Origin of the sequence: Plantactinospora sonchi, from assembly GCF_036422035.1 — a bacterium.
GTDB lineage: Bacteria > Actinomycetota > Actinomycetes > Mycobacteriales > Micromonosporaceae > Plantactinospora > Plantactinospora sonchi.
Genome location: NZ_JAZGQK010000017.1, coordinates 57,672 through 288,357, shown reverse-complemented (window position 1 = coordinate 288,357; position 230,686 = coordinate 57,672). Strand labels below are relative to the sequence as shown.

Genomic DNA, 230,686 nt, shown 5'->3' with positions numbered 1-230,686 from the left:
TCAGCGGCTGGTTGGGGCGTACGTCCCGGGCCGGGCCCCACTGCCCGGAGAGTCGTTCCCAGAGTCCGAGCACCCCGTCGGCGCGGCCGACGATCGACGAGCAGAGCCGGTCCTCGGCGCCGAGCGTCTCGGCGAAGGCGGCGATCGCGGCCTGGTGGGCGCAGACCGGGGTGAGTTGGCCGCCCAGCCAGCAGAGCGCCTCGATCCGGTCGCGGGAGCCGTAGCCGAGCACCCGGCCGTCGGCCCGCCACCAGGAGAGGCCGTTGGCGGCGATCCGTTCGGCCACCTGGGCGGCGGCGAAGGGATCGAGGTCGAGGATCCGCTCCACCGTGCCACGTTCGGCCTCACCGAGCTGGCGTACCGGGACCATCAGCACGTCTACCAGCCTGCCAGATCGTCAGCCCGGTGGCGGGCCGGATCACCACGCGGGCCAGGCGGGTTGGCCGCCCACCGCCTGACCGGGATGAGCGGAAACCAGGCCAACGTCCGGTGGTCGTCTGGTACGTCCGGTTCCGCTGTCGACCGTGGCCGGCTACCACCTGTCGACACATGCCACTTGAGCTGGGCATACGTTGTCGATATCAAGATCGATATGACATGTAACGCATGATTACTGTTCACCGGGCGGTGGTGTGACCGTCCGCTTGACCCGCTTAGCGTCGGAATCGATCACCTATGCGGAGGCAAGCATGTCCAGTACAGATCTGACCCGGCGCAACCTGCTCCGGGTCGGCGGGGTCGTGGCCGCCGGTGCCGCGGTCAACTTCCTGCCCGCCGTGGCGTTCGCCAACCCGCCGTCGTCCGGCACCGGTCAGCAGACCAGAACCGTCACGGGCACCTTCACCCCCAGCATCTCCGACTGGTACTACCTGCCGGTCGAGGTGCCGAAGGGCGTCAACAAGATCGAGGTCAGCTACACGTACGACAAGCCGGCCGTGCCGGGCGGCACCCGTGGCAACGCGTGCGACATCGGGATGTTCGGCCCGGAGGGGCACGACCTGGGCAACGTGAAGGGCTTCCGGGGCTGGTCGGGCGGTTTCCGCAACTCGTTCTCGATCAGCGCCACCGAGGCGACCCCGGGTTACCTGGCCGGTCCGATCAAGCCGGGCACCTGGCACGTGATCCTCGGCCCGTACACGGTCGCGCCGCAGGGCCTCAACTACTCGGTCACCATCACCCTGCACTTCGGCCCGCAGGGCGCGCCGTTCCGGGCCAACCCGGCGCCGACCAGCGCCCCGGCCCGGCAGCGCGGGCGGGCCTGGTACCGGGGCGACTGCCACCTGCACACCGTGCACTCCGACGGCCGCCGTACGCCGGACCAGCTCGTCGCCGACGCCCGCGCCGCCGGCCTCGACTTCATCGCCTCCACCGAGCACAACACGCCCAGCGCCCACCTCCAGTGGGGCGACCACGCCACCAACGACCTCCTGATCCTCAACGGTGAGGAGGTCACCACCCGCTCTGGGCACTGGCCGGCGATCGGCCTGCCGGCCGGCGAGTGGATCGACTGGCGCTACCGGGCCGGCGACCCCGCCGACTTCCGGCACTTCGTCGAGCGGGTGCACAAGCTCGGCGGCCTGGTGACCGCGGCGCACCCGTTCTCCAACTGCTTCGGCTGCACCTACGAGTTCTCGTACGAGCTCGCCGACCTGGTCGAGGTGTGGGGCGGGCCGTGGACCGACGACGACCAGGCGTCGGTCATCCACTGGGACGGGCTGCTGCGCGGTGGCAAGTTCATCCCGGCGATCGGCAACTCCGACGCGCACAACCCGGACCAGGTCGTCGCCAAGCCGCACACCGTGGTCCTCGCCGACAGCCTGCGCAAGGAGCACCTGCTCGCCGGGCTGAAGGCCGGCCGTTCCTGGCTGGCCGAGTCGTCCGCCGTGCAGCTCTCCTTCACCGCGAGCGTCCCCGGCCGTACCGCCGACATCGGTGGCCGGCTGCCGGTGGAGATCGGTACCCCGGTGACCGTCACCGCCGTGGTCGGCGGAGTGCCCGGGACGACCGTGACGATCCTCGACCAGCTCGGCCCCGAGCACAGCGAGACGGTGCCGGAGTCGGGCGTCGCCACGGTGAGCTGGACGACGTACCCGCGCTACAGCCGCTGGGTACGCGCCGAGGTGCGCCGCCCCACCGCCGGGTCGACCCCGCTCACCGCGCCGATGGTCGCGATGACCAATCCGATCTTCCTCGGCCGGGACTGACCACCGCCGCGCCGTACCCCTGCCGGACCGTTCCGACCCGGTAGGGGTACGGCCCCGCCGGCCGAGTCGTCGGCCCGGTGGCGGCCCCGGATCACCGGGGACGGGCCGGACCGGACGGCGAGGGCTCCCCTGGTCGGTCACCTCGCCGCGCTCAGACCGCCCCGGCCGGGGACGGGTTGGTCTCCTGCTCCGCCGGCCGGGTCCGGGCCGCCCAACGAACCACCGGCGGGACCAGGGCGCCGAGTACGACAAACAGTCCACCCAGCACCAGCCACCCCGGTACGCCCCAGCCGATCGCCAGGGTGGTCACCACCGCCGGGGCGAGCATCCCGCCGACCTGCATCCCCATCCCGTACGCGCCCTGGTACTGCCCGTGGGCGTCGGCCGGGGCGAGCCCGAACGAGATGCCCCAGCCGGCCGCCGAGTGCCACAGTTCGCCGATGACGTGCACCAGCGCGCCGAGCAGCAGCAGTACGACCGCGCCGCCGGCCGGTACGCCGCCACTGACGGCGAAGAGGACGCAGGCCAGAGCGATCGCCAGTCCGGCCCGGCGGGAGGCCCGGGCGGCGCCGCCGAGGTCCTCGGTGCCCCGGGAGGCGCGGACCTGGAAGAGCACCACCATCGTGGTGTTGACCAGGAAGAGGGCGGAGACGAGCCAGCGGGGTGCCGTGGTGTGTCCGGCGACCCAGAGCGGCAGCGCGATGTTGAGCAGCCCGAAGTGCATCGACATCAGCCCGTCGAGCGCGGTGAAGGCGAGGAACGGCCGGTCCCGCAGCGCGACGAGCCGGGGGCCGGAGATCGGTGCCGGGGTCGGTGGCAGGGCGGCGAGCCGGGTGGTGATCGCGGCGGCCGCGAGGTAGCTGACCGCGTCGACCAGGATCAGTGTGACGTACCCGGCCCGGGTGTCGACGGCGATGCCGAACCCGGCGGCCACGGCGCCGACCGAGATTCCGACGTTGGTGGTGGCCCGCAGGTAGGCGCGGGTGCGGACCCGCTGGTCGGCGGGGACGGATCCAGCGATGAGCGCGCCCCGGGCGCCCCGGTTGGCCGCGTCGGTGATCGCGACGACGGCACCGACCAGCAGGAACTGCGGGAAGGACCGGACGGCGATGAGCGCGACACTGCATCCCGCGGAGGCGACCAGTGCGGTGATCTGGATGCCGCGGGGGCCGTACCGGTCGGCGAGGTAGCCCATCGGGGTGCTGGCGAGCAGGCCGATCGCGGCGGTCATGGTGAGGCCGAGGCCGACCTCGGCCACCGAGAGTCCGACCGAGCGGGTCAGGAAGAGCGCGCTGGCGGTGAGCCAGATGCCGCGCCCGATGGTGTTGACCAGGGTGGCGAGCGTGAGGATCCGGGCCGCGCCCGGAGCGGGTAGGAGCTGCACGCCACCGATCTAACAAGTACGTACGTACGGTTTGCTAGACGGGTGTATCCTGGGTCACACCTCTACGCGGAGTCCCGGACCACCAGTTCGGTGGGGAGGATGACCGCCGCGTGCGCGTCCCCGGCCAGGTGGTTCAACAGCAGTCGGACCATCTCGGCGCTGAGCCGGGCCCAGGGCTGCCGGATCGTGGTCAGCCCGGGCACCGAGGTGCTGGCCACCTTCGAGTCGTCGAACCCGCCGACCGCGACGTCGTCCGGAACCCGGCGCCCCGCCCGGTGCAGCGCGGCGATCGCGCCGACCGCCATCAGGTCCGAGGCGACAAAAACCGCGTCCAGGTCGGGCACCTGACGCAGCAGCCGCTCCATCGCCTCAGCGCCGCCGTCGTGGCTGTAGTCGCCGGTCACCACCAGGCGCGGGTCGACCTCACCCAGCACGTCGCGGTAGCCGGCGAGCCGGTCCACCCCACCCGAGGTGTCCAGCGGCCCGGTGATGGTGGCGATCCTCTTCCGTCCCCGGGACCCGAGGTAGCTGACCATCTGCCGGGCGCCACCCCGGTCGTCCGCCGCGACGTAGCTGACGTCCCGCTCCCGGCCCAACGGCCGTCCGCAGGCCACGAACGGCAGCCCGCGGGCCTCCAGGTCGTCCAGCAGCGGACTGCCGGCATGACTGGAGATCACCAGGGCGCCGTCGACGTGCCCGGCGGTGACGTACCGGCCGACCCGCTTGCGGTCCTCGTGGGTGCCGGCGATGGTCAGCAGCAGCGTGATGTCGTGCTCGGCCAGCTCCTGGGTGCAGCCCCGGAGCAGGATGTTGAAGTTCGGGTCCTCGAAGAGCCGGTCCTGCGGCTCGGAGAGGATGAACGCCACCGAGTCGGAGCGCTGGGTGACCAGGCTGCGGGCGTGCTGGTTGACCACGTACCCGGTCTTCCGGATCGCCCGGCGCACCGCGTCCAGGGCCGGACCGCTGACGTTGTGCCCGCCGTTGAGCACCCGGGAGACGGTGCCCCGGGAGACTCCGGCCACCGCCGCCACGTCGTCCATGGTGGGGCGGGGCCGGGTACGGCGGGCGCGGTTGCGTTCGGGCGCGGTCACCCTGTCATTGTCCCCGGGCCGGCGGACGGCGGTGTTCTCCGCCCTTGTGACACGCCTCGCCCCCTCCCCCGCCCCCGTCGACCCGCCCCGTGCCCATCCACCGGCCTCCGGCTACGCCTTCACCGAGCCGGAAAGCAGGTCGATCCGCCAGTACCGCTGCATCGACAGGAAGAGCGCCACCAGCGGAATGATCGACAGCAGCGAACCGGTGATCACCAGCCGGTACAGCGCCGGCGTGGTCGAACCCTGGTTGAGCAGCGTGTAGAGGCCGAGGGTGACCGGGAACTTGTCGTCGTCGGCGAGCATGATGAACGGCAGCAGGAAGTTGTTCCAGATGGCCACGAACTGGAACAGGAACACGGTGATCAGCCCGGGCACCATCATCGGCAGCGCCACCCGGCGGAAGATGCCGAACTCGCTGGCGCCGTCCACCCGGGCCGCCTCGATCACCGAGTCCGGCACCGCCGCCGCCGCGTAGATCCGGGCCAGGTAGATCCCGTACGGGCTGACGATGCTCGGCAGCAGCACCGACCAGTACGTGTCGGTCAGCCCCACCTTGGCGAGCAGCAGGTACTGCGGCACGGCCAGCGTGATACCCGGCACGAGCACCCCGGCGAGCAGCACGTTGAACACCACCGACCGGCCGGCGAACCGGAACTTCGCCAGCGTGTACCCGCTGAGCCCGGAGACCATCGCGGAGAGCACCGCGCCGACCCCGGCGTAGAGCGCGGTGTTCAGCATCCACCGCCAGAACAGCCCGTCGCCGTACGTCGACAGGTCGGTCAGGTTCGTCATCAGCGAGTCGCCGGGGGCGAAGGTGAAGCTGGTGAAGAGCGTCGACCCGCTCTTGGTCGAGGCGACCACCACCCAGAGCACCGGGAGCAGGCAGTACACCGCCCCGATCAGCAGGATCGCGGTCGGCACCAGCCTCGACCAGAGCGGCCCGGTCGGCCGGCCGCCGCCGGTGTCGCCGTGCGCCGCTGCCCCGGTCGGTGCGGCGGTTGCCACGCTGCTGGTGACCATCTCAGCGCTCCTGTCCGAAGGCCCGGTTCTGCACCAACCGCAGGAAGCCGAAGGAGAGCACCAGGGTGATGCCGGCGATCAGCACCGAGGTGGCCGCCGCCGCGTACGGGTCGTCGGTGCTGAACGCGTCCCGGTAGACCTTCATCAGCGGGGTCCAGGTCGAGGAGATCGAGTTGGTCAACGGGCGCAGCGCCAGCGGCTCGACGAACACCTGCAGGGTGGCGATCATGCTGAACACCGTGGTCATCACGAGCGCCGGCAGCAGCAGGGGGACCTTGATCCGCAGCGCGATCTGCACCTCGGAACAGCCGTCGAGCCGGGCCGACTCGTAGAGTTCCGGCGGGATCGCCCGCAGCGCGGTGTAGAGCACGATCATGTTGAACCCGATCCCGCCCCAGAGCGCGATGTTGACCACCGCGAAGAAGACGCTGCCCGCGTCGAGCAGGTCCGGTTCGGGCAACCCCACCCACGCCAGTACGTCGTTGACCGGGCTGGTCGCCGGCAGGTAGAGGAAGCCCCAGAGCAGGCTGGCGATGATCGCCGGCACCGCGTACGGCAGGAAGATCGAGGTACGGGCGAACCGGCCGAACCGGGCCCGGGGCCGGTCCAGCAGCAGGGCGAAGAGCAGTGCCAGCCCGAGCATCGTCGGCACCAGCAGCGCACCGTAGCCGAGCACCCGCAGCGCACCGGACCAGAGTTCCGAGTCGCCGATCGCGGTCCGGTAGTTCTCCAGCCCGGCGAAGATCTCGGTCCGGGCGCCCCGGCCGAGACCCAGCCCGGAGACCCGTACCTTGCGCAGGCTGAGATATCCGGCGTACCCGATCGGCACGATGACGAAGAGCGCGAAGAGGATCACCGCCGGGGCGAGGAAGGCGTACGGCGCAGCCGTACGCCTTCCCCGGCGGCCGACCCGGGTGGTGGCCGTGGACATCAACTCTCCGTTCCGGTGGGTCGCCGGAGACGTCGCGCCGCGTGCGCGGGCGTCGCCGGGCCGGCGGGCGGCGGTCAGCCGGCGATGGTGAAGCCGTTCTTGCGCATGTCGTCCACGGTCGCCGTCTGCATCGCGTCGACCGCCGCGCTGAACGGGGTCTTCTGGCTGATCGCCTTGGCGAACTCGTCCTGGTAGACCTGGTAGGTCACGTTGACGTTCGGCCCCCAGGTGACCCCGGCGGCGGTCTCGGCGATCTGCTTGGTCAACGGGTAGAAATCGGCCTGGTTGGCGAAGAAGGCCGGCGGCTGGGCCAGCGCGGACCCGGTCTGGGCGTCCCGGGCTGCCGGGTAGACCGCGGCTTCCCGGACCAGCATGCTGGTCGCGGTCGGGTCGGTGTTGAGCCAGGTGGCGAACTTGACCGCGGCCGTCTTGTGCTTGGACGCGGCGGTGACGCCGGTCGACGAGCCGCCCCAGTTGCCGGTCCGGTTCTCGCCCGCGGTCCACTGTGGCAGTGGCGCCATCGCCCACTTGCCTTTGGTGTCGGGCGCGTTGCCGGCCAGTACGCCCGGCGCCCAGACCGCGCTGGGCCAGGCGAGCAGGGTGCCGTCGTTGAGCGCCTTGTTCCACTCCGGGGTGTACATCGGCTTGCCGTCGACCACACCCTCGGCGACCAGGCCGCCCCAGTAGTCGGCGACCTTCTTCGTCGCGGCGTCGTTGACGCTGACCCGCCAGGACTCGCCCTCGATCCCCCACCAGGCCGCCCCGGCCTGCTGGGTCAGACCGGCGAACCAGCCGGGGTCGGTGGCGGAGAAGGTGGTCAGCAGGTGTTTGTCGGTCTTGCCGCGCAGCGTACGGGCGGTCTGGGCGAACTCGTCCCAGGTCTTCGGCACGGTCAGACCGAACCGCTCGAACAGGTCGCTGCGGTAGTAGAGCATCATCGGCGCGGCGTCCTGCGGGATCGCGTACACCGCGTCGGTGCCGAGCGTGACCTGCTGCCAGGTCCCCTCGGCGAACCGGTCCTTCACCTGGTTGGCCTGCCCCGCGATGTCGGCGAGCACGTCGTTGCTGACCAGCGTCGGCAGTGCCTGGTACTCCACCTGAGCGAGGTCCGGCGGGTTACCGGCCTTGGCGGCGGTGAGCAGCTTGGTGACGATGTCCGCGCCCCCGGCCTGCTTGCTGAGCGTCACCTTCATGTCGGGGTTGTCGGCGTTCCACCTGTCGACGACCTTCTCGATGTTCGGCGCCCAGGACCAGAAGCTCAACTCGACCGGGCCGGTCGGCTCCTCGGGTTCCTCATTCGACGTGGAGGTGCAGGCGGCGACCAGGCTGGCGGTGAGCGCCAACGTCAGGATCTTCCCGCCGAGCGAACGGGTCATCTCAACCTCTCGGTTTCCGGGGTGTCATCGGGTGGTGATCAACCAGAAACATCTGTGAGCGCTCACAGTGTTGGTCGCACGATCACTCATGTCAAGGGCGCCTACAGGCCTTGTTGTCCTTGTAGATCCGTGTGTCATCATGCGCTCTACCGTTGGGAGCGCGCACAGTTCGGAGATTCCCGCATGAGTCAGACCCCGCATCTCGTGGCCGCCGCCGAGGGTGTCCCGGCCAGCACACTGGCCCCGTCCGGGCCGCTGCCCCGGTTGGACCGCCTGGCGTACGGCGGCGACTACAACCCCGAACAGTGGCCGGAACACGTCTGGGCCGAGGACGTCGAGTTGATGCGGACCGCCGGGGTGAACCTGGTCAGCGTCGGGATCTTCTCCTGGGCCCTGCTGGAGCCGGCCGAGGGACGCTTCGAGTTCGGCTGGCTCGACCGGCTGCTCGACCTGCTGCACGCCGGCGGGATCGCGGTCGACCTGGCCACCCCGACCGCCGTACCGCCGGCCTGGTTCCGCCGGCGGTACCCCCAGGCGCGGCTGGTCGGCCCGGACGGCACGGTGCTCGGCGGCGGGGCCCGGCAGTCGTTCTGCCCCAGCTCACCCGCGTACGCCGAGGCGAGCGCCCGGATCACCGAACAGCTCGCCCGCCGCTACGCCGACCACCCGTCCCTGGTGCTGTGGCACTCGCACAACGAGTACGGCGGGGTCAACGCGGCCTGCTACTGCGCCACCTCGGCGGCGGCGTTCCGGGACTGGCTGCGCCAGCGGTACGTCGACGACCTGGACCGGCTCAACGATGCCTGGGGCACCACCTTCTGGGGCCAGCGCTACGGCGACTGGGCCGAGATCGAACCGCCGACCACCGCCCCGACCGCGGTCAACCCGGCGCAGCGGCTCGACTTCCTGCGCTTCTGCTCCGACGCGCATCTGGCGAACTTCCGCCGGGAGCGGGACATCCTGCACCGCCTGGCCCCCGGCGTCCCGGTGACCACCAACTTCATGCTCGCCAACTGCAAGTGGATGGACTACTGGCGCTGGGCGCCCGAGGTGGACGTGGTCTCCAACGACCACTACCTGCGGGCCGAGGAGCCGGACAACCACATCGAGCTGGCGATGTGTGCCGACCTGACCCGGGCGGTCGCCGGCGGCCGACCCTGGCTGTTGATGGAACACTCCACCTCGGCGGTGAACTGGCAGCCGCGCAACCTCGCGAAACGCCCGGGCGAGCTACGCCGCAACAGCCTGGCCCACCTGGCCCGGGGCGCCGAGTCGGTGCTCTTCTTCCAGTGGCGGGCGGCCCGGTTCGGCGCGGAGAAGTTCCACTCGGCGATGCTGCCGCACGGCGGCACCGACACCCGGGTCTGGCGGGAGGTCGTGACGCTCGGGGCCGAGCTGCCCCGACTGGAGGCGCTGCGCGGCACCCGGGTGCTCGCCGACGTCGCGGTGCTCTGGGACTGGGAGTCCTGGTGGGCGTTGGAACTCGACTGGCGTCCGTCGGTCGACCTCGACCACCGGGAGCGGATGGCGGCCTACTACGAGCGGTTGTGGCGGGACGGGGTCACCGTCGACTTCGCCCATCCGGAGGGCGCACTCGACCACTACCGGCTGGTGGTCGTACCGAACCTGTATCTGACCACGCCGGCCGCCGCGGAGAACCTCCGCCGGTACGTCGCCGCCGGCGGGACGGTGCTGGTCTCGTACTTCTCCGGGATCGTGGACGGCAACGACGCGGTGCACCCGGGCGGGTTCCCGGGCGCGCTGCGGGAGCTGCTGGGTCTGACCGTGGAGGAGTTCCTGCCGCTGCGGGCCGGCGAGACGGTACGTCTCACCTCGCCCGAGGTGGGCGGTGAGTTGGTCGGGGACGTCTGGGCCGAGGCGGTCGTACCGCACGGGGCCGAGGTGCAGCTGTCCTACCTGGACGGTCCGGCCGCCGGCCGACCCGCGGTCACCCGACACGTCCTCGGTGCCGGCTCCGCCTGGTACGTCTCCACCCGACTCGACGCGGCCAACCTGGCGCCGGTGCTGCGGGTGGCGTACCGGGACGCCGGCCTGGTCCCGCCGGACGGGGTGCCGGAGGGCGTGGAACTCGTCCACCGCGAGGGGGTCGACGGCAGCCGCTTCCTGGTCGCGATCAACCACACCGAGCGGGACGTGGAGTTGCCGCTGACCGGCACCGACCTGGTCGACGACACCTCGTACGACGGCCTGCTGCTCCTACCCGCCGGTCAGGTACGCGCGCTGCGTACCTGACCGCTCCCGCGTCACCGGCCGCTCACTCCGAATCGGCAGCGTGGACAGGCGCCTTCTCGGCAGGTGCCGACGAGGGCGTCCTGGTCCGGCTGCGGTAGCCGATGGGGCCCTCCCCGGCCCGCTGGTAGGTCCCCAGGAACCCGTCGTCGTCGAAGGCGACGGTGCCGTTGTTGCCGCGACCGTCGCGCCAGGTCAGCCTGGTGACCGGCAGGCCGGGCACACCCACCGCGACGAGCAGGTCACCGGAGTGGTGCCAGCCACCGCTCCAGCCCTCCTCCGTGGAAAAACGCCGAGCCTCCTCGGCGAAGGAGCCGCGCTCGATCAGCTGGCCACGGAACTCGCTCGGCGGCTCACCCGGCTGCCGGCGCCAGCCGTAGAAGGCTGCCTGCTGCTTCTCGAACGTGATCGCGTACTCGGCGCCGGACGCGTCCGCCCAGGCCACCTGGTCGAGGACAGCCTGCTCGCCGCGGTCGACGAAGATGGTGATCTCGCCGGCGCCGCTCGCGTACCGCAGCACCGGCTCGGCGATCGCCTGCCGTTCGAGCGCCAGCCCCGCCTGGTCGTGTGCGTGCATCGGGTCGATCGTCACCCGGTACAACCACAGCAAGCTCAGGGCGTCGGCACCGCTCTCGATCCGCAGCGTGTTCCAGCCGGTCACCAACTCCTCGGCCGGGACCGCGAAGACCAGCCGTTGCGGGAGTCCACCGCCGTTGGGGATCCGCAGCCGGTCGGCCAGCGCGCGGCCGTTGAGGCGGACGGTGAGCGGGGCGTATCCGGGCGCCTGGGAGAGCATCGACGCGAGCGCCACGATGGCGACGCAGGCCTCGCGGACGACGGCCGGGTCGGGCACGTCGAACCGCAGCTCGACCGACCCGCCGGCGCCGATGGCCAGGTGGTCGCCGGCAGCCGAGGCCCGGTCGACGCCGGTGACCGTGACGTTCCCGATGCGTGGCGGCTCGGTGCCGAAGTCGGCGTAGGTGGGTGGCATCTGGATCCCGGCCCGCTGCGTGGCCTCCGGCGGAGATGACAACGACGGGTCCAGCAGTACCTCGTACGAGAAGACCTTGTGCTCGAAGGTGCCGTATCCGATGTTGGCGGCGCCGAAGGCGGACCGCACCTTGCCGATGTGCAGTGTGCCAGGCGCGACCGCCGAGCGGGCGACGTAGAGCGGTTCGCCGTCACCCTCCCGGCCCGCCGGCAGGGCGTCCGCGGGCACCGCGCCGCCGGACGCGATGCCCCAGACGCCGCGATCCATCAGCACCTCGTACTCGTCGACGCTGACCTCTCTACCGTTCCAGGCGACCTGGGCCGCGCCGAAGCCCGGGCGGACCTTGCCCGGGTGCACGCCGCCGTACATCCGCACGCGGCACACCCACAGTGGCTCGCCGTCCGCCTCGTATCCGTGCGGTACCGCGCCGGGTGGGATTCGGCCACCGCAGGCGGGTTCCCAGCGATAGGCATCGGCGGTGACATCCATTCCGCGGAGGATAGATCAACAAGTTCGGTACCCGCGCACCGCCTGCGGTCCCACCAGCACCCGGGCCACTGCCACGAGCCCGTGGACGCATCGTCTCGCCGGACGGGGTGTCGGGCCTCCTACTGACCCGTCGTCCACGAGCGGAGCTTCTCCGGGTTGCGTACCGCCCAGATGTGCCTGATCCGGTCGTCCGCGATCTCGAAGGCCATCACGGTCACGGTGACCCCGTCCTGCTGCGCCACCAGACCGGGTTGTCCGTTGACCGTGCGCTCCAGGATCGTCAGGTGGGGCGCCAGGCCGATGACGTCGACGAGGCCACGGGCGATCCGCTCACCGCCTTCGACCGGGTCGAGCGCGGCGTTGACCAGACCGCCGCCGTCGGCGGTCGCGGTGGCGTCGGGGTCGAGCAGCCCGATCAGCGCGTTGATGTCCCTGGCCTGCCAGGCCCGCTTGAAGTCCCTGACCAGGCCGGCCTGCCGGGCGGTCGGAACCGTGGCCGCCTGTGACTCGCGGATGCGACGGCGGGCCGAGGTGGCCAACTGGCGACACGCCGCCGGGCTGCGGCCGACGATGTCGGCGACTTCGGCGAAGGCGTACCGGAAGACGTCGTGCAGGATGAACGCGACGCGCTCGGCCGGGGTCATCGTCTCGAGTACGACGAGGAAGGCCATGCTGACCGACTCGTCGAGGGTCACCCGGTCGGCCGGATCGGCGGCGGCGACACCCGGACGTCCGCTGATCCGCTCGGCCCGGTCGGGCAGCGGCTCCGGGATCCATTCGCCCACGTAGCGCTCCCGCCGGGCCCGTGCCGAGCCCAGCAGGTCGAGACAGATTCGGCTGGCGACCTTCGTCAGCCAGGCACCGGGGGACTCGATGGCGTCCCGCTCCGGCGCCGACATGGCGTACCAGCGGGCGTACGTCTCCTGTGCGACGTCCTCGGCTTCGGCCAGGGAGCCGAGAAGCCGGTATGCCAGATTGATCAACTGACGCCGCTCGCGCACGATCGCGTCCAGGGTCGGATCGGGTCCGCCGTCCCCCGGCTCGGGCTGGCTGGTCATGGTGTCGACGGCTCCCTCGGCGGCGGTGGTTCCCACTGTTCCGATCTCACTGTTCCGATCTCGCGTTCTGATCTCACTGTTCCGACGAAACGCCCCCGCGAAGTGTGAGGTGGGCGGGTCGCCTCACATTCCCGGCGGTCGTGTCGTCGGACTACCGAGACACCATCCACCAGGCAGGAAGGTTCGACCATGTCCACGTCCACGTCCACGTCCACGTCCACGAGGATCGAGCAGGACAACCTCCAGTCCCGGCTGCCCGACCCCGGCCAGCTCTTCCCGGAGCTGGTCGCCATCGCCGGAACCATGACAAAAGCCATTCACAACGGATCGATCCCGAAGACCACGATCCACCTGGTGCAACTGCGCGCCGGACAGATCGTCGGCAGCACCTACCACACGGTCAGGCAGAGCGGCGAACTCCGCCAGGCCGGAGAAACCGAGGAACGCATCACCGCCGTGGCGTCGTGGCAGGACGCCCCCTACTTCACCGACGCCGAACGGGTCGCGCTGGAAATCGTCGAGGCTGTCCTCACCCCGAACCCGTTCGGGGAGCGCGTCTCCGACGAGCTGTTCGCCAGGGCGACCGACCACTACGACGACACCGCGATGTGGACGCTCACCCTGGCGATCAGCCAGATCTGCTACTTCATCCCCGTCGCGCTCGTCGCCAAGCCGGTCCCCGGCATGCCGCCGGGACAGAACTACCGCAGGTAACACCCGGAACCCGGGCGATGACGCGCACCGGTACGCCACGAAGGTCGGTGGCCACGTCCGGTGGCCACCGACCGCCGCGTGCGACGAACCCGCTTCCGGTGCCAGGATCATCCCCGTGATCGGAGAACTGACCCGGACCTATCTCGACGCGGTGGACCGCGCGCTGCCCGGTTACGTACGCGGTCTCTACCTGGTCGGGTCAGCCGTGCTCGACGCCTGGCAGCCGGGTGTCAGCGACGTCGACACGGTGATCCTGACGTCGCGTCCGGCCACCGCCGACGACCTCACCCAGCTCGCGGCGGTGCACGGCGGGATGCCGGACTCGCCGCACCTCGACGGCGTCTACCTGGAGCCGGCGTTGGCGGGGTCCTGGCCGGACGACCAGCGGATGGTGCCGCACGTGGTGAACGGGACGTTCGCCACCGACCGGCCCTGCGGTGAACTCACCCCGGTCCTGTGGCTGACCCTGCGCCGGTACGGCGTCGCGGTGCGCGGCCCGGCCGTCGCCGACCTGGGCGTACGGGTGGACCCGGACGCGGTACGCCGCTACAACCTCGACAACCTGCGGACGTACTGGCAGTCGTCGGCGGCGACGATCCGGTCGGCGCTGACCGGGGTGGCCCCCGACGAGGCCGTGGACGGCGGCACGGTGAGCTGGTACGTGCTCGGCCCCGCGCGGCTGCACCACACGCTCGCGTACGGGAACGTCATCTCGAAGGCCGCCGCCGGGGCGTACCTCGGACACCTGTTTCCCGAGTACGCCGACCTCGCGCACCGCGCGATCCGTTGGCGTACGGGCACACCGGAACGCTTCACCGCCGCCGACCTTTCCGCCGCGTTCGACAGCGTCGACGCGGTGACCGACGACGCCTGGCGCCGCTTCGGCGTGGCACGGGGTTCTCAGCCTCGCGGTAACTGACTCGATCGCGAGCAGACTCAGCCATAGAGTTACCGCTATCGGTCGGCATGCAGGCGTCCGGTGCCGGCGGCGGCGCGGGGAGGTGCCATGTCGGTAACGCAACAGCCACGACGCTCCTGGGCGAGGTCGATCTGGGGTTGGATCGTCACCCTGGTGTCCACGGCGGTCGCGATCTGGATCGTCGTGCAGGTGCTACCGGACTTCGAGCTGACCGGGCCCGGCACGGAGCAGATGCTGGCACTCGCGGTCATCACCGTCGTCTTCCTGGCCGGGGTCGGGCTGCTGCCGCTGCCCCTCTACTGGTTGTTGGGGCGGTCCGCACGGCGGAACGTGCGCCAGATGGCGCAGGAGCCCGACCCCGACGCCTCGGACCGGGAGTTCTTCGCACCGTTCCGCCGGATGATGGTGTTGACCGGTGTGGGCACCGCTGTCGGAGCCGTGGTCACCGTGGTGCTGGCACCCGTCGTGCTGTGGCTTTCCGCGCGACTGTGCGAGGTCCTCGGGCTGCCGGTACGGCTCTCGGGTCTCTGGCCCACCGTCTTCGCGGCGGCCCTTGTCGCCATCATCTCGACGATGGTCGGAGACCTGCTCCAGTTGCCGACGGGTCGACGCAGGGCCTGGCGTACGCTGCGTTTCCTGGCCGCCTACCTGCTGCCGATGGCCGGCCTGTGGCTCACCGTGGCCTGGCTCGACAACGCCACGTTGCGGACGGGCGACGAACAACAGCACCTGTTCGTCCTGGTCGTACTCGCCGTGGTGTTCGCGCGACTCGACTTCGAGGTGAGCGCGCCGCTTGTCACGCTGATCCTCATGCTGGTCATCAACGCGTTCAAGCTGTGGCTACTCAGCTGGCTGAGCAGCTGGATGATTCTTCCCCTGCAGATCAGTGGCTTCTGGACCTTTGTGCTCGCCGCCCTGATCGTCACGATCGTGACCCTGCCGAACGAATGGTTGAAGCCGCGCCGGCCGCCCGAGCCAACGATGCACGACCCCTTCATGGACTCGATGCACACCCCGACTACGCCGTACTACTGAGCCTCGTCCCCACCTGCGGTCGAGGACGTGCCGGCGGCGGTCCTGGTGGATGTCGTCGGCGTGGTCGCTTCGGTGAGTGCCGCCAGTACGGCGGCGACGGCGGGCGGGTCGGGTGGGTCGCCGTAGGTGGCGGCGTGGATCTGGCGGTGGAAGCCGGTGATCTCGGTGGTGTGCACGTCGGGACGGCGATGGGCCTGGAGTGCGAGGCCGGGCAGCGTGGCGACGCCCATGCCGGCGGCGACCAGGGCCTGCACGACGACCATGTCGTCGCTGAGTGAGGCGACGCGCGGGGTGAAGCCTTCACGCCGGCACGCGGTCAGCAACTCCGCCTGGCACCGATCGCAGCCGCCGATCCAGGCGGAGTGGCGATGGTTCGCGACGCTGTCGTCGGAGCGTTGGCTGACGAGGTAGATCGGGTCGTGGGCGAGGTACAGGAGGCGGAATCCCTCGTCCTCGACGGCAGCGTCGGCGTGTCGGAAGACGAGTGCGACGTCGATCTCGCCGTGCCGCAGCATCTGTAACGCTTCGACCGGGTGGCGCTCGATCAGGCTCAGCTCGATTCCCGGGTACGCCCGCGCCAACGTGGCGGCCGCTCTGGGCACGATCGTGCTCAGCGCCGACGCGTTGGCGGCCAACCGGACCCGCCCTGTCCGCAGGCCGACCTGTGCCGCGAGCTCGCTGGCTGCCGCATCGACCCGTCCCACGATCTCGGCGGCCCGGTTGGCCAGCAGCCGCCCTTCCGGCGTCAGTCGGATCCCCCGACCGATCCGCTGCACGAGCTTGACACCGGTGGCTGCTTCCAGACGGGAGAGGTGGTGGCTGACCGACGGCTGCGAATAGTGCAGCTCTCTCGCCGCTTCGGTCACCGACTCGTGTCGAGCCACCGCAGCCAGGACCTTGAGCTGGACCAGGTTCAGCACACATCGAAGATATCAATGAGTCAAACACGGAATTGGCATTGGACGTCATGCGATGACTGTTTCAAGCTGACACGTGCCAGAAGTTCACCGCGACGGCGACGAGGGTCGCCACGAGGAGACGAGAGCAGTGACCAGAGGTGTGGGCAAGGTGGTCTGCGACATCACGATCTCGATCGACGGGTACTCGGCCGGGCTCAACCAGACCGAGGAACGCCCGTTCGGCGACGACGGCGGCGACGGCTCGGGCGACAGGCTGCACGCCTGGATGTTCGACACTCCCGACGAGAACCGGGCCGAGATCGACCAGTTTGCGACCGCCAGCGCATTCATCATGGGACGCAACATGTTCGGCCCCGTACGTGGTGGGTGGGATCGGCAGTGGAACGGCTGGTGGGGCGACAAACCGCCGTTCCACACCCCGGTCTTCGTCCTCACCCACCATCCGCGCGACCCGCAGCCGATGGACGGCGGTACGACGTACCACTTCGTCACCGACGGGATCGAGTCGGCACTGGCCCAGGCGCGCGCGGCGGCCGGCGACGGCGATGTCACGATCGCCGGCGGCGCGACGACCATCAACCAGTATCTCGTCGCCGGCCTGGTCGACGAGCTGCGGCTGCACATCGTGCCGCTCACGCTCGGTGCCGGCACGCGGCTGTTCGAGGGCGTCCCGTCCCTGAAACTCGAACAGCTGGCGTCGCGAGCCGCGACCTCAGTCACGCACCTGACCTACCGCGTGCTCTCCTGAGTCCGGAGGTACCCGTAGGCCGCGACCATCCACGGACCCTGGTCATTGCTCTCGCGACAGGATGACATCGCGGTGCCGCCAGGCGAGGTGCAGGCACGCCGCACCGCTCGGCGCCATCGAGCCCTCGCCGAGAAGCCGATCCATGGTTGGCGCGTCGAAGGCGAGTTCCTCGGACGCCAGTTCACCCTCATCGTTCTTGTCGACCATGCCGTCGAAGATCCGGTCGAAGACATCGGCCTCGAAGACCGCGACCGTCAGGAGATCACCCACATAGTTGAGGGCGTCGACCCCGATGCCGAGGCAGTAGACGTTGATTCGACCGCGACGTCGTGCGGCGTCCAGTGATCGGAACGGCTCCTCGTTCTCATAGTCGACCGGCGCCCCTCCCCCATCGTGCTCAGGATTCCCGAGAAACTCCTCGCTGTACTCCCGCATCACGTTTCGCCACAGGTCGAAGTCCGGAGAGTGAGGGGCACGAAGAACTGAAGCGGGCTGGAAAACACCGGTGGGAAAGACGCTGAGCAGGCCGCCGGCAATCGCGACCTTGCCGGGATCTCTGCGCAACAGGAAGAAGCTCACCCCGGAGCCGCTACGCCGGATGGTCAGCGTGCTCACGGAGGTCATCAACGGGTAGTTGGCGAGCGTGAACGGATCCCGGAGAAGTCGGCGAAAGGGTAGGTTCTGCCAGGCGATCCTATCGGCCACCAGGTTCTCATGCTGGTCAGCGCCGGCCAGGGCAGCCTCGTGTGCGAGCGACTCGCCCACATCGATCATGTCGAAGTAACACATCTCGCCGAGTGTCACCCGCAACGGGGGTAGGTTCGCCGTTTCGTCCGACAGGACATCGAGTAGTCGATAACAGAGTCGGTTTTCGAACAGTCTCGGCCGGGCGAGGTCACGCATCGCCCGGTGGTACCGATCGTATTCCCGGCCGGAGTCGGCGATCGGTCGCAGCCGTCGCGTCTCCCGTTCGCCACCGGTCACCCGCGGACGATCGGCATCCTGACGCCAGTTCAGTTCCACCCGCGCCAGGTCGATCGGCGCCCTGAGCCGCCAGTTCGGTGGCATCAGGAGACCGGTCTGCCCGAGGCGGATCGACTCCGGATAGAGCCGACTGATCTGGCGAGTCAGCTTGGCACGGTGACGCCCGAGGAAGCGCCGCGTCTTCAGCCAACTATGCTGGCTTCTGCCTACCACCGGGTCCGTTCCGCCCTCACCGGAGTCGGCGTCACTTCCCGACAGGCCCAGCATCCGCCGGGGAATACCCAGTCCGTCAGCGAACCGTTCAAAGAGGTCGAGCGCGACGACCTTTCGCCCACCACGTTCCAACTCGCTGACGTGTGGCTGGGGCATGCCGACAAGCATTCCCACGTCGTTCTGGCTCGCGCCGGTCCAGCGACGGTATATGCGCGACACGGCGCCCATGTCGCGCTCGGCGAGAGCCTGGGCCATCTCGGGCCGCTCCCAGAGCCCGGGTGGAACGACAGGCGGCGTCCAAGGCTTCATGTTCAGACCCTATCGAACTCCACATACCCCGGCCGTATACGCGCGCTGGCTGTCCGATGGCGGCTCGCTCGGGTTTTCTGGTGGCAAGCCTGGCCAGGCCCTGCATCACCACCGTTACCGGTTCAGCGCACCGCCGGAAATCTCCGGTCCCTATTGACCAATGCCGGCGGTCGCCACCCAACAAAGTCGGGAGGTGACACATGGGTTTGTGGAAACGATGGCGGCAACGACGGTTGGCGGCGGTATTCGCGCGACATGCCACCGATGTGCTGGCGGCCGCCGAAGCCGCTGATGCCGCCGAGGCGGAGGCCGCGCGACAGCGGGTACTGGAACTGGCCCGTCGACAGCGCCGGGACGTCGACGCCGAACAGGCCGACCGGGACTGGAACGGCCCCACCCGGATCGACGGTCTGCCGCTACTGACGTACGGACAACAGTGGCAGTACGGGACCGGACGGGCAGAGTCGTGGTGACCCGGGCCTGGAGGTGGCTGCGTCGACGCCGCCACGACAGCGGGGTCCGGGAGCGTCGGCGCAACGACTGGCGCTGGTACCAGGCCAGGGGGCGGCGATGAACGAACGGCCACCCCATCTGGTCAGCCCGTCGATCCCGGACCTACCGGAGGGGACACTGCTGCGCCTCGCGCCGGGCGAGTGGTCGCACTGTCGTACGGTGCCGGACGGCCACGCACCGGACGTGACGGTGTGTCGGTTGCACCGCAACGTGACCCGGCAGGACGGGGCCGGCCTGTGGGTGTGGATCGTCGGCCACGAACATCCGTCATGCACCTGGCCACACGTCGAGTCGCACCCGCCGTGCCTGCAACTGGTGGTGCGGGTCGACGTACTGAACCGGACGGTCGAACCGTGAGCATGGTGGAGGGGCCGCCTGGTCCGGCTGTCGGGATGGCCCATCGGTTGATCGTCAACCACGCGCAGGACCGGAACTGTCCGTCCTGTCAGAACGGCTGGTGTCCGGCGGTCGAGTGGGCGTTGTGGCTGGTGGTGACCGACGAGCAGACACCGCCGGGCGGTCGGGACCCGGTCACCGTGGTCGCCCGGCGGGTGTACCTGGCACACCGGGCGCGACCGGTGGACGGCTGCGGCCCCTGCGGACTGCCCGCCTGCGAACGCTGGGAGATCGCCAGCGCCTGGCTGCTCCGGGTCGGCGAGCTACCCGAGATCCGTACCTGGCGGCTGGTCGGGACCGGAGCATGACGCCCGTACAGCGCCGCGCCTCCGCCGCCGTCGACCGGCGGGAGCCAGCCACGCACCTTCGACAACCGCGATGTGGGTCTCCGTGAAGTTGATCCGGGGCGGCCAGCCGACCAGCAACGGATCAACTTCTTTGAGAAGCCCCAGGGCGTCTTCTCACTGAACCTGACCAATTACCGCAGGAGGAGACCAAGCAGCGTCGCCGGGACGCTGCGAACTGGATCCGCCGCACTGCGGTCACCGGCCCGTCGGTCACTCTGCGTAACTACGGCATGAGATTGCGATGTACCGAGTGGAGGGCGTCGGCCCGGATTGCGGCATGAGAGTGCACGGTATTGGGGGTGCCCTCCCACGGTCGTCGCCCCAATCGGCAACCCCACGTGACTCACGGCAAGCAAATCACCGACAACCAGCATGACGACCGCGTAGAGCGAAGCGATGCCGGCCATCGGCACGTCCGTGAGCACATGAAACAACTCGCCGGACGCCCGCCACCACAACGGTCGAGCCGGCCAGCCATGCTCCGGGACCGCCAGTCTCAGCAAAGAATGATTGCACAGACGGTTCCGGCGCGACTGGACGGCATACAGTGGCAGCGTGGTCGTCGATGGAGTGTGGGTCGGCGTCGACTTCGGCACGTCGAACACCGCCGCCGTGCTCGCCGGGCCGGGAGCACAGACTCGCCCACTGCTGTTCGACGGCTCGCCACTGCTGCCGTCGGCGGTCTTCGCCGACTCCGACGGCGGGCTGCTGACCGGCCAGGACGCGCTGCGCTCGGCGCGTATCCATCCGGAGCGGTTCGAGCCGGCGCCGAAGCGATGTATCGACCATGGCACGGTGCTGCTGGGCGGCCGGACCGTACCGGTGGCCGACCTGATCGCCGCGGTGCTGCGCCGGGTCGCCGTCGAGGCCGACATGGTCGCTGGGCAGCGGGTGCGTCGGGCAGTACTCACCCATCCGGTCTCCTGGGGACATCTGCGACGGCAGACCCTGCTCGCCGCCGCGACCGCCGTGTTCGCCGAGCCGGCGTTGGTCACTGAGCCGGTCGCGGCGGCCCGCTACTTCCTCACCATCGCCGGCCGCCGGCTCCCGGCCGGTTCCATCGCGATGGTGTACGACCTGGGCGCCGGCACGTTCGACGCCACCGTGGTACGACGCGCGGCGGACGGCTTCGAGGTGCTGGCCAGCGGCGGGCTGGACGACGTCGGCGGGCTCGACATCGACGCGGCGCTGGTGACCAGCCTCGGCGAGGTCTATCGGGCCCGGGACGGGGCGGCCTGGTCCCGGCTGCTTCAGCCGACCACCGCCGCCGACCGGCGGGCGTCCTGGATGTTCTGGGACGACGTCCGGGGCGGCAAGGAGATGCTGTCCCGTACCTCAAGCGTCACGCTGCATGTGCCGTTCCTCGATGAGGAGGCGCTGCTGGGTCGGGAGCAGCTCGACCGGCTCGCCGAACCGATCCTGGGCCGGACCGTGTCGGTGGCGGCCCGGGTGCTCGCCGCAGCCGAGGTGGCACCGGCCGAGCTGGCCGGCGTGTTCCTGGTCGGCGGGGCGAGCCGGATGCCGCTGGTCGGCACGCTGCTGCACCAGCGGCTCGGCCTACCGCCGGTGCTGTTCGAGCAGCCGGAGCTGGTGGTGGCCGGCGGCAGCGTCCATGCGCCGCTGCCGGCCCGGATCGATCTGCCGGCACCGGAGCCCGTCCCGGCCCTGGAGCCATCGGCCGAGTCGAGGTCGACCTCCGCGCCAGCGTCACACCCCGCCGAATCGAGGCCGACCTCCGCCCCGGAGCCGGAATCCGTGCCGTCGGACCCGGCAACACCAACGCCGGTGGTCGCGGTGCCGCTGGAGCCCGTACTCGCGATTCCCGTAACCGCCGGTCCGCCGTCGGGTACCGGTGCGGCGCCAGAGATCCGGCCCGCAACGCCCGGCACACCGGGCTCCCGCCGGCGTAGGCGACTCGGTCTCGCGGCCGGTGTCGTGGTGCTCACGCTGCTCGGCTATACGGTGTGGAACATCGTGCCGCTCGACGGCGCCGGCCGGTCCGGCGGTGCGGCGACCACCACTCCCACCCGCTCGGCCTCGCTGCCGCAGCCGACCGTGCTGGAGCTGCCGACCGGCACTGCGGCACACACCGTCGTGCTGAGCCCGGACGGCCGGCGCCTCGCCGCCATCGATCAGTACACCATTCGGACGTTCACGTTTCCCGAGCTGGCGCCGGTCGGTCGGCCGTTGCAGGTCGGCCGGCAGACCTACGGGGTTCCGGGCGGGGTAGCGGACCCGGACACCAGGGAAGACTTCGCGGCGGCGGTGTTCAGCCCGGACGGGCGGACGGTGGCCACCTACGACTCGGGGCCGTTCGGATACATCCAGGTCTGGGATGTGGCGAGCGGCCGGCGGACAGAGCGGATCAGCGACACGGGATGGGGCTCCTGCCTGGCGTTCAGTCCGCGTAACGATCGGTTCATCGCCTGCCTCGGCGCTTACGATTCGGCCCGGGTGTGGGCCGTTTCGGGATGGCGGCCGCTCGGTGCGGTGCGGAGCGACCACACAGGAGTGATGCGGCACGCGGTGTTCAGTCCGGACGGCCGGCTGCTGGCCACCGACGGCGGTGCGGGGAGCGTCCTGCTCTGGGATGCGCGTACCCTCCGACGGCTGGGCGAGCTCGCGGCCAGCGAGTTTCCGGCGACCATGGATGTCACCGCCGACCCGGGGGTGGCGATAGCGTTCAGCCCGGACGGTAGGACCCTGGCGACCGGCGGGATGGACGGCACCGTCCGGCTGTGGGACGTCGACACCCGCCGCCAGATCGCCGTACTCGGCCGGCACGTCGGCGGTGTTTTCAGCCTGGCCTTCGCCCCGGACGGGACGACGCTGGCCAGCAGCGGAGAAGAGCGGACGATCCGGCTGTGGGACATGATCACCCGCCGGCACATCGCGCCGGTGCCCTGGGGCGGACCGTCAGGGGTAAAGGGCGCAGGCTTGTCCTTCAGCCCGGACAGTCGCACCATCGCGCTCTGCGTCGGAGACACGGTGCAGCGGTGGGAGGTAGCAAGCGTCCGGGCGTACGCCGCCTCCGCATCCCCCGATCCCGATGGCCCGTAACGAAGTCAGGCGAGCGGACGCGATCGCCTCCCCGAGATGAGTGAGGAGATCGTCAACATTGCACGCATTTTGGGAGAGCTGCTGGAGATAGGCCGCAGCTCGGGTGAGGCTACCCGTCACGCCGGTGCCTACGACCTCCACCCGTCCATACTCCGAGTTCACGGCCCCAGTATGACGGCCCTCACCGACATCGGAGTCGGTCAATTCCGACCTTGTCGGGCGGGCTGGGCTCCGAGATTGACCAGCTCGCCGGTGGTCGGCGGCTCTGGCTGAGGTGAACGCGCCCGGTCGGCGGCAGAAGACGATGCTGGCGACGGCCCGGATGGCGGCACGCAGTCGCGGGGATCAAGTTCCGTGAGAGCGAATCAACCTTGCCGAGAACTCACACGCGAACAGAACGGATCCCTTGACATCGCCGCAAGTGGATGGTTCTGTGAGCGCTCACAGCAGCAGTCTCCAGCCAGGCGGCCAACCACACCAATCACTACAGCTAAACACCGGTTTGCGCGTTCTGTAAGCGCTCCCAAATCGATCGTGACGAGCGGTGGTGCGGCGCGGGCAGGGCCGTCGTGGCGCCGGTTTCGTTCAAGGAGGAACGTTCCCGATGCAGCACAGGAAGGTCAGGTTCGGAGCGGTCACACTGGCCGCCGTCGCCGCCGTCGCCGTCGTACCGGCTCTCGGTCAGCCGGCGGCGGCCGCGATCGCTCGGCCGGGGTCCGGACCCGGCGCCACCGCCGGCCCGGCCAACCCCGGCTTCGAGGCCGCCGGTCCCGACGGGTCACCGCTGGGCTGGTCCGAACGCGGCCAGGCGGCGGCGAGCTACGTCGAGCCGGGCGGGCGGTCCGGCGCGAACCAGCTCACCCACGCCGCCGACCGGCCCTACCGGGTGGAGACCCGGCAGCGGGTCACCGGCCTGGACCGGGGCGAGCACACGCTACGGGTCTCGGTCCGCGCCAGCGGCGGGCAGCGGGACGCGTACGTCGGCCTCACCGACTGCGGCGGGCCGACCCGTCGGGTCGACCTGCCCCGCACCGGGGCCGAGTGGTGGGTCGAGGTCGCCCTCACCACCCGGGTCAGCACCGGGCGCTGCACGATCGTGCTCTCCTCCGACGGTGACGCCGGCCAGTGGGCGCACTTCGACGACCTGACCCTCACCCCGACCGCCGGGCAGGCCGGGCCGGCACTGGCGATCGCCGGCGCCGACGTGTCACACCTGACCAAGAACGAACACCACGGCGCCGTGTACCGGGACCGGACCGGGCCGCCCCGGGACGCGCTGCGGATCCTGCGGTCCAACGGCGTCAACTACGCCCGGCTCAAGGTCTGGGTGAATCCTGCGGACGGGTTCAGCGACAAGGCGGACGTGCTGGCCAAGGCACGCCGGGCGCACGCCCTCGGGATGGGCCTGCTGATCGATTTCCACTACTCCGACACCTGGGCCGACCCCGGCAAGCAGTTCAAGCCGGCCGCCTGGGCGGACCTGCCCTTCGACCAGCTCCGACAGGCGGTGTACGACCACACCCACGACGTGGTCTCCGCGCTGCGCCGACAGGGCACCCCGGCCGACATGGTGCAGGTCGGCAACGAGATCAACGGCGGGATGCTCTGGCCCGACGGGCAGTGGGACAACTGGGACGGGCTTGCGGCCCTGCTCACCGCTGGCAGCACCGCGGTCACCGACGCCTCGCCGGGCAGCAAGGTCGTGCTGCACCTGGCCGAGGGCGGCAACAACGGCGGACACCGCTGGTGGTTCGACAACGCGGTGGCCCGGGGTGTGCCGTTCGACGTCATCGCGGTCTCGCACTACACGTACTGGCACGGGCCGCTCGGCGCGCTCCAGGCCAACCTGCTCGACCTCACCGCCCGGTACGGCAAGCCGGTGATGGTGACCGAGACCGCGTACGGCTTCACGCTCGACGAATCCGATCACGAGGCGAACATCTTCAACGCTGCACTCCAGCAGGCCGGTGGATACCCGGCCACACCCGCCGGGCAGGCCGAGGCGGTCCAGGACATGGTCACCACCGTTTCCGCCGTACCCGGCGCGCTCGGGATCTTTTACTGGGAGCCCACCTGGACCGCAGTCGACGGCGCCGGCTGGGATCCGGCCGACCCGGCCTCCGGCGACGGCTGGGAGAACCAGGCCCTCTTCGACTACACCGGTCGGGCCCTGCCCGCCCTGCGGGTGGGCGGCGCCGCCGACACCCCCAACGGTTGGGCGGCCGCGGGCTTCCGGCGTACGGGCAGCGCCGCCCGTACGCCGGAAGCCGACGAACCGGCGGACCTGACCGGTGGGCCGACGCACCCGACAACGGGCGGGTCGGCCACCCGATCCCTCCGACGGAAGGAACCCCATGCGCGGTTCGTCCCCACCGCTGCGCAGCATCGTCGCCGTCACCGGCGCAGTCGTGCTGCTCGCCGCCGGCCTGCTCGCCGGCACCACCGTTCCCGCACACGCCGCCGCCACCATCACCAACCCCGGCTTCGAGTCCTCCGGCGGCACCCAGACTCCCGCCGGCTGGTCCGAGTCGTCCAGCACCGGTCAGCAGAGTGCCGGTTTCATCGAGGCCGGTGGACGCTCCGGCAGCTACCGGTTGTCGCACTGGGCGTCGTCGGCCTACCAGGTGGAGACGTACCAGCAGTTGACCGGGCTGGCCGCCGGGTCGTACACCCTGCGGGCCTGGGTCCGGTCCGGCGGCGGCCAGGTCGCCGCGTACCTGGCGTTGCGGGGTTGCGGTGGTGCCGAACAGCGGGCCAGCATCCCCACCACCTCCACCTGGACGCAGGTCTCGGTGACCACCCAGGTCACGGCGGGGGTGTGTACCGCCGGCATCGTCTCGAACGCCCAGGCCGGAAACTGGATCAACGTGGACGACGTGGAGTTCGTCAGCAGCGGCGGCAACCCCAACCCCAGCCCGAATCTGATCCGGGGCGTCGACATCTCGACGCTGAAGAAGAGCGAGGACCGGGGCGGTGTCTACCGGGACGGCGCCGGCAACCAGCGCGACGCGCTGCAACTGCTCCGGTCCGGCGGCGCCAACTACGCCCGGCTGAAGGTCTGGGTGAACCCGGCCGACGGCTACAACAACCGGGCCCGGGTGCTGCAGATGGCGACCCGGATCAAGGCGCAGGGCATGCGGCTGCTGGTCGACTTCCACTACTCCGACACCTGGGCGGATCCCGGCAAGCAGTACAAGCCGGCCGCGTGGAACAGCTACAGCTTCAGCCAGCTGCGCGACGCGGTCTACAACCACACGTACGACGTACTCAACGCCCTGAAAGCCCAGGGTACGACGGCCGACATGGTGCAGGTCGGCAACGAGATCAACGATGGCATGCTCTGGCCGGACGGCCGCAGTTCCAACTGGGCGAACCTGGCCGCCCTGCTCACCGCCGGCAGCACCGCCGTGAAGGCGGTGAACAGCTCGACCCTGGTGATGCTGCACCTCGCCGAGGGCGGCAACAACAGCCAGCACCGGTGGTGGTTCGACCAGGCGACCTCGCGGGGCGTGCCGTTCGACGTGATCGGGGTGTCGCACTACCTCTACTGGCACGGCTCACTGGCCAGCCTGCAGAACAACCTCAACGACCTGGCGTCCCGGTACGGCCGGCCGGTGGTGGTCGCCGAAACCGCGTACGGCTTCACGCTGAACGCCGACGACGCCGAGCCGAACATCTTCAACTCGTCTTTGCAGCAGGCCGGCGGCTATCCGGCCACGCCGCAGGGGCAGGCCGACGCGCTGCGCGCGGTCTTCAATGTCGTGCGGTCGGTGCCGAACGGGCGGGGCCTGGGCGTCTTCTACTGGGAGCCGACCTGGACGGCGGTGCCGGGCAACGGCTGGGACCCGGACAACCCGTCTTCCGGCAACGGCTGGGAGAACCAGGCGCTCTTCGACTACAGCGACCGGGCACTGCCCGGCTTGTCCGTTCTCGGCGCCGTCTGAGACATCTGAGCTGAGCGCCGGGAACTGTGAGGAGGCCTGGTCGGGCCCGGCCCGACCAGGCCTCTCCGTGACCATGAACCTCAAGGGGTTGTCGCCGATGCGTTCCCGATATATCGTTGAAGCATCAGCGATACCTAGGGAGTAGATCATGGGATTTCATCGAGGCTTTCGAGCCGCACACGAGGCCCGCTCGCGCGGCTTCGGCTACCCGCCCTTCGGCCCGCCCGGCGGCTTCGGCCACGGGCCGGGACATGGGCACGGACGCGGCCGGGGTGGCCGAGGCGGCCGGGGCCGTCGCCCCAACGTCCGCAACGCCGTCCTCGCCCTGCTCACCGAGCGGGCGATGCACGGCTACGAGATGATTCAGGAGCTCGACTCCCGCACCGGCGGCGCCTGGCGGCCGAGTCCCGGGTCGATCTATCCGACCCTGCAACTGCTGGAGGACGAGGGGCTGATCGTCACGGTCGCCGACGACAGCGGCGGCCGGAAGCGTTTCGAACTCACCGACACCGGGCGGGGCGAGGCGGAGCAGGCGGCCCAGGCGCCACCGTGGGCCGAGTTCGCACCGGAGACCGTGCACAGCTGGCACGAGATCCGCGACGCCGGATTCCAGGCGATGAACGCGCTGCGCCAGGTGATGCAGACCGGCACCGACGAGCAGCGCGAGCGGGCCGCCCAGGTGCTGGACGAGACCCGGCGCAAGCTGTACGCCATCCTCGCCGAGTCGGAGTGAACAGCGGTCCTCGCCGGACCGGCCCTCACGGGTTCACCGGAAGTGACCGCTCCACCGACGGACGCGACGGGTGCACCCAGCACGACACGTTCGCCGGACACCACGGGCCCGACCTGGCCGACCAGGTCGGGCCCGTCGCGTCGACACCGCCGGAGCGGTGCGGGGATCTCCGGCCGCCCGGGCGGTACGCGCCCCGTTGGCGACATCGGTCACGAGACTGCCGCCCGTTCGCCGGAACGTCCATCGAGGCATCGATGCCGACAAATCGAGTCGCGTAACGAACTGTTAGCACGGGACGTGCGACACATATACGGACTTCAATGTAACCTGGATGTCGGTGCCCGTTCACCCAACGGCCACCGGATGATATCCAGGAGGACCCGCACATGCCGCAGCCCGCCCTCTTCGCGATCGACATCGTCGCCGTGATCCTGCTCGTGTTCGGGCTCTACTTCCCCCGGCACCGCCGGCGCGACCTGGTGGCCGCGTACCTCGGCGTCAACGTCGGGGTGATGGCGGTCGCGAGTTCGCTCAGCACCAGCAGCGCCGGCACCGGACTCGGCCTCGGCCTGGCGCTGTTCGGGGTGCTCTCCATCATCCGGCTGCGCTCCACGGAACTCGACCAGCACGAGGTGGCGTACTACTTCTGCGCCCTCGCGCTCGGCATCCTCTCCGCGCTCGGCGGCGGCGCGGCGTGGCACATCCCGGCGATGATGGCACTGATCCTCCTGGTCATGTTCGTCGGCGACCATCCCCGGCTGTTCCGCAGCTACCGCCGACAGAGCATGCTGCTCGACTCCGCCATCACCGACCAGGTCGCGCTCGTCGCCCACCTGGAGCAGCTCCTCGGTGCCCGCGTGCACTCCGCCGCGACCCAGCGGATCGACCTGGTCAACGACACCACGCTGGTCGACGTCCGCTACTCGCTGCCCGCCGGGGCCGGTGCGGCACTGCGGGTGGCCACCACGACGACGGGAGGAGTACGTCGATGACCGCCTCGGTGACCTGTGCGCCGCTGACCGGCCTGGAGTCGATCGGGTTGGAGGAACTTGTCGAACGGGCCGCCCTGCAGACCCGGGTGGACCGCAAGTACCTGCTGCCGGTCGACGTGATGTGGGACGTGCTCGACCTGGTCGACCCGACGACCCGGGTACTGGAGATCGACGGCGCACGCTCGTTCGCCTACCAGTCGACGTACTTCGACACCCCGGACCTGACCAGCTACCTCCTGACCGCCCAGCGTCGACGCCGACGCTTCAAGATCAGGACGCGGACGTACCTCGACTCGTCGCTCTGCTGGCTGGAGGTGAAGACCCGGGGTGCCCGGGGCAACACCGTCAAGGACCGGCTGCCCTACCAGACCGACCACGAGAACGTCCTCACGCCGGGGCTGGAGTTCGTCGAGAGTGTGCTCGCCCGGGAGTCGATTCCGCTGGACGGCCCGGCGGTGTTCGTACCGACCCTGGTCACCCGGTACCGGCGCAGCACCCTGTTCCTGCCGGCCACCACGAGCCGGGTCACCGTGGACACCGAACTGATCTGGCAGGACACCGCTTCCACCGCGCTGCACCTGCCCGACCTCGCGGTGGTCGAGACCAAGACCGGATCCACCGCGTCCGCCGTCGACCGGCTGCTCTGGGCGCGCGGTCACCGTCCGATCCGGATCTCCAAGTACGCCACCGGTCTGGCCGCGCTCCGGCCGGACCTGCCGGCGGCACCGTGGCGTCGCACCCTGCGCCGGCACTTCGTACCGCCCACCTCTCTCCACCGGCACCACTGCCTCGCCCCACCGCCGCCCGACGGCCGCCACGCCGCCTCCGTACCGCCGTCGACCGCCTGCCACACCAGCGTGGCAGGCCCGGCCCGTCCCCTCGAACCGGAAACGGAGTGACCGTGCGCAGAATCGTGTACTACGTCGTCGGCGTCCTCACCGTCGCCGCCATCGGCGTGGACCTCGGACCACCGACGGCTCCGGCCGCGGCCGGGCTCAGTCCGGCGGCAGCCGCGGTCGACGCCGGGGGAACCGGAGCCGGATCGGCGGACCTGGCCGTTCAGCAGGCCGCCGGGGTGGGTGCCGGGCAGGCCGCGCAGCAGGTCCCCGAGCCGAGCGCCGAACAGGTCGCCGCAGCGGCCGCCGAGTTGGCCGGTGACATCACCTTCTCGGTGCCGAGTGGCACGTTCCAGAACGAGGTGTCGGTCTCCCTCAGCACCGCGCTCTCCGGCGCGGTGATCCGCTACACCACGGACAACCAGCCGCCGACCGAGGCGTCACCCAGCTACTCCGGTACGCCGCTGCGGATCACCCGCACCACCCAACTGCGCGCCCAGGCGTACGTCAACGGCACCGCCACCGGCGAACCGGGTACCGCCATCTACGTGGCCCGTGCCGTCACCACCACCCACGACCTGCCCGTCCTGCTGCTGGACGCGTACGGCCAGGGCGCCCCCGGCCGGGAGTACGTCGACACCTCCGTGATGGAGTTCCGGCCCACGAACGGCTCCACGTCGCTGGCTGCCACCCCGAGCCTGGTCAGCCGGGCCGGCTTCCACCTGCGGGGCAACTCCAGCGCGATGTTCCCGAAGGTGCCGTACCGGCTGGAGTTGCGGGACAACGCCGACGACGACGCCGACCTGCCGCTGCTCGGGTTGCCGGAGGACTCCGACTGGGTGATGCGCGGGCCGTACAGCGACAAGGCACTGATCCGGGACGCCTTCGTCTACGGTCTCGGCCGGGACATGGGCCGGGTGCACGCACCCCGCTTCGCCTTCGCCGAGGTGTACGTCAACCTGGACGCCCAGCCGGTGAGCGCCGCCGACTACCAGGGCGTGTACCTGATCGTCGAATCGATCAAGAACTCGAAGAACCGGCTCGACCTGAAGCAGCTCGACGAGGACGACGTCACCCTGCCGAAGATCACCGGCGGCTACATCTTCAAGTTCGAGTGGCTGGCGGCGGAGGAACCGATCCTGCCCTGCCCGGGAGGTGGCGCGAACTGCTGGAACTTCCTGGAGGTGGTCGATCCGGAACCGCTGCAACCCGCGCAACGGGACTGGCTGACCCAACATCTCCAACAGTTCAACACCATGGTGAACTCAGCCGGGTTCGCTGATCCGACGACCGGTTATCCAGCCTGGATAGAAGTCGACTCCTGGGTCGACAACATGATCATCAACGAGTTCACCCGGGAGATGGACTCGTACCTGCGCAGCGCGTACTTCCACAAGGACCGGGACGGCAAGATCGTCGCCGGGCCGCTCTGGGACTTCGACCTGACGTTCGGGGTCGGTGGCTTCTTCGCCAACGACCAGATTAGCGGCTGGCAGTACCAGCAGACCCGGAACCCGGTCGCCAACAACTGGTACCAGCGGCTCGTCCAGGACCCGGCGTTCGTCAACCGGGTGAAGGTCCGCTGGCAGCAGCTCCGCCAGGGCCTGCTCTCCAACGCACAGCTCGAGGCCCGGATCAACAGCCTGGCCAACCCGCTTACCGCCGCGGCTGCCCGCAACTTCCAGAAGTGGCCGATCCTCAGCACCCGGATGGTGGGCCCGTTCGTCACCCCGACGAATCCCACCTGGGCCGGCCAGGTGCAGCAGATGCGGGACTGGATGTTCCAACGGGCCGCCTGGCTGGACTCCACCGCCGCCTGGGGCGGTACGACGACAACCCCGCCGACCACCCCGCCGGCGACCACCGCGCCGCCGACCCGACCGCCGGTCACCACGCCGCCGGTGACCACACCCCCGGCCTCCGGCCGATCGTGTACGGCGGCCTACAGCATCACCAGCCAGTGGACCGGCGGCTTCCAGGCGGACGTGAGGGTCACCGCCGGCACGGCCGCGATCAACGGCTGGCGGGTGAACTGGACGTTCGGCAACGGTCAGACCGTCAGCCAGTCGTGGAACGCGACCGTGACGGCCAGCGGCTCGGCGGTGACCGCGACCAACGCGGCGCACAACGGGGCACTCGGCGCCGCCGCCAGCACCACCTTCGGTTTCATCGGCTCCTGGACCGGCACCAACAGCCTGCCCACGCTGACCTGTACGGCGTCCTGACCTCGTCAAGCTCGCAAAGCAGAGGTTGAGGGCCGGGTCGCCCACGACGGACCGGAAAGGTGGGGGCCGGATCGCCCGCGACGGGATCAAGCCTGACCGCCCAGAGCGGGTGATCCGGCCCCCACCGCAGACGATCCGGCCCCGACCACGGTCGATCCGGTCCGCGACAGGGGCGCGTCAGTGCACGGTGACGATCGGCTTGGCCACCAGGTCCCGCAGTTCCTCGGGCAGTTCGGCGCCCATCTCGTCGGCGAGCCGGACCGCCTCCTCGATCAGGGTCTCCACGATCTGTCCCTCGGGAACGGTCTTGATCACCTGGCCCTTGACGAAGATCTGCCCCTTGCCGTTTCCGGAGGCCACTCCGAGGTCCGCCTCCCGGGCCTCGCCCGGTCCGTTCACCACGCAGCCCATCACCGCGACCCGCAGCGGCACCGGCAGCCCTTCCAGACCGGCGGTGACCTCCTCGGCGAGCTTGTAGACGTCGACCTGGGCCCGGCCGCAGGACGGGCAGGAGACGATTTCCAGACCGCGTTCGCGCAGCCCGAGCGACTCCAGGATCTGGTTGCCGACCTTGATCTCCTCGACCGGCGGCGCGGAGAGCGAGACCCGGATGGTGTCCCCGATTCCCTCGGCCAGCAGCGCACCGAAAGCGACCGCCGACTTGATCGTGCCCTGGAACGCCGGACCCGCCTCGGTCACCCCGAGGTGCAGCGGGTAGTCACACTGCTCGGCCAACTGCCGGTACGCCCGGATCATCACCACCGGGTCGTTGTGCTTCACCGAGATCTTGATGTCCCGGAAGCCGTGCTCCTCGAAGAGCGAGCACTCCCAGAGCGCCGACTCGACCAGCGCCTCGGCGGTCGCCTTGCCGTACTTGGCGAGCAGGCGCTTGTCGAGCGAGCCGGCGTTCACCCCGATCCGGATCGGCACCCCGGCGTCGCTCGCGGCCTTCGCGATCTCCTTGACCTTGTCGTCGAACTGCCGAATGTTGCCCGGGTTGACCCGGACGGCGGCGCAGCCGGCGTCGATCGCGGCGAAGACGTACTTCGGTTGGAAGTGGATGTCGGCGATCACCGGGATCTGCGACTTCTTGGCGATCGCCGGCAGCGCCTCCACGTCGTCCTGGGACGGCACCGCCACCCGGACGATCTGGCAGCCGCTGGCGGTCAACTCGGCGATCTGCTGCAGCGTGGTGTTGACGTCGGCGGTCAGGGTGGTGGTCATCGACTGGACCGACACCGGTGCGCCGCCACCCACCGGTACGGAGCCGACCATGATCTGCCGACTCGACCGTCGCGGCGCCAGTGGCGGCGGCGGTACGGCGGGCATGCCGAGGCTGACTGCGGTCACTCTGCACTCACCTTTGGATCAGCGTTATCGGGTTCACCACGTCGGCGGTGATGGTCAGCAGCGTGAAAGCGCCACCGATCAGGATCAACGCATACGTTACGGGCATCAGCTTGAAGTAGTCGACCCGCCCAGGGTCGGGTTTACCCAGTCGAGCGAAGATCCACGACCGGGCCCGCTCGAACCAGGCGATGGCGATGTGCCCGCCGTCCATCGGCAGCAGCGGCAGCAGGTTGAAGACGCCGATGAAGAAGTTCAGCGAGACGAAGAGCAGGACGAACACTTCCCAGAGGCCGTGCTGGACGGCCTCGCCGCCGAGCCGGCTGGCCCCGACGACGCTGATCGGGGTGTCGACGTCGCGCTCACCGCCGGTGATCGCCGTCCAGAGGGCGGGGATCTTCTGCGGGATCCGCTGGATCGCCTTGGCGGTGTTCACCGCCATGTCGCCGGTGAAGTCGGCGGTCGCGCCGAACGCCCCGACCGGACTGTACTTGATCATCGACGGGGTGCCGAGTCCGACACCGAGCGCGGAGACCGGGGCGGCCGGGCCGTCCGGCTTGTCCGGCGACGGCCGCTGCACGGAGGCGAGGTTGACCTCGGAGGTGTGAGAGACGCCGTCCCGGACGAACGTCACCGGGACCGGCCCGGGCGGGGTGGCCCGGATCGCGTCGAGCATGTCGCCCCAGTTGGTCACCGGCCTGGTGCCGACCGCGGTGATCAGATCGCCGTTGCGGAGGTTGGCCTGGGCAGCCGGGCTGGCCGGGTCGCCGGCCTGGCAGCCCCGGGCGACGTTCTCGGGCACCACGCAGGGCGCCAGCTCGATCCGGGCCGGCTCACTGCGGATCTCGGCACTGGTGGTCGGGTAGTCGGGGTTCGGCAGGCCCATGAAGATCGCGGCGAACCAGAGCGTGACGATGGCGAGACAGAAGTGCGCCACCGAACCGGCCGCCATCACGGCGGTCCGCTTCCAGAGCGGCTGCCGCCACATGGCCCGAGGCTCGTCCGCCGGGTCGACGTCGTCGTCCTGCGGGGTCATCCCGACGATCTTGCAGAAGCCACCGAGCGGGATCGCCTTGATCCCGTACTCGGTCTCGCCTCGGCGGAACGACCAGATGGTGGGCCCGAAACCGACAAAATAGCGGGTCACCTTCATCCCGAACCGCTTGGCGACGAGCATGTGCCCGGCCTCGTGCAGGCTCACCGAGATCAGGATTCCCAGGGCAAACGCCACCACCCCGGACAGGTACAGCATCAGGCTCCTTCCACCGCCATCGCGATGATCTCCTGGGCACGGGCCCGCGCCCAGGATTCGGCGGCGAGCACCTCCTCGACGGTACCCGGTTCGGTGAAATCCGGTGCGGCGTCGAGGACCCGCTCAAGCGTGTCGACGATGCCGAGGAACGGCAGCCGGCCGGCCAGGAACGCGGCCACACACTCCTCGTTCGCCGCGTTGTAGATCGCCGGACGGCAGCGGCCCTCCGTCCCGGCCTGCTTCGCCAGGCGTACGGCGGGGAAGGCGTCGTCGTCCAGGGCGAGGAACTGCCAACTCTGCGCGGTGGTCCAGTCGACCGCCGGGGCGGCGTCGGCGACCCGCTCCGGCCAGCCGAGCGCGAGCGCGATCGGCAGCCGCATGTCCGGCGGGCTGACCTGGGCCAGCGTCGAACCGTCGGTGAACTCGACCATCGAGTGGATCATCGACTGCGGGTGGACGACGACGTCGATCTGCTCGTACGGCACCCCGAACAGTTCGTGGGTCTCGATCACCTCAAGCGCCTTGTTGACCAGGGTGGCGCAGTTGATCGTGATGACCGGGCCCATGTTCCAGGTCGGGTGGGCCAGCGCCTGCTCGGGGGTGACCTGGGTCAGCTCGTCCCGGCGCCGGCCCCGGAACGGCCCGCCGCTGGCGGTGAGCAGCAGTCGGCGTATCTCGGACCGGGTCCCGCCGCGCAGGCACTGCGCCAGCGCCGAGTGCTCGGAGTCGACCGGGACGATCTGGTCCGGTCGGCGCATCGCGGCCCGGACCACCGGACCGCCCGCCACCAGCGACTCCTTGTTGGCCAGCGCGAGGGTACGGCCGGCGCGCAGCGCGGCAAGGGTGGGCGGCAGGCCGAGCGAGCCGACCACGCCGTTGAGCACGATGTCGCACGGCCACTCGGCCAGCTCGGTCATCGCGTCCGGACCAGCGATGATCTTGGGAAGCTTGAAGTCGCCGCTGGACCAGCCTCGCTTCGCCGCCTCGGCGTAGAAGGCGAGCTGCAGGTCCTGGGCGGCGGAGGCCTTGGCCACCCCGACCGCCTCGACCTCCAACTCCAGGGCCTGGGCGGCGAGCAGGGCGACGTTGCCGCCGCCGGCACCGAGCGCGACCACCCGGAACCTGTCCGGGTTACGCCGGACGATGTCGATGGCCTGGGTGCCGACCGAGCCGGTCGAACCGAGCAGGACGATCTCGCGCGGGGAACTCACCCGGACATTCTCCCCGATCGTCCCTGAGGGCCCGCTGGGAGCCTCAGCCCTCTCCCCCGGAGTCCTTCGCATCCTCCGGCGGGGCCTCCTCGCCGAGGAGGTCACCCGGGTCGATCGAGAACTCGAAGGGGTTGCGCATCACGAACGTGGTCCCGGCCGCGGCAGCCGCCTGCGGGCGGTACTCCCCGTCGACCAACTCGAAGAGGGCGATCGTGGGCACCCGGTTGCGCAGGTCGACCCGGAGGAAGAACGGCACGCCGGCCTCGGCGTACTCGCGGGGCCGGTCGATGATGTCCTTGCGCCGGTTACCCGGCGAGACAACCTCGCCGAGCAGAACGGCGTGACCGATGTCCATCGTCGTCCGGCCACCACCGGGAACCCTGAGCACGACGATGTCCGGGATGAACAGGTCGTCGCCGGACACGACGTTCGCTTCGAGGTAGAGCCACAGCTTCGCCCGCCGGGCCGCCTGCTTCAGCAGGTACGCGAGATCAAGTTCGGCGTCCTGGTGGTCATATCCGGCGTGGGGGGTCACGATCACGCTTCCGCTCAGGACCTCAACCTTGGGGCCGTTGGTCTCCGGCAACAGGTCGAGGGCGAGCTGAGCGGTCCACGGCTCGTCACGCCACCGCAGCACGTCGAACGACGGCTCGGCGGGCTCCGGCTCCGGGTCGGGCGCGAAAGCGGCCTGGGCCATCCCGGCTCACCCCCTCAGCGGGACATTCTGCTCAGACCAGCCTAGCCGCGCAGCCCCGTACGCACGGCGTCGCACACCTGGTCCGACAGCCTTGTCGCTGGCGACGGACCTACATCCTCACCGCTCAACAGATATGCCGCATCAAGGTCACCATCAAACGGTCATCTCGGCACCGGGCAAGCAGTACGCAGGGAGACTCTCGATTTGAGCGGGCAGCGCTCCCGAATATCCGCACTTCGCGTCATTCCCGCCCTACGAAGCTTCCTTGACACCCGGTTCCGATACCTGAAGGTCTACCATCAGCCAATCAGCGATCGATTCGACGGCTTTCTCGTCAAGGTTCGCCACCTTACCTTCACGAGATGCAATATGATCAAGGAATTCGCCGGGAAGATTCACGTGATACGTACTCACATAATATGCCAAGTCCGCCGGCCAGATCCACTCGCCATCCGTCCGGACAGAATACTGACAAATCTTCTTCACAGCCTCATCCAACCTGTCATCCACCCAGGACGATGAGGCCATGACAACGGCTCCTTGCCGTAGATAATTCGTTACCAACGGCTCCCAATAGTGCGGCGCAGTAGCTGCCGAAGCAGCGATTTCCTCGGCGGATCCAAAAAAACCGACGCGTTTCATCGAAGTCCTCACCATTACCGCCCACGCCCAGGCCTGAAATGTACCCACTGCCCACCTGTGACCCGCTCCCCAAGCGGAGCACCGTCTGGCCCAATACTTAGCCCGCCGCCCTGGTAAACGTACAGGTAACCTTCCGGCGCTAAGACGTTCACACCAAGCTCATCCGCAAGGTCTCGGGCGAACGTGCCCGATGACGAGCCAGTATTACACGAGCATAGCCTAATCGGCCCCCCCTTGTATTTGGGATCATTTCTAATCATCTGGGCGAGCTGTCGGTGGTCGATCAGGTTGGCACCAGATTCGGCAGCATCCAAGTCCGGGCTTACCCCCTTCGACGATCCATGAATAAACACATCCTGATAATTTTCGTGTCCAGGAGTAGGTTTGGTCATGGGCGCCCTCTTTGCGACTTCATCTCCCTCCTTCATATAGATGATTTTCTCAGGTCCGTCGCTCGCCTTTCCTGCGCCGCCATCCCCACTTGCGCCACCGTTGCTACGAGCGGACGCACCTGAGGTACCACCAGGCTTGGAGTCGAACCACCCGCCGCCGGACTTGCCTCCACCACCAGCGGACGCCGCGACCGGGTTGGACTTGGCCTGAGCCTGTTTCTGCGCCGGATTACCGGTTTTCTTCGTATTGTTGACAGCCTTGTTGCTGGTCGTGTTGACCTTTTCAGCAGCCTTCTTCTTCGCCGCCTGCGCGGCGCGCTTCGCCCGCTCGATGGCCAACTTCTTGGCGGTCAACGCCGCCTGCTCGGCTGCCCGCGCCGCGGCCAGCACCGCCTCGGCGGCCCGTTTCGCCGCCCGCCACGCCTGGATCGCGTCGATGGTGCGGTTGATCGCCCGGATCACGCCCGGGATCTTGGCGACCTTGCCCCACGGGATGGCGTCCAGAATCAGGCTGCCGCACGACCACATGTCACCGCCGAAGCAGGCCATGGCGTCGTTGATGCCGATGAACTCCTTCAGCATGTACCAGGCAGAGTCGAGGATCACCGACATCAGCGAGCGACCCATGGTGGCCTGTGCCTGGGCGACCTGCGCCGCCGACAGCCCCGCCCCGGCCAGCGCCGCCGCCATCTCGGAGGCGGTCAGCGACACCGACAGCCCGGTCGGGTCCGACAGCGTCACCGGGTTGTTGTGCGCGTACGCGTAGCCGTTGTTCTGCTGCGGGTCGGTCAGGTCCAGCACCGGGTCGGCGGAGAGGAAGCGCCCCACCTGCGGGTCGTACAGCCGGGCTCCGAGCGGGGTGTAGCCGGACGGGTCGTCCCGCAGCGCACCCAGGAAGCCGGTGTTGCCCTGCATGTTGAACGCCGGACCACGCTGGTTGCCGAACGGGTCCTGCTTGCGGAGCCGGACCGTTCCCCCGTTTGTCAGGGCGACCTCGGCGTACGGGCTGCCCTGGTGGTCGCTGGCGACCGCGACCAGGGTGGGCCCCGCCGTGGGGTGCGTGTAGCGCATCACCACGCCGCCCGGCGCGGGGTACGAACGCTGGGTGCTGACCAGCCCCCCGCCCTGCTGGACGGTGAGCTGGGCCTCGCCCAGGTTCAGGGTGGCCTGCCGGCCCTGGATCGTGAGCAGCCGACTTCCGTCCGGACCGTAGATGTGCCGGGTCTCGTCCTGCGCCTGCCACTTCTGCGCCGTCGCGGCGGTGTCGCAGGCGGCCAGCACGATCGGGGTGGCGTTGGCCGTCGCGCCGTCCTTGACCGCGGCGCAGAGGTTGGAGGCGGTGTGCTTGAGCTGCCCCGCAGCGGTCCGCTCCAGCCGCTGGTTCGCCGAACCGTCACAATTCTGGATCGCGAACACCGATCCGGCCGTGTTCGCCGCCGGCTGCGCGCACCAGGTCTTGTCGTACGCGTTCAGCGTGCCCAGGTTCCGGTTGCTCTGGTTCGGCGCCGGGGTGAAGGTGTACTTCTGCGCCGGAGTGCCGTTGCACGGGTAGAGCTGGAGCGCTCCGCCGGCCACCAGGGTGCCGCCGCTGAGGTCGATGCACTTGTTCGCCAGGCCGACGTACGGCGACATGCCCTTGCCGCCCTGGCCGGTGATCCGCTCGATCTGGCCGTCGTAGGTCCAGGTGAGCGTCTGCTGGTCACCGTTCTCGACCGAGGTGACGGACTTGGTCTCGCCGGTCAGCTCGTAGAGCCGCTCCGCCACGGCGGTGACCTCGGCACCCTGCGGGGTGCGGTAGTTCTTGGTCACCTTGGTCAGGGTGCGCGGCTGGCTGCCGTCGGCCTTGCCGTAGGCGTAGCTGGTCGTGGCGTCCTTGGTGCTGTCGCCGGCGACGTTCTTCTCCACCAGCTTCTTGCGGTTTCCGAGCAGGTCGTACTCGTACTCCTGCCAGTAGCCGGAGCCGTCCGCGCCGGCCGCGACGTTGCTCGCGCCGCCCGAGCCGACCGGGCCGGCGTCGCAGGACTCCTGGTCCTTCGCCGTCCACGCGGTCTTGAGCTGGCCGATCGGGTCGTACGTGAAGCACTGCCGCTCCGCGATCTTGGTGGAGTGTTCGCGGATCGCGGTGACGTTGCCCGCATTGTCGTACGCGTAGGAGCGCTGCGAGACCAGGTTGCTGGCGGCGACGGTGGTGTCGCCGACCTGCTCCCGGTAGACCTGCTGGTTGGTCAGCGCCCCGCTGGCCTCGTCGTAGCTGGCCATCGCCCAGACCCGGTACGGCTGCGCGCCGAGCGTGGACCGGAGCAGCTGCCCGTACGGGGAGTAGACGGTCTCCGAGCCGTACCAGTCCTTGCCGGAGACCGACAGTGGCAGCCCGTCCTTGCTGTACCGGGCCACGATCTTCTCGGCGGGCAGGGCGCCGACGGCGGGCAGCGAGGTCGACTCGGGTAGCCCGGTGTCGGTGTACGCGTAGTTGTAGGTGTACGACGTCTGCAGGCCCCAGGTGGTGGCGATCGCCTGCGGCAGCGTCAGCGTGGTCGACGTCGGCTGGTAGTCGGTGCTGTAGCCGCCGACGGTCTGGGTGTACGGCAGGCCGTCGGTGTACCGGGTGGCGGTCGCCGGCAGCCCCTTGCCGCCCGGGGCGGTGTCGTAGGTGTACTCGGCCAGCAGGGTGCCGCCGCTGTCGCCGAGCCGCTGTTGCTTCGGGCGGGACAGCTCGTCGTAGCCGTTCCATACCGTGACGCCCCGGGCGTTGGTGATGGTCAGCGGCCGGTCCCGATCGTCGTACGTCATCCGGGTGGTGCCGGCGTCCGGGTCGGTCGAGGTGGTCTGCCGGCCACGATGGTCGTACGACCAGGTCCACGGGCGGTTCGGGTCGGCCGAGTGCGCCGCCCGGACCAACTGGCCCCGGGTGTCGTACTGGTAGCCCATCGAGGTGAACTCGGTACGGGCGGCGTCGGTGAAGGTGTCGACCCGGCTGGTCCGGCCCAGCCCGTCGGTGAAGATCCGGTAGGAGGCGGCTCCGGTCGGGTTCAACACCGTGGAGTAGTCGGCGCCGTAGCTGTAGTTGGTGGCCCGGCCCGGCGCCTCCTCGCCGCGCAGGATCGGCAGCTCCCGGGTGACCCGACCGAGGCCGTCGTAGGTGTACCGGGTGGCGTTCGGCACCGCCGTGTCGGCGAGCGGGGTGAACAGCGTGCCGACCGGGGAACCGTCGGCGAGGTAGGCGTTGTTGGTCTGCCACACCTCGCCCGAGCTGTTGTAGAGCGTGTCGGTGATCAGCCGACCGCCACCGACGGCCTCCACCTGGCTCTGCCGCTCCCGGCCCAGACCGTCGTAGAGGGTGACCGAGGTCTGGACCCGGTTCTCGTGCCCCCGGCTGAAGGTGGTGATGTACGGCGGCTTCCCGGCCGGGACGGCGTACTCGGCCCGGAAGTCCGGCACCGCCGCCGTCGACGGGGTACGTCCCGGACCCCACGCCTCGACGAGGCGGCCCAGCGGGTCGAACCTCGCCTCGCTGACCCGGCCGTTGAGATCGGTGGTCTTGACCGCGTGGGCGCGGCCCGGGTCCAACTCCTGCTTCTGCTCGTGCCCCAGCGAGTTCCGCTCGGTGACGCTGAACGCCTGACCGGTCTCCGGGGTGTAGGTGATGGTGGAGGTCCGGCCGTCCGGGTCGGTGGCCGACTTGACCCGGCCGATGGCGTCGAAGGTCCGGGTGCCGTCGGACTGGAACCCGGAACCGTCGGCCTTCAGCGACCAGGTCTGCCGGGCGAGCCCCCGGTCGGTACCGGACGGGGCTACCCCGTACGCCCGGTCGTCGTAGGCGACCTGGCCGGCGGCGCTCAGCGTGGTCAGGTTGTCGAAGGTGGCGGCGGCACAGGTCGTCGGGCTGCTCCGGGTCTGCTTGGTCAGCCCGATCAGGTTCTTGTCCGTGTAGTGGTGGTACTCGAGGAACGTGCAGGATTCGTCGCCGGTCCGTCCGGTGTCACCGAGGACCTCGACGTGCGTCGGCAGGCCGTGCGTGGTCTCGAAGGTGGTCTTCGTCTCGACCACCCGCAGCAGGCGCGGGTCGTCGCCGGTGCCGGAGGATCGGGCGTACGCCACCTGGCGCGGCTCGGTGACCCGCCAGGAACGCAGCGGGGTCAGCCCGTCGTCCCGGTCACGCCGGGCGAGTTCCCGGGCGTCCGGGTACGAGACGCTGCGGGTCAGCCAGTCCTCGTCGGCGTCGCCCGCGCTGGTGTAGGTGAGTTCCTCGGCGACCCGGCCGGCGAACGGCTCCCGGTCCTTGGCGATCTCGACGCCGGTGATGTCCGGCACGGAGACGCTGTCGCCCATGCCCCGGAAGTACCGGGTGACGGACTTGGTCCGCCGGCTGCCGATGTCCGGGTCGTCCGCGCCGGTGAGGACGGTGACCTGGGCGAAGCCGGCGAACTGGGAGTAGGTCCGGGTGGACTTCTTGGTGAACTCCTGCTCGGCGAGGCGCCACCCCGGGTTCGCGTACGCGTACCGGGTGAAGGTGCCGAACGCACCGTCGACGGCGGGCAGTTCCTCGATGCTCTCGACGACGTACTTGTGGAACCAGTCGATGTCCTCGAACGCCGGGTCCGGATGCCAGTACGACGGGTAGCAGAGCCGGGTGTTCGACCTCAGTTCGGCGGTGTCGGTCTTGGTCGGCAGGCCGGTACCGGTGAGGCAGTCCCCGACCGGCTTCCTGTAGTTGACGACGGTCTCGCCGCCGTACTCGTTGATGACCCGGGCGATGCGCAGCCGGGAGAAGCCGGGGCGGTGGTCCTTCCTGACCCGGTTCGGCATGTCCTCGGCGTTGGCCTCGAACCGTACCGGGTTGAGCCGGACGCTGGCGTCGGTCGTGCCGTTGCGGCCGTAGCCGGTCCGGGTGACCGACTCCAGCCAGAGCGCGGTGTTGGGACCGGTGCGCAGGATCGGGAACGACTGCTTGAGCTGGTAGTCGTCCACGGCCTGGAGTGCGGTGTTGCCGGGAAGTCGCTGCGCCGACGTGGTGATTTTGTCGAGCCGCTTGCGGGAGAAGAACGACGGGCCGGCGTTCCAGCACTTCTTGTCCGCGGCGCAGCGCAGGTCGGCCGGGGTGTCGTACCAGATCCGGTACTTGTTCGGGTCGCTGCTGGCGAAGTTGGTGTCGGTGCAGGTGAGGGAACCCTCGGCGAAGCAGCGCTCGGCCACGCTGAAGTTGACCCGGGCCAGCGGCGCGGCCGAGAAGAGCGTGTTGTTGCGCTGCCCGTAGTCGATTCGGGTCAGGTAGCCGCCCCGGTCGTACGGGACCGGGTCCTTGAAGTTGAAGTTCCGGGCGTAGTAGTTGCTCTCCTTGGCCCACCACAGGCTCATGGCGTTGCCGTGCACGTCCTCGACGTAGTCCAGACCCCAGCGCCACGCCTGCGTGCAGGAGGAACCGGCCCAGTTGCCCGCCTTGTAGCAGGGCTCGTCCGGGTGGTTGCCGTAGACCGGCACGGTGAGCACGGAGTTGGTCAGCGGGTCGTCGGCGGCGCTGCCCCGGTCGGACCAGCCGGGCAGGCGGTGCATACCGAAGTGGTAGCGGGTGCCGTCCCGGGTGGTGACGATCCAGTACTCGCCGTCCGCGTCCCCGTTGCCCAGGCCGGTGTTCGTCTCCAGCTGGACCCTGGAACCGTCGCCGTTCGCGGTGTGCCAGATCCCGGTGGCCTTGTCCTTGACCAGTTCGGTGGTCAGGCCGCCGAGCGAGAGGGTGGCGTTGTCGGAGCCCCAGCAGAGGTCGGCGGTGCGGTGGCTCGCGTTGTTCGAGCCCGACTTCTTCGAGTCCTGTCGGCAGTTGGCGTAGCTGCGGGTGATCGCGCCGGCGTTGTAGTCCCAGCCGTCGCCGATCCAGGAGGCCTGGTTGTTGGTGGCGGAGGTGCGCCCGTCCACCGACTGCGAGGAGTACGACAGCGCGACCCTCGGCATCAGGCCACCAGCCGTCTCCGGCACCTGTACCTGGTACGAGTAGGTGAACGCGCCGGAGGAGGAGCCGGCGGCCCAGGAGCCGGAGGAGAGCAGCGGGGTGGCGGTGAAGTCGCCGGCCGCCGAGGCGCCGGTGTCGAGGACGCCGACCACGCCCGAGCCGGACGACGTGTCGGCGGCGGAGATCGCGGGACCGGCGGCGGAGGCACGGGCGGTCGAGGCGCCGAGCAGCGAGCCGATCGGCACGCTGCCGGTCACGACCCGACGGACCGGTACCTCGGGCTCCTCGGGCTCGGGCTCGCCCTCGTCGGTGTCCTCGCCCTCGCCCTCACCCTCACCGTCGCCGTCGCCGTCGGGGTCGTCGGGGTCGTCGCCCTCGGGGTCATCGGTGGTGACGGCGGCGCGGGCCGGGGCCTGCGCGGCCGGGACCAGCCTCACCTCACTGCGCAGCGGCTGGATGGGTGCCGTACCGGGGGCGAGGTCCAGGGTCCCGGTGCCGTCGCCCATGGCGCAGTCGCCGGTGTCCGGGGCGTCGTAGACGCAGTCGGGCAGCACCATCACGCCGAAGCGGTCGGCGGCCTGCGGCCCGTACACGTCGGCGAAGGCGGTGTAGTCGACGCTCAGCACGACCTCGCCGGCCGGGTCGGCGGTGACCGGCGGGGTGATCTTCATGACCAGCCCGGACACCCCGGCGACCTGGGAGGCCTCGGGAGCGGCGAGGTCGACGGTCCAGGCGCCGGCGACCGCGGCCGGATCACCGCCCTCCGGCACGCCGAGGGCGACCGGCAGGTCGTCGACGGGGACGCTGGCCCCGGCGGCGACGCCGGTCAGGTCCACCACGCCGCTGTCCTGCTGCCACGGGGTGAGGGCCTGCGGCGCGTACGGGACCACCGGAACCGCCGCGGCGGTGGTCAGGTTCGGATCGGCGCCTTCGTCCTGGCCGATTCGCGCGCTCTGCGGGATGTCCGGCAGGTCGACCTGGATCCCGTCCCGGTCCATCCCGGTGCCGGGCACCGCCCAGGCGGCAGCGGGCAGGCTCGTCGCCACCAGGGTCGCGGAGAGCGCCAGCACGATCGCCGTACGGCTGCGACGCCGCCAGTGCTGACCTGGCTTCACCGGAGTCCGACGGCCGTGCCACCGCCGGGACAGCAAACCGGTACCACGCATGAGCGTCGACTCCCACCAGGCGCGAAACGAAAGAGAGGGTGCGGACAGGCCGCGAGCACATGCCACGCATGGCACATGCGTGTGCACTCTGCGGCAGCAACGACGATCGCTCAAGGTCACCGCACGTGACCGGAGCGCGAATCGGATGACTTCGATCACAGTACCAATCGGCACCAGACACTGTGGACCGTACGAGTCGTCGCGTCACGGGCCAATCACCGGATGTCCGTTACATCGCAGCCACAAATGCCCTCAGAGAATCAATTTCCGGCGTAACCCTCGATAGCCTCCGAGCGCGGATAACGTATTGATAACTTTCACGGGATAGACGTAACTCCCCTACGGCGTGCGATCGTGTGGCCGCGTTCTGCCCGGCGCCCCGCCGGACGGGCTGCCCTGCTGTCTCCCATGTCCGCCCGGCCCAACAGGAGTAGATCCCCGTGATCGCGCCTCGCCTGCTCAGTCCCTTCGTGCGTACGCGCACCAGGCTGGCCCTCAGCCTGGGCGTCGTACTGGCCCTCGTCGCCGCCCCACTGCCGTGGTGGCTCGGCTCCGACGAGCCCCGGACGGAAGCCCTCGGCGCCGTACCGGCACCGGCACCGGTAGCGCCCCGGGACGAGGCGGCCGCGATGACCGAGGCCCGACAGACCGGCCAGGAGGTGCCGGTGGACACGGCCACCACCGCCACCTCGCTGACCTGGGCACGCCCCGACGGCCAACTGCGCACCACGTTCCACGCCACGGCACAGCGGGCCAAGACCGCCACCGGGCGGTGGGCGCCGATCGACACCACGCTGGCCCGGGGCGAGAAGACCCCCGGCGGCCTCGACGTCCGACCCGCCAACCCTCCGGTCCCGGTACGCCTGGCCGGTGGCGGCACCAGCGGAGGCGAGAGCGTTCTGGCCGAGATGGACCTGGACGGCCACACCATCGCGTACACCTGGTCCGGGCCGCTGCCGGAACCGGTCCTCGACGGCCCGCGCGCCCTCTACCCCGAGGTTCGTTCCGGAGTGGACCTGCTGGTCGTCGTCCGCGACGACGGCAGCCTCGCCCAACTGCTGATCGTCAAGAACCGCGCGGCAGCCACCACCGAGGCGGTCCGGAGCCTCGGCTACGGCCTGCGCTCCGCCACGGCGGTCTTCCGGCACGAGTCGAGCACCGGCGGCGTCCGCATTCTCGACCGGGCCGGCCAGGAGATCAGCGCGATCCCCACCCCGTTCGCCTGGGACTCGGCCGGCCAGGATCCGGAAGCGCCCGAAACAGCACCCCGCACCGCTGTCGCCAGCCCTTCCGACGTGCTCCGGCTCTCCGGCCTCAACGGCAGCGAACCCGGCTCCCGGCACGCCCGGATACCCACCCGGCTGGACGGCGACGGCAGCGGCGAGGCCCGGCTGCACCTCGACGCCGCCGCCACCGGGCTGCTCACCGCCGAGGACGTGCTCTTCCCGGTCTTCCTGGACCCCACCCTGACCAGCGGCCGGCAGGCCTGGGCGACGGTCTACGCGCAGCACCCCAACACCAACACCTGGAACGGCACCAACTTCAACAAGGGCACCACCGACGCCCGGGTGGGCTACGAGCGGAACACCCCGCTGCGGGCCCGCTCCTTCTGGCGGATGGGCTACAGCTCCGCCATCAAGGGCGCCACGGTCAGCTCGGCCACCCTGAGGATGCTGAACAACCACTCCTGGAACTGCAGCGCCCGGGAGATGCAGCTCTGGCTCACCGGCAGCATCTCCTCCGGAACCACCTGGAACGCCCAGCCGTCCTGGAGCAGGTTGCAGCAGGAGCGCTCCTTCGCGCACGGCTACGGCAGCAACTGCGCCGACGAGTACGTCAGTTTCAACGTGCTCGACGGCGCCCAGCGTGCCGCCAACGGCGGCGCGACGAACCTCACCTTCGGCATGCGCGCGACAAACGAGTCCGACACGGTGACCTGGCGCAAGTTCCTGGTCAGCTCGACGGAGTTGAGCGTCACCTACAACCGGCCCCCCAACCAGCCGACCAACGGCACCACGACCCCGGGCGGCGCCTGCGTACCTGGTACCGGCCCCGGGGTGACGGTCGGCAAGACGAACCTCACCCTCGCCGCGACCGCCACCGACGCCGACGGCAACCTGAAGGCGTTGCGCTTCCGGTTCTGGAAGGACGGGGCCGCGATCCCGGCAGGCACCCTGGACACCACCCTCAGCAACGGCAGAGGGGACGTGGTCATCCCCTCCACCACCCTGGAGGACAAGGTCAGCTACTCGTGGGACGTACGCGCCGAGGACGAGGCGGGCAAGGTTTCCGACTGGTTCCCGAACGGCGACGCCCCCTGCCGGCTCACCGTCGACGGCCTGAGGCCCGGGACTCCGCAGGTCGACAGTGACGTCTGGCTGGAAGCCACCGACGACGGTGCCACCTGGTCCACGGTGAAGTTCGGCGGGACCGGGCCGGTCAGCTTCACCGCCACCGAGGCGGCCCGGTTCCGGTACTCGCTCGGCGGCATCAGCCCGCTGGAGGTGACCGCCACCGGCGGCACCGCCACCGTTCCCGCCCTGCGACCACGGCACGCCGGTCCCAACACGCTCGTGGTGCACGCCCTCGACGCGGTCGGCAACCTGAGCGACCCGAAGCACTACCACTTCTACGTACCGCCGAGGGATGCCGCCGACGGCCCCGGCGACACCGGCGGGGACGGCCTCCCCGACCTGTTGCTGATCGGCGCGGACGGCAACCTGCGCACCTACGCCGGCGACGAGAAGGGGGAACTGCACGCCTCACTCACCGCCTCGTACACCGCGGACCGGCAGCTCAACCCGCCGGGACACTGGTACGACCCGGCGACCGGCAAGGCCGCACTGATCAGCAAGTACGCCGACGTCTACCCGGGCGACGGCTCCACCGACCTGTTCGCCCGTACCCCGGACGGCGGTTTCTGGCTCTACCCCGGTGACGGGTACGGCAGCTTCGACGTCGACCAGCGGCTGCGGGTCCTGCTGCCGGCCAACGCGCCGAACCCGACAACCTGGACGCAGCTCAAGGCGATCGGCGACATCACCGGCGACAAGCTCCCGGACCTGGCGCTGCGGGCCGGTACCGCGTTCTGGGTGCTCAGCGGCTACACCGGCGCGAGCTTCCAGGAGGCGACCCTGATGCAGGGCACCGCGTGGGGCCGTGCGGAGATCGTCAACGTGACGGACGTGGACCTGGACGGTACGCCTGACCTGCTCTGGCGCAACCTGGACACCGGCATCATGTATCTCCGGCACGGCAAGCCGGGCACGGGCGCGGGCAGCGTGAACCTGGACTCGCTCAAGACGGCCGCCGGCTCGCGCAGCGGAGACGTCTCGTACGGGACCAGTTGGACCGAGACGAACATCAGCGCGGTGGTCGGTATCCCGGACGTGAACGGGGACCGGGTGCCCGACATGTGGGTCCGGTCCGCCGTGGACGGACAGCTACGGGTCTACCACCCGTCCATCACCAACACGAATCCGCCGGTACAGGTGGTACTGGCGGAAAACCTGGCGAGCGTACGCGCCTTCGGCTGAACCGCTCCCCCGTGCTGAACGGGCCCGAACAGCCTCTCCTGTTCGGGCCCGTTCGGATTCCCGGGCCGCTGCCGTGCGCGGGCAGGCACGGCAGAAGTGCCGGAACACGGTCGCTCTCAGCCACTCAACGAACCGTCCGACCTGACGATGAGCCGTCCGAACTTCGGCAGGACGATGTCGACGAACCCCGGTGAACAGAGATCGTCCTGATCGGCGTCCACGTGAATCTGCACCGGCAGGTCGCCGGCGGGAACGTAAAACCGGAGCACCGCCAGATCCAGCCCGTCACCCACCCGTAGGATTCCACTGGAAATGCGTATCGTGCCGTCGAAAACAATCGGCCCCACCGGATCGTCGACAACGTTGGCGGCAACGCGGACGGTGGTAGGACCGTCCGCGGCGCCATTCTGAACCCCGACAATGATCTGGGTGGTCCCCACGTCCAGCAGAGGGTGGTGCCCGCGCTCGCCGAGATCCTGGTCCGCTTCGCTCTCGTTGTCACCGATGAAGAGCACGCCTCCACCGACAAGGGCGCTGAACTGTCCGAGTATGGGCATGCCCGGATCCTACTCAGGCATCGATATGCGTACGGTTCCCGGCTCATCGGTTCCGGACCCGCGTTACTCGCATCGAATAGAGAAAGAGCCCGAGGAGCGTCGCGTCCGGAATCCTCTCGGACGGGCCATCCTTCCTACCCCGAGGGCTCGATACGCCGTGCCACCCTCTCAGGACGGTCAGGGCCGACCGAGGTGGAACGTCTCCACCTCGATTCCGCCGTACCAGTCGGTACGACGGCCGATCGAGGTCATGCCGAGCCGGCGGGCGACCCGCATGGACGCCTCGTTGTCGGGCGCGACGACGGCGTAGAGTTCGTCGACCCCGAGCGCGAACCCGCGCTCGACCGCGCCCCGGGCGGCCTCGGTGGCATAACCCTGGCCCCAGCAGTCCGGGTCCAGGTGCCAGCCCACCTCGATGTTGTCGGTCAGCTTCGCCTCGTCCACCCCCGGCAGTGGCTTGAGCATCACCGTGCCGACCACCACGTCGTCGTCACGTCGCTGCACCGCCCAGATGCCGAAGCCCGCCCCGAACGTGGCGTTGCGGGCGTGCCAGCGGCGCACCATCTCGGCGGCGGCAGCCGGCTCGCGCAGCGGAAGCCCCGGGGCGGCGAGGAAGCGGGCCACCTCGGCACGCGAGTAGATCTCGAAAATCCGGTCCAGGTCAGCCTGCTCCAGCGTCCAGTCCCGGACAACCAGCCGGTCCGTCGAGTAGATCATCGCCATGGCGCCGGATGGTAGCCGTCGACGGCTTCGACCGACCAGGCATTTCCACCGCAGCCGCCCGGCACCCGTGGGCCGACGGCGGGGTGTCGAGGACATCCACCGCCGGCGGGTCAGGACTGAGCACACGCGGTACGGGGAACAGGCTCGTGGTGGGCGGTTGGCAGCGGACGAGGCGGGTCGTGGCGGCCGCCTTCCGGCCGGTACGCGGGCGTGACCTCTCGTTGCACGCCGCCGCCATCACGTTCTACGGGGCGATCGCCGTGGTGCCCGTGGCGCTGCTGGCGATCTGGTTGACCGCACTGGTCGCCGGCGCGGACCGGGTACGCCGACTCGCCGCGTACGCGGTGCGCACCCTGCCGGACGAGATCGGCGCGCCCGGCGCGTTGGCCGCGCTGGTCGAGGCCGGGGTGACGTTGACACCACTGCTGGCGCTCGCCTCGGTGCTGCCCGCCTCGCTCTACGGTGAGGGGCTGCGTCGGGCGTTCGTCTCGGTCGCCCGGCCGGCGACCGGTGAGTCGCTGGTCGGCTGGCGCGGGCGTCTTCTGCTGCTGCCGCTGCTCGCACTGGCCCCGGCGCTGCTGCTGTCGGTGCTGCTGACCCTGCCGACCACCACCGGGCTGGTCCGGCGGGGCGGCTGGACCGGCGGGTTCGGGGTGGTGCTGTCGTTCCTGATCGTGTGGCTGGTGCTCACCCCGGTACTGCTCTGGGTGTACCGGGTGGTCGGCCCGGCCGCGCCGGACTGGCTCTCCGCGCTCGGCATCGGTTCGTTCACCGCGGCGAACCTCTCCGGCTTCCTGCACGGCTTCGTGCTCTTCGCCTCGCTCCCGATCGACCTGGGCGTACCGTTCGGCGGGTTCGACCGGATCGGCGCCGGCGTCGCCGTGCTGCTCTGGCTGTACGTGTTCCACGTGATCGTGCTCACCGGCTACTCCGCCACGCTCGCCCTGGCCCGTTGGCGCGCCCGTCGTGTCGCCCGCCGCCCGCCCACCGCGCCCGTCGACCCGGGCTGACCGCGAGGTCCGGGTCACCGCTGCCCGGTGAGCACGGGCTGCTGGGTTTCCGCCGGCGGCCCGCCGTCCGACTCGCGGATGCCGTAGCGGCGGTGGATCCGGGCCAGCGGGCCGGGGGCCCACCAGTTCCACCGGCCGAGCAGCCGCATCGTCGCCGGCACCAGCAGCGCCCGGACCAGGGTCGCGTCGACCGCGATCGCCACGATCATCCCGATGCCGATCAGCTTGATGAAGACCACGCCGCCGGTGGCGAAGCCGGCCACCACGACGGCGAGCAGCAGGGCCGCGGCGGTGATGATCCGGCCGGTGTACTGGAGTCCGGCGGCGACCGAGTGGGTGTTGTCGCCGGTACGATCCCACTCCTCGCGTACCCGGGAGAGCAGGAAGACCTCGTAGTCGGTGGCGAGGCCGAAGAGGACCGCCAGCATCAGGATCGGGTTGCTCGGCTCGATGAAGCCGGTCGGGGTGAAGTTCAGCCAGTCGGCGAGGTGCCCGTCCTGGAAGATCCAGACCACCACCCCGAACGAGGCGCCGATCGAGATCAGGTTCATCAGCACCGCCTTGATCGGCAGCAGCACCGAGCCGAAGGCGAGGAAGAGCAGCACCAGCGTGGCGGCGGCCATGATCCCGGCCATCAACGGCAGCCGGGAGGTAAGACTGTCCAGCATGTCCAGGTCGGCCGCGGGCCGCCCGCCGACCAGCACCTCGGCACCCGCCGGTGCGGGCAGGTCGCGGACCAGCCGTACGACGTCCTCGGCGACCGGCCCGGTCGGCTCGCCCGGATAGGTCACCGCCAGCAGGGTCGACCGGCCCTGGTTGGCGGTGACCTCCACGCCGGTCACCCCGGGCAGGCGGGTCAGCTGGTCGGCGAAGCCGCGGGTCGGCCCGGCGTCGGCGCCGGAGACCAGCACGGCGATCGGGGCGACGTTCCCGTTCGGGAACTCGGCCTGGATCCGTTCGGCGACCACCCGGGGCGGCGCGTCGCCGGGCAGTACCCGCTCGTCGAAGCCGCCGGCCTCCATCCGGAAGAACGGCGTGGCGAGCACCGCCAGCACCGCGACGACCCCCACCAGGTACAGCACCGGGCGCCGCATCACGCTGCGGGCCAGCCGCGCCCAGCCGCCGGAGTTGCCCACCGTGGCCGGCGGTACGCCCGGCCGGTCCGTCGCCGGCCGGGCGCGGTCCGTTCCGTCCGGCCGGGCGCGGTCCGCGCGGCGCCGGCCCGGCAGGCGTACGGCGAGCGCGTTGATCCGGGTGCCGAGGACCGCGAGCAGAGCCGGCAGTACGGTCAGCGAGGCGAGCATCGCCACCAGGACCGCCGCCATCCCGCCCAGCCCCATCGACCTGAGGAACGACTGCGGGAAGATGAGCAGGCTGGCCAGTGCGGTGGTGATGGTGAGTCCGGAGACCAGCACGGTCCGCCCGGCGGTGCCCATGGTGTGGGCGATCGCCGCCGGCACGGGATGCCCGGCGGCGAGTTCCTCCCGGAAGCGGCTGACGATGAAGAGCGCGTAGTCGACCGCCATGCCGAGCCCGATCAGCGTGATGATGTTGATCGAGAAGACGGAGATGTCGGTGACCGTGCCGAGCAGCCGGACCAGGACGAACGCGCCGAGGATGGCCAGCCCGCCGACCAGCAGCGGGGTGGCGGCGGCGACCAGTCCACGGAAAATCAGGATGAGCAGGACCAGCAGGATCGGCAGGGAGAGCAGCTCGGCCCGGGTGAGGTCCTCGGCGGTCTGTTCGTTCGCCTCCGCGAGGAAGGCGACGTTACCTCCGGCCTGGGTGGTGACGCCGGGGGCGTCCAGCGCCGGCCGCACCGTGTCGTACGCCTCGCTCCGCTCGTCCGGACCGCTGCCCCGCAGCTGCACCAGCGCGTACGTCGCGTGCCGGTCGTGGGCGACCAGGTTCGGCGCCTGGGTGTCGTACCAGCTGGTCACCTTGACGATCTCCGGCCGCTGCCGCAGCCGGTCCAGGGTGGCGGTGACCGGGTCCCGGAAGGCGGGCTGGTCGACGGTGCTGGTCGGGCTGGAGTAGAGCAGGATCAGGTCGGCGCTCTGGTTGCCGAGTTCCGCGTCGATCCTGGCGGCGGCCCGGCTCGACTCGCTGGCCGGATCGTCGAACCCGCCGCCGGTCAGCGTGCCGAAGACCCCCACGCCCCAGGTCGCGCCGACGGCGACCAGCAGCAGGGCGGCACCCAGCACCCGCCACCGGAGTCGGACCACCGCTCGCCCCCACCACGTGAACATGGCCCGTCCTCCCCGTCGGCCGTTAAGGTCTTACCCGTAACGAGCAATCATTCAGGTAAACGCTGTTCACTTTCGCAACAGACGTTCTCTAAAGTCAAGGGGGGCTCGTCATGACGGCACCCACTCGCCGGGAGCGTCTGCGTACCGCGACGGTCGCCGAGATCAAGGACGGGGCGCGGCGACTGCTGGTGACCGGCGGTCCACCGGCGATCTCCCTGCGCGCGATCGCCCGGGAGATGGGCATGACCGCGCCCGCCATCTACCGGTACTTCCCCAGCCTGGAGGCGCTGGTCGTCGAACTCGCCGGCGACCTCTACGACGAACTGCGACAACAGGTCCAGGCCGCCCGGGACGCGGCCGGCGAGGACCCGCTCACCCAGCTGGCCGCCATGGCGCGGGCGTTCCGGGCCTGGTCGGTCGCCCACCCGGCCGAGTTCATGCTCGCCTTCGGAAGTCCGATCCCCGGCATCGACACCTTCGAGGAGGCCTGCCTCGACGAGAACCACCCCGGAGCCCGGTTCGGCGCGGTGTTCCTGCGGGCCTTCCTGGAACTGTGGCACCGGGCGCCGTTCCCCACCCCGCCGGCCGACCTGCTCCACCGCCGGCTGGCGGGTTCCCTCGGCCCGTTGATCCGCAGCCACGGAGACCTGCCGGTCGAGGTGGCGTACGTCTTCCTGACCGGCTGGACGTCGCTCTACGGCATGGTCTCCATGGAGGTCTACCACCACCTCCGGTGGGCGGTGTCCGATCCGGACGCGCTCTTCGAGACCGAGTTGGCGGCCTACCTGACCCGACTCTCCCCGGGAGCCGCCACCACCGGGGACGGTTCGGGCTAGGCTCCCCGGACATGACCGCCGACATGCCGAGCCGGGCCGACGTGACCCTGCCGAACCAGGCCGAGGTCGAGTTGCCGGGCCGGGCCGACGTCGTGATCGTCGGGGCCGGACACAACGGACTGGTCGCCGCGGTACTGCTGGCCCGCGCCGGCCTCGACGTGGTGGTGCTGGAGGCGGCCGACACGATCGGCGGGGCCGCCCGTACCGAGCGGCCCTTCCCCAAGGTTCCCGAACTGCGGCACTCCACCGGCTCGTACCTGCTCGGGCTGATGCCGCCGGAGCTGATCCAGCTGCTCGACGTGCGACTGCCCACCCTGCGCCGGGACCCGCACTACTTCCTGCCCACCCCGGGCGGGCCCGGCTCGCCGTACCTGCTGTTCGGCGCCGACCGGGAGGCGACCCGAGCCCAGATGACCCGGTTCTTCTCCCTCGACGACGTGGCCGCCGACGACGCGATGCAGGCCGAACTCGCCGCGCTCCGCGAGGACCTGGCCCCGGCCTGGCTCGCCGAACCGCAACCGGCGGAGGAGATCGCCGACCGCCACGTCCGGCCCAAGCTGCGCGGGGTCTTCGTCGACCTGGTACGCGGCTCGGTCGCCGACTACCTGGCCCGGTTCGACTTCCGCTCCGAACTGCTGGTCTCGATGTACGCCGTCACCGACGGCCTCTCCGGGCTCAACGCCGGCCCGGACGACCCCGGCACCGGATACAACTTCCTGGCGCACAACATGTGCCGGCTGCCCGGCGCCGGCGGCACCTGGATGATCGTCGCCGGTGGCATGGGCACCGTCTCCCGGACCTTCGCCGACGCCGCCCGGTCCGCCGGAGCCAGGATCTTCACCGGTACGCCGGTCGCCTCGGTCACCCTCGACGGCGGCGCGGCCAGCGGTGTCGTACTCGACGACGGCCGGACGATCGCGGCCGAGGTGGTGCTCGGCGCCGGTGACCCGTACCGGCTGATGGAGCTGGTGCCCGACGGCGCGCTGCCGGCCGCGCTCACCGAACGGATGGCGGCGGTCCGCCGGACCGGCACCACCCTCAAGGTCAATCTGGCCCTGGCCGACCTGCCGACGTTCTCCTGCCTGCCGGCCGACGCGCCGAGCCCGTTCGGCGCCACCATCCACCTGCTGCCGGGGTCGGCGTCCCTGCTGCCCGGCGGCGGTGGGGACGAGTCGCCGATGGCGGCGCTGCGCGGCATGTGGGCGGACGTCCAGGCCGGCCGGCTGCCGGCCGAGCCGACCATCGAGTGGTACCTGCACACCACCGTCGACCCGTCGTTGCGGGACCCGGCGGGGCACCACTCGTCCGCGCTCTTCGTCCAGTCCGTCCCGTACGCCCCGGCCGACTCGTCCTGGGACGACCTGCTCCCCGGCTACGTCGAGCAACTGCTCGCGATCTGCGACCGGTACGCCCCGGGCACCTCCGACCTGGTCGCCGACGTGCTACCGCTGACCCCACCCGGGATCGAGGCGCACTTCGGGATCACCGGCGGACACATCCACCACGTCGACAACACGGTCTCGTTCACCGACCGGATGCCCTACGCCACCGGACTCGACGGGCTGTACGCTGGCGGCGCCGGCTGCCACCCGGCCGGCAGCGTGATCGGCGCCGCCGGACACAACGCGGCCCGGCGGATCCTCACCGACCTCGGCCGCTGAGTCCCCCGCCGCGGGCGACCGATCCTGGTGCCGGCGGACCACGTCCGGTCGCGACGACTCACCTGCCAGTCCGAATACGGCGATTTCACCTGGTTCGGGCGGCTACGCTCCTGCCCAGAGTCTCTCGCCGTCCCGGCCATCCGGCCGCTGGTGTCGACGGCGGGTCGAAGGGCGGTCGCGGTCGTGAACGGGGCGGAGTCGCTGCTGAATACCCTTGCCGACGCAGGGGTCGAGGTCTGTTTCACCAACCCGGGAACAACCGAACTGCATTTGGTCGGCGCGTTGGACTCCGTGCCGCGGATGCGTGCCGTACTCGGGCTGTTCGAGGGGGTGGCCACCGGCGCGGCGGACGGATACGCGCGGATCGCGGGCAAGCCGGCAGCGACGTTGCTGCACCTCGGGCCGGGCCTCGGACACGGCCTGTCGAACCTGCACAACGCGCGGCGGGCGAACTCGCCGGTCGTGAACATCGTCGGCGACCATCCGACGTACCACAAGCCGTACGATCCGCCGTTGGAGTCGGACATCGAGACCGTTGCCCGGTCGTTGAGAGGACCGGTCCGCCGGCCCGCGAACGCCGCCGGCGTACGCCCGGACGCGGTGTCGACGATCGCGGCGGCACTCGAACCACCAGGCCAGATCGCCACCCTGATCATGCCTGCGGACGTGTCGTGGTCCGACGGCGTCGGCACCGACGGCGGCGCGGACGGAACGCCGGTGCGGCCCCGGCCGACGCCGGCCGCCACCTCCGTCGTCGTCGAACGGATCGCCGACGTGCTGCGCGGCGGGGACGAGGCGGCACTGATCATCGGCGGCCCGGCGGGACGCGCCGCCGGACTGTGCGCGGCGAGCCGGATCGCGGCCGGCACCGGCGCCCGGGTCTTCCTGGAGACCTATTCCAGCCGGCTGGAACACGGGGCCGGGCTGCCGTCGTTCCCGCGCCTCGGCTTCTATCCGGAGGGGGTCCTCGGGCAACTCGACGGGGTCCGGCACGTGATCGTCGCCGGTACCCCGGTGCCGGTGGCGTTCTTCGCCTACCCGGGCAGGCCGAGCTGCCTGATCCCGGACGGCGCGCAGGCCCACGTGCTCGCCGAGGTCGGGCAGGACGCGGTCGCGGCGCTGACCGCGTTGGCCGACCTGGTCGCCCCCGACCACGAACCGGCGGTGACGGAACCGGGCCGTCCGGGGCTGCCAAGCGGCCCGCTCACCGTGGAGAACTGGCCGGCGGTGATCGGCGCCCTGCTGCCGGAGCACGCGATCGTCGTGGACGAGACCATCAGCTCCGGGATCGGGTTGCCGGCCGCGACGGCCGGCGCACCCCGGCACGACGTGCTGGCGATGTGCGGCGGCGCGATGGGCGAGGGTCTGCCCCTGGCCGTCGGTGCCGCCGTCGCCGCGCCGAGCCGGCCCGTCATCGCGCTCGAAGCCGACGGCTGCGCCATCTACACGCTCTCCGCGCTCTGGACCCAGGCCCGGGAGAACCTGAACATCACCAACGTGATCCTGAACAACCGGTCCTACGCCATCCTCCGCGAGGAATGGCACCGCCTCGGACCCGGCGACTCGGACCCACACACGAACAGGCTGCTGGACCTCGGCGAACCGAACATCGACTTCGTCGGGCTCGCCCGCGCGTTCGGTGTGCCCGGCAGCCGCGCCACCACCGCCGAGGAACTGGCCGAGCAGTTCGCCCGGGCCGTCACCGAGCCGGGCCCGTACCTGATCGAAGCGGTCATCCCACCTGTCGCGTGACCGTGCCTCAGCCGGCCGGCTCCGGGCTGGGCTCAGGCGCCGGCGCGTCGGCACGGTGCGCCCGGATCCGGTGCCCGACGCTGGTCAGGCAACGTCCGCTGGCCAGGTCGAACCGCCAGCCGTGCAGCTGGCAGGTGAGCTGGCCGTCCTCGACGATGCCGAACCGGCTCAGGTCCGCCTTCAGGTGCGGGCAACGCCGCTGCACCACCCAGTCGCCGATCGTGATGTCCTCGGCGTCGACCGCCCGCTCGTGCTCGTCGTACCAGCCCTCGGCGTACTGGAGGCGCTCCTCGGAGAGGCACTTGAAGAAGGAGTAGACGAACTCGTTGTACTGGCCGATCCGGGCGGCGGAGAACCGGCAGGAGAGGAAGAGCGAGTTGACCCAGTCCACCTCGCCGATGTGCAGCAGGTGCTCGATCAACGCCCGCTCGGTACGGAACCGGTACCGCACCTTCTCGTCCGCGTAGGGCCGGACCTGCTTGCCGGGGAAGTCGACCACGATGGACTCGATCGACTCGCCGTCGTAGCCGACCAGATCGAACCGGACCGGACCGCCGACACCCTTGGCGAGATAGATCGACTCCTCCAGCAGCGGTTCGATCCGCTGCTTCATCTCCTTGAGCACGTCGATCTCGGGGTGCCGCCAGGACGCCTTCTCCGCCTCGATGATCGGGCGCTTGCGCTCCCGCATCTCCTCCAGGTGCGCGACCTTGTCGGCGAAGAACTCGTCGACCGGCGTCGGGTGGCTGGTCTCGCAGCTCTCCGTGGTCAGTTCCGCCACGCTGCCGGGCAGCAGGACCACTCCGTTGGTGCCGCCGACCTTGGCGTACTCCCGCATGAAGACCGACTGGTCGGGGAAGATGTTGCCCTCGTCGCCGTGGATGTCGTTGAACTGCCACAGCTCGTCGTCGAGAAAACACGGCGGACCGGCGATCGGGAAGACGTACGACGCCTTGAGGTCGTCGATGTAACGCCAGGTCCGGTCGAACTGCCGGTCCCGCTTCTGCTTGCCGAACGCGGTCTTGGCGGCGGCGGGCAGTTCGTAGACCATCGGGTACCAGATGGCGCCGGAGAACTGCAGCAGGTGCGCGTGCACGTGTCCCAGCTCGGCGAAGGTGCTGAGGTCGGTCGGGCGGGCGTCGTTCTGGTTCAGCACCCGTACGCCGTCGTACTCCACCCAGAGCGCGGAGTCGCCGATCGGGCCGTCGGTCGGGCTGGTCAACGCCTGGATCATGACCTTCAGGCCACCGTCCAGCTCGTGGACCTCGTTGGTCTTCGTCCGGAAGAAGCTGGTGAATCCCAGCTCGCGGAGCTCGTCCTCCAGCTCCGAGGTCGGGTACTCCGGCAGCAGCACCGTCGCCTTCTTCGAGATGAAGTTCTTCAGGTGGGCCGCGTCGAAGTGGTCCCGGTGCAGGTGCGAGACGTACAGGTAGTCCACCTGGCCCAGACTTTCCCAGTCAAGCTGTGAATTGTCCGGAAAAGGGAACCATGAGGCGAAGTAGGCGGGGTTGACCCACGGGTCGCAGAGGATGCTCCCCGCGCCGGTGTCGATCCGCATACTCGCGTGGCCCGTACCGGTCAGTCGCACCGCACTATCCCCCTAGACATCAGCTGTCTCGTCCCGCTTGCAGACAATCAAGGCGTACGCCAAACGCTACCGGAGCGCTCCGCCCGACCAACCCGCGACGTCCGGTTGTGCCCGTCGGTCCCGTTCGCCGTACCGGTCAGCCCGGGACGATGACCCCGATCGGGCCGTACCGCGTGCCGACCGGTGCTGACCGGATCCCGCCCGGGTCGGCGCCGCTCGTGCCGCCGCGCCTCGGCTCCGGGTTCACCCGATGCGGTACCGAGCTGCCAGACGAAGGCGGGCCCGACCCGAGGTGCTGGCCTCGGAGGGCGGAGGCCGGCCACGCCGCCTCCACGACACATGCCAGACTTACCAGGATCCGATCGTGAGGAAGGACCGGAAAGTGGCTGGAAGCGAGCCGGTGACGTCACCCGACCAACACAAGCCGGGCCATCGGAAGGCAGGCCGGATCGGAGCGCTCGTCTCCGCGGCCGCCATGGTGGCGATGATGTTCAACAACAACGAGGTGAGCGGCACCGAGAAGCTCTGGCTCGGCGGCATCGCCGCCTTCCTGGTCGTCGTCGTCATCGGCGACAGCGTCCTGCGCCGCAACGGCCTGCGCTCCTAGGACCTGCGCCGCGTCGCCCGCGCTGCTGACGGCGCCGGTCGGACTCTGGACGCCCCTCCGGCGGACGCAGCCCGACCGGCGCACGCCTGTCCCACCACCGCGACACACGCGGCCGGCCTGCGGCGCTGGCCCCACTCTTCGGCCCCGGGGCTCTTCGGCCTTCACCCCTCACGCACACGACGCCCGACCGGGGTACGCAGGTCCGCTGCCTACGACAAACTCTCTCGTAGCCTGCGGTGCTGCTCTGTTCGCCGCACGGCAACCCGGATCCGCCCACCTGTGGTGACTCCACGCACGGCGCTGCGGCAATGCGCCGCCATCTCGCGAGGGTTCCGCCACATCACGGGAGAAGCATCGCGCCGACCACGCCGCCGGCGGCACGACGCTGGCGGCACGACGCTGGCATCCGTCACACCGGACGGCGCACCACCGCCCTTGCCGAACCGCTGCGGCAGCGGCAGGAGCCGGTCTCGGCTTCGACCGAGCCGGTCGCGTCGCCCGTGCCGATCCCTGCGGCGTCGTACCCGGCGCGCCGGCCGCGTCAACCGTTGCGCCTCGTACCGGTGCACGGGCGTCGTCGGGCCACGAGCACGAGCAGGCGACGACCCGCGCGACACGATCCGTGGTCTCCCGACCGGCGAGACGCGGTCACTTGCCGAGCAGCAGGTCCTTGACCTCCTTGAGCGCGGCGTCAACCTCGGCCTCGAAGTAGCCGCCCGGCACCAGACCGAACCGCATGGTGTCGAGATCGGTGGGATTCACCGGCATCGGGCCACGCCCGGACATGCTGCCGAGAATCCCCTCGAACAACCGGTCGACCTGCTCCGGGTCGTAGCCGCTGCCGAAGCGCCGTACCTGGAAGGTACGGCGGATGTGGTCGATCCGAGCCATCTCACCGCCCGGGCCGCCAAATCCCGGTCCGGCCATCGGCGGAGGTCCACCCATCGGCGGTCCGGCCATCGGCGGAGGTCCACCCATGGGTGGGCCACCGGCTGGCGGGCCACCGGCCGGTGCGCCCATGCCCCGAGCCGGCCCTCGCAACTCCCGGTCGGGCATCCGGATCTCGGCCGTCATGTCCGCCTTGCCCTGCCGACCGGCGTCGAAACCGTCGAACCGCTCGCCGGGGCCGAAGCCCGGCCCCGGGCCGCCAGGGCCGCCGGGGCCGCCCGGGGCACGGGGCGGGATCGGAGCAGCCGGGCCACGCTGCGGATCAAAACCACCCCTCGGCGGGTCGAAGCCACCCCTGGGCGGCTCCCCACCACGCTGCGGATCGAAGCCACCCCTCGGCGGCACGTCAAAACCACCCCTCGGCGGCTCCCCACCACGCTGCGGATCAAAACCACCCCGCTGCGGTTCCGGCCCACCACGCTGCGGGTCGAAGCCACCCCTGGCCGGCTCCCCACCACGCTGCGGATCGAAGCCACCCCTCGGCGGCACGTCAAAACCACCCCTCGGCGGCTCCCCACCACGCTGCGGATCAAAACCACCCCGCTGTGGGTCAAAACCACCTCGCGGCGGCTCCATCGCACCACGCTTCGGCTCGAAGCCACCGAACGTGCTGGTGGGCTCGTCGTACTGGCCGTACGGGTCACCGGACGGACCGACCTGGGCCGGCATCGGCCGTGGGGGCGGTGCACCCGGGGGCAGGCCACGGTCGTCACGCATCGGCGGACCCATCCGGTCGGCCGGCGCACCAGGCGGGCCGAAGCGCTCCGGCGGGCCCATTCGATCCGGCGGGCCCATTCGATCCGGCGGGCCGAGTCGGTCCGGCGGCGCGCCGCGGTCGCTCATCCGGGGATCGCCGCCCCGGCCGCCGCCCCGCTCCTCCAGCTCGGCGATCTGCCGCTCGACCCGGTCAAGGTGCAGGTCCACCTGCCACTCGTCGTACCCTCCGAAGCGCACTCGGAAGACGACGTCGTGCACCTCCTGGGAGGCGACGGGTGTCCCGATGGCCTCACCGGCGAGCGTGGCCTCGACACGGTCCAGAAACGAGTCCACCTCTTCGACCTTGTAGCCCCGCCGGAGCGCCTTGCGCCGGAAACGCTGACCCTGACTCGCCACTATGTCTCCTGGTTCGCTCGCTTCACTCGCTCATGCCGTCCCGCTGCGCGGGTCGGCGCCGCGAGCAGCACTGTCAAGCCCTGTACCCCGTCCGATCACTGCGCCACCGCCGCGGCGGCCAGCTGGCCGCAGGCGCCGTCGATGTCGCGCCCACGGGTGTCCCGGACCGTGGTCGAGACACCAGCCGCGCGAAGGCGTCGAACGAACTCCCGCTCGACCGGCTTCGGACTCGCATCCCAGCGACTGCCCGGAGTCGGGTTGAGCGGAATCAGATTCACGTGGGTAAGCCGACCTGCCAGCAGCCGACCGAGCAGGTCGGCACGCCACGGCTGATCGTTCACATCTCTGATCATCGCGTATTCAATGGACACGCGGCGCCCCGTACGCTCCGCGTAGTTCCACGCGGCGTCCAGCACCTCGGCCACCTTCCACCGCTGGTTGACCGGGACCAGTTCGTCGCGCAGCTCATCATCGGGCGCATGCAGCGACAACGCAAGAGTCACCGACAGGCCCTCCTCGGCCAGCCGCCGCATCGCGGGGACCAGGCCGACCGTGGAGACCGTGATGTGCCGTTGGGAGAGGCCGAGCCCTTCCGGGGCGGGGGCGGTCAGCCGTCGTACCGCGCCGATGACCCGTGAATAGTTGGCCAACGGCTCGCCCATGCCCATGAAGACGACGTGGGACAGCCGGGGCGGGGAGCCGGCGACCGCGCCGGAGGCGGCCACTCCGGCGAGATGGACCGCCTGGTCGACGATCTCCGCGGTGGAGAGGTTACGGGTCAGCCCGGCCTGTCCGGTGGCGCAGAACGGACACGCCATCCCGCAGCCCGCCTGGCTGGAGATGCAGACGGTGACCCGGTCCGGGTAACCCATCAGCACGCTCTCGACCATCGACCCGTCGTGCAGCCGCCACAACGCCTTGCGGGTCGCCCCGTCGTCGCAGGCGACCTCGCGGACCGGGGTGAGCAGCTTCGGCAGCAACGCCTCGGCGAGCCGTTCCCGGGTGGCCGCCGGCAGGTCCGTCATCTGCTCCGGATCCCGGACCAGCCGGCCGAAGTAGTGCGTCGACATCTGACGGGCCCGGAAGGCCGGCTCGCCGAGCTCGGCGACGAGGGCCTGGCGACCGGGCAGGTCGAGGTCGGCGAGATGCCGGGGCGGCAGGGCGGCGCGACGCGACGGAGTGGACCCGACCTGGGTCTCGGGGGCGATCTGGATCAAGGGCAGGCTCGTCATGGCCTGTCCAGTCTCCCACGTCCACGCGACAACGCACCTGGCCGGAGGTGCCGAACCGGCGAGGTCGGCCGGTGGACACGCGGGAAAGCGCTCACGTGACGTTCATCCCATCGGGGCGATGAGCGCCAGCAGCAGGTATCCGGTCGGCACGGCGAACAGGATGGAGTCGAGCCGGTCCATCAGACCACCGTGTCCCGGCAGCAGGTTGCTCATGTCCTTGATCTTCAGATCCCGCTTGATCATCGACTCGGCGAGATCGCCGAGGACCGCCGCCACCGAGACGGCGAGACCGAACAGCGCACCCCACCAGGGTGCGACGTCCAGCAGCAGCCACAGCAGCAGGGCACTGCCGACCGCCGCCGCCGTCACCGAACCGGCGAATCCCTCCCAGGACTTCTTCGGGCTCACCGAAGGGGCCATCGGATGCTTGCCGTACGCGACACCGGCGGCGTATCCGCCGGTGTCGGAGAGCACCACGGCGGCCAGCGTGACCAGGACCCGCAGGTGGCCGTCGGCCGGCACCGCGGCCAGCAGTGCCGCGAACCCGCCGAGGAACGGCACGTACACCGCGATGAGGGTGGCGGCGGTCATGTCCCGCTGGTAGCCGGCCGGGCCGTCACCGAGCCGCCACACCAGCGTCGCCAACACGGTCACCAGCAGGCCGAGACTGAGCGCGTCGGGCCCGGCCCACCAGGCCAGCCCGACCATCAGCAGACCGCCCGCGACCAGCGGAACGAACGGCGGATGGGCGCCGCTGGCGCGTACCGCCCGGGTCATCTCCCAGATGCCTACCGCGACCGCGGCGGCCACCACGGCGAGGAACGCCGGACGGAACAGGAAGAGCGGGACGACGATCGCGGCGCCCAGGACGAGTCCGACGCCGATCGCGGCGGGCAGGTTCCGGCCCGCCCGACCGGTGCCGGCCGGCTTTCCGGTACGCGTCGCGCGGCGGCGGCCAGGGCCACGCCGACCGGGTGGCGGCTGCTCCGGATCGTCGTCCTCCACCGGCATCTGCGGACCGCCCCTCGGGCCAGGACCGTTCTCCGGCAGGTGACCGGTCCTCGGCGCCGGGCCGGAACGCGGGCCCGGGCCGGAACGCGGCGCGGCCTCGACCGGTGGCCAGCCGACCGGGTTGGTCGGGGCGTCGGCGACACCGTCGCGATCCGGGTAAGCCGGGTCCGGGGTCCAGGGGTCGGGCTCCGGGTCGATCCCGTGGTACCCGTTCCGGTGCGTGCGGCTCCGGCCCGGCCCGTCGCTGTCGGGTCCGGAGTGGCCGGTCGGCGGCGCGTACACGTCCGGCGGCAGGTACGGCTCCGTCGGCGCGGCGACATCGTTGCGATCCGGGTAGGCCGGCGCATAGGTGTCGGGCGCGACACCGGTGTGTCGCGCCCGAACCAGGGTGTCATCGTCACCGGCCGGCCACGGCCGGCCCGGTGGGACGTCCCGCCGCTCGGGGCCACGGGTGCGTTCGGGGCCGCGCGGTTGCTCCGGCCGCTGCCAGCCACGCGGCTCCGCGCCGCCGTACGGGTCGACGTGGGACATCAGACCTCGAGCAACTCTGCTTCCTTGTGTTTCACCAGCTCGTCCACGTGCGCCACGTACCGCTGGGTGAGGTCGTCGAGCTCCTTCTCGGCGCGCCGACCCTCGTCCTCGCCGGCTTCGCCGTCCTTGACGATCCGGTCGAGTTCCTCCTTGCCACGGCGGCGGACGTTCCGGATCGCCACCTTGGCTTCCTCACCCTTGTGCCGGGCGACCTTGATCATTTCCCGGCGGCGTTCCTCGGTCATCTGCGGCAGCAGGATCCGCAGCTGGGTGCCCTCGTTGCTCGGGTTGACCCCGAGGTCGGAGTCGCGGATCGCCTTCTCCATCGCGGAGAGCTGCGAGGCGTCGTACGGCTTGACGATCGCCATCCGCGGCTCCGGCACGCCGATCGAGGCCATCTGGGTGAGCGGGGTCGGGCTGCCGTAGTAGTCAATGATGATCTTGGAGAACATGGCCGGAGTGGCACGCCCGGTGCGGATCGCGCCAAACTCCTCCTTGGCGTGCTCGACCGCGCGCTCCATCTTTTCCTCGGCCTCGAGGAGGGTGTCGTCGATCACCTGCTCCTTCGCCTCCTTCTGCTGGATGGTGCTTCGAAAAAACGGCTTACGCCGTGATCAACGTCCCGATGCGCTCGCCACCGACGGCCCGGATGATCGTGTCGTCGCCCTCCGCGCCGAAGACCAGCATCGGCAGGCCGTTCTCCTCGCAGAGGCTGAACGCGGCGGCGTCCGCGACCCGCAGCCCACGACGCAGTACGTCGGAGAAGGTGATCTGGTCGAGCTTGCTGGCGGTGGGATCGGTGCGCGGATCGGCGGTGTAGACGCCGTCGACCCCGTTCTTGCTCATCAGTACCACGTCGGCGTGGATCTCCAGCGCCCGCTGCGCCGAAACCGTGTCCGTGGAGAAGTACGGCATCCCGGCGCCGGCGCCGAAGATCACCACGCGGCCCTTCTCAAGATGCCGGATGGCCCGCAGCGGAATGTACGGCTCGGCGACCTGGGCCATCGTGATCGCGGTCTGCACCCGCGTCTCGATGCCCTCCTTCTCCAGGAAGTCCTGCAGCGCCAGGCAGTTCATCACGGTGCCCAGCATGCCCATGTAGTCGGCCCGGGCCCGGTCCATCCCGCGCTTCTGCAACTCCGCGCCACGGAAGAAGTTGCCGCCGCCGACCACCACCGCCACCTGGACGCCGCGGCGCACCACGGTGGCGATCTGCCGCGCGATCGCCTGCACCACGTCCGGGTCGACACCGATCGCGCCGCCGCCGAACACCTCTCCGGAGAGCTTCAACACCACCCGACGGGCCCGCCCCGGGGGCGGTGCCGTGGGGTCGTCCGTCGTCGAGGTCCGGTCATTCACAACCTGCGTCATCCGACCCGCCTTCCCACGCCGACACCCGGCGCCACGTCACCCAACTGCCGCTGCTGACCCTACGTGACAAGGAGGCCGCGGTGCCTGTCACGTACACCAGCGGCCTCCCTTTGCGTGTTACGCCCCGCCGATGCCCGGGTCAGGGCATCGACGGGGAAACGGAACGACTCAGGACTGTCCAACCTCGTACCGGACGAACCGGGTGACCTCGATGCCGGCCTCGGCGAGCACCTGCTTGACCGACTTCTTGTTGTCCGCGACGGAGGCCTGCTCGATCAGGACGTAGTCCTTGAAGAAGGCGTTGACCCTACCCTCGATGATCTTGGGCAGCGCCGCCTCCGGCTTGCCCTCCTCGCGAGCGGTCTGTTCCGCGATGCGCCGCTCCGAGGTCACCGTCTCGTCCGGCACCTCGTCGCGGGTGACGAACTTCGGCCGCATCGCGGCGATCTGCATCGCCACGCCGCGGGCGTCGGCGTCGGCCGCCTCGTCCGACTTGCCGGTGTACTCCACCAGAACGCCGACCTGCGGCGGCAGGTCCTGCGCCTTGCGGTGCAGGTAGACCGAGACCGTGCCGTCGAGCTTCGCGAAGCGGTTCAGCACCAGCTTCTCGCCGATCTTGGCCGACTGCTCCTGGATGGCGTCGGCGACCGTACGGCCGTCCGGCAGGGTGGTGCCGAGCAGCGCCTCCGCGTCGGCGACCCCGGACTGCTCCCCGTGCTCGACGAGCTGCTGGGCGAACGCGATGAAGTCGGCGTTCTTGGCGACGAAGTCGGTCTCGCAGTTTAGTTCGAGCAGGGCCTTGCCCGAGTGGGCCACCAACCCGTTGGCGGCGGTCCGGCCGGCCCGCTTGCCGACATCCTTGGCGCCCTTGATGCGCAGGATCTCGACGGCCTTGTCGAAGTCACCCTGGGCGTCGGTGAGGGCCTTCTTGCAGTCCATCATGCCGGCGCCGGTGAGGTCCCGGAGCTTCTTGACGTCCGCGGCGGTGAAGTTGGACATGACTCTCTCTTCGATGTGTAACGCGGCTGATTCGGTGGTCTTCTGCGGTCTACCCGGATGGGTCTACCCCGATGCGGAGCCGTCGTGCCTCGTACCCGGTCGGGATGCCGTCAGGGCGTGACGGCCCGACGGCATCCGACCGGGCAGGTCACTCGGCGGCGGCGGCAGCCGGCTCGGCGGCCTTCTGCTCCGACTCGACGGCGGCCTTCTTCTCGGTGTCCTCGATCAGCTCACGCTCCCACTCGGCGAGCGGCTCGTCCGCGCCGACCACGCCCGGCTCGGGCTTCTCGTCGGTGCCCCGACGCTTGCCGGAGCGGGCGATCAGGCCGTCGCCGACAGCCGACGCGATGACCTTGGTCAGCAGCTCGGCGGAGCGGATCGCGTCGTCGTTGCCCGGGATGGGGAAGTCGACCTCGTCCGGGTCGCAGTTGGTGTCGAGCACGGCGATCACCGGGATGCCCAGCTTGCGGGCCTCGTCGACGGCGATGTGCTCCTTCTTGGTGTCGACCACCCAGATCGCGGCCGGGACCTTCTGCATGTCCCGCAGACCGCCGAGGGTACGGGTCAGCTTGATCTTCTCGCGGGAGAGCTGCAGGGTCTCCTTCTTGGTGTAACCCTGCGCGGTGCCGGAGAGGTCGCCGAGCGCCTCCAGCTCCTTCATCCGCTGCAGCCGCTTGTAGACCGTCTGGAAGTTGGTCAGCATGCCACCGAGCCAGCGGTGGTTGACGTACGGCTGGCCGACCCGTGTCGCCTGCTCGGCGATGGCCTCCTGGGCCTGCTTCTTGGTGCCGACGAAGAGGATGCTGCCACCCTCGGCGACCGTGGTGCGCACGAACTCGTACGCCTTTTCGATGTAGTCGAGGGTCTGCCGCAGGTCGATGATGTAGATGCCGTTGCGCTCGGTGAAGATGAAGCGCTTCATCTTCGGGTTCCACCGCCGGGTCTGGTGCCCGAAGTGGACGCCGCTCTCCAGCAGTTGACGCATGGTCACTACGGCCATGGCGGGGTGCTCCTTCAGTTGTCCCTGGTTGTCACGCCGGGCCGGGAGGCCTGGCGTCCTGGCGCCTGTTCGCCGGCCATGACGGACCCGATCAAGATCGGGACCAGGGGGCCGTCGCCCCACGGACGAACCGTGGAGAGGGCACGCGAGGTCGACCGCGCAGGGCGGTCGCCAGTCGTCAAGTGTACGCCCCGCCCCGGTCACGAATGCGCAAACCCCCGCCGTCGCCCTCCCCCGCTGGTCGCCCGCTGACGCCTGGCCGCCAACCGGCCCTTCGTCCGCCGCAGACCACTGGTCCACGCCCGGCGCCACCGGTCGGCCGAAGCGGGACGATCCGCCTCAAGTTGACGGGAAGGCAACGAAGGGCCCTACGAGGATGGAACCGCCATCGCCAAACCACGTGCCCTCGGACGGCCGGAGCCGGGCCGCCCCACGTGCTCTCCAGCGGCTGGCGCCGCAGGTTCGCGCCCATCAGGGCCCGGTTGGCGGTCGTCGTGCTCGGCGCACCGCCGCCATACCACCTCAACGGCATGATCGTCCGGCTGTCCACAGCACCCCCGGATATCCACAGCCCCACCAGGTCGGGGTGACTCCGCCAGTGGCCCGGAGGCACCCTCATGCGTCATGACTGGGCTGAGAAGGGCGGTCGGCGCGTACGGCGAGCGATGCGCCGTACGACACCTGACCGAGGCCGGGCTCCGGGTGGTGGCCCGGAACTGGCGTTGTCCGTACGGCGAGATCGACATCATCGCCTGGGAGGGTGAGGTCCTCGCGTTCTGCGAGGTGAAGACCCGCCGCAGCGCCCGTTACGGCACTCCTGCCGAGGCGGTGCTGGGCCGCAAGGCACGCCGGCTGCGCCGGCTGGCCGCCGAATGGCTGCGCGACAGCGACACCCACGCCGAGCAGGTTCGGTTCGACGTCATCGAGGTCTACCCGGCCCGGTCCGGCGCGGCCCGCGTCGAACATCTCAGATCGGCCTTCTGAGCCACCGCCCGAACCGTCCCGCACCCTGTACTTGCCTGACAGGAAAGAACCGCGTACTTTCCTGTCAGGCAAGTACAGCTTTTCTGGGATGAGGTGCAAGGTTGATGACTCCCGACGACGCGCGGGCGGCGCTCGACGACATTCGGAAGCGGCATGAGCAGTCCCGCGCCGAAGAGGTACGGCACGGCCTGTCCCCCTTCTACCTGGCTGTCCTGGCCTCGGTGGTACTCCTCTCCTACGCCTCGTTCGACCTGCCCAATCCATGGGGTGGCGCGATGCTGTTCCCGGTGGTCGGGCTGTTGGCGTTGCTGGCGTTCGTCTACGCGCGCCGCGCGCCCGTGCTCAGGAAGCCCGGTTCCGGCGAACTGCTCGTCGGGGTCGCGGCCGGGATCGTCCTCGCCGCGGTGCTCCAAGGCCTGGCGGCGGCCGCTCAGGCGGTCGGAACGCCGACCCCGCATCTGGTCTCGGCAGCTGTCGGGTCGGTGATCTGCCTGCTGATGGCCGGTCGTGTCTGCAGGGGCGCCGAGGCGCTGGCACGGCAGGCGGACCGGCGCAACTGATGGACAGCGATTTCGACGAGTTCCTGCACGCTCCCGCACGGTTGACGGTCGTCGCGCTGCTCGCACCCGCGAGTTGGACGGAGTTCGGTTTCATCCGGGACTCGGTCGGTACGAGTGACTCGGCCCTGTCCAAGCAGCTCTCCGCGCTCGCGGCGGAAGGCTACGTCGAGGTACGCAAACAGCCGGGGGCGGGCGCGCGGCGCACCTTGGCGAGGCTCACCCCGCACGGCCGGAAGGCGTTTCTGGCCCACGCGTCGGCGCTGGAACGGATCGCCGCCGCCGCGCGGGCACCGCAGCCGGCCGACCCCGGCACCGTCCAGCCGACGTCGGTTGAGGCGGTGTGACGACACGACGTAGCCGGGCGTACCGACAAAGCCTCCGGTTGTGGAGTGGGACCGCCCGCGGGCCACTCACACCCCGGGAGGCGGCCGCCGTGTCCCACGCCCACCACGCGCGGACGTCCCCGGGGACGTCCGCGCCGCGTTCTGGTCGTGGAATCCGCCGCCTCCCGACACCGGGAGGCGTACGGGTGGGGCGCGTCCCACCCGTACGCCGGCGGATGACGTGACCGGCCAGAAGGCTGGGCGAGCAATCGGAGTCGGAGCGCGCGGGCGCGCATAGCACATCAGGGGTCTGATCATCCGACTGTCCACAGGGCACCCGGTTTTCCACAGCCCACCCCAACCGGATCCCACCGGGCACCGCCCGCCCGGCACGGTTGTCGGCATGATCTCGACAACTGACCGGCACGACCGATGAGTTACGCCAAGGTGCTCTGCGTGGGCCTGGTCGGAGTGACCGGACACCTCGTCGAGGTCGAGGCCGACCTGGCCCCCGGCCTGCCGACCGTCGCGCTCTCCGGCCTGCCCGACACCGCGCTCAACGAGGCCCGGGACCGGGTACGCGCCGCGGTGGTCAACTCCGGCCAGCGCTGGCCGAACCGCCGGATCACCCTCAACCTGCTCCCCGCCACCCTGCCGAAACACGGCTCGGCCTTCGACCTGGCCATCGCCGCCGCACTGTTGGGCGGCTCCGGCGAACTGCCGCTGGCTGCCCTGGACCGGGTCGCGGTGCTCGGCGAGTTGGGTCTCGACGGTACGGTCCGACCGGTCCGGGGCGTACTGCCGATGGTCGCGGCGGCGGCCCGGGCCGGGATAACCCGGGTCATCGTTCCGGCGGAGAACGCGGCGGAGGCCTCGGTGGTGCCGGGCATGCAGGTGCGGGCGGTCGACTGCCTGCACCGGCTCGTCGCCTTCATCCGGGACGGCACGCCGTTGCTGAATCCACCGTCCCACTCCACGGCCACGCCCCGGCCGGGGCCGGATCTCGCCGACGTGGCCGGTCAGGAACTCGGCAGACGGGCACTGGAGGTGGCCGCGGCCGGCGGGCACCATCTGGCCCTGATCGGCCCACCCGGCGCCGGCAAGACGATGCTCGCCGAGCGGATGCCCTCGATCCTGCCGCCGCTGGACGACGAGGCCGCGCTGGAGGTCACCGCCCTGCACTCCATCGCCGGCCTGCTGCCACCGGACGGCCAGTTGATCCGCCGGCCCCCGTTCCAGGCACCGCACCACACCGCGACGGTGGCGTCCCTGGTCGGCGGTGGGTCCGGGCTGGCCCGACCGGGAGCGGTCTCGCTGGCGCAGCCGAGAGTAGCCATTTGTTACAAGGCCCCGAGAAGTTGATCACCATCGGTGCCGGCTTCCCGCCGGGTTGTAATCACCGTCTATCCTGGTCGATCGTGAGCGGAATCAAGGTGGCCAACAACAATCCAGCCGGTCGGCTCTTCTTCATGTTCGCCAACGCGAAGCGGTTCAGTGAGGGAACGGCCTGGAACGGCTGGGCTAAGGTCTTCGGCGTCGACCCTGCGGCCAAGCCTGACGTCATGCGCGCGGCCGCGAGCGCGATTGAGTTGATCGCGCTCGTACCACAGCAGGTAAACGCCCTTGTGGATGATGACCCTGCGGTAGCGTTGATCAACTTCCACGAGGTCGAGAAGACCGGCGGGAATTTCCACCGCCTGGCCGGGATGCCAATGAAAAACTTTCTCATGCCCCTGCAGGAAACCGGCGTACAGTCACTGATTTACTGCTCTTCTCTCCTGAGCCGGCGCCGACCGGAGCCCCACCTCGACAAGCAGGCCACGGCAGAACTTGTCGAGCAGGTTCGGCTGCTCATCAGGGATGTCCTGCTGGTCCACCAACTGGACCCCGAGACACGAGATTTCGTCCTGCGTCACTTGGCGACGATCGAGAGAACGCTCAAGGAGCAGCCCTTGTTCGGCGTCCGACCCGTCGAGCAGGCGCTCGACGAGACGGTCGGCGGGCTGTATCGGAAACCTCATCTGATCGAACGCCTCCGGGGGACCCCTGTCGTGGCGAGCCTTCTGGGTGTCGTGGTAGCCGTCGATATCGCCCTCAACATGGTCTCGAACTATCAGGCCATCACCGCTGACAAGCCGCCCTCCCCGACGCCCGCCGTGATCGAGCTGAGCCGCCAGTGCGGCGTGCCGCTGGAACTGCCGGTCGCTCCGGCGCCGCGACCGCCGGCCGAGGACGTCGCCGAACCCCTCGCTCCGGCAGCCGCCGGCTCCTGAGACAGATCGGGCCCGCCCGACGTGTCGGTTGGGCCCGATCCTGATCACCGCCTCGACCGCGCCCGGAACCTGTCGTACGCGGCCATGACCATCAGCACGGCACCCCCGGCAGGTAGTGCCGCAAGCCAACCGAGTCCGGCGAGGAGCCAGACCACGGAGGCAACAGTCAGGGCCAGGAACAACCAGAACTGCCGGAGCCGGACGCCGGGTATCAACGCGATCATGGCCAACATACCGATTGACACCCAGAAGGCGGCAGCATAGCTATTCGACACCACACTGCCCCTCCGCGTGCGGCTCCCACGCCCGCCAACTGCGGTACCGCTCAACGTGCTGGACAAACGGAAGGGAATCCCATTCACCAGCCCACTTCGTGAGCGCCAGAACCCGCGCCCGACTCTTAGATTCGGCGCTTAAGTGGTAGCACCGACGCACCTCCTCGCTCTGAATCATGCCTCGCATTTCCACCCGCCAGTGATTCTCATCCTGGAAGGTGCTCGCACTTACTTCTTCCATGTCCAACCTCCCGGCCCGCCTCGCGAATGAGGCGGAACGGAGAGAGACTCACACAGGATCATGACCGAAGGCAAACGATGCGCGGATAGCCTCGGAGGCATTCATAGACGACATTTTTCAAATGATCGACGCGGAGTAACCTGTGCTGTCACTCCGCGTCCATGTCGAACAAAATCGAAGTCCGCCGCTAAGCGCACAAATCAGGCGATCCTGTGGAGCTCGTCACACTGTTGGACCCGATTCAGCTTTGCCAACTCAGGTGCCCGACAAGACGCTGCCGAGAACGCCGAGCAGCAGCAGTCCGCAGATCGTCAAGATCGCCGACACGAAGCACAGCGCCGACATGTACACGACCTCCAGCAGCGCATCACGGATCTTCTGAGCGAGCTGCCGTCTGGTCATATCTGCCGGCCCGGCCAACGCTGGTTGCGCTGCTGCACCATGCGGGCAATCGCCAGCAGCGACCGTAGTCCGGTTGCCAGGCAGGCCGCCTGACGCAGCGACATGAGCACGACGTTTGCCGGCTCCTTCGGGTCCTCTGCCTCGTGATCGAACTCTTCGAGAACCAGGACGGTCGGGTTGTCCGGCGTCTCGGACGACCAGGCCAGCGAGGCTCGCAGCCGAACCGGCTCCGTGCCGAGGGTCGGCACCTCGACGGCGCGTGAGCGGTGCGCCACGGCGTCGCACGGCGGCGAGCACCAGGCGGGATGTCTATCGTCAACCACGGTCCACTCCCTTGAAGTGGGTCAAGGCCCGGGAGCGGAGGTGCGAACTCCGCTTCCGGGCCGCCTGATCAGTCCTCGCCCGGCAGTTGGATCGTCACGACCGGCTCACCGTCGTCACCGGGTCCGACGATCGCCTCCAGTTGGACTGCCTGCGGAGCTGTCTCGTCGCCCTCGGTGAGCACCCGGGCGATCTCGAACGCCACGCGGTTGGTGCCGCGACTCGCCTTCGCCGCCCGGGAGGCCACCCAGACCACGTCCCACAGTCGCCTCGTCTCGTCCTGGGGCACGCCCTTCCGGGCCGTGTCCTCGTCGGTCCAGGCGACACAGGTTTCCCAGACGGCGTCGGTCAGGGCCACCGACCAGCGGAAGCCGGCCTCCTTGGCCGTCGCGGTCACGTCGATCAACACGCCGTCCGCAATGGCCTGCTTCCGGGAGTAGAAGTCGATGATCTCGAACTCACACACGATCAGGACGCCTCCGAGTCACCGACCGGCTCACCGGTCGTCTCGTCGTCGTCCTCGGTGACCTCCAACTTCTCCGTCTCCCCCATGGGCTCACCGGAGATCACGAGCTGCGCCTCCGCGAGCAGGTCGTTGACGTCCTTGCGGGTTTTGGCATCGATCGCCTGACCGAGCAACGTCTCAACCCGCTGGAGTCGTTGGATCAACGCCGCGTGCTCGGCGGCCCGCACCGGCTTCTTCTTCGCTCTCCGCGGCCTCATCTGCTCCGGCAGGCCGTCCCGCTCCACGCGGGACAACGCCTCCTCCAGGGCCAGCAGTTCCTCGGCGAGAGGACGGCCATCCTCGCACCGCCACACCTTCGCGGCGGTCAGACCAGACAGGGCGGCGAGCGCCGCACGTGATACCCCAAGCTCCTTCCGACGCTGAAGGACTCTGAGTCCCGCCTCACGGTGCGCCTCCTCCTGAACGGCCGGCTCCTCCTGGATCGGCGTACCGGTCTCGGTCGTCTGGTCGGTCACGGTCGCATCAATGGCGCTGGTCATCGTTGTTCCACTCCTCGGTTTCCCTGTCTCAATAGCCGGGATGAGACTAAATCGAATATTGATAGGACTCAGACGACTTGTAAATAGGAATGGCTAATTGATCTCGCGTGAGTTTGTCGAGGTCAGAGCCGCTGTAACCGACGCTGGGCCACTCCTGGAACGAGGGCGCGCAACGGCGACGCCGGGACGGCACGAGCCCTTGTGAGACACGCGCCGTCCCGACTCCGGGCCACTCCGTGCGGACACCCGGGGGCGACGAGACCGGCTTGCCAACCTGGGACGCCACCCGCTCGGCATCTTGTCATGATAACCACGATAAGTCTACTCATCCTTGCCTGTCCGTAACCGGGAGTGATCTACTAGGCGGGCCAACCTGGGAGTAGACACCGCATGTCCACATACGTGCCCGACTATCAGCGCATCGCGGATGATCTCCGCGAGCAAATCAAGACCGGCAAGCTGACGCCCGGCGACAAGCTGCCCAGCAAGCGAGAGCTGCGCGAGATCTACGGCACCAGCGCCCAGCCGGTGGACGCCGCGCTCTTCATGCTGCGGACCGAGGGCTACGTGGAGGGCCGCCAGGGCAAGGGCACCTTCGTAACCAACAAACGTCCGGACTAGCGCCGCCTCTCTTTCAGCAGCACGCATCGGCCCCGCTGACGATGGGCGAGCCGAACGACAAGATGCCGAGGTAAGTGAGGTAAAGCGCGAAGGCATTTCGGCAGGACTGAAATCCGAGCCGCCGGACCGGACCGATGTATACATCACGGAGTGCCGCAAGCGCTTCCCCGATAGATGTGTAGACCTGCTAAGCGGCCGGACATCCCGCATCGGGTTTACTCACGCCGTATCTAAGCATCACTTTGTGCACGCCTATACCAGTATTGAGCTCGATCGCGAATCGCAAGCATGCGTGGGTGATTCCTAGGCAGCAATGCAGCTTGGCTTTGGAAGGCATCACGTAGGGCTTCGGCTAGTTCGGCGGCAGCATCCGAAGGTACGGGTAATAGCGGCAACAGCTTCATGCTGTCAACGGTATTCGCGTGATGTGCGCCATGGTGCTTGACCCACTCCGCGGCAACCCGCGTAAGCTCGGCGGCACCGCGAAGAGGGTCACCATGGCCACACAAGTGCGAGGCCCAAATGCTTCTCGCCTCTAGACGGTCTGGATTTCCAGCTGGCAACCACTGGTACGTATCGACGGCGACCGCCTCCAATACGATGCTTGCGGCAGAGTCGTCCCCTGCTTCGGAGTGGGCACGCCCGAGTTCGAGCCGGACCCTGATGGTTTCGGGATGTTGCGGCCCGTGCACCAACTTGTAGGCGTCGTGCAATTCTTCGTAGAGCGAAACCGACTTCGACCAGTCGCCACCCTCCCCAATCCATTCAGCTGCGGTACGCCGAATAATCAGCGAAGTTGGGTGCATGTCGTTGAGAGCATCAGCGGTCTCAGCAACGAGCTCCTCGAGTAGCACCGCCGCCTCTCGGGCCTGTCCGCAGCGGCCGGTGTAATGCGCAACGGAGGCGCGCTGCCCCAAGGTGGTCTCGTGGATAGGGCCGAAGATCCTTAAACAATCGGCCATTACCGCTCGCGCCTCAGCAAGAGCGCCTTGCAGATCGCCTAGATCCGCGAGACAATGTGTCAACAGGCGGCGTGCGTCAATGACTGCAGGATCATCTTCACCAAGGATACGTCGTTGGTCACCGATGATCTTGCCGGCAGCAGCGGCTGCGCCGGCTGGATCGCCTGCACGGCGTTGCAGGTCAGCGAGATTGATCCGCAAAATAAGCGTACTCGCGTGATCTTGTCCTTCGACGCGCTCGAAGTCTCGGACCAGTTTGGCGTAGGCTGCCAAGTCCACGACGGTCCCGCTTTTCATCTGCCATTTGATCAACTCAGCACGGGTCGCGAGCGTCCGCGCATCGTCGTGCCCGTACTGATTAACGAGGTCGATACGGAGTGCGTCGTACTCAGCTGCCGCACCGCTTGCGTCGCCGGACGCGCCACGCCAGCGGGCTTGAAGCTCGCGGAGAAAGTACGTCAGGGAATAGTTATTTCCGTATAGGTCAACGGCCCGCTGGGCCATGTCCGCGAAATAGGCTCGGGCGCCAAGGGCGTGACCGGTCACGCCAAGGCTCTGCCCCGCTAGGACGAGCACTTCGCTAACTGCACCATCGCGCCAGAGGTGGTTACCGGCCCGCTCAGCCAGGACAGCCACATTCGCACGGAGAGTCTGGGCATGGCCTGGGTCGCGCTCAATTGCCGGCCACACTTCTCGTAGAGCATCGGCGCATACGTCTGGGACACACTCGCCCTCAGGTGTAGTAGCTGTGGACTCCCGTACGGCTCGCTGTAGCAGAGAATGTGTCCGAAGTGTCGCGCCTGCATCGTGTAGGTCAGCGAGGCTTAGTCTGCCGAGGTTACGCAGCCCGTCAGCGACGTCCGCAGCCGTCACATCTGTGCGGCTACGAACACTAAGATGGTGCAGACAGCGTGGAGTGTTGAAAAGACCCGTAGGGACGCCATGGCCGTCCAAGAACGCCACCATCTCCAGCAGCGGCCGAGCCACCCCCGGCGGGTGCAGTTCGTCCGCCGCGGTGATCGACAAGGACCAAGCCGCAGCGATTGGTGAGACCTGATCGTCCGGCAGTGACTGCGGCTCGGGCATGAGTTGCGCGAGAGTTGACCGTTCATCGGCTAGGCGACGTAGATAGTCGGCACACGTCAGCTCGCGGTCGAGAATATATGTGCTCGCCTGGGCGAGCGCCAGCGGCAGATACTCCAGCTGTTCTACAAGGCTGCCCACGTGGCTGGCGACATCGGGAACATCGCTGAGCTTTGCGAGTATATACTGCTTCGCCTCATATGAGCTAAACGCTCCGACAACGACAAGGGATCTCTCACCATGGCGGGTCAGGGCCGCGTCCCGACGTCGGGTCGTGACAACTGTCCTCCCCGCCTGCCGCGAGGGAGGCCACAGATCCCGCATGATGCCCGGTTCGGCAAGGTCGTCGAGGACGACGAGCCAGGTTCGTTCGGTGGTTCCCAACCAGGTAAGCAGGCTTTGTGCAGCTTGCTCGGCGTCGTCGGCGTGGTGCTGGTGCACCCGAGCTGCTGCAGCGGCGTAGCCGGTGATCACGGCCGTCCGAGAAGAAGCGGTGATCCAGAGCAGGAGACCGATATCCCCTGCCACCAGTCGTGATCTGGCGTAGTGTGCTGCCGTCTGCGTCTTCCCGACTCCGCCGAGGCCGGACAGGATGACAGTCCTGGAGCGCCGGCTAGTACTGTGAAGAAGCGCGTCTGGAATGCGACTCTGCCATTGGTCGGCTAGGGCCGGAACGGTGCCGACCTGGCATGGCCATGTCAGCCTTGATGGTGGAGGCTCAAAGCGAAGCTCGATGTGAATATCGCCATCGTTATCGCCAGCGATCGCGACAGAGCCCGGGCCGACAGCATGAGCGCCACCGAGGTCTCGACGCCACCACCCTCCGGACGGCCAGCTGAGGTTCATATGGCTGCCGGCCCCTGGTAGCCCTGAGCGAGGTCGGTGCGGATGCTCGCGGCGTTGTCGCCACCGACTGCAACCGCGCCTGGCCCTGTGGCGTGAACGCCTTCAGCCGTACTTCCGGTTTGAGCCGATGTGGGCGAGCCGGGCAGCCTGACCCTGGTGCTAATGGTGCCACCGTTATTGCCGCCGACGGCCGCCGACGCTAGGCCGGAGGCGACGACTGGGCGACGTCGAGCAACCGGCCACCAGAGGGTCCACGCCGCAAGGAGCAACGTCACAGGCATCCCAAGTGCCGAAATCCACTTCTCCGCGCGGTCGAGACCCTCGCGGAACAGCAATGCCACCAACGTTGTCCCGACGGCGAGGATTACGGTCGCACCGATGACTCTTACTGTCCGCCTCATAGTCTCATTGTGCCCGAGCCGCGCTCTAAACTTGTGTGGCTCGCCACCGCGTCTAAATCCTTCGGACGGTCTACTCGCATGACCGCTGCCATCCACTCGTGGCAGAAGCGGATACTCCTTCCCTGCCAGTTCGCGTCATTGCTTACGGAGCGTCACGACGACGACCACCGCGCTCTGCGGACTGCGCTACCCCTTGCTCCACTCATGCCATGCACGTTCAGTTGCACCTGGTGGTGCGTGTCAACTCATAGGCCGCATCGAACCAGCCAACTGCGGTCAGAGTGCTAGAAAGGCTCGTCGGATTGGTGGCAAACGGACACGACGATCACGGCCATGACCCGAGGGGTATCCGCCGGAGACGGTGATCGCCAAGCCGTCTGCCGGCATCGCGGCGCTGACTTCTCCGCCCGTGCCGTCCGGGAAGGTCCGTTCCGCGCGGATTTCGTAGCCGGCCTGTTCCAGCTGTCCCGCAGCCGGCGGATTCCGTCAACATGCCGCTCAGCCGGCAGCAGGATTTGGTAGATGCCTTGGACGTGGTAGCCACCGTCCGGGCTTGCCGTCGCGCCCAGATTCTCGGCTGCTCCGAGTCGACCGTACGTAGCCAGGCGGCGCGGGGTGATCCCGCGCCGCCGTTGCTGTTGGCGCCCTGCTGAAGGGCGTCCATTTCTGGCCATCGGGTGATGTAGATGGTACCGACGGCAGCCCTAGGTCACGCTCGCGCGGGCCCGACGGCAACGGATCACCACGGCAGCGGTAGCGGGGCATCCGCCGGTTACAGGGCGGCGTCCGGTCCGATCGCCTGCGCCGTCCGTTGAGCATAGTCCGCCGTCCACCGCTTCGCGCCGGTGTGCACCGCAGTCTGCACGTCGCCCCCTCCTCTCCCTCTCCGGTGCACCCGCTCAGCGCCAGCAGCATGCCAACAACCGCCAGGACGAATCCGACCAGCGGCCGGCGTTCCGTGCCTGGACCGGCGGCTTTCCATGTTCCAGGCCAACCACGCCGTAGTGTCCAACGATGATCCGCCCCCGGTTGAGCAGACCCTCCGTCGGCACTCCGTTGTCCTGGGTCTTCCAGTAGCCGCTGTGCGTACGGGTGTCGACCTCGTAGCGGTTGCCGCCGAAGTCCTCGTCGTGCGGCGCTTGACCAGGGCCGGGATCGAACCGCGACACCGGATCCCGATCCTCGAAGTCGAAGAAGTCGTCGTCTTCGGCCTGACCGGCCCACATGTTCCGGAGAGCAAGGTGCGGGTTCTCGGCCTTGTGCGCATGCCCGGACCGCGGGCGACGACGATGTCACTGACCGCCGGGCAGCCTCTCCACAACGCACCTCTGGTGGACGGACATCCACCAGTGGTGTACCTTCGCCAGTGGGCATTGGCCCTAATAATCAATCTTGGATGGTGGACATCTCCACCAACTCACCGAGACCGGCTCAAGGTGAGTTATCTCCGTACACAGTCGACGCGATACCTGAGTTTCCATGCAGCCGGTGCACGGAGCTCAGCTTCGTCAGTAGAACCTGTGCTGGCCGAGCTGAGCCGTGCGTGCCTCACTCGGTCGGGGTGAGGAGTGCTAGTCATGGATTCTTTTGATCTCGTTTCCCTGCTCACCCAGTACTGGATCGTGCCGGTGCTGGTCGTTGGCGTTCCGGTCCTGGGTAAGGTAATCGTCGCACTCTGGACGACCTGGGGCGCCGAGGATGAGAAAAAGCCCGAGATCCTCCGGGCCGTGGGCGACATGTTTCGCCCCCTCCGCCGCGGCGGCGCGTCCGATGGCGGCAAGGGTGGTGTCGGAGTGTCTTGATCCACCTCAGGCACCTCCCCGTTGGTCGGCAGAGTTATGGCCCGCCAGCAACTCGCGCAGCTCGGCCTCCCGCGCCTCCTCGGCACGAGCGGTGTCGAGTCGTTCGAGGATCGCGAGGGCTGGCGAGTTCGGCGTGACGACGGCGTCCACCTTGGGGAGAGTCTAAGCTTCTCGGCTTGGACTCTCTTCCACACAGTTTCAGAGCCTTGTAGAGCACCTCACCAATACGCGTCTCGCTCAACCTGCGGCCTCGTCGTTTTATGGATCATCGGCATTCAGCGCCTCGGGAAGCCAAGTGGCAAGCAACAGGTCGACTGGTCGAGACGCAGCGCCCGGCGTACCTGAACGGCATTCTCGCCGTTCTCGTCGCGACCGCTTTTGCGCCACCACTTCTGATATGAGGAACGGCCCGGACGTAGGGTCCCCAGGCACGGCGACACAGCTCATACCGAACATCTTCGTTCCACTCAACTGATAACACTCTCAGGCTTGTTGCCCGCTACGTTCTTCGGAAAGTCCTTGCCGATCGCTGGTTCCCTAACCGCCACCCGTCGCCACAGACTAGCAGGGTCAACTATTTAACCGGCAGGCAATTAAGCCAATCGAGACGACCTAGCCCGTAAGCGCACTGGACAGCAGGTTGCCCGCGAAGCCTAGAACGGCACCGGCAATAAAAGTCCAAGTTGCGACACGCGTCCCCGACTTACGGAGCTTCTCCATTTGCTCATCGTGCACCGCGGTCAGTTTCTCAATTTCCTCTTTAAACTTTTCCTCAGTCCTGGCACCAAGGATGACGCTAATCTTTCGGGCGTCCTCTTCGTTCAACTTCGCAGTAGCCTCCGCCGCGTCGGCGCGAATAATCAGCTTACGAACCCCATCCTCGAACGCCTCTGCCCGAACAATGATGTCCCGCATGTCTTGAAACGCCACGTGAAGAGCCTGAGACACCTCGATCATGTCCGCTTCGAGCCGCTCAGCCGGCGTCGACTGTGTCTCCTGTACCGTCTTTACGGATTGCGCAGCGTCACTCTGAAACTCCGCCCGCAGCGCCCTAGACATCTTAAGCTCGGAACGGAGCATTCGCGCCGCGATAACGACAGCGACAAAGGAGGAAACCACACCCAAGACACCTGCGACCTTTTCGCCGGTGTCCAGGAGATCAAGCGCTTGAATATCGAGCATCGACGTAGGCTACGCCCGACAGTGACCGCCGACCAGACCCTGTCGAATGATCGTCATCAAGCTCGTCCAGTTAGGCGGATCCGGGTGCCTCTCCGGATGATCGCCCGAAGCTCGGTGGGTCATCAGGGCAGTCCACGAAGCGCCGGTGCTCCCCGTCGAGCCGCACAAGCTCGCTCTCCAGCCAGGACATCGCGTCGTCCAGCGTCATGTCGGGATGCTCCGTGCGACGTTGCCGCAGCTTGCTGGCGATATCCGCATAGATCCCAACCCAGGTGTGATTGATGGGATCACCGCAGTACCTCTGCGTCTCGCTGATCACCACGACCCGCTCCTTCAACCCGACGCCGCCCCGATCTCGTCGGCGTTCTTGAGGATTCGATAGACCGTGTTAGCTTGCCAGCGCCCACCGCGCTTGCCCAGCACACCCTGGTCGTTGAGGCGCGTCGCGATCGCGTTGTCGTTGATGCCCTCAGCCCGCCAGGCACGCATCTGGGTCAAAACCCGCTGCTCTGCCTCGTTCTCCACCAGGTGGCCGTCACCGTCGTGGTCCCAGCCGTACGGCTCGCGGGCGTAGACCTGTCCGGTGCGCCGCTTGTGCTTGAGGGTGTTGCCGGTCCGCTCTCCGATCAGCTCGCGCTCGAACTCACCCAGCAGGACGCGCAGCCTCGCGAAGAACCGACCCATGGCGGTGGTCAGGTCGATGTGGTCGTCCAGGGACAGCAGCCGCACCGGGTTCCGCCGGCCGTTCGGGATCATCCTCCGGATCAGCGTCATCCCGTCCTCGGACTCGCGGGTGAGCCGGTCCAGGTTGGTCACGATGATGACGTCGGCCCACGGGTTGTGCTTCGCGTCGATCAGGTCGTTGATTCGCCGACCTTGTTCCCGGTCGGCGAGCGCGGTCTTGCCGGAGACGTCGATGTCCTGGATGAACTCCACCAGGTCGTAGCCGTACGCGACGCAGGCCGCGGTGACCCGCGCACGGTCATCCTCGGGACGGTTCCTCTGGTCCTCGGTGGATACCCGCGTGTACCCGACGGCGCGGGGGCAAATTTCGCCCGAATCAGTCGATACTCTCACAAATGATTATACCAACCGAGCTATTGGTACAACGACGACTATTTGTCGTCCCCAAATGGCGTTTGAGACGTTGACTTGGTCGTCTATATCGAACCAACCACGTTGGTTCCAACGATGCCAACGGAGGACTACAGGAGGTCGGCCGACGGGCCAGGCGTCGCTACTTCATCCACTCGAACAATGCGTTCACTAGTAGGCCTAGCGGAACCGATGCCAGAAGACCATAGCAGAAGAAACGAACTTGTTCTCGCCGACTCGCCCGAGAGGTCTCACTGAGTCCTCGGGTGACGGTTTGTTCGACCAACCGCTGAACAGCTTCCGCTTCTCCCCGCTTGAGCGTGGCGAGCATGTCATATTGTTCAGCATCCGCTTTTAGCCGGGCTAGGGCCGCCGATCGCAATTCCAGCTCCGCTTGCAGTGCCGGCAGCAGGATGGCCGACTCTTGCAGTTGACCCTGAAGCTCCGTCAACCGCCGCACGAGCGGTTGACCTTGCTCTGCAAATTGCCGCTCGCCCTCGCGTTTTCCCCGAAGGAATTCGCCGCGAAGATCAGCTGCAACCCAGACAACAAGGAAGGCTCCCAGTCCTATCCCTACCACAGGCTGCCAGGATCCCACGATGGACACCATCTCCGATTCCGTTACACGTCGAGCGGCTATGCCAGCCACTCGAACACGAAGTTGCCCGCGACACCCAGCGGCACGGAGCTGGCCAGGCCGTACAGGAAGTACTGGATCTGCTGCTTCTTGCCGTCCTTCGAGGTTTTCGCGAGTTCCTGGACCACGAGTGCCGTGGCCTCGGCCAGCGCGGTCTTCCGGTTCTCGTCCACGAGCTTCTGCACGGCGTCGGCGTGTTCCTGGTGCAGGGCGGCGTACCTCTCGGTTTCCTCGGCCTTGGCCCGCAGTTTTCGGAAAGCTGTCTGCCGAACCTTCAACTCAGCCTCCAGGTCGGGCAGAAGCTCGGCGATGTCCTTAAGGTGATCTTGCACCTTGGCAACGCGGCTGAGTAGAGGATCGGGGAGCGCGTGTTCCCGTTTAGCAAAGGCCGCCCGCAAGACTGTGGGCAGGTCCAACACGTCGTCACCAGACTGGAACCGTCGAAGTGCCTGCCTGCCGACTTCCGCATAAGCGGATTCAAGAGCATCCACCGTGCCTCCGTGCAGATCGAACCGACTGCCCTGTGTAGCACAGCCGGTCAAGACGCGCCACGGAGTCCATGGTCAACACCGAGGGGCCGGCAGCGAACTATCGAACCCTTGATCTTAGATGCAGTGGCACCAGAGTCAGTCCGCCGACTTCGGCCCGGGCGGCGGCCAGCCGAACCGCCGGTTCCAGGACTGAATGATTCACCGAAACTTCAGGCGCTTGTCCCGGCGCACCGACGTCACCACGACCCGCTCATGGTCCATGAGGACATCGGCCACGGTCCGACCTCACGACTTTACAGCCACCAGCAGTGCGAGTACGGCGCGCTTAAACTCGACTACGTCCCCTTTCGAACACGTCGAGCTTGCCCCGCGCAGTGATATGCGCGTATCTATAGATCTGGTTCTCTTAGGCAGACGCAGGGCATCGTCGTAACCGGCTGAGCGGCTGCCGCTGATTGGCTCGACTCGCTCATCGAAACCTATCCCTAGCCTCGTGGCCTAGGTCCGTGCCGAAGTACGGCGAAACCGACGGTCCGTCCGTCTAACTGGCCACCCAGAACTGCCAACTGACGGGCGCCGCAGGCCACGAGGGGTCGGGACGCCAACCTGCAGGTGGCGTCCATCCCGGCGGACAAGGCGGCCAACCCGGCGCCGGGTTGAAGCGCCAGGCCGTCGCCGTCGCCGGGACAACCGTCTCCCCTCGCGAGCCGCCGACCGCCTGGGTCCCCTCGAAGAGCGGCGGCGAATCCAGCCACGCGTCGCTCAACTCGTTCATCCGACACACGTCTAGCACCAGGTCGGCCTTGACACGGTTGCCCTTCAGAATCGCCCGCGCCGTGGTCACAACGTCACGTCCGGCAAGGTGTCTGATCACGGGTAGGAGATCGCCACTCGTGGCCGGCGTGAGGGTCCCGACGGCCGACCCGTTGATGCGTACCTCCGCGACGGTTCGCGACGACCGTGCCTTCTGCTCGACCAGCTCGTGCAGGGTGGCGTGGACCCACGTCTCGCCGTGCTGCCCCAGCAACGGAACGAGATCGTTGATGTGCTTTTCCTCGCCGGTGACCTGGACCTTCCGGCCGGTAGGCAGCACCGCGTGCCGCTCCGACGGCGGCAGCGTCGCCGGTACGACCATGTGCGGCTCGGCGAGCGCGACCCGCACGCTACCGACAAAGACCTGGCGGGGATTGAGGCTCTCGTCCTCCCAGTCATCGTGCTCATAGCCGTACACCCGGGCGGCGACCTGCGGCGTCCACCCCTCGTCGACGAGCCGGAGAAGCACCGGCGAGTACCGCACCGCCTGCTCGCGTGGCAGGTGCCCCACCTGTCCCCCGCCGACGTAGACGCCGATCGCGTTCGGGTCGAACCGGTTGCGCGGTTCGGGAACGAGCTGGGCTACCGTCATGACCTCCCGGCTGTCGCGCGTGAGAGCACCGGTTCCCAGGAGTCTCCGTATGTGCGGGTAGTAGTGCGACTCGCCCACGATCTCCATGTGCGGGTAGTTCCGCTGGCCCCACAGGTCGAACGTTCGAGTCATCGCGGCACGGTGCCCTTCCGGGGGAAGCGACTTTGATCAACTGATCCGTCGTTGGTGTCCTGCGAGGCTCGCAGGATCGCCGTCCCGTGATCGTCGTCCCGTCACCGTAGATCGCAGAATCGGTCGGTCGCCTCGCGAACTCAAACGGCCGATTGCCGTGCCGGTCCGAGCGACCCACGCGCACGCCCAACGTGGACGGACCAGGGCGACGATCGTCACAGCGAGCTTCACCCGAACGGACCATCCCGAAGGGCACAACGCGTCACCCCTGGTCAGCCCCGGACCGTCGCACAACGGTGTCCGATCCTTCGGCTGTGGAAGTTGCGACAAAGTGAGTCTTTCCTAGACCAGGTCTCACATCTTCTTCTCCGCACCCCGTGACCGGAAAGCCGCGCGACCGTTGATGTGTTCGAACGGGGAGGTCAACACCATGCGTTGTCGGCTCATGCATGGTCAACAACCAGGGGGATGACCCCCCCGAAGAAGAAAAGCGTCCCTCCCAGCCCCCAGAGCCAGCGGGGGAAGAGTGGAGGGACGTTGTCATGGCTACGGCCGGAGCGTGCGAGCTTGCAGGGGAATACCTGGAGGCGACCGGGCGCGATGGCCCTGCTATGGCAGCCAGGACCACCGCCCACCTGCTACGACTTGCCGCCATCTTCATTCCCGGAAGGAACGGCAAGCAGTAGCCGACCTAGTCCCGGGGGCCCGTTAGGAGGCGGGCCCCCGGGCGCCTAACGCCCGTTGGTCGATCCCGTCCAGTCGATCGCTTCGCCGTGGTCGTCCGTTGACGGCGTCGTCTATCTTGCTGGGCCAACTATCGTGGCGTCTATTGGTAACGGGTGAGGGTCTTGGTGTTCCGTTCACTCACCCAACGTTGGTCCTGCTTATGGCCGATCGGGTATACATCGCCGAGTGTCGGCCAAGTGACAGCGATTGATCGGTGGATCAGATAGGGGGTCGTGACCATCCGTCAAGACGCACAGGTATTGAGCATGCTCTGCAACGCGGTCTTCTCCGACGTCTGGAGACGCAGGCTCCAGTTGTACTTGGTGCGGATCCACATCTTGGCATAGGTGCAGTGGTAGGCGGTCCTGGACGGCTTCCAGGTAGAGGGGTCCTGGTCGCCCTTGCCCTGGTTGACCTCGTCCGTCACTGCAATGAGCTGCGGACCGGACAAGTCGTTGGCGAACGACTGGCGGCGGGCCGTGGTCCACCCGTTGGCGCCGGAGCGCCACGCCTCGGCCAGCGGCACGATGTGATCGATGTCGACGTCGGCCGGGTTGGTCCAGGTCGCCCCGTCGTACGGGCTGTACCAGCTCCCCGAGGTCGGGTAACAAGCACTGTCCACACTCACGCCGCTGCCGTCGCGCCGCAGCACCGTCTCCCGGGTGTTACACGAGCCGCTGATCGTGATCCAGTGCGGGAACAAATCCCGGTTGTAACCGGCACCGGACTCAGCCGCGACGGTCAGCGCGTTCAAGTTCGACTGCGCGGTGGCCTTGGACGGGATGCCGGGCGGGCTGGCGCTCGCCGGCGAGGCCATGACGATAGTTGCAGCTACCGCTGCAACGACGGTAGCGGCTGTGACGGCTAGGCGGGCGCGGTGACGTCGGGTATCGAGCACGAGAGCCTCCCGAGGCGTTGGGTACGGGAGAAACCAACGTCGAGGCCGGGCGTTGCCACGACGTGACGGGAGCGTAACCGGACATCGACGTATGCCGAAAGAAGCTGGTCTACGCCGTCCGACACACTCGCCCGTCGCTGTCGCCCTGCCCCGGCGGCGCCCCGGAGGACACGCTCGACATGATCAACTTGCAGCGGCGGGGTAAACCTCGCCTCGGCGCTTGACTCCCTAGCCCTCGCAGCCAACCGCCCAAGAGATGCTTGACCCGGGTAACCCCATCGATCTATCGATTAAGGGTAGGCTACCCAACCGTGCTACCCGGACTTCAATACACGGACTTCCACAAGTTCCTCGTAAGTGTCGGCGGCCTGTTGTCGGTGGTAGGTCTGGCTCTCCCGGTTTTCCTGCTTCGAAACCAACCAACGCTTCTAATAGCCGATCACCAACTTGGCCAGGCAACGCCTGAAGCCCAGCAGGCAGTACGCTCTCAACAGGATCAGCTTGCGTTCCTTATCCTGTCTTGGCCCTGGATAAGCATCGGACTTATAGTAGTCGGCCTATTGCTGGTCGCCCTGGGCGCGAGAAGTTGGAGAAAACAGCAGACACGTTCAGATAGTCGCGAACAGGCGGAGATATCAAAACTATTAGCGGAAGGCGAAAAAGCCCATCAGGAGACGTTAGCACTGGTGAGCGCGAATCAAGCAAGCCCGAAGGAGCTGGCAGAGCAGGATGCGGAACGGGAATTAGCAGCGGAGTCACCGGCGGACATTGCCCTGACATCAGCGCCCACTCAAATCGCCTCCGATTCGGACATCAGCGCCGCACCTATCACAATAATCAATCGTCGCTCATCCGATAACGCGGTCAGGCGGGCCATCATCACCTCGACCGAGCGTTGGTTCGAAGGAAAAGGGACGGCAGTACCAAACGTTAAATTGGGAGGCGGAAGATACGCGACAAGGGCCCTCGTCTCAGCGGTCGACTACGCACCGAACCTCTTGCTTGAGATCAGGTACGTAGATCCTTCCATTCCTCGCAGACTTTCCGAAGCCGTGCAGGAGTTGGCAGGCTGGGGAATCGCCGCCGCAAATAGCGCTCACGGGATGTTCAAGTCCCAGTTCATCCCGGTCGCCGTGCTCGCCTACGAGCTTGGGGAGCCCCAACCGACCCTCCCTCTAATGCCAGAGACAGAGATGGATGACCATCAAGTCGAGGCACTCGTCGCCAAGGAAACTCGCGACTTTTACAATTACCCCATACCGCTGGTTATCCTCTTAATGAACAAGCGCAGGATCGACGTATCACCGCTCGCAAAGATCACTCACTTGATGCCGAACGGAATCCATGTCCTCTAGACTTACCATGACTCACCCCCAGCTCCCAACATGCAGGCTGTGCCCAACCTAAGAGCGTTCTGCGCCCGGCCAGGTCCCTATGACTGAGGCCGACCTTCAATTACGTCGCGGGTGAGGTAGTGTCACTCGAGCAAGTTTCTGATGCTCCCTTTACAAGTCCTGCAGTTGCGCGTTGATCGCGAGCGCCGCTTGTGAGTAGGCTTGCGAGATAATCGCGAACCTGCTCGCCCGCTCAAAAATGTAAACCTGCGGAGTCGGGCCGTTGGCGGCCTCTATGGCCTGCTGCCCGGCGGTCCCCGCATGCTCCAGGTAGAACTCCGAGAGCTCAATGTACCGGTCCCGCTTGGCGCATAGCTCAGCGATGCTCATCGGGCTGCACCTCCCCGGTAGCGCTCATTGACCAAAACACCTACAATCCGCGACATCGGAATACCTGTTTCCGCCGACTCGGCGCCGAGCCTTTCAAACGCTGCCGGCGCGGCTCTTACCACCAGGAGCCGTGACACGTTACCGTCAGCCGTAGCCATTCGACGGGTGCATCCCCGCCGACACTCTGCTTTCCCCTTCATAATTAGATTCTATTATAGAATTAATTGCTCCTGCGACCTTCCGCAAACAGTTTCATCCTCAGGCCCAGCTCGACGCTCCTCTCAGGAGGCGCCCGCGTCGCTCAAGCGCCTGGTCCACCGATCCCTCGGACCAGGCTCACGCCACCGCCGCGTTCACCGGCTCGCCCCTGGCCGCGACCACGAGATCCGCGACGCCTGGCGCTCGACCCGCCGGAGGAACTGATCGCCGGCACCGAGTGCCCCGTCTACTCCACTAGGACCCTCCGACTGCTGCCGACCGGACGGCGCTCCGGCGTCCTGACGTGCGGCGTTGGCTGCCTCTGCGCGGAGGTAGGGCTGCCGGCGCGGGGTGCCGGGACGAGTCGTGGACGTGGCGCACATCTGGATCGGGTGGACGGTCGCGAGCGATGAATAGCACATCGGACTGCTCAGGGGTCGGACCAGAGGGAGTTACGCGTACCACTGGCCCTCGGGGGAGTCGGGCGGGTCGGGTACGTCACAGTGAAGCTACAGTGGTCATTGCACGGCACGACACCACCTCACCGACCAGCGGAGGGAGGCCCGGGGTCTCCCTGACCCAAGGAGGTGGCTACGTGACCGTGTCCTCCGGTAATCCGGATGACAATCACCACCGATGCAGCCCGACCCCGCCGGCGGAAACCAGCCGGTGGAAGAAGGCTGCGGAGGTCGCTACGGTCGCACTCGACCTTGCTTTGCAAGCGGCGAAGCTCGTGGCGTTCGTGGTTGTTGCCGTGTCAGGCTGTGGCCCGATCTAACGGGCCAACGTTGATCGGAACCACAGCTAACTGACACACCCTGTACCGCAGATGGGCCCTCTTCACGCTCTTTCCCGGGCTGGGAGGGCCCTCTGTGTTGACTCATTCTACTACCAACATGACTGAGGTTACCTCCCGGCGATAACCTCAGTCAGGACGGCTGCCGGCCCGCCATCAGGCTGGCAGTACCATCGGTCGATGCTCACCGTCACCGTGCATCTTCGAGGCGGGCCGGCCGATGGTGCGGTACGAGACCTCCCGGCGCAGCCCGACGGCCGACCCCCGGAGCACCTCGTGCTGGCGCAGCGGAACGCCGTACCCGGGATGACACCAGAGCAGGATCACCGGTACGAGCTGGAGCCCGCGCCGGACGCGGACGGCATCTGGACGATGACCTACGTCCGCACCTCGCCTTCAAAGGGTTGAGCTGCCTCCCACTCTTCTTGTAACAGCTTCGGCAGCCTGGTTCTGGCATCGATGGTTGCGTGAGTTAGGAGTTCGGCGGTCAGGCCCTCAGCCCCATCTAGGTTGGCGCCTTGTAGGTGCGCCCGGCGCAGGTTCGCGTTCTGCAGGTTTGCTCCGTACAGATCCGCACCCTGCAGTTGCGCTCCGTACAGGTCCGCGCCCTCCAGGGTCGCTGCGTGCAGGAACGCGCGTTGTAGCCGCGCGTGGATCAGGTTTGCGTGCTTCAGGTCTGCTTCGTACAGGATCGCGCCATCTAGCTGCACCCCCTCCAGGTTGGCGCCTTGTAGGTTTGCCTGGAACAGGTTGACGCCCTGGAGGTTCGCGAGCAGGAAGGCGCCTTGTAGGTTTGCCCTATACAGGTTGGCGCCCTGGAGGTTTGCCCCGTACAGGTTGGCGCTCTGTAGGTCTGCCCTGGACAGGTCCGCGCCTCGCAGCTGCGCTCCGGACAGAACCGCTCCAGCCGCGCGGGTCTCGCTCAGGTCGACCGAGTTGCTCTCCGTTCGCTGGGGGCGTCGAGCCAGGACGGTCAGAGCGGCCTGCACATCGGTAGGCGGACGCACCGCCGGCTGAAGGGTGGCAATCTGCTTTTTCCCTATGGGTCCGATCGCCCCGGTCGAAACCGCCTCATCGCGGGTGCCCTCTCGCACAAATGCCGCGAGGACTTCGACCACTGTCTCGTGATCGCGTTCGGACTCAGCCATCAGGTGTTCGAGGGCGTAGATGCCGCCAAGTCGCTCCGTGAGCTTGTCCGAGGCCAACTGGGCGATAGCCTTCGTGTACCGGTCGGTGAACTGGCCTCGGCGCGACAGGTAGAACGTGCGGGCGGTGAAGGCGGCACCGGTGAGCACTACCAGGCCGCCGACCGCCGCGAGCAGAGTCTGACGGGTGGCGTTGCGAACGTCCGCTTTGTCCTTCCCCTGGAGGTGCTTGGCCGGAGTAGCCCACCAGGCGACCGGTCCGAGCAGCACCACCAGCAGCCCGATCGCCAGCAGTACGGTCAGCGGCATCCAGACGGCCGGCCTGCGCATCACCCGCTGCATGGCCTTGATCGCTCGACGTATCACGCACCCAGTACACCGGACCGCCGCCAGCAATCAAACCTCCGACCGGAGAGCGACACCATAATCACGGTTGGTGTCTACTAGCGTTGCTCCTCCACCGCGATTGCCCAGGGCTGCCGCCCCCAATGGTCGGTGTCCGGCATCCACGCTGGCGCCGTCAGACTCGCGTCTAGCTCAGCAAGCCGCATTGCCGCTAATACGACAAACTGTAAACAAAATGCATATTCCTCCGATGATGGCTGGTAACCTTCCGGGGCTCGATACTCTCGCCGACCATTCATGAAGCCCAGAACCCTCGGCGTTAGGAGCCGGAACCGCTGATAGGCGGCAAAACTAAGGCCCAGGGCGGTGACGCGGGCAACTGGGGCGAGTTGCTCCACCGTCCAGGTCAGCGCTTCAATCTGCTCGCCCAGTGTCTGGCAATCGCGTGCGTTCAGCCCATGGCTGCCAGGGTTAAGCAGTCGTGCTATCGCGCCGGCATTCAGCGGGAAGTGAACCTTCTCCATGAGGGCAAGCGGCGAGGCGTCGTAGCGCCTCATTCGATCACCCGGGTTGTGCTGCTTAAACAACTCCTCGAAAGCATCAGTGAGCCTGGCCATCGCCAAGATGCGATCTCCGTTGCCGCTCGCCGACTCAGCCTTTAGCAGTAAATCTCGCACCGGGTCCTGAACGACGACGGAGGCCATCGACAGGCTTTCGTAATCGGCTCCAAATACGAGTTGAGTGTTGGCCGCCATAAAGGTAGACGTATCGGCCACTGCCTGCTCGATGGTTGACACGTCGGGATGAGCACCATGATGCTTCAGGTTGACCCGTATCTTGTTCAGCCGGCGCATGCCCTGCTGGGAGGCCAAGCCAGTCCCGGCTGGCAGGTGAGGCTTAAACGCTTCCCAGTACTTCTCAAACTCACGAGGAGGAGTTACTCCAAAGTGCTCAGCGGCGAGCAGCAGGAAGCTCTCAACGGCGTCGTGCAGCATCAGGATGCTGGTTGACGACAGCGGTTCTGGTAGACGGGCCTGTTGAAGCGCAACCTGATGCAGGTACCGGATGTACGCCAGCCGGCGGGTGGCGTTCAGGTCGAGTGGCATCCCGTCAAACTGCCATGGCTGAGGGGTTGCGTCATCAGGCGGGTAGCTGAGCTTCGCTCGTGGTCCGGATCGAAGACGAGGAGTACGGGACAGCGGTCGAGCTGCTCGCCATCCTCGGCCCCGACGTCACCCCTGCTGTGGTCCGCCGCTGACCTGAACTCGGCGATTTGATCATCCACCGACGCTCGGTCGCCGACTTGTCAACCGGCGCCATACTCGGCTCGTGACGATCGACTGGGCCAACGACATCGACTGGGGCGACGCCCCTGCCTGGTTCGCCTTCTTCATCTCGGTGGGAGCCGGGATCATTGCCCTGGTCGCCCTCGGCTACGCCAGGAAGTCGGCGGTGTCGTCGGAGATCTCGGCGAAGGCCACGGTGAGGCAGGCAGCCGCTGCCGAACGCCAGGTCGAACTAGCCGAGGCCGCAGCTGCGACGCAACCAGGGTCGCGGCAAGATCAACAGGACCAGCCAGGCACTCAAAGCGGGTCAACTCTGAGAGCCACGATTCCCAGACAGAAGGTCTCATACGTGGCGTGGTGGATCGAGCATCAGTCGAACGACGGCTACCTGCTGCGCAACATCGGGACGGGTACCGCCCGGAACGTCGAGATCGACGAGTCCCGGATCCGCTGCATGGTCAGGAGTGAGTTCCCGGTCGCCGAACTGCCGCCGAACGCGTCGACCAAGATGCTCCTCTCGACCTCGCTGGCCGCGCCCTCGAAGCCCGGCGAGCTGTGGGTGCGCTGGGATGGTCACCCGGAGTGGGTGGCCGTGCCGGTGCCGTGACCGTTGGTGCAGGACGTCTTCAACATCAGGTACGACGAGGCGTGGCTGATGTTCCAGCAGAAGCCGGGGCGGATCACGCGGCAGAACGCCACTCCAGGACCTGCACCTACGCGCCGGGCTCGTCGCCAGGCCAAGACCGAACGGTTGGGATACGAGGCGAAGGCCGAAAATACTCCGTGACGAGACAAAAGAAGCGCACCCGATCCCAGCGGGTCGGGTGCGCTTGAATGCGCATATTGCCGTGACGCGAACGGAACTTTGAGTACTTTAGGAACTTTGTTTGAGACACTTCTATAACTGGGTGTTCAGTAACTCAGTTACTCTATGTATTGATCCCGTTAGAAAACCTCTTCCCCACGGGGTTTCAAAATAAAGTTCCCAAAGTTCCTAAAGTTCCGTCTACGTTGGCTATTAACTAACTACATGTCCGGCTTTGGCCGGTATTGTTCCACCTGCCACAGGGTCTCTTTGTTCTCCTTCCCCCGCTTGACGACCCGGTAGCCACCGGCCCAGCGCCCAGCGCGGTTCGACAACCACTTGCCGAGCGACCGCCCCAGGGTCCGGATGTTGGTGGTCTTCTCCGCCTTGTGCGACAGGAGGTCCGGCAGCGCCTCCAGCGGAATCGGGCGGTCGGCCGATGTCCCGCTCGGCCAAGTTCCGGCCGACGATACACAGACCTTGTCGAGCAATTCGTGTCCGGTCCAGGTGCGCTCGCCGAAGACCTCGTGGATGGTCCGGAGGAAACTCGCCCAATCCTCGTCCTCCTGGCCGGCGCCCTCCGTCTGGTCCGTCACCGGGCTGTCAAAGGTGCCCTCGATGCCGGCGTGCGCCAGGATCGCGTTGACGGTCGCGACCCAGCGGCCGTACGAGTCCGTTGTTGTGGTCTTGACCTCCTGGCCTGTGACGTACCAGGACCGGATCATCACCAGCGCCGCGCGGATCAACTCCCCCCGCTGGTCCACCACCCAACGCTCGAACTCGGGGATGGCGAACTCCTCCGGACGGCGCAGGTGCGGGTTCGGGATTCCGGGATCGATCGTGGACCAGAGCGACCGACGCGGCAGGTCCCCGCCGAGGGCGACGTTATTGCCCGTGATCACCCATAGTCGGTTGTTCGCCGTCATGGCCAGCTTCATCGCACCGAGCGTCCGGTCATCCCACACGTTGCTGCTCAGCAGACCTGCCAGGGCGCTGGACCGCAACAATCCCGTGACGTTGTCGATGTGGATGATCGGGCTGGTCGTGCAGGTCAGGATCGTCGTGATCTGCTTCCGCAGCTCCGCGTCGTTCTCCGGCATCTCCGACCGGAACACCCCGCCGTGCACGCTGCGCAGCGCCGTCGCGAGATAGGTCTTGCCGCTACCCGGCTGGTGCGCGTTGATCACCACCAGCTTGTACGGCGGTGGGACCAGCGGTCGCAGGAACGGCGTGATCAGCGCCCCGATGTAGTTCGCCCGGTCGTGCTCCGTGACGAACCGGAACCCCGACAGCATGAACGAGATCAGTTCGACCGCATTCCAAAGATCATCCGCCGTAGGCTGACTCGGGATCGGGCGAAGGGACAGCCCCGGCGTCGGCAGGTACAGGAACTGGGTGGCCGGGTCGTACCCCGGCGAGTCCAGTACCGAGCCGTCCCGTCGCATGACCGGCGTATGGACAACGTCCCGCAACGGCCGAAGGTTCGGAAGGTGGTGCGGCGCGCTGATCACGGTCTGTGCGGCCTGAAGCGGGAACATGGCCTCGCGCGTCTCCCACCTGGCGTCTTCGCCACGTCCAACCCGAACCTGCTTGGTCACCTGGTAGGTGAACTGGACCTCCGCGGCTAGCCTGTCCTTGTCGATGCTCCGGATCTGGGCGACCCCGTCGCTGTCCTCCTCGCCGTCCGTCAGCGCGATGTAACCCGCCTCCCCCTCCCGAGGGGTGTAGACGATCTGCTCACTCCGCCGGAAGAACCCGGCCAGCTTGCCCCGCCCGATCTCGTCCTTGAGCCACCGGGTTGCCTCGGCGGTGTTCGTGCAGTCGACCAGCCTTGCCGCAGTCGAGCCGTTTGGCTCGGATGCCGACGCCCCCAGGTCTTCAAATGTCAGGTCGTTTGCCATCACGTTGTCGGTCACGCGTTGCCCCCGCTGATCAGTCCGGCGGACCAGCCGGATGTAAACGTTGCCTCGAAGCTGTCCGGTCCGTCGTCCTCGATCAGCCGGTTCTGCAAGCACGCCTGGTACAGCGCGTCCCGTGCCTCGTTCTCGCCCAGTACGCCCTGTGCCGCGATCAACCCCACCTTGAACGCGGCCCGGTTGAGCTGATCGTTCCGGCCGCCCTGTGTAACGCCGGCCAGCTCGTTCGCGATGGACCGCATGAGTCGGATCGCCGCGCCGCTATTCGTGATCACCGGCATCCTGGGCTTATCGCGCTCGCGGGGTGTGACCAGTTCCAAGAGCCAGTCCGGTGTTTCCATCGGCGGCGACTCATCCAGAACCGGTCGGCCCGGTGCGTCCGGTGCGACCACCTGGCCGTGCCAACCCCGGACGTCCAGCCCGGCGCCCAGCGAACCCGGATGCCCCGGCCGCGACGTATCGTTGGCGATCTTCCGTCCACCCGCCGGGTACTGGAAGTACCAGTGCTGCCCCAGGCTCGGGGTCTGTACGCGGAAGGTCCTCGGTACCTGCCTCACGCCGTGCCGGTGAAACAAATCCCGCAGCGTGGTGAATCCGTTGCACCACTTCACGTCGATGTCCAGAACCCAGATGCCGGACTCCGGGCCGGTCATGACCCCGACCTCGTACGGCGTCCGCCCGTGAAGGAACCAAGTCATGAGCTGATCCCGGTCAGTCGTTGCCCGGCCCGGCCAGTTCTTGATCGCCGGTCGCTTCGTGTCCGGGATCAGCGGGATGGCGTACCAGCCGAGTTCCGAACAGATCCAGGCTCGCGCCGCTGGCGAGATTCCGCTGGAATAGCGCACGGTGGTCATCGTCCGACCTCCGGGCTACCGAATTCCAGCTGCATCGAATTTGCAACGGATGTTGATTTTGGTACGATTACTTTACGCAGCACGACGACGCCTCCTCGTTGTTCCCGCTGCGGCATCGGTGGTCCCGTCCGTTTCACTCAGCGGTGCTTGCGGACGGGGCTTCCTAATTCCCGGGCAGCCCAATAGAACGGCCAGTCGGGCCGTCATCAACTCGTCCGTGATTTCTTCCGGGATTCCCTGAGCACGCCGCTCCACGCGACCCTGCGACTTCGCCGCCGACGTAATTCGGGCAGCCTCGTCGGGGTTCATGCCCGCACCCCTGCCCCCACCCGTGGTGGACGACCAGGGCGGGTCCCCGTGTACTTCTTCGCGAGAACCGCCGGGGTGAACAGCTCCTCCAGCGGCACGCCGAGAGCTTCGGGGAGACGTTCGCGAACGCGAGGTGAGGGGGCGCAGCGGCCGTTCAGCGCGTTCTTGAGATGACTTACTGGAACGTCGATTTCTCTCGCGACTTCGACGATCATGTGTCCCGACTCTGCGATGATCTCGCGGCCGGGCTGCGTTCCTAAACGCATAATGGCTCCAAGAAAACCCTTAAGGTTTTCGCTGGAGCCACATCTTCCGTCTTACGTGGCGCAGTAGCGCGTCCGGACGGGCTTCGGACTCAGGTCATAAGTCGAAACGACTCTGCCTAGGTTAGGAACGGAGGGGTAATGCCGCTCCAGGTAATCAGCGGTGCTAACAACAAATATAACCGGACTGATCATTCGGTGCAACCGAGACGCCACCCCGTTCGATCAGCCGGGCTTCCGCCATTTGATTCGGACCCGGGTTGGGTCGAACCGGTTCAGTCCCCGGATCGCCGGACCGATCGTCACGCGCTCCACGAGGGCACCGAGGAACAGCCGCCGCCACTCTAGCCCGCGCTCCTCCCACATCTCGCGTGCGCGAGCCTCTGAGGTCGGGAGGTTCCGGATCGCGGACTTGGCCCGGGTTCGGGTCAGCCTGTCACGAGTTTTGTCGATCTCCGTCTCCAACGCCGCAGCCAGCCGGCGGTACCGGGCCTCGGGCATGCGCTCGTGGACGTAGAAGTCCTCCTCCAGCTTCTCCAGACGCCGCTGGTAGTTCACCAACTCCTGCCACAGTTCGGCCTCCTGAGTGCCTTCTGAGGCGTCTGGAGCTACGGCGGCGGCCAGGTGGACGAACTCCGACAGGTAGTCGAAGGCGGCCTCCCGGACGTACAGCTCCAGCGGCTCGGCGATCATCCGCAGGTGCGACCGCCCGATCGTCGCGCAGACGTACGACCGCTGGTGATCCGACTGTGGCCGGGCGATCAGCTTGTCGCCGCAGCCGGGGACGCCGCAGTACAGGAACCCGGTCAGCAAGTATTTCCGCGCCGAGTTGCCGTCGTACGTCGCCCGAGCTGGATCGCCCAGCAGCTCCCGGAGCCGGTCCGATTCCTCGGGCTCGATGATCTTGTCCCACTCCGCTGTGGCCACGATCACGCCCTTGTGCTCTCGGCGACCGGAGATCCGCGCCGACATCAAGATCCGGCGCAGCACGTGCTTCGTCCAGAGTGCACCGGTGACGGTCCTGATCCCCTTGTCGTTCCACTCGCGGCACATGCCGGTGACCGTCGCGAGGCCATCCAGGATTCGGTGGGCAGCGTCGCGGATCAGCTCGGCTTCCAACTCCCGGACGGTTTTCCGGTCGGCCTCGTACCCGAACGGCCGCGTGCCGCCACCGGAGATCAGACCCCTCTCGGCACGCTGACGCGCTTCCCGAGAAACCCGTTCGGCGATGTCCTCGGACTCACCTGCGTCGTTCGCGGCGAGGATGCGGGCGATCCGGCGTCCGGCCGAGGTGTTCAGGTCGAACGACGGCGACCGGACGTAGACGAACTCGATGCCGTGGTCCACGGCCAGGTCGATTAGGTCCTCGTGCTCGCGTGGCCGGCGGGTCAGTCGTCCCGAGGTATACGCCGCGATGACCTCGAACTCACCCGAGCGGGCGTCCGCCAGCATCCGCTTGTAGTCCGGCCGGACCTTGCGGGACTTGGTGCTGGCGCTGATGTCGTTGTCGACGTAGTCCGCGACGAACTCCAGGTTCAGCCGCTCCCCCAACGTGTCCAAATCCTCGTCCTGACGCTGGACGCCCAGCTCACGGCCCTCCCGGTCGTCCGAGATTCGCCGATACTTGGCGGCACGCCTGCGTGGTTTCTCCGTCATCTAGCCCCTATCTCGAATCTGACTCATGTTACATAAGGCTACTGTGGACCACCGGGGCGTGCTGTTCCTGGACGAAACCCCCGAGTTCCAGCGGGGCACGTTGGAGGCGCTGCGCCAACCGTTGGAGAGCGGGCGGATCCTGCTGAACCGGTCCCGGGGAGGCACGGAGTATCCGGCCCAGGTCCAACTGATCGTCGCGGCGAACCCGTGCCCGTGCGCGAAGCCCGCCGGAGATGTCGCGTGCGAGTGCCCGCCGCTGACCCGGCGTCGTTATCTGGCCCGGCTCTCCGGACCGTTGCTGGACCGGATCGACGTACAGGTGACGCTGGATCCGTTACGCGCCGCCGAGCTGATGGACAACGGCCGGACCGTCGAGTCGTCGACGGTGGTCGCCGCGCGGGTCGGCCGGGCCCGGGCCGCTGCCGCCGCCCGCTGGGCCGACGGCGGTTGGCGGGTCAACGCCGAGGTGCCGGGTCCACACCTGCGGCGTACGCCGTGGCGACTGCCCGCCCGCGACACCCAGGCGCTCCGGAAGCTCCTGGACTGCGGCGTCCTGTCCGCCCGCGGCTTCGACCGGGTCATCCGGATCGCCTGGACCATCGCGGACCTGGACGGTCGGGATCGGCCGGACGCCGCCGACATCAACGAGGCCACCCAGCTACGGACCGGGAGCGCAGGATGACCGAGTCGATCACACCAGTCCCTCCGGGACCGTCGGTGCCCCGACCCACCGCCGACACCGGCGGAACGAGCCGCAGTGTGGCCGGGATGGACGAGATCAGGTTGGCCAGGATCGCGCTGACCTGGCTGGTCGAGCCGGGCAACCGTGCGGTGTTCCGACTGGTCGGACAATTCGGCCCGGTCGACGCCCTTCGCCGGCTGTGCGCCGGGGATGTCACCGACCAACGCTTGCGGACGACGGTCGCGGCCCGCCTCGCCGCCGGCGACCCGTGGCAGGTCGCGGGTACGGCTGCCGAGGTCACCGAGCGGCTCGGCGCCCGGCTGGTGACCCCGGAGGACAACGAGTGGCCGGCGCAGGTGGGACACCTCGAGCGGCTCACGCTGGCACACGCCGAGCGTCGGGTGGACCAGGAGACGGCACCACCGCTCTGCCTGTGGGTTCGCGGTGGCTGGGACCTCGGCGAGGCTCTGGAGCGCTCGGTGGCGGTGGTCGGGTCCCGGGCCGCCACCGCGTACGGGCAGCACGTCGCCACCGGAATCGGGTACGGCCTCGCCGACCGGGGTTGGACCGTGGTCTCCGGCGGAGCCTTCGGCGTCGACGCCGCGGCACACCGTGGGGCGCTCAACGCCGGTGGCCGCACCGTGGCGGTGCTCGCCTGCGGTGTCGACCGTCCCTATCCGGTCGGCAACACCGCGTTGTTCGACCGGATCGCCGAGGCGGGGCTGCTGATCAGCGAGTGGCTGCCCGGGGCGGACCCGCTACGGCCCCGTTTCCTGATCCGCAACCGGGTCATCGCCGCCGCCACCGCCGGGACCGTACTGGTCGAGGCGGCGGCGCGCAGCGGTGCCACCCAGACCCTGCGCCGGGCACTGGCCCTGAACCGACCGTCGATGGTGGTACCGGGGCCGGTCACCTCCGCCATGTCCGTCGGCGCGCACGAACTGCTCCGGGAGCATCCCAGCGCCCGCCTGGTGACCGGCGTACCGCACATTCTCGAGGAGGTGGGACGGATCGGCGCCGACCTGGCGCCACCGGCCCGTGGGCCGGCCCGGCCCGAGGACGACCTTGACGACGAGTCGGTACTGGTCCTGGAGTCGGCGCCGCGCCGGGGCGCGCTGGGGCCGGAGGTGCTCGCCGCCCGGGCCGGGCTCGACCTGCGCACCGCGCTGCGGAAACTGTCCATGCTGGAACAGCTCGGTCTGCTCGTCCGACGCGACGACGGGTACGCCCTACCGGAGCCCGGTAGGCGTCCCGCACCCGGTGTGCCGGGTTGACGTTCCTGCCGTCGGGGGCCACCGTGCTTGGGTGATGAGTCGCGCGGAACGCCGCAGCACCCGGGCCCGCCACGAGGCTCTGCCGCCGCCACTCCAGGAGGCTGTTGACGAGTTCGCCGAGCACCTCGCCCGGGTGGAGAACCGGTCGGCGCACACGGTACGCGCCTACGTCTCGGACGTGGTGTCGCTGCTCGACCACGCGGTCCGGATGGGCTGCGTCGACCCGCACGCACTGGACCTCGCCGTGCTGCGCAGTTGGTTGGCCCGACTGCGTACCCTCGGCGCCGCCCCCGCCTCGCTGGCCCGTCGGGCAGCCTCGGCGCGTACCTTCACCGGTTGGGCGCACCGGACGGGGCGTTCGGACGCCGATGTCGGCGCGATGCTGGCGAGCCCCCGGGCCCGTCGGGAGCTGCCCACCGTGCTCCGCGCCGACCAGGCGAGCCAACTGGTCGAGGCCCCCGTCGACGACGGCTCCCCGGAGGCGGTACGGGACCGCCTCGTCCTCGAACTGCTCTACGCCACCGGTATCCGGGTCAGCGAACTGTGTGGCCTCGACCTGGGCGACATCGACCCGGCGCGTCGCGTGGTCCGGGTCCTGGGCAAGGGTGACCGGGAGCGCACGGTGCCCTACGGACTGCCGGCGCAGCGTGCCCTCGACGACTGGCTCCGGAACGGCCGACCGGCACTGGCCGGTCCGGCGAGTGCGGCGGCGCTGCTGCTCGGCGCCCGTGGCGGCCGGCTCCAGGCGACGGTTGTCCGGCGGATGATCCGCCGCTACGCCCAGATCGCCAACCTGCCCCGGACCAGCCCGCACGGTTTGCGGCACACTGCCGCGACCCACCTGCTCGAGGGCGGTGCGGACCTGCGGGCGGTCCAGGAACTGCTCGGGCACGCCTCGTTGTCGAGCACCCAGATCTACACCCACGTGTCGACGGAACGGCTCCGCGCCGCCTACCGGCAGGCACATCCACGGGCCTGACCAGGCTTGCGGCACTCCGCCGGGCCCGGCCGGCGGTTAGGATCATGCGGTGAGCACGACCGGGCCGCAGCCGCCCGAACCGATTCCGGGCGCCCGACTCCTGTTCTCGCTGGACCCGGGCGTCGCCCAGCTCAACCACGGCTCGTACGGTGCGGTCCCGATCGGGGTCCAGCGGGTCCAGCAGCGGCTCCGGGACGAGACCGAGGCGAACCCGATGCGGTTCTTCAACCTCGGACTGATGGACCGGATCGTCCACGCCCGCCGCCACCTGGCTGGTTTCCTCGGTGCCGACCCGGAGGGCACTGCCCTGGTTCCCAACGCCACCGCCGGTGCGGCCATCGTGCTGCAGTCGCTGCGCCTCGGACCGGGTGACGAAGTGCTCTGCACCGACCACGGCTACGGCTCGGTCGCCCTCTCGATCGATCGGGAGGTCCGCCGCACCGGGGCGGTCCGCCGCACCCTCACGGTGCCGTTGCACGCCACCGACGAGGAGGTCGTGGAGATCGTCCGGGCCGGCCTGCGGCCGGGGCGTACGAAGCTGCTCGTCGTCGACCACATCACCTCGTCCACCGCCCGGCTGTTCCCCGCCTCGGCGATCACCGCCACGGCCCGGGAACGTGACGTGCCCGTCCTGGTCGACGCCGCGCACACCCCCGGCATGCTGCCGATCAGCGTCGACACGATCGGGGCGGACTTCTGGGTGGGCAACTTCCACAAGTGGGGATTCGCCCCGCGGGGCACCGCCGCGCTGGTGGTGGCACCGCGGTGGCGGCGACGGATCGAGCCGTTGGCGGTCTCCTGGCAGCAGGACGCCGGTTTTCCACTGTCCGTCGAGTGGCAGGGGACGCTGGACTACAGTGCCTGGCTCGCCGCCCCGGTGGGGGTCTTCACGCTCCGTACCCTCGGGGTCGAGCGCGTCCGGGCCCACAACGCACAACTCGCCGCGTACGGGCAGTGGGTGGTCGGGCAGGCTCTCGGGGTGGCCCCGGCCGACCTGCCCGACCCCGGCGGACCGATGGTCTCGATGCGCCTCCTCCCGCTGCCGGCCGGGCTGGCGACCACGTTTCCGGACGCCATGACGCTGCGACAGCGGATCGCCGAGGAACTCGGCGTGGACGTCGCGATCAACGCGTGGGACGACCGGGGCTGGCTCCGGCTCTCCGGGCAGATCTACAACCGGGCGGAGGAGTACCAGCGACTGGCCGACGGGCTGCCCGCCCTGCTCGCCCGGCAGCGCTGACGCCCGTCCGGGCAGTCAGCCCGAGACCGGGCCGAGCGGTCAGCCCGAGACCGAGCCGAGGCGGCGGACCGGCGCCGGGCCGAGACCAGGTTGAGCAGCCGGCCTGAGGTCCGACGAGGCGCCCGACCGAACCGAGCAGTCAGCTCGGGACCCGATCGGGGCCGGGCCGGGTGGTCCACCGGAAGCAGCCGGACCCGACCGAGCCCGAGCAGCAGGAGCGGGTCCAGGTACTCCTCGCCACGGCGCAGCCCCCAGTGCAGGCAGGACGCTGCGGCCGGGCATCCGTCGTGCCCGGACAGGAGGATCCCGAGCGGATCCCCGGCCGCGACCCGGTCACCGGCCGTGACATCAGGTCGCACCGGCTCGTACGTGGTCCGCAACCCACTCGGATGACGGACGCTGACCACCGGACGACCGGCGACCATCCCGGCGAAGAGCACCACACCCGCCCCTGCCGCCCGCACCGTGGCGCCCGACGGCGCGGCGAGATCGACACCCCGGTGCCCACGGGCCCACGGTCGAGGTGGCGGGTCAAACCGGCGTACCAGCCGGGGTGGCCCGTCCAGCGGCCAGCGAAAGGCGTCGGCCGGGGCGCGACGGACCGGTGGCCCGTCCAGCGGCCCGGGCGCACCCCGGGCCGGCCGGCCGACCTCGGACATGGCCGGGGCGGCCCCGCCGACGGCAGGAACCGCCCGAGCCGGTTCGACGGGCGCCGGCACGACCAACAGCACGGCGACCAGTACCGCCGGTGACAACGCGGCCGACAACGTCGCGACCGGGGACGGGGGCGACAGCAGCGACGCGGCGACCCGACCGCGTGTTCTCCCTCTCATGGTCGTGCAGCGTCGTCCGGCCCACCTGGTGCCGCAACCGGGTCGGCCCGTGGCTGTGTACAACCGACCCGGCTGTGGAAAACGCCCGCGAAGGCCGATGATCTGTTATGTCCGCTCCGGTCGTGGTACCGCGCGGACCGGCAACCGACTGGCCGCAAAGCTCGCCTAGGCTGGACCTCCGACCCGGGGACCGATCCCGTGGCCACGCCGTAAGGAGCGTTGATGACCGCACTGGACGAGGTGAGTCGGCCCGGTCGCGTGGCCGAGCCGGACGAGGCCATCAGCCTTGAGGAACTCGCCCTCGCCGCGCGTAACCACGCACTGCCGCTGGAGGCGCTGCGCTACGACGTCACCCCGGTCGGTCTGCACTACCTGCTCATCCACTACGACATCCCGGACCTGGACGCCGACCGGCACACGCTGACCATCGACGGCCGGGTGGAACGGCCCCTGACCCTCGACCTCGCCGCGTTGCGCGAGCGGCCCCGGGTCACCCGACGGGTCACCCTGGAGTGTGCCGGCAACGGGCGGGCGCTGCTCACCCCTCGGCCGGTCAGCCAGCCGTGGCTCAGTGAGGCGGTGGGCACCGCCGAATGGACCGGCACCCCGCTGGCTCCGCTGCTCCGCGAGGCCGGGGTGGGGCCGGACGCGGTCGACGTCGTGTTCACCGGGGCCGATCACGGCATCGAACGCGGCATCGAGCAGGACTACCAGCGGGGCCTGCCGGTCTCGGAGGCGCTCCGCGACGAGGTGCTGCTGGCGTACGAGATGAACGGCGTCCCGTTGCTGCCGCAGCACGGCGCGCCGCTGCGGTTGGTGGTTCCCGGCTGGTACGGCATGGCGCATGTCAAGTGGTTGACCCGGATCAGCGTGCTCGACCGGGAGTTCGACGGTTACCAGAACGCGGTGGCCTACCGGGTCCGCACCGATGCCGACGACCCGGGGGTGCCGGTGACCCGGATCGAGCCCCGCGCACTGCTCCAACCGCCCGGCTTCCCCGACTTCATGTCACGTACCCGGGTGGTCCGGCCGGGACCCTGCACTGTGGAGGGCCGTGCCTGGTCGGGCCACGCTCCGGTGACCGGGGTCGAGGTGACCACCGACGGTGGTGCCACCTGGGTTCCGGCCGAGTTGGCACCGGCACGACCGGGCCAGGCCGCGGCCTCAGGGGAGGCGGAGGCGGTCGATGACCGCTGGGCGTGGCGCCGCTGGCGGTACGAGTGGACGGCGACGCCGGGTCGGTACACCCTCAGCGCACGGGCCACCGATGCCTCGGGGCGGGTTCAGCCGATCGAACAGCCGTGGAACCGGGGCGGTTTCGCGAACAATCTCGTCCAGCGGGTCGAGGTGCTGGTCGCCGCGGAGTAGGAGTCGGATCGGGCCCGGGCAGCCGGGTCCGACCGTCCCCCGCCCGGACCGTCCGGCGCAGTACGAGACGCCGGTCGGGCCGGCCGGCGTTGTCGGCCGGTCAGCCGCCGAAGCCAGAATCAGCGGGAAGCGAAATATCAGGCTTTTCGAGCTCTTCGACGTTGACGTCCTTGAAGGTCATTACCCGGACATTCTTCACAAAGCGCGCTGGACGATACATGTCCCAGACCCAGGCGTCGTGCATCTCCACCTCGAAGTAGACCTCTCCGTCGGAGTTGCGCACGTGCAGATCAACCTGGTTCGCGAGATAGAACCTGCGCTCGGTCTCCACCACGTAGGAGAACTGGCGAACGATGTCGCGGTACTCCCGATAGAGCTGCAGCTCCATCTCGGTCTCGTACTTCTCGAGATCTTCCGCGCTCATCCCACTCCGCCTTCCATGGCCACATCTTCCCCCACCGACGCTGACGGCCGAGGCCGCTCGCCCAACGCCACGCCGACGGTACTCCCTAGCTGGCCGGCCCGCGCCATCGACTCGATTCCGCCGAGCCCGGCCGGACGTCGGGTCCGGGGCGGATGACCGATCCGCCCCGAGACAGTGGCGACATTGACGTACGAGAAGCGGTGTTCCGGACAGGGCCCCTGGCGCTCCAGCGCGGCCGTGTGCTCGGCGGTGATGTATCCCTTGTGTTCGGCGAATCCGTATCCGGGGTGCCGATCGTCCAGTTCGACCATGATCCGGTCCCGGGTGACCTTGGCCAGTACGCTCGCCGCCGCGACGCAGGCGGCGACCTGGTCGCCCTTCCAGACGGCGAGCCCGGGCACGCCGAGACCGTCGACCCCGAAGCCGTCGGTCAGCACGTACTCCGGAGCCGTCGAGAGCGAGGCCAGCGCCCGACGCATGGCCGCCAGGTTGCAGACGTGCAGGCCCCGTAGATCCACCTCGGCCGCCGGGATGATCACCACGGCGTAGGCGAGGGCCCGCTCGACCACCTCCGCGTAGATCCGCTCCCGGGCCGCCGGGGTGAGCAGCTTGGAATCGGTCAGCCCGTCGATCTCGCCGCGTCGGCCCTCCGGCAGGACTGCCGCCGCGGCCACCAGCGGCCCCGCGCAGGCGCCCCGGCCCGCCTCGTCGGCGCCGGCGACGTACCGGAAGCCGCGCCGTCGCAGCGCGCGTTCCATCGCGTAGATGCCGCCCTCGCGGCGGACCACCGTACGGGGTGGGGTCAGCACGCCTTCTCACCCTCCAACGCCCGGCGTAGCACTTCGGGCAGTTCCTTCGGATAGAACCGCTCGGTCGTCGCCGCCAGCTCCGCCATCGTCCACCACCGGTGGGCGTCGATCGTGTCCTGCTCGATCGCGTCGAAGCCGGCCGTGTCCACCTCCCACGGACCGGTCCGGACCAGGAAGAACTGCTGCTCCTGGCGGTACCACCGGCCGTCGAAGGGGAACTCCGTCACCTCCTGCCAGACGGGCTCGCCGACCTCGTCCGGCGAGACCCGCAAGCCGGTCTCCTCGGCGAGTTCCCGAACCGCCGCCGCCTGCGGGGACTCGTCCGGATCCAGGCCGCCGCCCGGGGTGAACCAGTAACGGTGTTCCGGTCGCGCCGGATCCCAGCCGTGGAACAGCAGGAGCCGGTCCTCGCCGTCGACCAGCAGCACCCGGGCGGCCCGGCGAGGGGTGAAGACGGTCATTCGGCCAGCCTAGTCCGGCCCGGGCGGCGCACGCTCCCCACGGCGCGGCGCACCGGGCCACCGGTCGAAGCGGTACCCGTCGGTCAGCCCTTGGCGTCCGGGATGGCGTCGTAGGACTCCGGCACCGACAACCAGCTGGCACGACCGACCGGCCAGAAGACGGTGAAGGCCCGACCCACCACGGCATCCTCCGGGATGGTGGCGATGTCGATGTTGCGCTGGCTCTGCTGCCAGTGTTCCAGCGAGTCGCCGGAGGCCGAGCGGTGGTCGCCCATCACCCACAGCCGGCCCGGTGGCACGGTGATGTCGAACTCCGTGTCCGCCGCCGGGTCCTGCACGCCACCCGGGTCGCGGAAGATGTACGGCTCGTCGAGCGCCTGGCCGTTGATCATCAGTCGGTCCTGGTCGTCACAGCAGACCAGCCGGTCGCCGCCGACCCCGATCACCCGCTTGATGAAGTCCTCGCCCTCCGGATTCCCGGTCCACTGGGTCGGGGCCTTGAACACCACGATCTCGCCCCGGTGCGGTGACCGGAAGTCGTAGACCAGCTTGTTGACGAGCACCCGGTCGTCGATGTCGAGGGTGTGCTCCATCGACGGGGACGGGATCCAGAAGGTCTGCAGCACGAACGCGCGGACCAGCACCGCGACCAGGATCGCCACGCCCAGCAGGATGGGCAGCTCCCGCCAGAACGAACCGCGTGGCTTCGGCTTGTCGGTCTGCTCGTCAATCACGGATGGAGCCTACGATGCCGGGTCCCGGGAGTACGCCGGGAACGCGAGGTAACAAGCAGAGAGCCCAGAATTGGCATGGCAATTGCCGTATCTCCCATGTTGGGGGCGGTTTGCGGTGGGCCGTCGCGGTGCCCGCCGCCCGTACCGGGTGCCCCACCCGGTGGCTGCGGGGTGGCGGGGGCGGCGACCGGCGTGGGCAGGTTCTTGAACGTATCCGGCACCGGCAGGGAGGTCCAGTGAGCCATCGGCCACACGATCACGAACGCCCGGCCGATCACGTTGTCGATCGGCACCGGCCCCTGACAACGGGCGTCCTGCGACACCAGTCGGTGGTCACCCATCACGAACAACTGGCCGGGGGGCACCACCACCTCGTCGAACCGGCGGGACCGGCACTCGTCGCGGTTCGGCGGAATGTCCAGTGGGGAGTTCTCCAGCACGTACGGCTCGTCGAGCGGGGCGCCGTTCACCGTGACCCGACCCTGGTCGTCGCAGCACCGCACCCGGTCACCGGGCAGCCCGACGACCCGCTTGATGAAGTCCTTGTCGCCCGGGCGACTCACCCCGACCAGGTCCCCGATGGTCCGGCCGAGTTTCGCGACGAACCCCGGCTCCGGCTCAGCGCTGAGCTGCGGGGCCCACTCCGCGGTGCCCCGGAAGACCACGATCTCGCCGCGCACCGGATCCCGCAGGTCGTACACGATCTTGTTGACCAGGACCCGGTCGCCGATCAGCAGGGTGTCCTCCATGGACCCCGAGGGGATGAAGAACGCCTGGAGCAGGAAGGTGCGGATCAGGACGGCGAGACAGAAGGCCACCACGAGAAGTAGCGGCAGCTCCTGCCAGAGCGGCATCTGCTTCCGGGTGCGACGCGATCGCCGGGGCCGACGACGCCATGGTTCGACGTCGTCCTCTTCGTCCACCCTACGCACCACGCATCTCCCCGATCCCGAGACACCGCGTCATCACCGCATCATCTCCGGTGATGACGCACCGCGAGCGGTAGCGCGGGGGTGTACCGCGACCCCGACGGAGCCAGGTTCGCGGTACCGCTGTTGCCCGTGCGGCCAGCGTAGTCGGCGTGGCCCGGGACGGCACCCCTCGATCGTCGTCGGCGTGGTCGGCCGGGTCAGCTCAGCTGGCCCGCTTCTCCCGCTTCTCCTTGATCTTGGCCTTCTTGCCGCGCAGCTCGCGGAGGTAGTAGAGCTTGGCCCGGCGGACGTCACCGCGGACCATGACCTCGATGCGGTCGAGCTGGGGGCTGTTGAGCGGGTAGGTCCGCTCCACGCCGACGCCGAAGCTGATCTTGCGAACGGAGAAGGTCTCCCGGAGGCCCGCGCCCTGGCGACGGATCACGACGCCCTCGAAGACCTGGACCCGGGACCGGTTGCCCTCGACGACCCGGGCGTGCACCTTCACGGTGTCACCGGCCCGGAAGTCCGGGAGGTCGGTCCGCTGCGACTGGGCGTCAAGGGCGTCCAGGGTGTTCATCGCTGCATCCTCGAAGGCTCACGGCGCACCGAGCATCGGCGCGCGGATGGGTGATTCTGATCCCCGCGGCAGGCCCGGAACGGGCCCTGGCGGGGATCCTCGCAGCCGTACGCGGGCGCGGACGACTGCGGCAACCCCACTACTCTGCCATATAGTCAACCGAGGGTTGAAATCCGGTCCCGGCCAGCGTCGCCACATCCTTTTTGTCCAGCTCGCCTGGGGCCAGCGCGGCGAGCATGTCAGGGCGGCGGGCGGCCGTCCGCAGCAGCGCCTGGTCCCGCCGCCAACGGGCGATCCGGCCGTGGTCGCCGGAGCGCAGGATCTCCGGCACCTCGTGCCCGCGCCAGCTCGGCGGCTTGGTGTAGACCGGCGCCTCCAGCAACCCGTGCGCGTGCGACTCCTCCGCGAGCGAGTCGACGTTACCCAGCACCCCCGGCAGCAGCCGGGTGACCGCCTCCATGATCACCAGAACCGCGACCTCGCCGCCGAAGAGCACGTAGTCGCCGAGCGAGACCTCCGTCACCGGCATCCGGGTGGCGGCGTGGTCGAGCACCCGCTGGTCGATCCCCTCGTACCGCCCGCAGGCGAAGACCAGGCGGGACTCGGCCGCCAGCTCGTGCGCCATCGCCTGGGTGAACGGGGCCCCGACCGGCGTCGGCACCACCAGACGGGGCGGCGGTTCGGCACCCGGGGGCGCCAGCGCGTCCAGCGCCTCCCCCCACGGCTCGGGCCGCATCACCATGCCGGGCCCGCCACCGTACGGGGTGTCGTCGACCGTACGGTGCACGTCGTGGGTCCAGGTCCGCAGGTCGTGCACGGCGACATCGAGTACGCCGGTCGCCCGGGCCCGCCCGATCAGGGACAGCTCCAGCGGAGCGAGATACTCCGGGAAGATCGAGACCACGTCGACCCGCATGTGAGGAAGGGCCCCCTCTTATCGCTTTTCGTATAGGAAGGGGCCCCTGTTAACACCCCATCCGGGTCGGGCGACACCTCAGAGGTCGAGCAGCCCCGCGGGCGGGTCGACGATCACCCGACCGGCGGCCAGGTCCACCTCGGGAACGATCGCCTTCACGAACGGGATCAGTGCGGTACGCCCCTCGGGGCGGCGCACCACCAGCAGGTCGGAGGCGGGCGCGTGGTCGATCCGGGCCACCTCGCCGAGCACCTCACCGGCGGGTGTGACCACGGAGAGTCCGACCAGTTGATGATCGTTGAACTCGTCCGGGTCCTCCGGCGCCGGCAGCTGCGCGCTGTCGACCCAGAGCATGGTGCCGCGCAGCGCCTCGGCCACGTTCCGGTCGTAGACGCCGTCGAAGGCGACCAGCAGCCGACCCTGGTGCCACCGGGCCGCCTCGATGGTGAGCTGTTCGGGCACCCGGACCAGTTCGCCGTCCGCCGTCACCGGCGGGGCGTTGACGGACCCCGCCCGGGGGGGGGGGGGGGGGGGGCCCCCCCCCCCCCCCCCCCGCCGAACCGCGCTTCGGGATCGTCGGTCCGCACTTCCACGGTCACCTCACCACGGATGCCGTGCGGACGACCGATCCGGCCGACGATCAGGAGCATCGTCACCGGTCAGTACGAGTCGACGATGTCGACCCGGACGCCACGCCCACCGATGGAGCCGATGACCTGGCGCAGTGCCTTCGCGGTCCGACCGGACCGGCCGATCACCGTACCCAGGTCCTCCGGGTGCACTCGGACCTCCAGGCGCTTGCCCCGGCGAGAGTCGACCATCCGGACCCGTACGTCGTCCGGGTGGTCGACGATGCCCTTGACCAGGTGCTCGAGCGCCGGCCGGAGAGCCACGTCAGGCCTGCTCGCCGGAGTCCGCACCGGCCTGCTCCTCGGTCTTCGCGGGCGCCTCGGCGGGTGCCGCCTTGGCCGCCTTCTTCGCCGGCTTGGCCGCCTCGGCCAGTCCGGCCGCCGCCCGCGCCTCAGCCTCGTAGGCCGCCTTGCGGTCGGCCCGCTCCGGAGCCACCAGCAGCGGCGGCGGGGCCGGCAGGCCCTTGAACTTCTGCCAGTCGCCGGTCTTCTCCAGCAGCCGCTGGACGGCCTCGCTCGGCTGGGCGCCGACGGAGAGCCAGTACTGCACCCGGTCCGACTTGACCTCGATCACCGAAGGGTCTTCCTTCGGCTGGTAGATCCCGACGAACTCGATCGCCCGACCATCACGCTTGGTACGCGAGTCGGCGACGACGATACGGTATTGCGGGTTGCGGATCTTACCCATCCGCAGGAGCCGGATCTTTACGGCCACAGTGTGTTCGCTCCTGTTGCGATGTCCACCGGCCCGGAAACGGGCGGTGCGCGGGTGAGAGCCGACCGGCACAGTGGGGTTTGGGCCGGAGACTGCTCGATGGACTGGCGACACGCCCGGGGTAGAGGGCGCCGGACGTGCGCCGGATACCAGCGACCCATTGTGCCAGACCCGGCCCGGGTACCTCGCACCGGTCGGCGAAAAAGCCGACCCCGCCCACCCGGGACGATCACGGCGGTCGTGGACACGGCCGGTCGGCGATCAACCGGCCGCCGCGCGCGTGACGGCGTCCCACGCGATCATGGCACCCCGGGACGCCACGGCCGGCCCCCGCGAGACGATCGATCGGGGCCCCGGGGTCCGGACCGGCACTGCCCGGTCCCGCACCCCGAAGCCCCGATCACGCCATTTCCGCCTGATCCGCCGTGGTCGTACGGCTGCCGCTCACCCCTTGACGGCACCCTGCAGGCCACCGACGATCTGCTTCTCGGCGAAGGTGAAGAAGAGCAGTGCCGGCAGCATCGCCAGGGACGTGAAGGCGAGGATCCCCGCCGTGTCGGAGGTGTACTGGCTCGAGAAGTTCTGGACACCCAGCGGCAGGGTGTGCAGGCTGACGTCGCTGAGCACGAGCAGCGGCAGCAGGAACGCGTTCCAGCTCGCCACGAACGCGAGGATCCCGACCGTGACGAGCGCGGGCCTCGACAGCGGCAGCACGATGAGCCAGAGGAAGCCGAGCCGGCCCGTGCCGTCGATCGCGGCCGCGTCCTCCAGTTCACGCGGGATGGCGGCGAGGAAGGGGCGCAGGATCACGATCGTGAGCGGCAACGCGAACGCGACCTGCGGCAGGATCACCGCCAGGTAGGAGTTGGTCAGGTTCAGGTCGCGCAGCATGAGGTAGAGCGGCAGGATCGCCGCCCCGGCCGGGAAGAGCAGACCGAGGGTGAAGAAGGTGTAGAGCGCCTCACGACCGCGGAAGGTGTAGCGGGCGAGCACGAACGCCGCGCAGACACCGAGCACCACCACGGCGAGGGTGGTACCCAGGGAGATCACCGCGCTGTTGAACGCCTGTCCCCAGAAGTCGCTCTGCGTCAGCACCCTGGCGTAGTTGTCCAGGACCCACGGGTCGGGCAGCCCGGCCGGGTTCGCGACGATCTGCGGGGTGGTACGGAAGCCGCCGACGATCACGTAGACCACCGGAGCGATCGACACGGCCGCGACCGCGAGCGCCAGCGCGTAGGTGAGCGGATTGCCCCAGGACACCGGGCGGCGCTTGGACGGCGGGGACAGAACAGCGTTCGCGGCCACGGTCAGTTCACCCTTCTGGTGATGGCGCCCTGGATGTCGCGACGCAGGAGGAAACGCTGGAACAGCAGCGCCGCGACGAAGGAGATGACGAACAGGATCACGGCCACCGCGTTGCCGTAGCCCCAGAGCCGGGCGAAGAAGCCGCTGTCCACCATGTACGTCGCCATCGTGGCCGACGCGCCGAGCGACCGCACGGCGGGTACCGAGGTCACCCAGATCACGTCGAAGACCTGCAGGGAGCCGATTATCGACAGGAACATCCAGATCCGGATCGTCGGACCGAGCAGCGGGAGCGTGATGTGCCGCTGGACCTGCCACCAGCTCGCGCCGTCAATCGCGGCGGCCTCGGTCAGCTCGTGCGGCACGTTCGACAGGCCGGCGAGCAGGAGGATGATCGCGAAGCCGACGTACTTCCAGGTGAGGACGAACAGCAGGGTCCAGATGACGATGTCGAGGTCGGCGAGCCACGCCTGCACCAGGCTGCCCAGTCCCACTGACCGCAGCAGCGCGTCGACCGTCCCGCCGTCGGTCAGGATCAGCTTCCACATGATGCCGACGGTGACCTCGGCGAGCACGTAGGGCACGAACACCAGCAGGCGGAAGACGGTCCGGCCGCGGAAACGACGGTTGAGCAGCAGGGCCACGGCCAGCGCGATGGGTCCCTGGATCAGCAGCGACCCGACCACGACGATGGCGTTGTTGCGCAGCGCGTCGAGGAAGATCGGGTCCTCGAAGGCGAGGACGTAGTTGTCGAGGCCGACAAAATCGGTGGGCGGTCCGACGCCACGCCAACGGAACAGACTGTAGTAGACCGCGAAGCCCATCGGCACCAGCACGAACATCACGTAGACGATGACCGCCGGCGTGGTCAGCCCGATGATCTCGTACCACTTGCGTCGGTTGTCGGCCCCCCGTGAGGACGGCCGCCGGCGGGTGGGCCGGTCGCCCGCCGGCGGCGCGGAGGCGCCGCCGGCGGGGTTCAGGGTTGGGTTGATGGATGTCACTTTCGTGCGGCCGCCTTCATAGCCTCGACGACCTGCTCCGGCGAGCCGGTGCCGGCGAAGATGGCGACGACCGCGTTGTTCATCGCGGTGCCGACGGTGCTGCCGAAGGCGGTGTCCAACCAGAGCTGCAGGTAGGTCGCGCTGGAGGTGGCCTCCAGGATGGACTTGAGGGCCGGGTCGGAGACCCCACTCTCCGCACCCTTGGCCACGGGCAGGCCGGTGCCGGTCTCGGCATAGCCCTTCTGCACCTCGGGGCTCACGATGTACTTGAGGAACTCGACGCACTCGGCGGGGGCGTTCTTGGCACAGGAGAACCCGTCACCGCCGCCGAGAGCCGCCTTCGGGTCACCCGCCGAGCCGGTGATCGCCGGTACCGGGAACCAGCCGAGGAACTTGGCGAGGGCGCCCTTGTCCTCCGCGACGGTCTCCAGGGTGCCCTTGTTCCACTCGCCCATCAGCTCCATCGCGGCCTTGCCGTTGGCGAGCAGGCCGTTGGCGCTGGTCGGGTCGTTCTGGCCCGGGGTGGCGATGAAGTTGGGCTGGAACGGCTCGGTGTCGATGAACGCCTTCAGGTCGGTGCCGGCCTTCACGAAGCACGGGTCGTCGAAGACCCTGTCGAGGGACGCCTTCTTCAGCGTGTCCACCGAGCAGGCCCGCAGCGCGAAGTTGTACCACCAGTGCGCGGCCGGCCACTTGTCACCGGCGCCGACGGCGATCGGCACAACGTTGATCGCCTTGAGCTTGGTGACGGCCGCGTTGAGCTCATCGAACGTGGTCGGCGGAGCGGCGATGCCCGCCTGCGCGAACATGTCCTTGTTGTACCAGATGCCCTCGATGCCCATCCGGAACGGCAGGCCGTACTGCTTGCCGTCCACCTTCCAGATCTCGGCGGCGCTGCCGATGTTGGCAACCTCCGCCTGGACCTGACCGGTGATGTCCTTGAGGTAGTCGGCCTCGACCTGCTCCCGGATCTCGCCGCCGCCCCACGACTGGAAGATGTCCGGCGGGTCGCTGGTCAGAAGCGCGGCGGGGAGCCGGGTGCGCTGGAGCTGATTGGTCTCGATCCCCTCGATCTCAATCGTGACGGTCGGATGGAGGGCGGAGAAGTCCTTGGCGACCTTCTCCCAGTAAACCTTGCCGGGCCCGTCCTGGGAGGCGTTGTGCCACCAGGTCAGGGTCACCGGGTTCTTGTAGAGCTCATCCTCATTGGGCGCTTCGCTTTCACCGCCGCTACATCCGGCAGCAAGGAGTGCGCTGGTCGTAAGCAGCGCTAGGACTGTGCCCGCGCGGCGCTTCATCGCCATCGATTGTCTCCTCGACTAGTCAGTCGCGGTACTCAGCTTCGAACGGCGAGTTTTACAGCCCCGTAACTCGGTGTCAACCGTTGTCGATAACGGTTTCGACTCCCCTGTCAAGGGCCTCCAGAGGCCCTCTATCATCATCGACGTGGCGTTTCCGCAGCGTGTCAAGATGTCGGACGTGGCCCGTACGGCCGGCGTCTCGGTGGCAACCGTATCCAAGGTGGTGAATGGTCGGTACGGTGTCGCGCAGGCGACCGTGGAACGCGTACAGCAGGTCATCCACCAGCTTGGATACGAAGCCAGCCTCGGAGCACAGAGCCTACGCAGTCACCGCACCAACGTGCTGGGAATCCTGGTCGCCGAGTTCGAACCGTTCTCGACCGAGCTGCTCAAGGGGGCGTCCCGGGCGGTCGTCGGCACCGGCTACCAGCTGCTGGCGTACTCCGGCGGCGACGGCGAGCGCGGGGCCATCGGCTGGGAACGACGCTCGCTCGCCCGGCTCTCCGGAACGCTCATCGACGGGGCCGTGATCGTCACGCCGACCGTGGTCGAGACCAAGCAGGGCTTCCACGTCGTCGCCGTCGACCCGCACACCGGCCCGTCCGGCCTGCCCACCGTCGACTCCGACAACTTCGCCGGCGCGATGCTCGCGACCAACTACCTGCTCTCGCTCGGCCACCGCCGTATCGGACACATCAGCGGGCGCGCCGACCTGGAGTCGGCACGGCTGCGCGAGGCGGGCTTCCGTAGGGCCATGGCCGACGCAGGGGTGGAGGTGGACGAGCGACTGGTACGCACCGGCGGGTTCCGGATCGAGAGCGCCGCCGGTACGGCCGCCGAACTCCTCGCGCTCCCCGACCGGCCGACCGCCGTCTTCGCGGGCAACGACCTCTCCGCGATCTCGACGCTCAACGTCGCCCGCAGCCTGGGTATCACCGTGCCCGACGACCTCTCCGTGATCGGCTTCGACAACGTCCCGGAGTCGGCGCTGGTCAACCCGCCGCTGACGACCATCATGCAACCGCTGCAGCGGATGGGCGCCGAGGCGTTGCGCCTGCTCATCGACCTGATCGGCGGCACCGAACGCGACACGCACATCCGGCTGCCCACCGAGCTGGTCATCCGCGCGTCCTGTCGCCCGTACGCCGCTCCCCGGCAGGACGGCCCGCCGCTGACCGCCCACGTCTCCGGCGCGGGTGGCTGAGATCCGTGGTTCGGACCGACGGCACACGGCACGGCAACCACCGGCACCCGCTCGGCGGTCCGCGGACCGGGCCACCGTCGCTCAACCGACCTTGAGGTCGGATATCCGCTGGTGCGGATCACGCAACAGCTCCTCGAGCACCGTCCGGTAGCCCCGGACCGCCCGGACGACCGCGTCCCGGTCGTAGCAGGTCGGGTTGTAGTTGATTTCCGCGCGACGGCGGTCGTCGCTCACCGTCAGTCCCGGCTCGCCCCGCTTGGCCCACCACTCCAGCCGGTCGGGTCCGGTCCGCGCCGCCGCCGGCAACCTGCCCCGGGAACGCTGTTCCCGGATCTCCGAGCCGGCGCCCGGCGGGCCGGCCAGGGCATCGCCGGCCGGCGGCGCCGACTGGAACCACGAGTGGTAGAGCAGCAGGAACGGCCACGGGCGTTCGTCGGCGAAGCCCGGGTTCACCGCCTCGGCGATCTCCTTGAACGACAGCACGTTCCGCATCGCGGCGAAGGTCGCGGAACGGACCTCCTCGACGGCCTCGGCGAGGGTGGTCCGGAACGGGACGGTGGTCGACACGTAGACGTTGTGGGTGAACTGGCCGATCAGGTCCTTGGTGCCGACCTCGTCGCGTCCGGAGGTGGCCGTGCCGAGCACGATCCGCTCCCCACCGGTCATCGCGCCGAGCAGCACCCGGTACGCCGCGAGCGACAGCACGAAGGGAGTCATCCGGCGCTGCCGGGCGAAGGCGTGCAGCCGGCGGGCGAGATCCGGGGACAGTGCGACGGAGGCGCTCGCCGAGGCGGTCACGTCCAGACCGGTCAGCGGCCCGGGTGTACGGAACGGCACCGTCTCCGGCAACGGTGTCAGCTGCCGTTTCCAGAACTCGGCACGACGTCGCCACCGCGCCGCGTCCCAGCGCGGCGGCGCCACCGCCTCGGCGTAGCGGAGCGGCAACTCGGGCAGCGGGGCGCCGCGACCGGTTCGCGCCGCGTACGCCGCCGCCAGGTCCCGCAGGAAGACCCCGGTCGACCAGCCGTCGGCGATCAGGTGGAACATGCTGACCGCGACGACGTGCTCCGTCGGCGACGTGCGTACCAGGGTCACGCTCCACAGCGGGCCGCGCCGCAGGTCGTACGCCCGGCCGCTCTCGTACCCCAGCAGGCTGCCCTGGCGTACGACCGCCCGGCGCCGCGGCTCGGCGGAGACGTCCAGGTACGTGATGATCGGCTCGATCTCGTCCACGAACCGGATCAGCGGATCGTCGTCCACCGTCTCGAAGACGATCCGCAGCGCGTCGTGCCGCCGTACCAGGTCGCCGACCGCGGCCCGGAACGTGTCCGGATCGACCAGGCCGGCCAGCGGCATCGACCGGAAGACGTTGTAGCCGAGGCAGCCCGGATCGTCCGGCGCGAAGCAGCGGACGAACTCCCAGAGCGTCTCCTGACTGCGGGCCAGCGTGGTGACCGTCGGTGACATGGATGCAGAGCCTTCTATCCCCCGTTCCGGGATGTCAAGGCTCCGTCAGGGATCTCGACGCCGGTCAGCACGGCCGACCAGCCACCGGCCCGGGACGCCGTACGGGGCTGCGCGGTGGATCCGGACATGCCAAGATCTCGACGGATGTGAATGGTCGCACTAGGGTGGTCGGCCGGTGGACCGCCACGTCGGACACAGAGATCCGGCGCGCGGCTCCGGGCCCCGACCGGCTGGTGGACCGGCGACGGGTCGCCCCGCCGGCTGCGAAGGGACAGGCTATGGCATTCGACGGCTGGCGGGCGCTGCGGCCGGGAGACGGACCGGTTCTGCTCGGCGTCGACTTCAGCACGGCCCGGTCGCGGACCGTGGCCGGGTTCGCCGACCTCGCGGCCCTGCTGCCGGAGCCGTACGCCGTCTGGGGCACCGACGAGTCCACCTGGCGCGACGTCGGGCGCTCCCCGGACGACCCGCCGGGTGCTGCCCTCTCCGACTGGCTCGACCGGACAGCGCCGACGGTCGGTGAGCCGGGTGGCCTGCTCGGCTACTGCGCCGGCGCCGCACTGGCCGGCGCCCTCGCCCGAAGACTGGCACAGGGCCGCCCGACCGCACCGCCGGTGGTGCTCCTCGACCCCTCGACGGTGACCGCCGAAACCCTGTACGACCAGTTCAACTCCGCACTGGACGGCATCGCCGGGGTACTGCCCGAGGCCGAGGTACGAGCGGCCCGGACGGCGGGCCGCGACGACATGTCCGAGCTGCTGGAACTGCCCCGACTGGCGGCCCGGCTCTCCGACCGGTACGCGGCACTGGCCCGGCCGGCCTGTGCCGCCCAGGGTGTGCCGGCGACGATCGCCGACCAGCTCTGCGGCCGGGTCGACACCTACCTGAGATACCTGCTGCTCTCGTCGGCCGCACCCCTGGACGTCCCGGACACGGCCCTGGTGGTCCTCTCCGCCACCCACGAGCCGCCGCCACTGCCCGGCGTACGACAGGTGCGGCTGGACGTGCCCCGGGAACGGCTGCTCGCCGAACCCCGGGTCGCCGAGGTGACCGTCCGCGCCCTGGTCGGCGCGCCACTGGCCGGTCGGGCGTGACCCGGGCGACCCGGGCACGGCCCGACCACGACACCGGAGCCGGGGCGGCGGTCCAGCCGGGCGCGGGCGTACTGAGCCGGAAGGAGGAGGCGCTCTGGCTGTTCCAACGGCTGGCCCCGCGGGCCGCCGTGGACAACCTGGCGTTCGCGGTCAGCACCTCCGGGAGTCTCGACCCGGTCACCCTGGCGGCGGCGGTACGGGAACTGGCCCGACGCCACCCGGTGCTGCGTACCGTCTTTCCGGTCGGGGCGGACGGTACCCCGTACCGGCGGCGACTCGCCGCTGACGAGGTGGTGCCGCCGGTGCTGACGGTGTCGAGTACCCCGGCCGGCCTCGGCGACACGCTCGCGACGGTGACCCGGCGCCCGTTCGACCTGACCGCCGAGCCGCCGTTCCGGGTGGCCCGGGTGGTGCTGCCCGACAGTACGACGGTGCTGTGCCTGGTCGTGCACCACATCGCCTTCGACGGCCGGTCCGCCGGAATCGCCCTGCCCGAGCTGGCCACGATCTACCTGGAGCTGGCCGGCCGGACCGGGTCGGCCGACGGGACACCCGACGGCGGGACCGGGTCGACCGGCGGGACGCCGGGCGACGAGCAGACGTCCCCACCGGCGACACCGTCCGCGACCAGCCTGCGGTACTGGACCGAACGACTCGCCGGCATCGACCCCAGGAGTCTGCCGCTGGGCCGGGCCCGGCCGGAGCCGCCCGCGCCCACCTTCGCCGGAGCCCGGATCGAGCGGCAGCTCGGCGCGGAGAGCCGGGCCGCGCTGGACGTACTGCGCCGTCGGCTGCGGGTGACCGACAACATGGTGCTGCTGACCGCGTACCTCGCCCTGCTGGCCCGGCACGGCGCCGGGCCGGACCTGGTGGTCGCGGTGCCGGTGGACACCCGCGACCGGGCAGCAGCCGGACTCGTCGGATACCACGTCAACACGCTGCCGCTGCGGGTCACGGTGCCGCCCGGTGCCAGCTTCCGGGAACTCGCCACCGAGGTCCGTGCCCAGCTCGTGGCGGGGCTGGACCACGCCGACGTGTCGTTCGAGAGCCTGCTCGGCGCGCTGGGCCTGGAGACGATGAACTGGCGGGCGCCGCTGTTCCGGCACATGTTCAACTTCCTGCCCGCCACCACCGTGGTGCCGGCGGGACCGCTGCCGGACGCCGCCTGGGTCACCGTCGATCCCGGGCTCAGCCGGTACGACCTGCAGATGGTGGTGCTGCGCTGGCCCGACCGAATCGCCCTACAGGCGGTCTACAGCACGGAGATCCACGACGCGGGATACGTCCGGGCCCTGCTGAACCGCTACGAACTGCTGCTGCGGGCCGCCGCCACCGACCCGGACCGTCCCCTCGGCGACCTGGACCTGTGGCATCCGGACGAACGCGCCGCCCTGGACCGGGAGAACGGTCCGGCGGGAGCCGACACACCACCGCTGCCCCGGCTGATCGCCGAACGCGCCGGGCGTACCCCAGGGGCACCGGCCCTGGTCGAGGCGACCGGGGAGGGCCGGGACCACGCCTGGTTGGCCGCCCGGGCGGCCCTGCTGCGCGGACGGTTGGCGGCGGCCGGCGTCGGGCCCGGCGATGTCGTCGCGGTCGCGCTGCCCCGCGGTGGCGACCTCGCCGCCGCCGTACTCGCCACCTGGTCGCTGCGGGCCGCCTACCTGCCGGTGGACCCGGGCCAGCCGGCAGCCCGGCTGCGCGCGCGACTCGACGCGGCGGACGTCCGAGCCGTACTCACCGGCACCGACCTGCCCGCCGAGGGCACGGCCGACCGCCGGGTGCTGCGGGTCGACCGGCTCACGCCCGACCCGCTGGCCACAGCCGGCCCGACCGGCACGCCCGCCGGGACCGAGCCCGAGCCGGCCGGGGCGCTGTCGGACGCGCTGTGCCAGGTCCGCGACGACGACCTGGCGTACGTCATCTTCACCTCGGGCTCGACCGGCGAGCCGAAGGGCGTGGAGATCAGCCACGGCGCGCTGGCGAACCTCGTCGGGTTCTTCGCCCACCGGCTGGCCGTCACCGACCGGGAGCGGATCCTCTGGCTCACCTCGTTCGGATTCGACATCTCCGCGCTGGAACTGTTCCTCGCGCTGAGCCACGGCGGCGCGGCGGTGGTCGCCCCCGACCAGGCGCAGTTCCAGCCGGAGCTGCTGCTTGACCTGGTCACCCGGCACGATGTCGCGATCGTCCAGACGACACCGACGATCTGGCGGCTGGTCGCCGGACGGCTCGGCACCGAACTCGCCGGCCGACGGGTGCTCTGCGGCGGCGAGCCGCTCTCGGCCGCGCTGGCCGACCGGCTGCTCGGGTCGGGCTGCCGGCTCTTCAACGTCTACGGCCCGACCGAGACCACCATCTGGTCCACGGTCGCGGAGATCCGTCCAGGGGTACGCGACCCGGTCGGCATCGGCGGCCCGATCTGGCGTACCACCCTGCACGTGCTCGACGACGAGGGTCGGGAACTCCCGCCGGGCGTGGTCGGCGAGTTGTGGATCGGCGGCGCCGGGGTGGCCCGCGGCTACCTGCGCCGGCCGGATCTGACCGCCGAACGGTTCTCCGACGTCCCCGGCGCCGGTCGTCGGTACCGCACCGGCGACCTGGCCACCTGGTGTCCGGACGGCACGGTCGAGCTGCTCGGCCGGGCCGACCGGCAGGTCAAACTGCGCGGGCGGCGGATCGAACTCGGCGAGATCGAGGCGGTCCTCGAACAGCACCCGGCGGTGGCCGCGGCGGCCGTACAGGTGTACGGCGACCCGCAGAGCGACGGACGTCTGGTCGGGTACGTACAGCCGGCCGACGCGTCCGACAATCTGCTCGCCGACGTCGCCCGGCACGCCGCCGCGGTACTGCCGCACTACCTCGTCCCCGGCGAACTGATCCGCCTCGACGCGTTGCCCCGCAACCCGAGCGGCAAGGTCGACCACCGGGCGCTGCCCGAACCGTCCCCGCCGTCGGACCGGGCCGGGCCGGTCGGGTTCGACGCCGTCGCCCGGACCGGAGCCGCCCCGGACGTGGCGGTCCGGAGCGTGGCCACCGGCACCGGCCCGGCCGGGTCGACGCCGGAGGCGGCGGCACCGGCGACCGACCCGCTGGTGCGGTCACTGACCGACATCTGGGCCGACCTGCTCGGGCGGCCGGACGTGGACGAGCGGAGCAACTTCTTCGCCGCCGGTGGCCAGTCCCTGCTGGCCGCCGTCCTGGCCGCCCGGATCGCCGAACGGACCGGCCACGAGGTGACACTCCACGACGTCTTCAGCGCGCCGACCCCGTACGAGCTGGCCCGGATCGTCCGGGACGGACCGGACCCGGCCCGAGCGGCGGAGTCGGACGGATGACCAGACCGGAGGTGGGCGGGATGCCCGCACAGACCCGACCCGAGTCGGTACGGCCGATCGGGGCGAGCGCCCCGCAGGTCGTACCCGAACTGCTCCGCCGCAGCGCCCGGCTGGTGCCGAGCCGGCCCGCGATCGTGGTGGACGGTCGGCCGGTGCTGACCTTCGCCGAACTCGAGGCCCGGGCGAACGCGCTCGCCGCCGGCCTGCGCGCCCGGGGCGTACGCCGGGGCGACCAGCTGGCCCTGGTATTCGACGGCACCGAGTGGCCGGAGTTCGTCGTGGCGTACTTCGGGGCGCTGCAGTTGGGCGCGGCGACGCTGCTGCTCGGCGAGCGCTTCACCGCCGAGGACGTCCGGCGGCTGGTGGCCCGGCACCGGGTGACCGGGGTACTCACCGCGCCCGGTCGACCGCCCGGGTCGACACCCGACTGTTGGGTGGCCGACACCGCCGCGCTGGCCGCCGGTCAGGACGAGACTCCGGCACCGTTCGACGCCACCCCGCTGGACACCGCGGACGTCGTCTTCACCTCCGGTACGACCGCGTTGCCCCGGGGTGTGGTGGCGTCCCACGCCAACGTGGTCCGTGCCCAGACCACCTGGCCCACCGGCCCCCGGGTCAACCAGCCCGGCCTGCACGCGCTGCCGCTGGGCTCGGTCGCCGGTCAGATCCACCTGGTCAACAGCATCGGCGGCCAGCACACCCTGGTGATCATGCCGGAGTTCGCCGTGCCCGACTTCTGCCGACTGGTGGAGCACTGGCGGGTCAGCTCGGTGTTCCTCGTGCCGGCCATGGCGCACTGGCTGGTCCGGGCCGGCGCCGACGAGTGCCCGCCGCTGCCCTCGGTACGCGGGGTGCACTTCTCCGGCGCACCGCTGCCGGTCGGCATCATGCCGGACCTGCCGGCCGTCTTTCCGCGCGCCACGTACTACAACTTCTACAGCAGTACGGAGGCGTTCCCGGCCCGGGTGGCGACCCAGTTCGACCCCCGTCGGCCCGACTCGGTCGGCCGCCCGGTCGGAGTGCACCAGGTGCGGATCACCACCGAGGACGGCAGCCCGTGCGCCGTCGGTGAGGTGGGCACGGTCTGGCTGCGCTCGACCGCCGCACCGGCCCGCCGCTTCCTCGACGACGACGGCGCCGAGGGCGGGGCGGGATTCCGGGACGGCTGGATCAGGACCGGCGACCTCGGCCACCTGGACGACCAGGGGTACCTCCACCTCGCCGGCCGGACCGACGACATGGTGAACGTGGGCGGGTTCAACGTGTCGACGTACCGGGTCGAGGAGGTGCTCGGCCGGCACGAGGCGGTGGCCGAGGCGGCGGTCTTCGCCGCGGACCACCCGGTACTCGGCGAGATCATCGCGGCGCTCGTGGTGCCACGGGCCGAGGTCACCATCCGGGAGATCCGCCAGCACGCCGCCCGACAGCTGACCCGCCGGGAACTGCCGGCGATCGTCCGCCTCGTCGACGACATCCCGCGCAACGCCGCCGGGAAGGTCGTCAAACGACTCCTGCCCGACCTGCTCGACGCGCCCGGTCCGGCCGGGTTCGCCGTACCGACCACCGAACTCGAACGGCGGATGGCGCGGATCTGGGCGGAGCGGCTCGACGTCGGGTCGGTCGGCGTACACGACAACTTCTTCGAGATCGGCGGCGATTCGCTGCTGGCCACCGAGATGGCCGCCGAACTGCGCGCCCGGCTCGGTGTCGAGCTGGACGCCGTCACGATCTTCGAGTTCGCCACCGTCGCGGAACTGGCCCGGTACGTCTCCGAGGAACAGACGTGGCAGACCGGGGACCGGGCGGAAGAGACAGGAGAGAACCCCGATGAGTGAGTTCAAGGCCGTCGAGTCGCTGCTCGACGGGCATCCCGACGTCGCCGAGTTCGCGGTCTTCCGGACCGGTACCCGGTCGGTCGCCGCGGTGACCCCCGTGCTGCACTGCAACGCCGTCGACATCCGGGACGACCTCTGGGAGTCGGTGCCGGCGGAGGAACTGCCGGATCTCGTGGTGGTGCTGCCGGAGCTGCCCCGGGACGCCGAGGGTCGGGTGCTCGCCGAGCGGATCGACGCCGGGACGCTCGAGGACTCCGGGGCGTGCGGCTTCACCCCACCCCGGGAGCCGACCGAGATCGCACTCGCCGAGATCTGGAGCGAGGTGCTGGGGCGACGCCGCGTCGCCGCGGACGACAACTTCCTCGACCTCGGTGGCGACTCGATGACCGCCACCCTGCTGCTCGACTCGACCAACGAGCGTTTCGGGGTCAGTCTCTCCTTCGACGAGCTGCTGTCCCTGCCCTCGCTCCGGGCCGTCGCCGAGGTCGTCGACAAGCAGAGCTGACCCCCGGGCCCCGCCCACCGCTGCGACCGGGCGGCCGCGCCGGCGCCGTGCCTCGCCCCGGGGACAGCGGGCGGCGGGCCCGGGGTCAGACCTGCTGGCCGCCGAGCAGCCGCTGCGCCTCCGCCTCGTCGAGCTGCTCGATCTCGGCCAGCAGCAGGTCCTCGACCGCCTCGGCGAGTTCGGCGACGGTGCCGCGCCGGAAGATGGTGTGCAGCGGCACGTCGACACCGACCACCGCCCGCAGCCGCGCCGCCGTCCGGGTGGCGAGCAGCGAATGCCCGCCGAGCTCGAAGAAGTCGTCGTGCACACCCACCCGCTCGACGCCGAGCACCTCGACCCAGACCCCGGCGACGAGCCGCTCGGCGTCGGTGCGCGGCGGGACCACCGGACCGGGCCGGCCGGACCGGACGGCGGTCGGCGGGGGCAGGGCCCGCCGGTCGACCTTGCCGTTCGGGGTCAGCGGCAGTGCGGGCAGGACGCCGTACGCGTCCGGGTGCAGGGCCGGCGGAAGCAGTTCGGACAGGTGCGCCCGCAGCTGCGCCGGGGACGGCACGCCGGCGCCCGGCTCGGGAACCAGGTGGGCGACCAGGCGGGCGTCCCGGTCGGCGGTGACCACGGCGTGCCGGACGTCCGGGTGCGCGGCGAGGGCCGCCTCCACCTCGCCGGGTTCGATCCGGTGCCCCCGTACCTTGAGCTGGTCGTCGAGGCGGCCGAGGAACTCCAGCACCCCGTCGGGGCGCTGTCGTACCCGGTCGCCGGTGCGGTAGTGGCGTTCGCCGTGGTAGGTGCCGAAGCGCCGCGTGGTCAGCTCCGGCCGGTTGAGGTAGCCGCGGGCCAGTCCGGCACCGCCGAGCAGCAGTTCTCCGGGTACGCCGGAGGGCACCGGCCCGCCCTCCGGCCGGTGCACGTGGACGCAGGTGTCGGTGAGCGGGCGGCCGATCGGCGGCCGGCCCGTCGTGTCGGCCGGGCTCAGCCGGGCCGCCGTGGCGATGATGGTCGCCTCCGTCGGCCCGTACGTGTTGAACACCTCGACCCGGTCGCCGAACGCCGCGAACCAGCGGCCGAGCGCGTCCGGCCGGACCTGCTCACCGCCGAGGACGAGCAGCCGGAGCCGGGCCGGCCAGGCGATGCCGGAGGGGTCGGCGACCAGCTCGTGCCAGTACGAGGTGGGCAGGTCGAGCACGGTCAGTTCCTGCCCGGCCGGGGTACGCAGGAAGTCCGGCAGTTCGGCGCGGGCCGGCGGCACGACCAGGGTGGCGCCGGCGGCGAGGGTGGGGTACACCTCCTCGCCGAAGGTGTCGAAACTGGCCGAGGAGAACTGCAGCACCCGGTCCCCGGGACCGATCCGGTACGCCGACAGCATCCACCGCAGCCGGGCGGCCAGCGCCGCGCGGGTCACCCCGACCGCCTTCGGCTGCCCGGTGGAGCCGGAGGTGTAGATGGCGTACGCCAACGTGTCGGCGGTCGGTCGACCCTCCGGAGCGGCACCCCCGTCGCCGTCGACACGGTCGCCGTCGACACGGTTGCCGGTCCCACCGTCGATGCCGTCGTCGTCGCCGTCGCCGGTCCCGTCGCCGTCGCCGGTCCCGTCCAGCCGGTCGAGGTCGACGACGTGCCGTCCACCGGGGTCCAGCCGCTCGCCGAGTCGGCCACTGGTGACGACGATCCCCGCCCCGCTGTCCGCCAGCAGGTGTCCCAGTCGACGGCGCGGATGGGTCGGATCCAGCGGCAGGTAGGCGGCTCCGGCGCGGAGCACGCCGAGCAGTCCGACGACCAGCTGTGGTCCGGGTTCCAGGCAGACCGCGACGAGCCGGTCCGGTCCGGCACCGTGCCGGCGGAGCAGCCGGGCCAGCCGGTCGGCCCGCCGGTACAGCTCCGGATAGCGGACCTCGCCGTCGACCCCGGTGACCGCGACCGTGTCCCGCTCCGCCGCCGTGACCGGGGCCAGCAGTTCCCACAGGTCGGTCGGGGGTGCCGGCGCGGGGCAGGAGTCCGTGGTCCCGTCCGCCTCGCCGCGCGCGAGCCGGTCGTAGAGGACGGAGATGGGTTCGTTCGGAGCCTCGGCGGCCAGCCGGAGCAGTGCCTCGAAGCGACGCAGCAGCAGCGCGACGCTCGCCGGCCGGAACAGGTCGCTGCGGTAGTTCGCCTGCACCTCCCAACCGGTGTCCCGGGTGTGCACCTCGACCACCAGGTCGAACTTCGCCTGCTCGTACGGCACGTCGAACGGGCCGGTGACGAGGTCGGGCAGCCGCAGTTCCCCGGCCTGCGTGCCGTGCACCATGAACATGGTGTCGAACAGCGGGTTGCGGCCCGGATCCCGGCGCAGTCCGAGATGCGAGATCAACTCCTCGAACGGCGCGTCCAGGTGGCCGTACGCCCCGACCGCCGTCGTCCTCACCCGGGCGAGCAGTTCCCGGAAGGAGGGGTCGCCGCGCAGGTCGCCGCGGAGAACGACGGTGGTCAGGAAGAAGCCGATCAGCGGTTCGAGCTCCTCGCGGTCCCGACCGCTCACCGGTGAGCCGACACAGATGTCGGACTGTCCGGTGTAGAGGCCGAGCAGGGCGACGTAACCGGCGAGCAGGGTCATGAACGGGGTGGCCCGGCCGAGCCGGCACAGGCCGCGTACCTCGTCGGCGACGCCGTCGGCGAGGCGGTGCCCGAGGAAGGCACCGGCCGTGGTCAGGGTCGCCGGCCGGGGCAAATCGGTGACCAGGTCCAGCGGTACGACGCCGGCCAGTCGCCCGGCCCAGTACCGCCAGCTCTCCTCGCGTCGCGCGGCCAGCCGACCGGCCTCGGCCCGGGCGTGGTCGACGTACCGCAGCGGCAGCGGTGGCAGGTCGGGGAGGGCACCGGACCGGCGGGCGGCGTACCCGGCGGAGAGTTCCCGGAACAGTACGCCCAGCGACCAGTCGTCGGCGAGCAGGTGGTGCAGGACCACGCAGAGGACGTGGTCGTCGGCACCGAGCCGGATCAGGTCGGCCCGGACCGGTGGGGCGGCGGCCAGGTCGAACGGCATGTTGACCCGGGCGGTCGCCAGTTCCCGTGCCCGGATCTCCGGCTCCGCCGCGCCGACAACGCCACGGTCGGCCCCGGCTCCCATCCCATCGGGTCGGCCGTCGGTCAGGTCGTGGACCTCGACCGGCAGCTCCCAGTCGTCCAGCACCTCCTGCACCGGTTCGCCGTCGACCAGCGGAAACCGGGTCCGCAGCGCGCCGTGCCGGCGTACGACGTCGCGCAGCGCACCGGTCAGCGCGGCGACGTCCAGCGGCCCGCGCAGCCGGGTGAGCTGGGGCATGTGGTAGTCGGCGGCGCCGGGGTCCAACTGGGCCAGGAACCACAGCCGGCGCTGCCCCACCGTCAGTGGTGCCCGCACGACAGGTCCACCGGTTGCGGTGTCCCCCGCCGGCTCGGCGTTCGGCCCACCCGGGGCCCGGGCGGAGACGCCGGTCATCGCGGCCGGGCGGCGGCGACGACCGCCACCAGGTCCGCGACCGTCACCGCCTCGAAGTATTCCGACAGGGCCGGCTCGGCACCGAACCGGTCCCGGACCCGGGCCGCCGTCCGGACGATCGCCAGGGAGCTGAACCCGAGGTCGAACAGGTCGTCCTCCAGTCGTACCGGGTCGGCGTCGAGTACCTCCCGGACGATCTCCAGCACCCCGTTCTCGGTTTCGCCGTCAGTCACCGGAACTCCCGTCCACGCTCGGCGGCGCGGCCGGTCCGCGTCGCCGTTCCTCGTCGGTGCCGTTGTGCCGCGTCGCGACCGTCGGGGTCACCGTGCCCCGCCGGGCCGTACCCGGTGTCGCCACGGCTGTCGGCAGCAGACCCGGCTCCTGACGCCGCCGCTCCTCCCGGGCCGACACGCCGAAGAGGTCGTCCGGCGGCGCCTGCCGTACGGCGGTGTCGAAGCGGGCGAGGATGCCGACCCGGAGGCAGGTCAGGGCGAGTACCACCATGGCGATCGCGGAGATCAGGTACATCAGGCCGATGCCCCGACCCGGCCCCACCCCGATCACCTGCCCGACCGTGCCGGCGAGCGCGCCCCCCTCGGCCAGCAGCGGGTCGAGCAGCCGGGGACCGAACGGCACGATGACCGCGAAGCCGAGCGGCAGGGTGGACCAGGCCACGATCGTGTTGAGCGCGAAGACCCGTCCGTGGAAGCGCTGCGGAACGGTCACCTGCACGATCGTCGCGTAGATCGCGTTGACCAGGGTCAGCGCGAACATCATGCCGAACACCCCGGCCGCGACCGGTGCGGTGGCCGGCCGCAGGCCGGCGACCAGGCAGCAGACGGCCAGGGCCGCCGTACCGATCAGCATGCCCCGCATCCGGCGCCGGGCGGGGCCGCCCCAGACGGTCATGGTGAGCCCGCCCAGCACCACCCCGAGCGCACCGCCGAACGCCACCTGACCCACCTGCGACAGGTCGGCGAAGGAGAGCACGAGCGGCGAGACGAGCAGGATCAGCGGGCCGAGGAAGATGTTGAGTACGGCGAAGAAGAGCAGCATCGCCCGGATGCCCCGGTGGTTGAGCGTGTAGGTCAGGCCGCCACGGATCTCGGCGAGCAGCGTCTCGCGCCGCCGGTACGCCATGGTCGCCGGAAAACGCAGCACCAGCAGGGTGCCGATCACCACGGTGTAGGTGACCACGTCGATGGCGAGGATGCCGCCGAGCCCGATGCTCGCCATCAGACCGACCGCGACCAGCGGTACGACGAACTGGGCGATCCCGGCCGCGGTCTGGGCGAACCCGTTGGCGTGGCCGAGGTAGCGCTTCGGCACGAGCTGCGGTACCGCCGAGGTGAACGCCAGACGTTGGAAGGTCAGCGCGCACGACAGCGCCGCGAGCAGCACGTAGATGTGCCAGATCCGCAGGTTGTCGGTCCAGAGCAACAGGCCGAACACCAGTTGGACGACCAGCGCGGCGATGTCGCCGCCGAGCATCACACGACGGCGGTCGTACCGGTCGACGATGGCGCCGGCGAGCGGCGCGACCAGCATGCCGGGTACCAGGCCCACCACGAAGAAGATGGCGAACCGGGCCAGTGAGCCGGTCTCGGTGTAGATCCAGATCGGCACCGCGAACTCGGTCAGCGCGGAGCCGGTCATCGAGGCCAGCTGTCCGCCGACCACCGCCAGGAAGCGCCACATGCTGGGCTCGGGCGCCCGTGCGGTGCCGCCCGCACCGGCCGGGCCACGTCCGGCGTGGTCCGGCCGTCCGGGGCTGTCCGGGCCGGCGGATCCGCCGGTCGTCGGGGCCGGCACGGTCTCGGTGCCGTCGGCCGAGGTGTACCGGTCCAGCCACCAGCCGGTCTCCAGCCGGCGGCCCGACGCGCTGTCCGCCGCCAGGGTCGCCGCATCCGTCGGGGCCGCCGCCAGGGCCGACGCCGCCGACACACGGTCCGCCGCCAGGGCCGATGCCGCCGTCGGGCCCGCCGCCAGCGCGACGTGGGTGCCGGTGACGATCTCCGCGAGTTCCTCGGCGCGGTACTTCAGGAAGTAGTGCCCGCCCTCGTCGATGACGACCAGCGCGGTCCGGCCCCCGAGGAACTCCCACTCCCGGTACCGCTCCTGGGCGTAGTCGGTGCTGGGATCCCGGTCCCCGACCACCGAGATCACCGGTGCGCGCAGCCTCGGCACCCCCGCGTCCAGCAGTCCGGTGAAGTACTCCTCGGCGGCCCGGAAGTCGTGCCGCATGTTCTGCACGATCCGTCGTGCCTGCTCCGGGCCGAGCTCGTCGACGTCGACACCCATCGACTTCAGCCAGTTCACCTGGTGTCGGTAGCTGGCCAGCCGGTCCTGCCGCAGCAGCGGGCCGAGCCAGCTCAGCACCCGGCCGGTCGGCCGGGCGAACGGGAAGACGGCGCCGATGTACACCGCCTCCAGTTCCCGGCCGGCGGCGTCCAGTTGCCGGGCGATCTCGACGATGAGCGCGCTGCCGAGTCCGCAGTGGCCGTACAGCACCAGGGGGCCGGAGACGCGCTCCAGGATCTCCGCGACACACCGACGCGCGACCTCGGCCAACGGCAGCGGATCCTCGGCCAGCCCGAGGTCGTGGCCGGGAACCGAGACCGAGTACAGCGAGTGGCCCGCCGGCAGTGCGTCGGCCAGCGGTTGGTACACCACCGCACTGCCGCCGCCGTACGGGACGCAGACCAGGGAGCGTGTCCGCTGGCCGGCCGGTACGGCCGGGGTCAGCTCGTGCAGCAGCCGCCGTGGTCCGCGCTGGTCGACCGGGGTGTCCAGCAGTTCCGCCAACCGGGCGACCGTCGCGTGGGTGAACAGGTCCATCACGCTGACCGGCGAGCCGCCGGCCGGTACGGCCGTACGCAGCCGGGCGACCACCTGCACCCCGAGCAGCGAGTGCCCGCCGAGTTCGAAGAAGTCGTCGTGTACGCCGACCCGGGGCAGCCCGAGCACCGCCCGCCAGACCGCCGCGACCGCCTCCTCGGTGGCCGTCCGGGGCTCGACGAACTCGGTCTCCACCGCCCGGGTCTGCTGCGGCGCCGGCAACGCGGCGCGGTCGAGTTTGCCGTTCGGGCTGAGCGGCAACACCTCGACCGGTACGAACGCCGACGGGACCATGTAGTCCGGCAACGACTCCTTCAGCGCCGCCCGCAACCGGGCCGGCTCGGGTGCGGCACCGGCGCCCGGCACCAGATAGGCGACCAGCCGCTGGTCACCGGGGGTGTCCTCGCGGGCGACCACGGCCACCTCTGCGACGCCGGGCTGGTCGCGCAACGCCACCTCGATCTCACCGAGTTCGATCCGCAAGCCGCGCAGCTTCACCTGGTTGTCGATCCGCCCGAGGAACTCGATCGCCCCGTCGGACCGCCGTCGGACCAGGTCGCCGGTGGCGTAGATCCGGGAACCCGGCGGCCCGTACGGGTCGGCGAGGAACCGTTCGGCGGTCAGGCCCGGTCGGCCGAGGTAGCCGCGGGCGAGTCCGACCCCGGCGATGTACAGCTGGCCGGGCGCGCCGACCGGTACGAGGTCGAGGTGTTCGTTCAGGACGTGCAGGGTGATGTTCCGGATCGGATGCCCGATGGGCACCGGCGAGCGGCCGTCGAGGGTCTCCGGACGGCAGTGCCAGGCGCTGACGTCGATCGCCGCCTCGGTCGGCCCGTACAGGTTGTGCAGTTCCGCCCCGGGCAGCGCACGGACCGCCTCGGCGGCCGTTCCCGGCGCCAGCGCCTCGCCGCTGCACACCACCAGTCGCAGCGAGCGGCAGCCGGTGACCTCCTCGGCGAGGAAAACCGTGAGCATGGACGGTACGAAGTGGGTGACGGTCACCGACTCGGCGACGATCAGGTCGCGCAGGTAGGCCGCGTCCTTGTGGCCGCCGGGCCGGGCCAGGACCAGTCGGGCGCCGCTGGCCAGGGGCCAGAAGAACTCCCAGACCGAGACGTCGAACCCGGCCGGGGTCTTCTGCAGCACCGCGTCGTCGGCGCCGAGCCGGTACGTCCGCTGCATCCAGTCGAGCCGGTTCACCACCGCCCGGTGGGTCATCAGGACGCCCTTCGGCTGCCCGGTGGAGCCGGAGGTGTAGATGACGTACGCCAGGTCGTCCGGCCCGGCCAGCGGCGCCGGATCGTGTCGGGGCTGATCCGCCCAGGTCGTCGGATCGTCGAGCAGCAGGGTGTCGGGCACCGGGCCGTCGGACGGCAGGGTGCCGACCGCCGGATCGTCGGACAGCGCCGGGACGTGCCGTTGCCGCAGCAACACCCGGGCTCCGCTGTCGGCGAGCATGAACGACAGCCGGCGGGCCGGATGGTCCGGGTCGAGCGGCAGGTAGGCGGCGCCGGCCTTGACCACGCCGAGCAGCGCGACCACCAGTTCCACGGAACGTTCGGCGCAGACCGCCACTACGTCGTCGCGTCCCACCCCGGCCGCCCGGAGCCGGTGGGCCACCTGGTTGGCCCGGGCGTTCAGCTCCGCGTACGTGACCGAGCGGCCCTCGTACCGCACGGCGACCGTGTCCGGGACCCGCCGGACCCGCTCCTCGACCAGTTCCGCCAGGGTCGCCGGACCGGTCACCGGCACCGCCGGCCGATTCCAACGTCGTAGCAGCGTGTCACGCTCGTCCGCCGGCAACAGGTCCAGTTCGGACAGTCGGCGGTCGGGGGCCTCGACCACGCCAGCGAGCAGGTGGCGCAGGTGGTCGACGAACCGGAGGCAGGTCCGGGACGTGAACAGGTCACGGTTGTACACGAGGGTGCAGTGCAGCCCGCCGTCCGCCTCGGGGGCGACGTACAGCTCCAGGTCGAAGCGGGTGGCCGGATGCGCGAAGTCGAAGGGTTCGATCCGGGGGCCGGCCCCGGGGTCGAGGGGTGCGGCCGGCACGACCCGCTCGGCGGGCGTGTTCGGACCGGGGTGGATGCTCCGGCCGCCGTAACTCTGGAACGCGAAGATCACCTGGAACAGTGGCGACCGGCGGACGTCCCGGGCCACCTTGAGCTGGCTGACCACCCGCTCGAACGGCAGCTCCTGGTGGGCGTACGCGTCCAGGGCCGCGTCCCGGGTGCGTTCCAGCAGCTGCGCGAAGCTGGGATCACCGGCCAGTTCGGCGCGCATCGTCAGCATGTTCAGGAAGAGCCCGACCGTCGGGTCGAGTTCGGCCACGGTGCGACCCGCGACCGGGCAGCCGACCGCGAAGTCCCGCTGACCCGACCGCTGGGACAACATCACCTGGTACGCGGCCAGCAGCGTCATGTGCGGCGTGGCGTTGTGCCGGCGTCCCAGCGCGACGAGTCGCCGGGTCAGCTCGGCTCCGATCCGGAACGTGTGGGTGGCCCCGGCGAACGTCTGGCGTTCGGGGCGTACCCGGTCGGTCGGAAGTTCCAGCGGCGGCAGTCCGGCCAACCGGTGCAGCCAGTACGTCGCCCCGTCCGCGTACCCACCGGAGTCGGCCCGCTGCCGCTGCCACGCGGCGTAGTCCGCGTACCGGACCGGGGGCTCGGGCAGGGCGGGTGGGACGCCGCGCGCCTCGGCGGCCAGGTGTGCGCGGATCTCGCCGACCAGCACCTCCGCCGACCAGCCGTCGCAGACGATGTGGTGGATGGCGAGCAGCAGGACGTGGTCCTCGGGGCCGAGCCGGAACAGGGTCGCCCGCAGCAGCGGCGGCGCGGTCAGGTCGAACGGTCGGGCCAGTTCGGCCGCGACCAGCGCCCGGGTGGCAGCCTCCACATCCGACCCGTCGTCCGGCTCCGCCGCCGACGCTCCGTCGCTCCCGGCGGCCGGTGACCCGGCGGACGCGCCGCTCGGGCCCCCCGACTGCGGATCCGGCGACCCGGCGTCGACCGTCAGCACGGTCAACGGCACCGGAGCCGGGGCGACCAGGTGCACCAGCGGCGTGCCGTCCGCGGTGGCGGAGAAGCCGGTACGCAGGCTGTCGTGCCGGGCCACGCAGCCGTCCAGCGCCCGGCGTACGGCGTCCGGGTCCAGTGGTCCGCGCAGCCGCAGCACCACCGGAACGGTGTATCCGGCGGCGCCCGGGGCGAACTGCTCCATGAACCAGAGGCGTTCCTGTGCCCAGGAGAGCACCGGGACGGCGTCGGCGTCCCGGCGCGGCACGGTGACCGGCGGTGCGGCCGGGACCGCGCCGAGCCGGCGGGCGAGCACGGCCCGTTTCGCCTCCGACAGCCGCGCCACGCGCCCGGCCCGATCGTCCGGCACCCGGTGCTCACTGTCCAGAGTCGACACTGGACTCTCCCCCGTTGCCTGCTGACCGGCCGGACGACGGCGGCCGGCCGACAAGGATCATCGATGTCGGTCGCCAACATAGCAGTCCTCTTCGATGCCTGACACCGGCAACTCTGTGCGAGGGGGCCGTCACCGGTCATACCGCAGCGGCCGTCTGGCGGTCCGTCGGCGCAGCCGGTAGCTTCCGGTGGCGATGATCCCGCTACCGTCGCCGGGCGCGCGACTGGTCGACGCCGCCACCGGGGAGAGCCTGCACGGGCCACGACTCGACGCCGCGCTCGACACCGTGGTCCGGGCCCTCGACGCCGTCCCGCCGGGTGTCGTCGCCTGCCTGGTCGGCAACGAACTCCCCTCGGTGCTGCGATACCTGGGCGCACTGCGGGCGCGCCGGCCCGTCGTGCTCTGGGGAGCCGGCATCGCGGCCGGACCGGTCGAGGAGCTCGCCGAACGCTTCGCCCCCGCCGCCGTCCTCGGGCTGGCCGCGGCGCCGGCCCCGGGGCGGGCCGGACCGTCGGCGGCACAGCGGCCGCCCGGGGCACCACCGGGCTACCGGACGGTGGAGTCCGAACCACTCGGGCCCGCCTGGATCCGGCGCACCACCCCGGAGACCCGGCCGCATCCGGACCTCGGACTCCTGCTCGGCACCTCCGGTTCGACCGGCCGACCCCGGCTGGTCCGACTGTCGACCGCCGCCGTGCTGGCCAACGCCGACGCGATCGTCACCACACTCGGCATCGGAGCGGGCGACGTCGCGATCACCACCCTGCCGCTGTTCTACTCGTACGGGCTGAGTGTGCTGCACAGTCACCTGCGCGCCGGCGCGACGGTGGTGCTGGACCGGCGGGGCGTCCTCGACGGAGGCTTCTGGGACAGCGTCGACCGGTACGGTGTCACCTCGCTCGCCGGCGTACCGCACACCTTCGAACTGCTGGCCCGCAAACCATGGACGCCGGACCGGAGTCCCCGGGTGCGGACGCTCACCACCTCCGGCGGGCGGCTCTCCGTCGGGCTGGTGACCCGGTTCGGCGCCGCGATGGCCGAACACGACGGCCGGCTCTACGTGATGTACGGCCAGACCGAGGCCGGCCCACGGATCTGTGTCCTGCCGCCGGAGCGACTACCCGAGAAGGCGGGCTCGGTCGGGCCGCCGATCCCGGGCGTGCGACTCGACATCGACCCGGACCGGGCCGCCGACCCGACCGGACGGACCGGCGAGGTGCTGGTGCACGGCCCGGGCGTGATGATGGGGTACGCGGAGACCGCCACGGACCTCGGTCGCGGCGACGACCTGGGTGGCACGCTGCGCACCGGGGACACCGGGCAACTCGACGACGACGGGTACCTGTGGCTCTCCGGCCGGGCGGGACGGATCGGCAAGGCGTTCGGGGTACGGGTGAACCTCGACGCCGTCGAGCACCTGGTCGCGGAGATCACCGTCGCCGCCGCGGTACCGGACGGGGACCGGGTCCTGGTGCTCTGCGAGCGGGCCGACCGGAGCCAACTGGCGGCGGTGGTCGCGGCGGTGACGCAACGCTTCGGCCTGCACCGGCTGGGGGTGTCGGCGCGGGCGGTGGACGGACTGCCACGGCACCCGAACGGGAAGGTCGACTACCGATCCCTGACCGGCTGAGTACCGCCGCCCCGACGGCCGCCGCCCCCGGCGGTTGTTTTCCGGAAGTCTTGTCGATCGATTGCAGCTGATCTATCCTGGCGCGGACGTCTCGATGTCGTCCCCTTCCTGCTGCTCAAGGGGGCGTTCCTCACGGGAAGGGCTGGCCTTGACCTTGCCCAGCCGTAGCGCACCACCCGGGCCACGGCCCCGTCGTCGTCGACCGTACCCGGGATCGCTTTCCGATAATTTCCGGTCACCCCGGGTACGTCGAACCGGTGGTCCATGGAGGTGACCGAGCGGGAGTTGAGCTTCGGCACCACCCGGGTCCCCTACCACTACGGTGCCGACCGCCTGCCGGAACTCGTCGCCGCGACGATCCGACAACTCCCCGACGCCGACGCGGTGCTCCTGGTCAGCGACCGGCGGGTCCGGGACCACGCGCAGACGTTGGCCGCCCTGCTCGCCCGGCACCTGCGGGTCGAGACGTACGCGCTCGACGCCGTCGAGGCGCAGAAGACCCTTCCCTCGGTGCAGGCGATCCTCGAGTACGCCACCGAGCGGCGGCTGTCCCGGCGATCGGTGATCCTCGCGATGGGCGGCGGAACGGTCGGCAACATCGCCGGCCTCGCCGCCGCGCTGCTCTACCGGGGCACCCGGCTGGTCCACGCGCCGACCACCCCGGTCGCGGCCTTCGACGCGGTCGTCTCGGTGAAGCAGGGGGTCAACCTTCCGGCCGGCAAGAACCTCTGCGGCACCTACTTCACCCCCACGTTGATCATCTGTGACCTGCGCTGGCTGAGCACGGTGCCCCGCAGCGGCCTGCGCACCGGGCTCGCCGAGATGGCGAAGAACATCCTGGTCGCCGTACCGCACCGGCGGGACAGCTTCACCACCGCGCTGGCCGAACTCGACCGGCGTCCGCTCGCCGCGCTGCGCGACCTGCTGGAGATCGGTATCGAGGCCAAACAGCCGCACCTGCTCGACGACCCGCACGAACGGCGGGGTGCCCTGGTCTTCGAGTACGGCCACACCGTCGGGCACGCCATCGAGTTCGCCTCGGCGGGCGCGGTCGGACACGGCGAGGCGGTCGCCTGGGGCATGCGGGTCGCCGCCGAGGTGAGCCGCCGGACCCGCGGCCTCGACCTCGAATGTGTCGAAACCCATCACCAGTTGACCGCGGCCCTGGGCCTGCCGGAACCCTCGGAGCGGTTCCGCACGATCGACCGGGCTGCCGTACTGCGCGCCCTCACCGCCGACAACAAGCGCGGGTACGCCGCGTGTGAACCCGACGAGGTGCTGATGGTGCTACTCGACGGTCCCGGCCGACCGGCCCGGGACGAGACCGGGCGGCCGCTGGTGCCGGTGCCGGTCGCCCTGGCCATGGACGCCTTCGACCGGGTGGCCGGGGCGACCCGGTCCGAGCCGGTGTCCCGCCCCACGACCGGAGTCCTGAGATGACCGGGCCGGAGCCCCCGCACCCCGACGCCGTGCCCGTACCGGGCCTGTCGGTGGTGGTACCGGTCAAGGCGCGGGTCGCCGAGACCCGGGCGCTGCTGGCGAGCCTGCGGCAGGCCGTCGCCCACTGCCCGGAACCGGTCGAGATCGTACTGGTCGACGACTCGGAGCCGGCCGACGCGCGACTGCACCGCGCACACTGCGCCGAGTTCGGCGCCCGGTACGTGTTCGGTCCCCGCAACGTCGGCGCCAAACGCAACCTCGGGGTGCGCCTCGCCGTCCATGATCTGATCCTCTTCATCGACTCGGACTGCCTGGCCACCGGCGACCTGCTGCAGCGGCACGTCAAGTCGCTGCGGGCCGCGCCGGAGGAGGTCGGCGCGGTCGCCGGGCCGACATACGTCCAGGGCACGGAGACTCCGGTCTTCCGGGTGATGAGCCGCTCCCGGCTGCTGAACTCGGCGTTCGAGTGGCCGGGCCGGGCCCGGCGGGTCGCCTGGGCCACGACCTGCAATCTCGCGATCCGCCGCAGCGCTTTCGAGGCGGTCGGCGGTTTCCACGAGCGGCCCCTGACCGTGGTCGGCGGCGAGGACGTCGACCTGGGGATCCGGCTCACCGAGGCCGGCTACACGATCGCCTGTGACCCGTCCGCCCTGGTGGTGCACGACAAGGGCAGCACCGACTCGCTCGGTACGGTCAGCCGGCGACTGGTCACCTACGGCCGGTCCGGGCAGTGGCTGCTCGACGTCCATCCCGGACGGGGGCGACCCAAGCTGAACCGGGCCGCCACCCTGGCACTCGCCGCCGCGGCGGCGCTTCCCGGGCTGCGCGCCTCGCGGGGTCGTACCGCCCTGCTGGTGCCGCTGGTCGCCGCCGCCCTGCTGGCCCGGGACACCCGGGAACGACTCCGCCCCGGCGAGCGATCGCCGGCCTCGGTCGCCGAGGCCGCCGCCTGTGCGCTGCTGGACTGGTCCTTCGACCTCGGCGAGGTCATCGCCGCCGTGCAACTGCGGCGACCGGACCGCGTCTTCACCGGCTTCGGCTGGACCGACGACCCGGCGTTCGAGTGGGAGGATTCCCCCGACAAGCCCTACGGGCGGTAAGGAAGGGCCCCTTCTTATCGCATTCGGTTGTAGAAGGGCCCCTTCCTAACACCTGGGGCGTGGGCGGGGGTCAGCGCACCGGCGGGCGGTCCCAGCCCTGCGGCAGGGTCGGCACCGGCCAGCCGGGGTCGGGGACGAAGTCCGTCCAGGTGCCGTCGAACGGGAACTCCCCGGCCTCGGCCAGCTTGATCACCCGTTCCCCCTCGGCGCGTACCGCCGCCGGGTCGGGCACCCAGTAGTGCTCCGGGAGCGCCAGCCGCTCGGCGAACTCGTCCTCGTCCTTCCAGGCCCAGCTCAGGTCGGGGCGCACCACCACGTCGAGATCCTGGTCCACCATGTCGACGCCGGCCACCTCGCCGTCGTCCCAGCGGACGCCGTGCTCCTCCAGGTTGACGTACCAGTTGGCGAACCTGCCGTCCTCGGTACGGAAGAACCAGACCGAGTGGTCGGCACCGGCGGGCAGGAACTTCAGCACTGGCGGGCCGTTCCAGCGGCTGACCTTGAGCCGGTAGGAGTTGGTCACCCACTCGGCGAACGTCATGAGCCGCATCCCCCGGCCGTCCTCGGTGACCTCGTGCGCCACCGGAGTGTCCCGGGCGATCCAGAGCAGCAGTCCACGGTCGTCATCGCTGATCACCCGGCCGGGCCGCACCCAGCCGATCCGGCCGTGCCGCACGTTGCGGTGCAGGACGAGCCGACCCGGCGCGAAACGCGGCCCGCCCGAGCCAGCTCCGCCGGAGCGCGGTCGGTCCACCACGTCAGTAGGAACGCGCGACGATGGCGACGAGCTCGGGTTCGTCCTCCGAGTCCGGCACAGAGCCGTCGGCCCGGCGCAGGCAGCGGACGGTGACGCCCCGGGCGTTCGCCTTCGCCTCGCCCTCGACGCCGACGACCGACCACGGCACCCGGGCCCAGCCGTCCGCCGCCGCCTCGATCGCCTCGTCCAGGGTCGTCACGTCGACGGTCCGGGACTCGCGCATCGCCAGGGCCCCGTCGTACAGCGCCTGCTGGTCGGCGTCGAGGGCGGCGAGCACCGCCGAGACCACGTCGGCGACCGGAAGCGGGGTCTTCGAGCCGTCGGTCCGGCGCACCAGCACCGCGTTGCCGGCGGCGAGGTCGCGGGGACCGACCTCGACGCGTACGGGATATCCCTTGAGCTCGGCGTCGACGGCCCGGCGGCCGAACGGGGTGTCGACACGGTCGTCGAGGGCGACCCGCACGCCCGCGTCGCGCAGCGCGTCACGGAGCTTCACCGCGGCCTCGGTCACCCCGTCGCCGGACTTGACCACCATGACGTACGCCTGGACCGGCGCCAGCCGGGGCGGCACCCGCAGCCCGTTGTCGTCGCCGTGGCACATGATCAGCCCGCCCAGCATCCGGGTGGAGCTACCCCAGGAGGTGGTCCAGGCGTGCTCGACGGTGCGCTCGGCCGAGGTGTAGGTGATGTCGAAGGCCTTGGCGAAGTTCTGCCCGAGCTCGTGCGAGGTGCCCATCTGCAGCGCCTTGCCGTCGCCCATCATGCCTTCGAGGGTGTAGGTGCGGGTCGCTCCGGCGAACCGCTCCCGGGCGGTCTTCAGCCCGGTCAGCACCGGGATGCCGAGCACGCCGACCATGAAGTCCTCGTAGACCTCGTGCAGGATCTTGCGGGCGTACGCCCGGGCGTCGGCCTCGTCGGCGTGCGCGGTGTGCCCCTCCTGCCAGAGGAACTCACTGGTCCGGAGGAAGATCCGGGGCCGCAGCTCCCAGCGGACCACGTTCGCCCACTGGTTGAGCAGCAGCGGCAGGTCACGGTACGAGTCGACCCACTTGGCCATGAACTCGCCGATCACCGTCTCGCTGGTCGGCCGCACCACGACCGGCTCGGCGAGCTGCTTGCCGCCACCGTGGGTGACCACGGCCAGCTCCGGCGAGAAGCCCTCCACGTGCTGCGCCTCCCGGCGCAGGTAGCTCTCCGGGATGAAGAGCGGGAAGTACGCGTTCTCCGCCCCGGCGACCTTGATCCGGGCGTCCATCTCGGCCTGCATACGCTCCCAGATGGCGTAGCCGGCCGGTCGGATGACCATGGTCCCCCGCACCGGCCCGTTGTCGGCGAGCTGCGCCTTGGCGATCAGGTCCTGGTACCAGCGGGGGAAATCCTCCGCACGGGGAGTGAGCACGCGTGCCATGAGGGCCCATCTTAGGCGCCGACGCCAGAGCCGGTGCGCCGGGGCGAGCCCCCCGCCCGCGCAGAGGATCAGTCCGGGTGCCGCACGGTGCGGATCAGCGGACCACGCGGCCGCGCAGCACGATCCGCCGGGGTGCCTGGACCACCCGCAGGTCGGCCCGGGGGTCGGCGTCGTAGACCACGAGGTCGGCGAGGCCACCCTCGACCAGTCCGGGGAAGCCGAGCCAGTCCCGGGCCCGCCAGGAGGCGGCGGCCAGCACGTCGACGGTCGACATCCCGGCCCGCTCGTGCAGCAGCAGCATCTCCCGGGCGGCCAGCCCGTGGTCGATGCCGCCACCGGCGTCGGTGCCGACGTAGATCGGCACTCCGGCCTCGTGGGCCGCCCCGACCAGGGCGGGGAAGTTGTCCCGCAGGGCGAGCATGTGGCTGGCGTAGCCGGGGAACTTCTCCCGGGCCTGGTCGGCGATCCCACCGAAGATGGTCTCGATGTTGATCATCGTGGGTACCAGTGCGGTGCCCCGCCGAGCCATCTCGTCGAGCAGGTCGGGACTCAACCCGGTGCCGTGCTCCACCGAGTCGACCCCGGCCCGCACCATCATCGCGACGGCCGACTCGGAGAAGGTGTGCACCGCGGCCCGGGCCCCGGCGGCGTGCGCGGCCTCGACCGCGGCGGCCATGGTCTCCGGGTCCCAGGACGGGGCCAGGTCGCCGACGTTCCGGTCGAGCCAGTCACCGACCAGCTTGACCCAGCCGTTCCCGGCCCGGGCCTGCTCGGCCACCGTGGCCCGGACCTCGGCCGCCTCCACCTCCAGCGCCAGGCCCCGCAGGTAACGCCGGGGCGACGCGATGTGTCGACCGGCCCGGGCCAGCCGGGGCAGTTCCGGCTCGTCCTCCAACTCCGGGTACGGGTACGGCGAGCCGGCGTCCCGGATCGCCAGTACTCCGGCGTCCCGGTCGACGGTGGCCAGCTGGCGGGCCTGGTCCAGTGAGGTGATCGGCACCGCGCCCGGGGCGATGCCCGGGTGGCAGTGCGCGTCGACCAGACCGGGCAGCACGAAGCCCCGGTCGGCGACCGTCTCCGCCCCCGGCACCGGGGTGAAGGTGACCCGGTCGCCGGTCAGCCACAGGTCCCGGACCTCGTCGTCGGGCAGGACGACTCCGCGTACGTGCAGCGCCATGGGCACATTCCTACCGGATCGCGTCCGGTGGATCTCCGCCCGTACCCGTCAACGGTCCTGGTCGTCCCGCTTGGTGAGCTTGTTGAAGTCGAGCTTCGGCAGTTTGAAGCCGGGCGGCAGGCCCTGGCCGCCGGGAAGCGCGTTCGGGTCCAGCCCCGGCGGGAGCTGCGGCATGCCGCCCGGGAAGCCGCCGGCGGGACCGCCGACCCGGGGCCGGCCGCCGCCCTTGGTGCCCTTGCGCTTGTTCTTCGGCGACTTGGTGGCCTTGCGCCGGCCGCCGGGCAGGCCCATCATGCCGCCCATCTGCTTCATCATCTTCTGCGCCTCGGTGAAGCGGTTGAGCAGCTGGTTGACGTCCATCACGGTGACCCCGGAGCCGTTGGCGATCCGGGCCCGCCGGGAACCGTTGATGATCTTCGGGTTGGTCCGCTCGCCCGGGGTCATCGACCGGATGATCGCGGTGACCCGGTCGAAGTGCTTGTCGTCCAGCTCGGCGAGCTGGTCCTTCATCTGTCCCATCCCGGGCATCATCGCCAGCACGTTGGCGATCGGGCCCATCCGCCGTACCGCGATGAGCTGGTCGAGGAAGTCCTCCAGGGTGAACTGCTCGCCGCCCATGAGCTTGGCGGTCATCTTCTCTTTCTGATCGGCGTCGAAGGCCTGCTCGGCCTGCTCGATCAGGGTCAGCACGTCACCCATGCCGAGGATCCGGCTGGCCATCCGGTCCGGGTGGAAGACGTCGAAGTCGGTGAGCTTCTCACCGGTGGAGGCGAAGAGGATCGGCTGGCCGGTGACCTGGCGTACGGAGAGCGCGGCACCACCACGGGCGTCACCGTCGAGCTTGGAGAGGACCACACCGGTGATCCCCACGCCGTCCCGGAACGCCTCCGCGGTCCGGACCGCGTCCTGGCCGACCATCGCGTCGATGACGAAGATGACCTCGTCCGGGTCGACCGCGTCCCGGATGGCGGCGGCCTGCGCCATCATCTCGGCGTCGATGCCGAGCCGGCCGGCGGTGTCGACGATGACGATGTCCCGGGCTGCCCGCCGGGCGTGCTCGATCGAGGCCCTGGCGACCTGGACCGGGTCCCCGACGCCGTTGCCCGGTTCGGGCGCGAAGACCTCCACCCCGGCCCGCCCACCGAGCACCTGGAGCTGGTTGACCGCGTTGGGGCGCTGCAGGTCGGCGGCGACGAGCAGCGGCTGGTGCCCCTGCCCCCTGAGCCAGCCGGCCAGCTTGCCGGCCAGCGTGGTCTTACCGGAACCCTGGAGGCCGGCGAGCATGATCACGGTGGGCGGCTGCTTGGCGAACTGGAGCCGACGGTTCTCGCCGCCGAGTATCGCGACGAGTTCCTCGTGGACGATCTTGATGACCTGCTGGGCCGGGTTCAGCGCCTGGGAGACCTCGGCGCCCCGGGCCCGGTCCTTCACGCTCGTGATGAACGCCTTCACCACCGGCAGGGCGACGTCGGCCTCCAGCAGCGCCAACCGGATCTCCCGGGCGGTGGCGTCGATGTCGGCGTCGGTGAGCCGACCCTTGCCCCGCAGCTTCGTGAAGATCCCGGAAAGGCGGTCACTCAAAGTGTCAAACACGGCGCGGCATCCCGTTTGTCGTATTTATCCGAGCAGGACGTGACCGGCACACGGATGTCCGGCCACCGCAAGGGTAGCCGGCCACCCCGTCCGGCGCGGCCAGCCGCCCGGCCCCCGGCCGGCTCAGAGCTCGACCAGGCCCGACTGGTAGGCGAAGACGACCAACTGGGCCCGGTCCCGGGCGCCCAGCTTGACCATGGCCCGGCTGACATGGGTACGCGCGGTCGCCGGGCTGACCCGCAGCCGCGTCGCGATCTCGTCGTTGCTCAACCCCTCCCCGACCAGGCCGGCGACCTGCCGCTCCCGCTCGGTCAGCGTGGCGAGGCGCGGATGCGGCCGGAGCACCCGGGACGGCCGGGTGGCGAACTCACGAACCACCCGCCGGGTCACCGACGGGGAGAGCAGCGCCTCCCCGCCGGCCACCAACCGGATCGCCCGGAGCAGTTCGGCCGGTTTGGTGTCCTTGATCAGAAAACCGCTCGCGCCGTACCGGAGCGCGTCGAAGACGTACGAGTCGATCTCGAACGTGGTGAGGACGACCACCCGGGTCGCGGCCAGGGCCGGGTCCTCGGCGATCCGCCGGGTCGCCTCGATGCCGTCCACGCCCGGCATCCGGATGTCCATCAGCACCACGTCCGGACGGGTACGCCGGGCCGTGTCCACCGCCGCGAGCCCGTCCGCCGCCTCCCCCACCACCCGCAGGTCCGGCTCGCTCTCCAGCAGGGTGCGCAGCCCCAGCCGGACCAGATCCTGGTCGTCGGCGATCAGCACACCGATCACCGGCCCCACGTCGGCCGTCGGGCCCGCCGACCCGGTCACCGCCGTGGCTCCGCGGGAAGCCGGGCGAAGACCCGGAAACCGCCCTCGGGACGTGACCCGGTCGCGACAGACCCGCCGAGCGCCTCGACCCGCTCCCGCATCCCGGTCAGCCCGTGTCCGACCGCGCCGTCCACCGACCCGCCCCGACCGGTGTCGGTGACCTCCACCGTCACCTCGTCCGGCAGGTAACCGACCCGGACGGTCGCGGTCGCCGCGCCCGCGTGCCGCAGCACGTTGGTCAGCGCCTCCTGCACCACCCGGTACGCCGCCAGGTCGACCGCGACCGGCAGCGGCCGACGCTCGCCGTCGACGGTCAGGGTGACCGGCAGCCCGGTTCGGTGCAGACGCACCGTCAGCGCCTCGACCTGGTCCAGCCCGGGTGCCGGGGTACGTTCGGCGTCGGCGTCCCGGCGGACGACCGACAGCGTCGCCCGCAGCTCGTCCAACGCCTCGCGGCTGGTACGACTGATCGCGGTCAACGCCGCCTCCGCCTGCTCGGGACGCTTCGCCAGCAGGTGCAGGGCGATCTCGGCCTGCATGTTGATCGCGGCGAGTCCGTGCCCGACCACGTCGTGCACCTCCTGGGCGATCCGCAGCCGTTCCTCGTCGGCCAGCCGGCGGGCCTGCTCGACGCGGGTCCGGGTGGCCGACTCCCGGTTGACCCGGATGCTGGCCCCCACCGCGAAGGGTACGACGACCCAGGCCGAGCCGGGTAGCACACCGGACAGCCCCTCCGGTCGTACCCGGGCCACGACGACGTGCAGCAGGAGCAGCACTAGCACCGGTACACAGACGACCAGGGCCCGTCGGATCGGCCGGTGCCGGGCGACGGTGTAGACCGCGACGAAGAACGAGACCAGGATCGGCCCGTACGGGTAGCCGGCCACCAGATAGGCCGAGGTGGCCACGGCACACACCGCCAGTACGGACACCGGCCAGCGACGCCGGACCGCGAGCCCCGCCGCCGCCACCGCCACCAGGGCGTACGCCCCACCGTCGACCGGCGCGGCCTGCGGGAACTCGTCTCCCACCGCCGTCGTGCCGACACCGCCGACAACCAGCAGCCCGACCGCCAGGGCGACGTCGGGCAGCGGGTTCCACAGCCGCTCGGAGCGGTCACCGACCACCATGTGTCCAGAGGATGTCACGGCGGGCACAGGTACACCGAGGGGTCCGTCGTCCCCGCCCGGCTGGGCGACCGTTCCTGTCATGCCGTCGACGGTCCCGGATCCGGGGGTCGACCGGCGTCGGCCGGCGAGCGGCGTGGGAACTACGTCCGGCGACGTAGTTCCCTGAGCTAGCCCGCGGCGGCCAGCACGGCGGCCTCGACCCGGTCCCGCTCGGCCTGGTCCGGCCAGGTGCCGACCAGGTAGAACGCGTCGACCACGTCGCCGCCGAGGGTCGAGATCCGGGCCGCCCGGACCTGGGCGCCCGCCTCGTCGAGGGCGGTGGTGACCCGGTAGAGCAGCCCTCCGGAGTCGGCGGCCCGCAGTTCCAGGACCACCGCGTCGGTGGCGGCGGCCCGGTGCCAGACCACCCGGGGCGGGGAACCGCCGCCCCGGGCGGCGAGGGCCCGACCGCGCAGCCGCTGGGTCACCGAGATGTCGCCGGTGACCGCCCGTCGCAGGTCGGCGGCGAGCGCGACCGGGTCCGGCGGGGTGCCGTACCGGGGCTGGACGAGGAACTCGACCAGGGCACGGTCCTCGACCATCGAGGCGTCGGCGGCCAGCACCTCCAGTCGGTGCAGGGCCAGACAACCGGCGACCGCGGCGAGCAGCCCCTTCCGGTCGGCGGCGGCCACCGCCACCCGGTCCCCCTCCAGGTGTACGGCGGGCAGCGGCCCCGCCACCAGCGTCGGGTCCGGCACCGGCGGGTCGGGGAGCAGACCGCTGTCGAGCCGGGTGTGCACCCGGCGGACCAGTTCGGCGATCAGCCGGGCCTTCCAGTCCGACCAGGCCGCCGGACCGGTGGCGTGCGCGTCGGCCCGGGCCAGTGCGTGCAGCAGGCCCAGCGTGGTGGTGTCCCGCACCGCCTCGGCGACCCCGGTGATGGTCACCGGGTCGCCGATGTCCCGTCGGGTCGCCACCTCGGGCAGCAGCAGGTGCAACCGGACCAGCTTCTCGATCAGCTCCACCTCGACCGGCGGCAGTCCGATCCGAGCCGCGATCCGGGCCGCGATCGGCGCACCGACCACGCTGTGGTCCGCCGAGCCGCCGAGGCCCTCGGGCCGGCCGGGTCGCGCCTCGGCACCGTCCGCGTCGAGTCCCTTGCCGACGTCGTGCAGGAAGGCGCCGAGCAGCAGCAGGTCGGGTCGGTCCACCTCGCGGGCGTACGCGGTCGCCTCGGCGGCGGCCTGCACCAGGTGCCGGTCCAGGGTGTACCGGTGCACCGGGTTGTGCTGGGGCAGGCTGCGCATCCGGGTCCACTCCGGCAGCCAGCCGTCGACCAGGCCGTACCGGTCGCAGGTCTCCCAGGTGGGCACCAGTCCGGGGCCGGCGCCGAGCAGGGTGATCAGCGCGGCGCGGGCCGCCGGTGGCCAGGGGGTCGGCAGCGGCGGGCAGTACGCGGCGAGCCATTCGCAGGTGGCCCTGGCGATCGGCAGTCGGGCGCTGGCCGCGGCGGCGGCGACCCGCAGCGACAGGCTCGGGTCGGGGCGGGCCCCGATGGCGGTCCGGGCGAGCACCAGCTCGCCGTCCTGTTCGACGACGTCCCGGGCGACCGGGCGGCGCAGTGGTCGGCCGGCGGCGTCCCGTCGGCGGCCGGAGCGGAGCCGGTCGGCGGCCCGGAAGGCGTCGTCGAGGGCGTGGCTGATGGTCCGGGCGTCGCCGGCCACCCGGCGTAGCAGCGCGTCCCCGTCGCCGGTGGCGGTGTCGCCGTCGGTCTCACCTCCGCCGGCCGACAGCTGACCTCCGCCGGGCGGCGGCTGCCGGAGCCCGAGCAGGTCGGCGACGGTGGCCCGTTCCTGGGCGAGCAGCCGGTCGACCCGCCGACCCACCGACTGGTGCAGCGCGTCGCGGGTGTCCAGCAGACGTACGTGGGCGGCCCGGACCGCCGGGCGGAGCGCGTCGCTGATCCCGGCGAAGGCGACCGCCCGGAGCAGCCCGACGTCACGCAACCCGCCGGCGGCCTCCTTCAGGTCTCCTTCGAGCAGGAACGCCAGCTCGCCGTGGGCCTGCCAGCGGGCCGTGGTGATCTCCCGCAGCCGGGGCAGCACCCGGACGGCGGTACGCCGCCACTGGTCGGTGGCGGCGGTGACGAGTTGGGTGGCGAGCGCCGGGTCCCCGGCGACATACCGGGCGTCGAGCAGGCCGAGCGCGACCTTCACGTCGTCGTGCGCGACGGAGAGCGCCTCGGGAATCGTCCGCACCGAGTGGTCGAGCCCGAGCCGGGCGTCCCAGATCGGATACCAGAGGGCGGCGGCCAGCTCGTCCATGCCGGGCACCCCGGCGTGCAGCAGGACCAGGTCCAGGTCACCGCAGGGTGCGCACTGCCGCCGGCCGAGGCCGCCGACCGCGACCAGGGCGATGCCCCGGACACCGGAGTGGTCGCCGCCCGCGCCACGGCTGCCGGTCGGGTCTCCGGCGGTGCCGGTGGCGGCCAGTCCCTCGGTCAGCAGCCCGGCCAGCCAGACGTCGAGCGCCGGGGCCCCCGGGGGGGGGGGGGGGGGGGCGCCGCCCCGGCGCGTGGGCGGGGGCGGGGGGGCGGGGGCCCCCCCCCCCCCCCCCCACCCGGGCCGCCCCCCCCCCCGGGGGGGGGGGGGCGCCGGCGCCGATGCCGGCGATGAGCGGAGGCCGGGGGTCGACGTGACCGGTGGCCACCGGCGCGGGTCCCCTGCTCATCAAGTTGATTCCCTAGAGCGCGTCGAGGCCGCGTTCACCGGTACGGACCCGGATGACGTCCTCGACGGCGGTCACCCACACCTTCCCGTCACCGATCTTGCCGGTGCGGGCGGCGGTCACGACCGCGTCGACCACCTTGTCGACGTCGATCTCGTCGGTCAGCACCTCGACCCGGATCTTCGGCAGGAACTCCACGGTGTACTCGGCACCCCGGTACACCTCGGTGTGGCCCTTCTGCCGTCCGTACCCCTGGACCTCGCTGACGGTGAGGCCGGCCACGCCGAGGGCGTGCAGGGCCTCCTTCACCGCGTCCAACTGGTACGGCTTGATGACCGCAGTCACCAGCTTCATGTCCAACCCCTCCATCGGAGAAACTTAACCGGCGACCTTCTCGCTGACCGGAGCGGCCGGCTCCTCGGCCGGCGCGCTGCTGTTCGGGGTACCGATTCCGGCGAGGGCGAAGGCTCCGCCGCCGCCGCTGCCGGAGGCCGTGGAGAGGTCGTAGCCGCTCTCGGCGTGTTCCGCGAGGTCGATGCTGTCAACCTCGGCCTCCTTCGACACCCGGAACCCGATGGTCTTCTCGATGACGAAGGCCAGCACCCAGGCGACGGCGAAGGACCAGACGGTGACGATCAGACCCGCCAGGGCCTGCCGGCCGAGCTGGGTGGCGCCGCCGCCGTAGAAGAGCCCGTCCGAGGCACCGATCACGTCACCGATCGCGCTGTTCACGCTGTTGGTGGCGAAGAGGCCGAGCCAGAGCGAGCCGATCCAGCCGCCGACGAAGTGCACGCCGACCACGTCGAGCGAGTCGTCGTAGCCGAGCTTGTACTTCAGGCTGACCGCGAGCGCGCAGACCGCGCCGGCGATCAGGCCGAGCAGCACCGCCGCCCAGGGGGCGATGAAGCCACAGGCCGGGGTGATCGCGACCAGGCCGGCGACGGCACCGGAGGAGGCACCGACCAGGGTCGGCCGGCCGCCCTTGATCCATTCGAGGAAGATCCAGCCGAGCACCGCGGCGGCGGTGGCGAGCTGGGTGTTGATGAACGCCAGGCCGGCGACCGAGTCGACGGTGAGTTCCGATCCGGCGTTGAAGCCGAACCAGCCGAACCACAGCAGGCCGGCGCCGAGCGCGACCAGCGGGATGTTGTGCGGCTTCATGACCTCCCGGGGCCAACCCAGCCGCTTGCCGAGGACCAGCACCACGCCGAGCGCGGCGGCACCCGCGTTGATGTGCACGGCGGTACCACCGGCGAAGTCCAGCGCCTTGATGTTGCCGTCACCGCCGCCGATCAGTCCGCCGCCCCAGACCATGTGCGCGACCGGGAAGTAGACCAGGGTCGCCCAGCCGAAGGCGAAGAGCAGCCAACCGGCGAACTTGGCGCGGTCGGAGATGGCGCCGCTGATCAGCGCGACGGTGATCACCGCGAAGACCATCTGGAACGCCATGAACACGTAGAGCGGGACACCGATCCCGCTCGGGTTCTCCGCGGTCGCGCCCCAGAGGTCCGTCTCGGCCAGGAAGGTCTTGGTGCCGAGGTACTGCGAGATGTTGCCCCAGAAACCGTTCACGTCCGAACCGAACGCGACGCTGAAACCGTAGAACCACCACAGAACAGAGATGAGCCCGATCGCGGAGAAGCTCATCATCATCATGTTGAGCACGCCCTTGGACCGGTTCAGGCCGCCGTAGAACAGCGCCAGACCGGGCGTCATGAGCAACACGAGAGCCGTCGACACCAGCAGCCATACCGTGTTGCCGGAGTCGATGGTCGGTGCTTCAGGCACGCTGGCCTCCTAAGGTTGGTTACCCTCCTTCCCGGCCCACCGAGGCAGCATCGCCCGTACGCCGGTTGGGCGGAAGCTTCGTGGCTGGCTGTTTCACACGTGGTGCCCACTCGGTTTCTTCCGAGTGACGGGTTGTTTCCAACGTGTGAAGAATCCCGCACTATCGATGGAACGGACAGGGGCATACCAGCCGAATAGCCCACCACTCATGTACGGACAGCGACGCGGATCAGCGGAGCGCGTACTCCAGGGTGTGACGTTCGTAGTCGAGCAGCCGGAGATCCCGCATCGGCCGGCGCAGATGCCCCTTGTGCACGATCCGGACGAACGCCGGGTCACCGGCCGCCGCCATCCGGCGGATCCCCTCCACGTGGTCGACGATCCGCTTCCGGATGGTCCGGACCAGCCGGTGCCGGTCCCGGGGGATCAGCCCGTACGCGTCGGCGAACAGGCGCAGCCGGCGCGGCCGGTTCGGCCGTTTCCAGCCGAGCGTGTAGGAGTCCCGGTCGGAGAAGAGCGGCACCCAGGTCCAGGCCGCGTACGCCACGTCGTAGATCCGGGCGCCGGGCGAGGCCAGGTCGAAGTCGATCAGAGCCAGGGTGCCGTCCGGACGCCAGATCACGTTGTGCGGCGCCGCGTCGTGGTGACAGATCACCTCGGTGTCCGGGGGTGGCGGGCCGAACGAGCGCCACACCGCGCTCGGCGGCGGCTGGAAGCCGTACTGGGCGTCGTGGAACATCCGCAGCATGGTGGCGACCGTCACCAGCGCCTCGTCGGTGACCCAGTGCGGGGCGAGCGGGTACTCGCCGCACTCGCCCTCCAGGTACGACAGCACCTCGCGGTTGCGGGAGTCCATCCCCAGGGCGCGCGGCGACCCGGTGAAGCCGACGTATTCGAGGTGGCGCAGCAGGGCGTGCACCGAGGGCGTCCAGGGCCCGGCGTTACGCCGGACCGTGTCGCCCACCCGCACGACAGTGCTGACGTTCCCGCCGTGCAGCGGGATCTCCTGCGAAGTCACGTACGTCTCTCCCGAGGAGCGGCGCTGGTTCCCACCCACCACGGTCCCGCCTGCGGCGAGGCACGGCAAGTGCACTGACCATGGCCCCGCCCGGGACGGACGGGACCTTCACTGTCCACGATCCGGCCCGGAGGCGGAGCGTGCCAAGCAGAGTCCCCCGAGACTACGCGTCGACGCCAAGCGGCTCGGTGCCGAGGAGCGCGTCGACGAACTGCGTCGGATCGAAGGGGGCGAGATCGTCCGGACCCTCGCCGAGGCCGACCAGCTTGACCGGAATGCCGAGCTTGCGCTGCACGGCGATCACGATGCCGCCCTTGGCGGTGCCGTCGAGCTTGGTCAGCACCACGCCGGTGACGTCCACCACCTCGGTGAAGACCCGGGCCTGCTCAAGGCCGTTCTGCCCGGTGGTGGCGTCCAGCACCAGCAGCGTCTCGTCCACCGGCCCGTGCCGGGAGACCACGCGCTTGATCTTGCCCAGCTCGTCCATCAGGCCGACCTTGTTCTGCAGTCGGCCGGCGGTGTCGATCAGCACGGTGTCCACCGACGCCTCGATGCCGCGCTGGACCGCGTCGAAGGCGACACTCGCCGGGTCGGCCCCCTCCGGGCCCCGGACCACCTCGGCACCGACCCGACCCGCCCAGGTGGTGAGCTGCTCGGCGGCGGCGGCCCGGAACGTGTCGGCGGCGCCCAGCAGCACGGTACGGCCGTCCGCGATCAGCACCCGGGCGACCTTGCCGCAGGTGGTGGTCTTGCCGGCGCCGTTCACCCCGACGACCAGCAGCACCGCCGGGGTGCCGCCGTCCCGGGTCGACCGCAGGCTCCGGTCCAGGTTCGGGTCGAGCACGGTGACCAGCTCGTCGGCGAGCAGGGTACGGAGCTCGGTGGCGGTCCGGGTGCCGAGCACCGCGACCCGCTCCCGCAGCCGGTCCACGATCTCCCGGGTCGCCTCCACCCCGACGTCGGCGCCGATCAGGCTGTCCTCGATCTCCTCCCAGACCTCCTCGTCGAGGTGGTCCCGGGCGAGCAGGCTCAGCAGGCCCTTGCCGAAGACGTTCTGCGAACGGGACAACCGGGCCCGCAACCGGATCATCCGCCCCGCGGTCGGTTCCGGGCGCTCGCGCACCGGCGGGGCCGGCAGCACCTCGACCGGCGGGACCGGGGGTGCCTCGACCGGGGGCGCGTGCGCCTCGGCCGGCGGCGCCGCCGTCTCGCTCGGCGGTACGGGCGGCACCGGCGGCGCCGGCGGGATCGGCGGCAGCGGCGGAGCCGCCCGGCGGCCACGCCGGGTCACCACCGCGCCGACCGTCAGGCCCACCGCGAGGATCACCAGTACGGCGATCACGATCGACATGACGAGGAGGTTGTCCATACGGCCGATCCTGTCAGATCCGGTCCGGCACCGAGCGTCCGGGCGCGGTCGCCGCACCCGTCCGGGGCCGATCCGCCGCCGGTAGGCTGACCGGGGATGCCGTGGTGGCGCCCCGGCCGGAAGCACCGGTGCCGACCCGCCGGGCGACCCGGGCCGGAAACGCCGGTGGCGATGAGGATCACCAGACGAACACCGGTAGCGCCCAACCGGACCGGGTAGGAGGATGCGTCCACCACCCCTCATCCGCTCGGAGGTCGTTGATGTCCAGCCCCCGGCCCGCCCCTCGGTTGTTGATCGGCCCGGTGCTGCGCCGGGTGGTCGGCACCCGGGCCACCGTCTGGGTGGAGACGAGCGCACCGACCGTGGTCCGGGTCAGCACGCCGGACGGGGCAACCGGTGAGGCGACCACCTTCTCGGCCTTCGACCACCACTACGCGATGGTGGTGGTGGAGGGGCTGCGACCCGGCACGACCGCGACGTACCAGGTCTTCCTCGACGAGGAGCAGGTCTGGCCGGAGCCGGAGTCACACTTTCCGCCGAGCGTGATCCGTACCCGTGGCGAGGACGACCCGTCGGTGCGGCTGGTCTTCGGTTCCTGCCGGGAGACCACCCAGCATGCCACCGCGCGCCGCCTGCCGCCGGACGCGCTCGACGCGTACGCCCGGCGGATGATGGCCGCGCCCGACCCGGGCGACTGGCCCGACCTGCTGGTGCTGCTCGGCGACCAGGTGTACGCGGACCAGACCTCGCCGACGGTCCGCAAGCTGCTGCGGCGGCGGCGCAACCGGAGCGCGGACGCCCCGGCCGACCAGGTGGTCAGCTTCGACGAGTACACGAAGCTGTACCTGGAGTCGTGGCGGGACCCGGAGATCCGGTGGCTGCTCTCCACGGTGCCGAGCGTGATGATCTTCGACGATCACGAGATCATCGACGACTGGAACACCTCCGCGCCGTGGCGGGTCGAGGTGCACCGCCAGCCCTGGTGGTCGGAGCGGATCGCCAGTGGGCTGGCGTCGTACTGGGTCTACCAGCACCTCGGCAACCTGGAGCCGGAGGAGATCACCACCGACCCGGTCTACGCCAAGGTGGTCGCGGCCGGGGACGCCACCGAGGTGCTGCGCGCCTTCGGCGAACAGGTCGACGCCGAGGCCGTCGGCTACGACGCCGCGCTCGGCCGGGGCGAGCCGCCGGACGACGCCGCGCAGGCCGGGCGCTACCAGTGGAGCTACTCGCTGGACGTCGGCCGGACCCGGCTGGTGGTGCTGGACAACCGGGGCAGCCGGGTGCTGGACCGGGTACACCGCGCGATGCTGCCGCCCGCCGAGTGGGCCTGGTTCACCAACCAGGTGCAGGGCGAGTACGACCACCTGGTGATCGGCTCGTCGCTGCCCTGGCTGCTCCCGCCCGGCATCCACCACCTGGAGTCGTGGAACGAGCGGCTCGCCGACTCGACCCGGCCCCGGGTCGCCGCCCTGTCGGAACGACTGCGTCGGGCGCTCGACCTGGAGCACTGGGCCGCGTTCCGCCGCTCCTTCGACGCGCTCGCCATGGTCTTCGCCCGGCTCGGGGCAGGCGAACCGGGCCGACCCGGCGACCGGGTCGGCACCGGTCCGGCGTACCCGCCGCCGGCCTCGATCAGCGTGCTCTCCGGGGACGTGCACCACTCGTACGTCGCCCGGGCCCGGTTCCCCGGCGGACTGGCCACCCCGGTGCACCAGTTGACCTGTTCACCGATCCACAACCAGATACCGGCACCGATGCGTCCCCTGCTGCGGATCGGCTGGTGGCGGGGTCCGTCGGTGGCGGCCCGGGCACTGGCCCGCACCGCCGGCGTACGTCGTCCGCCGGTGCGGTGGCGCAAGCTCGACGGGCCGTACTTCGGCAACGCGGTGAGCACCCTGTGTCACGAGAACCGGACTGCGGAGGTGACCATCGAGGGGACCCGGTCGGACGGCACCCTGCACACCGTCGCCCGGCGTACCCTCACCCGCTGACCGCGCCCGCCGCCACCGGCTCGGGACTTCCGACGGTGGGGCCGGACTCGGCGGCGATCCGCAGCGCCTCGACGAGCCGCCGGTAGAGCTCGTCGCCGGCGAGCAGCTCGGCGTGGCTGCCCCGGGCCCGGATCCGACCGGCCTCCATCACCACGATGGTGTCCGCGTCGATCACCGTGGAGAGCCGGTGCGCGACGGTGACCACCGCCGCCTCGGCGGCCCGGGCCTGGACGGCGTCGTGGATCGCGACCTCGGTGAGCGCGTCGATCTGTGCCGTCGCCTCGTCGAGCAGCAGCAGGTCCGGGGTACGCAGGATGGCCCGGGCCACCGCGATCCGCTGCCGCTCGCCGCCGGAGACCGAGGACGAGGTCAGCGGGGTGTCCAGCCCCTCGGGCAACGCGTTGATCTTTTCGGTGAGCCGGACCTGCGCCAGCACCGCCCGCAACTCCTCCTCGCTGGCGTCGGGGTGGGTGAAGAGCAGGTTCTCCCGGATGGTGCCGGGCACGACCGGGCTCTCCTGTTCGACGTACGCCAGGCGCTGCCGGACCTCGGCGTACCGGTGCTCCCGGTACGGGCGGCCGTCGAGGAGCAGTTCCCCCTGCTGCGGTTCGAGGAAGCGCAGGATCAGCGAGAACAGGGTGGTCTTGCCGGCCCCCGAGGGCCCGACGATCGCGGTGTGGCCGCGTCTCGGGATGGTCAGGTTGATGTCCCGCACGGCCGGTGCGGTGTCCGGGCCGTACGCGGCGGAGACCCCGCGCAGTTCGAGCAGCGGCCCGTCGTCCGTCCTCGGCGCACCGGTGGCCGGCAACGTCCACGGGATGTCCGCCTCCGGCTCCTCCATCTCGATCGCATCCACCTGGCGGATCCGGGCGGCCGCCGCGATTCCCGACTGCAGGGCGGTGACGTTCTGGCTGACCTCGGTGATCGGGCCCATCAGGCCGAACGCGTAGAGCAGGAAGGCGATAAGGCTGGAGACCTCCAGGTGGCCGGCGTTGACCCGCCAGGCACCGATACCGAGGATCAGGATGATGGCGAGGTTGATGCCGGACCAGACGATGGTCCAGGCCAGCGCCTCGCGCCGGGCGGACCGGACGCTGAACGTCGCCACCTGCCGCGCCTCGGTCAGGATCCGCTCGGACTGCCGGTGCTCGGCGCGGCTCACCTTCACCGTGCGGATCGCCCGCAGCCCGCCCTCCAGCACCCCGCCGAGCCGGCCGAGGTGTTCCTGGGCCCGTTCCTGCGCCTTGGCGATCGCCGGCATCAGTACGCCGAACAGCACGGCGACCACGACGACCGCGCCGACGGTGGTGGCCAGCAGCACCAGGTCGAGCACCGCCATCAGGACCAGCGTGCCGATCATCATCACCGTGCCGTTGATCAGGCCGATGATGCTCGCCGAGGTGGCCTGGTGCAGCAGTACGGTGTCCGAGGTGACCCGGGCGACGAGTTCGCCGGTCGGCCGGCGGGTCACCTCCGGCACGGTGGCCCGGAACAGCCGTCGGACGATCGACTCCCGGGCGTCGAGCACGATCCGCTCGCCGAGGGTGCCGAGCAGGATCCACTGCCACAGCCAGATCACACTGCCGACGACCAGCAGTACGGCCAGCGCGGTGACCGGCCCGTGCAGCGATCCTGAACCGTTGAGCGAGTCGAGCACCCACTTGGTGACCATCGGCGAGGCCAGGCCCATCGCCGAACCGATCAGGGCCAGGGTCAGGCCCAGCACCAGCTTGCCGGTGTGTGGTCGGGCGAACGACCAGAGGATTCTGAGCCGCGCCCAGGAAAGTTGATCATTGCCGGTCTCTTCCGCTACAGCCATGTCCATTAGTGGAGCACACCTGTTCCACTAGAGGCAATCGATATTCCATAAGGAATGCCTGCTGTCTAGACTCGCCGTCATGGCCGACCGTGTGGGTGCCGACGTCGAGAGCCGGGCCCGCGCCCGTACCCGACGGGCGATCCTCGACGCCGCCGTCACGGTGCTCTCCCAGAACCCGGCCGCCTCCCTCGGCGACGTGGCGGACGCGGCCGGGGTCGGCCGGACCACCCTGCACCGGTACTTCGCCGAACGGGCCGACCTGCTCACCGCGCTCGGTGAGGACGTACTCGCCCGGATCGACGCCGCCACCGTCCGGGCCCGGCCCGACGACGGTCCCGCCCCGGACGCCCTGGACCGGATCTGCCAGGAGTACTTCGAGCTCGGCGACGTCCTGATGTGCGTCTTCAGCCAGCCGGAACTGGTGAACACCAATGCCTGGGAGGAGTGCAGCGAGTCCGACAAGGCACTGTTCCGCCTCGTCGAACGCGGCCACGCCGAGGGCACCCTCGACCCCGCTCTCGACCAGCAGTGGGTGCTGCAGGCCCTCTGGGCGCTGCTCTACGCCGCCTGGCAACACACCCGGGAGAGCGGCGTCTCCAAGCACCGCGCCCTCGACCTCTGCCTGCGCAGCCTCCGCAAGGTCGTCACCGCCCCGCCGTCAGCCTGACGTCCCGGCTGGGCCTCCGTCCGGCCCGGCCGCCTGGGTCGAACCGCCGTCCGGCAGGGCTGACTCCTCGGGTGAGCCTTCGTCCAGTGCGGTCAGGATCGCCCGGACGATCGCGCTGTCGATCTGGTCCAGGCCGTCCAGCAGCGGACCCTCGTCGCGCTCCCCCGCGACGATCCGGCGTACGACGGCAGCCAGCGCCAGCCAGTCCTGTGTACCGGCCAGGTTGTCGAGGAAGGGACGGAGTTCCGCGTCAGCCGCCTCATCACCCCGTGCCGCCGCCACCACGACCGAGATCGTCGGCGCCCAGCGTGCCAGCAGCAGTGCGATCGGATCTTCGACCGGTTGCCGACGGACAGCCCCGACCACCTCGACGAACAGCCCGTTCCGCCGCTCCGGCTCGGGTACGAGTGCGGCGATCACCTCACCGAACCGGACCCCGGGAACGCCTTCCACCCGTTCGGTCAACTCCGTCAGATCCCCCGGCAGCGTCACCTCGCCATACTCGACAAGCTCCCGGGCAAGCCACTCGACGCTGTCCTGATAGGCGGCGGACCGACCGCTGGCCCTCTCAAACAGCGCAGCGGCGAACCGATGCGCCACCACGTCGGCCGGTGACTGTCCGGCCGCTCGGCTGAGATAGTTGGCCAGGTTGTAGTGGCTGACCGCCAGGTGTTCCGGCTCCGAACGCCGGTAGAGCAGGCGAAGCGCGGCCTGAGCGTTCGCCACCGCTTCGCCATGACGACCACGTTTGTCCTCGAGGTCAGCCCGGGCTGACGCCACCTTGCCCAGCTCGTAGATGTCATCGGTCGCCTCGAACACGGCACTGCAGCGCAGCAACAACTGCTCGGCCTCGGCCAACCGGCCGAGCCGTAACAGGGGAAGATATCTGTTGAAGGCCATCCGGGCCAGGTGATGCGGGTCCGCACCTCGGGCCTGCATGCTCTTCACCTGTCGCTCGAGGAGATGCAGCGCCCGTTCCCACTCCGCCAGTTCACAGGCGGCCCGGAACGCGACGGCCAGAGTCGCCTCCCTGACGTTGTACGGGATGACCCGCTCGGTCTGGTCCGGTTCGGCGGGCAGGGTGTCGAGCCGGGCGAGTAGAACCTCGGCCTGCTCGAGCACCTCCTGATAGCGGCCCGACAAGCCGAGCAGTTGTAGTCGCTGTCCCTCCCGGGCTACCTGCGTCCAGGGCCCGAGCCCGGCACTCCGGGTCAGCTCCGCCGCTTCGGCAACCACGGTCAGGGCCTCGGGGAGATCACCGGTGTTTCGCAGCAGGTTGGCCAGGTCACTGGCAGACGTCGCGGCTGTCGCGGTGTCTCCGGCAGCTCGGGCCGCATCTACCACGTTGCGGAGCCGGACCCGCGCGGCCGGAGGATCGACCAAAGCCAGCATGTTGCCATATATCCCCTCGTTCACCAGCCTCCGCGCAGGATCGGTCTCCCCCTCCAAGATTTCCTGCAGATAGCCGAGAAGTCGTCGGGTGGTGGCCGGCGACTTGTCCCGCGCGCCGGCATGCTCGACCATCCGTCCAGCATCCGACCAGCGCCCCAGCCGCAGCAGATAAGGCGCGGCGGCAAGCCCGGCCCACACCACGAGGAAGGTGGCCGGCTCACCTCGGCCCTCCCGCCTGATGGCGTGCCGCCAAAAACCGCTCCAGTGATCGGCAAGCAGGTCGTCCACGGTCACCCGCAGCTCCCCGTTGGTGCCGGCGCGGATTGCCTCGGCCACCCCGGGATGCAGCCGAAATCTGACCGGCTGCTCCGGACTGCCCGTCCGTTCCGGGTCGCCGGGTTCCGCCGACACGATGGCGGCTTCCGTCAGCGGCTCCACCGCCTCGTCGAGGGATTCCGCCTCGCCGCCGTGGCGCCACTCCCAGAGGCTCGACCAGACCGACTGGACGACGTGCGACCAGCGATCGTCGTCCTCCATCAGGGCCAGCAGTTCCGCCAATGTACGGGCCGGTGCCGGCAGGTCGGCGAGCACGGACCGGGTCCAGGCGCCGAGCAGGTCCACGTACTCCGCGCCGTCCAGGGCGCTGGTGCCGGTGCTGAAGAAGGCGGACGTCGGGGTGTCCCGGCCGGCGGCCTCGGTGGCGGCGAGCCGCGCCTCCAGGTCCGCCGGGTCGGCTGCCGCCGCGTCGGCGAGTTCGAGCAGCTTCGGGTGTCCCTGCATCACATCGAGCACCCGGCGGGCCAGGTCCCGGTCCGCCGCCACCTCGGCGGCCGACCGGTCCGGAACCGGCTCCTCGTGCAGCAGTTGGCCGAGGTGTGGCAACTCCCGGGCCAGCAACACCGACTCGGCCAGGGTGAGCGCGTGGGTCGGCAGGGTCAGCAGGCGATCGGCACCATCGAGGCCGGCCGGCACGACCCGACTGGTGAGCACCACCCGGGACAACCCGCCGTGCCCGAGCAACGTCTCGACCAGCAGTGCCCAGTTCGGGTCCCGCCAGGTCCTGGCCTCGGAGAGCAGGGTCTCCAGGTTGTCCAGCACCAGCAGCAGGGCGTTGTCCCGCAGCAGCGTCCGCAGCCCGGGCAGATACCTGCGCAGCTCGGTCTCGCTGCCGACCGCGTGCACCATCGGGATGCCCAACTGGCTCTCGACGGCGTACGCGAGACTGCTCAGCGCCTGGCTGAACTCGTCCGGCTGGCTGGGTGCCTGCCACCAGGCCAGCCGCTGGAACCGGTCCCGGTGCTGGTAGGCCAACTCCAGCGCACACGAGGTCTTGCCGGCCCCGGCCATGCCGAGGAAGAGCACAGCGGTACGGCCGCTGCGCGGAGCAAGCGCACCGCTGGCCGCGATCAGCGCGGGCGTACGACCGACGAACCGTTCCGGCTCGTCCGGGAACCCCGCCATCCGTTCGGCGTACGGGTCGAGCGTCACCTCGCCGGACGGCGGTGCCACCCGCAGGCCGGCCGCCGTGGCACCGAACAGGGCCGGAATACCGATCGAGAGCGGCGGGCGTACGACGGAAGGGGTTTCTCCGGCGGCCTTCGGTATCGCGATCGCCGTCGCCCGGTCCACCGGTTGCCCGGCGTCGAGCAGCCGGGGGTACAGCTCCCGGGTCAACTCCACCGCGAACGTGTCGGCGACCGGGTAGCGCATCGCCAGCACCGCGGCGCCGAGTTGCTCGACCAGTCCTCGGGCCAGCCCGACCGCCACGGTCTGCTCCCGCCCGTTCCCGGCGGCCTCCCCCGCCTCCTCCACCTGGTCGGCGGCGTCGTCGAGGTTAAGTACGCGCAGCGTGCTCGCCGCCACGTCCGCCCCCGAACTGCACGCCGAGAGTACGGCCAGCTTCAACCGTTCCCGGGCCGGCCGGAGCAGTTCCACCAGCTCGGCGGTGCTGATCTCGTCCGGGGTGCCGTCCGCCTTCTCCAGCGCGAGTGTGCCGAGCGCGCCGTGTCCGGAGACGTGCAGGATGTCCCAGCCCGGATAGTCCTCCACGGTCTTGGCGAGCCGTTCCCGGGTGACGCCGTACTGGAGCACCCGCAGTTCGATCGCCTTGCGGGAACTGCTGGCGATCTCCCGGACGGTACGCGCGAGTTCGTAGCGTTCGCGGCGCAGGGCGAGTACCGAGGACCGGCTCGGCAGTGAGAAGAGCGCGAGGATCCGCAGTGACTCCCCGACCGGCTGCTTGCCCGTCGGCGCCGTGGCCTCGCCGCCGGGCAGTTCGAAGACCAGGCTGACGCCGCGCCGGGCCAGTGGACGGCTCTGCACCTCGGCCAGTTCCAGCGGTCGGGTCAGCAGGAAGTCCGCCTCGGGCGGCACCACGACCCGGACCGTTCCGGTCAGCAGTCGCCCGAGTCCGGCGCCGATCACCTGCTCGCCGATCCATCGGCCGATCCGGGAGACGATCGCCGTCTCGCTGCCGATCCGGTCGTCCGGCAGCCGGTTGCGGCGCAGGTAACCGGCCAGGTCGGTGAAGGCGTCGTACTCCGTGCACTGTGGATCAAGTTTGACCTGGTGGTCGGCGAGCGCCCGACCGGTGGCGGAGTCGACCAGTAGCCAGCGCCACCGGGTCGGTCCGGCGACATCCATCGCGCGCAGCGTCAGCGACACCCCGACCAGCCCCTCCCGGGATCGGTGGATCAGCGCATTGCCGTCCTAGCATTCCGCACCCCGGGGATACCCGACGGGACTGGCGAGCGCCGTATCCCGTCGGGTATCCGACTGGACGTCGATCAGGGTCAGAAGTCGAACCCGCCGTCCTCGGCACCGGCCAGGAGGCCGTCCCACTCGACCCGGGGTGGGTAGCAAGGCGTCCCACTCGATTCGGGAGGTAGACGATCACCGCACGGCCCCGGCCCCCGCTGTGCGGGACCGCCCCCGTCCGCGGGGCCCACCCAGTGGACCACCACAAACCGGTTGCTCCGCCCGTAACCCACCTGCCAGGAGGTCGGCAGCCGAGGTTCGGTGGCGGCCTGTCCCGGACAACCGCCATCATGGCCGGATGACCTGGACCGCACCCACCATCACCCGCGTCAACGAACCGTACGTCGGCGACGAGCGCACCATGCTCGACGGCTGGCTCGACTTCCACCGGCAGACACTGCTGCTCAAGTGCGCCGGCCTGACCGCCGAACAGTTGAAGACCGCCAGCGTCGAGCCTTCCAACCTGACCCTGCTCGGCCTCGTCCGGCACATGGCGAACGTGGAACGCTGGTGGTTCCGGATCCGCTTCGCCGGCGAGCAGGTGGAGGGCCTCTACTGCACCGACAGCAACCCGGACGGCGACCTCGACGACGTGGCGGGGGCCGACGCGGAGGCGGACTTCGCGGTGTTCGAAGCCGAGGTCGAGGCGTGCCGGCGTACGGCGTCCGGGCGCGACCTCGACGAGACCTTCCTCCGCCAGCGACGCGACGGCAGCAGCGACGAGATGAGCCTGCGTTGGGTCTACGTCCACATGATCGAGGAGTACGCCCGGCACAACGGCCACGCCGACCTGATCCGGGAACGCATCGACGGCGTCACCGGCGACTGAGTGCCTCATCCCGCCAACCTGTGCGGGCCCCGAGGAAGTGACTCCGGGCGATATCGTGCTGGGCGGACGAGGGGAGGCGACCGATGGTCCGGGTGGACACGGCCGCGTTACGCGCGGCAGCCAAGCGACTACGGGACGAGGCGGCGGGCGGCGTCGACGAAGCGATCCGGTCCACCCAGGCCACCGACAGCGGCGGCCTGCTCGGCTTCGACCAGTACGGCAGTTTCGACGGCTACCAGGCCGTCTCCCGGGCCTGGCGCGCCGAACTGGGCGGCTTCGCCGAGGCCCTCCGACAGCTCGCCGACGCGATGGAGAAGGCGGCGGACAACTACGACCGGTCCGACCAGAACGCCGCCGACCGGTTCGGCGGAGGCCCGCGATGACGGGACGGCGGGCGGCGGCCACTCCGCCCGGACTGCCCGCCACCGAAGCGACCCGGGACGGAGCACCGGCATGAGCGACGACACCCCACTGCCCCGGTTGAAGCAGCTCCAGGGCGACATCGCCGACCAGAACGGCATGTGGAACGCGGGCGCCCTGCACTATTCGCTGCGCAACGCGATCCAGGTGCCGGGGCCGAGCGGCTTTCCGTCCAGTCTGGAGTCGCTCGCCGGCGACTACAGCCGAGCCGAAAAGGGCGTGGACGCGGCTCTGATGGCGGTCGGCGAGATCCGGCGACAGCGGCTGCCTACGGTCTGGGCGGGCGAGACCCAGGTGGCGGCGGCTGACGCACTCGCTGCCGTGGAACGCGGGCTGGAGCGCGGCATCGGGGTGCTCGGCCGGATCGCCAAGGAGCTGCGCGGGCTGGCCGACGCGGTGGAGGCCGCGCAGAAGCGCGACGGTGACGGGATACCGCCGCTGCAGGAGGCGTACGGGCTGACCGAGGAGATCACGGCCGGCCCGTTCATCGACCCGGTGCACTACGACGGCGACAAGATGCACCGGGCGCACCAGCTCGGCATCGGCGGGATCGGTGACCGGGTCGGCGCGCACAGCACGCTGGCCGAGACGTCCCGAGAGGTCAGCAGCACCTTCCACGACCTCGCCTCGCAGGCCCGGTTGCAGCGGCTGGCCAACTCGCCGCTCTCCGCCCTGGACGAACTGCTGCTCACCGACGCCGGCAGCACCGGCGACGGAATGGACTCGGCGATCCTCTCCGCCTCGATGGCCGACCGGGCGGCCGATCATCTGAGCGGGATGAGCGAGGCGGACCAAGCCCGGATGAAACAGCTGCTGGCCGGGGCGGACAGCCCGGAACACCGGGCGTACCTGATGCGGGCGCTGGCTGCCGGGCACGACATCAACAAGATCACCGAGTTCAACCGGCTGATCGGCCCGTACGGCAACGACCCGGCCTGGCTCGCCGCACATCTGAACCCGCTCGACGCGGGCGGGCAGTCGCCAACCGGACAGCGGCAGGCCACCACGTTCGACGGCACAAAGTGGACGCAGGGGAACTACCCGACCTGTGTGGCGGCGTCCACCGTCACGGCCCGGGCCCAGGTCGACCCGCTCTACGCACTGCAACTGACCACCGGCGGCCATCCGGGCGACCCGGCGTACGACAACGGCGACTCCTTCGCCCAGCGGCTCCGGGACGAACAGGCCCGGGTCTACGACGACGAACGCCCCTGGTATCAGGAGCTGCCGGTGATTGACAAAGGTGGGATGACCGACCGCCAGTCGGCCACCATCGCCGACGAGGAGATCGGCGCCCACACCGGCGCGGACTACGAGAACCGGGGCGTCGACAGCGCGGACGAGCGGCGCGCGGTACTTCCCGAAATCGAACGTGCGGTGGACGAGGGGCACGCGGTGCCGTTCTCCAGCCGGGACGACAGTGGTGGACACCAGATGCTGATCATCGGCCACGAGGGTGACCGGTTGCAGGTCTACAACCCGTGGGGCTACACCGTCTGGGTCAACGAGGACGACTTCGTCAACGGCCGTCTCGACTCGTTCGACAAGAACGTGCCGAACGAGCTCACCAGCGTCCGACTGCCGAAGTGAGGGGGCGGGATGACCGACCCGAGGACCGACCACGAACTGCGGACGATCGACGTACCGGCGGAGCTGGCTGTCGCGCTCCGGGCGGGACGGGCGCCCGCCGGGGAGGTGACGGTGGCGGCGGCACTGGTGGCCGAACGGCTGGACATCCGTCCCCGATCGCTGACCTTCCTGGCCGAGGTGGTCCGGCGGGGTGGGCTCGGCTACGCCGTCACGCTGCCGGAGCCACTGCCGACGCCGGAACAGGCCGCGCTCGCCTCCATCTGGCTCACTGCGGCGGCCCCGGTCGAGGATCACGAACCGACCCACGACGAGACGGTGGCCCGATGGCTGGAGAACGTCGCCCTGGTGCTGGCCGCCCGCCGACAGGCGGGAGCGGGCAGGCCGGGGTGAGCCTCAGGAGACCGTCACCGTCCAGGTGAGCGTCTCCGACAGCGCCCTGGTGTCCGCGTCCCAGCAGCCCTGGAAGCAGTTGGCCAGCGTGATCGTCACCTGTCCGGCCCGTTCCGCGTCGAACCGGAAGTAGTGCTGGCCGGCCCCGCCCCCATTCAGCGACCCGAAAAGCCGGTCGCCGAGGCTGTCCGGAATCAACTCGTCACCGACCAGCGTCACCACGTCGCCGGGCTCGACCGTGGCCGACCAACTGTCCCCCACCGACGGTCCACGGTCCGGCACCTTCAACGAGAACCGGTCGCCGACTTCCACGGTGGAGGACGCCGACGAGCGGTCAAGGACCGTTCCGTAGACCACCTGCCGCCGGATCAGCAGTCCACCCACCACGGCGGCGACACCCAGCACCGCCACCACGACAACGATGGTCACCACACGCCTGACGGGGGTCACGGCCGACCACGATACCGTCGGGGCGCCACATGCGTGTCCCGTCGAGGAACGGACGAGGGCCGCGGCCCGAACCCCCAGCCCGACGTCACGTCGCGCCGCTGTCAGGCGACCGGTCAGAGCGCGAGCGCCGCCCGCAGGTAGCGCAGGTCGTCCGGCCCGTTCCACCGGTACGCCGACAGCCCGGCGGCCCGGGCCCCGCGTACCGACCGGTCGTCGTCGTCGACGAAGAGCACCCGGGCCGGCGGGGCGCCGATCGCGAGACACGCCTGCGGGAAGTACTCCTTCGCCGGCTTGTGCACGCCGAGCTTCGACGAGTTGACCACCGCGTCGACCTCCTCGGTCAGCCCGAGCAGTTTGAGGTCGGCGTCGAGCAGGTCGGTGGCGTTGGTGGCCAGTCCGACCCGTACGCCGGCCGTCCGGGCCGCCCGGACCAGCTCCAGTACGTCGGGATCCACCTCGCCCCGGTACGCCTGCCACTCGTCGACCGCCGCCTGTGCGGTGTCCCGACCGCCGGCCCGTTCGGTGAGCCGGTCGACCACGGCGGTCATCCACTCGGCGTGGCTGAGCTGCCCGGTGACCGCCGCCCGCAGCAGTGGCCAGTCGAACGCGGTCTCGACCAGTGCACCGGACGGCAGGCCGTGTCGGCGTTCCGCCCCGGCGGCCACCTCCGGATCCCACCGCCGCAGTACGCCGTCCAGGTCGACAAGCAGCGCCGTCGGCCGTTCCCGCCGCATCAGTCCTCCTCGTTGCCGAGCCGTTGGCTGATCACCTGGGTGACGCCGTTGCGCATGGTCACGCCGTACAAGGCGTCGGCCACCTCCATCGTCCGCTTCTGGTGGGTGATGATGATCAGCTGACTCTTCGCCCGCAACTGTGCCATCAGGGTGATCAGCCGGCCCAGGTTGACGTCGTCGAGCGCAGCCTCCACCTCGTCCATGATGTAGAACGGGCTGGGGCGGGCCCGGAAGATCGCGACCAGCATGGCGACCGCGGTCAGCGACCGCTCCCCGCCGGAGAGCAGCGACAGTCGCTTGATCTTCTTACCCGGCGGGCGGGCCTCGACCTCGACCCCGGTGGTGAGCAGGTCGTCCGGGTCGGTCAGCACCAGCCGTCCCTCACCGCCGGGGAAGAGCACGGTGAAGACCTGCTCGAACTCCTTCGCCGTGTCGGCGTAGGCGCTGGCGAAGACCTCCAGGATCCGGTCGTCGACGTCCTTGACCACGGTGAGCAGGTCGCGTCGGGTGGCCTTGAGGTCCTCCAGCTGCTCGGAGAGGAACTTGTAGCGTTCCTCCAGCGCGGCGAACTCCTCCAGGGCCAGCGGGTTCACCTTGCCGAGCAGCGCCAGTTCGCGTTCCGCCTTCGCCGCCCGCTTCTCCTGCACCGGCCGCTCGAACGGCACCGGCTCCGGCACCGGTCGCCCCTCCCGTTCGGCGGCGGCGACCTCGACCTGGGTCGGCGGGACGGGCTGCCGCGGGCCGTACTCGGCGATCAGCGTCTCCACGTCCAGCGCGAAGTCCTCGGCCGCCTTCGCCTCCAACTGCTCGATCCGCAGCCGCTGCTCGGCCCGGGCCACCTCGTCCCGGTGCACCGCGCTGGTCAGCCGCTCGAGGTCGGCGCCGAGCCGCTTGGCCGCGCCGCGTACCTCCTGCAGCTCGGCCTCGCGGGCGGACCGTGCCTTCGCCACCTCGTCCCGGTGCTGTTCGGCGGCGGCGAGCGAGACCGCGAGCCGGGTCAGCGCCTCCCGGGCGCCGATCTCGACGGCCCGGGCGATGGTCGCGCCCCGGGCCCGCGCGGCGCGCCGGGCGGCGGCCCGTTCCCGGGCCGCCCGCTCGGCCCGGGCCTGTCGGGCCAGCGAGTCAGCCCGGCCGGCGATCGAGGCGACCCGCTCCTCGGCGGTACGAACCGCGAGCCGGACCTCCATCTCGTTCTGCCGGGCCTGCGGCAGGTACGCGGCGATCTCGTCGCGTTCCTCGGTGGAGGGTTCGGCGTCGATCGGGGTGGCCTCGGCCAGCCGCAACCGTTCCTCGAGGTCGGCGAGGGCGGTCAGGTCACGTTCCCGGGCCTGCTCGGCGCGGTCCCGGGACTCGGCGAGCCGGTCCATCTCGGCCTTCGCCGACCGGGCCGCGGCGCCGAGTTCGGCGAGCCGCCGGGCGGCGGCGTTGCGCTGCCCCTCGGCCTCCCGCTTGACCGCCGCGGCGGCGGTGACCTCCGCCTTCCGTTCGGCCACCTCCTCGCGGGCGGCGGCGAGCTGTTCCCGCAGCTCGGCGCTGGTCCGCTCGGCGGCGGCCCGGTTCGTCCGGGCCTCCTCGACGGCGGCCTGCACCTCCAGGTAGCTGGGTGCCTTCGCCGAGCCGCCGGCCGCGACGTAACCGCCGACCACGTCACCGTCCGGGGTGACCGCCCGCAGCTCGGGGTTGGTCGCCACCGCCCGGGCCGCCGCCGCCAGGTCGTCGACCAGCACCACGTCACGCAGCGCCCGGTGCACCGCCGGACGCACCTCGTCGGGGCAGCCGACCAGGTCCGGCGCCCAGCGGGCGCCGGACGGCAGCGCCGGGCGGAGCGCGTCGGCGCTGCCGATCATGCCCGGTCCGGCCTGACCGCCGACCAGGAACTCGGCCCGGCCAGCGTCGGAGATCCGCAGCCAGCGCATCGCCTCGGCCGCCTCGTCGACCCCGGCCACCGCGACCGCGTCGGCGAGGCCGCCGAGCGCGGCGGCCAGCGCCGCCTCGTGGCCGGGCGCGACCGTCAGCATCCCGGCCAGGCTGCCGAGCAGTCCCGGGACCTGGTCGGCGCGGGCCAGCAGGGCGCCGGCACCGTCCTTGCGGCGCAGGCCCATGGCCAGAGCCTCCTCCCGGGCCTTCCAGGTGGCCGCGTCCTTCTCCGCCGCCCGTTCCGCGTCGGAGAGGGTACGCACGGTCGCCGACGCCGCCTCCTGGGCGGCGACCGCCTCGGCGTGCCGGGTGTCCAGTTCCGCGTTGTCCCGGTCCGCCTCGCTGGACTGCTCCGCGACGGCGTCGAGTTCGGCCTGCGTCGCCTCGGCCCGCAGCTGCGCGTCGGCGTGCGCGGCGGCGAGCCGCTCGATCTCCTCGGCGGCCGACCCGGTACGCGCCCGTGCCGAGTTGACCTGACCGGTCAGCTTGGCCAACCCCTCCCGCCGGTCGGCGATCGCCTTCGCGGCGGCGACCAGAGCCCGTTCCGCCTCGGCGAGCTGCCGTTCGAGCTGCTGGCGGCTCTCCACCGCCTCGGCCAGCCGGATCTGGTCCTCGGTGAGCGCGGCGCGCAGCTCCTCCTCCTGCTCGCGTACCCCCTCGGCCTCCGCCTCGAGCTGGTCCGGGTCGCGGCCGGGACGCTCGTCGTCCGGGGTGGCGCTGAGGTGTCGCAGCCGTTCGCGGGCGAGCTGTTCGGTGGAGCGGAACCGTTCGATGAGCGCGGAGAGCTGGTACCAGGTGTCCTGGGCCCGGGTGAGCAGCGGGGCGTCCTCGGCGAGTTCCGCCTCCAGCTCGGCGAGCCGGGTCTGCACCTCGCCGTGTTCCCGCTCGACCTCCTCACGCCGCTGCCGCAGCGCCGCCTCGTCGGCGATCTCCTTGTCCAGGGTGGTCCGGAGGGTGGCCAGGTCGTCGGCGAGCAGCCGCAGCCGGGCGTCGCGCAGGTCGGCCTGGATGCCCTGGGCCCGCCGGGCCACCTCGGCCTGCTTGCCCAGCGGCTTGAGCTGGCGGCGCAACTCGGCGGTCAGGTCGGTCAGCCGGTTGAGGTTGACCTGCATCGCGTCGAGCTTGCGCAGCGCCTTCTCCTTGCGCTTGCGATGCTTCAGTACGCCGGCCGCCTCCTCGATGAACGCCCGCCGGTCCTCCGGCTTGGCGTGCAGTACGGCGTCCAGCTGGCCCTGCCCGACGATGACGTGCATCTCGCGCCCGATGCCGGAGTCGGAGAGGAGTTCCTGGATGTCGAGGAGTCGGCAGGAGTCGCCGTTTATCTCGTACTCGCTCTCGCCGGAGCGGAACATCCGGCGGGTGATCGACACCTCGGTGTAGTCGATCGGCAGCGCGCCGTCGGTGTTGTCGATGGTGAGCGTGACCTCGGCCCGGCCGAGCGGGGCGCGACCGGCGGTGCCGGCGAAGATCACGTCCTCCATCTTGCCGCCGCGCAGCGCCTTGGCGCTGTGCTCGCCGAGCACCCAGGCGATGGCGTCCACGACGTTCGACTTGCCCGAACCGTTCGGCCCCACCACGCAGGTGATCCCCGGCTCCAGGCGGAACGTCGTGCTGGAGGCGAAGGACTTGAAGCCCTTCACCGTCAGGCTCTTGAGATACACGCTCGTTATCCTCGTCCGCCGTGCCGCACCCGGATGGTCGGCCCGCGGTGGTCCGTTCCCGCCGTGGTTCGCTCCCCGCGGTGGGAGCCTGGTCAACCCGCAGGGTAACCCGGGTCGGGGCTGGCCACGACCCGGCGCGCGCCGACCAGCGTATCGGATCACCCGGAGCGGCCCGCCCCGCTGGCGGGGCCCCGACCTGGCCCGGGACAAAACTGCGCGCCGCCACGAATGTGTCGGCGCGCGATTTCTGGGAGCGATTCAGTTGTCCAGGCGGGGGCGCCGGTCACCCGGCGCCCGGCGGGATCAGGTCAGCGCGGGCTCGGCCAGCCGCAGCAGGTCGTCTGCCTCTGCGACCGCCGCCGCGAGCCGATCGTTCTCGGCACGCAACCGCGTTGTCTCGAACTCCAGTGCCTGGACCCTGGCACGCAGTCGGGTGACCTCGTCGAGAAGACGCCGGTCTGGCGCCGCGCCGACGTGGCCGTAGAGGGCCTTCGCCATATCGTCTCCTTGTAATGCGCTGCCGGAAAGGCCGGCCAACGCGCGCCCAACTCGTACGCGACTTCCTGCCCGCAATCGAACGCAGGCATGGTCGGGCGCGACTGGCGACACTTACATAGTGTGCCGATGTCCCGGCTGAGTCAAGTTCCACCGGGGATGCGGCACCTGTGTCGTGGACCGCTCGGAGACCCGAGGCTGTCGTGACACGGACCAGGTCGCTGTTCCGACGTCGCCGAGTGTACCGCCAGTCGATGTCCGTTCCGGTGATGCCCCTGGCCAGCGGCCGGTGACCACCGTCGCACCCTGTCTTATATCTTCCTTAGCCGCATTGCCCCTGGCCAGAGCCCCACGTAGCGTCCGGACGGCAGGATCGGGAGCAGCTCTGCGGCGGCCCCGGTCGACAGATGTCAGCCCGGATCCGAGGGACGGTGTCCCGGATCCGACGGATCAGGACCCGACTGACGACCGGGAACCGTTGAGGAGGCGTGGGACGTGCACGGGTGGAACGACCCGATCGACCGGGGCGAGGGCACCGGATGGCCCAGCCCACCGGATCGGGGGCACCCGTCCGACCCCGGACCCCGGCAGCCGTCCGACGGTGGACAGTGGCATACCGGCGATCAGTACCGGCAGCCCTCCGGCGATGGAGACTGGGCGAACTCCGGCAATGAGCACTGGGACGACTCCGGCGACCGGCACTGGGACAGCCCCGGCGACCGGCACCGGGAGTACCCCGGCGGTGGAGGCTGGGCAGACTCGGGTGACCGGCACCCGACTGAGCTGGGCTTCTTCGAGCTGGGCCCGGACCAGGACGACGAGGTACCGGCACGGCGGGTCCGGCCCGGCGCGACGGCGGGCCCGGCGCGGATCCGCCCGGACAGCCGGGACGGCGGCCGGCGGCCGGACGACGGCAGGGCGGAGAGCCGGAACAGCGGTCGGCACCGCCGCCAGACCCGGCTGCGGGGCCCGGTCGGCCTGGGCGTCGCCGTCACCGCGCTGCTGGCGCTCATCGGGGTCGGCGCGGCCCTGCTCCCACCGGCCCTGACCAGTGCACCGAGCATCTCCGGCGCGGAGCAGCCGGCCCCGGACACGGCCGCCGAGCCGTCGGACGGCACGTCTCTCCCCGAGGCTCCCCAGACCGACGTCGACGCGGACACCGCCTCGCCCAGTCCGGTCCCCAGCAGCACCCGACCGAGCCCGAAACCCAGCGCCACGCCCCGCACCACCCGGCCCCGGACCACCAGCCCGACCCCGCGTCGGACCACTGCCAAGGCGCCGACCAGGGCGAACCCGAGCGAGGACAGCCGTGAGGCCCAGGTGCTGGAGATCGTCAACCGGGAACGCGCCGCGAACGGCTGCGACCCGGTGGTGATGAACCGCCAACTGGCCGAGGCGGCCCGACTGCACAGTCAGGACCAGGGCGAACACACCAACATGTCACACACCGGCAGCGACGGCAGCAGCTTCGTGGAACGGGCCCGGCGGGCCGGCTACGACAACCCGATCGGCGAGAACGTGGCGATGGGCTACCCGAACGCCGCCGCGGTGATGGACGGCTGGATGAACAGCTCCGGACACCGCGCCAACATCCTCAACTGCGCGGCGAGGGCGATGGGGGTCGGGGTGGCCACCGGCGCCGACGGGCGGTTGTACTGGACGCAGGTGTTCGGCGCCACCGCCTGACCCCGAGCCGGTCTCCCGGTCCGGCCGGGTCACCCAGCCGAGCGAATCTCTCAGCCCGACCGGACCTCCCGGCCGGACAGAATCCGCCGCCTGACGGGCGGTGCCACCGCCCTGACCAGGGGCCGTGCCCCCGCCGCCGGCTGCCTCGTTGGCCAGGACGAGGAGGTGCGCGGCCGGTGACCACCGCAGCCCACTGACGTGCCGGGCCCGGGTGGCCCGATCCGATGGCCCCGTGTCCGACGCCGCCGCCCGGCCGACCGCGGACCGGTCACCGGCCGGCCACGTCGCGCCCTCGCGCTGTCCCTCGTCCTCGGCCTGCTGCTGTCCGGCGCCGCGTGCCGGTACCTGCCGAACCGGTCGGCGGCGGTCCCGCCCTGGCCGGGCGGCCCCGCCCCGAGCTGGCAGTGGCAGCTGACCGGTCCGCTCGACCCGGGCGTCGAGGCCCAGGTGTACGCGCTCGACGTCTTCCGCACCTCGTTGGAGGAGGCCCGGCGGCTCCGGGCCGCCGGGCGGCGGTTGATGTGTCACGTGGAGGTCGGCATCCACCAGGAGTCGCGTCCGGACGCGGCGCGGTTCCCGGCCGACACGCTCGGTGAGCGGGTCCGGGTGCCCGGGCAGTCGGGTGGCGCCCCGCTCGGGCGCTGGCTGGACATCCGACGGTGGTCGGCGCTGGAGCCGGTGCTGGCCGACCGGTTCCGGCTCTGCCGGGGCAAGGGTTTCGTCGCCCTGCTGCCGGCCGGGATGGACGGCTACCGGCACCGGTCCGGGTTCCCGCTGACCTTCGACGACCAGCTCACCTTCAACCGCCGGGTGGCCACCCTGGCCCGCGAGACGCAGCTCGCCCCCGGGCTGACCAACGACGTCGACCAGGCGCTGGCGCTGGAGCCGTACTTCGACTTCGCGGTCAACGAGGAGTGCTTCCGGCGTACCGAGTGCCAGCGGCTGCTGCCGTTTGTCGAGGCCGGGAAGACCGTCTTCCACGTGGAGTACAGCTCGATCACCGACGAGTTCTGCACCACCACACTCGGCTACGGCTTCACCTCGATCCGGAAGGACCGCGACCTCGGCGTCGTACGGGAAACCTGTGCCTCCTGACCGCACACCCCCCGGCCGAGCAACCTGGCGCTCGCCGGGACCGGTGCGTCGGGGTCAGCGGGTCGGCGGACGGACCGCCCGGGGGCGCGGCTGGCAGCGCGGGCAGCTGTACGACGACCGGTTCATGAACGGCTCCCGGCGGATCGGGGTACCGCAGCGGCGGCACGGCAGCCCCTCCCGGCCGTACACGTTCAGCTCCCGGTCGAAGTAGCCGCTCTCCCCGTTGACGTTGACGTACAGCGCGTCGAAGCTGGTGCCGCCCTGGGTGATCGCCTCGCCGAGCACGTCCCGGACGTGCCCGAGCAGCCGGGTGATCGCCGGCCCGGTGAGCGCCTCGGTCGGACGGGTGCCGTGCAGCTTCGCCCGCCACAGCGCCTCGTCGGCGTAGATGTTGCCGACCCCGGAGATCAGGGTCTGGTCGAGCAGCGCCCGCTTGATCTCGGTACGCCGTCGGCGGACCGCGGCGACGAAGTCGGGATCGGAGAACTCCGGGTCCATCGGGTCCCGGGCGATGTGCGCGATCTCGGCGGGCAGGGTGGCGCCGCCCTCGGAGACCGAGAGACCGCCGAAGGTGCGCTGGTCGACGAAACGCAGCTGCGAGCCGCCGTCGTCGAGGGTGAACCGCACCCGCAGATGTGTCTCGTCGGCGGCCTCCGCCGGCTGGACCAGCAGCTGCCCGGACATGCCGAGATGCCCGATGATCGCGTCGCCGCTGTCCAGCGGCAGCCAGAGGTACTTGCCGCGCCGTCGGGCGCCCACGATCGTCCGCCCGGTGAGCACCGCGGCAAAGTGCTCAGGGCCGGCGACGTGCCGGCGGATGGCGCGCGGGTGCCGTACCTCGACGGCGACGATCCGGCGGCCGGTCACCCAACGGGCCAGCCCGTCGCGGACCGTCTCCACCTCGGGCAGTTCGGGCATGTGTGTTTCCTGTCCGCCTCGGTCAGCTCGGTCGGCCCGCGGCACGGTCCGCCGATGGGTGGTCGGTTCGTTCCGTGGTCAGTCCACGGGGTCGGGTTCGACGCCGGGCCCGGCGCCCCCGTCGACCGTCGGCTCGGCCGTCTGGTCAGAGAGGGTACGCCAGGCGGCCTCGGCGGCCCGCTGCTCGGCCTCCTTCTTGCTGCGGCCGTCGGCACCGCCGTACTTGCGGCCGGCCACCACCACCCAGGCGGTGAAGGTCTTGGCGTGGTCCGGACCCGCCTCGTCGATCCGGTACTCCGGAACGCCGAGCCCGAGCGCTGCGGTCAGCTCCTGCAGGCTGGTCTTCCAGTCCAGCGCGGCGCCCCGACCGGCCGACTCCGCCATCAGCGGGTCGAAGAGCCGGTGGATCACGATCCCGGCGGTGTCCAGCCCGTACTGGAGGTAGATCGCCCCGAGCAGCGCCTCCAGGGTGTCGGCGAGGATGCTCGCCTTGTCCCGGCCCCCGGTGCTCTCCTCGCCCTTGCCCAGCAGCAGGTACGGCCCGAGCCCGAGCGGTCCGAGGCGGCGGGCCACGTCGGCCAGCGCCCGCATGTTGACCACGCTGGCCCGCAGCTTGGCCAGCTGCCCCTCGGGCAGGTCCGGGTGATTGTGGAAGAGGGCACTCGTGATCACGACACCGAGCACCGAGTCGCCGAGGAACTCCAACCGCTCGTTGGTCGGCAGACCACCGTTCTCGTACGCGAACGAACGGTGGGTGAGGGCCCGTTCCAGCAGCTCCGGGTCGAAGGCGACGCCGAACGCCGCCTCCAGGTGGGTGACCGGCGGTCGACGCCGCTTGTCCTTGGTCATGCCGTTACCTCGGTATCGGTGATGTGGCTGGTGCCGTTGAGTCCGGCGAGCACCGCGGAGATCGCCGGAACCGCCCGGCGGCGGTGCAGGTGGGCGGCGAGTGCGATGCCCGAGGCGACGTCGTCGTCCCGGGCGGCGCCGTGGCAGACCACCACGGTGCCGGCGACCCCCAGCAGGGCGGCGGCCCGGGGCGCACCGCCGCTGGCCGGTGGCCCGCCGGCCATCGCGTACGCGCCCTCGATCCCCTTGAGCAGGACGTTGCCGGTGAAGCCGTCGGTGACGACCACGTCGGCGCGGGCACCGGTGGCGACGTCGTACCCCTCGACGAGGCCGACGTAGTGGGCGCCCGCCGGCAGCGGCTGCTCGACCAGGGTCGGGTCGGCGGCGCGACGGGCCCGGTCGCCCTTACCGGGCTCGGTGCCGATGGAGAGCAGGCCGACCCGGGGCCGGACCAGTCCGTGGGTGACGGCCGCGTACGCCGCCCCGAGCACCGCGTGCCGGGCCAGGGTCGCCGGGCGGGCCTCCAACGATCCGCCGACGTCGAGCAGCGCCACCGGGCCGGTGAGCGCCGGCAGGGTGGCGACCAGCGCCGGGCGACGTACGCCGGGCCACCGACCGAAGCCGAGCACGGCGGCGGTCACGGTGGCGGCGGTCGAGCCGGCGGAGACGACGGCGTCGGCGGCCTCCTCGCACACGGCCGCGACCGCCGCGGAGACGGTGCTGTCGGCCCGGGCGAGGGTCGCCGGGTCCGCGGTCATCGCCGCGGCGTCGCGGACCGGCCGGACGGCTACCCGGTCACGGTCGGCCGGCCGGAGCATCGCGACGAGCCCGTCGGCCACCTCGGGGGGACCGACGAGCAGGAGGAACAGGTCTGGGTCGGCACCGAGCGCCCGCAGAGCGCCGTCAACCACGACGGCGGGAGCATCGTCCCCGCCGAGGAGGTCGACGGCGATCCGCACGGTGCCCGGCTCCACGGGAACGCCGACCGCGGAAGATCGGTCGGCGTCGGCGGGAGCCGGTGCACCGGGCAGTCGCCAGGGCGGATGCGCCGCCCGACCGGGGGCCGGGGGCGTCACTCGAGATCCGGGTCAGACCTCGATGACCTGGCGGCCGTTGTACGTGCCGCAGACGCTGCAGGCCGCGTGCGGCAGCTTCGGCGACTTGCACTGCGGGCAGGCCACGGTCGCGACCGCCGTGGTCTTCCACTGCGCCCGGCGGGACCGGGTGTTGCTGCGCGACATCTTGCGCTTGGGGACGGCCACGGTTCTACCTACTCCTCTTGACGGGTCATTTGCGACAGGCCCGCCCAGCGTGGATCGATCTGCTGGTGGCTGTGGTCAGCCGGCAGCTCGTCCCAGTGCACCCCACACTCGGGGCACAGGCCTGGACAGTCCTGGCGGCACACCGGGTTGGTCGGCAGTGCGAGCACCACCGCGTCCCGGAGCGCCGGCTCCAGGTTGATCAGGTCGCCCTCCATCCGGCCGACCTCGAACTCGTCGGCGGTCTCATCCGTGGTGCTGTGCTGGTAGGCGTACAGCTCCTGGATCGGGACGACCAGTGAGTCCGTGATCGGGCGCAGGCAGCGGCCACACTCGCCCTCGATGGGACCGGAGACGGTCCCGGTGACGAGCACACCCTCGGACACCGACTCGAGCCTCAGGTCGAGGCTCAGGTCCGCGCCCTCCGGCACGCCGACCAGCTCCACGCCGAGGTCCGCCGGTGCCGGCACCGTCCGTTCGACCGTACGCAGAACTCCAGGTCGGCGCGGCAGGTCCTTCGTGTCGAGGACCAGGGGCGACCTGGGATCGAGGTGGGTCGGCAGATGTTTGGGCATAGTCAGACTCCGGCCTGTGCGCGGCCGACAAGGCAGGTTACCTGAGCAGCGGGCTTAGCGTCGAACCGGGGGCGTCCTGGCGAGGCGGTCCGGGGGCGCGCGGCGGGTCCACCCGGACCGGACCGGGGGCGTCCGACGGGGCGATCCGGACAGCTGACGTCAGAACGGCAGTGGACGTTCATTCTCCTCCCCCACGAATGTGCCGATCTCCCGCAGGGCGTGCATCTTGTCCCGGCCCCGCTCGATGGAGGCGAGCGCCCGGGTCAGGAACTGTTCGAAGTTGGCCAGCGCAGTGTCGACGTAGTCGTCGACCTCCTCCCGGAGCCGTTGGGCCTCGGCCCGGGCCTCGGCGATGATCCGGGCGCCCTCGTGCTCGGCGGAGACCGTGATCTCGTTGACCGAGACCAGGCGGGCGTGCTCCGCCTCACCCTCGCTGATGATCCGGTCCGCCTCGCGCTTGCCGGCGTCCACGATCTTGTCGCGCTCCTCCAGCAGCGCCGCCGCCCGGCGCAGTTCAACGGGGAGCTCGACGCGTAGTTCCTCAAGGGCGCCGATCATCTCGGCGCGATCGATCATGGCGTTGTTCCGGGACATCGGGACGGAACGCGCCGTCTCCACCATGCCGATGATCTCGTCTATGCGATCGAGCGGGTCCACCGGTACCTCACTCCCGTCGTTGCTTCGGTCGACATACATGATGGGGTGTCGGCCCGGGTTGTTGCTCAACCCATGATGCGGTGCGGTCGCGAGCCGGGGTCTGATCGCCCCGGGCACGGCGCGTCGCCACGCTTCAACCCCTGGTCAGCGCGTCGGACACGGATCCGGTCGCCGCCGTGACCCGGCGACCGTTCGATGACGGAGGTCAGGACCCCGGCCGGACCAGCCGCTCCCGCAGCCGCTCCCGGACCACGTCCGGTACGTGTGGCGAGACGTCGCCTCCCCACTTCGCCACGTCCTTGACCAGACTCGAGGAGAGGAACGAGTACGCCGGACTGGTCGGCATGAAGAGGGTCTCCACCCCGGCGAGCCCGATGTTCATCTGGGCCATCTGCAACTCGTAGTCGAAGTCGCTGACCGCGCGCAGCCCCCGGACCACCACCATGGCCTCCTGGGCCCTGCAGAAGTCCACCAGCAGCCCCTGGAACGAGGCGACCCGTACGTTGCCGTAGCCGGCGGTCACCTCGCGGAGCATGTCGATCCGCTCCTCGACGGTGAACAGCCCACGCTTGGACTCGTTGATCAACACACCGACGATCACCTCGTCGGACAACCGGCTCGCCCGACCGATGATGTCGAGGTGGCCGTTGGTGACCGGATCGAACGAGCCAGGACAGACCGCGCGTCTCATGATCGGCGACCGTACCAAAGAGTGGTCTCACCGTAACGGCGACATCGCTGTCCCGTGAGCCCCCGCACCCAGTCGACCGGGCCGGTACGACTCGACCGCTCCAGCACCACCAGGGCGTCCTCGGCCAGCCAACCGTTGTCGACCAGGGCGGTCTGCACCGCGCCGAGTTCGGCGTCCGGTACGGCGTACGGCGGATCGGCGAAGATCACGTCGTACGGGCCGCCCTCGGGTGCGGTGGCGAGGACCTGGGCGACCTTCCCGGTCACCAGTCGGGCGGTGCCGGACGGCGTTCCGCCGGGAGCCACCCGCAGCACGCCGAGGTTCTCCCGGATCACCCGGGCGGCCCGGGCGTCGGACTCGACGAGCAGCACGTGGGCGGCACCCCGGGACAACGCCTCCAGGCCGACGGCGCCGGAGCCGGAGTACAGGTCGGCGAAGCGGGCCCCGTCGAGGTCGACACTCGCCTCGATCGCGCTGAACAACGCCTCCCGGACCCGGTCGCTGGTCGGCCGGGTGGACGAGCCCGACGGCGCGGCGATCCGTCGACCACCGAACACACCGGCGACGATCCGGGTCATCCCACCTCCCTGCGCATGTCTCCGACGCTACGCGACGCCTCACCGACGCCAGCGGGCACCGGCCGGCCGGGGTTCCGGCGGACCGCTTCCACCGGCCGGCCGAGGCGGTCCGGCCGACGGCCGCGCCGACCGGAAGGCGTTGACTGACGTCGATCGCCCGATCCGGACAACCGGACACACTGAGCACACAGAGGGAGATACCTCCGTTACTTGCCGTCGATCAATCATCTCGAATTCACAACATCATCGTTAGCTAAGCCTGAGAGGTGTTCCCGTACCACCGCAATCGATAAGGTCTGGCGCTGTGCCGGCTGCGGTTTGCCGGCCTGAGACGTCGGAGGGCGGTTTTCGCGAGGGTCGAGCGCCATTTACCGACGCCCCCTTTCACCGCCACTTCCACGTCTTATCGTGACGCCCTATCCCTCAGGAGCACGCGTGATCCGTCCAAAGCTGCCGCTCCGGCGGCCGCTCGCCATCCTCGGGGCCGCAGTACTCGGCCTCGGCGCGGCGCTCACCGCCGCCGCGCCCGCGAGCGCCCACCATCCCGAGATCACCGGCACCGTGGTGTGCCCGTCCGGGTCGAACGAGAAGGTCATCACCTGGACCATCTCGCACAGCGAGGCCGACAAGTCGGCCACAATCCTCGGCGTCCTTGGCACACCGGACACACCGGTGACGACTAAGGAAGGCCAGGTGCTGGCGAAAATCGACGGTGGCAGCGCTCCCGACGCCGTCCAGCCAGTGCTCGTCAAGAAAAACCGCGACAACGACAGTGACACGGTCGTCGTCACCCAGAAGGTGCCCGGCACCACCACCGGCGTCGTCAGCCTCGACGTCTACATGAAGTGGATCCAGGACGACAAGACCGTCCTTGAAAAGAAGACCAACGACAACGAGGACGGCGACGTCAACGTCGGCAACCAGACCTGCGGCGAGCAGCCGCCGGTCTGTGTGGACGCGTCGAAGGCCAAGTTCAAGCACACCTTCGACGGCCCGGGCGGCAAGGCGACCGTGGAGCTCCAGGGCAACCTGCCGCTCTGTGACGGTGTCAAGCAGCCGTTCACCCTGGTGTCGTACTTCGCCCCGCGTCCGCAGTACGACGTGCCGCAGTACCTGTACGGCAAGGACACCGACGTCATCGAGGCCGGCACGACCTCGATCGCGCTGGAGGTCCCGGTGCCGGACTGCAACACCCAGGTCGACCTGATCTGGGGCGGCGAGTCCGAGATCATCGAGGAGATCGTCGCCGGCGGAGCGCGCTACGGCGACAAGAAGCTGGGCAGCCGCGGCGAGCCGGGCAGCCGGTCGGAGGGCCCGCAGGGCTGGTACAACGGCGGCACCAAGGCGTGCCAGCAGCCGGCGGCCGACTTCGTCTCCAACTGCGACGGCAGCGTCGCTGTCAACCTCAGCAACAACGGCGAGATCAGCAAGTACCCGGTGGAGTTCACCATCACCGCCGGCGAGTGGACCAAGAAGGTCTCGATCGCGGCCGGCAAGGGTGACACCGTCCTCGTTCCGGCCGAGCACGCCGCCGAGATCGTGGTCACCGCCGAGGGCTTCGAGACCAAGAAGGGTGGCTGGCAGCGCCCCGAGGAGTGCGAGCTCCCCGAGGTGCTGGTGGACGCCGACTGTGACACCTTCGGCGTCGGGGTCCTGAACCCCGAGGGCAACACCCCGCTCAAGGTCGAGGTGACCTACGGGGACGAGACCAAGACGCTGACCGTGGCGCCGGGCAACACCGAGCCGGAGGTCGTGACCTTCAAGCCCGGTAAGTCCACCACGGCGTCCGTCGTCTTCCCCGAGCTGGGCGGAGAGCCGCTCGAGGTCGTCTTCGAGAAGCCGGCCAACTGTGGCGGAGGCGGCGGAGGCAGCGACGAGCCGGGGCTGCCGGTGACCGGTGCCGCCGCCGGTGGCATCGCGATCGCCGCCGGTGTGCTGCTGATCGCCGGTGTTGTCCTCTTCATCGTGGCCCGTCGTCGCCGGGTGACCTTCACCGCCTGATCGGCAACAGCCAGGACAACTGAACAGAACGCCTGAGGGCGCGTCGACCGGAAACGGTCTGCGCGCCCTCAGCGCTCTTTCCGGAACGACCCGTCTCCCCTGTTTCAAAAGGTTCGCCAGAAGGAAACAATTCGGCAGGCGTCGTCCAGAGAACGGTCCTTACCGGAATCGCGATCATCGCGCCGACGAAACGCGGGTGGGACGGCGCGGACAACCCGACACCGACAAGGTGGCGCGGACCGCGGTGCGGACGACCGGCAGGAACTCAGCCCTTTTCGAGGTATTCGGCGCGGTCCTCGTCGACCAGCGCGGCCACCGACGCGGCCAGCGCCGGATGACGGTCCAACTCCGGGTCCTCCTCGACCAGGGCGATCGCCTCGGCGCGGGCGTCCCGGATCAGCTCGGCGTCACGCAGCAGCGACAGCAGCCGCAGGTGCGAACGCCGCCCGGACTGGGTCGCCCCGAGCACGTCACCCTCGCGCCGCTGCTCCAGGTCGAGTTCGGCGAGCCGGAACCCGTCGGTGGTGGAGGCGACCGCGTCCAGGCGTTCCCGGGCGGGCGTACCCTCGACCGTCTCGGTGACCAGCAGGCAGAGGCCGGCCGCCGAGCCCCGGCCGACCCGACCGCGTAGCTGGTGCAGTTGGGAGACGCCGAACCGGTCCGCGTCGAGCACGATCATCACGGTGGCGTTCGGTACGTCGACACCGACCTCGATCACCGTGGTGGCCACCAGTACGTCGAGTTGACCGGCGGCGAACGTCCGCATCACGGTGTCCTTCTCGTCGGCCGGCAGCCGCCCGTGCAGCACCCCGATCCGCAGCCCGTGCAGTGGTCCCTCGGCGAGCAGCGGGGCGACCTCGGTCACCGCCAGCGGCGGGCGCTTGCCGTCCTCACCGGGCTCCCCGGAGCCGCTCACCTCCTCGGCGGTAGCCGCCTGGTCGCCGATCCGGGGGCAGACGACGTACGCCTGATGGCCGGCGGCGACCTCCTCGCGCAGTCGACGCCAGGCCCGGTCGAGGAAGGCCGGTTTCTCCGCCACCGGTACGACGTGCGAGGCGATCGGCGAGCGCCCCCGCGGCAACTGGGACAGGGTGGAGATCTCCAGGTCGCCGTAGACGGTCATCGCGACCGTACGCGGGATCGGGGTCGCGGTCATCACCAGCGTGTGCGGCGGCTGGTCGGCCTTGGCCCGCAACGCGTCGCGCTGCTCGACCCCGAACCGGTGCTGCTCGTCGACGACCACCAGACCGAGGTCGGCGAAGTCGACGCCCTCGTAGAGCAGGGCGTGGGTCCCGATCACCAGGCCCGCCTCCCCGGCGGCGACCGTCTCCAGGGCACGGCGGCGGGCCGCCGCGCCGAGCGAGCCGGTGACCAGGGCGAGTCGGGTGCCGTTCGGGTCGCCGTCGAGTTCACCGGCCCGGCCGAGCGGGCCGAGCAGGTCGAGCATGCCCCGGTAGTGCTGCGCGGCCAGCACCTCGGTCGGCGCGAGCAGCGCCGCCTGGCCTCCCGCGTCGACGACCTGGAGCATGGCCCGTAGCGCGCAGACCGTCTTGCCGGAACCGACCTCGCCCTGGAGCAGCCGGTGCATCGGGTGCGCGGCGCCGAGGTCGGTGGCGATCTCCTCGCCGACATCCCGCTGCCCGGCCGTCAACTCGTAGGGCAGCCGGTCGTCGAACGCGCTGAGCAGCCCGTCGTCCCGACGCGGGCGGGGACGGGCCGGCCAGTCCGCCGCCCGGTGCTTCCGTTGCGCCAGGGTCAGTTGTACGGCGAACGCCTCGTCCCACTTCAGCCGGCGCCGGGCCCGGAACAGCTCCTCCTTGGTCGACGGCCGGTGGATGTCCCGCAGCGCGGCGCCGAGCCCGATCAGGTTCCGGGTCGCCCGGATCGTCGCCGGCAGCGGGTCCTCCGGTGCCTCGACGGTGTCCAGCACCACCCGGACACACCGGGCGATCACCCAGGTCGGCACCGCCGCCGCGGCCGGATACACCGGGATCAGTGCCCCGGCGAACTCCTCGATCTCGTCGCCGGTGACCGGTCCGGCGGCGGCGTCCGCCGCGCCCTCGTCGGCCGCCCCGGCACTGTCGTTCCTCGGGTCGGCGCCGTCGTTCCTCGGGTCGGCGAGCAGCACGTACTCCGGTCCGTTGAGCTGGCGTTTGCCCCGGAACTCGGTCACCTTGCCGGCGAACAGGCCCCACCGGCCCGGCCGCAGGTCACGCTCCCGCCACGCCTGGTTGCCGAAGAAGGTGAGGGTGAGCAGTCCGCCCGAGTCGTCGCCGACGGTCACCTCCAACAGGTTGCCCCGGCGTTGCCGCATCGGCCGTACCGTCGTCTTGCGCACCTGGCCGAGGACGGTGACCTGCTCGCCGACCTCCAGGGAACGGATGTCGGTGTGCTGGCCGCGCTCGTCGTACCGGCGGGGGAAGTGGTAGAGCAGGTCACCGACGGTGTGCAGGTCGAGGTGGCTGGCCAGCGCCTTCGCCGTCTTGTCGCCGATCAGCTTCCGCAGCGGCGTGTCCAACCCGACCAGGTCTGTCGCCTCGGTCATCCCCGTCCTCCCCGCACCGTTCCGACCCGCGGCCTCCCGGACCACACCGATCCGGACCGCACCGCTCCGACCCGTGGTGTCCCGGGCCCCGGCGGCGTTCCGGTCCCTGTCCGCCGCGCCGTCACTCGACCCCCACCAGCAAGGGGTAGAACGGTTGACCGCCGGAGTAGTGGTGCACCTCGACGAACGGCCACCGCTGGGCCAGGTGGGCCCGCAGCACGTCGGCCAGTTCGGCCGGTGCGTCCGCACCGGACAGCAGGGTCACCAGCTCCCCGCCGCCACCGAGCATCCGGTCGAGCAGCGCCGCACAGGTCGACACCAGCTCCGCGCCGATCAGGTGCACCTCGCCGTCCACCAGCCCCAGCACGTCGCCCGGCTGACACCGGCCCGCCACGGTCAGCGCCTCCCGGCCGGCGTGGCAGACCTCGCCGTACCGGCAGGCGCCGGCCGCCTCGGCCATCGCGATCACGTCGTCGTCGAAACGCCGGGACGGGTCCCGGACCGCCAACGCGGCGAGCGCCTGCACCGGCGAGCGGGTCGGCACCACGCTGACCCGTACCCCGGGCCCGACCGCGCCGGCCTCGACCTCCTCGGCGGCCAGCCCCGCCACCGCCTGGGTGTTCGGGTCGTTCGGCAGCACCACGACCTGCCGGGCTCCGGTGCGCCGGATCGCGTCCAGCAGCTCCCCGGCGGACGGGTTCTCGTCGACCACGGTGACCCCCTCGGCGGCGAGGATCGCGGCCAGCCCCGGACCGGACGCCACCACCACGGCCGCCCGCTCGGGATTGTCGGCGGCCACCGCCGGGCCCGGCTCCGGCCCGACCGCCTGGTCCGCGAACCGGGTCACCCGGATCTGGTACGGCCGGCCGGCCACCACCCCGGCCTCGATCGCCGCTCCGACGTCGTTGACGTGCACGTGCACGTTCCAGGTGGCGGTCTCCCCCGGCCCGGCCCCGTCTCCGACCACCACCAGCGAGTCGCCGAGCCGGTCCAGTTCCACCCGGAGCAGGTCCACCGCCGCCGGTTCGGCGTCGAGCAGGTACTGCACCTCGTAGCAGAAGTCCGGCGAGCCGGTCTCCCGGACGGCGGTGGCCGGCGCGCTCCCCCGGGGTGGCCGGGTGGAAGATTCGGACAGCGCGGTCCGGGTCCCGGACGGCGTACCTGTGACGACCTCGACCAGGGCGTGCAGCAGAAGGCAGAGGCCGCGTCCACCGGCGTCGACCACGCCGGCCCGGGCCAGTGCCGGCAACTGCTCAGGGGTACGCGCCAGCGCCTGGTCGGCGGCGTTCGCGGCGGCCCGGGCCACCGCGGGGAGATCGTCGGTGTCCGCCCGCTCGGCACCGGTCGCCGCGGCGGCGGCGACGGTGAGCAGGGTCCCCTCCACCGGTCGGGCCACCGCCGCGTACGCCGCCGTACTGGCCGTACGCAGCGCCACCGCGAGGGCCCGCCCCCGGACCACCGGCACGTCACAGAGCGCGTCGGCGAGCCCGCGCAGCAGCTGCGACATGATCACGCCGGAGTTGCCCCGGGCGCCGAGCAGGGCGCCGCGCGCGAGTCGCCGCAGCACCCGGCCGTGCGCCGACCCCGCGTCGTCAGCCGCGACCGGCGGACCGGCTCCCTGACCGTCGGGGTCGGTCCGGGACACGTCTGCCGGGTCGGTGCGCTGTGCCTCCCCCGGGTCCGCTCGCGACCCCTCTGCCGGGTCGGTGCGCTGTGGCTCTGCCGGGTCGGTGCGCAGTGCCTCCTCGGCCGAGGCCAGGGTGAGCACCAGGTTGGTGCCGGTGTCGCCGTCCGGCACCGGGTAGACGTTCAGCTCGTTGATCTCGTGCTGGTGCCGCCGGAGCACGGCCAGTCCACCCGCGCACCACCGACGCAGGGCGGCGGCGTCGAGGGTCTGCAGCACGGCGAGAAGCCTACTGGCGACCACCGACCGCGCGCCCGGGCTGGCGTACGATCGACCCGCCGGTTCCGCCGGGTGGAGCCGATTGGCCGGCTGACCCGGGCATCGGGTACCCTGGCCAGGTTGCCTGGGCAGCGCCCTGCCGGCAGCCTTACGTACGATCAATTTCCAGGAGTATCCCGTGGCTAGCGTGTGCGACATCTGTGGCAAGGGGCCTGGCTTCGGCCACAACGTGTCCCACTCGCACCGGCGGACCAACCGCCGCTGGAACCCGAACATCCAGTCGGTGCGTACGCCGGCGGGTGGCGGCACGACCCGCAAGCTCCAGGTCTGCACCTCGTGCATCAAGGCCGGCAAGGTCGCTCGCGCCTGAGCACGCCGTGACGCACGGAAAGCCGCCGGGGCAGGTACCCGGCGGCTTTCCTCATGTCCCGGTGTCGGTTTCGTCCTGTTCCGTTGCCCGACGCGACGCTAGGAAGCTGCGCGATGGTCAGCGCCGGCGCGACGGTCAGAGCCAGCGGCCGAAGGAGAGCACGTTCGGCGAGTCGCGGTAGTAGCCGAAGTCCGGGATCCGTTCGAATCCGCTGCTCTGGTAGAGCGCGACCGCCTCGGGCTGCCGGTCCCCGCACTCCAGGACCAGTCGACGGCGTCCGTGCCTGCGGACGGACTCCTCCACCCCGGCAAGCACCGCCCGGGCGACTCCCCGTCCCCGGGCGGCCGGGGAGACGTACATCCGCTTGAGTTCGGCGACGTCGCCGGTGTCGCCGTGTGCGCGCCAACCGGCGCAGCCGACCGGTTCCCCGTCCAGGTACGCCACCAGGAACGTCCCGTTCGGCGGTTCGAACTCGGCCGGCGAGACCGGGGTCTCGTCACCGCTGCCGCCGTACCGGACGGCCAGGTCGGCCAGGGTGGCGGCGACCAGACGCTGCGCCGCCGGGGAATCGTATGGTTCGTCCCGAATCTCCAGGTCACTCACGGGCACAAGGGTAGAACCGACGTCCCGTTCCCGGCTGGATCATGTGACGAAGACCCTGTCCGGCCCGGTTCTCCTGACCCGGCCCGGGTGCGGTGTCCCTCGGCGCGGCGGCTCAGCGGAAATGGTCCCAGCCGGCCGGCCCCTTGTACGCCCGCCCGTCCACGGTCACCCCCGCACCGTGCACCACGTGCCCGACCCGGCGCCAGCCGGACGGCAACGGCAGGTCCTCCGGGAAGGTCGCGGCGATGGCGTGGTCGTCGCCCCCACCGAGCACCCAGGTCTGCGGGTCGACCCCGAGCGCGTGGGCCGCGTCCCGCATCTGGGCGGGGATCTCGAACGCCGAACCGAGCAGGTCGATCCCGACCCGGCTGGCCGCCGCGACGTGGCCGAGGTCGGCGATCAGCCCGTCCGATATGTCGATCATGGCGGTGGCGCCGAGCCGGGCCGCCTGCGGACCGGCCCCGTACGGCACCTCCGGCCGTCGGTACGCCTCGACCAGCACCTTCGGGGTACGGAACCCCCGGGACAGCACGGTGTAGCCGGCCGCGGCGTAACCGAGCCGGCCGGCGAGCGCGACGATGTCCCCGGCCCGGGCCCCGCTCCGCACGACCGGGTCCCGCCCGCCCAGGTCGCCGAGGGCGGTGACCGCGATGGTGAGGGTGGGACTCGACGACATGTCGCCGCCGACCACGCTCGCCCCCACCTTGGCCGCCTCCGCGCCCAGGCCGTCGGCCAACTCCTCCGCCCACTGCGCCTCCAGGTCCGGCGGCATGCAGAGGGCGACCAGCAACGCGGTCGGTACCGCGCCCATCGCGGCGATGTCGGCCAGGTTCGCCGCCGCCGCCCGGTGGCCGACGTCCACCGCGCTCGCCCAGTCCCGGCGGAAGTGCCGCCCGTCGACCAGGACGTCGGTCGAGGCGACCACCCGGGCGTCCGGGGCGTGCACGACAGCCGCGTCGTCGCCCGGTCCGAGCAGGGTCGCCTGCCCGGTCCCCAGCCGTGCCGTCACCCGGGCGATCAGCCCGAACTCACCGGCCCGCGTGACGCTCACCCGAACCTCCCGTCGCACCCGTCGAGCCGGCCGATTCGATCGCTCATCGTGTCTCCTCCGACCACCCATCGAGATCCGACCTGCTCCGTACGGTATTTTCACGGTCGAGCCGATCGGCGGCGGACGGGAGGCGGGTCGTGGTCCAGGCGTACATCCTCATCCAGACTGAGGTCGGAAAGGCACGTGACGTGGCCGCACGCATCTCGGATATTCCGGGGGTCGTCCGCGTCGACGCGGTCACCGGACCATACGACGTGGTGGTGCTCAGCGAGGCACACACCGTGGACGAGTTGGGCAAGATGATAGTCAGCAAGGTCCAACTGGTGCCGGGCATCACCCGTACCGTGACCTGTTCGGTGGTGCGGCTGTAGATGGCACGGATCGCCAGGCCCGACGAGCCGGACACGACAGGCACCGAGCGGGCGTCGACACCCGACGACACCACGGCCACCACCCCGGACGCTGACGCGTCCGGGGCCGCCACGACAGCCGACGACACGACGGATTCGCCGGCGGCCGGGCGTGGCGACCGGGCCACCCGCCAGGCGGCACTCTGGGCGACGGTCGTCGCCCTGCCGCTGACGCTGATCGTCGGCGTACTCGTCTTCGGCCAGCTCCGGCCGGACCCGCCGGCGCCCACCCCGTCTGCGTCGGCGACGGCGGCCCGGCCGCAGTCCAGCGCACCGGTGCGGATGGTCGCGCCCGAGCTGGCCGAGCGGCCGGCCACGGTCTGCCGGGCGCTGCTCTCCCAGCTGCCGGCCACGGTGCGCGGCCTCAACCAGCGGCCGGTCACCGCCGGAGCCGAGCAGAACGCGGCGTACGGCGACCCCGCGATCACCCTCGCCTGCGGCGCGGCGGCCCCGACGGTCCCGCCGGACGTGGAACTCTTCGTGGTGAACGGCGTCTGCTGGCTGCCGGAGCAGGCCGCCGGCAGCCTCGCACTGACCACGGTGGACCGCGAGGTGTCGGTACGGCTCACCGTGCCCGCAGGGCAGTCCCAGACGGTGGAGTGGGCGGCGCCGGTCTCGGAGTCGATCGTCGCCTCGGTGCCGTCGCTGCCGCAGGTGCCGGGCGGCTGCCGCTGATCCTCGTCGCGCCGCGCCACCACCGACGGTGCAGGCGCTGATCCTCGCGCCACCGTCAGTGCAGACCGGTGCCCCGGCGCAACGCGGTCCGGATCAGTCGGCTGACCAGCTTCGGGTACTCCAGGCCGCTGGCCGCCCACATCTGCGGGAACATCGACCTCGGGGTGAAACCGGGCATGGTGTTGATCTCGTTCAGGTAGACGTCCAGCTCCGGGGTGACGAAAAAGTCGACCCGGGCCAGGCCGGCGCAGTCCAGCGCGGTGAAGGCGCGGCAGGCGTACTCCTGGACCTGGCGGGTGACCCGGTCCGGCAGGTTGGCCGGAATGTCGTACTCGCAGGCGTCGTCGAGGTACTTCGCCTCGAAGTCGTAGAAGTCGTGCTCGGCGATCCGCACCTCGGCCAGCAGCGAGGCCTCCGGGCCGCCGCCCGCCTCCGCCTCCAGCACGCCGCACTCCACCTCACGGCCGACGATCGCCGCTTCGACCAGCACCTTCGGGTCGATCTGCCGGGCCGTGGCGACCGCCGCCTCCAGATCGGCCCAGTCGGAGACCTTGGTGATGCCGACCGACGAGCCGGCCCGGGACGGCTTGACGAAGACCGGCAACCCGAGTCGCTCCCGGTCCTCCTCGGTCAGGCTGACCCCGCTGCGCAGTACGACGTACGGGCCGACCGGGATGCCCTCGGCGGCCGCGAGCTTCTTGGTGAACTCCTTGTCCATCGCCGCGGCCGAGGCGAAGACGTTGGCACCGACGTACGGGATGCCGGCCATCTCCAGCAGTCCCTGGATGGTGCCGTCCTCGCCGTAGGCGCCGTGCAGGGCCGGGAAGACCACGTCGACGTCGGCGAGCGCCTGCGCCCCCTCGGTCGGGTCCAACACCATCAGCCCGTTGCCGGTCGGGTCGGCCGGCAGCACGACCGCGGAGCCGGCCGTGGCGGTGACCTCCGGCAGTTGGCGGTCCGTGATCGCGAGGGTGCTCGGGTCGCCGTCGGTCAGCACCCACTGGCCGGCCCGGGTGATGCCGACCGGGACCACGTCGTACTCGTCCGGGTCGAGGGCGGCGAGGATGCTTCCCGCACTGACGCAGGAGATCGGGTGCTCCGTGCTGCGACCGCCGAAGACGACGGCCACGCGGGTCTTGCCTGGGGTGGTCACTTCGGTCACCTTTCCTTCGCGTCACCGTTCGTTCGCGGCACCGTACCTCCCGCGTCCCGGCCGCGCCCCGTCGCCGTCGCGACGGTGGGAACCGCCACCGTCACGACGGTGGGGAACCGCCGCCGGGCTCCGCCTGCGCCTTTCCGGGTGACCCTACTCTGCGTGGCCAACGCTCGGGTCCACACCCCTTTTCGGCTCTGGAAAACCTGGGTGGGGTGAGCAGTTCGGATACGGTACGTGACAGTCGGATCGCGGTGACGACGGTGGCTGGTGACCGGTGGAGTGGCGAGGCGTCGCCAGTGTGGCAGCTGACGTCTAGGCTGCACGTCTTGTGAGTTCCGATTCGGTCATCACCAGTCTCACCGCCGCCGTCGAGGCGCATCCGGACGACGTACCGCTGCGGCTCCACCTGGCCGGGCTGCTGCTCGACGCGGGCCGGTCCGGCGAGGCGATCGCGCACGTCGGGCAGGCGCTCGCCCGGAACCCGGCGGACGAACAGGCGCAACGGTTGATGCAGCGGGCGCTCGGCGTACCGCCGACCGGGCCGGACCCGGCGGCCGTCGCCACGTCGTCGCCCGGCTCGGCGTCCGCCGCCACGTCGTCGCCCGGGGCACCGGACGCCACGCCCGCCGCGCCGGGACCGGGACAGCCGGCCGGCCCGCCGCCCACCGGACGGTCGGCCGACGACCCGCTCGCCGCCTACGAGCAGGAACTCGCCGACGTCGTACCGCCGCGGTTCGCCGCCGGGGACGAGCCCGAGCCGGTCGCTGGCGAAGCGGACCGGATGTTCGACGTGGAGACCCCCCCGATCCGGCTCGCCGACGTGGGTGGGATGACCGACGTCAAGGAACGGCTCGAACTCGCCTTCCTCGGCCCGTTGCGCAACCCTGAACTGCGCAAGCTGTACGGCAAGAGCCTGCGCGGCGGCCTGATGCTGTACGGCCCGCCGGGTTGCGGCAAGACGTTCCTGGCCCGGGCGATCGCCGGCGAGATGGGGGCGAAGTTCATCTCGCTGTCCATCGTGGACGTGCTCGACATGTGGATCGGCAACTCGGAGCGCAACCTGCACGAGCTGTTCGAGGCCGCCCGGCGCAGCGCCCCGTGTGTGCTCTTCCTCGACGAGGTGGACGCGCTGGGCCACAAACGGTCCAAGATCACCTCGAGCAACATGCGGACCATCGGCAACCAGCTGCTGGCCGAACTCGACGGCGTCGAGGGCAACAACGAGGGCGTTTTTGTCCTCGCCGCGACCAACACGCCGTGGGACGTCGACCCGGCGCTGCGCCGCCCCGGCCGGCTCGACCGGGTGGTGCTGGTGCTGCCGCCGGACGCCCCGGCCCGGGCCTCGATCCTGCAGTACCACGTCCGGGAGCGGCCGATCGCCAACATCGACCTGCGGCGGATCGTGAACAGCACGGAGGACTTCTCCGGTGCCGACCTGGCCCACCTCTGCGAGTCCGCCGCCGAGTACGCGATGGCCGACTCGATCCGACGCGGCGAGGTACGCATGATCGAGCAGCGCGACTTCGACCGGGCGTTGAAGGACATCCGCCCGTCGACCAAGCCGTGGTTCGCCACCGCCCGCAACGTGGCGATGTTCGCCAACGAGGGCGGCGCGTACGACGACCTGGTCGCGTACCTCAAGCGGCGGAAGTTGCTCTGATGGCCGGCGGGGGTACCGGGACCGGTACGGCGGGGACGGGCACCGCCGGAAGCGGCCGGGACGCCCTGCTGGACCGGGCGGTGCAACTCGTCCGGGTCGACCGGGTCGAGGCGGCGTACCCGCTGATCGCGGAGGCGCTGCGCGAGGATCCGGGGGACAGTTACGCCCTTGAGCTGCTCGCCACCTGCCACCAGTTGGAGAGCCGCTGGTCGGACATGCTGGGCGTGCTCGACATGGCGGCCCGACGTGCCCCGGACAACCCCCAGATCCACCGCAGGCGGTCGACCGCGCTGCGCCACCTGGGCCGGATCCCCGAGGCGCTGGCCGCCGCCGACCAGGCCCGCACGCTCGCTCCGGACGACGCCCGTGGCGAACTTGTCCGGGCCGAGGCGCTGCTGCGCCAGCGCGGCACCCGGGCGGTGCTGGCCGCCCTGGCCTCGACCACGCGGGCCCGGGAACTCGACCCGGAGAGTGTCTGGGCGCACGTCACCGAGGGCAGGGTGCAGCGTCGGATGGCCGAGTTCGGGCGGGCCCGGGCGGCGTACCTGGCGGCGCTGCGCCTCGCTCCCGACAACACCCAGGCGCTGTACGGCCTGGCCACCCTCGACGCGGAGTGGGGACGGGCGGTACGTGCCGCCCCGAGTATGGGCGGTGTGCTCCAGGCGGTACCGAACGACCCGGTGGCGTTGCGGGCCGCGACACTCGGCGCCCGGCAGGTGCTCTGGCTGCTCACCGATCTCGGCTGTGTGCTGCTCCTGCTCGCCACGTTGCTGCTGGGTACGGCACTCGACCTGATCCCGTCCCGGCTGCTGGGCTCGACCGTCGGCGTGCTGATCACCGTGGCGGCGACGACCGGCGTACTGGTGATGCTCCGCTGGCGGCTGTCCCGGCTCTCCGCACCGATCCGGACCCTCCTCCGGACCAACCGCAGGCGCTTCACCTTCGCCGTGGCACCGCTGCGACTCGGGGCGCTGGCCGTCGGGATGCTGATCGCGAGCCTCGGGCCGTACCCCCCCGAGGCGGTCGAGATCGTCGGCGCGGTCCTGCTCACGGCGCCGTTCGTGACGTTGCTGGTCCGTTGGCGCACGCGGGCGTTCCAGGAGTTCTTCCGGTTCGTCCGTCGGCGCTGGTTCCGGCTGCGCCGCCGTTCGTCCAGCCCGGGCTGAGCGGGTCGGTACGCGCCGCCGGGGAGGGCCTTCCTCAGACCTCGACCCGGCGGCGGCCGACGGCGAGCACCTTGACCCGTTGTCGGCCGGCCCGGACCATGCCGAGTGCGGCGAAGGCGGCGGCGATCCGGTCCGCCGCCTCCCGGCTGGTCGCGCCCACCACCTGGCGCCGCCGCTCCGGTTCGATCCGTTCGTCCCGGCCTTCCCTCGTCAGCGGCCGTACATCGGTGAGGACAACGAGGTACCGGGTCATCAGGAGGACTCCGGCCACCGGTCGGGATGACGGGTGCCGCCCCCGTTCCGGAGGTACCCGGTGAGTCGGTCAGCCGGCACGGCGGACCGCCTCCGGCTCGGCGGTCGTGGCGGCCAGTCCGCCGCCACGGTCCCGGCAGACGTAGGCAAGGTCGGCGTGGATCCACGCCCCGTCGTTGTCCCGGAGCACCGGCCGGGCGCACCAGCGACACCGGGAGACCCGAGGCCAGCAGGGGGTCACGGTCATCTGTCACCTCCAGGTCCGCAGCCGGCGGAAGGAACACGGCGATCGGGTACGGGAAGGTCCGATCGCCGTGCGCCTCATTCCCCTTCGGTCACCCACAGCCACCGTCGACACGACCACCGGCGGTGAGGACGTGACGACAGATTGCCATTTGTGAACGCGTGAATGCAACTCTCATGGCGCTTCTCTCATGCACACATTCCCGTCTCCATGTGACAGGATCGATGTATGGCTCCGAAGTCATTTCGCGCCCGCCGGCTCGGGATCGCGCTACGGCACGCCCGCGAGGCGGCCAGGCTCACCCTCGAACAGGCGGCTGACGAGATCAACAGCACCCGCAGCACGCTCTCCCGGTACGAGAACGCGCAGACGATGGTCAGCCCCGCCTCGGTACGCGCGCTGCTGACGCTCTACAAGCGGCCGGAGAGCGAGATCGAGGACATGGTCCAACTCGCGAAGGAGGCCCGCAAACCGGGCTGGTGGGTCTCCTACTCGTACATCCTGGACCGTCGGACGATCGACTTCATCGCGGTCGAGGCCGAGGCGACGGCGATCGCCAACTTCGAGCCGTCCGTGGTACCCGGTCTGCTGCAGACCCCGGAGTACATCCGCGCGATCATGCGCGGCGGTCCGCACACCCTCGGCGACGAGGAGGTGGAGCAGCGGGTGCAGATCCGACTCGGCCGGCAGCAGCGGCTGAAGGAGCCCGACCCGCCGATCTACGACGCCATCGTCGACGAGGGCGCGCTGCTGCGTCCGGTCGGCGGGGAGGCGGTGATGGCCGCGCAGCTCCAGGCCCTGCTAAAAACCTCGGAGCTGCCGAACGTGACCATCCAGGTCGTCCCGCTGAAGGCCGGCTACCACCGGGGCACTCGCGGTTCACTGCACATCCTCGAGTTCGCCGACCCGGAGGACCCGATCCTCGCCTCGGTGGAGACCGTCGCCGGTCAACTGATCCTCGACCGGCCGCACGACCTGCGGACCTGCGCCAAGATCATGGAACATCTGCGGGCCGTCGCGCTGAGCCCGGCGGAGAGCCGCGACACCATCAACCGCCTCCTGAAAGGACTGTGACATGCCACCCGAAACGACCGCGCTGCTGGCCCGGGCCAGCTGGCGCAAAAGCACCCGCAGCGGCGACCAGGGCGCCTGCGTCGAGTTCGCCCTGCTCGACCACGGCCACGCCGCCCGCACGATCGCGATCCGCGACTCCAAGGACGCCGCCGGCCCGGTGCTGTTCTTCGCGCCGACCGCCTGGACCGCATTCACCACCGCGCTGCCCGCCTCCCCCATTCTCCCCTGACCAGGGGAGGTCGGCGGTCCCGAGCCGCGTCCCCCCGGCAACGCTCGGCCCGCCCAGCCACGGTGCCCCACGTCCCCTGCTCCGCCGGTCCGGGTCGGCGGGCAGGGGGCGTGGCGGGTCCGGACCGGCACAGGGCGTACGCCACCACGTCGGCGGGACCTCGCCGCTACCGTTGACCACCATGACCGCCAGCGCGCTGCACCGGGCCCTCACCGACCAGGGCGAGCCGGCACTCCGGCCGCTCCCCGCGCCCGCCGCCGAACTCCTGCTGGCCTGCGACGCCCCACCCCGGCTCGCCGCCCACCTGCGCGCCGTGCACGACGTCGCCGCCCAACTGCTCGACTGGCTCGCCGGACGGTATTCCCGGTTGGCCGTGAACCACGTCGCGGTGCTGTTCGGGGCCGCCACCCACGACATCGGCAAGGTCGAACACCCGGCCGAACTGTCCGGACCGGGCAGCCGGCACGAGTCCGCCGGACACCACCTCCTGCTCTCGTACGGGGTCGGCGAGGAGTTCGCCCGGTTCGCCGGTACCCACGCCAGCTGGCACCACCCGACGGTGAGCGTCGAGGAACTCCTGGTCAGTCTCGCCGACAAGATCTGGAAGGGGGCCCGGGTGCCGGATCTCGAACGGCTGGTCGTGGATCGGCTCGCCGAGGCCGGCGCCGAGCAGCCGTGGGAGGCGTTCCTGGCGCTCGACGACGTACTCGGCCGGATCGCCGAGGACGCCGACGCGCGACTGGCCTTCCAGAGCCGCTACCCGACCACGGCCGGATGACCGTGAACCCGGACGAGTGCGAGGCCCGGCAGTACTTCCACGGACTGACCGTGCCGCCCGACGCACGCCGCCGTGCTCCACTGCGGGACGCGGCGAACGGGGCGGCGCTTCGGCCACCGCGACCCGGCGCAGTTGTCCGACGAGGACGGCGAGCAGCACCAGCTCGGTGACGACCAGGATCCGCTCCACCAGACCCATCATCACCCGACCCCCGGGGAACGCGACGTAGTAGAGCGCCGCCAGGCCCAGCACGCTGGTCACCGCCAGCACCCGCAACCGGCGTACGGCGGTCCGCCAGCGTACGTCGACGGCGAGTCGGCGTACCGCCAGCAGGGTCGCGACCGGCAGTGCGACGAAGGCGGCCACCGAGACGTACCGGTGGACGTACCCCCTGGTGCTCAGCTCGACCACCCCGATCGGGTCGGTCGGCACCAGCGCCGAAGCGACCAGCCCCAGGCACCAGACCAGCAGCAGCGTCTCCACCAGCCAGCCGACCGCGACCCGGGCCGCCCGCAGCGCCAGCGGTACGGCCAGCGAGGTGATCCCGAGCAGCAGGATGGCGAGGTTCATCGGCCAGCCGTTGTTCGACACCGCGTAGTCGCTGATGGTCAACGACAGTGGACTCATCCCGGGTGCCGGGACGAGATGTGCGGTGACCCCGAGCAGCGCGGTCAGGCTCAACCCGGCGGCCGCGACCAGGCTGAGCGGGCGGGTGGTACGGAACGGGAGTGTGCCTCGGAACTGCATGTGACCAGCCTGGTCGCGGTACGGTGCCGGCAGATCAGGCGCGATCCCCGACCGCTCCCCGAGTTCCGCCACCCTGAGCCGGGTCAGGGTGGGGCAGGCCCTACCGGGCGATCTCCGGCCAGCTGGTCGGTGCCGTGCCGGTCCCCGTTCAGGAACGTCAGGGCGGCGATCGCGGAGCCCCGCGCGCCGGCCATGTCGAGATCCGGCACCAGCGCGAACCGGGCCCGCTCCTCCTGCTCGGTCCGCAGGTTGGTGTTCGCCCGGACGGTGGCGAGGAACCACTCCCGGAACTCCGGTGACGCCTCCACCACACCGCCACCGACGAAGTAGGCGTCCGGGTCGGTGAAGTTCGCCACGATGGTGAAGAGCCGCCCGAGCGCCATCGCCTGCTGCTCGAAGATCCGGATCGCCATCGGGTCACTGTCCACACCGTACGAGCGGACGCGCTTGGCCGCCTCGACCGGGTCGAGATCGCCCAGCGGGTGCCCGACGAACCGGGTCAGCCAGTACGGCAGCAGGTTGCGCCGGATCCCGGTGAGTGAGGCGACGCTCTCCGCGTCCCCGACGAATCCGCAGTTGCACAGCGGCACCGGCTGTCCCTCGGCCAGCAGGCCGAAGAGCGGGATGTGCACGTGGCCGAGTTCGCCGGCCATGCCGGCCGCACCGGTCACCACCTGTCCGCGTTCGACGACACCGCCGCCGAGCCCGGTCCCGACGATGGCGGAGACCGATGAGCGCCGCATCGGATCGTCCCGGAAGTAGGTGTGGTGGGCGTAGAGCGCGGCCGCGTTGCCGTCGTTGTGGTAGACCACCGGCAGGCCGAGCCGGCGTTCCAGGGCGCCCCGGATGTCGTAGCCGCGCCAGCCGGGTTGGGAGAAGTTCGTCGAGCCCCGGGAGGAGATCACTCCGGCGGCGCTGGCCGGGCCCGGGGTGTCCAGACCGACCGCCCGGACCAGCTCCCGGGAGGTGCCGGTACGGACCAGCACCTGCTCCAGCGCGTCGGCGAGCGCTTCGACCGCCGCCTCCGGACCCTTCAGCACCTGGCACGGAGTTTCGACCAGCGTGTCGACCAGGAAACGCCCGTTGAGGTCGAGCACGGTCGCGTTGTTGCTGTTGCCGCCGTTGTCGAGTCCGACGACGACCGGTATGTCGGAGTTCGCCATTGTCCTGCCTCCCCGGTACGACGGTCGGCACGGCCGGAACCGGACCCGACGGTTGACGTCGAGCCCGATGTCCTTACCCTCCCGCACCCCGGGAAATCCCGCATCCCCCCATCGCCCAGGACCGCCGCGATCCGGGCACCGTTCCGTCAACCCGAACGCGGGTCAGTCCGGGCAGGGAGCTCCGATCCGCATCCGGACCCGCTCGGTACGCCCACCCGCCCGTACGGTCAGCGACACGCAGGTCGGCTCGTCGACCCAGAAGCCGCCGGCGAAGGCCAGCCAACCGGTGTACTCCGGGCAGCCCGGCAACCGCTGCTCGCGGCCGGGCCTCGCCGGACTGCCCCACCCGATCGACGCCGTCCCGTCCCCTGTGCCGTCGATCGACAGCACAACGGCCGCGTCGGCGCGTACCACCAGACCGGTCTTGGCGAACAGCCGCGCGGGCTCGTCCGCACCGGTCGGATTGGGGTGCAGGGTCCCGGTCTGCAGTGCGACCGCGTCCGCGACCAGGGTCCGGTTCGGCGGCGGCGCGTCGAGCAGGTCGATCACGTGCCCGCACCGGACGGACAACGGGTCGCCGGTGCCGTCCGCGTCGGTCGGAGACGGACCGGGCAGCACCGGTCCCCCGCCGCCGGCCGGGCTGGCGGTGGCACTGGCCGGGCCCGTCCCGGCCCGGTCGGTGCCGGCGGTCGAGCCCGGTCCGGTACAGCCGGCGAGCAGGGTGCCGCCAGCGGCCAGGACGACGCCGGCCGGGACCCACCTGGCGCGTTGGAGCAACTTCATGCCGGAGCGAGTCACCGCCCTCCGGTCCGGTTCCCTCCTCGGCGCGGTGCTGCGCAGAAGGAACCGCGCGGGGCGGTGTGTACAGGGTTGCACCTTCCGTAGCGGCATGTGGTCCAGTGGACTTACCTCCCGATCCCTTGAGGAAAGGTCCCTCCTCATGCATTCGTCCTTCAAGCCACCCCGCCAGGTCAAGATCGGTGACGCGGCCGCCTTCGCCGGCAGCACGCCACGGGCGATTCGCCATTACCACGAGATCGGCCTGCTCCCGGAGCCTGAGCGGGGCGGTGACAACCGCCGCCGCTACGGGTACGAGGACATGATCCGCCTGTTGTGGATTCGCAAGATGGCCGACGCCGGGATCGCCCTGGACGACATCCGTGACGCCTTCACCACCGGCACGGCTTCCGCCGGTGCGGACAGCGGAGACGGTATCGCGGGCATCCTGGAGCGGTTGGAGGAAACCCTCGCCGAGCAGGAGGCGGAATTGCGGCGGCAACGGACCGCCGTGCAGCGGATGCGCACCGAAGGCAGTCGGATGGGCCTGCTCTCCGACTTCGTCACCGAACGCCTCATGAGCCTGCCCGAAGGCTCCCTGCGTCAGGCGGACCTGGACACTCTGCTGGTCACTGAGCGGATCTTCGGCCCGCTCGGCGCGGCCGTCCAGGCCACCCGCTTCGTCGCCCTGGCCACGCATCCCGCTCTGCGGGAGGATTCCGACCGCATCGATGCCGCCGAGGAGGCACTCGATGACAGCGTCGCCGTCGATGATCCACGGGTGGCTGAAGTGGCCGCCGAGCGGCACGCCTTCGAAAGCGCCCTGCAGGCCGTCATCGAGGAGTCCGGCCTGGACAAGGACGACGATGCCCTCTTCGACGCCTGGGACACTTCGCACCCGGCTACCGCCGATCACGGCGAGGACGAGGCCGAACTCAGCTCCGGCAGGCGGAAGATGAGCGTACTTGAAGCCGTCGGCAAGATGCCCTACGACTTCTCCCCAGCCCGCCTGCGCTGTATGGAACTGGCCGTAGAGCTATCCGTCCAAGTCTCACCCGCCACCTGAAACACGGCCTAGCGCTCACCGGCCTCGTCCAGCGCCGCCGTCAGGTCGGCGATCAGGTCGGTGGTGTCCTCGACCCCGCAGGAGAGCCGCAGGAAGCCCGCCGGGACGTCGTCCCCCCACTGGGCCCGCCGGTCGGCGGTGGTGTGCAGGCCGCCGAAGGAGGTCGCGGCGAAGACCAGGTCGCTGGCGGCGAGGAACCGGGCCACCCGGTCGGCGTTGCCGAGGTCGAACGAGACGAGCCCGGGGAACCGCCGCATCTGCCGGCTGGCCACCGGGAACGCCGGGTCGTCCGGGAGCCCGGGCCACCGTACGCCGGTCACGTCGGTACGGGCCCGCAGCGCCGCCGCGACCGCCGCCGCGTTGGCGCTCTGCCGGGCCAGCCGCAGGTCGAGGGTGGCCAGCGAGCGGTGGGCCAGCCAGGCGTCGAAGGCACCCGGCACCGAGCCGGTGGTGGTCCGCCAGCCCCGGATCGGTTCCAGCAGTTCGGCGGAGCGGCTGGCGACGTAGCCGAGGAGCAGGTCGGAGTGTCCGGTGAGCGCCTTCGTACCGGAGGCGACGACCAGGTCCGCGCCGAGGTCGAGGGGGCGCTGCCCGAGCGGGGTCGCGGTGGTGTTGTCGACCGCCAGCAGCGCGCCGGCCGCGTGCGCCCGCTCCGCCAACCCGGCCACGTCGCAGACGTCCAGGCCCGGATTGGCCGGCGTCTCGATCAGGATCAGCCGTACGCCGTCGAACGACGGGTACGGTCCGGCGGTGGGGACGAACCGGACGTCCACCCCGAGGCCGGCGAGCGTCTCGCTGGCGAACGCCCTGACCGGGAAGTAGCCGTCGGTGGGGAGCAGCACGGTGTCCCCCGGGCGGAGCAGCGGCAGCAGCACCGCCGTGATCGCCGCCTGCCCGCTGGCGAAGGCGAGCACGTCGCCGCCCTCCAGCTCCCCGATCGCGGTCTCCAGCCGACGCCGGGTCGGATTGTCCGGCCGGCCGTACCCGTTCGGGGTCGCGTCCGGGCCGAGCACCGGGTCCAGGTGGTACGGGGCGGCGAAGACCGGTCCGGGCAGGAAGGGTTCACCGGGTGTCGGCTCCGGTAGCCCGGCGTGGACGCACCGGGTACCGTCGCCGAGTTTCGACTGGTCGGACATCGCACTCCTCGTGACGGGGAAGGGCTACCCGGGCCGGTTCACTCGGGCTGGTTCACTCGGACCGGTTCACTCGGGCCGGGGCTTACGGCTCATCAGCGCCGCCATCGCGGCACGCGGGTCGGCGCCCTCGTGACAGATCCGCTCGACCTGCTCGGTGATCGGCATCTCCACACCGTGCGCCCGGGAGAGGTCCCGGATCGCCAGGCAGCTCTTCACACCCTCGGCGGTCTGCCGGGTGGCCCGCTGCGCCTGTTCCAGGGTCTCGCCCCGCCCGAGGTGGGCACCGAAGGTCCGGTTCCGGGACAGCGGCGACGTGCAGGTGGCGACCAGGTCACCCATCCCGGCCAGACCGGCGAAGGTGAGCGGGTCGGCGCCGAGCGCGACACCGAGCCGGGCCGTCTCCGCCAATCCCCGGGTGATCAGCGTCGCCCGGGTGTTGTCGCCGAGGCCCATCCCGGCGGCGATGCCGGCGGCCAGTGCGATCACGTTCTTCACCGCGCCGCCCAGCTCGCAGCCGATCACGTCGTCGTTGGTGTACGGCCGCAGGTACGAGGTGCTGATCGACGACTGCACCAGGGTCGCCCGGTCCATGTCGGTGCAGGCGACCACGGTCGCGGCGATCTGCCCGTCGGCGATCTCCGGGGCCAGGTTCGGCCCGGTGACCACCACCACCCGGTCCGCGGCGACCCCGGCGGTCTCCACGATCACCTCGCTCATCCGCTTGGTGGTGCCCAACTCGATCCCCTTCATCAGGGAGACCAGGGTCGAGTCGGGTTCGAGGTGTCCGGCCCAGTCGGCCAGGTTTCCGCGCAGGGTCTGCGAGGGCACGGCCAGCACCACGAGGTCGGCGCCGGAGATCGCTTCGGCGGGGTCGGCGGTGGCCCGTACCGTCGGCGGCAGTCGCAGGTCCGGCAGGTAGTCGGAGTTCGTCCGGGTCTTGTTGATCAGCTCGGCGACATCCGGTCGGCGGGCCCAGATCACCACCTCCCGGCCGGCGTCGGCGAGCACCTTGGCGAACGCCGTACCCCAGGAACCGGCGCCGAGCACAACAGCGTGTGTCATGTCCTCTCCTCGCTGCGCTCGCCGGCGTCGCGGCCGCGCGCGCCGAGCCGCCCGTTCATGACCTCTCCTCGCCGCGCTTCGCCTGCGCCGACCAGAGCGGCGGCGGAGTCTCGTCGCGGATCTCCGCGAGCATGTCACGCAGCCGGAGCATGATGGCGTCGGTCATCTCGTCCAGCACCCCCCGGCTCGGCGCCGCACCGGCCCATCGGCTCAGGTCGACCGGCGGCCCGGCCGCCACGGTCACCGGAATCCCGGGCCGCAGGCTCACCTTCTTGGTACGCGGGTCGAAGATCTTCTGCGGTCCCCACATCACGACCGGGATCACCGGGGCTCCGGTGGTCAGCGCCAGCCGGGCCGCGCCGGTCTTGCCGCGCATCGGCCACAGGTCGGGTTGCCGGGTGGTGGTGCCCTCCGGATAGATCACCACCGCGCCGCCGTCCCGGATCGCCCGCTCCAGCGTCTCCAGCGACCGGGCCGCGTCGACGGTGCCCCGTTCCACCGGGATCTGCCGACACCAGTGCAGGATCCGGCCGACGACCGGAACCCGGAACACGCTCGCCTTGCCGAGGTACTGCGGCCAGCGTCCGGAGTCGTAGATGAAGTGCGCGGACACCAGGGGGTCGGCGTGCGAGAGATGGTTCGGGACGATGATCACTCCGCCGGAGGCCGGTATGTGTTCCATGCCCCGCCAGGTCCGCCGCGTCCAGACCGCCATCGTGGGCTTCACCACCGATACGGCGAACCGTCGCCAGAATCCCAGCCTGCGCCGCGCCACTCTGCCTCCTCGTACTTCCCGCCACGGCCCCGGCGCGGCCGGCACTCGCCGACCCGCCGTCACCTCGCCGCCCGCAGCGAAATCATGCCTGCTCGGCCGGGGTACTACCAGCGAGGGGTACGCCGATGGCCGGCGACACCACACACCACCGCCCCGGGCGGCTGGCAGGATTGCCGTGTGCCTGACCCCAACTGGACCGTGGTGGTCCCGGTCAAGCGCCTGACGGGGGCCAAGAGCCGACTCCGGGGAGCGCTGACCGGGGTACGCCACGAGACGCTGGCCCTGGCCCTGGCGACGGACACGGTGCACGCCGTACTGGACTGCCCGGCGGTCACCGAGGTGCTGGTGGTGACCGGCGATTCCGAGGCCGCCCGGGTGCTGGGCCGGCTCGGTGCCCGGATCGTGCCGGAACCGCCGGCCGCCGGCCTGAATCCCGCGTTCGTGCACGGCGCCGCCCGGTCCGCCGCCGCCGGGTGGGTGGCCGCCCTGACCGCGGACCTGCCGGCGTTGCGTCCGACCGAGCTGGCCGAGGCGCTGCGGGCCGCCGCCGAGCACGATCAGGACGGCCCGGTACGACGGTTCGTCGCCGACGCCCCCGGCACCGGCACGGTGCTGCTCACCGCACCCCCCACCGTCGCACTCGACCCCCGGTTCGGCGCGGACTCGGCGGCGGCACACACCGCCTCGGGTGCCCGTCCACTCACCGCCGGGTGGCCGACGTTGCGCCGGGACGTCGACACCCCGGCGGACCTCGTCGCCGCCGCTGTGCTCGGCCTGGGCCGGCACACCGCCGCGCTGACCCGGCGCTACGCGGCGACCGGCAGTTGACGGCCGCCCTCGGACGGGCGCCCGCCGAACCGGTCCCCCGGTCCCGTTCCCGCGTCCCCCGGTCCCGTCCCCGCCTGCTGCCGGAAAGGGACCGGTGCACCGGCACCGGTGTACCGTGCTGGGCATGCAGGGCACGGTGGCCGACTACGACCCGCAGACCCGGAGCGGCACGCTGCTGCTCGACGACGGCAGCACGGTCGCCTTTCCCGCCGAGGCGTTCGACGCCTCCGGGTTACGGCTGCTCCGCCTCGGTCAACGGGTACGCCTCGAGCACGACCCGGCCGGCACGCTGGTACGGATAACGTTGCCCACCTTCCAGTGATCCGGTCCGGGCAAGTTCATTTTCCGTTCACCCGCCCCGGGGAATGATGAGGGGGTGAGTACCCCTTCGTCCCGCCGCCCCGCGTCCTCGCGGAGCACCCGGTCCCGCGCCTCGCAGCGCTCCACCCCGCCCGCCGCGACCAGCGACGACACCCGGGCGGAGGCCGAGCCGACAGCGGCCGGCCCGGCGCGGTCCGAACCCACGCAGACCGGTCCGACGGAGGCTGGACCGACGGCGACCGGTCCCACGGCGACCGAGCCGACAGCGACCGGGCCGGACCGCACGGCGGATTCGGAACGGCTCCCGGACACGGTCTCCGAGGGACCTGTCGGGGCGCCGCGCACCCCGCTGACGGAACCGGACCGCAACCCGCTGGCGGAGCGGCCCGGCATCTCCGCCGCCGCACCCGGCAGCGCCGCCCCGGACGGTGGCGTACCCACCCGCGCCGGTACGGGCACGACGCCGGCCCCGGACAGTCGCTCCGCCGCGGGTCGCGGTACCGACGGCGGTGACACCGAGGGCCGCCCCACCGAGGCGCCCGCCCCGCCGCTGCCGCCGGACCGGTTCCTCAACCGGGAACTCTCCTGGCTGGACTTCAACGCCCGGGTGCTCGCCCTGGCCGAGGATCCGGCCACCCCGCTGCTGGAACGGGCCAAGTTCCTGGCCATTTTCGCGAACAACCTGGACGAGTTCTACATGGTCCGGGTGGCCGGGCTGAAGCGCCGGCTGCAGGCCGGTCTGCCGGTCCGGGGTGCCGACCGGATGCCGCTCACCACCCAACTGGAACTCGTCTCGGAGACCGCCGCACAACTGGTCGCCCGGCACTCCGCCTGCTTCGTCGACGAGGTGATGCCGAAACTCGCCGCCGAGAACATCGAGCTGCTGCACTGGGACGAGCTGCCCGACCCGGAACGGCACCGGCTCGGCGCGTACTTCCGGGACCAGATCTTCCCCGTACTCACCCCGCTCGCGGTGGATCCGGCCCACCCGTTCCCGTACATCTCCAGCCGGTCGTTGAACCTGGCCGTGGTGGTCCGGGACTCCGACGCCGGGTCGGAGCTGTTCGCCCGGGTCAAGGTGCCGAACAACGTACCCCGGTTCGTCCGGGTCGTACGGGACGCGCCCGGGGCCCGGTTCCTGCCGGTGGAGGAACTCATCGCGGCCCACCTCGACCAGCTCTTCTCCGGCATGCAGGTGGTCGAGTGCCACCTGTTCCGGGTCACCCGCAACGCCGAGGTGGAGGTCGACGAGGACCGCGACGAGGACCTGCTGCAGGCGCTGGAACGGGAACTGGCCCGCCGCCGGTTCGGCCCCCCGGTACGCCTGGAGGTGGCCGCCTCGGTCTCCGACCACGTACTGGAGCTGCTGACGCGGGAACTCGACATGGACAGCCAGGACGTGCTGCGGGTGCCCGGGCTGCTGGACCTGACCGCGCTCTGGCAGGTCTACAACGAGTGTGACCGGCCCGACCTGAAGGACCCGCCCTTCGTACCGGCGACCCACCCCAGGCTGGTCGAGGGCGAGGTGCCGCGCAGCGTCTTCGCCACCCTGCGCGACGGCGACATCCTGGTGCACCACCCGTACCACTCGTTCGCGACCAGCGTGCAGCGGTTCATCGAGCAGGCCGCCGCCGACCCCAACGTGCTGGCGATCAAGCAGACCCTCTACCGGACCAGCGGCGACTCGCCGATCGTGGACGCGCTGATCGACGCCGCGGCCGCCGGCAAGCAGGTGGTGGTGCTGGTGGAGATCAAGGCGCGCTTCGACGAGGTGGCCAACATCGGCTGGGCCCGGATGCTGGAGCGGGCCGGCTGCCACGTCGTGTACGGCCTGGTCGGGTTGAAGACACACTGCAAGACCGCGCTGGTGGTCCGCCAGGAGGGCAACCAGATCCGCCGCTACTGCCACATCGGCACCGGCAACTACCACCCGAAGACCGCCCGGCTCTACGAGGACTTCGGCATGCTCACCGCCGACCCGGAGGTGGGCGCCGACCTCACCGACCTGTTCAACGTGCTCACCGGCTACAGCCGGCAGACGTCGTACCGCCGGCTGCTGGTGGCACCGCAGGGGATCCGGCGCGGGCTCGTCGAGCGGATCGAACGGGAGATGGGGCACGCCCGGCAGGGCCGCCCGGCGCTGGTGCAGTTCAAGGTCAACTCTTTGGTCGACGAGGCGATCGTGGACGCGCTGTACCGGGCCTCCCAGGCGGGTGTGCACGTCGACCTGCTGATCCGCGGGATGTGCACGCTGCGGCCCGGCGTACCGGGACTGTCGGAGAACATCCGGGTGCGGTCGATCCTCGGCCGGTTCCTCGAACACTCCCGGGTGTTCCGGTTCGGCCGGGGCGGGGAGGCCGGGGACGGCGTCCGGGGCCGGCTGGACGGCGTCGAGTTCTGGATCGGCTCGGCCGACCTGATGCACCGTAACCTCGACCGTCGGGTGGAGGCGCTGGTGCAGGTGACCGATCCGGTCGCCCGGGTCGAGCTGGACGACCTGCTGACCGCCTCGATGAGCGACGACGTCGAGGCCTTCGAACTGGCCGCGGACGGCTGTTGGAGCCGGCGTACCGGCCGTCCGACGGCGTCGCCGGTGCACCTGCAGGAGGCGCTGCTGCGCCGGTTCTCCGGAACCGCGAAATGACCGTCGACCTGCCGGGGATGCCCCGGGCCGACCGGTCGACAGCGCTCCGGAGGGTGCGTCGGGCCGCCACACCGCCCGGACCGCGAGCCCGGCACACCGACCGGTTCCGGGACTAGGCTGGCGCGATGGTCGAGGAGGAGCGCAAGTACGACGTACCACCGGAGTTCGTGCTGCCCGACCTCGCCGGCGTCGCCCCGCCCGGTGGGCGGGTGGTCGCACCGCCCCCGGTGACGCTCACCGCCACGTACCTCGACACCGCGGACCTCCGGTTGGCCCGGGCCGGGGTGTCGTTGCGGCACCGCCGGGGCGACGACCTGCCGTGGACGGTCAAGCTGCCCACCGACGGTCCGGGTGTACGCCACGAGATCTCCCGCTCCGGCCGGGCGAAGACCCCGCCGGACGAGCTGGTCACCCTGGTCACCTCCGTCACGCGGGGCGCCGAGCTGCGACCGGCGGCGGTGGTCCGCACGCTGCGCCGGACGTACGAGGTACGCGACGACGCCGACCGGTTGCTGGCCGAGGTGGCCGACGACGCGGTGTCGGTGCTGGACGGCAAACGGATCCGGTCGACGTTCCGGGAGATCGAGGTCGAGCGGAAGGAAGGCGACCGGGAGCTGCTCGACCGGCTGGAGGCGGTACTGACCGGTGCCGGCGCCCGGACCGGGGAGTTCGTCCCCAAACACGTCCGGGCCCTCGGCGCGGCGGCCACGGCCGCCCCCGACCTGGTCGCCCCGGGCGAACTGTCGGCCCGGCCGACCGCCGGTGAGGTGGTCGTCGCCGCGATCCGCCGGTCCGTCGACCGGATCCTCACCCACGATCCGCTGGTCCGGCTCCGCGCCCCGGTGGGCCGCAACGACACCGCCGTACACCAGATGCGGGTCGGCTGTCGGCGGCTCCGCAGCGACCTGCGGACCTTCGGACCCCTGGTCCGGAAGGACTGGGCCCGGCCGTTGCGCGACGAACTGCGCTGGCTCGCGGGGGTGCTGGGCCAGGCTCGCGACCTGGAGGTGCTGCGGGAACGGCTGCGGCGTACCGCCTCGGCCGACCCGGTCAGTCCGGTCGACGCGGCCGCGGTGGACCGGATCGACCGGGTCCTCGCCGACCGCCACGCCACCGCGCTGGCCGCCGTGGACGAGGCGCTCCGGTCGCCGCGTTACCTGGCCCTGGTCGAGGCGCTGGTGGACGCCACACGCCAACCACAGCTGACCGCCCGGGCCGAACGTCCGGCCGCCACCGTCCTGCCCCGGCTGGTGGCCCGGCCGTGGCACCGGCTGACCGACGGCGACGACACCGTCGACGGCGCCGAGGAACTGGACCCGACGGCACCGGACGAACGCTGGCACGCGGTCCGGATCAACGGCAAACGGGCCCGGTACGCCCTGGACGCGGTCGCCGGGGTGCTCGGCGGTGACGCGACGAAACTGGCCCGGGCACTGGCGAAGGTGCAGGAGTTGCTCGGCGAGCACCAGGACGCGGCGGTCGCCGCCGAGACCTGGCTGTCGATCGCGCGACTCGATCCGGGCGACCATTCGTTGGCGGTGACCGCCGGCCGGCTCGTCGAACGGGAACGGGCGAGCGTGCGGGCCGCCCGGGCGGCCTTCCCGAAGGCGTGGCGCCGTACCGCACGCGGCCGTCGGACGGCGTGGTTGCGATGACCGCCGACGCTGGGACGGCCAACGGTGGGACCGCCGGGCAGCCGGTCCGGGCAGCCGGTGGCGTGGTCTGGCGGCACGTCGGCGGCCGCCTCGAGGTGGCGGTGGTGCACCGCCCCCGGTACGACGACTGGTCGCTGCCGAAGGGCAAGCTGGATCCGGGCGAGCATCCGTTGGCAGCGGCCGTACGCGAGGTCGCCGAGGAGGCGGACGTCCGGGCGGTGCCGCAGGTACGCCTTCCTCCGGTGCGCTACCTGATGCGCGACGGCCTTCCCAAGGTGGTCGAGTTCTGGTCGATGCGGGCGGCCGGTACCGGTGGCTTCCAGCCGGACACCGAGGTCGACGACGTACGGTGGCTGCCGCTCGACGAGGCACTCGGACTGGTGAGTTATCCGCACGACGCCCGGGTGCTCCGGGATTTCGCCGTGCTGCCACCGGTCACGGCGGTGCTGGGGCTGGTCCGGCACGCCCACGCCGGCCGGCGCGGCACCTGGTCGGGGCCGGACAACGCCCGTCCGCTGGACGACACGGGCTGGGAACGGGCCCGACTCCTGGCCGACCTGCTCGCCCTCGTCCGCCCGGTACGTCTGCTCGCGGCCGGGCCCCGGCGCTGTGTGCAGACGCTGCAGCCGCTCGCCGAACTGCTCGACCGACCGGTCGAGGTCGACTCCGCCTTCACCGAGCCGCGCCCCGGCCAGGATTCCGTGGAGAACGCCCTGGCCGCCGCCGGACGGCTGCTGGAACTGGCGGCGGCAGGTACGTCGGCCGTGGTCTGCAGTCAGGGCAAGGTGATTCCGCCCGCGCTCGTACGGCTGAGCGCCCTGAACGGGGTCTCGGGTCGGGACGCGGCGGCGGAGTGGGACCCGGTCGGAGGTTCGGCGGCGATGGCGAGCGTGGGCCGGGGTCGGAGCGCGGTCGACGTCGTGGACGGCTTCCAGACCGGCAAGGGCGACGGCTGGCTGCTCGCCTTCAGCGCCGACCGTCTGGTCGCGCTCAGCCGACTGGACGGGGCCGACCGTGCCGGCTCCCCACCGCGCTGATCCACACCCACCGGCCACTTCCCCGCCCGTCTCCCGCCCGTCCCGGCGCCGCGATCCGACCCCGGACAGCGTTGACGGCGCTGCCGATCCGACGCCGGACAGCGTTGAGGGCGCCTCCGGTGTGAACGGAGAGCGCCCTCAGCGGTGTGGTGGTGTCAGCGCTTGGCGGCCTTCTTGGCCGGAGCCTTCTTGGCCGTGGTGGCCTTCTTGGTCGCCGTCGCGCGGGTGGACGTGCTCTTGGCCGCGGTCGACTTCTTCGCCGCGGTCGCCTTGGCCGTGGTGGCCTTCTTGGTCGCCGGGGCCGTCTTCTTGGCCGTGGCTGTCTTCTTGGCTGTGGCCGTCTTCTTGGCCGTGGCCGCCTTGGCGGGCGCCGCCTTCTTGGTCGCCGTCTTCTTGGCGGTGGTCGCCTTCGCCGTGGTGGCGGCGGTCGTGGCGGTCTTCTTCGCCGCGACGGTGTTCTTCGGGGCCTTGCCGCTGGCCACCATCTCCTTGAACCCGGCCCCCGGCCGGAAGGCCGGAACGGATGTCTTCTTCACCTTCACCGACTCGCCGGTGCGAGGGTTGCGGGCTGTTCGGGCACCGCGCACGCGCTTTTCGAACACCCCGAACCCGGTGATGGCCACCCGATCCCCCTTGGTGACCGCCGCCTGGACCTCCGCGAGGACCGCGTCGAGCGCCGACGTCGCCGCCTTCCGGTCTCCCAGACGAGCGGCGAGAGCCTCGATGAGCTCGGCCTTGTTCACGACTTCCCTCCCAATGTGCAACTGGACTCAACGCGAGCCATTCTGCGCGCACGGTATGCCCTGTGCCACCGGGACACAAACATCTGCTGGAAAAAACCCATTGTGTCGCAACGGATTCGCCCCCGCCGGCGAACCGGCGGGGGCGAAAACGACTGTACGGGCTGACGTTCCGGCTATGCCACGACGGGCCGGATGGGTGATCTTTGTCCCTCGTACGCGGTGATCTCCGCCTCATACCGGAGGGTCAGTCCAATGTCGTCCAAGCCCTCCAACAGGCGCCAACGGCTGAAGTCGTCGAGCGGGAAGGACCAGGCGTCCTCGCCGGCCCGGACCTGCCGGGCGGTCAGGTCGACATCGATCCGGGCGGTCGGGTCGGACTCCGCCAACTCCCACAATGCCTCGACGGCCTTCAATTCGAGCTCGACCGGGAGGAGCCCTTCCTTGAGGGCGTTGCCCCGGAAGATGTCACCGAAGCCGGGGGCGATGACGACCCGGAAGCCCCAGTCCCGAAGCGCCCACACGGCGTGCTCCCGCGACGACCCCGTGCCGAACTCCGGACCGGCGACGAGAATCGACGCCCCAGAATATGAAGAATCGTTGAGAACGAATGTCGGGTCTTCCCGCCATGCGCTGAAGAGACCGTCGGCGAAGCCGGTCCGGGTCACCCGCTTGAGGTACACGGCCGGGATGATCTGGTCGGTATCCACGTTGGACCGGCGCAGCGGAACGGCCGTACCGGTGTGCACGGTGAACTTTTCCATGTCAGGTCAGCCCCTTCACAGGTCGGCGGGAGCGGCCAGTCGGCCGGCCACGGCGGTGGCGGCGGCGACCGGTGGCGAGACGAGGTGGGTACGCCCACCCCGGCCCTGCCGGCCCTCGAAGTTTCGGTTGGAGGTGGAGGCCGAACGCTGTCCCGGCTTGAGGGTGTCCGGGTTCATCCCGAGGCACATGGAGCAGCCGGCGAACCGCCACTCCGCGCCGGCCTCGGTGAAGATCTTGTCGAGGCCCTCCTGCTCGGCCGCTTCCCGCACCGCGGCCGAGCCCGGTACGACCAGCATCCGTACCCCGTCGGCGACCCGGTGCCCGCGCAGTACGTCGGCGGCGGCCCGGAGGTCCTCCAGCCGCCCGTTGGTGCAGGAGCCGACGAAGACCACGTCCACCGGTACGTCCCGCAGCCGGGTGCCGGGCTTGAGGTCCATGTACTCCAGCGCCCGCCGCGCGGCGGTCCGCTCGGCCTCGCTGACGAACTCGTCCGGGTCCGGTACGGCCGCGCTGAGTGCCGCACCCTGGCCCGGGTTGGTGCCCCAGGTGACGAACGGGGTGATCCGGCTGGCGTCGAGCACCACCTCGGTGTCGAAGGTCGCGCCCGGGTCGGTCGGCAGCGTGCGCCAGTACTCCACCGCCGCGTCCCAGTCCGCGCCCTGTGGGGCGTGCGGACGGTCCTTGAGGTAGGCGAAGGTGGTCTCGTCCGGCGCGATCATGCCGGCTTTGGCACCCCACTCGATGGACATGTTCGCGATGGTCATCCGGCCCTCCATGGAGAGCCGGCTGATCGCCTCGCCCCGGTACTCCACGATGTGGCCGCGTCCGCCGCCGGTGCCGACCTGGGCGATGAGCGCGAGGACCAGGTCCTTGGCGGTGACCCCGGGAGCCAGCTCACCGGTGACCGTGACCGCCATCGTCTTCGGGCGGTTCTGCGGCAGGGTCTGGGTCGCGAGGACGTGCTCGACCTCACTGGTCCCGATACCGAACGCCAGCGCGCCGAACGCGCCGTGGGTGGCGGTGTGCGAGTCGCCGCAGACGATCGTCAGGCCCGGCTGGGTGAGCCCGAGCTGGGGCCCGATCACGTGCACGATGCCCTGGTTGTCGTCGCCGAGCGGGTGCAACCGGATGCCGAACTCGGCACAGTTGCGGCGCAGCGTCTCGATCTGGGTCCGGGAGGTCGGGTCGGCGATGGTGAGCAGGTCACCGCGCCGGAGCCGGAACGACGGGTCGTCGTACCCGGTCGGGGTGTTGTGGTCCTCGGTCGCGAGCGTGAGGTCGGGGCGCCGGACCGGGCGCCCGGCCATCCGCAGGCCGTCGAAGGCCTGCGGACTGGTGACCTCGTGCAGCAGGTGCAGGTCGATGTAGAGCAGATCCGGCTCACCGTCAGCGGATCGCACCACGTGAGCGTCCCAGACCTTCTCGGCCAAGGTCCTCGGCGAGGACGGCTCTGGAGTGACTCCCACCATCTGGACATCCTAAATTCTGGGAGGTAGGTTTCGGCTTGTGGGACACAGTATGAGCGGTGTCGGCGTTCTCGACAAGGCGGTCGTCATCCTCGCGGCCTGCGTCGACGGCGCCAGCCTGGCCGAACTCGTCGATCGCACCAAGCTTCCCCGGGCTACCGCACATCGCCTGGCCCAGGCCCTGGAGATCCATCGGATGCTGGTCCGGGACACCCAGGGACGGTGGCGCCCCGGCCCGCGTCTGGGCGAGCTGGCGAACGCCGCGCCGGACGTGTTGCTGACCGCGGCCGAGCCGCTGCTCTCCGCGCTGCGGGACGCCACCGGGGAGAGCACCCAGCTCTATCTGCGCCGGGCGGACGAGCGGATCTGCGTCGCGGCCGCCGAGCGGGCCAGCGGGTTGCGGGACACCGTGCCGGTCGGTTCGGTGCTGCCGATGACCGCCGGCTCGGCCGCGCAGATCCTGCTCGCCTGGGAGCCGCCGGAGGCGGTCATGCCGCTGCTGCCCCGCTGCAAGTTCACCGGCCGCACCCTGGCCGAGGTACGCCGGCGCGGCTGGGCGCAGAGCGTCGCCGAACGGGAGGCGGGTGTGGCGAGCGTCTCCGCTCCGATCCGCGACCGGACCGGTCGGGTCATCGCGGCGATCAGCATCTCCGGCCCGATCGAGCGGCTCGGCCGCCGCCCCGGCGACCGGCACGCCATGGCCGTCGTCCGGGCCGGCCAGCGCCTCTCCGGCCTGTAGCGGACCCGGGAACCGGTTCTCGGGGTCCGAGAGCCCGTCAGCCGGCCCCAGGAGCCTCCGCGGCGCGGTGAGGCTTTCTGCCGGTCGTTTCCGCCGACGGCCGCGATCCTGTCCTGACCGGCGGGAACGCCGCCCCGGCGCAACGGTGTCGTGCGCTCGGTGGTGCGGCGCCCGTCCGGCGGAGATCCGCCGTTTCGACTGTCGACCCTGGTCCGGTGTGCCATGCTCAGGCGGTAACCGCAGTGATGTGAAAGGACCGCCCGAACTGCGCCCCGGGCCGCGCAGCCTCGGTGCGGTGACCGGTGGGGTGGCCGGTCGCACAGGAACTCCGTCGACGCGGCGGAACGTACGCCGTGACGGCAAACGGCCCGCGTCACCAGTGGTGACGCGGGCCGTGATCTGTAGCCCCGACCGGATTCGAACCGGCGCTACCGCCTTGAGAGGGCGGCGTCCTAGGCCGCTAGACGACGGGGCCAGGACTTTCCTTTTGTTGACCTCGCGGCCAACGGTGCCGAACTCTACCAGATCCAGTACCGTTGTTGACCTTGCGGTCAACGGTGCTGAACTCTACCAGATCCAGCGACCGGCGCCCTTGCGGGCATCGGTGGCTGGGGTACCAGGACTCGAACCTAGACTAACTGAACCAGAATCAGTTGGGCTGCCAATTACCCCATACCCCATCGGTGCTTGTCGCACCGGAAGCGAACTTTACCGGACCCGGTGGTGGAGACCAAATCAGGTGGGTGCCGGGGCGGGACGCCCCCGCTCCGGCACCGCGACTCAGTCCAGCGCCACCACTGGATTCGACAGTTCGCCGACCCCTTCGACACGCACCGTCACGGTATCCCCCGCGACGATCGGGCTAACCCCCGCCGGAGTTCCGGTCAGCACGACGTCGCCGGGGAGCAGCGTCATCACGTGTGAGATGTAGGACACCAGGGTCGGAATGTCGAAGACCATGTCCTTCGTACGCCCGAGTTGGCGTACCTCCATCTCGTCGGCACCGCGACCGACCTCACAGCGGACCTCCAGGTCGCTGACGTCGATCCCGGTGGTGATCCACGGACCGAGCGGGCAGAACGAGTCGAAGCCCTTGGCCCGGGTCCACTGCCCGTCCGACCGCTGCAGGTCCCGGGCGGTCACGTCGTTGGCGCAGGTGTAGCCGAAGACGGCCTGGGCGGCCGCGGCCCGGTCGGCCCGCCGCGCCCCGGGCGGCCCGATCACCACGGCCAGTTCGGCCTCGTGCTCGACCCGCTTGGACTGCAACGGCAACCGGATCGCGTCCCGGGGGCCGATCACCGAGGTGGAGGGCTTGAGGAACAGCAGCGGTTCGGTCGGCACCTCGGCCCCGTGCTCCGCGGCGTGCTCGACGTAGTTCCGACCGACGCAGACCACCTTGCTCGGCAGGATCGGCGAGACCAGCCGGACATCCGCCAGCGCCCAGCGACCTCCGGTGAAACGAATCTGGCCGAACGGGTGGCCGTCGATCTCGGCCACCGTCAGACCCTCCGGGCCGGCGTCGGGGTCACCCTCGACGACGCCGAACGACATTCCTTTTCCATGAGCGAAACGAGCGATACGCACCCGGCCAATCTATCCGGGAACGGCGCACGATACCGCAGGTGGCGTCCCCGGTCAGCGGTTCGTTCCTTCCCCACCGTCCCGTGCGACGTCCCGCCTAGCGTCGGAAGTGGGAGAAATGGGAGGAGTCCTCGTGATGCCTGCATCGACCCCACTACGTACGGCCGGAGCGGTGCTCGCGGGCTGTCTGCTCGCCGCCGCGCCCGGTACGCCCGCGCTGGCCGACACTCCACCGATCACCGTCGGGATGACCAGCTCCGGCACCGGCGCACCGCGCTACGAGATCCAGGTGCGCAACGGCACGGACGGCACCGTCAAGACGACCGTCCGGCAGGACCTGCCGCCGGGCGCCGTACCGGCCAGCGTCAGCCAGGGCGGGCAGGCCGGACCTGGCCGGACCGGCACGGAGGTCGTCTGGCAGGTGCAACTCGGCGCCCGAGCCGTGGCGACCCTGAGCACCACCCTCGCCACACCGCCTACCGGCGCCGCCGCCAGCGCCCCCGCCCCCGCCTGCGCCTTCGTCGCCAACGGCAATCTGCCCTACGACTGCGCCAGCACGACCTGGCACGCCGGTGGGGCCGCGGGCGGGGCCGGTGGTGGCGGGGTCGCGGCCGAGCCGGCCGACGCCGGCCCGTGGTGGGGCGGCGCCACCGCCTGGGGCGGCGGGCTCGGCCTGCTGGTGCTGCTCAGCGTGGCCGCCGCCGTGTTCTGGGGCCGCCGGCTGCGGCGACGCCGGGTGGCCGCCGAGGTCAACCGCGACGTCCCCGAGGACACCGGCGGCGGCCGGGCCGCCGCCCGGGAGAGGCGGATCGTCCGCCGGGTGGGACGGCCGATCGCCCGGGCCACCGCCCGGGTACGGGGCGACGCGAAGATCCCGGCTCCGGCGGAGGTACTGGCCGCGACCGGGCACCGGAGCGGGTCCGACCTCGGGTCGGCGGATCCGCCCCCGACCGGCGACCGGTCCTCGGCGAACAGTCCGGATCAGGACCACCCTCTCCGGGGACAGGACGCCCGCCAGGGGCACGACGTCGCGGCGGACCGGGAGACCGGAGCCGGCGAGGAGGGCGGACTGGTGGGTATCGCCGGTGGCGCCCGGTACGTCGGCCGGGCGGAGATTCCGCCGCGTACCCCGGTGCCCGGCTTCGAGGACACGGCGGTGGACGAGCCGGACGAGGCCGTACCGGACGGTCCGCAGCTCGACGAGGAACCGGACGAGGTGCCGGCCCGGGTGGTGGCGCGGGCGCCGAGGCCGCGTACCTCACCGCCGATCAAGGGCGTACGGCGGTCCAGACCTCCCGCGTGGACCGCGGTGGGGATCGCCGCCCTGGCCGCGATCGCCCTTGCCACCGTCACGGCCTGGACCGGTTCGAGTCAGGTGAGCGCGATCAGCGGCGACCGGCAGCCGTCCAGCGGTGCCTGGGTAGGCCAGACGGTGGCCGGGCCGCTGGGCACGAGCCTGCGGGAGAGCGCCTTCGAATTCACCGTGTACCGGCTGAACTGCCCGTCGGGTCCAACCGGCTGCCAGGCGGTCGTCGGCGTACGCAACGTCACGGACAAGAGCCAGCCTTGGCACGGCCAGCTCCAGCGGGCGTACCTGCCGGACGGCGACTGGGTCGGCGCGGACGTACCGGCCACCCGGATCGCCAACGCCGGTCGGGACCCGTTCGCCGAGCCGCTGCCGGCCGGCGAACGCCTGATCGTTCCGCTGGTCTTCGCCTCGACCGGGGCGACGCCGCCCGACCGGATCGAACTGCGCAGCGCGGTCTTCTCGGCCGGGGTCAGCGTGGACGTACCGCGTTGACCCCGGCCGGACCCGGCCGGGCGACGACGGACGCGGGCGCCGGGCCCCCCCCGCCCGCCCCGGGGGGGGGGGGCCCGCGGCGGGGGGGGGGGGGCGGGGCGCCCCCCCCGCCACCGGTGGTTCCTAGTGGGCACCACCGGGCAGCCGGGCCGGGGCGAACGCCTCCTGGATCCAGTTCGGGTACGCCGGCGGCAGCGCGCTGACCGCGTCGAGTTCGGCGAGGTCCTGCTCGGTGAGGGTCAGCTCGCTGGCGGCGATGTTGTCGGTCAACTGCTCGGGCTTGCGGGCACCGACGATCACACTGGTGACGCCGCGCTGGGCCAGCAGCCAGGCCAGCGAGACCCGGGCGGGGCTGACGTCGTGCCGGGCGGCCACCGCGCGGACGACGTCGAGCACGTCGTGGCCACGCTCGACGTCGATCGGCGGGAAGTCGAAGTGCTCGGGGTGGGCGTGGCGCGAACCGGCGTCGCTGACCGCGCCGCCCCGGGTGACCTTGCCGGAGAGGAAGCCACCGGCGAGTGGGCTCCACACCGTCACGCCGACTCCCTCCGCCTCGGCCATCGGCACCAGATCCCGCTCGACGTCCCGGCCGAGCAGCGAGTAGTACGCCTGGACCGAGACGAAGCCGGCCAGGTGGTGTCGGGCCGAGATGCCGAGCGCCCGACTGATCTGCCAGGCGGCGAGGTTGGCGCAGCCGATGTACCGGACCTTGCCCTGCCGGACCGCGTCGTCGAGCGCGCTCAGCGTCTCCTCCAGCGGGGTCAGGTGGTCGAAGTTGTGGATCTGGTAGAGGTCGATGTGGTCGGTGTCCAGCCGACGCAGGCTGTCCTCCAGGGCCTGCATGACGTGCAGCCGGGACAGGCCGTTGTCGTTCGGCCCCGGCCCGGTCGGCGCGTGCAGCTTGGTGGCCAGCACCACGTCCCGGCGACGCTGGCCGAGTGCCCGGCCGAGCAGTTCCTCGGACTCGCCGTCGCTGTAGACGTCGGCGGTGTCGACGAAGTTGATCCCGGCGTCGAGCGCCGTGCCCACGATCCGGTCGACGTCGGCCGCCCCCAGGCCGCCCAACTGCCGGTAGAGCTGGTGGTCCTGGCCACCGAACGTCATGGCGCCGAGCGAGATCTCCGAGACCCATACCCCGGTACGTCCCAATAGCCGGTATTTCACGCGCTGCTCCCTGTATCCCTGTCTGGTCGGGTCCGGCGGCGCCCCCGGATCGCCCCACTGCTCGGGCGCGGCGGACAGCTCTTCGGACACTATGTCGGACAGTATGTCCGAGACAACCGTAGCGACTGCTCCGCCCACCGCCCACCCGTACGTCGTCCGGCTCGCCCCGACCGGCGACCTAGGATCGGCACATGCCTTCGGTCACCCGGCGCCGTACGCCCGACCCCGCCCGCCACGCGACGATCGAGGCGCAGATCCTGGCCGCCACCGAGCGTCTGCTCGCCCAGGGAGCGAGCTTCACCGACCTGGGCGTCCAACGCATCGCCGCCGAGGCGGGGGTGGCCCGGTCGACCTTCTACACCCACTTCCGGGACAAGTCCGAGTTGCTGATGCGGCTCGCCAACACCATGCGGACCACCGCGTTCGACGTCGCCAGCGGGTGGACCCCGGCGACCGGCCCGCAGGCGTTGGCGGAGATCTTCGTCGAGATCGTCGCCATCTACCGCGAGTACGCCCCGGTGCTCAACGCGCTGAACGAGGTGGCGGCGTACGACCCGACGGTGCGGACGTTCTGGGCCGCCGCGCTCAACCGGTTCGTCGAGAACACCGCCCGGCTGCTGCGCGCCGACCGCGAAGCCGGCGACGCCCCCGCCGACCTCGACGTGGGGCACGCCGCCCGGATCATCGTGCTCGGCGGCGACCGGGCCATCTCCGAGCACGTCGCGGCGACCGGCACCGACACCACCGGCGACGACGCCTTCGCCCGCGAACTGGCCCTGATCTGGTGGTACGGCGCCCACCGTCGCCCCTCCTAGCGGATCCCCACCGGCCGGACGGTCGATCCGGCGGCCGTACCCTTGACCGGTGACCACCGCTCTCGCCCACGGCCTGCCCGTCGTGCTCGACGCGGCCGACTGGCACGCCCGTCGCGCCGCCCACCAGCGGCGCGTCGACGAGTGGCTCACCCCGCACCTGGCCCGCCGGCGGGCCGGTACCCGGCACCCGGTCGAGGACTTCCTCTTCACCTACTACTCGCACCGGCCCGCCCAGTTGCGACGCTGGCACCCCGGCGCCGGGGTGCTGCTGCGGGACGCCGACCCGGACGAGTTCGGTGCCGACTACCGCGCCGGACCCGGTGGGCTGACCCTCGACACCGAGGCGGTACTCCGGCGCCGGGCCGAGTCGGTCGAGTGGATCCGTACCCTGCTGGCCCGGACCGCGCGACGGCCCGGGCACTTCGGCTGCTTCGGCATGCACGAGTGGGCCATGGTCTACCGGCAGACCCAGGAGGAGGTACGACACAACGCCTGGCCACTGCGGCTGGACCCGGAGCGGACGGCGGAGGTGGTCGAGAACGCCCGGATCCGGTGCAGCCACTTCGACGCGTACCGGTTCTTCACCGCGCCGGCCCGGCCGCTGAACCTGCTCGCCCCGACCCGGGAGACCCAGCACGCCTTCGAGCAGCCCGGCTGCCTGCACGCCAACATGGATCTCTACAAGTGGTCCTACAAACTCTCCCCGCTGGTGCCGAGCGAACTGGTCGCGGACGCGTTCGCGCTGGCCCGGGAGATCCGCACCCTCGACATGCGGGCCAGCCCGTACGACCTCGCCGACCTGGGCTACCCACCGGTGCGGATCGAGACCCCCGAGGGCCGGGCCGAGTACGCCGCCGCACAGCGCGGCTTCGCCGAACGGGCCGCCGTACTCCGCGACCGCCTGCTCGCCGCCCTCGGCTGCGCCGGGCGGGCCGTCGGTCCGACGACCGTTGTCGCCTGACCGGAGGGGGTCCACAGCGGAACTACCCTGGCCTGATGGATCTCGCGAAGGCACAGGACCTGTGGAACCCGGAGCCGGGCTGGCTCAACACCGCGAGCTACGGACTGCCGCCCCGACCGGCCTGGGACGCGTTGCAGAACGCGCTCGACGACTGGCGGGGCGGACGTACCTCGTGGGAGGGCTGGGACACCTCGACCCAGCGGTCCCGGACCGCCTTCGCCACCCTGGTGGGGGTACCGGCGACCGACGTCGCCATCGGCGCCACCGTCTCCCAGCTCCTCGCCCCGGTCGCGGCGGCCCTGCCGGCCGGCGCCACCGTACTGGTGCCCGAGGTCGAGTTCACCTCGAACCTGTTCCCCTGGCTGGCCCAGACCGAACGGGGGGTGCGGGTCCGCACCGTGCCGCTCGACGACCTCGCCGACGCGGTCGACGCGGACACCGACCTGGTGGCGTTCAGCCTCGTGCAGTCCGCCGACGGTCGGATCGCCCGGTACGCCGACATCCTGGCCGCCGCCGAGACGCACGACGCGCTGGTGGTGGTCGACGCCACCCAGGCCTGCGGCTGGCTGCCCTTCGAGGCGGGCCGGGCCGACGTGGTCGCGGTCGGGGCGTACAAGTGGCTGATGGCACCGCGCGGCGCCGCCTTCGGTTATCTCTCCGCCCGGATCCGCGAGCGGATCACCCCGCACGCCGCCAACTGGTACGCCGGACAGGACCCGCACGCCTCCTACTACGGCCCGCCGCTGCGGCTCGCCGAGGACGCCCGACGGTTCGACCTCTCCCCCGCCTGGTTCTGCTACGTCGGCGCGGCACCGGCGATGGAACTGCTCGTCGAGGTCGGGCTGCCGGCGATCCACGACCACAACGTAGGGCTGGCCAACCGTTTCCGCACCGGACTCGGTCAGCCGCCCGGCGACAGCGCCATCGTCACCGTCGAGGTGCCGGACGCGGCGGAGCGGCTGGCCGCCGCCGGGGTACGGGCAGCGGTGCGGGCCGGTCGGCTCCGCGCCTCGTTCCACCTCTACAGCACCGACCGGGACGTCGACCTGGCACTGACCGCCCTGCTCGGCTGAACCCCGCTTCCGGACGGCCCGCCCGGACGACGGAGAGGACGCCCGGCCGGACAACCGGGAGGACGCCCGGCCGGCTGCGGCTCGCCCTCCCGCCGGCCGGCTGACAGCACGCCCGCCCACCGCCGACGTTCAGTCGCCGTCCGGTCGACGCAGCTGCTTGATCTGGCCACGTCGTTTCTTCTCGGCCAGCCGCCGTTCCTTGGCGCCCCGGCTCGGCTTGGTCGCCCGCCGGGGCGGCGGCGGTGGCGCGATCGCGTCGGCCAACAGGGCGGCCAGCCGGGCCTGGGCCGCCTCCCGGTTACGCAGCTGGGCGCGGTGCTCCGAGGCGGTGACGGTCAGTACGCCGTCGACCAGCCGGTCACCGAGCCGCTCGACCGCCCGCGTGCGCAACCGGTCCGGCAGCACCGCCGACCGGGCCACGTCGAAGGAGAGTTCGGCCCGGGAGTCGGTGGTGTTCACGCTCTGCCCGCCCGGTCCGCTCGACCGGGAGAACCGCCAGTTCAGCTCCGCGTCCGGGATGACAAGTCCGGGTCTGATGGTCACAGGCATGTGGTCACCGTACGGCGCTCAGCCGCCCTTGCCGATGATGGTGTCGGCGGTGTGCTGCACCTGCTCGATCGGGATGGCGAAGCCGATCCCGATCGACCCGCTGCCGTCGATGGTGGCGATCGCGGTGTTCACCCCGACCACCTCGCCACGGGCGTTGACCAGCGGACCGCCGGAGTTGCCGGGATTGATCGAGGCGTCGGTCTGCACCGCGGTGTGCCGGTTGTTGCCGAGCCGTACCTCACGGTCCAGCGCGCTGACGATCCCGGCGGTGACCGTGCCGGCCAGGCCCAACGGGGAGCCGACCGCCAGCACCGGCTCGCCGACCCGGGTCGCCCCCGGCTTGGCGAGCGCCAACGCGGTCAGGTTGGCGGCCGGGGGCACCCGGAGCACCGCGATGTCGCTGCGGGAGTCCCGGCCGACCAGCCGGGCCGGAAACTGCCGCCCGTCCGAGGTCTCCACCATCACCGCGCCGCCGCTCTCCCCACCGCCGCCCCGGGCCACGATGTGGTCGTTGGTGACGACGTGGTGCAGGTCGTCGAGCGCGAAACCGGATCCGCCGGCGGATTTGCCGCCGCCGGCCACCATCACCGAGACCACGCCCGGGACCACCTGCGCGGCGGCGGCGACGAGGTCGGCCGGCAGGGCGGCCTGCGCCTTCGCCTGTTCGGACGGCAGTTCCCGGCTGGCGACGTACCCGCCGGCCAGACCGCCGGAGACGATGGCGAGGGCGACCACGGCGAGCGCGGCGAACAGCCTCCGCCGCCGACCCGGCGGCCGGGACGTCCCGAACGGCCCGTCGGGTACGCCGCCGGACTGGCCGTTCGGGCCGAGATCCGGTGAGACGAACCATGGGCCGCGGGGTTCACCGAGCCCGGTCTGCACTGCCATGACTCACTCCTCGTCAGCTCGCTCCTCGTCGGATCAGGCAACTCTTCGCGGCGGGCGACCTGCCCGTGGCGGTCAGGGCAACCGGGAGAACCAGGCCATCGAGCCGCCCGCCGCCGCCAGGGCGAACAGCAGCCCGATGCCGATGAACCGGGCGGAGATGTCCTGCTTCTCGGTCCGGTAGCCGACCGAGGTGCCGATGTCCTCGTAGACGGCCCGCAGTTCCTCGCTGCTGCCCGCCTCGTGGTATCCGCCCTTGGTCTGCTCGGCGACCGCCCGCAGTGTCTGGCCGTCCACCGGCACCCGGATCGGCCGGCCACCTCGGGCCACGTACCCGGACGGGGTGCCGAACGAGATGGTGTGCACCGGCACACCGTCCTGCACCGCCTCGTCGGCGGCGGTCATCGGATCCCGGCCGGAGGTGTTCGCGCCGTCGGAGAGCAGCACGATCCGGGCCGGCGGTGGTTCCTGCGCCCCCGGTACGTCGAACGTCCGGATCGCCTCCAGCGAGGCGCCGATCGCCTCGCCGATGGCGGTCCCCTGTACCCCGGTGCTGCCCTCGGCGAGCCGCCGGATCCCGGCGTGCAGTGTCGAACGGTCGGTCCCCGGCGGTACCAGCACCGCCGCGCTGCCGGCGAAGGCGACCAGCCCGACGTTGAACTCGTCGGGCAGGGTGTCGACGAACCGGTGGGCCGCCCCCTTCGCCGCCGCCAACCGGTCCGGATCCACGTCCGTGGCGAGCATCGAGGTGGAGACGTCCACCGCCACCATCACGGTGGCCCGTTCCCTCGGCACCCGTACGTCCGCCTGGGGACGGGCGAAACCGACCACCAGCAGCGCCAGCATCGCCAGGAACAACCCGGCCGGCAGGTGTCGCCGCCAGCTCGGGCGGTCCGGGGCGACCCGGTCCAGCAGCCGCAGGTTGGTGAACCGTACGGCGTACCGGCTGCGGCGCCGCTGGAGGAAGACGTACCAGACGCCGAGCCCCAGCACCGCGAGGAGCAGCAGCAGCCGCTCCGGCGACTCCCAGCTCATGCCGTCCCCTCCTTCCTCCACCAGCCGACCCGTTCGCTGCCCACGCTCATGTCGTCTCCTCGCTCCGCGCGTCGACGCGATGAGCCGTCCACCTGAGCCGACCGATCCGCTCGCTCATGCCACCCCCCTCGGTGCCGGATGTGCGGGTGCGCGGGGTGCGCCGGCCAGTCGGCGCTGGAGGTGGACGTGCCGGACGATGTCGGCGGTCCAGTCCCGGTCGGTACGGAGTGGCAGGTGGGCGGCACCGGTCCGGCGCAGCGCGTGCCGGACCAGTTCGCGCTGCCGGGCGGCCGCCGCGGCGTACCGCTGGCGGAGCCGTCGGTCGGAGGTGGCGACCTCCCGGCGTCGCCCGGTTTCCGGATCGACCAGGGTGATCACGCCGACGTCGGGCAGTTCGAGTTCTCGTGGGTCGACGACCTCGACGGCGAGCACCTGGTGCCGGACGGCGAGGCGACGGATCGCGCCTTCCCAGTCCGGTGTGCCGGTGTTGTCGTCCGGCAGGCCGTCGAGGAAGTCGGAGACGACAACCACCATGCCCCGCTTCGGGGCGGCCCGGTGCAGGGCGGTGACCGCCTCGGCGAGTGGCGGCGGGCTGCCACCGGCCTCGCCCCGGGGCGCGGCGAGCAGGGTGCCGAGCAGGCCGAGCAGATGGGCCCGGCCGCTGCGGGCCGGAACGCGCCGCAGCCCGACCCCGTCCAGCAGGTACGCGCCGAGCCGGTTGCCGATCCCGGCGGTGAGGAAACCGATCGCCGCGACCGCCGCCACGGCCAGCTCGCGCTTTTCCAGTTCGGCGGTGCCGAAGTCCATGCTCGGCGTCGAGTCCACCAGCAGCCAGGTGGAGAGTTCCCGGTCGGCGTCGACCTCCTTGACGTGCGGCAGCGTGGTCCGGGCGGTGACCGCCCAGTCCATCCGGCGGACCTCGTCCTCACCCGGCCGGTACTCCCGGCTGCCCGCGAACTCGCTGCCCGGGCCGGGCAGCAGCCCCAGGTGCTGGCCGTGCAGCAACCCGTCGAGCCGGCGGGTGACCAGCAGCTCCAGCCGACGCAACCGCTGTTCGGGCGCCAGCTGCCGCAGCGTCGGTTCACCCGGCCCCGGCCACGAGCGCCCGTCGGAACCCGGCCCCGACCGCCCACCGGAGCCCGGAGCGGGTGGCTGGCCCGGCCCGGCCGGTGGCGTCGGTCTCCGACCCGCGACGTGGAACCGGCGGATCACGCGACCGCCAGGTTGGCCCGGTGCGGCTCGCCCCGGCTCGGCGCGATCCTGGGCGGCGGTACCGCGTCGACCAGGCGACGTACCACAAAGTCCGCCGGCACCCCGTCGGCGACCGCGTCGAAGGAGAGGACGAGCCGGTGCGAGATGACGTCCGGCGCCAGTTCCCGTACGTCGTCGGGAAGCACGTAGTCCCGGCCGCGGAGCAGGGCCTGGGCCCGGGCGGCGGCGACCAGCCCGAGGGTGGCCCGCGGACTCGCCCCGTACGCCAGGTACGACGCCACGTCCGGCACCCCGAACCGCGCGGGATCCCGGGTGGCGAGGATCAGCCGTACGACGTACTCGGCGAGGGCATGGTGGACGAAGACCCGGGAGGCCCGCTCCTGCAACGCCCGCAGCCGCTCCGGGTCGAGGACCTGGCGGGCCCGGGGCCGCTCCGCGCTCATCCGGTAGAGGATGGCGAGTTCGTCGACGTCGTTCGGATAGTCGACCTGCACCTTCATCAGGAACCGATCGCGTTGCGCCTCGGGAAGCTGGTAGACCCCCTCCGACTCGATCGGGTTCTGGGTGGCCAGTACGAGGAACGGCTCGGGTACCGGATAGCTGCGTCCGCCGATGGTGACCTGCCGCTCGGCCATCGCCTCCAGCAGCGCGGACTGCACCTTCGCCGGCGCCCGGTTGATCTCGTCGGCGAGCACCAGGTTCGCCATCACCGGTCCGAGTTCGACGTCGAAGGTCTCCGCCGACGCCCGGTAGATCCTGGTGCCGACGATGTCCGAGGGGACCAGGTCCGGCGTGAACTGGATCCGGGAGAAGTCGCCGCCGACGGTGGTGGCGAGGGTCTGCGCGGCGAGCGTCTTGGCCACGCCCGGCACGCCCTCCAACAGGCAGTGCCCGTCGGCCAGCAGCGCGGTGAAGAGCCGCTCGACCAACCGGTCCTGTCCGACGATGACGCGTTTGACCTCGAAGAGTGCCTGTTCCAGCTCTGGCCCGGCCGACTCGTTCTCGACCGGCCTGGGGCGGCTGGTCACGGTGTCTGACATGTCCGTCACGGTGCGGGCTTCCCGGCCTCGCTCCCGACAAACCTGGCCGGTTCCGGGGTGGCCACCCATCCCGACACAGGGCTACCGGAACGCCCCGACCGTCCCAATAGAATCGGTCACGGCAGAACCGTCACCGGGGTCGGCGGCGGTCGAAACGGGGAGGCGCCGGTGCGGATCCGACGATCGCTGTCGACACTGCTGGTCGCGGCCCTGATCGGCGGATTCGGGACGGGCGTGCTCAACCTGACCGGGCCGGGCGGATTCGGCACACCCGCCTCCGCCGCCCCGGACGACAAACCGGCGCCGCACTACGCCGGTGTCCGGATCGTCCGGGCGGTCCCCGGCCCGCCGAGCACCCCCCGGTTCTCGCTGCCTCCCGGTTACACCCTGGTCGCCGGTGGCCGGCACCAGGCGGCCAGCCGGGCCGAGTTCACCGCCTTCGTCAAGGGTCCCCGCGCCGAGCGCGGCGTCCCGGTCACGGTCCACTGGCCCGACGTGTACGTCGGCTCGGTGATCGCCACCGACACCCGACTTCCGCTGCACCGGCACACCGACGACCCGCACCGGGTGAGTTTCGTGCTCCCGGTCGTCTCGTCGTCCCCGGATGCCAACCAGGCGACGATCCAGGTGTGGAGCGTGCTCAGCCGTTCGACCGCGAGCGGACTGCACTGGCGGGTCGAACACAACGACCCGGACCGGGCGACCAGCCCCTGGGCCGACGTACCGTGGCCGGCGGTACAGTCCGCCGCCGTGGTCAACTGGATGGTCGCCGCCGAGGCGGTGCTGCGGGATTCCGGGCTGATCGCCGAGGCCCGGCGCAGGGGGCACTTCTTCTCCCTGATGGGCTTCGAGACGAACAACCCGCTGCACCCGGACAATCCACCGCACTGGCACCTGGCCTACTACCCGGGCCGGGACCGGTCCGCGCCCCGGGCGCACGTACCCCACCTGTGGGTGGACGAGCGGGGGCGCACCTTCTACAACGGCATGGACGTGCAGGGGCAGGGCCGGCACGCGTTCCGGGCGGGCGAGCCGGCCCGGATCCACGACGCCGACGGCGACCTGGTGCTCACCCTCACGATCCGGGCCGACGGTGGGCTGGACCTGACCGCACCGAGCGGCCCGCGTTACTCGATCGTCGCCGCCGACGGAGACTTCGGCGACGACGTCGAGGTCGTCCGCGACGGCGTGCCGTGGCGCTCGTTCGCCAGCCGGGACGACGTGAAGCTCGGCGTACTCGTGGTGCAGGTCCGGGAGTCGGGCTCGACCGCGCCGCACCGCACGACCATCCACCGCTACGACGCCCTGACCGGGGTGCTCGCCGACGGCTGACCACCCGTCGACCTCAGGCTGACCGCGTACCTTTCCTTCACAGGTCCTCCACACTCGACGGCTAGCCTGCCGACATGAGCGTGGATCTCGCCGTCGCAGCTACCCCCGGTTCGTCGACCCGCCCCGGCGGCCGGTGGCTGACCGGACTGTGCTGGCTGCTTGTCGTACCGACGCTGGGCTGGGTGCTGGTCCGGGTCGGCGGGCTGGAGCGGGGGCCGCTGGTGCAGTTGCTGGCCTTCACCCCGTACGTGGCGGCGTGGACGCTGCCGCTGCTCGGGCTGACCCTCGCCGTACGGCGCTGGTGGGCGGCGGGCGTCGCGGCGCTGGCCGCGATCGTCCTGCTGAGCCTGGTCGCCCCTCGGGCCCTGGCCGACGCGGCCTCGGTCGCCGACGGCCCGCGACTGCGGGTGTTGACCGCGAACCTGCTGGCCGGCGCCGCCGCGCCCGATCCGCTGGTCGCCCTGGTCCGGGACCACCGGGTCGACGTGCTGGCGCTGCAGGAGTTCACCCCGGACGCCGAGGCGGCACTGGACCGGGCCGGACTGGCCGAACTGCTGCCACACCGGCAGGTCAACCCCGAGGTGGGCACGACCGGGTCGGCGCTCTACGCGAGGCTTCCGCTGGCCGACGTCGGGATCCGACACAACCGTGGCGGCTTCACCCAGGCGTACGCCACGGTGCGCCCGGACGGCGGACCGCCGGTGCTGGTCGAGTCGGCGCACCCGATGGCGCCCTTCGCCCTGCACGCGCTTCCGTTGTGGCACACCGACCTGGCGGCCCAACCGCCCGCGACGCCGGACGGGCCGTTGCGGATCCTGGCCGGGGACTTCAACGCCACGCTCGACCACCAGCCGCTGCGGGCGCTGCTCGACACCGGGTACGTCGACGCGGCCGCAGTGGTGGGCGCCGGGCTGACCGGGACCTGGGGTCCGTACGACGGCGACCTGATTCCACCGGTGACCATCGACCACGTGCTGGTGGACCGGCGGATCGGGGTACGACGGGTGGCGGTCTTCCCGCTGCCCGGCTCGGACCACCGCCCGGTGCTGGCCGAACTGGCGCTCCCGGCGTTCAGCGGTTAGGAAGGGCCCCTTCCTCTACCGGAAACGATAGGAAGGGGCCCTTCCTTACCTGCGTGGCGGCCGCCGGCCTCCGCGTCCTCACGGGCGCGGAGACCGGCGGCGGTGGATTCGGAGTCAGCCTCAGGGAAGGAACACCGCGAGGTGGAAGCTCCGGTTCGCCGGCTGGTTGGCGGCGTTCCAGGTCTGCACGAAGACTCCCTGCGCCAGGTTGGTCCGGCCGACCACCGAGATCAGGCCGGAGGGTGAGACCCCGACACTGCCGGTCAGTCCGATGGTGGCGACGAACGCCCCGTTGTTCACCGGTGTGTTGAAGACCACCTGGTACTGCCCGAGGCCGACCAGGGTGACCGAGACGGCCTGGTTGCTGCGGATCAGACCGCCGTCGGCGCTGACCACCGCGAAGAGCTGTGCGCTCGACGCCTGGACGCCGGCCTTGGCCGCCAGCGATTTCGCCACGTCGAGGTCGGCCTGGGTGACCGGTGGCTGCTGGACCACCTTGCCGGCGACCCGGACGGCGGCGGGGTCAACGCCGCCACCCGGCGCGGCGACGGCTATGCCGCCGCCGACGAGGGTCAGCGCGAGCGCTCCGACGACGAGCAGGATGGACTTGCGCCCAAAAATCTTGGCCATGACGTCATCTCTTTCCTTGTGACCGAAATGGTGATGGTCTTGCCTGCGACGGCGTTGTCCTGTGACCGCTCCGGTACGCCCGCGCCCAACCAGACGGAATTGGCACCGGCCCGCCCCTGAAATTGGACAGGGTGTGGCCACGTCGTCTTTCGTCGGTGGGGCGAGCACTGAATCAGTGATCGGTGCAGGGAATCAGACCCCTGGAAAACGTGCGATCGGCGCCGACCACTATCACGTTGACCAGTGGTTACTACTCAGAGTGGCCACTCAACAACCATGAGGGAACATAGCATTCAGCAAACCCGCAGGTCAATAGCGGTATCACCCGGTCGAGGACCCCGGAAACGATGACAACCGGCGACGAAGAATCGGCAAAACAATGCGAGGGAAGATTCGCTTCTCACCTTTTCCGGTTCACGTTCCACCACACGTGGAACGGCCCCGTTCCCCGGGCGGGAGCCGGGGAACGGGGCCGTCGAGAGTTCCGGTCGGTCACACCTCGGCGACGGCGCGGGCGACACCGTAGGTGAGAGCGTCGACCAGCGCGTGCCAGCTCGCCTCCACCACGTTCGGGTGCACGCCGACGGTGGTCCAGTCCCGGCCCTCGTCGTCGGTCGTCTCCACGAGCACCCGGGTGATCGCCCCGGTGCCGTGGCTCCCCTCCAGGATCCGGACCTTGTAGTCGGCGAGCTCGAACCCGCGCAGTTCCGGGTAGTGCCGGAGCAGCGCCACCCGCAGCGCCTCGTCCAGGGCGTTGACCGGGCCGTTCCCCTCGGCGGTGGCGATCACCCGCTCGCCGCGTACCCGGAGTTTGACGGTCGCCTCCGAGACCACCGCGCCGTCCTCCCGGTGCTCGACCAGCACCCGGTACGACTCCAGCGCGAACGGCCGGGCGGCGCCCTGTCCGGGCAGCTCGCTGCGGACCAGCAGTTCGAACGAGGCGTCGGCGGCCTCGAAGGACCAGCCGCCGGCCTCCAGTTCCTTCACCCGCTTGGTCACCCGGGCGGCGGCGTCGGGATGGCCGGCCAGATCCAGCCCGAGCTCACGGCTCTTCAGCTCGATGCTGGCCCGGCCGGCCATCTCCGTCACCAGGATCCGCATGTCGTTCCCCACCACGGCGGGGTCCACATGGTTGTAGAGCAGCGGATCCACCTTGATCGCACTCGCGTGCAGCCCCGCCTTGTGGGCGAAGGCGGCGGCCCCGACGTAGGCCTGGTGGGTGTCGGGGGCGATGTTCGCGATCTCCGCGATGGCGTGCGAGACGCGCACCATCTGCTCCAGGCAGCCGTCCGGTAGGACGGACAGCCCGAGCTTGAGCTGCAGATTGCCGACCACCGCGAAGAGGTCGGCGTTACCGGGCCGTTCGCCGTAGCCGTTGGCGGTGCCCTGGAAGTGCCGTACTCCGGCCTCGACCGCGGCGATGGTGTTGGCCACCGCGCAGCCGGTGTCGTTCTGGGTGTGGATGCCGAGCCGGGCCGGCGAAACGCCCAGCCGCTCGGTCAGCCCGCCGATCGTCGCCGTCACCTGGGACGGCAGCATCCCGCCGTTGGTGTCGCAGAGGACCACGACCTCCGCGCCGGCCTCCAGCGCCGTCGAGACCACCGCCGAGGTGTACGCCGAGTCGTGGCGGTACCCGTCGAAGAAGTGCTCGCAGTCGAGGAAGACCCGCCGCCCCTCGGCGACGAAGTGCGCCACACTGTCCCGGACCATCGCCAGGTTCTCCCCGGCGGTGGTCCGCAGGGCCCGTTCGACGTGGCGGAGGTCGGACTTGGCGACCAGGCAGACCGCCGGGGTCTCGGCGTCGAGCAGCGCGCGCACCTGCGGATCGGCGGCGACGTCGAGGCCGGCCTTCCGGGTCGCGCCGAAGGCGACCAGGATGGCGTGCTTCAGGTCGAGTTCGGTACGGGCCCGCCGGAAGAACTCGGTGTCCTTCGGCATCGCGCCCGGCCAGCCGCCCTCGATGAAGCCGACCCCGAACTCGTCGAGCAGCCGGGCCACCGCCAGCTTGTCGACGACCGAGTAGCTGATCCCCTCACGCTGCCCCCCGTCCCGCAGCGTCGTGTCGTAGACGTGGTACGTCATCAGATTCCCTTCGGATGTGGCGCAGCCCCTGCTCCGTCGCCTTCGGCCCGACAAACAAAATGACCCCCCGCGGATGCGGGAGGTCTGCGCGCTCGGCGGAGGAGGATGCCGGCGCGCTAGCTGCCAATAATGAGTGCGGAGCAGGTCACGCAACGTACTCTGCCACCTCGTCGAGTATCTGGGAGGAAAAATCCACATCGCGGGACCGGTGCGTGGTCACCGGATCGGGTGGTGTGTCGATCACGGCCGTTGGGTACGACCTTCCAGGACAGGGAGAACAACCTCGAACAGTCGAGAAGAGGAGTGACAGCCAAATGGACAGGCTCGATCCTCAGACGACCCCTCAGCAGTACACGCCCGATCCTCTGCTGCACGGCGGGGGCGGGGCGGTCGCGGGTGGCGCACCGTCGGGCGAGTTCAACCCGTGGCGTTACCGGGACGACGCCGGGGTGACCGGCGCCGACCTGGTCGGCTACAAGGTCGAGGCGACCGACGGCAGCATTGGCAAGATCGACAGTGCCAGCCACGAGGTGGAGGCCAGCTACCTTGTCGTCGACACCGGGCCGTGGATCTTCGGTAAGAAGGTCATGCTGCCGGCCGGCGTGGTGAACCACGTCGACCACGACGACCGGAAGGTGTACGTCGACCGGAGCAAGGACCAGATCAAGGCCGCTCCGGAATTCGACGACACGTTCCACGAGGACCCCGCGTACCGGGACAAGGTCGGCAACTACTACGGCGGCACGTACGGTGCGACCGGCTGGACGATCCCGCCAGGCCGCGCGCTCTGACCCGCAGTGCGTTGCAAGGAAGGGGCCCTTCTTATCGCTTTCTGCATAGGAAGGGCCCCTTCCTAACTGCGTTACTGTGATCATCGTGGACCTGGCACCGGTGACCCCCACCACGAGCTTCAGCACACTCTTCAACTTCCGGGACGTCGGTGGCGTACCCGGAGACGACGGCCGGACGGTCCGGCGGGGCCGGCTGTACCGCTCCGACTCCCCGCACCGGCTGGACGACGCCGATCGCGAGGCGTTCCGTACCCTCGGCGTCCGTACCGTCATCGACCTGCGGCGCCCCTCCGAGGTGCACCGCGACGGCCGCGTGCCGGACCATCCGGGCCTGGTCTACCAGCACATCCACCCCGAGCACGCGCTCTGGGAGGAGGCGGCGTACGTCGAGGAACTCGGCCTGGCCCGCTATCTGGCCGACCGCTACCGCGACCTGGCCGAGACCGGAGCCGCCGGACTGGTCGCCGCGATCGAGGTGATCGCCGACGCCGAGGCCGCCCCGGTGCTGGTGCACTGCGTGGCCGGCAAGGACCGTACCGGCGTGGTCTGCGCCCTGACCCTCTCCTTGCTCGGCGTGGCCGACGAGCGGATCGCCACGGACTACGCGCTGAGCGCCGAGGCATCGGCCCGGTTCAGCGCGTGGATCGCCACCACCCTGCCCGAGGGGACCCCGGTGCCGGCGCCGTTCCTCGCCTGCCCGGCCGAGGCCATCCAGATCTTCCTCGCCGAGCTACGCGAACGACATGGCTCGGTTCGCCGGTATCTGACCGGCGCCGGCCTCGATCCGGCCCGGATCGAGGCGCTCCGGGCCCACCTGCTCGCCTGAGCAGGCCAGGCCAGGCCAGGCCAGGCCGGCAAACCCAGGCCAGGCCGGCGAACCCAGGCCAGGCCAGGCCGGGCCGGCGAACCCGGACCAGGCCGGCGAACCTCCCAGACCAGGCCAGGCCGGAGAGCCCCGAGCAGGCCAGGCCGGGAACCCGCGCAGGCCGAGCCGAGCAGGCCGAGCCGGGAAGGTGGCCGACGACCGGGCGGAGCGTCATCGTCCCGCGCGGCTGTCGGGTCGGCCCGACCACCGGCCGACCCGCCGGCTGCCCCTGTCGGGTGCGGACGGCGGGCCACGCCGGAACGGCCGGTCAGTCGATGTGGTGGATCCAGCCGTTGACGTCCTCGGTCCGGCCACGCTGAATGTCCAGCAGCGTCTGGCGCAGGCTCATGGTGACCTCGCCCGGGTTGCCGTCGGCCATGGTGAACTCGCCGTCCGGGGACCGCACCTGGCCGATGGGGGTGATCACGGCGGCGGTGCCGCAGGCGAAGACCTCCCGGAGCCGACCGCTGGCCGCGTCGGCCCGCCACTCGTCGAACTCCACCGGCCGCTCGACCACAGTCCGCCCCTGCTGCCCGGCCAGGGTGATCAGGGCCTCCCGGGTGATGCCGGGCAGGATGGTGCCACCCAGCGGCGGCGTGACCAGCGTGCCGTCGTCGTAGACGAAGAAGATGTTCATCCCGCCCAGCTCGTCGACGTACCGCCGCTCGACGGCATCGAGGAAGACGACCTGTTCGCAGCCGTGTTCGGCCCCCTCGGCCTGGGCGGCCAGCGACGCCGCGTAGTTGCCGCCGCACTTCGCCGCGCCGGTGCCCCCCGGCGCCGCCCGGGTGTACGTCGGCGACACCCAGACCGCCACCGGCTTCACCCCGCCGGAGAAGTACGACCCGACCGGCGAGGCGATCACCGCGTAGAGGTACTCGCGGGCCGGGCGGACCCCGAGGAAGACCTCGTTGGCGAACATGAACGGGCGCAGGTAGAGGCTGCCCTCGTCAGAGGTCGGCAGCCAGGCCCGGTCGATCTCGATCAGGTGTCGCAGCGAGTCGAGGAAGGCCTGCTCCGGCAGTGTCGGCATGGCCATCCGGCGGGCTGACTCGGCGAACCGGGCGGCGTTGGCGTCCGGCCGGAACATCGTCACCCCGCCGTCGGCGGCGTGGTACGCCTTCAACCCCTCGAAGATTTCCTGGGCGTAGTGCAGCACCGCGCTCGCCGGGTCCATCGGGATCGGCGCCCGTGCCTCGACCCGCGCGTCGTACCAGCCCTTTCCGTCGGCGTACCGGATCGTGACCATGTGGTCGGTGAAGACCCGACCGAATCCCGGGTTGGCCATGAGCGCCTCGCGCTCGGCGGCGGCTACCGGCTGAGGATTCGGACGGATCTCGAAGTCGAGCATGTCACCACCGCTCATCGCGTTGACCTCCAAGGAAGGGAACCGGGCACCCGGATCCGGGCACGCCGGAGTGGAATTGTGCCTGAAACTTACCCCGAACGGTCGTTCACCTCGACCCTCCGGTCGCCCGGCGAACCCGCACCAGCCGCACCTTCGCCCAGATCCGCCGCGCGACGGCGGACCGGCGGGCCGGGTGGCCCGCGTGTCGGGGACCGCCGGGCAGGACGGCGGAAAAGGCTGGTCCGGTCCGCCCGCCGGTCGGCGTGCGGGTCAGCCGGGGGACGGGTACGCCCACGGACCGGGCCCGGACGGGTACGCCGGCTCAGCCCGAACCCGGTTGACGGGTCAGGACGCCGCGTGCGCGGCGAGCCGGTCTCCGATGTCGGCGGTACGCCGCGGCGTGCCCGGGGTACGGGACGCCAGTTCGGCGGCGACCGCCTCGGTTACTCGACGGGCCTCCTCGGGGTGGCCGAGGTGGTCGAGGAGCAGCGCGGCGGAGAGCACCGCCGCGGCCGGGTCGGCCACGCCCTGACCGGCGATGTCCGGGGCGGAGCCGTGCACCGGCTCGAACATCGAGGGGCGGGTCCGCTCCGGGTTGATGCTGCCGCTGGCGGCCAGGCCGATCCCGCCGGTGACGGCGGCGGCGATGTCGGTGAGGATGTCGCCGAACAGGTTGTCGGTGACCACCACGTCGTACCGCTGGGGCTGGGTGACCAGGAACATCGCGGCGGCGTCGACGTGCTGGTACTCGGTCTCGATGTCGGGGTGCTCGGCGGCGACCGCCGCGAACGTCCGGGACCAGAGCGAGCCGGCGTGGGAGAGCACGTTGGTCTTGTGCACCAAGGTGACCTTGCGGCGCTCCCGGCGGGCGGCGCGGGCGAACGCGTCCCGGATCACCCGCTCGACGCCGTGCCGGGTGTTCAGGCTCTCCTCGGTGGCGACCTCGGCGGGGGTGTCCCGGTGCAGGGTGCCGCCGGCGCCGGCGTAGAGCCCCTCGGTGCCCTCCCGGACCACCACCAGGTCGATCTCACCCGGCTTCACGTTGGCCAGGGGACCGGTGGTGCCCGGCCAGAGTCGGGCGGGGCGGAGGTTGACGTACTGGTCGAAGTCGAAGCGGAGCTTGAGCAGCAGGCCGCGCTCCAGGACGCCCGGCGGCACCGTGGGGTCGCCGACCGCGCCGAGCAGGATGGCGTCGTGGTCGGCCAGTTCGGCGAGTACGGAGTCGGGCAGCACCTCGCCGGTCCGGTGGTAGCGCGCCGCGCCGAGGTCGTACTCGGTGGCCTCGACGCCGGGCAGCACCGCGTCGATCACCTTGCGGGCCTGCGCGACCACCTCCGGCCCGATGCCGTCACCAGCCACCACCGCGATCCGGGCCACCGCCACTGTCCAGCTCCTTCGCTGCCTCGTACGTGTCTAAGGAACGTTAAGGTACCGTCCCGGCTCCCGGTACGACGCTCCCACTATCTAGGAACCATCGCGCACAGGAGCTTCTCAGGAAGCATTCATGGAGCAACCATCTTCGCTGCCTATGGTGATCCTCAGGGGGCCGCAGGGGGGCGCCCGAGCTGTGGATCCAGGGGGGAAGATGCGGTTCCAGGGGGCGAACATGCGGGTCCCGGGAGGCGGTGGACGGAGCCGCGACCAGCGCCGCCGACGCGGCCTCGCGGCCCCGCTCGGCGGCCGAGGCCGGCCAGACCTACGACTCGGTGTCGGC

General features: G+C 70.7%; 187 protein-coding genes, 2 tRNA genes and 8 pseudogenes (2 of these 197 only partly in view). 77 read left to right on the top strand and 120 right to left on the bottom strand.

Annotated elements, in window-relative coordinates; genetic code table 11:
- Positions 1–376, bottom strand: the start of a protein-coding gene (locus tag V1633_RS21365; protein WP_331216138.1) for a GNAT family N-acetyltransferase. It extends 464 nt beyond the left edge of the window; the window shows 376 of its 840 coding nt (coding positions 1–376); the start codon lies at positions 374–376; its stop codon lies beyond the left edge, outside the window.
- 313 nt (positions 377–689) lie between these two features.
- Here V1633_RS21365 and V1633_RS21360 point away from each other — a divergent pair, with 313 nt between their 5' ends.
- Positions 690–2,204 carry a CehA/McbA family metallohydrolase gene (locus V1633_RS21360; RefSeq protein WP_331216137.1) on the top strand — a complete coding sequence of 505 codons (1,515 nt, stop codon included), beginning with the start codon at positions 690–692 and terminating at the stop codon, positions 2,202–2,204.
- A gap of 151 nt (positions 2,205–2,355) precedes the next feature.
- Here V1633_RS21360 and V1633_RS21355 read toward each other — a convergent pair whose 3' ends face one another.
- From V1633_RS21355 to V1633_RS21335, 5 genes are all read right to left on the bottom strand, one after another.
- Positions 2,356–3,588: an MFS transporter gene (locus V1633_RS21355; protein ID WP_331216136.1), complete on the bottom strand. Its 1,233-nt coding sequence runs from the start codon at positions 3,586–3,588 to the stop codon at positions 2,356–2,358.
- 62 nt (positions 3,589–3,650) lie between these two features.
- Positions 3,651–4,679, bottom strand: a complete 1,029-nt coding sequence (locus tag V1633_RS21350) for a LacI family DNA-binding transcriptional regulator (protein WP_331216135.1) — start codon at positions 4,677–4,679, stop codon at positions 3,651–3,653.
- A gap of 111 nt (positions 4,680–4,790) precedes the next feature.
- Positions 4,791–5,702 carry a carbohydrate ABC transporter permease gene (locus tag V1633_RS21345; RefSeq protein ID WP_331216134.1) on the bottom strand — a complete coding sequence of 304 codons (912 nt, stop codon included), beginning with the start codon at positions 5,700–5,702 and terminating at the stop codon, positions 4,791–4,793.
- A 1-nt stretch (position 5,703) separates the two neighbouring features.
- Entirely contained in the window at positions 5,704–6,633 is a 930-nt protein-coding gene (locus tag V1633_RS21340; protein ID WP_331216133.1) for a carbohydrate ABC transporter permease, read from the bottom strand.
- 74 nt (positions 6,634–6,707) lie between these two features.
- Positions 6,708–8,009, bottom strand: a complete 1,302-nt coding sequence (locus V1633_RS21335) for an ABC transporter substrate-binding protein (protein WP_331216132.1) — start codon at positions 8,007–8,009, stop codon at positions 6,708–6,710.
- A gap of 183 nt (positions 8,010–8,192) precedes the next feature.
- Here V1633_RS21335 and V1633_RS21330 point away from each other — a divergent pair, with 183 nt between their 5' ends.
- Positions 8,193–10,262 carry a beta-galactosidase gene (locus V1633_RS21330; RefSeq protein ID WP_331216131.1) on the top strand — a complete coding sequence of 690 codons (2,070 nt, stop codon included), beginning with the start codon at positions 8,193–8,195 and terminating at the stop codon, positions 10,260–10,262.
- A gap of 22 nt (positions 10,263–10,284) precedes the next feature.
- Here V1633_RS21330 and V1633_RS21325 read toward each other — a convergent pair whose 3' ends face one another.
- Both V1633_RS21325 and sigJ read right to left on the bottom strand, forming a co-directional pair.
- Complete coding sequence (locus tag V1633_RS21325; protein WP_331216130.1) at positions 10,285–11,739, bottom strand: DM9 repeat-containing protein; 1,455 nt, start codon at positions 11,737–11,739, stop codon at positions 10,285–10,287.
- 119 nt (positions 11,740–11,858) lie between these two features.
- Complete coding sequence (sigJ, locus tag V1633_RS21320; RefSeq protein ID WP_331216129.1) at positions 11,859–12,797, bottom strand: RNA polymerase sigma factor SigJ; 939 nt, start codon at positions 12,795–12,797, stop codon at positions 11,859–11,861.
- Positions 12,798–12,986: 189 nt separating this feature from the next.
- Between sigJ and V1633_RS21315 the strand changes: the two genes are divergently transcribed.
- From V1633_RS21315 to V1633_RS21305, 3 genes are all read left to right on the top strand, one after another.
- A complete protein-coding gene (locus tag V1633_RS21315; RefSeq protein ID WP_331216128.1) occupies positions 12,987–13,511 on the top strand; it encodes a carboxymuconolactone decarboxylase family protein in 525 nt (174 codons plus the stop codon).
- Positions 13,512–13,626: 115 nt separating this feature from the next.
- Entirely contained in the window at positions 13,627–14,430 is an 804-nt protein-coding gene (locus V1633_RS21310) for a nucleotidyltransferase domain-containing protein (protein ID WP_331216127.1), read from the top strand.
- An 87-nt stretch (positions 14,431–14,517) separates the two neighbouring features.
- A complete protein-coding gene (locus V1633_RS21305) occupies positions 14,518–15,465 on the top strand; it encodes a hypothetical protein (RefSeq protein ID WP_331216126.1) in 948 nt (315 codons plus the stop codon).
- Here V1633_RS21305 and V1633_RS21300 read toward each other — a convergent pair.
- Complete coding sequence (locus V1633_RS21300; protein ID WP_331216125.1) at positions 15,459–16,385, bottom strand: LysR family transcriptional regulator; 927 nt, start codon at positions 16,383–16,385, stop codon at positions 15,459–15,461. The two genes, V1633_RS21305 and V1633_RS21300, sit on opposite strands and share 7 nt — an antisense overlap.
- Positions 16,386–16,512: 127 nt before the next feature.
- Here V1633_RS21300 and V1633_RS21295 point away from each other — a divergent pair, with 127 nt between their 5' ends.
- Entirely contained in the window at positions 16,513–17,133 is a 621-nt protein-coding gene (locus V1633_RS21295; protein WP_331216124.1) for a dihydrofolate reductase family protein, read from the top strand.
- A 42-nt stretch (positions 17,134–17,175) separates the two neighbouring features.
- Here the strand turns inward: V1633_RS21295 and V1633_RS21290 are convergent, their stop codons facing one another.
- Positions 17,176–18,639 carry a helix-turn-helix domain-containing protein gene (locus tag V1633_RS21290; protein ID WP_331216123.1) on the bottom strand — a complete coding sequence of 488 codons (1,464 nt, stop codon included), beginning with the start codon at positions 18,637–18,639 and terminating at the stop codon, positions 17,176–17,178.
- Positions 18,640–18,839: 200 nt separating this feature from the next.
- Here V1633_RS21290 and V1633_RS21285 point away from each other — a divergent pair, with 200 nt between their 5' ends.
- From V1633_RS21285 to V1633_RS21240, 10 genes and pseudogenes are all read left to right on the top strand, one after another.
- The gene (locus V1633_RS21285; protein ID WP_331216122.1) at positions 18,840–19,112 is read left to right on the top strand and encodes a hypothetical protein; all 273 of its coding nucleotides are present in this window, start codon (positions 18,840–18,842) and stop codon (positions 19,110–19,112) included.
- A 97-nt stretch (positions 19,113–19,209) separates the two neighbouring features.
- Positions 19,210–19,509 carry a hypothetical protein gene (locus V1633_RS21280; RefSeq protein ID WP_331216121.1) on the top strand — a complete coding sequence of 100 codons (300 nt, stop codon included), beginning with the start codon at positions 19,210–19,212 and terminating at the stop codon, positions 19,507–19,509.
- Between the two features lie 35 nt (positions 19,510–19,544).
- Entirely contained in the window at positions 19,545–19,856 is a 312-nt protein-coding gene (locus V1633_RS21275) for a hypothetical protein (protein WP_331216120.1), read from the top strand.
- Between the two features lie 594 nt (positions 19,857–20,450).
- Positions 20,451–22,955 carry an Hsp70 family protein gene (locus tag V1633_RS21270; protein WP_331216119.1) on the top strand — a complete coding sequence of 835 codons (2,505 nt, stop codon included), beginning with the start codon at positions 20,451–20,453 and terminating at the stop codon, positions 22,953–22,955.
- Between the two features lie 604 nt (positions 22,956–23,559).
- Positions 23,560–25,083 (top strand): annotated as a pseudogene (locus V1633_RS21265) (glycoside hydrolase family 53 protein); the annotation flags it as partial.
- A 226-nt stretch (positions 25,084–25,309) separates the two neighbouring features.
- Positions 25,310–26,899 carry a glycosyl hydrolase 53 family protein gene (locus tag V1633_RS21260; protein ID WP_331216118.1) on the top strand — a complete coding sequence of 530 codons (1,590 nt, stop codon included), beginning with the start codon at positions 25,310–25,312 and terminating at the stop codon, positions 26,897–26,899.
- A gap of 148 nt (positions 26,900–27,047) precedes the next feature.
- Positions 27,048–27,632 (top strand): PadR family transcriptional regulator, encoded by a 585-nt coding sequence (locus V1633_RS21255; protein WP_331216117.1) that lies wholly within the window; start codon positions 27,048–27,050, stop codon positions 27,630–27,632.
- A gap of 386 nt (positions 27,633–28,018) precedes the next feature.
- On the top strand, positions 28,019–28,624 hold the full coding sequence (locus V1633_RS21250) for a DUF4956 domain-containing protein (RefSeq protein WP_331216116.1): 606 nt from the start codon (positions 28,019–28,021) through the stop codon (positions 28,622–28,624).
- On the top strand, positions 28,621–29,523 hold the full coding sequence (locus V1633_RS21245) for a polyphosphate polymerase domain-containing protein (protein ID WP_331216115.1): 903 nt from the start codon (positions 28,621–28,623) through the stop codon (positions 29,521–29,523). Before V1633_RS21250 ends, V1633_RS21245 begins: the two co-directional genes overlap by 4 nt.
- A gap of 2 nt (positions 29,524–29,525) precedes the next feature.
- On the top strand, positions 29,526–31,685 hold the full coding sequence (locus tag V1633_RS21240) for a CotH kinase family protein (RefSeq protein WP_331216114.1): 2,160 nt from the start codon (positions 29,526–29,528) through the stop codon (positions 31,683–31,685).
- A 177-nt stretch (positions 31,686–31,862) separates the two neighbouring features.
- Here the strand turns inward: V1633_RS21240 and ispG are convergent, their stop codons facing one another.
- The 7 genes and pseudogenes from ispG to V1633_RS37030 all read right to left on the bottom strand — a co-directional run.
- Complete coding sequence (gene ispG / locus V1633_RS21235) at positions 31,863–33,035, bottom strand: flavodoxin-dependent (E)-4-hydroxy-3-methylbut-2-enyl-diphosphate synthase (RefSeq protein ID WP_331216113.1); 1,173 nt, start codon at positions 33,033–33,035, stop codon at positions 31,863–31,865.
- Between the two features lie 7 nt (positions 33,036–33,042).
- Positions 33,043–34,284, bottom strand: coding sequence for a M50 family metallopeptidase (locus tag V1633_RS21230; protein WP_331216112.1), 1,242 nt, complete (start codon positions 34,282–34,284; stop codon positions 33,043–33,045).
- Positions 34,284–35,495, bottom strand: coding sequence for a 1-deoxy-D-xylulose-5-phosphate reductoisomerase (gene dxr, locus V1633_RS21225; protein WP_331216111.1), 1,212 nt, complete (start codon positions 35,493–35,495; stop codon positions 34,284–34,286). The genes V1633_RS21230 and dxr overlap by 1 nt, the downstream gene beginning before the upstream one ends.
- A gap of 43 nt (positions 35,496–35,538) precedes the next feature.
- On the bottom strand, positions 35,539–36,192 hold the full coding sequence (locus V1633_RS21220) for a Uma2 family endonuclease (RefSeq protein WP_331216110.1): 654 nt from the start codon (positions 36,190–36,192) through the stop codon (positions 35,539–35,541).
- 252 nt (positions 36,193–36,444) lie between these two features.
- A complete protein-coding gene (locus V1633_RS21215; protein WP_331216109.1) occupies positions 36,445–36,834 on the bottom strand; it encodes a hypothetical protein in 390 nt (129 codons plus the stop codon).
- Between the two features lie 476 nt (positions 36,835–37,310).
- Positions 37,311–43,442: pseudogene (locus V1633_RS21210) on the bottom strand (ricin-type beta-trefoil lectin domain protein); the annotation flags it as partial.
- 108 nt (positions 43,443–43,550) lie between these two features.
- A pseudogene (locus V1633_RS37030) lies at positions 43,551–44,336 on the bottom strand (hypothetical protein); the annotation flags it as partial.
- A gap of 440 nt (positions 44,337–44,776) precedes the next feature.
- Between V1633_RS37030 and V1633_RS21205 the strand changes: the two are divergent.
- Positions 44,777–47,872, top strand: a complete 3,096-nt coding sequence (locus V1633_RS21205; RefSeq protein WP_331216107.1) for a DNRLRE domain-containing protein — start codon at positions 44,777–44,779, stop codon at positions 47,870–47,872.
- Between the two features lie 116 nt (positions 47,873–47,988).
- Here V1633_RS21205 and V1633_RS21200 read toward each other — a convergent pair whose 3' ends face one another.
- Together V1633_RS21200 and V1633_RS21195 are read right to left on the bottom strand one after the other, a co-directional pair.
- Positions 47,989–48,429 carry a hypothetical protein gene (locus V1633_RS21200; RefSeq protein WP_331216106.1) on the bottom strand — a complete coding sequence of 147 codons (441 nt, stop codon included), beginning with the start codon at positions 48,427–48,429 and terminating at the stop codon, positions 47,989–47,991.
- Between the two features lie 177 nt (positions 48,430–48,606).
- Entirely contained in the window at positions 48,607–49,152 is a 546-nt protein-coding gene (locus V1633_RS21195; protein WP_331216105.1) for a GNAT family N-acetyltransferase, read from the bottom strand.
- Positions 49,153–49,298: 146 nt separating this feature from the next.
- Here V1633_RS21195 and V1633_RS21190 point away from each other — a divergent pair, with 146 nt between their 5' ends.
- A complete protein-coding gene (locus V1633_RS21190; protein ID WP_331216104.1) occupies positions 49,299–50,162 on the top strand; it encodes a YhjD/YihY/BrkB family envelope integrity protein in 864 nt (287 codons plus the stop codon).
- A 14-nt stretch (positions 50,163–50,176) separates the two neighbouring features.
- Here V1633_RS21190 and V1633_RS21185 read toward each other — a convergent pair whose 3' ends face one another.
- Positions 50,177–52,411, bottom strand: coding sequence for an MMPL family transporter (locus tag V1633_RS21185; protein WP_331216103.1), 2,235 nt, complete (start codon positions 52,409–52,411; stop codon positions 50,177–50,179).
- Positions 52,412–52,521: 110 nt separating this feature from the next.
- On the opposite strand from V1633_RS21185, the gene V1633_RS21180 reads away from it, so the two are divergent.
- The 3 genes from V1633_RS21180 to V1633_RS21170 are packed head-to-tail and all read left to right on the top strand — an operon-like array spanning position 52,522 to position 56,660.
- On the top strand, positions 52,522–53,247 hold the full coding sequence (locus V1633_RS21180) for a TetR/AcrR family transcriptional regulator (RefSeq protein ID WP_331216102.1): 726 nt from the start codon (positions 52,522–52,524) through the stop codon (positions 53,245–53,247).
- A gap of 23 nt (positions 53,248–53,270) precedes the next feature.
- Positions 53,271–54,908, top strand: a complete 1,638-nt coding sequence (locus V1633_RS21175; RefSeq protein WP_331216215.1) for a phytoene desaturase family protein — start codon at positions 53,271–53,273, stop codon at positions 54,906–54,908.
- A gap of 27 nt (positions 54,909–54,935) precedes the next feature.
- Entirely contained in the window at positions 54,936–56,660 is a 1,725-nt protein-coding gene (locus V1633_RS21170; RefSeq protein WP_456238641.1) for an acetolactate synthase large subunit, read from the top strand.
- 7 nt (positions 56,661–56,667) lie between these two features.
- Here the strand turns inward: V1633_RS21170 and V1633_RS21165 are convergent, their stop codons facing one another.
- Positions 56,668–58,248: a Rieske 2Fe-2S domain-containing protein gene (locus V1633_RS21165; RefSeq protein WP_331216100.1), complete on the bottom strand. Its 1,581-nt coding sequence runs from the start codon at positions 58,246–58,248 to the stop codon at positions 56,668–56,670.
- A 382-nt stretch (positions 58,249–58,630) separates the two neighbouring features.
- Here V1633_RS21165 and V1633_RS21160 point away from each other — a divergent pair, with 382 nt between their 5' ends.
- A complete protein-coding gene (locus V1633_RS21160; protein WP_331216099.1) occupies positions 58,631–58,855 on the top strand; it encodes a hypothetical protein in 225 nt (74 codons plus the stop codon).
- Between the two features lie 648 nt (positions 58,856–59,503).
- On the opposite strand, the gene V1633_RS21155 is transcribed toward V1633_RS21160, so the two are convergent.
- The 7 genes from V1633_RS21155 to rpsB form a co-directional block, all read right to left on the bottom strand.
- The gene (locus tag V1633_RS21155; protein WP_331216098.1) at positions 59,504–60,916 is read right to left on the bottom strand and encodes a DivIVA domain-containing protein; all 1,413 of its coding nucleotides are present in this window, start codon (positions 60,914–60,916) and stop codon (positions 59,504–59,506) included.
- Positions 60,917–61,011: 95 nt separating this feature from the next.
- Positions 61,012–62,148 carry a 23S rRNA (adenine(2503)-C(2))-methyltransferase RlmN gene (gene rlmN / locus V1633_RS21150; protein ID WP_331216097.1) on the bottom strand — a complete coding sequence of 379 codons (1,137 nt, stop codon included), beginning with the start codon at positions 62,146–62,148 and terminating at the stop codon, positions 61,012–61,014.
- 102 nt (positions 62,149–62,250) lie between these two features.
- Entirely contained in the window at positions 62,251–63,690 is a 1,440-nt protein-coding gene (locus V1633_RS21145; RefSeq protein ID WP_331216096.1) for a phosphatidate cytidylyltransferase, read from the bottom strand.
- Entirely contained in the window at positions 63,690–64,247 is a 558-nt protein-coding gene (gene frr, locus V1633_RS21140) for a ribosome recycling factor (RefSeq protein WP_331216095.1), read from the bottom strand. The genes V1633_RS21145 and frr overlap by 1 nt, the downstream gene beginning before the upstream one ends.
- A 46-nt stretch (positions 64,248–64,293) precedes the next feature.
- The gene (pyrH, locus tag V1633_RS21135) at positions 64,294–65,061 is read right to left on the bottom strand and encodes a UMP kinase (protein WP_331216094.1); all 768 of its coding nucleotides are present in this window, start codon (positions 65,059–65,061) and stop codon (positions 64,294–64,296) included.
- Between the two features lie 168 nt (positions 65,062–65,229).
- On the bottom strand, positions 65,230–66,060 hold the full coding sequence (gene tsf / locus V1633_RS21130; RefSeq protein ID WP_331216093.1) for a translation elongation factor Ts: 831 nt from the start codon (positions 66,058–66,060) through the stop codon (positions 65,230–65,232).
- A 148-nt stretch (positions 66,061–66,208) separates the two neighbouring features.
- On the bottom strand, positions 66,209–67,060 hold the full coding sequence (gene rpsB, locus V1633_RS21125) for a 30S ribosomal protein S2 (RefSeq protein ID WP_331216092.1): 852 nt from the start codon (positions 67,058–67,060) through the stop codon (positions 66,209–66,211).
- 624 nt (positions 67,061–67,684) lie between these two features.
- Here rpsB and V1633_RS21120 point away from each other — a divergent pair.
- The 5 genes and pseudogenes from V1633_RS21120 to V1633_RS21100 all read left to right on the top strand — a co-directional run bounded on the left by V1633_RS21120 (position 67,685) and on the right by V1633_RS21100 (position 71,200).
- A complete protein-coding gene (locus V1633_RS21120) occupies positions 67,685–68,044 on the top strand; it encodes a YraN family protein (RefSeq protein WP_331216091.1) in 360 nt (119 codons plus the stop codon).
- 104 nt (positions 68,045–68,148) lie between these two features.
- Positions 68,149–68,604: a hypothetical protein gene (locus V1633_RS21115; RefSeq protein WP_331216090.1), complete on the top strand. Its 456-nt coding sequence runs from the start codon at positions 68,149–68,151 to the stop codon at positions 68,602–68,604.
- Positions 68,604–68,948, top strand: coding sequence for a transcriptional regulator (locus V1633_RS21110; protein WP_331216089.1), 345 nt, complete (start codon positions 68,604–68,606; stop codon positions 68,946–68,948). The genes V1633_RS21115 and V1633_RS21110 overlap by 1 nt, the downstream gene beginning before the upstream one ends.
- Positions 68,949–69,359: 411 nt before the next feature.
- Positions 69,360–70,280: pseudogene (locus V1633_RS21105) on the top strand (YifB family Mg chelatase-like AAA ATPase); the annotation flags it as partial.
- A 65-nt stretch (positions 70,281–70,345) separates the two neighbouring features.
- Positions 70,346–71,200, top strand: a complete 855-nt coding sequence (locus tag V1633_RS21100) for a hypothetical protein (RefSeq protein WP_331216088.1) — start codon at positions 70,346–70,348, stop codon at positions 71,198–71,200.
- Between the two features lie 771 nt (positions 71,201–71,971).
- On the opposite strand, the gene V1633_RS21095 is transcribed toward V1633_RS21100, so the two are convergent.
- The 4 genes from V1633_RS21095 to V1633_RS21080 form a co-directional block, all read right to left on the bottom strand.
- On the bottom strand, positions 71,972–72,118 hold the full coding sequence (locus V1633_RS21095) for a hypothetical protein (protein WP_331216087.1): 147 nt from the start codon (positions 72,116–72,118) through the stop codon (positions 71,972–71,974).
- On the bottom strand, positions 72,115–72,441 hold the full coding sequence (locus V1633_RS21090) for a hypothetical protein (RefSeq protein WP_331216086.1): 327 nt from the start codon (positions 72,439–72,441) through the stop codon (positions 72,115–72,117). Before V1633_RS21090 ends, V1633_RS21095 begins: the two co-directional genes overlap by 4 nt.
- A 68-nt stretch (positions 72,442–72,509) precedes the next feature.
- Positions 72,510–72,905 carry a DUF6573 family protein gene (locus V1633_RS21085; protein WP_331216085.1) on the bottom strand — a complete coding sequence of 132 codons (396 nt, stop codon included), beginning with the start codon at positions 72,903–72,905 and terminating at the stop codon, positions 72,510–72,512.
- Between the two features lie 2 nt (positions 72,906–72,907).
- Positions 72,908–73,420: a hypothetical protein gene (locus tag V1633_RS21080; RefSeq protein WP_331216084.1), complete on the bottom strand. Its 513-nt coding sequence runs from the start codon at positions 73,418–73,420 to the stop codon at positions 72,908–72,910.
- Positions 73,421–73,834: 414 nt separating this feature from the next.
- On the opposite strand from V1633_RS21080, the gene V1633_RS21075 reads away from it, so the two are divergent.
- A complete protein-coding gene (locus V1633_RS21075; RefSeq protein ID WP_331216083.1) occupies positions 73,835–74,065 on the top strand; it encodes a winged helix-turn-helix domain-containing protein in 231 nt (76 codons plus the stop codon).
- Between the two features lie 230 nt (positions 74,066–74,295).
- On the opposite strand, the gene V1633_RS21070 is transcribed toward V1633_RS21075, so the two are convergent.
- Positions 74,296–76,956, bottom strand: coding sequence for a tetratricopeptide repeat protein (locus tag V1633_RS21070; protein ID WP_331216082.1), 2,661 nt, complete (start codon positions 76,954–76,956; stop codon positions 74,296–74,298).
- 1,300 nt (positions 76,957–78,256) lie between these two features.
- A complete protein-coding gene (locus V1633_RS21065) occupies positions 78,257–78,583 on the bottom strand; it encodes a hypothetical protein (RefSeq protein ID WP_331216081.1) in 327 nt (108 codons plus the stop codon).
- 351 nt (positions 78,584–78,934) lie between these two features.
- Here V1633_RS21065 and V1633_RS21060 point away from each other — a divergent pair, with 351 nt between their 5' ends.
- On the top strand, positions 78,935–79,159 hold the full coding sequence (locus V1633_RS21060; RefSeq protein ID WP_331216080.1) for a hypothetical protein: 225 nt from the start codon (positions 78,935–78,937) through the stop codon (positions 79,157–79,159).
- 6 nt (positions 79,160–79,165) lie between these two features.
- On the opposite strand, the gene V1633_RS21055 is transcribed toward V1633_RS21060, so the two are convergent.
- The 8 genes from V1633_RS21055 to V1633_RS21020 form a co-directional block, all read right to left on the bottom strand.
- Positions 79,166–79,309 (bottom strand): hypothetical protein, encoded by a 144-nt coding sequence (locus tag V1633_RS21055; protein ID WP_331216079.1) that lies wholly within the window; start codon positions 79,307–79,309, stop codon positions 79,166–79,168.
- Between the two features lie 462 nt (positions 79,310–79,771).
- Entirely contained in the window at positions 79,772–80,341 is a 570-nt protein-coding gene (locus V1633_RS21050) for a hypothetical protein (RefSeq protein WP_331216078.1), read from the bottom strand.
- 70 nt (positions 80,342–80,411) lie between these two features.
- Positions 80,412–80,663 (bottom strand): hypothetical protein, encoded by a 252-nt coding sequence (locus V1633_RS21045; protein ID WP_331216077.1) that lies wholly within the window; start codon positions 80,661–80,663, stop codon positions 80,412–80,414.
- A gap of 11 nt (positions 80,664–80,674) precedes the next feature.
- Complete coding sequence (locus V1633_RS21040) at positions 80,675–81,418, bottom strand: recombinase family protein (RefSeq protein ID WP_331216076.1); 744 nt, start codon at positions 81,416–81,418, stop codon at positions 80,675–80,677.
- A gap of 160 nt (positions 81,419–81,578) precedes the next feature.
- Positions 81,579–82,046, bottom strand: coding sequence for a hypothetical protein (locus V1633_RS21035; protein WP_331216075.1), 468 nt, complete (start codon positions 82,044–82,046; stop codon positions 81,579–81,581).
- Between the two features lie 26 nt (positions 82,047–82,072).
- A complete protein-coding gene (locus V1633_RS21030; RefSeq protein WP_331216074.1) occupies positions 82,073–82,564 on the bottom strand; it encodes a hypothetical protein in 492 nt (163 codons plus the stop codon).
- A 541-nt stretch (positions 82,565–83,105) separates the two neighbouring features.
- Positions 83,106–84,056, bottom strand: coding sequence for an HIRAN domain-containing protein (locus tag V1633_RS21025; protein WP_331216073.1), 951 nt, complete (start codon positions 84,054–84,056; stop codon positions 83,106–83,108).
- Between the two features lie 1,015 nt (positions 84,057–85,071).
- A complete protein-coding gene (locus V1633_RS21020; RefSeq protein ID WP_331216214.1) occupies positions 85,072–85,644 on the bottom strand; it encodes an HNH endonuclease family protein in 573 nt (190 codons plus the stop codon).
- A 392-nt stretch (positions 85,645–86,036) separates the two neighbouring features.
- Here V1633_RS21020 and V1633_RS21015 point away from each other — a divergent pair, with 392 nt between their 5' ends.
- Entirely contained in the window at positions 86,037–87,080 is a 1,044-nt protein-coding gene (locus tag V1633_RS21015; protein WP_331216072.1) for a hypothetical protein, read from the top strand.
- Positions 87,081–87,230: 150 nt separating this feature from the next.
- Here the strand turns inward: V1633_RS21015 and V1633_RS21010 are convergent, their stop codons facing one another.
- The gene (locus V1633_RS21010) at positions 87,231–87,449 is read right to left on the bottom strand and encodes a hypothetical protein (protein WP_331216071.1); all 219 of its coding nucleotides are present in this window, start codon (positions 87,447–87,449) and stop codon (positions 87,231–87,233) included.
- 1,174 nt (positions 87,450–88,623) lie between these two features.
- On the opposite strand from V1633_RS21010, the gene V1633_RS21005 reads away from it, so the two are divergent.
- Positions 88,624–88,851: a hypothetical protein gene (locus V1633_RS21005; RefSeq protein ID WP_331216070.1), complete on the top strand. Its 228-nt coding sequence runs from the start codon at positions 88,624–88,626 to the stop codon at positions 88,849–88,851.
- On the opposite strand, the gene V1633_RS21000 is transcribed toward V1633_RS21005, so the two are convergent.
- Positions 88,821–89,954 (bottom strand): pentapeptide repeat-containing protein, encoded by a 1,134-nt coding sequence (locus V1633_RS21000; protein WP_331216069.1) that lies wholly within the window; start codon positions 89,952–89,954, stop codon positions 88,821–88,823. The two genes, V1633_RS21005 and V1633_RS21000, sit on opposite strands and share 31 nt — an antisense overlap.
- Before the next feature lie 77 nt (positions 89,955–90,031).
- Positions 90,032–91,039 carry a hypothetical protein gene (locus V1633_RS20995; protein WP_331216068.1) on the bottom strand — a complete coding sequence of 336 codons (1,008 nt, stop codon included), beginning with the start codon at positions 91,037–91,039 and terminating at the stop codon, positions 90,032–90,034.
- Positions 91,040–91,262: 223 nt separating this feature from the next.
- On the opposite strand from V1633_RS20995, the gene V1633_RS20990 reads away from it, so the two are divergent.
- Positions 91,263–91,826 (top strand): hypothetical protein, encoded by a 564-nt coding sequence (locus V1633_RS20990; RefSeq protein WP_331216067.1) that lies wholly within the window; start codon positions 91,263–91,265, stop codon positions 91,824–91,826.
- A gap of 419 nt (positions 91,827–92,245) precedes the next feature.
- Here V1633_RS20990 and V1633_RS20985 read toward each other — a convergent pair whose 3' ends face one another.
- The 3 genes from V1633_RS20985 to V1633_RS20975 form a co-directional block, all read right to left on the bottom strand.
- Positions 92,246–93,925 (bottom strand): hypothetical protein, encoded by a 1,680-nt coding sequence (locus V1633_RS20985; protein WP_331216066.1) that lies wholly within the window; start codon positions 93,923–93,925, stop codon positions 92,246–92,248.
- 11 nt (positions 93,926–93,936) lie between these two features.
- Positions 93,937–94,794 (bottom strand): bifunctional DNA primase/polymerase, encoded by an 858-nt coding sequence (locus tag V1633_RS20980; protein WP_331216065.1) that lies wholly within the window; start codon positions 94,792–94,794, stop codon positions 93,937–93,939.
- A gap of 797 nt (positions 94,795–95,591) precedes the next feature.
- Positions 95,592–97,022 carry a recombinase family protein gene (locus tag V1633_RS20975; protein ID WP_331216064.1) on the bottom strand — a complete coding sequence of 477 codons (1,431 nt, stop codon included), beginning with the start codon at positions 97,020–97,022 and terminating at the stop codon, positions 95,592–95,594.
- A 49-nt stretch (positions 97,023–97,071) separates the two neighbouring features.
- On the opposite strand from V1633_RS20975, the pseudogene V1633_RS20970 reads away from it, so the two are divergent.
- The 4 genes and pseudogenes from V1633_RS20970 to V1633_RS20955 all read left to right on the top strand — a co-directional run.
- Positions 97,072–97,704: pseudogene (locus tag V1633_RS20970) on the top strand (ATP-binding protein); the annotation flags it as partial.
- Positions 97,701–98,978, top strand: coding sequence for a DNA-processing protein DprA (locus V1633_RS20965; protein ID WP_407952068.1), 1,278 nt, complete (start codon positions 97,701–97,703; stop codon positions 98,976–98,978). The pseudogene V1633_RS20970 and the gene V1633_RS20965, both read left to right, overlap by 4 nt.
- A gap of 34 nt (positions 98,979–99,012) precedes the next feature.
- On the top strand, positions 99,013–99,957 hold the full coding sequence (locus tag V1633_RS20960) for a tyrosine recombinase XerC (protein WP_331216212.1): 945 nt from the start codon (positions 99,013–99,015) through the stop codon (positions 99,955–99,957).
- 49 nt (positions 99,958–100,006) lie between these two features.
- Positions 100,007–101,197 carry an aminotransferase class V-fold PLP-dependent enzyme gene (locus V1633_RS20955; protein ID WP_331216063.1) on the top strand — a complete coding sequence of 397 codons (1,191 nt, stop codon included), beginning with the start codon at positions 100,007–100,009 and terminating at the stop codon, positions 101,195–101,197.
- 173 nt (positions 101,198–101,370) lie between these two features.
- Here the strand turns inward: V1633_RS20955 and V1633_RS20950 are convergent.
- Positions 101,371–102,030, bottom strand: a pseudogene (locus tag V1633_RS20950) (M23 family metallopeptidase); the annotation flags it as partial.
- Between the two features lie 222 nt (positions 102,031–102,252).
- Here V1633_RS20950 and V1633_RS20945 point away from each other — a divergent pair.
- Positions 102,253–103,398, top strand: coding sequence for a sulfite oxidase (locus V1633_RS20945; protein WP_331216062.1), 1,146 nt, complete (start codon positions 102,253–102,255; stop codon positions 103,396–103,398).
- A 100-nt stretch (positions 103,399–103,498) separates the two neighbouring features.
- On the opposite strand, the gene V1633_RS20940 is transcribed toward V1633_RS20945, so the two are convergent.
- The 13 genes and pseudogenes from V1633_RS20940 to V1633_RS20880 form a co-directional block, all read right to left on the bottom strand.
- The gene (locus tag V1633_RS20940) at positions 103,499–103,822 is read right to left on the bottom strand and encodes a DUF2469 domain-containing protein (protein ID WP_007075222.1); all 324 of its coding nucleotides are present in this window, start codon (positions 103,820–103,822) and stop codon (positions 103,499–103,501) included.
- Positions 103,819–104,631, bottom strand: coding sequence for a ribonuclease HII (locus tag V1633_RS20935; RefSeq protein ID WP_331216061.1), 813 nt, complete (start codon positions 104,629–104,631; stop codon positions 103,819–103,821). The genes V1633_RS20940 and V1633_RS20935 overlap by 4 nt, the downstream gene beginning before the upstream one ends.
- Positions 104,625–105,092, bottom strand: a complete 468-nt coding sequence (locus tag V1633_RS20930; RefSeq protein ID WP_331216060.1) for an NUDIX hydrolase — start codon at positions 105,090–105,092, stop codon at positions 104,625–104,627. The genes V1633_RS20935 and V1633_RS20930 overlap by 7 nt, the downstream gene beginning before the upstream one ends.
- 83 nt (positions 105,093–105,175) lie before the next feature.
- Positions 105,176–105,826, bottom strand: a complete 651-nt coding sequence (lepB, locus tag V1633_RS20925; protein ID WP_331216059.1) for a signal peptidase I — start codon at positions 105,824–105,826, stop codon at positions 105,176–105,178.
- A complete protein-coding gene (gene lepB, locus V1633_RS20920) occupies positions 105,823–106,761 on the bottom strand; it encodes a signal peptidase I (RefSeq protein ID WP_331216058.1) in 939 nt (312 codons plus the stop codon). The genes lepB (V1633_RS20925) and lepB (V1633_RS20920) overlap by 4 nt, the downstream gene beginning before the upstream one ends.
- Before the next feature lie 199 nt (positions 106,762–106,960).
- On the bottom strand, positions 106,961–107,317 hold the full coding sequence (rplS, locus tag V1633_RS20915; RefSeq protein WP_331216057.1) for a 50S ribosomal protein L19: 357 nt from the start codon (positions 107,315–107,317) through the stop codon (positions 106,961–106,963).
- A 139-nt stretch (positions 107,318–107,456) separates the two neighbouring features.
- Positions 107,457–108,233 (bottom strand): tRNA (guanosine(37)-N1)-methyltransferase TrmD, encoded by a 777-nt coding sequence (trmD, locus tag V1633_RS20910; protein ID WP_331216056.1) that lies wholly within the window; start codon positions 108,231–108,233, stop codon positions 107,457–107,459.
- Positions 108,234–108,311: 78 nt separating this feature from the next.
- Positions 108,312–108,883 (bottom strand): annotated as a pseudogene (rimM, locus tag V1633_RS20905) (ribosome maturation factor RimM).
- A gap of 9 nt (positions 108,884–108,892) precedes the next feature.
- Positions 108,893–109,153: an RNA-binding protein gene (locus tag V1633_RS20900; protein WP_199853371.1), complete on the bottom strand. Its 261-nt coding sequence runs from the start codon at positions 109,151–109,153 to the stop codon at positions 108,893–108,895.
- Positions 109,128–109,577 (bottom strand): 30S ribosomal protein S16, encoded by a 450-nt coding sequence (gene rpsP, locus V1633_RS20895; protein ID WP_331216055.1) that lies wholly within the window; start codon positions 109,575–109,577, stop codon positions 109,128–109,130. Before rpsP ends, V1633_RS20900 begins: the two co-directional genes overlap by 26 nt.
- Positions 109,578–110,021: 444 nt before the next feature.
- On the bottom strand, positions 110,022–110,888 hold the full coding sequence (locus tag V1633_RS20890) for a carbohydrate ABC transporter permease (RefSeq protein WP_331216211.1): 867 nt from the start codon (positions 110,886–110,888) through the stop codon (positions 110,022–110,024).
- Positions 110,885–111,886, bottom strand: a complete 1,002-nt coding sequence (locus tag V1633_RS20885) for a carbohydrate ABC transporter permease (protein ID WP_331216054.1) — start codon at positions 111,884–111,886, stop codon at positions 110,885–110,887. Before V1633_RS20885 ends, V1633_RS20890 begins: the two co-directional genes overlap by 4 nt.
- Positions 111,883–113,067, bottom strand: a complete 1,185-nt coding sequence (locus V1633_RS20880) for an extracellular solute-binding protein (RefSeq protein ID WP_331216053.1) — start codon at positions 113,065–113,067, stop codon at positions 111,883–111,885. Before V1633_RS20880 ends, V1633_RS20885 begins: the two co-directional genes overlap by 4 nt.
- A 265-nt stretch (positions 113,068–113,332) precedes the next feature.
- On the opposite strand from V1633_RS20880, the gene V1633_RS20875 reads away from it, so the two are divergent.
- Positions 113,333–114,391, top strand: coding sequence for a LacI family DNA-binding transcriptional regulator (locus V1633_RS20875; protein WP_331216052.1), 1,059 nt, complete (start codon positions 113,333–113,335; stop codon positions 114,389–114,391).
- Positions 114,392–114,472: 81 nt separating this feature from the next.
- Here the strand turns inward: V1633_RS20875 and V1633_RS20870 are convergent, their stop codons facing one another.
- Complete coding sequence (locus V1633_RS20870) at positions 114,473–115,858, bottom strand: condensation domain-containing protein (protein ID WP_331216051.1); 1,386 nt, start codon at positions 115,856–115,858, stop codon at positions 114,473–114,475.
- Between the two features lie 278 nt (positions 115,859–116,136).
- On the opposite strand from V1633_RS20870, the gene V1633_RS20865 reads away from it, so the two are divergent.
- The 4 genes from V1633_RS20865 to V1633_RS20850 are packed head-to-tail and all read left to right on the top strand — an operon-like array spanning position 116,137 to position 122,630.
- Complete coding sequence (locus V1633_RS20865; RefSeq protein ID WP_331216050.1) at positions 116,137–116,952, top strand: hypothetical protein; 816 nt, start codon at positions 116,137–116,139, stop codon at positions 116,950–116,952.
- Positions 116,949–120,290, top strand: coding sequence for a non-ribosomal peptide synthetase (locus V1633_RS20860; protein WP_331216049.1), 3,342 nt, complete (start codon positions 116,949–116,951; stop codon positions 120,288–120,290). The genes V1633_RS20865 and V1633_RS20860 overlap by 4 nt, the downstream gene beginning before the upstream one ends.
- Positions 120,287–122,125, top strand: coding sequence for an AMP-binding protein (locus V1633_RS20855; RefSeq protein ID WP_331216048.1), 1,839 nt, complete (start codon positions 120,287–120,289; stop codon positions 122,123–122,125). The genes V1633_RS20860 and V1633_RS20855 overlap by 4 nt, the downstream gene beginning before the upstream one ends.
- Positions 122,118–122,630: a phosphopantetheine-binding protein gene (locus V1633_RS20850; protein WP_331216047.1), complete on the top strand. Its 513-nt coding sequence runs from the start codon at positions 122,118–122,120 to the stop codon at positions 122,628–122,630. Before V1633_RS20855 ends, V1633_RS20850 begins: the two co-directional genes overlap by 8 nt.
- 85 nt (positions 122,631–122,715) lie before the next feature.
- Here V1633_RS20850 and V1633_RS20845 read toward each other — a convergent pair whose 3' ends face one another.
- From V1633_RS20845 to V1633_RS20835, 3 genes are all read right to left on the bottom strand, one after another.
- Positions 122,716–126,003, bottom strand: coding sequence for an amino acid adenylation domain-containing protein (locus V1633_RS20845; RefSeq protein ID WP_331216046.1), 3,288 nt, complete (start codon positions 126,001–126,003; stop codon positions 122,716–122,718).
- Between the two features lie 74 nt (positions 126,004–126,077).
- Positions 126,078–126,314: an acyl carrier protein gene (locus tag V1633_RS20840; protein WP_331216045.1), complete on the bottom strand. Its 237-nt coding sequence runs from the start codon at positions 126,312–126,314 to the stop codon at positions 126,078–126,080.
- Positions 126,307–132,330, bottom strand: a complete 6,024-nt coding sequence (locus V1633_RS20835; RefSeq protein WP_331216044.1) for a non-ribosomal peptide synthetase/MFS transporter — start codon at positions 132,328–132,330, stop codon at positions 126,307–126,309. The genes V1633_RS20840 and V1633_RS20835 overlap by 8 nt, the downstream gene beginning before the upstream one ends.
- Before the next feature lie 193 nt (positions 132,331–132,523).
- Here V1633_RS20835 and V1633_RS20830 point away from each other — a divergent pair, with 193 nt between their 5' ends.
- From V1633_RS20830 to V1633_RS20820, 3 genes are all read left to right on the top strand, one after another.
- Positions 132,524–133,960, top strand: a complete 1,437-nt coding sequence (locus tag V1633_RS20830) for an AMP-binding protein (protein ID WP_331216043.1) — start codon at positions 132,524–132,526, stop codon at positions 133,958–133,960.
- Between the two features lie 264 nt (positions 133,961–134,224).
- Positions 134,225–135,400, top strand: coding sequence for a 3-dehydroquinate synthase family protein (locus tag V1633_RS20825; protein ID WP_331216042.1), 1,176 nt, complete (start codon positions 134,225–134,227; stop codon positions 135,398–135,400).
- Positions 135,397–136,500 (top strand): glycosyltransferase family 2 protein, encoded by a 1,104-nt coding sequence (locus V1633_RS20820; RefSeq protein WP_331216041.1) that lies wholly within the window; start codon positions 135,397–135,399, stop codon positions 136,498–136,500. The genes V1633_RS20825 and V1633_RS20820 overlap by 4 nt, the downstream gene beginning before the upstream one ends.
- Positions 136,501–136,570: 70 nt before the next feature.
- Here V1633_RS20820 and V1633_RS20815 read toward each other — a convergent pair whose 3' ends face one another.
- The 11 genes from V1633_RS20815 to ftsY form a co-directional block, all read right to left on the bottom strand.
- Positions 136,571–137,254, bottom strand: coding sequence for a DUF402 domain-containing protein (locus V1633_RS20815; RefSeq protein WP_331216040.1), 684 nt, complete (start codon positions 137,252–137,254; stop codon positions 136,571–136,573).
- A gap of 4 nt (positions 137,255–137,258) precedes the next feature.
- A complete protein-coding gene (proS, locus tag V1633_RS20810) occupies positions 137,259–138,665 on the bottom strand; it encodes a proline--tRNA ligase (RefSeq protein ID WP_331216039.1) in 1,407 nt (468 codons plus the stop codon).
- A 94-nt stretch (positions 138,666–138,759) separates the two neighbouring features.
- The gene (locus V1633_RS20805; protein ID WP_331216038.1) at positions 138,760–139,842 is read right to left on the bottom strand and encodes an amidohydrolase family protein; all 1,083 of its coding nucleotides are present in this window, start codon (positions 139,840–139,842) and stop codon (positions 138,760–138,762) included.
- Between the two features lie 48 nt (positions 139,843–139,890).
- Positions 139,891–141,435, bottom strand: coding sequence for a signal recognition particle protein (gene ffh / locus V1633_RS20800; RefSeq protein ID WP_331216037.1), 1,545 nt, complete (start codon positions 141,433–141,435; stop codon positions 139,891–139,893).
- Positions 141,436–141,558: 123 nt separating this feature from the next.
- Positions 141,559–142,215: a response regulator transcription factor gene (locus V1633_RS20795; protein ID WP_331216210.1), complete on the bottom strand. Its 657-nt coding sequence runs from the start codon at positions 142,213–142,215 to the stop codon at positions 141,559–141,561.
- A 35-nt stretch (positions 142,216–142,250) separates the two neighbouring features.
- Entirely contained in the window at positions 142,251–143,384 is a 1,134-nt protein-coding gene (locus tag V1633_RS20790; protein ID WP_331216036.1) for a sensor histidine kinase, read from the bottom strand.
- A gap of 167 nt (positions 143,385–143,551) precedes the next feature.
- A complete protein-coding gene (locus V1633_RS20785; protein ID WP_407952074.1) occupies positions 143,552–145,879 on the bottom strand; it encodes a [protein-PII] uridylyltransferase in 2,328 nt (775 codons plus the stop codon).
- 226 nt (positions 145,880–146,105) lie between these two features.
- The gene (locus V1633_RS20780) at positions 146,106–146,444 is read right to left on the bottom strand and encodes a P-II family nitrogen regulator (protein WP_331216035.1); all 339 of its coding nucleotides are present in this window, start codon (positions 146,442–146,444) and stop codon (positions 146,106–146,108) included.
- 24 nt (positions 146,445–146,468) lie between these two features.
- Entirely contained in the window at positions 146,469–147,878 is a 1,410-nt protein-coding gene (locus V1633_RS20775) for an ammonium transporter (RefSeq protein WP_331216034.1), read from the bottom strand.
- Positions 147,879–148,107: 229 nt separating this feature from the next.
- Positions 148,108–148,938, bottom strand: coding sequence for an aminoglycoside phosphotransferase family protein (locus V1633_RS20770; RefSeq protein ID WP_331216033.1), 831 nt, complete (start codon positions 148,936–148,938; stop codon positions 148,108–148,110).
- A gap of 121 nt (positions 148,939–149,059) precedes the next feature.
- The gene (gene ftsY, locus V1633_RS20765) at positions 149,060–150,265 is read right to left on the bottom strand and encodes a signal recognition particle-docking protein FtsY (RefSeq protein WP_331216032.1); all 1,206 of its coding nucleotides are present in this window, start codon (positions 150,263–150,265) and stop codon (positions 149,060–149,062) included.
- Positions 150,266–150,525: 260 nt separating this feature from the next.
- Here ftsY and V1633_RS20760 point away from each other — a divergent pair, with 260 nt between their 5' ends.
- Positions 150,526–152,259, top strand: coding sequence for an alkaline phosphatase D family protein (locus tag V1633_RS20760; protein ID WP_331216031.1), 1,734 nt, complete (start codon positions 150,526–150,528; stop codon positions 152,257–152,259).
- Here the strand turns inward: V1633_RS20760 and V1633_RS20755 are convergent.
- The gene (locus V1633_RS20755) at positions 152,249–154,078 is read right to left on the bottom strand and encodes an ABC transporter ATP-binding protein (protein ID WP_331216030.1); all 1,830 of its coding nucleotides are present in this window, start codon (positions 154,076–154,078) and stop codon (positions 152,249–152,251) included. The genes V1633_RS20760 and V1633_RS20755 overlap by 11 nt on opposite strands.
- Before the next feature lie 79 nt (positions 154,079–154,157).
- On the opposite strand from V1633_RS20755, the gene V1633_RS20750 reads away from it, so the two are divergent.
- Positions 154,158–154,745 carry a TetR/AcrR family transcriptional regulator gene (locus V1633_RS20750; protein WP_331216029.1) on the top strand — a complete coding sequence of 196 codons (588 nt, stop codon included), beginning with the start codon at positions 154,158–154,160 and terminating at the stop codon, positions 154,743–154,745.
- On the opposite strand, the gene V1633_RS20745 is transcribed toward V1633_RS20750, so the two are convergent.
- Positions 154,737–158,780, bottom strand: a complete 4,044-nt coding sequence (locus V1633_RS20745) for a CHAT domain-containing protein (protein ID WP_331216028.1) — start codon at positions 158,778–158,780, stop codon at positions 154,737–154,739. The genes V1633_RS20750 and V1633_RS20745 overlap by 9 nt on opposite strands.
- A gap of 412 nt (positions 158,781–159,192) precedes the next feature.
- Here V1633_RS20745 and V1633_RS20740 point away from each other — a divergent pair, with 412 nt between their 5' ends.
- The 4 genes from V1633_RS20740 (at position 159,193) to V1633_RS20725 (ending at position 162,123) form a co-directional block, all read left to right on the top strand.
- Positions 159,193–159,723 carry a DinB family protein gene (locus V1633_RS20740; RefSeq protein WP_331216027.1) on the top strand — a complete coding sequence of 177 codons (531 nt, stop codon included), beginning with the start codon at positions 159,193–159,195 and terminating at the stop codon, positions 159,721–159,723.
- A gap of 83 nt (positions 159,724–159,806) precedes the next feature.
- On the top strand, positions 159,807–160,106 hold the full coding sequence (locus tag V1633_RS20735; protein ID WP_331216026.1) for a WXG100 family type VII secretion target: 300 nt from the start codon (positions 159,807–159,809) through the stop codon (positions 160,104–160,106).
- A gap of 70 nt (positions 160,107–160,176) precedes the next feature.
- The gene (locus V1633_RS20730) at positions 160,177–161,733 is read left to right on the top strand and encodes a hypothetical protein (protein WP_331216025.1); all 1,557 of its coding nucleotides are present in this window, start codon (positions 160,177–160,179) and stop codon (positions 161,731–161,733) included.
- 9 nt (positions 161,734–161,742) lie between these two features.
- Positions 161,743–162,123, top strand: coding sequence for a hypothetical protein (locus V1633_RS20725; RefSeq protein ID WP_331216024.1), 381 nt, complete (start codon positions 161,743–161,745; stop codon positions 162,121–162,123).
- A 3-nt stretch (positions 162,124–162,126) separates the two neighbouring features.
- On the opposite strand, the gene V1633_RS20720 is transcribed toward V1633_RS20725, so the two are convergent.
- The 4 genes from V1633_RS20720 to V1633_RS20705 form a co-directional block, all read right to left on the bottom strand.
- Positions 162,127–162,573, bottom strand: coding sequence for a protease inhibitor I42 family protein (locus tag V1633_RS20720; RefSeq protein WP_331216023.1), 447 nt, complete (start codon positions 162,571–162,573; stop codon positions 162,127–162,129).
- 113 nt (positions 162,574–162,686) lie between these two features.
- On the bottom strand, positions 162,687–163,307 hold the full coding sequence (locus V1633_RS20715; protein ID WP_331216022.1) for an HAD-IA family hydrolase: 621 nt from the start codon (positions 163,305–163,307) through the stop codon (positions 162,687–162,689).
- Complete coding sequence (smc, locus tag V1633_RS20710) at positions 163,307–166,885, bottom strand: chromosome segregation protein SMC (protein WP_331216021.1); 3,579 nt, start codon at positions 166,883–166,885, stop codon at positions 163,307–163,309. Before smc ends, V1633_RS20715 begins: the two co-directional genes overlap by 1 nt.
- Positions 166,886–167,188: 303 nt before the next feature.
- Entirely contained in the window at positions 167,189–167,383 is a 195-nt protein-coding gene (locus tag V1633_RS20705) for a hypothetical protein (protein WP_101370286.1), read from the bottom strand.
- A 492-nt stretch (positions 167,384–167,875) separates the two neighbouring features.
- Here V1633_RS20705 and V1633_RS20700 point away from each other — a divergent pair, with 492 nt between their 5' ends.
- Positions 167,876–169,066, top strand: a complete 1,191-nt coding sequence (locus V1633_RS20700) for a CAP domain-containing protein (protein ID WP_331216020.1) — start codon at positions 167,876–167,878, stop codon at positions 169,064–169,066.
- Positions 169,067–169,264: 198 nt separating this feature from the next.
- Positions 169,265–170,161, top strand: coding sequence for an endo alpha-1,4 polygalactosaminidase (locus V1633_RS20695; RefSeq protein WP_331216019.1), 897 nt, complete (start codon positions 169,265–169,267; stop codon positions 170,159–170,161).
- Between the two features lie 54 nt (positions 170,162–170,215).
- Here the strand turns inward: V1633_RS20695 and mutM are convergent, their stop codons facing one another.
- The 8 genes and pseudogenes from mutM to rsmD all read right to left on the bottom strand — a co-directional run.
- Positions 170,216–171,079, bottom strand: coding sequence for a bifunctional DNA-formamidopyrimidine glycosylase/DNA-(apurinic or apyrimidinic site) lyase (gene mutM, locus V1633_RS20690; RefSeq protein WP_331216018.1), 864 nt, complete (start codon positions 171,077–171,079; stop codon positions 170,216–170,218).
- A 78-nt stretch (positions 171,080–171,157) separates the two neighbouring features.
- Complete coding sequence (gene rnc / locus V1633_RS20685; RefSeq protein ID WP_331216017.1) at positions 171,158–171,928, bottom strand: ribonuclease III; 771 nt, start codon at positions 171,926–171,928, stop codon at positions 171,158–171,160.
- Positions 171,925–172,902 (bottom strand): phosphate acyltransferase PlsX, encoded by a 978-nt coding sequence (locus V1633_RS20680; protein ID WP_331216208.1) that lies wholly within the window; start codon positions 172,900–172,902, stop codon positions 171,925–171,927. The genes rnc and V1633_RS20680 overlap by 4 nt, the downstream gene beginning before the upstream one ends.
- Positions 172,903–173,016: 114 nt before the next feature.
- Entirely contained in the window at positions 173,017–173,190 is a 174-nt protein-coding gene (gene rpmF, locus V1633_RS20675) for a 50S ribosomal protein L32 (RefSeq protein WP_089254967.1), read from the bottom strand.
- Positions 173,191–173,198: 8 nt separating this feature from the next.
- A complete protein-coding gene (locus V1633_RS20670) occupies positions 173,199–173,762 on the bottom strand; it encodes a YceD family protein (protein ID WP_331216016.1) in 564 nt (187 codons plus the stop codon).
- Between the two features lie 159 nt (positions 173,763–173,921).
- Entirely contained in the window at positions 173,922–174,419 is a 498-nt protein-coding gene (locus tag V1633_RS20665; protein WP_331216015.1) for a hypothetical protein, read from the bottom strand.
- Positions 174,420–174,624: 205 nt separating this feature from the next.
- Positions 174,625–175,110 carry a pantetheine-phosphate adenylyltransferase gene (gene coaD, locus V1633_RS20660; protein ID WP_331216014.1) on the bottom strand — a complete coding sequence of 162 codons (486 nt, stop codon included), beginning with the start codon at positions 175,108–175,110 and terminating at the stop codon, positions 174,625–174,627.
- Positions 175,107–175,694 (bottom strand): annotated as a pseudogene (rsmD, locus tag V1633_RS20655) (16S rRNA (guanine(966)-N(2))-methyltransferase RsmD); the annotation flags it as partial. The pseudogene rsmD and the gene coaD, both read right to left, overlap by 4 nt.
- A gap of 429 nt (positions 175,695–176,123) precedes the next feature.
- On the opposite strand from rsmD, the gene V1633_RS20650 reads away from it, so the two are divergent.
- Positions 176,124–177,689 carry an LPXTG cell wall anchor domain-containing protein gene (locus tag V1633_RS20650; RefSeq protein WP_331216013.1) on the top strand — a complete coding sequence of 522 codons (1,566 nt, stop codon included), beginning with the start codon at positions 176,124–176,126 and terminating at the stop codon, positions 177,687–177,689.
- 265 nt (positions 177,690–177,954) lie between these two features.
- Here the strand turns inward: V1633_RS20650 and recG are convergent, their stop codons facing one another.
- Together recG and V1633_RS20640 are read right to left on the bottom strand one after the other, a co-directional pair.
- Positions 177,955–180,234: an ATP-dependent DNA helicase RecG gene (recG, locus tag V1633_RS20645; RefSeq protein ID WP_331216012.1), complete on the bottom strand. Its 2,280-nt coding sequence runs from the start codon at positions 180,232–180,234 to the stop codon at positions 177,955–177,957.
- A gap of 121 nt (positions 180,235–180,355) precedes the next feature.
- The gene (locus tag V1633_RS20640; protein ID WP_331216011.1) at positions 180,356–182,137 is read right to left on the bottom strand and encodes a DAK2 domain-containing protein; all 1,782 of its coding nucleotides are present in this window, start codon (positions 182,135–182,137) and stop codon (positions 180,356–180,358) included.
- 178 nt (positions 182,138–182,315) lie between these two features.
- Between V1633_RS20640 and rpmB the strand changes: the two genes are divergently transcribed.
- Positions 182,316–182,507, top strand: a complete 192-nt coding sequence (rpmB, locus tag V1633_RS20635) for a 50S ribosomal protein L28 (RefSeq protein WP_123555573.1) — start codon at positions 182,316–182,318, stop codon at positions 182,505–182,507.
- Positions 182,508–182,642: 135 nt separating this feature from the next.
- On the opposite strand, the gene V1633_RS20630 is transcribed toward rpmB, so the two are convergent.
- A complete protein-coding gene (locus V1633_RS20630; protein WP_331216010.1) occupies positions 182,643–183,110 on the bottom strand; it encodes a GNAT family N-acetyltransferase in 468 nt (155 codons plus the stop codon).
- Positions 183,111–183,222: 112 nt separating this feature from the next.
- The gene (locus tag V1633_RS20625; RefSeq protein WP_331216009.1) at positions 183,223–184,161 is read right to left on the bottom strand and encodes a thiamine-phosphate kinase; all 939 of its coding nucleotides are present in this window, start codon (positions 184,159–184,161) and stop codon (positions 183,223–183,225) included.
- Positions 184,162–184,298: 137 nt separating this feature from the next.
- Between V1633_RS20625 and V1633_RS20620 the strand changes: the two genes are divergently transcribed.
- Positions 184,299–184,532 (top strand): Lrp/AsnC ligand binding domain-containing protein, encoded by a 234-nt coding sequence (locus V1633_RS20620; protein WP_331216008.1) that lies wholly within the window; start codon positions 184,299–184,301, stop codon positions 184,530–184,532.
- Positions 184,533–185,246, top strand: coding sequence for a DUF3515 domain-containing protein (locus V1633_RS20615; RefSeq protein ID WP_331216007.1), 714 nt, complete (start codon positions 184,533–184,535; stop codon positions 185,244–185,246).
- A 55-nt stretch (positions 185,247–185,301) separates the two neighbouring features.
- On the opposite strand, the gene V1633_RS20610 is transcribed toward V1633_RS20615, so the two are convergent.
- The gene (locus V1633_RS20610; protein WP_331216006.1) at positions 185,302–186,399 is read right to left on the bottom strand and encodes a D-alanine--D-alanine ligase family protein; all 1,098 of its coding nucleotides are present in this window, start codon (positions 186,397–186,399) and stop codon (positions 185,302–185,304) included.
- A 331-nt stretch (positions 186,400–186,730) separates the two neighbouring features.
- On the opposite strand from V1633_RS20610, the gene V1633_RS20605 reads away from it, so the two are divergent.
- Positions 186,731–188,062: an ATP-binding protein gene (locus V1633_RS20605; RefSeq protein ID WP_331216005.1), complete on the top strand. Its 1,332-nt coding sequence runs from the start codon at positions 186,731–186,733 to the stop codon at positions 188,060–188,062.
- Complete coding sequence (locus V1633_RS20600) at positions 188,062–189,228, top strand: tetratricopeptide repeat protein (RefSeq protein WP_331216004.1); 1,167 nt, start codon at positions 188,062–188,064, stop codon at positions 189,226–189,228. The genes V1633_RS20605 and V1633_RS20600 overlap by 1 nt, the downstream gene beginning before the upstream one ends.
- A gap of 34 nt (positions 189,229–189,262) precedes the next feature.
- On the opposite strand, the gene V1633_RS20595 is transcribed toward V1633_RS20600, so the two are convergent.
- Together V1633_RS20595 and V1633_RS20590 are read right to left on the bottom strand one after the other, a co-directional pair.
- Positions 189,263–189,481, bottom strand: coding sequence for a hypothetical protein (locus V1633_RS20595; RefSeq protein ID WP_331216003.1), 219 nt, complete (start codon positions 189,479–189,481; stop codon positions 189,263–189,265).
- Between the two features lie 69 nt (positions 189,482–189,550).
- Complete coding sequence (locus V1633_RS20590; protein WP_331216002.1) at positions 189,551–189,727, bottom strand: hypothetical protein; 177 nt, start codon at positions 189,725–189,727, stop codon at positions 189,551–189,553.
- A 225-nt stretch (positions 189,728–189,952) separates the two neighbouring features.
- On the opposite strand from V1633_RS20590, the gene V1633_RS20585 reads away from it, so the two are divergent.
- Entirely contained in the window at positions 189,953–190,798 is an 846-nt protein-coding gene (locus V1633_RS20585) for a helix-turn-helix domain-containing protein (protein WP_331216001.1), read from the top strand.
- 1 nt (position 190,799) lies between these two features.
- Positions 190,800–191,027: a DUF397 domain-containing protein gene (locus tag V1633_RS20580; protein ID WP_331216000.1), complete on the top strand. Its 228-nt coding sequence runs from the start codon at positions 190,800–190,802 to the stop codon at positions 191,025–191,027.
- A gap of 166 nt (positions 191,028–191,193) precedes the next feature.
- On the opposite strand, the gene V1633_RS20575 is transcribed toward V1633_RS20580, so the two are convergent.
- The 3 genes from V1633_RS20575 to V1633_RS20565 all read right to left on the bottom strand — a co-directional run bounded on the left by V1633_RS20575 (position 191,194) and on the right by V1633_RS20565 (position 194,498).
- Positions 191,194–192,552 (bottom strand): DUF998 domain-containing protein, encoded by a 1,359-nt coding sequence (locus V1633_RS20575; protein WP_331215999.1) that lies wholly within the window; start codon positions 192,550–192,552, stop codon positions 191,194–191,196.
- Positions 192,553–192,635: 83 nt separating this feature from the next.
- The gene (locus V1633_RS20570) at positions 192,636–193,715 is read right to left on the bottom strand and encodes an ROK family protein (RefSeq protein WP_331215998.1); all 1,080 of its coding nucleotides are present in this window, start codon (positions 193,713–193,715) and stop codon (positions 192,636–192,638) included.
- A gap of 162 nt (positions 193,716–193,877) precedes the next feature.
- Positions 193,878–194,498 (bottom strand): hypothetical protein, encoded by a 621-nt coding sequence (locus V1633_RS20565; protein ID WP_331215997.1) that lies wholly within the window; start codon positions 194,496–194,498, stop codon positions 193,878–193,880.
- 157 nt (positions 194,499–194,655) lie between these two features.
- Here V1633_RS20565 and V1633_RS20560 point away from each other — a divergent pair, with 157 nt between their 5' ends.
- On the top strand, positions 194,656–195,558 hold the full coding sequence (locus tag V1633_RS20560; RefSeq protein WP_331215996.1) for a MerR family transcriptional regulator: 903 nt from the start codon (positions 194,656–194,658) through the stop codon (positions 195,556–195,558).
- 8 nt (positions 195,559–195,566) lie between these two features.
- On the opposite strand, the gene V1633_RS20555 is transcribed toward V1633_RS20560, so the two are convergent.
- The 3 genes from V1633_RS20555 to V1633_RS20545 form a co-directional block, all read right to left on the bottom strand.
- The gene (locus tag V1633_RS20555; RefSeq protein WP_331215995.1) at positions 195,567–196,694 is read right to left on the bottom strand and encodes a cystathionine gamma-lyase; all 1,128 of its coding nucleotides are present in this window, start codon (positions 196,692–196,694) and stop codon (positions 195,567–195,569) included.
- Between the two features lie 66 nt (positions 196,695–196,760).
- Positions 196,761–197,756, bottom strand: coding sequence for an NAD(P)H-dependent glycerol-3-phosphate dehydrogenase (locus V1633_RS20550; protein WP_331215994.1), 996 nt, complete (start codon positions 197,754–197,756; stop codon positions 196,761–196,763).
- Between the two features lie 55 nt (positions 197,757–197,811).
- Complete coding sequence (locus tag V1633_RS20545) at positions 197,812–198,531, bottom strand: lysophospholipid acyltransferase family protein (protein ID WP_331215993.1); 720 nt, start codon at positions 198,529–198,531, stop codon at positions 197,812–197,814.
- A 177-nt stretch (positions 198,532–198,708) separates the two neighbouring features.
- On the opposite strand from V1633_RS20545, the gene cofC reads away from it, so the two are divergent.
- The 5 genes from cofC (at position 198,709) to V1633_RS20520 (ending at position 205,016) form a co-directional block, all read left to right on the top strand.
- Positions 198,709–199,359, top strand: coding sequence for a 2-phospho-L-lactate guanylyltransferase (cofC, locus tag V1633_RS20540; RefSeq protein WP_331215992.1), 651 nt, complete (start codon positions 198,709–198,711; stop codon positions 199,357–199,359).
- Positions 199,360–199,483: 124 nt separating this feature from the next.
- Positions 199,484–199,681 carry a cold-shock protein gene (locus V1633_RS20535; RefSeq protein WP_331215991.1) on the top strand — a complete coding sequence of 66 codons (198 nt, stop codon included), beginning with the start codon at positions 199,484–199,486 and terminating at the stop codon, positions 199,679–199,681.
- A gap of 372 nt (positions 199,682–200,053) precedes the next feature.
- Positions 200,054–202,324: an RNA degradosome polyphosphate kinase gene (locus V1633_RS20530; protein ID WP_407952073.1), complete on the top strand. Its 2,271-nt coding sequence runs from the start codon at positions 200,054–200,056 to the stop codon at positions 202,322–202,324.
- 125 nt (positions 202,325–202,449) lie between these two features.
- Entirely contained in the window at positions 202,450–203,979 is a 1,530-nt protein-coding gene (locus V1633_RS20525; protein ID WP_331215990.1) for a CYTH and CHAD domain-containing protein, read from the top strand.
- On the top strand, positions 203,976–205,016 hold the full coding sequence (locus tag V1633_RS20520; protein WP_331215989.1) for an NUDIX domain-containing protein: 1,041 nt from the start codon (positions 203,976–203,978) through the stop codon (positions 205,014–205,016). The genes V1633_RS20525 and V1633_RS20520 overlap by 4 nt, the downstream gene beginning before the upstream one ends.
- A 155-nt stretch (positions 205,017–205,171) precedes the next feature.
- Here the strand turns inward: V1633_RS20520 and V1633_RS20515 are convergent, their stop codons facing one another.
- The 3 genes from V1633_RS20515 to leuC form a co-directional block, all read right to left on the bottom strand.
- Positions 205,172–205,759: an HU family DNA-binding protein gene (locus tag V1633_RS20515; protein ID WP_331215988.1), complete on the bottom strand. Its 588-nt coding sequence runs from the start codon at positions 205,757–205,759 to the stop codon at positions 205,172–205,174.
- A gap of 173 nt (positions 205,760–205,932) precedes the next feature.
- Complete coding sequence (leuD, locus tag V1633_RS20510) at positions 205,933–206,520, bottom strand: 3-isopropylmalate dehydratase small subunit (RefSeq protein ID WP_331215987.1); 588 nt, start codon at positions 206,518–206,520, stop codon at positions 205,933–205,935.
- Between the two features lie 15 nt (positions 206,521–206,535).
- Positions 206,536–207,990, bottom strand: a complete 1,455-nt coding sequence (gene leuC / locus V1633_RS20505; protein ID WP_331215986.1) for a 3-isopropylmalate dehydratase large subunit — start codon at positions 207,988–207,990, stop codon at positions 206,536–206,538.
- 49 nt (positions 207,991–208,039) lie between these two features.
- Here leuC and V1633_RS20500 point away from each other — a divergent pair, with 49 nt between their 5' ends.
- Entirely contained in the window at positions 208,040–208,726 is a 687-nt protein-coding gene (locus V1633_RS20500) for an IclR family transcriptional regulator (RefSeq protein ID WP_331215985.1), read from the top strand.
- Between the two features lie 402 nt (positions 208,727–209,128).
- Here V1633_RS20500 and V1633_RS20495 read toward each other — a convergent pair.
- From V1633_RS20495 to V1633_RS20485, 3 genes are all read right to left on the bottom strand, one after another.
- Positions 209,129–209,201: transfer RNA gene (locus tag V1633_RS20495), tRNA-Glu, on the bottom strand.
- Between the two features lie 130 nt (positions 209,202–209,331).
- Positions 209,332–209,406 (bottom strand) — tRNA-Gln (locus V1633_RS20490).
- Positions 209,407–209,506: 100 nt separating this feature from the next.
- Positions 209,507–210,310, bottom strand: a complete 804-nt coding sequence (locus V1633_RS20485) for a fumarylacetoacetate hydrolase family protein (RefSeq protein WP_331215984.1) — start codon at positions 210,308–210,310, stop codon at positions 209,507–209,509.
- A gap of 133 nt (positions 210,311–210,443) precedes the next feature.
- On the opposite strand from V1633_RS20485, the gene V1633_RS20480 reads away from it, so the two are divergent.
- A complete protein-coding gene (locus V1633_RS20480; protein ID WP_331215983.1) occupies positions 210,444–212,108 on the top strand; it encodes a hypothetical protein in 1,665 nt (554 codons plus the stop codon).
- Positions 212,109–212,231: 123 nt separating this feature from the next.
- On the opposite strand, the gene V1633_RS20475 is transcribed toward V1633_RS20480, so the two are convergent.
- On the bottom strand, positions 212,232–213,272 hold the full coding sequence (locus tag V1633_RS20475; RefSeq protein WP_331215982.1) for an aldo/keto reductase: 1,041 nt from the start codon (positions 213,270–213,272) through the stop codon (positions 212,232–212,234).
- Between the two features lie 191 nt (positions 213,273–213,463).
- On the opposite strand from V1633_RS20475, the gene V1633_RS20470 reads away from it, so the two are divergent.
- Genes V1633_RS20470 through V1633_RS20460 form a run of 3 tightly spaced genes read left to right on the top strand, consistent with a single transcriptional unit; the run spans position 213,464 to position 216,121 of the window.
- Entirely contained in the window at positions 213,464–214,087 is a 624-nt protein-coding gene (locus tag V1633_RS20470; RefSeq protein ID WP_331215981.1) for a TetR/AcrR family transcriptional regulator, read from the top strand.
- A gap of 49 nt (positions 214,088–214,136) precedes the next feature.
- On the top strand, positions 214,137–215,048 hold the full coding sequence (locus V1633_RS20465; protein WP_331215980.1) for a 3-methyladenine DNA glycosylase: 912 nt from the start codon (positions 214,137–214,139) through the stop codon (positions 215,046–215,048).
- Positions 215,049–215,083: 35 nt separating this feature from the next.
- Positions 215,084–216,121 carry an aminotransferase class V-fold PLP-dependent enzyme gene (locus tag V1633_RS20460; RefSeq protein WP_331215979.1) on the top strand — a complete coding sequence of 346 codons (1,038 nt, stop codon included), beginning with the start codon at positions 215,084–215,086 and terminating at the stop codon, positions 216,119–216,121.
- 129 nt (positions 216,122–216,250) lie between these two features.
- On the opposite strand, the gene arfB is transcribed toward V1633_RS20460, so the two are convergent.
- From arfB to V1633_RS20435, 5 genes are all read right to left on the bottom strand, one after another.
- Positions 216,251–216,670, bottom strand: a complete 420-nt coding sequence (arfB, locus tag V1633_RS20455) for an alternative ribosome rescue aminoacyl-tRNA hydrolase ArfB (RefSeq protein ID WP_331215978.1) — start codon at positions 216,668–216,670, stop codon at positions 216,251–216,253.
- An 18-nt stretch (positions 216,671–216,688) separates the two neighbouring features.
- The gene (locus tag V1633_RS20450) at positions 216,689–217,558 is read right to left on the bottom strand and encodes a S1C family serine protease (RefSeq protein ID WP_331215977.1); all 870 of its coding nucleotides are present in this window, start codon (positions 217,556–217,558) and stop codon (positions 216,689–216,691) included.
- A gap of 72 nt (positions 217,559–217,630) precedes the next feature.
- Positions 217,631–218,590: a VWA domain-containing protein gene (locus V1633_RS20445; RefSeq protein WP_331215976.1), complete on the bottom strand. Its 960-nt coding sequence runs from the start codon at positions 218,588–218,590 to the stop codon at positions 217,631–217,633.
- Between the two features lie 114 nt (positions 218,591–218,704).
- Entirely contained in the window at positions 218,705–219,637 is a 933-nt protein-coding gene (locus V1633_RS20440; protein ID WP_407952067.1) for a DUF58 domain-containing protein, read from the bottom strand.
- 161 nt (positions 219,638–219,798) lie between these two features.
- The gene (locus V1633_RS20435; RefSeq protein WP_331215975.1) at positions 219,799–220,851 is read right to left on the bottom strand and encodes an AAA family ATPase; all 1,053 of its coding nucleotides are present in this window, start codon (positions 220,849–220,851) and stop codon (positions 219,799–219,801) included.
- A gap of 159 nt (positions 220,852–221,010) precedes the next feature.
- Here V1633_RS20435 and V1633_RS20430 point away from each other — a divergent pair, with 159 nt between their 5' ends.
- Both V1633_RS20430 and V1633_RS20425 read left to right on the top strand, forming a co-directional pair.
- Complete coding sequence (locus V1633_RS20430; protein WP_331215974.1) at positions 221,011–222,174, top strand: hypothetical protein; 1,164 nt, start codon at positions 221,011–221,013, stop codon at positions 222,172–222,174.
- A 74-nt stretch (positions 222,175–222,248) separates the two neighbouring features.
- Positions 222,249–223,256 carry an endonuclease/exonuclease/phosphatase family protein gene (locus V1633_RS20425; RefSeq protein WP_331215973.1) on the top strand — a complete coding sequence of 336 codons (1,008 nt, stop codon included), beginning with the start codon at positions 222,249–222,251 and terminating at the stop codon, positions 223,254–223,256.
- Between the two features lie 120 nt (positions 223,257–223,376).
- On the opposite strand, the gene V1633_RS20420 is transcribed toward V1633_RS20425, so the two are convergent.
- Together V1633_RS20420 and cimA are read right to left on the bottom strand one after the other, a co-directional pair.
- The gene (locus V1633_RS20420; RefSeq protein WP_331215972.1) at positions 223,377–223,886 is read right to left on the bottom strand and encodes a hypothetical protein; all 510 of its coding nucleotides are present in this window, start codon (positions 223,884–223,886) and stop codon (positions 223,377–223,379) included.
- A 492-nt stretch (positions 223,887–224,378) separates the two neighbouring features.
- Positions 224,379–225,968 (bottom strand): citramalate synthase, encoded by a 1,590-nt coding sequence (gene cimA, locus V1633_RS20415; protein WP_331215971.1) that lies wholly within the window; start codon positions 225,966–225,968, stop codon positions 224,379–224,381.
- A 314-nt stretch (positions 225,969–226,282) separates the two neighbouring features.
- Here cimA and V1633_RS20410 point away from each other — a divergent pair, with 314 nt between their 5' ends.
- Positions 226,283–226,759 (top strand): PRC-barrel domain-containing protein, encoded by a 477-nt coding sequence (locus V1633_RS20410; protein WP_331215970.1) that lies wholly within the window; start codon positions 226,283–226,285, stop codon positions 226,757–226,759.
- Positions 226,760–226,844: 85 nt separating this feature from the next.
- Positions 226,845–227,585 carry a tyrosine-protein phosphatase gene (locus tag V1633_RS20405; RefSeq protein ID WP_331215969.1) on the top strand — a complete coding sequence of 247 codons (741 nt, stop codon included), beginning with the start codon at positions 226,845–226,847 and terminating at the stop codon, positions 227,583–227,585.
- Positions 227,586–227,892: 307 nt separating this feature from the next.
- On the opposite strand, the gene V1633_RS20400 is transcribed toward V1633_RS20405, so the two are convergent.
- Entirely contained in the window at positions 227,893–228,990 is a 1,098-nt protein-coding gene (locus V1633_RS20400; protein WP_331215968.1) for a branched-chain amino acid aminotransferase, read from the bottom strand.
- A 327-nt stretch (positions 228,991–229,317) separates the two neighbouring features.
- Positions 229,318–230,349: a 3-isopropylmalate dehydrogenase gene (locus V1633_RS20395; RefSeq protein WP_331216205.1), complete on the bottom strand. Its 1,032-nt coding sequence runs from the start codon at positions 230,347–230,349 to the stop codon at positions 229,318–229,320.
- 229 nt (positions 230,350–230,578) lie between these two features.
- Here V1633_RS20395 and V1633_RS20390 point away from each other — a divergent pair, with 229 nt between their 5' ends.
- Positions 230,579–230,686 carry the 5' portion of an FAD:protein FMN transferase gene (locus V1633_RS20390; RefSeq protein WP_331215967.1) on the top strand. The gene runs 756 nt beyond the window's last position, so 108 of the gene's 864 nt are visible here — the first part of the coding sequence; it begins with the start codon at positions 230,579–230,581; its stop codon lies beyond the right edge, outside the window.

Coding starts and splice junctions, on each gene's coding strand:
- V1633_RS21360 (WP_331216137.1), top strand. CDS start 690: ATGTCCAGTACAGATCTGACCCGGCGCAACCTGCTCCGGGTCGGCGGG.
- V1633_RS21345 (WP_331216134.1), bottom strand. CDS start 5,702: ATGGTCACCAGCAGCGTGGCAACCGCCGCACCGACCGGGGCAGCGGCG.
- V1633_RS21340 (WP_331216133.1), bottom strand. CDS start 6,633: ATGTCCACGGCCACCACCCGGGTCGGCCGCCGGGGAAGGCGTACGGCT.
- V1633_RS21335 (WP_331216132.1), bottom strand. CDS start 8,009: ATGACCCGTTCGCTCGGCGGGAAGATCCTGACGTTGGCGCTCACCGCC.
- V1633_RS21330 (WP_331216131.1), top strand. CDS start 8,193: ATGAGTCAGACCCCGCATCTCGTGGCCGCCGCCGAGGGTGTCCCGGCC.
- V1633_RS21325 (WP_331216130.1), bottom strand. CDS start 11,739: ATGGATGTCACCGCCGATGCCTATCGCTGGGAACCCGCCTGCGGTGGC.
- sigJ (WP_331216129.1), bottom strand. CDS start 12,797: ATGACCAGCCAGCCCGAGCCGGGGGACGGCGGACCCGATCCGACCCTG.
- V1633_RS21315 (WP_331216128.1), top strand. CDS start 12,987: ATGTCCACGTCCACGTCCACGTCCACGTCCACGAGGATCGAGCAGGAC.
- V1633_RS21305 (WP_331216126.1), top strand. CDS start 14,518: ATGTCGGTAACGCAACAGCCACGACGCTCCTGGGCGAGGTCGATCTGG.
- V1633_RS21290 (WP_331216123.1), bottom strand. CDS start 18,639: ATGAAGCCTTGGACGCCGCCTGTCGTTCCACCCGGGCTCTGGGAGCGG.
- V1633_RS21285 (WP_331216122.1), top strand. CDS start 18,840: ATGGGTTTGTGGAAACGATGGCGGCAACGACGGTTGGCGGCGGTATTC.
- V1633_RS21280 (WP_331216121.1), top strand. CDS start 19,210: ATGAACGAACGGCCACCCCATCTGGTCAGCCCGTCGATCCCGGACCTA.
- V1633_RS21275 (WP_331216120.1), top strand. CDS start 19,545: ATGGCCCATCGGTTGATCGTCAACCACGCGCAGGACCGGAACTGTCCG.
- V1633_RS21260 (WP_331216118.1), top strand. CDS start 25,310: ATGCGCGGTTCGTCCCCACCGCTGCGCAGCATCGTCGCCGTCACCGGC.
- V1633_RS21255 (WP_331216117.1), top strand. CDS start 27,048: ATGGGATTTCATCGAGGCTTTCGAGCCGCACACGAGGCCCGCTCGCGC.
- V1633_RS21250 (WP_331216116.1), top strand. CDS start 28,019: ATGCCGCAGCCCGCCCTCTTCGCGATCGACATCGTCGCCGTGATCCTG.
- V1633_RS21245 (WP_331216115.1), top strand. CDS start 28,621: ATGACCGCCTCGGTGACCTGTGCGCCGCTGACCGGCCTGGAGTCGATC.
- V1633_RS21230 (WP_331216112.1), bottom strand. CDS start 34,284: ATGCTGTACCTGTCCGGGGTGGTGGCGTTTGCCCTGGGAATCCTGATC.
- V1633_RS21220 (WP_331216110.1), bottom strand. CDS start 36,192: ATGGCCCAGGCCGCTTTCGCGCCCGACCCGGAGCCGGAGCCCGCCGAG.
- V1633_RS21215 (WP_331216109.1), bottom strand. CDS start 36,834: ATGAAACGCGTCGGTTTTTTTGGATCCGCCGAGGAAATCGCTGCTTCG.
- V1633_RS21200 (WP_331216106.1), bottom strand. CDS start 48,429: ATGCCCATACTCGGACAGTTCAGCGCCCTTGTCGGTGGAGGCGTGCTC.
- V1633_RS21195 (WP_331216105.1), bottom strand. CDS start 49,152: ATGGCGATGATCTACTCGACGGACCGGCTGGTTGTCCGGGACTGGACG.
- V1633_RS21185 (WP_331216103.1), bottom strand. CDS start 52,411: ATGTTCACGTGGTGGGGGCGAGCGGTGGTCCGACTCCGGTGGCGGGTG.
- V1633_RS21180 (WP_331216102.1), top strand. CDS start 52,522: ATGACGGCACCCACTCGCCGGGAGCGTCTGCGTACCGCGACGGTCGCC.
- V1633_RS21175 (WP_331216215.1), top strand. CDS start 53,271: ATGCCGAGCCGGGCCGACGTGACCCTGCCGAACCAGGCCGAGGTCGAG.
- rlmN (WP_331216097.1), bottom strand. CDS start 62,148: ATGACGAGCCTGCCCTTGATCCAGATCGCCCCCGAGACCCAGGTCGGG.
- V1633_RS21145 (WP_331216096.1), bottom strand. CDS start 63,690: ATGTCCCACGTCGACCCGTACGGCGGCGCGGAGCCGCGTGGCTGGCAG.
- pyrH (WP_331216094.1), bottom strand. CDS start 65,061: ATGACGCAGGTTGTGAATGACCGGACCTCGACGACGGACGACCCCACG.
- tsf (WP_331216093.1), bottom strand. CDS start 66,060: ATGTCCAACTTCACCGCCGCGGACGTCAAGAAGCTCCGGGACCTCACC.
- rpsB (WP_331216092.1), bottom strand. CDS start 67,060: ATGGCCGTAGTGACCATGCGTCAACTGCTGGAGAGCGGCGTCCACTTC.
- V1633_RS21120 (WP_331216091.1), top strand. CDS start 67,685: ATGACTGGGCTGAGAAGGGCGGTCGGCGCGTACGGCGAGCGATGCGCC.
- V1633_RS21115 (WP_331216090.1), top strand. CDS start 68,149: ATGACTCCCGACGACGCGCGGGCGGCGCTCGACGACATTCGGAAGCGG.
- V1633_RS21110 (WP_331216089.1), top strand. CDS start 68,604: ATGGACAGCGATTTCGACGAGTTCCTGCACGCTCCCGCACGGTTGACG.
- V1633_RS21095 (WP_331216087.1), bottom strand. CDS start 72,118: ATGACCAGACGGCAGCTCGCTCAGAAGATCCGTGATGCGCTGCTGGAG.
- V1633_RS21075 (WP_331216083.1), top strand. CDS start 73,835: ATGTCCACATACGTGCCCGACTATCAGCGCATCGCGGATGATCTCCGC.
- V1633_RS21070 (WP_331216082.1), bottom strand. CDS start 76,956: ATGAACCTCAGCTGGCCGTCCGGAGGGTGGTGGCGTCGAGACCTCGGT.
- V1633_RS21065 (WP_331216081.1), bottom strand. CDS start 78,583: ATGTGGGCCGGTCAGGCCGAAGACGACGACTTCTTCGACTTCGAGGAT.
- V1633_RS21060 (WP_331216080.1), top strand. CDS start 78,935: ATGGATTCTTTTGATCTCGTTTCCCTGCTCACCCAGTACTGGATCGTG.
- V1633_RS21050 (WP_331216078.1), bottom strand. CDS start 80,341: ATGCTCGATATTCAAGCGCTTGATCTCCTGGACACCGGCGAAAAGGTC.
- V1633_RS21035 (WP_331216075.1), bottom strand. CDS start 82,046: ATGGTGTCCATCGTGGGATCCTGGCAGCCTGTGGTAGGGATAGGACTG.
- V1633_RS21025 (WP_331216073.1), bottom strand. CDS start 84,056: ATGGAGATCGTGGGCGAGTCGCACTACTACCCGCACATACGGAGACTC.
- V1633_RS21020 (WP_331216214.1), bottom strand. CDS start 85,644: ATGGCCTCGCCGGCGAGCGCCAGCCCGCCCGGCATCCCGTCCAAGGCC.
- V1633_RS21010 (WP_331216071.1), bottom strand. CDS start 87,449: ATGAGCATCGCTGAGCTATGCGCCAAGCGGGACCGGTACATTGAGCTC.
- V1633_RS21005 (WP_331216070.1), top strand. CDS start 88,624: ATGCTCACCGTCACCGTGCATCTTCGAGGCGGGCCGGCCGATGGTGCG.
- V1633_RS20995 (WP_331216068.1), bottom strand. CDS start 91,039: ATGCCACTCGACCTGAACGCCACCCGCCGGCTGGCGTACATCCGGTAC.
- V1633_RS20985 (WP_331216066.1), bottom strand. CDS start 93,925: ATGGCAAACGACCTGACATTTGAAGACCTGGGGGCGTCGGCATCCGAG.
- V1633_RS20980 (WP_331216065.1), bottom strand. CDS start 94,794: ATGACCACCGTGCGCTATTCCAGCGGAATCTCGCCAGCGGCGCGAGCC.
- V1633_RS20975 (WP_331216064.1), bottom strand. CDS start 97,022: ATGACGGAGAAACCACGCAGGCGTGCCGCCAAGTATCGGCGAATCTCG.
- V1633_RS20965 (WP_407952068.1), top strand. CDS start 97,701: ATGACCGAGTCGATCACACCAGTCCCTCCGGGACCGTCGGTGCCCCGA.
- V1633_RS20960 (WP_331216212.1), top strand. CDS start 99,013: ATGAGTCGCGCGGAACGCCGCAGCACCCGGGCCCGCCACGAGGCTCTG.
- V1633_RS20945 (WP_331216062.1), top strand. CDS start 102,253: ATGACCGCACTGGACGAGGTGAGTCGGCCCGGTCGCGTGGCCGAGCCG.
- V1633_RS20940 (WP_007075222.1), bottom strand. CDS start 103,822: ATGAGCGCGGAAGATCTCGAGAAGTACGAGACCGAGATGGAGCTGCAG.
- V1633_RS20930 (WP_331216060.1), bottom strand. CDS start 105,092: ATGACCGTCTTCACCCCTCGCCGGGCCGCCCGGGTGCTGCTGGTCGAC.
- rplS (WP_331216057.1), bottom strand. CDS start 107,317: ATGAACACCCTGGACGCCCTTGACGCCCAGTCGCAGCGGACCGACCTC.
- trmD (WP_331216056.1), bottom strand. CDS start 108,233: ATGCGGGTCGACGTGGTCTCGATCTTCCCGGAGTATCTCGCTCCGCTG.
- V1633_RS20870 (WP_331216051.1), bottom strand. CDS start 115,858: ATGTCACCGACGGTCACCACGCTGGCCCGCAGTCAGGAGACGCTCTGG.
- V1633_RS20865 (WP_331216050.1), top strand. CDS start 116,137: ATGGCATTCGACGGCTGGCGGGCGCTGCGGCCGGGAGACGGACCGGTT.
- V1633_RS20855 (WP_331216048.1), top strand. CDS start 120,287: ATGACCAGACCGGAGGTGGGCGGGATGCCCGCACAGACCCGACCCGAG.
- V1633_RS20850 (WP_331216047.1), top strand. CDS start 122,118: ATGAGTGAGTTCAAGGCCGTCGAGTCGCTGCTCGACGGGCATCCCGAC.
- V1633_RS20830 (WP_331216043.1), top strand. CDS start 132,524: ATGATCCCGCTACCGTCGCCGGGCGCGCGACTGGTCGACGCCGCCACC.
- V1633_RS20825 (WP_331216042.1), top strand. CDS start 134,225: ATGGAGGTGACCGAGCGGGAGTTGAGCTTCGGCACCACCCGGGTCCCC.
- V1633_RS20820 (WP_331216041.1), top strand. CDS start 135,397: ATGACCGGGCCGGAGCCCCCGCACCCCGACGCCGTGCCCGTACCGGGC.
- proS (WP_331216039.1), bottom strand. CDS start 138,665: ATGGCACGCGTGCTCACTCCCCGTGCGGAGGATTTCCCCCGCTGGTAC.
- V1633_RS20805 (WP_331216038.1), bottom strand. CDS start 139,842: ATGGCGCTGCACGTACGCGGAGTCGTCCTGCCCGACGACGAGGTCCGG.
- V1633_RS20790 (WP_331216036.1), bottom strand. CDS start 143,384: ATGGTGGTCGGTGACCGCTCCGAGCGGCTGTGGAACCCGCTGCCCGAC.
- V1633_RS20780 (WP_331216035.1), bottom strand. CDS start 146,444: ATGAAGCTGGTGACTGCGGTCATCAAGCCGTACCAGTTGGACGCGGTG.
- ftsY (WP_331216032.1), bottom strand. CDS start 150,265: ATGGACAACCTCCTCGTCATGTCGATCGTGATCGCCGTACTGGTGATC.
- V1633_RS20760 (WP_331216031.1), top strand. CDS start 150,526: ATGTCCAGCCCCCGGCCCGCCCCTCGGTTGTTGATCGGCCCGGTGCTG.
- V1633_RS20755 (WP_331216030.1), bottom strand. CDS start 154,078: ATGGCTGTAGCGGAAGAGACCGGCAATGATCAACTTTCCTGGGCGCGG.
- V1633_RS20750 (WP_331216029.1), top strand. CDS start 154,158: ATGGCCGACCGTGTGGGTGCCGACGTCGAGAGCCGGGCCCGCGCCCGT.
- V1633_RS20745 (WP_331216028.1), bottom strand. CDS start 158,780: ATGGATGTCGCCGGACCGACCCGGTGGCGCTGGCTACTGGTCGACTCC.
- V1633_RS20740 (WP_331216027.1), top strand. CDS start 159,193: ATGACCTGGACCGCACCCACCATCACCCGCGTCAACGAACCGTACGTC.
- V1633_RS20735 (WP_331216026.1), top strand. CDS start 159,807: ATGGTCCGGGTGGACACGGCCGCGTTACGCGCGGCAGCCAAGCGACTA.
- V1633_RS20730 (WP_331216025.1), top strand. CDS start 160,177: ATGAGCGACGACACCCCACTGCCCCGGTTGAAGCAGCTCCAGGGCGAC.
- V1633_RS20725 (WP_331216024.1), top strand. CDS start 161,743: ATGACCGACCCGAGGACCGACCACGAACTGCGGACGATCGACGTACCG.
- V1633_RS20715 (WP_331216022.1), bottom strand. CDS start 163,307: ATGCGGCGGGAACGGCCGACGGCGCTGCTTGTCGACCTGGACGGCGTA.
- V1633_RS20705 (WP_101370286.1), bottom strand. CDS start 167,383: ATGGCGAAGGCCCTCTACGGCCACGTCGGCGCGGCGCCAGACCGGCGT.
- mutM (WP_331216018.1), bottom strand. CDS start 171,079: ATGCCCGAACTGCCCGAGGTGGAGACGGTCCGCGACGGGCTGGCCCGT.
- rnc (WP_331216017.1), bottom strand. CDS start 171,928: ATGACCAAGGACAAGCGGCGTCGACCGCCGGTCACCCACCTGGAGGCG.
- V1633_RS20670 (WP_331216016.1), bottom strand. CDS start 173,762: ATGCCCAAACATCTGCCGACCCACCTCGATCCCAGGTCGCCCCTGGTC.
- coaD (WP_331216014.1), bottom strand. CDS start 175,110: ATGAGACGCGCGGTCTGTCCTGGCTCGTTCGATCCGGTCACCAACGGC.
- recG (WP_331216012.1), bottom strand. CDS start 180,234: ATGACCGAGGCGACAGACCTGGTCGGGTTGGACACGCCGCTGCGGAAG.
- V1633_RS20615 (WP_331216007.1), top strand. CDS start 184,533: ATGGCACGGATCGCCAGGCCCGACGAGCCGGACACGACAGGCACCGAG.
- V1633_RS20600 (WP_331216004.1), top strand. CDS start 188,062: ATGGCCGGCGGGGGTACCGGGACCGGTACGGCGGGGACGGGCACCGCC.
- V1633_RS20595 (WP_331216003.1), bottom strand. CDS start 189,481: ATGACCCGGTACCTCGTTGTCCTCACCGATGTACGGCCGCTGACGAGG.
- V1633_RS20590 (WP_331216002.1), bottom strand. CDS start 189,727: ATGACCGTGACCCCCTGCTGGCCTCGGGTCTCCCGGTGTCGCTGGTGC.
- V1633_RS20585 (WP_331216001.1), top strand. CDS start 189,953: ATGGCTCCGAAGTCATTTCGCGCCCGCCGGCTCGGGATCGCGCTACGG.
- V1633_RS20580 (WP_331216000.1), top strand. CDS start 190,800: ATGCCACCCGAAACGACCGCGCTGCTGGCCCGGGCCAGCTGGCGCAAA.
- V1633_RS20575 (WP_331215999.1), bottom strand. CDS start 192,552: ATGCAGTTCCGAGGCACACTCCCGTTCCGTACCACCCGCCCGCTCAGC.
- V1633_RS20570 (WP_331215998.1), bottom strand. CDS start 193,715: ATGGCGAACTCCGACATACCGGTCGTCGTCGGACTCGACAACGGCGGC.
- V1633_RS20565 (WP_331215997.1), bottom strand. CDS start 194,498: ATGAAGTTGCTCCAACGCGCCAGGTGGGTCCCGGCCGGCGTCGTCCTG.
- V1633_RS20560 (WP_331215996.1), top strand. CDS start 194,656: ATGCATTCGTCCTTCAAGCCACCCCGCCAGGTCAAGATCGGTGACGCG.
- V1633_RS20555 (WP_331215995.1), bottom strand. CDS start 196,694: ATGTCCGACCAGTCGAAACTCGGCGACGGTACCCGGTGCGTCCACGCC.
- V1633_RS20550 (WP_331215994.1), bottom strand. CDS start 197,756: ATGACACACGCTGTTGTGCTCGGCGCCGGTTCCTGGGGTACGGCGTTC.
- V1633_RS20535 (WP_331215991.1), top strand. CDS start 199,484: ATGCAGGGCACGGTGGCCGACTACGACCCGCAGACCCGGAGCGGCACG.
- V1633_RS20525 (WP_331215990.1), top strand. CDS start 202,450: ATGGTCGAGGAGGAGCGCAAGTACGACGTACCACCGGAGTTCGTGCTG.
- V1633_RS20520 (WP_331215989.1), top strand. CDS start 203,976: ATGACCGCCGACGCTGGGACGGCCAACGGTGGGACCGCCGGGCAGCCG.
- leuD (WP_331215987.1), bottom strand. CDS start 206,520: ATGGAAAAGTTCACCGTGCACACCGGTACGGCCGTTCCGCTGCGCCGG.
- leuC (WP_331215986.1), bottom strand. CDS start 207,990: ATGGTGGGAGTCACTCCAGAGCCGTCCTCGCCGAGGACCTTGGCCGAG.
- V1633_RS20500 (WP_331215985.1), top strand. CDS start 208,040: ATGAGCGGTGTCGGCGTTCTCGACAAGGCGGTCGTCATCCTCGCGGCC.
- V1633_RS20480 (WP_331215983.1), top strand. CDS start 210,444: ATGCCTGCATCGACCCCACTACGTACGGCCGGAGCGGTGCTCGCGGGC.
- V1633_RS20470 (WP_331215981.1), top strand. CDS start 213,464: ATGCCTTCGGTCACCCGGCGCCGTACGCCCGACCCCGCCCGCCACGCG.
- V1633_RS20460 (WP_331215979.1), top strand. CDS start 215,084: ATGGATCTCGCGAAGGCACAGGACCTGTGGAACCCGGAGCCGGGCTGG.
- arfB (WP_331215978.1), bottom strand. CDS start 216,670: ATGCCTGTGACCATCAGACCCGGACTTGTCATCCCGGACGCGGAGCTG.
- V1633_RS20450 (WP_331215977.1), bottom strand. CDS start 217,558: ATGGCAGTGCAGACCGGGCTCGGTGAACCCCGCGGCCCATGGTTCGTC.
- V1633_RS20445 (WP_331215976.1), bottom strand. CDS start 218,590: ATGAGCTGGGAGTCGCCGGAGCGGCTGCTGCTGCTCCTCGCGGTGCTG.
- V1633_RS20425 (WP_331215973.1), top strand. CDS start 222,249: ATGAGCGTGGATCTCGCCGTCGCAGCTACCCCCGGTTCGTCGACCCGC.
- V1633_RS20420 (WP_331215972.1), bottom strand. CDS start 223,886: ATGGCCAAGATTTTTGGGCGCAAGTCCATCCTGCTCGTCGTCGGAGCG.
- cimA (WP_331215971.1), bottom strand. CDS start 225,968: ATGACGTACCACGTCTACGACACGACGCTGCGGGACGGGGGGCAGCGT.
- V1633_RS20410 (WP_331215970.1), top strand. CDS start 226,283: ATGGACAGGCTCGATCCTCAGACGACCCCTCAGCAGTACACGCCCGAT.
- V1633_RS20400 (WP_331215968.1), bottom strand. CDS start 228,990: ATGAGCGGTGGTGACATGCTCGACTTCGAGATCCGTCCGAATCCTCAG.